This window comes from Leisingera thetidis (assembly GCF_025857195.1).
Lineage (GTDB): Bacteria > Pseudomonadota > Alphaproteobacteria > Rhodobacterales > Rhodobacteraceae > Leisingera > Leisingera thetidis.
The window spans coordinates 3,475,001-3,697,368 of record NZ_CP109787.1 but is presented as its reverse complement, the minus strand read 5'-3'; the positions used below and the strand labels follow the sequence as shown (position 1 = coordinate 3,697,368).

Here is a 222,368-nt window from a genome sequence, read left to right as displayed (position 1 = left end):
TGGCGGAGGTACTGGCGAGGTTCGGCCGCTCCGGCATTGCAGCTGACAGCACGGTTCAGTGGCAGGGCATCCGCGATGTGTCCGCCTTCCACGGGCAGGCGGGGGATGTCTGGCGGATCTCGGTGAAGCCTTCGGATGCTGTGCAGCTGGTCCCGCGGCTGGAGGCAGGGGCGCTGCAGTTCGATTGGGGCGGCGGGCTGATCTGGGCGCTGGTGCCGGAGGGCACTGATTTGCGCGCCCGGATCAATGTGCCGGGCCATGCCACGCTGGTGCGCGCTTCGCGGGAGACCCGCGCGCGGCTGGGCGTGTTCCAGCCGCAACCCGCGCCGCTGGCCGCAATATCTGCAGGGCTGCGGCGTCAATTCGATCCGAAGGGCATCCTCAATCCGGGGCTGATGGGGTAACAAATGCAGACTATTTTCACCGAAAAGCAGCTTCAGGACCCGGGCACCAGGCGGGCCAATGAGATCCTGCGCACCTGCGTTCACTGCGGCTTTTGCACCGCCACCTGTCCGACCTATCAGGTGCTGGGCGATGAGCTCGATTCCCCGCGCGGCCGGATCTACCTGATCAAGGACATGCTGGAGAACGAGCGGGTGCCGGACGCAAAGACCGTCAAGCACATCGACCGCTGCCTGTCGTGCCTCGCCTGCATGACCACTTGCCCCTCGGGCGTGCATTACATGCATCTGGTGGATCACGCCCGCGCCTACATCGAAGAGCATTATGACCGGCCGTGGAGCGACAAGGCCCTGCGCTGGCTGCTGGCGCGGGTTCTGCCGTATCCGGGGCGGTTCCGGCTGGCGCTTTTGGGAGCAAAATTTGCGAAGCCGTTCAAAGGGCTGCTGCCGGACGCGCGGCTCAGGGCGATGCTGGAGATGGCGCCTCAAACGATCCCGCCGGCCAGCCGCAACGATAATCCGCAAAGCTTTGCCGCTGCGGCGCCGCGCAGGAAGCGCGTGGCGCTGATGACCGGCTGCGCGCAGAAGGCGCTCAATACCGATATCAATGATGCCACCATCCGCCTGCTGACCCGGCTGGGCTGCGAGGTGGTGGTGGCCAGGGGCGCGGGCTGCTGCGGCGCGCTGACCCATCACATGGGGCGTGCGGCGGAAAGCCATGCCGCTGCGGAAAAGAACATCCGCGCCTGGGCGGCGGAGATGGACGGGCAGGGGCTGGACGCCATTGTCATCAACACCTCCGGCTGCGGCACCACGGTCAAGGATTACGGACATATGTTCCGCAATGCGCCGCTGGCGGCGGATGCGGTGCGGATCTCCGGGATCGCGATGGATGTCTCTGAACTTCTGATGCAGCTGGAACTGCCGGAGGGCGCGGACAAGGGCCTGACGGTGGCCTATCACGCCGCCTGTTCGCTGCAGCATGGCCAGCAGATCAAGACCCACCCCAAGACGCTGCTGAAACGCGCAGGCTTCAAGGTGGTGGAGCCTGCCGACAGCCACCTCTGCTGCGGTTCGGCCGGCACCTACAACCTGATGCAGCCGGAGATTTCCGCCGAGCTGAAGGCGCGCAAAGTGAAGACGCTGGAGGCCAAACAGCCCGATCTGATCGCCGCAGGCAACATCGGCTGTATGATGCAGATCGGCTCCGGCACCGAAGTGCCGATCGTGCATACGGTGGAACTGCTGGACTGGGCCACCGGCGGCCCGCAGCCGCCCGCGCTGACCGCGCCGGGCAAACGCGCTCCGCAGGTGCCTGTCTTGCGCTGACGCCCTGCCGGAAGAATCGGGCTGCATATGCCCCGCACTTGCCGTAATTTTGCCGGAACAGACCAATAATCTCCCAACCGGTGGATAACAGGAGACGCATGTGAGGCAGTGGATACTGGCGGTAGTGGCGGTGCTGCTGCCCGCCGCGGCATTGGCGCAGGACAGCCGTTTGCAGCGGATGGATACCCTTGATGCGGGCCGTAAATGGGAAGCCGTCGGGCGGCTGGACGTCAACGGCGAGGGCTTTTGCACCGGCGCGCTGATCGCCCCGGATCTGGTGCTGACCGCGGCCCATTGCCTTTATGACAGCCGCACCAGGGAGCGGATCGACCCTGCCACCATCGAATTCCTGGCCGGCTGGCGCAATGGCCGCGCCTCGGCCTACCGCAGCGTGCGCCGGGCGGTGCTGCATCCCTCCTACGTCTATGATGGCGAGCTGTCGACCGACCGGGTGCGCAACGACCTTGCCCTGCTGCAATTGCAGCGCCCGATCCGAAACACCACCGTGACCCCGTTCCAGACCGACGACCGGCCGCGCAAAGGCGCGCGGATCGGTGTGGTGTCTTATGCCCATGACCGCTCCGAGGCGCCGTCCCTGCAGGAGGTCTGCGCGGTGATGGCGCGCCAGGAGGGGATTCTGGTGATGTCCTGCGATGTCGATTTCGGCTCTTCCGGCGCGCCGGTGTTCTCCTTTGAGGGCGGCACCCCGCGGATTGTGTCGGTGATCTCCGCCAAGGCCGAAGTCAGCGGCGAGCGGGTCTCGCTCGGCTCCGCCCTGGCGGAAGAGCTGACGCTGCTGCAGGCGCAGCTGACGGGGGTGGCCACCGGCGGCCGCCTGCCGCCCGGGGTTGGCCGGGTGAAAGTGGGCGAGGGGCGCAGCTCCTCCGGTGCAAAGTTCATCCGGCAATGATTTTCCGTGCCCTGATACTGGGTGTTGCCGCTCTGGCGTGCGCCGCCGGCGCAACGGCCCAAGGCACCGGTCTCAGGCGGCTCACCGACCGCGATGATCTCTTGGGATGGGAGGCCGTCGGGCGGCTGGAGCTGAATGGCCAGGGGTTCTGCACCGGCACGCTGATTGCGCCGGAGCTGGTGCTGACAGCGGCCCATTGCGTTTATAACCGGAACGGGGAAGCGCGGCCGGCGGAGCAGATCACCTTCCGGGCCGGGCTGCGTGACGGCGCGGCCATTGCCGAACGCCAGGCGCTGCAGATTGCCGCCCATCCGGGGTTCAACCCGAGGACACGCCTGAATATGGAGAACATCCGCCATGATGTGGCGCTGATCCGCCTGACGGCGCCGATCCTCAGCGGCCAGGCGGACGCCTTTGCCCTGCACGCGGGCCGCGATTACGGCAGCGATGTTTCCGTCACCTCCTATGGCCAGGGCCGCGCCGAGGCGCTGTCGCGGCAGCGCCAATGCAACCTGATGGGCGAAAGCGGCGATGTGCTGATGATCGATTGCAATGTCACCTTCGGCTCCTCCGGCGCACCCGTGTTTTCCCAGGTCGGCGGACGAGGCCGCATTCTGGCGCTGGTTTCCAGCGGCGGCAATTACCGTGGCAAGCAGGTGGCCTTCGGCATGAAACTGCCCCAAAGGGTGGCCGAGCTGAAGGCGCAGCTGCGCCGCAATCCGGTGGCCGCCCCGGACCGGCGGATCAAGCGGATCCGGGTCGGTGGCGGCAGTTCCGCGGGCGGGGCGAAATTTGTCCGCCCGGGCGGCTGATCAGCCTCTTGAAGCCGCGTTTTGCATTCCTATCTCAGGTCTATCCGGGCAGCCGCTGATTGGGGCCCGGACACTGCCAGCCTGTCCCCGCGGGGAAGGCGCCCTGAAATCGCTCGAAAATGAGGATGACACATGCGTACGTTTGATTTTGCACCGCTGCACCGGGCCACCATCGGCTTCGACCAGATCGCCAGCCTGATGGACCGCGCGCTCAGCGCCGATGCCGCCCAGTCCAGCTATCCGCCCTACAACATCGAAAAGACCGACGCCGACAGCTATCGGATCTCGATCGCCGTGGCCGGTTTTGCCGAAGACGACCTGAGCGTCGAAGTGAAGGAAAATGCGCTGGTTGTGGCCGCCAGGAAGGCCGACGACGGCGAGGACCGCACCTTCCTGCACCGCGGTATCGCCACCCGTGCCTTTGAACGCCGTTTCACCCTGGCCGATCATGTCCGCGTGACCGGCGCCAGCCATGAAAACGGCATGCTGCATATCGATCTGCACCGCGAGGTGCCGGAGGCGCTGAAACCGCGCCGGATCGAAATCTCCTCCTCCCGCCCGAACCGCGCCGAGATCGAGGCCCAAGCGGTCAACTGATCCCGCGGCAAGGTTCGAGCGCACCTGCCCCCCTGGCTTTGGCCCGGGGGGCTTTGCCGTTCCGGGCGTCTGTCCCCGCGGGGACAGCGGCATTTCCAGACGCCCGCGTGTCGCCAGGGTGCCCTGAAATATGCGGTGCCTAAATCGGATCTTAATCGCAGCATGTTACCCTGAACCCGGTTGAAGAGTATGTGCCGGGGTGTCCTGCGCACGGCTGGCGGGCCGTGCAGATTGCAGTTTCCCTCCTGGCACGGCAGCGGTGTTTCGCAGGGATGGCTTATGAAACCTCAGGAAATTCAGCATGTTCAGCACAGCTTTGCCGGGGTTTTTGCCCGCAAGGCGGATCTGGCTGAACGGTTTTATGTGCATTTGTTTACCCGCCTGCCGGAGGCGCGCGGCATGTTCCGCGGCAATTTCGTGAAGCAGAAGGCGATGCTGACCGCGATGATTGCCGCCTGTGTCCGCAATCTGGACAACCCGCAAACGCTGGCAGAGCTGAGCGCGCGGCTGGCCCAGGACCACGCCCATCTGGATCTTGGCGCGCGCGAAAGCGAAGCGGCAAAGCGGGCGCTGATTGCCGCTTTGCGCGATGTTCTGGGGCCGGCGCTGGACCTGGAGACGGAAACCACCTGGGCCAATGCCATCAGCCGGGTGGCCGGGACGATGACCCGGCACTGACCTGCGGGTGGCTCAGACCGCCATGCAGATGTATTTCATCTCCAGGTAGTCCTCAATGCCGTGGTGGCTGCCTTCGCGGCCCAGGCCGGACTGCTTGACGCCGCCAAAGGGGGCCACCTCGGTGGAGATGATGCCGGTGTTCACTCCGACAATCCCGTATTCCAGTGCCTCGGCGACCTTGTACACGCGGCTCAGGTCCTTGGCGTAGAAATAGGATGCCAGGCCGAAGATGGTGTCATTGGCCATCGCGATCACCTCGTCCTCGTCCTCGAATTTGAACAGCGGGGCGAGCGGGCCGAAGGTCTCGTCGGTGGCAAAGGCCATGTCCTGGGTTGCGCCCTTGACGATGGTCGGCTGGAAGAAGCTGCCGCCAAGCTCCGACGGGTTGCCGCCCAGGATCACTTCGCCGCCTTTCGAGGTTGCGTCGGCAATATGCTCCTGCACCTTTTCCACCGCGTCCTTGTTGATCAGCGGGCCGAAGTGGATGCCGTCCTTGAGACCGTCGCCGACGTTCATCTTTTCCACCGCGGCTTTCAGTTTTGCCGCAAAGGCATCGTAAACGCCGGACTGCACATAGATCCGGTTGGCGCAGACGCAGGTCTGGCCGTTGTTGCGGAACTTGCACATGATGGCGCCTTCGACGGCGGCGTCGAGGTCGGCGTCGTCAAACACGATGAAGGGGGCATTGCCGCCCAGCTCCATCGAGCATTTCATCACCGTGTCCGCTGCCTGGCGCAGCAGGATGCGGCCGACCTCGGTGGAGCCGGTGAAGGTCAGCTTGCGCACCGCGTCGTTCTCGCAGAATTCCTGGCCGATGTCGGACGCGCGGGACGAGGGCACGACGCTGAAGACGCCTGCGGGGATACCTGCGCGGTCGGCCAGAACTGCCAGCACAACAGCCGAAAGCGGCGTTTCCGCCGCGGGGCGGGCGACAAAGGCGCAGCCTGCGGCCAGCGCCGGACCGGCCTTGCGGGTGATCATCGCGTTGGGGAAGTTCCAGGGCGTGATCGAGGCAGCCACCCCGATCGGCTGTTTCAGCACGGTGATGCGCTTGTCGCGCTGGTGGCCGGGGATGGTCTCGCCATAGATCCGCTTGGCCTCTTCGGCGAAGAACTCGATGAAGGAGGCGCCATAGGCGATCTCGCCGCGCGACTCGGCTAGCGGTTTGCCCATTTCGGCGGTCAGGATCACCGCCAAGTCTTCTTGGTTTTCCATCATCAGGTCAAACCATTTGCGCAGCACGTTTGCGCGTTCCTTGCCCGTCCATTTGGCCCAGTCCTTCTGGGCGGTTTCGGCCTGGGCGATGGCGCCGGCCGCCTGGGCGCGGCTGACGTCGGCCACCTGGGCGATCACATCGCCGCGGGCGGGGTTGGTCACGTCAAAGGTGCCTTCGCCGTCGACAAACTCGCCGCCGATATAGGCGCGGGTCTCCAGCAGGCTGGGGTCTTTGAGCAGGGATTTCAGGTCAGTTGTTGCATCAAGCATTGCGGGCCTCCCGGGTGTTCTGTCGCTGAAATGCAAATCAGCTGTGCCTTGATAAGTCCAGAAACATTGATGAGTCCAGAATTTGATCAAATTGTGCGCAGGAAAATTCCGCTCATGGATTTTGACGGGCAATTTGACATGTCCTGTGAGAGACTGTCAGGTAAGCGCAAACAATAATATTCAGGGGAGATTGGGCATGGAATTGGATGATGCCTATGCCAACGGGGCCTATATCGAGAATGCGGGCACCTACCCGCCGCGCTGGGCGGCTTCGGCGGAGGATTTCCGCAACAGCCTGCACGAGCGCGCCCGGCTGGATATCCCCTATGGCGAGGGGGAGCGGCAGAAATTCGACCTGTTCCTACCGGAGGGCACGCCCAAGGGAGTGTTTGTCTTTGTTCACGGCGGCTATTGGCTGGCGTTTGACAAAAGCTCCTGGTCGCATCTGGCCCGTGGCGCAATCGCCCACGGCTGGGCGGTGGCGATGCCGTCTTATGACCTGTGCCCGGAGGTGCGGATCGCGGATATTACCCGGCAGATCACCGCGGCGGTGAGGCGGATCGCGGGGGAGGTTGAGGGGCCGATTGCGCTGGCGGGCCACTCTGCGGGCGGCCATCTGGTGGCGCGGATGCTGGACAAGGCCTTGCTGCCTGCGGAAGTCGGGGAGCGGATCAAGACGGTGATCCCGATCTCGCCGCTGGCCGACCTGCGGCCCTTGCTGCGCACCTCGATGAACCAGAAGTTCAAGATGGATTCGGCCGCGGCGATTGCCGAGAGCCCGGTGGATATGACGGACCGCTACCCGGCAGAGGTGACGGTCTGGGTCGGCGGCGAGGAGCGCCCGGCGTTCCTGGATCAGGCGATCTGGCTGGTGGAGGCCTGGGACACCGACCACGTCATCGCCTTTGGCAAGCACCATTTCAATGTGATCGATCCGCTGGCGGACCCGGAAAGCGATCTGGTGGCGCTGATCGTGAATTGATCTCCCGCCCGGCCGCCAGGCCGGACCGCGCCCGACCCTCCACCACGGGGAGGGCGCTTTCAGCACCCGCCCCGAGATTCGGGCGCTGTCCTGGCTGTGATGCGGCCATAGGCGGACAAAATTCCTCTTGCCAGAATCCCGTTTCCGCCGCATCTTCCGCGCAAGGGCCAGGCGATGGCGTCGCCGCATGGGATACATGGTGCCCCCACATTCCAAAACTGTCCTGAACGCCGGGACCTTTCTTGTAAGAAGGAAGGGTCTGATATGACTGCACGTCCTGAAATGTACCGTTTTCACAATGGCGAAAAAGCGCCGCTGCAATTTGCCGTCTCCGAATACGAGGCGCGCATTGCCGGTCTGCGCAAGATCATGGCCGACACCGGGGTGAGTGCTGCTGTCTTCACCTCGATGCACAACATCTCCTACTTTTCGGGCTTCACCTACTGCGCATTCGGCCGCCCCTACGGCCTGGTGGTGACCGCGTCCGAGGCGGTCACCATATCGGCCGGCATCGACGCGGGCCAGCCCTGGCGGCGGTCGTTCTGCGACAACATCACCTATACCGACTGGCAGCGCGACAACTTCTGGCGCGCGATCAAGTCGGTCTCCGGCGCGGGCGCGGTTGTCGGCTATGAAAGCGACCACCTGACCCTCTTGCAGAAGGGCAAGCTGGAGGCGTTTTTGGCGCCGTCCAAACTGGTTGACCTTTACGAGCCGACCATGCGCCAGCGGATGGGCAAGTCGGCAGCGGAACTGGACATGATCCGCGCCGGTGCCGCTGTGGCTGACGTCGGCGGTTTTGCGATCCGCGATGCGGTGAAGGAAGGCGCGCGCGAGATTGATGTCGCCATGGCCGGCCGCGACGCGATGGAGCTGGAGATCGCCAAGCGCTTCCCGGATGCCGAATACCGCGACACCTGGGTGTGGTTCCAGTCCGGCATCAACACCGACGGCGCTCACAACCCGGTCACCGGCCGCACCCTGCAGCGCGGTGATATCCTGTCGCTGAACACCTTCCCGATGATCTCCGGCTATTACACCGCGCTGGAGCGGACCATGTTCGTGCGTGAAGTGGACGCCGAGAGCCTGAAGATCTGGGAGGCCAATGTGGCGGCCCATGAATACGGCATCTCGCTGTTGCAGCCGGGCGCGAGCTGCGCGGAAATCACGCATAAGATCAACGCCTTCTTCGAAGAGAGGGACCTGCTGCAGTACCGCACCTTCGGCTATGGCCACTCCTTTGGAGTGCTGTCGCACTACTATGGCCGCGAGGCCGGGCTGGAGCTGCGCGAGGACATCGATACGGTGCTGGAGCCGGGCATGGTGATCTCGATGGAACCGATGCTGACCATTGGCGAGGGCAACCCCGGTGCCGGAGGCTACCGCGAGCATGACATCCTGATCATCCACGAGGATGGCAATGAGAACATCACCAAATACCCCTATGGGCCGGAATTCAATGTCGTTGGGTAAGGCGCGTTCCGGAATCGCTCCGGGGGTGCGGTTCAGCGCTGAACAGGCAGAGCCCCGGACCGGCTGAGACCCGCAGGCGGGGCGCTCCCGCCTGCTCATGGCCTACTGTGAGGAGGCCTTCGCAGTTGGGCCTGGCACCGTGCAATGCACGGTGCCATTTCTTTCTCGGGGCGGCCCCATTGCACCGGCTGTGCACCGGGGGCAGCGCCCGTTTTAGCAAACGTTGCGCTGGGGCGCAGCTTAGGGCATATGTGCGCCACGGTACAAATTGCCCTGAAGTTAGCCCCAAGGTTCACCCGCGGGCCGCGGTGTGCCCCAGCCCCGCGAGGAAGAAAGAGCCACCGCCATGTATGATGTTCCGGAGAAGAAGAAGTCGGAATTTTTTCTGATCCAGCTGATGCCGAACATGATGACTATCGGCGCCATCTGTGCGGGACTGTCGGCGATCCGGTTCGGGGTTTATGGCAACTACACGCTGGCGGTGCTGATGATTCTGCTGGCGGCGGTGCTGGACGGGCTGGACGGGCGGCTGGCGCGGGCGCTGCACAGCGAGAGCAAGATGGGCGCGGAGCTCGACTCGCTGGCCGATTTCCTGAATTTCGGCGTGGCGACACCGATGGTGATCTATCTTTGGGCGTTGCAGGATGTGCGTGGTGTGGGGTGGATTTCTGTGCTGGTGTTCTCGGTCTGCTGCGTGGTGCGGCTGGCGAGGTTCAATGTCAGCACAAAGTCCGAGGAAGCGCCAAAAGGGCGCAGCGGCTATTTCGATGGCATCCCGTCGCCTGCGGGTGCGCTGCTGGCGCTGCTGCCGATGTTTGTCTCTTTTGCCGTTGATGGTGCGGTGGTGCTGCCGGAGCTGCTGATATGCCTGCACATGGTTGTCATCGGGTTGGCAATGATCAGCCATATTCAGACCTGGTCGCCCAAAGCAGTTAAAATTTCCCGCGAGAATGTTAAGTACCTTCTGGTGGGCTTTGCCTTCATGGCTGCGGCATTACTGACCTATGCATGGACAGTGCTGGTTGTGCTATGCCTTGGCTACGTTGCGATGGTGATTTGGGGGCTGGTTTCCAAGCCAAAGGACTAGCTCATGACGTCCAGGGGAGGGACGAATTGGATATCAAGGCAGTTGAAGAATCCTACGCGCGCTGGGCGCCGGTTTACGACAGAACGTTTGGCGCGGTGACGCGTTCGGGCCGCCGCCGCGCTGCCCGGTACATCAACACCCGGCAGGGCAGCGTGCTGGAGGTCGGCGTCGGCACCGGCCTGTCGCTTCAGCACTACGCACCGCATCTGCAGGTGACTGGCATCGATTTCAGCCACGACATGCTGAAAAAGGCGCGCAGAAAGGTTCAGGAACTGGACCTGAAACAGGTCAGGGAGCTGCGTCAGATGGATGCGCGGCAGCTGGACTTCCCCGACAACTCCTTTGACACAGTGGCAGCGATGCATGTGCTGTCGGTGGTGCCGGATCCGGACCAGGTAATGCGCGAAATAGCGCGCGTCCTGAAGCCGGGCGGACAGCTGGTGGTCACCAACCACTTCAAGAGCGGCAAGGGGGTGCGGGCTTCCCTGGAAAAGCTCTCGGCACCCTTGGCCAATGTCATCGGCTGGCATTCGGATTTTGCGCTGGAAACGGTGCTGCAGGAGGACCGGCTGCAGGTTGAGCAACAGGAGAGCATCCCGCCGTTCGGCATGATGACTTTTCTGGTGCTGGGCAAGGCCCAGAGCATGTGAATTGGCTGAATTGCGCAAAGCGGCCCCGGGGTGTTCTCCGGGGCTTTTCTTTGTGCGGCCTCTCTGCAACAGTGCGTCTGAACCGGGCGGAATTCCGCCGCCCCGGGGGATGTAAAATTCATTTACATCCCCATTTGAGGATCAGGCATTTCAAGGGGAGGGACGGAAACTATGAGTGTTTCCCAGTTCGAGAAGATGGTGGCAGAGAGCCAGGATAAAGTCCGGGAATCTCAGTCCAAGATCGAGGCGCTAACCTCGCGCATTGAATCCGCGCGCAGCAAGATCGAGGCGGGCGAGGATGCCAGCATCGATATCGAAAACGCCACACTTGAGGACGTGCATGCCCATACCGAGGTGATGAACGCCAATATCGCCGAGCTGATCATGGGGCTCGATGATGTGACCGCGGCGTTTTCCAAGGATTTTGACGACATGCGGGGCAAGACCGGCTGGGAGAGCTTTGTCGGTTTTTTCAGCAAGGGCAAGTCGGACTCGATGCGCCAGGAGCGGATGCGCACTGCCAATATCGACGACAAGCTGCAGGATCTGATCGCCAAGTCGGACGTGATCGTGAAACTGCTGGAGGGCCAGCTGGCAACGCTGGAAGAGCAGCGCGAGAAGGTGCAGGAAAACCTGAGCGCGACGCTGGACGACCGTGAGTTCACGGTGCAGGAGCTGGAAGCTGTGCGGGCCGGGATCGTGGCGCTGGACCCGCAGATCATCGAGCTGGAGAACAAGATCTCGGTCGAGCAGGACGCCGCCGCGCGCACCAAGCTGGAGACCGAGCTGGCGGATCTGAATGCCAAATACAACGCGATGGTGCAGGAGGAGCAGGTGAAGCTCGCCAAGTCCCAGACGCTGGAGCGCTATATCGAGAAGGGCAAGACCTGGGTGGATTCCTTGCAGAACCAGGCGGCGACGCAGATGGTGCTGATCAACAAGCTGCAGACGGACACGGCGCAGCGGGTTGTGCTGTATGATGCGCTGACGAAATCGCTGAAGACCGCGCAGCAGCAGGACATTGCCCACCGGATCAACGAGATCGGCGTGGCGACCGACAAGGAAGCCCAGACCGCGATGGCGGCAATCGGCACCGCGACCAACCAGAAGATGGCCGACATGCTGGAGAGCCATGAGGGCAACATGGTGTTTGCCCGCGACGTGCTGGAGAAGAAGGCCAAGGCCGATGAACGCTTTGCTCGTCGGTTTGCCGCGATTGTCGAGAAGCACGACAAGAACCTGTATGGTGGGTGATGTTCCGCTTATTCGAGCAACAACACCGGCCCATTAAGATCAAAAGCCTGAAAGAACTTGAGCCCGGTTTTAAGCCCCGGTGGTTCCGAATTTCGCTTCGCCTGATCTTGATAGGCTTCTTGTCAATGCCAGTGATCGTGGCTGGCAGCGTGTCGAAGGTTTCGCTGCTTATCTGGCTGGGAGTTGCAAGTTTTCACTTTGTGATAGTTGCGTTGATCGCTTTGTCAGTGGTTCCGAGGATTATCAGTTTTGTCGGGTACTGGTGGCCTTGGGTGGGTCTGAAAGCGGCGCAACTGGACAGTTGGCTTGAGCGCGACTTGGACTGGGGAAAATAAAATGACAGATCCTTCCCGCGACCACGCAGGCCTCAGCGATACCTTCGCCTCGCGCCGGTATTTCAAGAAGTTCGAGACCATCATCCGGCATCTCACGCGGGTGGCGGCGGCGATGCAGGCGGAGGGGCGGCTTTCGAAATCCGACGTGAAGGTGCTGACCGCCTATCTGATGCGGCTGAATTTCACCTTCCGCGCGCTCTCGATGAAATACCTGATGGCGGGGCGCGATACCGGGCGGTTCTTTGGCAGCCTGGCGATGGACAAGCGTGACAGCGGCTTTCCTGTGGCGGCAGAGCTGATGACCATGGCCAATGACGCCCAGCAGGCGGAGCGGCATCTGGCCAATATGGCCAGTGAGGCGCAGCTCAAGGACGATATGGTGCGCACCATCATCTCGGACCGCGCAGTGCCTTCGAAACTGCAGTTCGCGCTGTCGCAGCGGCTGTATTATCAGGAACTGCTGAAAGGCGAGCTGTTCTGGACGCAGAACGATCCGGAATGCGAATGGCTGGAAAACATCGGTGAGCGGCGCAGGCGGTTTCTGCTGCATTGGGCCGCCTATGACAGCCAAGTCAACCTGCCGGTGATCTACCTGATGGAGCTGGAGGACAGCGGCAAGGTGGCGCTGCCCAAGGACGAACGCCGCTGGCCCGAGGTGCAGGCGCATCTGATGGCACAGGCCTTGGCCGGGCTGAAGCTGGTGACCATTGCCAAGGGGTTTGATGAGGATTTTGACGACCTCCATCCCAAGCATCTGCGCCGCTACCACGTCGGGCCGATGTATTCCTCCGCCTATACCGAGCAGTCCGGCCCGCTGCACAGGGTGCTGGAGGAAGCGGAGGCGCCCGAGGGCCAGGACTGGGCCCTGGCCTGGACGCTGGAGGAGCTGGAAAGCGAGGAGGTGCGCGAGGAGCGGTCGGGCTGGTTCGGCACCGTGGAGCGGGAGATCTTTGCGCTCGACCCCTTTGGCGGCCGCGGCGCGGACACCGGGGCGACCCGCACCCAGCGCGCCATCATCCTGCCGCAGCGCCCGTTCCAGGTGCTGGCAGAGCTGGACCCGCCGGGGTTTGGCGATGTGCAGAAGTTCGTGGTGAGCGACGCCGGGCAGGTGCTGCGGTATTGAGCGCCTGTGCGTGCTGCGAGTGCGGGAGCCTCCGGCGGGAATTTTTTGGAAAAGAAGAAGTTGGGCGTATGGAGATGAAACAGAAATTTTCACGGTTGTCCGCTTGTTTCACCCTGGCGTGCATGGCGGCCGGATGCGCCCAATCCGTGCGGCCTTCTGCCGAGCATGTCGGCCAGAGACTTCAGGGGGGTGCTGAGACACAGCTCTCAGTCATAGGCTGGTTGCAGAAACGCGGCTTCAAGGAATTGGATAGGCACAGCTTTAGCGGTCCATGGCCAAGAAACGGGCCCTGCTATGAGAAAGCCAGAGGAGGCGGTTCATATGGCGTTGATATCGTCCGAGTTTGCTACCTTGAAGACAACCGTCCAGCCGTTTTTTCGCGGCAAACTCATGGCGATGGGTGGACCGAGGTCTTCCCTAACGACATGACGGCAGCGCCTTTCGGGAACAAGCTGTACCGGATTTCGGGCGCGACATTGGAGGCATTGGATAAATGAGCATTTCAGGCAATCAGATGGAACTGCGGGAAGAGGATATCCGCAAGCATTACGCCGCTGCGGCAGCGATGCTGGAGGGATTTGACCACACGCCGCGCATTGCCAAGCCGGCTGTTGAGGGAAAGGCGCCGGAGCGTTCGCCCGGTATTGCCCGCACCCGCCGCTTCCGCTCGACCACGCCTGGGCTGGTCACGCGCTCCACCGCGCGGCCCGAAGGGGTGCATCTGATTGCCCGGATCGAGGCGGCGGATGAGAATGATCCGCTGACCTCGCCCTTGCAGGCGACCTTGCAGCACGCCTTGCGCCGGGCTCTGGCGGTCTCCTTGGCGATGGGGGAGGCTTATGCGGATGTGTCCGGCTTGGCGGATTTGAAGCGGGCCAATCTGGCGGGATCTCTGGACGCGGCGCGCAAGGGGGAGTTTACCGAGCTCTTGGCAGCCGAGGCGCTGATTGCGGCGCATGTGTTTGCCAATGCCGCGGCCTTCCTGCTGGCGCCGCATGGCAGTGAGGCGCAGGCTGAGGTGGGCGAGGCGGAGGAGCTTTTGACCGACAACGCGCCGCTGGCGCTGCACGGGGCGCTGTGGGAGCTGGACCAGAAGCTGGCGCTGCATGCACCGGATGATGCGCATCTGATTGCGGCCGCGGCGGCCTATGCCGAACAGCTGATGGAGAAGGCCGCCTTGCGCGCGCAGAATGCGGGCCGGTTGGAGGCGTTCACCGCCGCTGCCTGGCGGGTGGAAGCGGATGATCTGACCATCAGCGGCTTTGATGCGGCAGCCAAGGCGAAATCCACCACTCTGACGATGGCCTTCAAGAAACCGCAGGAGGTGGTCGGCAACCATATCGCCAAGTTCCAGGCGATGCGGCTGGCCAAGATGCTGATGGCCTATGACTTCGACCGCCGCCTGAACCCGTTTGCCGAGATGGGCGGGTTCATCTTCACCTTCATGGGCGACGGCAAGCCGGGCACCGGCAAGACGACGCTGATCCAGATGATGGCGGGGCTGATCCACGACTACTGCCAGAACGCAGGCTATGCCTTCCGCTACCAGAATTTCGGCATCGACAATATCGACAGCTATCAGGGCAAGTCGGGCCAGAACGCCAAGAGCTTTATCCAGAACGTCATCGACCCGGGCGTCATCGGCTTTGGCACCATCGACGACATCGACCAGATCGCGGGCAAGCGCGGCGACCGGCAGTCCAGTGCGGGACAGCAGGAGGTGACGGCGGTGTTCATGGAGGCCTTTGCCGGCGCCAACACCGTGGTGCGCGGCAACTGCACCTTTGGCATGTTCTCCAACTATCCGGAGAATGTGGACGACGCGTTGCGCCAGCGGGCGGGCGCGCGGTTCCTGGTCGACGGGCCGCAGACGCGGGAGGATTACATCGACATCCTGACCCTGCTCATGGGCAAGAACCATGCAATCCCGCTGGGGGAGCATGACCTTTACGGCGCGCAGGAGATCAGACGGGCGGTCGCGCGGTCCTTCGAGGCGCACAACCACCCGCAGGAGCCGGGGCTGATGGAGGTCTTTGGCCGGGTGCAGGATCAGATTGGTGAGCTGGATGATCTGGCCAAGCTGGGTACCTATCTGAAGGCCATTCAGCAGGCGGATGAGCGGTTTACCGGCCGCGCCATCAAGAACATCACCGATGCGGTCAAGGTCCGGGCGATGGATTTTGAGCTGCCGGATGAATGGATGGAGAACCCGGAGCTGTTCCTGTTCAAGGATTATGACACCAAATCCGCGATGATTGCGGAGCTGCGGGTGCCGATCACGGTCGACATGGTGGTGCAGGAGATCAACCGCTACGCCGACAGCGAGTTCCGTTATGCCGACAAGTCGGATGAGGTGGCGATTGAAAACATGGTGCGCGATTTCGGGCGGCAGGAAGAGGCCAAGCGGCGGTATCTGGAGGGGCAGGGGTGACTGTTGCGCGCAACATGAGGGCAGAGCCTGTCCGCGGGCGGAAGCGTAGCGCCCGCCCGTTTTGCTGGAGGCAAACCTTCGGTTTGACGGGGCGGACGAGCGCTGCCCGAGCCGCAAGCGCCTCGGGCGGGGAGATTTGAATGGCTGAACGAACAAAGTCGATTTGGACCGAATGGTCGTTTGTTGCAGGCGTTGTCGTTACTGCCGCGGTGCTTGCGATGTTCGCTTGGTCTCTGACTTTTCCTGTCGAAACGGGCGAGCAAAATTTTTCGAGCAAGTGGCAATACTTACAGCAAGCGACACCAAATGAAATAGGCGACACCTTAGCTGGCGTTGCGGGTAGCTTGGCATTCGTTTGGGTTGTTGTTGCGGTGTTGCTTCAGAGCCAAGAACTGGCAGCGCAGCGGGAGGAGCTCGCCGCTACACGATCGGAACTAAAACTGGCTCGCGAAGCACAAGAGCAGCAGGTTGAAGTAATGAAAGAGCAGGCGGAAGTCTTTCGTTATGAGCAGCGCCAGCGTGCAGAAGCGCGGGCGAGTGCGCTCTTAGAGGAAGCATCAAAGAATGTCATTAGATGCTTCTATGAGGCGGACTTGGAAACACTTTCTTGGTACATAGGAGAAAGCTCACAGGACACTCGAAGAGAGAGATTCCTCAGCCATGGCTACAATCAAAGCAAAGTCGATGAAACGAGTGATCGTGTTTTGGCTTTGCTCGCCGAATTGTTTGGAGTTGCAATCCAAAGATTGGAGCGTGTGGGACCACGAAACTTGCATTCCAAACCCGAACGGCCGGCAGAATTGTTGCAGCTCCAAAGGTATCTAAAACTTATCGTCAACTGCTTGGGCGACTTGCCCGAAGTCAACGCTGAGCGGCAGCGGGAAATCAGGCTGCAAGAAGCAGAGCGGAGTTTGTGCGAACTGATAGACGGTCCGTTTTGGGATGAAGCGGAGGCCGCCCAATGAAACGCCTCATCCAGCATGGCCTGCTGTTCGGCAATCTCTTACATGTGGCCTCGCCCGCGCTGGTGGAGCGGTACAATCGCGCACTGAAGCATCTCACTGGCAAGACCACGGCTCTGACGGATTTCCACGTCGATATCTCGGGTTTTTCGCCGGAGATCGGGGATGAGCTGGGGGATGATCACTATCTGAACCATGCGGGAGTGAACCGGCAGTTCATTCTGCTGTCGACCGAGCAGAAGCGCTGCCCGCTGCTTCACGTGAAATTCTCTACCAGCCGGGACATTCTGCGCCGGTTTATCGAGGTCAACGAACGCCAGCTGTTTGCCCTGACCGCGACCGATGCGGTGGCGGGGGAACTGGTGAATTCGGTGTTTGAGGTGTCCTCGCCCGCGAAGCTGTTCGACATCCGGCAGGTGCGGATCGAGGCGGATACAACCCGCGGCACGCTGCGCCATGCGGACCGTCTGGCGGAGCTGGTGGAGCGGTTCAAATCAGGTGAGGATGCCTGGTTTGATGATGGTCTGATTGCTGAGATGATCGCGACCGCGGAACAGACCGGCGATGTGACCCGCAATCCGGTGCATCTGGAGCATGAGGTCTTTGAGCAGGGCAATTTCTGGACCGCACATTTCGGCGGGCTGTACCTGTTTCAGGACTTGGAACATCCAGCGGTGATTGCCAGCGGGGCAAAGCCTGAGGGCGTTCCGCTGCGCCATGTCTTTGACCTGAGCCAGCGCAATGCAATTGCCAAGTTCCTGGAGCTGAACGGGCTGGCAGAGCCGGTGATCCGCGCGCGCGGCGTCGATGGCGCGGCGATCCTGCGGCAGAAGATGGGGTTTCTGGCGGTCAGTGTTTTGACAGAGAAGGGCCGGGACTTGACCGGGCTGTCGCGGGCGGATCTGCGGCGGATGGCGGCGCGGCATGCGGATGAGCTGCCGGAGGAGTTCGAAGGGCTGGCGGCCATTGTGCGCTGGGCTGAGGGCGGCGGCAAATGGCCGAAGATCAGTTCGGACCATCCGGCTTATTTCTATTCGCTGCGCGCCTCGGACTCAGCTCAGCGGGACCTGGTCAACATGCTGCTGGCGGAACTCTGCCCGCATGACTTCCGCCAGATGTTCATCTGCCACAAGGAGGAATTCTACCGCCAGTACCGGGGCTGGCCGGAGACAAAAAAGGCCTATGCGGCAGAGTTCCTGGCGCGGGAGTATGCGGTGGACAAGGCCGGCGCGCGGCAAGCGCTGTTCGGACATGAGCCGGATATGGAGGGCCGTATGCCCCAGCTGCCGAGGGTGCAGCGCAAGGGGATGGTCGAGCGGGTTGGTCCCTGGGGCGCGGTGAACCGGGTGAGGGGGCGATAGAGATGTTCGGTTTTATCCGCCTGGTCCTGATCCTGCTGGTGGGGTTGACCGTGGTCTATGGCGCGGTGTCGCTCTATTCGCGCGAGGTGCGGCGGGCGAAGCTGAAACGGCGCTGGAAAGACAAGGGGTTGACCGGCGACCGCACGGCCTTCATCCAGCGGGGGCTGCGGCAGTATGACCGTTCGTTCCGGCGCAAACTGATCCTGCTGGTCTATATCATTCCGCTGGGGGCGATCGCGCTTCTGGTCTATGTCATTAACTTCATGTGAGGAGCTGCCCCGTGCGTTACATCAAATGGGCCTTCCTGATCACCTTCTGGGTGCTGTTCGGCGCCTTCCTGCACTACACGCTGCCGCAGTACGACGTGGTGCGCATCGTCAACACTTATGAGGAGCGGCAGGAGCTGAATGACTGGACCCGGCTGTTCTGGTCCAAGCCGGACGACCAGTCGGCGGAGTTGATCAACCGCGATGTGCAGTTCATCCAGGCAGTGCGCGCCAACGGCCGCAATATGGTTTACCGCAACGAAGACACCGGCTGGAACTGGCCGCCCTATTTCAAGTTCGATACTGCGAACCTGTACACGGACGCCAATGACAGCATCTCGACCAAGGCCAGCCCGGAGTGGGTGGCGGTGCTGCATTACGGCTGGCGCAACGAGTTCCTGTCGATCTTTCCCAATGCCGTGTCGATCAAGCCGGTGGCCGGGCCGGAGGACAAGCCAACCAACTGGTTCTCGATCATCTTCCTGGTGCTGCTGGCCGCCATCCTGTGGGCCGTCTACGTGCGCTGGCGCCGGTTCCGGCGGGCCAGGATCGACCCGATGATCGAAAGCGCTGAGGATAGCCTCTATGCCGCGGGCGATGCGATTGCCGAGCGCAAGGGCCGGTTCCGCCGCTGGCTGGACAGCTGGAAATCGAAGTGAAAGAGGCCGCCGGAAAGGCGGCCTTTTTCTGTCCGTGGTGAACGCGGAAAGGCAGCAGGGCAGGGCATTATGCCTGACGTGCTCCCCGCAGAGTCCGCGGTTATTAGTTCGCTCTGTTCAGGGTTTGGTCCTCTACTGACCGTGGTGATACTCCCACGGGGTGAGCCCGTCGCGGCTCGTATGTGGGCGATGGTGATTGTAATCGTCACGCCAGGCCGCGATCAACTCTCGGGCGTGGCGCAGGCTGACGAACAAGTGCTCGTTGAGGCACTCGTCCCGGAGGCGGCCGTTGAAGCTTTCGACAAAGCCGTTCTGCATGGGCTTGCCTGACGCGATGTAGTGCCACTCGACCTTCCGGTCTTCCTGCCATTTCAGAATGGCATTCGACGTCAGTTCGGTCCCGCTCGCCATTGTCCTCGGACCAATGGCGGACAAAGCTCGCTCGCTGACCACCATGCAGGGATAGCCACGCGTTCGGGCGATAGTAACGAGCTCACGGGCAACCCGCTGGCCGGAGAGCGAGGTGTCCACGACCGCGGCCAGGCATTCCCGGCTGAAGTCGTCAATGACGCAGAGCACCCGGAAACGGCGGCCATCCCTTGCCCGGCAGGGCATTGCGCAGCAATGTCCCGAGAGGCGGACAAGCGGTCCGAGACGAAGTCCAGCGACCATCTCTGGTTCGGCCCTTGCGGGATCGCCCCTCTCGGCAGCATGCTGCGCATGCGCCTGCCGGGCAGTGATGAGCGCACGCGTCCCAATGACGCGTTTTCGCCCGCCGCGCTTGCGCACGCTCAGCCCCTCTTCGCGGTAGATCCGGTAGAGCGCTACACCCTACAAACGATCCCCCGGATCGTCTGCCTTACGGGCTTCGATCCAGTTCACCTTCCAGCCCTCGCGGCCGAGCAGCAGGTGCAGCCGCCCCTCTCATGGTTTGCAAGCAAACCACTGCCGGGCAGTGGATAGCCGAAGCGCCGCCGTTCGCTGGACAGCTCCTTCAGCCTCTCTCGCAACTCGGCGTCCGCAGGCCTGGTTGATCCACGCCGATGGACGCGCGGATCGATCCCGGCCAGGGCACAGGCCCGCCGCTGGTTGTAGTTCTTCTCTGTCATGGCCCAGTCCACGGCTCTCCGCCTTGCACCGGGCCTCAAAAGGGTTCGCAGGCTCACTCGAACGCATGGCGTTCGCCTGCTGCCATTCCCAGCATCTCTTTCAGCGTTGCCACATCAAGCATGTGCTCGGCCAACATCTTCTTGAGCTTGGCGTTCTCGACCTCCAGAGCCTTCAGCCTCTTGGCCTCGGACACTTCCATGCCGCCATACTTCGAACGCCTTTTGCAGAAAGTGCCATCGCCCCCTCTCGGGACATTGCTGCGCAATGCCCTGCCGGGCGGTGGATGCCGTGCTTCCGGCACAGTTCCTTCGCCCCCATTCCGGCTTGGTGCTCCTTCAGGATGCCAATGATCTGCTCTTCGCTGAAACGGCTTTTCCGCATCGTCTGTCTCCTCGCTTGGAGAACAGGCTAACTTCAAATCGCGGACTTTTCAGGGGAGCACGTCATGCCGAGCCGGCAGCCGTTGCTGGCGTTGCCAGCAGCTCTCCGGCGCCAGCGTGCGGCCTGCGCGGCGGCGGTTTGGCTGGGCATGGGCCCGGCCGGCAGGGGGCACAGGCTTGGCCGGTGCTGCCCCCGTGCGCGCCGCTGATGCGCGGCTCATCTCAATTTGGCACCAGGCCGGCGGCGGCGAATCGATTCTCACAGGGCGATGGCGGATAAACGCATGAAAGATAAGCGCCTTGCCGCAAACAGACCCGCGGATGCCGGTTTGAGATTCTGGCGTGTGTGCCTGTGCCGGCAGCAGAAAACATGCATGTCTTTTTCCGGTTTTGGCGGGTCGGATTTGTCTCCGTCCTATTGCTGGAAATCGGGCAATACCGCGGATAGCAAGGTGCCGTCCTCCGGGGCGGAGAATTGGGAAGCTGGTGTAACTCCGGCACTGCCCCCGCAACGGTGACCCCGGGCAAGGCATGGCAATAACCACTGAGGCAGCGGCTTCGGGAAGGTGCCAGGCCCCGCCGCCTCAAGGCCCCGGGACAGTCCGGAAACCAGCCTTGCCATGAAAACGTCAACCGCGGGCGGCGGCGGGGCGGTTGCGGGCGCGTGGCCTGCAATCCCTCTCCTGATGCCCGCACCCAAGCCAACCTGCCGCGGGGATGCGGCAAAGGAGAGAAGCAGATGCTTCACGACAGCGACATTCTGGCCAAGCTGATGGCCCGGCAGAAAAACTATTCCCTGGAACAGGCGTTCTATACCGATCCGGGGGTTCTGGATCTGGATATGCGGCAGATCTTCTACCGCGAGTGGCTGTTTGCCATTCCGGCCTGCGAGATCCCGAAGGCGGGCAATTTCGTCACCCATCAGGTCGGGTCCTACAACGTCATCATCGTGCGCGGCACCGATGGCGAGGTGCGTGCCTTCCACAACGCCTGCCGCCACCGCGGCTCGGTGGTGTGCAAGGCCAAGAAGGGCAATTCGCCCAAGCTGGTCTGCCCCTACCACCAGTGGACCTATGAACTGGACGGCTCGCTGCTGTGGGCGCGCGACATGGGGCCGGATTTCGACGCCTCCAAACACGGGCTGAAGCCGGTGCATTGCCGCGATCTGGCCGGTCTGATCTACATCTGCCTGGCGGATGAGGCACCGGATTTCGATGCGTTTGCCGCTGTGGCCCGCCCCTATCTGGAGCCGCACGACCTGAGCAACGCCAAGATTGCCCATGAAAGCTCGATCATCGAGAACGGCAACTGGAAGCTGGTCTGGGAGAACAACCGCGAGTGCTATCACTGCGGCGGCAACCACCCGTCGCTGTGCCGGACCTTCCCCGAGGATCCCTCGGTCACCGGTATTGAGGGCGGTGAGACCCCGGCGCACCTGCAAAAACATTTTGACCGGATCGAGGCGGCTGGTATCCCGTCGGCCTTCACTATCGACGCGCGCGGCCAGCACCGGCTGGCGCGGATGCCGCTGAACGAAGGCGCCGAGAGCTATACCCTGGACGGCAAGGCGGCGGTTGCCAAGCAGCTGGGCCGGGTGCCGTTCGCCGATGCGGGCACGCTGTTGAAGTTCCACTACCCGACCACCTGGAACCACTTCCTGCCGGATCATTCCATCGTGTTCCGCGTCACCCCGATCAGCCCGACCGAAACCGAAGTCACAACCAAATGGCTGGTGCACAAGGATGCGGTCGAGGGCCAGGACTATGACCTGAAGCGCCTCACTGAGGTCTGGATGGCCACCAACGACGAGGACCGCATTGTGGTCGAGGACAACCAGCGCGGCATCAACTCGCCCGCCTATCAGCCCGGACCCTATTCCGAAGTGCAGGAAAGCGGCGTCATCCAGTTCTCCAACTGGTATGCCGAACACCTGACCCGCGCGCTGACCGGCCGCCACCTGATCGCGGCGGAGTAACGGCATGGGACTGCAGGCGAATTTCGAAACGCTGGACGAGACCCTGGCGTGGAAGGACGACGAGAAGCTGGAATGCGTCTCGGTCGTGCCGGAAGCGCCGGACACCACCACCTTCAGCTTCCGCGCGCCGTCCGGCGCGTGGTTCAAATACCAGCCGGGCCAGTTCCTGACGCTGGAACTGCCGGTGCCGGGCGGCACCGTCTGGCGCACCTACACCATCAGCTCCTCGCCGTCGCGGCCGCTGTCGATCTCGGTCACGGTGAAGGCGCAGGCCGACAGCATCGGCACCCGCTGGATGCTGGACAACCTGCGCCCGGGCATGCTCCTCAAGGCCTCCGGCCCGGCGGGCGTGTTCACCCTGCCCAAGCGCCCGAACGGCAAGTTCCTGTTCATCTCCGCAGGCTCCGGCATCACGCCGAGCCTGTCGATGACCCAGTACCTGTTTGACCGCGGCCAGTCGCCCGACATCAGCTTCATCAACTGCGCCAAGCGGCCCAGCGAGATCATCGCGCGGCGCCAGCTTGAAGGCATGGCGGCGCGGGTGCCCGGCATCAAGCTGCATTTCGTGGTGGAGGAGGATGACCCCTATCAGGTCTGGACCGGCTACCGCGGCCAGCTCAATCAGATCATGCTGGGCCTGATCGCCGGCGACTACCTGGAGCGCGAAGTCTATTGCTGCGGCCCGGAACCGTTCATGCAGGCGGTGCGCGACATGCTGAACGGCCTGGGCTTCGACATGGAGAACTACAACCAGGAGAGCTTTGGCGCGCCGGTTGAGACCGAGGCCGATGCGCCTGAGATCGACGATGTGGTGCCGGAAGAGACCGCTGCCGCCGAGATCACCTTTGCCGCCTCCGGCGTGACCGCGAGCTGCACCGAGACCGACACGGTTCTGGCTGTGGCCAAGGCCTCGGGGCTCAATATCCCGTCGGGCTGCACCTTCGGCATCTGCGGCACCTGCAAGGTCAAGAAGACCGCGGGCGACGTGCATATGGTCCACAACGGCGGCATCTCGGAAGAGGACGTCGAGGCAGGCTACATCCTGGCTTGCTGCTCCAATCCGATTGGCCGGGTCGAGGTCGAGATCTGAACAAACGAGGGCGCGCGCCGGGACCGGCGCGCGCCCTTTCCTAAACCCGGCCCGTTCAGGCTTCCAGCGCCAGCTTGTGCACGTGGATTTCGTTGATCGGGTGGCTCTCAGCACCGATCACGCCGGGGCGGGCGTGGCGGTAGAGCGAGCGCCAGTAGGGCTGGATGATGGTGCCGTCCTCACGCATGAACTTCTCAATCTCCTCCATGTGGCCGCGGCGGGTATCGGCATCCGCAATGGCTGAAGCCGCTTCCAGCATGCTGTCGAACTCGGCACTGGCGAGGCCGGTCTCATTCCAGGCGACGCCGGTCTTGTAAGCCAGCGTCAGCACCTGCACTCCCAGCGGCCGGTGGCCCCAGTCGGTGGAGCTGAACGGGTATTTGTCCCAGTCGTTCCAGAAGGTATTGCCGGGCAGCACCGTGCGTTTGACCTTGAAGCCCGCATCCCGCATCTGCGCCGCCAGCGCATCCGTTGTGTTGCGCCGCCAGTCATCGTCGATCGAGACCAGCTCATGCTCGAAGTCGAGCATGCCGGCTTCCTCCATCAGCTGGCGCGCCGCCTCCGCGTCGCGCACCGGTGCGCCGATATCGGCATATTCCGGGTGGATCGGGCAGACATGGTGGTTCTCCGCCAGGGTGCCGCGGCCGTCATAGCCCAGTTCCAGCAGCACCGCATTGTCGCAGGCCAGCGCCAGGGCGCGGCGGACGCGGGCGTCGGCATAGGGCTGTTTCCCGTCAACCTCGGCATCGCGGTTGGTGCGCAGAACCAGCGTGTTGGCGGAGATGGACTCGCTCACGTTCCAGCCGATGGAGGTGAAGATGTCGACGTATTCGCCCACGGTCTCATAGGTCATGTCGATTTCTTCGGACTCTGCCGCCGACAGATGGGTGGCGCCGTCGGTGCCGAAATCGATGAACTCGATCCGGTCCAGATGCGCGCCGTCGCCCCACCAATCATGGTCCGTGTTCTTCTCCAGAACCGCTTTCACGCCGACCTCGTATTCCACCAGCTTGTAGGGGCCGGTGCCAATCGGATCAGTGCCCGGATCGCCCGACCAGCCGTCCGGCACGATGGCGGCGGGGTATTCGGTGACCGCCGGGATGATGGTGATATCGGGGCGCGTGAGCTTTACCTTGAGGGTCAGGTCGTCCACCACCTCCAGCGCGCCCTCGGCGGGGCCGTCGCCGGCCTCATTCTGCAAGGAGCCCATGCGGGCGGCCATCGAATTTCCTTCCCATTTGCCGTCGCACCAGCGGGCAAAGTTGTAGGCCACGTCCTTGGCGGTCAGGGTGCCGCGGCCGTCGTTCCAGTTCACGCCGGGACGGATGTGCAACAGGTATTCGGTGGCGTCCTCGTTGACCTCCCAGCTTTCCAGCAGCCGCGGTTCAAAGGTGCCGTCGGCGTTGTATTGCACCAGATATTCCATGTAGCCGCGTACCAGGTTGCCCAATTGCGGCCAATTGAACAGCGGCGGGTCGAGCAAGGCGCGCACCACCTGCTGGATGCGGATGGTACCGCCTTCCTGCACATTGGCCGCGGCCTGCACCGGTTGGCTGAGGCCGATCATCCCGTAGGCGGCGGAGGCGGTCACCCCCAGCGCGGTTGCGCGGCTCAGAAACTCACGCCGGTCCAGCTTGCCTGCTGCGGCTTCCTCCGCATGCATGCGCACCGCGGGGTGGAGGGTTTCCCAGTTGTAGTATCGGGTCATATTGCTTCCTTTTTTTGCTGTGCTCAGCGGCGGGAGAGGGTGCGGGCAGCAGTCTGGAGGGGAGAATGGCCGCTCTGCCCGCCAGCAGCCATTCGCCGGGAGATGCCTTATGCGGTCGGTTCCTGGATCACGGTGGTGGCCAGGCCCGCTTGCGCGCGGCGGCCGTCGTTGTAGATCGCCTTGATCAGGGCGGCGCATTGCAGCACCATCACCAGCGAAAACGGCAGGGCGCCGATCACCATTGCGGTCTGGATTGCCTTGAGGCCCCCGACCAGCAGCAGCGCCGTCACCACCGCGCCAAGCGCCACACCCCAGAAGATGATGTGCGGACGGGCCTTGGGGCCTTCGTCACCGGCGGCGTTGATGGTGTTGACGATCAGCACCGCGCTGTCCGCAGTGGTTACCAGATAGGTCATCAGCAGGACCACGATCATCACCGACATCGCCCAGCCCAGCCAGGGCGACAGCATGTATTGTACCATGGCAAAGATCTTGTCGCCATCCGGTGCGGCGGCGATCTGGCCGCCTGCGCCGCCGTTCAGCTCCAGGTCGATGGCGGTGCCGCCGGCCCAGGTGAACCAGACAAAGCACATCAGCGACGGCACGATCATGGCGCCCAGCACAAACTCGCGGATGGTGCGGCCCTTGGAGATGCGCGCCAGGAACAGGCCGACAAAGGGGGCGAAGGCAATCCACCAGGCCCAGTAGAATACTGACCAGCCGCCCTGCCAGCCTTCGAGCTTGGAGGCGACGCTGTCCGGGTTGCCGTCACCGGTCCAGACCCGGAACAGCATGTCGGGCATGGCGATCAGATAGTCCCAGAGGCCAACCAGCAGTGCCTGCAGGCCAAAGAAGGTGGAGCCGAACAGCAGGAAGAAGCCCAAGAGCGCGATGCTCAGCACCATGTTGATGTTGGAGAGCCACTTGATGCCCTTGCCGACGCCCGACAGCGCCGAAGCGGTGGAGGCCGCCATGATCACCAGAACCGCCACGATGACGCCGGTGGTGTTGGCGGTGCCACCCTCATTGGTCAGCCCGCCAATGCCGATGCGGGTGAGGCCGGAAACGAACTGCTCCACCCCGAACCCCAGCGTCTGCGCCACGCCGAGGATCGTGGCGACAACTGCCACGATATCCACCAAATGACCCATCGAGCCTGACAGGCGGGCGCCGAACAACGGTGTCAGCGACGAGCGCATGGTCAGCGGCAGTCCGCGGCGGTAGCTGAAGAACCCCAGCGCCAGCCCGGCAATCGCATAGCAAGCCCAGGCGCCCAGCCCCCAGTGCAGGAAGGACCATTTGTAGGCCATGCGGATATTGTCCGCGCTGCCGCCATTGGTCAGGCCCTGAATCACTTCGGGGTTGTTGTTCCAGTGATAGATCGGCTCGGCCACCGCCCAGGTCAGCATGCCGACCCCGATGCCGGCCCCGAACATCATCGAGAACCAGGAGAAGTTGGAAAACTCCGGCCTGTCGCCTGGCTGCCCCAGCTTCAGCCGCCCGGCGCTGGGCCACAACGCAAGAGCGGCGCAGCACAGTACAAACAGCGCCACGGTCCAGATGTACCAGGCGCCGAAGGAGGCCAGGATGAAGCCGTTGATCGAATTCAGCACCGCGCCGGATTGTTCCGGAAAGGCAATCGCCCAGATTACCAGCCCGCCGATCATCAGCTTGGAGGAGATGGTGACGATCTGGCTGAAGCCCCGGTAAAAGCCGCGGTCGGATGTGCCGATCGGCAGATCCGTCAAAGGAGGTTTGATTGACATAGAGTATCCCTGTTTCCCTTGTTCTGCCGGTTGGTGCCGCCGGGGCTGCGGGTTTAGCAGAACTTACGCAGGGCATTTTCTGTTATAAAAATTCTGCCTTTTGCAGTATGCAATTACTTATGAAGGACATTAGCAGTATTAATAGGAAGCTGAGCTACAGCCTGGTCGCGCTGCACACTTTTGACCTTGTGGCGCGGCATGGCAATTTCACCGGCGCGGCCGAGGCGCTGGGGCTGACGCAATCGGCGGTTTCGCAGAAAATCAAAGGGCTTGAGACCGAATTGGGCATTGCCCTGTTCAGGCGCGGGCACCGCGGCGTGTCGCTGACCAACGAGGGGGTGCGGCTGCTCAATGTGGTGCGCCCGGCGATGGCGCAAATGGGCAATTCCGTGGCGTCGCTGCTGGAGCGCAAGTCGCGGCCCAGGGTGCGGATTTCGGCGGATTTTGCCTTTGCCAGCTTCTGGCTCCTGCCGCGGCTGTCGCATCTGCGGGCGGAACTGGGGGATGAGATCGAGATCCAGATCCTCGCCTCCCAGGTGCCGCCGGACGACTACGGCGAGGACTGCGATATCAAGATCCACGTCGGTCCGCGCAGCAGCATGGGCGGCGGCGATGTGATGCTGCTGCAGGAGCGGGTGGGGGCGGTGTGCAGCCCGGCCTATCTTGAGGCGCATGGCCCGGTGGCCTCGGCCGCCAGCCTGCTGGATTGCCAGCTGCTCAGCCTGTCCAAACCGACCTCAGCCGAATGGCAGACCTGGCAAGGCTGGTTCGACCGTCTGGGCATCGCCGGGGAGCGGTCGAAGAATTACATCAGCTTCAACAACTACGACATGGTGGTGCAGTCGGCAGTTGCCGGTGATGGCATTGCGCTGGGCTGGCTGGGGCTGATCGACAGGCTGCTGCAGAGCGGCGCCCTGGTTCGGGCGGTGCCGGATGTGGTGCTGAGCGACGCGGGCTATGTGATGTCGCGCGACCATTCCAGTCGCCTGCAGGGGCCGAGCCTGGTGTTCGACTGGATTGCCGAGCATCTGGCAAGCTCCGCCGTGCCGTAGGGGGCTACCAGCCGCGGCGGCCCAGCAGGGCGTGCAGCCGGTTCTGCGGCGCAAAGGCGTCGATCGGGGCGGGCCGGGCGAGGTCCTGCAGCACCCGGTGCACCAGCAGCGCGCCGAATGCGGCAAAGATCATCCCGCCGGCCGCCTGGCCCAGCAGCACCCCCGGCGCGCCGGCCAGATAGCCGCCCAGCACCGCCAGCGGCCAGGTGCCCAAGGTGTGGCGGCCCCAGTTGATCCAGGTGGAATAGACCGGGCGGCCCAGGTTGTTGAAGCTGGCATTCTCGACAAAGATCACCCCGTTGAAGAAATGCGCCAGCGCCAGCGGCCCGCAGAACAGGTAGATCAGCCTGCGGGTCTCGCCGGTGGCAGAGAACAGATCCGCAATCGGCATCCTGAGGGCAAACAGAACGGCGGCCATCAGCAGCGTGTAGATGGCGGTGAACGCAATACCGGCCAGAAAGGCCTGGCGGACGCGGGCAAACTGCCCGGCGCCGAAGTTCTGGCCGATGATCGGCCCGATGGCGCCCGACAGCGCAAAGATCACCGAAAACGCCACCGGCATCAGGCGGCCGATGACCGCCATGCCGGCCACCGCCTCGGTGCCGAACTGGGCGATTTCGCGCAGCACGATGGCATTGCCGGCCGGGGTGGCGACATTGGTCAGCACGGCCGGCAGCGCAATCGCCCGGATCGCGCGCAGGTCGCCGCCGATCTGGCGCAGCGCGGGCCGCATGAACCCCTGATGCACCCGGATCGCGGGCCAGAACGCGGCCCCGAGCATGCAGGCCCGGGCCAGCACCGAGGCGATGGCGGCCCCGTCCAGCCCCAGCCCCAGGCCAAAGATCAGCAGCGGGTCCAGCACCGCGTTCAGCCCGCCGCCATAAAGCGTCGCCAGCATCGAGCGGCGCGCATCGCCATGGGCGCGCAGCACCGCCATGCCGGTCATCGCCAGCGCCACCACCCACATCGTCGGCAGGATGATCCAGACATAGCGCATCGCCAGCCGCAGCACCTCGCCCTCGGCGCCAAGCAGCGCCAGGACCTGCTCCAGGTAGGCCAGCACAAGGATCGGCATCACAAGCCCGGTCAGCACGCCGATAGCGGCGACGCTGGTTGCATAATGCCGCGCCTGGTCCGGTCGTCCTGCGCCCAGCTCCCGCGCCACCAGCGAGCCCGCGGTGATCGACAGCCCGATATTGACCGAGTTGGTGAAGAACAGCAGCGTGCCCGCATAGCCCACCGCCGCTGCCAGCGCGTCATTGCCCAGCATGGCGATAAAGGCCATGTCGACGAAATCGACGGCAAACATCGCCATCAGCCCGATGCTGGCGGTCAGCGACATGCGGGTGACATGCCGCATCAGGCTGCCGGTAAGGAAAATGGCCTTGTGTTCCGCCTGGTCTGCCATTCTTCAAGACTTTCGGTGTTTGTGGCCAGGCTCCGTTGCCGGGCAGGGGCGCGGGTCTGTCCGGCTCAGTCGGCAAACAGGTAATGCGTTTCTGCGATCTGCATGGCCTTGTCCTCGGATAGCCCCAGAAAACCGCAAAGCTGACCTGCATTTTCCTCCGGGCTGCTGCTCTCGCGCATTTGGTACAGCTGGCTGAACCCGGCATCCCGGATGCGGTCGTTCTCATGCAGGATGTCGTTGCGGATGGTCGGCAGCAGCCGGTCCAGCGTCAGCTGCGGCGTGCGCTCGCCCGCCAGCCCGACCCGGTGAGCATGACCGATCAGGTAGTCGTCGCTGAACTCGCATTCGATCTGCAGGAAACGGGTTGAGGAGCGGTCTGAATGGAAATCATTCATCAGGTCTATGGCGCCGGGATCCAGGCAGATGATCAGCTGATCGGACTCATAATATTCAAAAAGCATCCGCATCAGCGCCCGGCGGTGGCGGGTGCGCTTCATCAGCGCCGCCTGGATGCCGCCAAGGTCTGGCAAGGGGGTGTCTTCCTCGTTGAAGAGATATTCGATTGCGGGGACATTGGTCACCAGGCGTATCTGCTCCAGCAGCCGCTTGGCCACGTGCCATTTCTTGCAGATCACGATCAGCAGCTCCCGCTCGCGTCCCAGCGAGCTTTCGGTTTCCCAGAACCGCGGCGCGAACCGGCGCCCCGCGCGGCCGCGCTGGACCAGGAATTTGTAGAGGCTCCGGCCCTCGTTGGAGATCCGGAAGTCCACGCCTTGTGCCGCGTACAACCGTCCCAGGCGCGACTTCAGCTCCTTGGCCTCCGGGCTGATCTTGCGGGCAAACAGAAAGTCCTGGCTCAACAGCAGGTCATAGTGGTCATTGTGGAAATTCACTGGCATGCCGTAGTCGGTGAACATCAGGAAGGTAAGAGTGCGGGTCTCGATCTCCTGTTCCGGGATCAGGTGGCGCACCAGGGTCTGAAAGAAGGTTTCATCCGGAATCCAGGTGGTGCGGAAAAAGCGGGTGACATCGCGGCGTTTGCGGATGAACTCGAGGATCCATTCCACCGTGCGGCGGCGCAGGCACCACCACTGGCTGCCGATCTGCACCTGGATATCGGCCGGGATCCCGCGCTGCAGCCCCAGCCGTTTCTGCAGCCCGTGGCTCCAGTAGAACAGCTGCTTGTGCTTGCGTTCGTTGAAGAAGTGCCGGTAGATCAGCCGGTCCTCCTTCATGCCGGTCTTGATCCAGTCGCTTTCGAAGAAATCGAAGCTTTCGATGAAATCCTTGTCGTGCGCGTCCAGGAACCGGTGGGCATATTCCGCTGTCTTCACCGCCATGCAATCGCCCGACAGCATGTAGAAATGGGTGGCACGGGGAAAGTCTTCGACCGCGCTGCGCAGCGCCAGAAGCGTGGCTTCGACCAGCGACCACTCGCCCCAGCCGCATTTGATCCGCCTCTTGGCAAATGTCACATTGGGGTTGTCCGCCAGTTCGGCCCGGATCATCTGATCGTCTTCCGGCGCCGCCCGCCCGTCGAAGTGAATCGCCATGTAATCGCCGGCCGCGGTCAGTCGCTCAGCCTGCTGGATGATCGCCTCGGGGTCTTTATGGCAGAGCAGAATATACGCGATTTTTGCCATACTGGGGATGGACCGCCTTGTTTTGCCTGATTGTTTCCCTTGATATGCGGGCTTCGGCCACGAATAAACCAGATAGTTCCCGTTTCGGTAAACATATGCGAATACTGCGGGCGACGGCGCATCAGAAAGAAGAGGGCAGCGGATGGGGTTCCCCGGCACCTGGATGACGGAAAGTGAAACTGTGGTCTACCGGGTGGTGCCGAAATGCGCCTGCTCGACGATCGGGCAGATCCTGTATTACTCCGATCACGGGACGTTCTTTGACGGCGACATCCATGACGCCAAGGAGGGGCTGCACAAATGGGCGCTGGAGCACAGCCAGGGGCCGATCAGCCGCAATGTGCAGGGGCACCGCTCCTATGCCTTCACCTGCGTGCGCAATCCTTACACACGCATCCTGTCCTCCTTCTTCGACAAGATCTGCGGCATCCAGCGCAACGGCCGCCGCTACCGCGGCAATCTGGTGCCCAAGCTCGCCTATGAATACGGGATCGAGGTCGGCGGTGACGACGGCAAGCAGGCGTTCGACCAGATCGCCAGCTTCCGCCGCTTCCTGCTGTTCGTGCGCGACACCATCCGCTGGCGCCGCCCGATGGATCCGGACATCCACTGGTCGGCGATGTCGGGGCATGTGTCGACCTTCATCCAGAACGGCGGCCGCTATAACCAGATCTTCTGGACCGAGGCGTTCAACGACGGGATGCAGGGGGTGCTGGATTCCATCGAGACACCGCACGCCGTGGATCTCGCGGCGATCCCGCGCTTCAACGAAAGCGAAGGCCACGGCCCCAAGCGCGCCCACCCGGTGGAAGACTATTTCGACGACCTGTCGATGCATTTGGTCTATGAAATCTACAAGCGCGATTTCGAGCTGTTCAAATACGATTTCGCAAACCCGGCCAACAAGATGCCTGTGGGCGAGATCGACCTGGACGAGGTGCACGCCAAGCTGGGGGAGTAGGCGGGCGGCGGCGCCAGGGGGCTCCCGCGCCTTTGCCGCTGCATCACAGATGCAGCAAAAAGCCTTGGGCCGGGCGCCGCTGACGCGGCGCGTCAAAAGTTCGATCCGCTTTTTCTTCTTAGCTGAAAATACTTCCGCCGCCGGCACGCCCAACTCCGCTTGGCGTGCTGGCGTCAGTTGACGGGTCACAGCGGGGGCGGGAGGGTCCGGCGGATGCAGGAGGATTTGCCGAGAAGCGGTTCAGGGGCAGGTTTGCCCTGAACGCGCCTTGGCCAGTGTAAAGCGCCTGAACCCGCCTCAAGGGCAAGCGGCTGCGCCGCCGCGCGAACGCGCGGACCTTGACCCGGTTTCAGGCGCAAAAGGCAAAAGAAAGCCCGCCGCGATTGGGGCGGCGGGCTTTGCATGTCCTGCTGATGTACTGCCTCAGTCTTCGTCGGGCAGCGCGCGCACCGCGCCCTTGGCGGCGGAGGTGGCCAGCATCGCATAGGCCTTCAGGGCCTTGGAAACCTTGCGCTTGCGCGGCTCGGCGGGTTTCCAGCCCTTGGCGTCCTGCTCCTCGCGGCGCGCCGCGAGCTCATCGTCAGCCACCGCCAGGTGGATGGTGCGGTTGGGGATGTCGATCTCGATGGTGTCGCCCTGGCGCACCAGGCCGATCTCGCCGCCTTCGGCCGCCTCGGGCGAGACGTGGCCGATCGACAGGCCGGAAGTGCCGCCGGAGAAGCGCCCGTCGGTCAGAAGCGCGCAGGCTTTGCCCAGGCCCTTCGACTTGAGGTAGGAGGTCGGGTAGAGCATTTCCTGCATGCCCGGACCGCCGCGCGGGCCCTCGTAGCGGATCACCACCACGTCGCCTTCCTTGACCTTGCCGGTCAGGATGTCGTTCACCGCCGCGTCCTGGCTTTCGCAGACATGGGCGGTGCCGGTGAACTTGAGGATACTGTCATCCACACCGGCAGTTTTCACGATGCAGCCGTCGCGGGCGATATTGCCGAACAGCACGGCAAGGCCGCCGTCCTGGCTGAAGGCGTGTTCCTTGGCGCGGATCACGCCGTTTTCGCGGTCGGTATCCAATTCCTTGTAACGGTTGGCCTGGGAAAACGCCTGGGTGGTGCGCACGCCGCCCGGAGCCGCCTTGAACAACGCCTCGGCCTCGGGGTTGTTGGCAACCTTGATGTCCCACTTGGCAATCGCCTCGCCCATGTTCGAGGTGTGCACGGTGTGGCAGTCATTGTGCAGGAGCCCTGCGCGGCTCAGCTCGCCCAGGATCGAGAAGATGCCGCCCGCGCGGTGCACGTCTTCCATGTGGACGTTGTGGATATTGGGCGCGACCTTGCACAGGCAGGGCACCCGGCGGCTGAGGCGGTCCATGTCGGTCATGGTGAAATCGACCTCGCCCTCGTTGGCGATCGCCAGCAGGTGCAGCACGGTGTTGGTGGAGCCGCCCATGGCGATATCCAGGCTCATCGCGTTCTCGAACGCCTCGAAGGTGGCGATCTCGCGCGGCAGCAGGCCCTTCTCCTCGTCCTGGTAGTGGCGCTTGGTGATCTCGACAATCTTGCGGCCGGCTTCCAGGAACAGCCCCTTGCGGTCGGCGTGGGTGGCCAGTGTCGAGCCGTTGCCCGGCAGCGCCAGACCCAGCGCTTCGGCCAGGCAGTTCATCGAGTTGGCGGTGAACATGCCGGAGCACGACCCGCAGGTCGGGCAGGCGTTTTCCTCGATGTGCTTCACCTGCTCGTCGGTGAACTTGTCGTCCGCTGCGGCCACCATCGCGTCCACCAGGTCGATCTTCTTCATGTCCAGATCAGCAATGTCGATCTTGCCCGCTTCCATCGGCCCGCCGGAGACGAAGATCGCCGGGATGTTGAGGCGCATGGCGGCCATCAGCATGCCGGGAGTGATCTTGTCGCAGTTGGAGATGCAGACCATCGCGTCGGCGCAATGGGCGTTGACCATGTATTCGACGCTGTCGGCGATCACCTCGCGCGAGGGCAGCGAGTAGAGCATGCCGTCGTGGCCCATGGCGATGCCGTCATCCACCGCGATGGTGTTGAACTCCTTGGCGACGCCGCCGGCCGCCTCGACCTCGCGGGCGACCATCTGGCCCAGGTCCTTGAGGTGGACGTGGCCGGGCACGAACTGGGTGAAGGAGTTGACGATGGCGATGATCGGCTTGCCGAAATCATCATCCTTCATGCCGGTGGCGCGCCACAATCCGCGCGCGCCCGCCATGTTGCGGCCATGGGTGGAGGTTCTGGATCGGTACTTTGGCATCAGGCTGGTTCCCTTAGTCTTTGCCCTCAGGGACACGATTTGCGCAATAAAGGCAACATGCGGGGGCGGTCTTCGGTAATTATGGCGCAGTTTGCGCCGGATTTCTGTCGCGAATTCTCCGTCAGGCGGGTTTTCCGGCGCCGGCCCGCGCCCGGGCGGGGCGCTTCAGCAAGTGATTCACCGCCAGCCCCAGCACCAGCGCCCAGAACGGCGCCCCGATTCCGAAAAAGCTGACGCCCGAGACGGTGGTCATGAAGGTGATCAGCGCCGCCTCGCGGCCGGTGCTGTCCGCCAGCGCGGCCGACAGGCTGTTGCCGATGGTGGCCAGCAGCGCCAGGCCTGCGACGGTGGCGACCAGCGCCTTGGGGGCGATCAGGAACAGGCTGATGACGGTGGCGCCGCCCAGCCCCACCAGGATATAGACGAGGCCGGTCATCACGCCCGCCAGGTAACGGGTCTCCGGATTCTCATCCGCCTCGGGACCTGCGCAAATGGCGGCCGTGATGGCAGCCAGGTTGAAGGCAAAGCCACCGAAAGGCGCCAGCAGCAGCGAGGCCAGTCCGGTCACGGTCAGGCTGGCGGAAACCGGCGGCTGATAGCCCGCTGCCTTCAGCGCCACCACGCCGGGCATGTTCTGCGAGGACATGGTGACAATATAGAGCGGCAGGCCCACGCCGATCAGCACCGGCAGCGAGAAGGCGGGCATCACGAATTCCGGCCGCGCCAGGGTCAAGTCCAGTGCCTCCAAGCTGCCAAAGCTGCCGCTGCCCGCGCACCAAATAACTCCCGTCGCCAGAACCGCGGGAATGGTGTAGCGGGGAAACAGCCTGCGCCCTGCAAGAAAGGTGAAGCCCATCACGGCGACCATTGCGGTGTCGGTCTGCAGCGAGGTGAAGGCCGACAGCCCGAATTGGAACAGGATGCCGGCCAGCATCGCATTTGCCAGGCTGTCGGGGATCAGCCGCGACAGCGCCGCGAACCAGCCGGTGACGCCTGTGAGGATCAGTAGCACGGCGCAGAACAGGAAGGCGCCGACGGCCTCGCCCAGCGGCACCCCGCCCAGGCTGACCGCCAGCAGCGCCGCGCCCGGCGTCGACCAGGCTGTCAGGATCGGCATCCGGTACCGCAGTGACAGGATCAGGCAGGTCAGCCCCATGCCTGCCCCCAGCGCCAGCATCCAGCTGTTGGCCTGCGACTGAGACGCGCCCAGTGTCTCGATCGCTTGAAAGATGATGGCGACCGAGCCGGTATAGCCGACCAGCACGGCCACCGCGCCGGAGACAATATGCGAAAGCTTGAGATCCTTGAGCATGCGGGTTTTCCTTTGGCGCCGGATCGGGTAGGGATTTTGTGCGTTATAGCGCACACTACAGTCTGTGCGTTATAACGCACAAGCGTTTTTTGACGGGCAAAGACAATGAGCGATGACGGCATCACCCTGAACCTGCGGGAAATCCGCGCGGCGGCTGGGCTTAGCCTGTCCAAGGCGGCAGAGGCGACGGGAGTCAGCAAGGCGATGCTGGGGCAGATCGAACGCGGCGAATCGAGCCCGACGATTGCCACCCTGTGGAAAATTGCCAAAGGGTTCCACCTGCCGCTGACCGCGCTGATCGGCGAGGCGACGCGGCCGGTGGGGGAGGCCGCGGGGGTTTATGAGACGGTGCAGTTTCCGGGCAGCATCGGGGTGAAGATCGTCTTCCCGTTTGATCCGCTGCTGGGTGCCGAGACATTTCAGGTCACGCTGCGGCCGGGCCAGAGCCACCAGTCCCAGCCGCATGACACCGGTGTGACCGAGGAGGTCTTTGTGCTGCATGGTTCGATGGAGGTGCTGAAGGACGGCGAGTGGGTGCCGCTGGAGGCCGGGCAAGGCCTGCGCTTTGCCGCCGACCAGCCGCATGGCTACCGCAGCCTGGAGACCGGCGCGGCCTTTCTCAACATGCACCATTACCGGCACGCGGGTCTGACGCAGCGGGACTGATCCCGTTGCTTGTGCATTTTCTCCGGCGGCCCTACCAATTGCGCAAGTTATTGAGTTTCAGGGATTTGGAGCCGGGAATGGACACGCTGCGCGGGAGCCTTCTGATGGTGCTGGCCATGTCTGCCTTCGCGCTGGAGGACATGTTCATCAAATCCGCCGCCGCCAGCCTGCCGGTCGGGCAGATCCTGATCCTGTTCGGCCTCGGCGGCATGGCGGTATTCGCAGCATTGGCGTGTGCGCAAGGTCACGCCCCCTGGCACCCGGGCTTTGGCACGCGCCCGATGCTGTGGCGCTCCTTGGCGGAGGTCGTGGGGCGGCTGTGTTTCACCTTGGCAATTGCATTGACGCCCTTGTCTTCGGCCTCGGCCATCCTGCAGGCGACACCCCTGGTGGTGGCGGCCGGCGCCGTGGTGTTCTTTGGCGAGACCGTCGGCTGGCGCCGCTGGCTGGCGATCGGGCTGGGGTTTGCAGGGGTGCTGCTGATCCTGCGGCCGGGGCTGAGCGGGTTCGAGCCCGCCTCGCTGTTTGCGGTTCTGGGCACCTTGGGCTTTGCGGGCCGTGATCTGGCCACGCGTGCGGCGCCAGGGGACATGAGCAACAGCCAACTGGGATTCCTCGGCTTTGCGATGCTGGTGGCGGCGGGCGTGATTGCGCTCGGCTGGACCGGCGGCGCGGTCTGGCCGGCGCCGCGCAACTGGCTGGACATTGCTGCTGCCACGGTGATCGGGGTGATTGCTTACAACGCTCTGTCGGGCGCAATGCGGGCGGGCGAGATCGCGGTCATCGCGCCGTTCCGCTACACACGGCTGGTGTTTGCCATGGTGCTGGGGGTGCTGGTTTTCGGCGAGCGCCCCGATACGCTGACCGTGATCGGCAGCACCATCATCGTGGCCAGCGGTGTTTTCACGCTGCTGCGCAGCCGCAAAGCATAACCGTATCTTGCGCCCGCCGCTGCGCGGGCTTACATCTGCCGCCCATGGCCAAGAAGAAGCAGACAACAGACCCGAATTACAAGGTGATCGCCGAAAACCGGCGGGCACGGTTCGATTACGCCATCGAGAGCGATATCGAGTGCGGCATCGCGCTGGAAGGGTCCGAGGTCAAGGCGCTGCGCGGCAATGGCACCAACATCGCCGATTCCTATGCCGCGGTGGAAAACGGCGAGTTGTGGCTGGTGAACTCCTACATCCCGCCCTACGAGCAAGCCAAGGTGTTCAAGCACGAGGAACGCCGCCGCCGCAAGCTGCTGGTCTCGCGCAAGGAACTGGCCGACCTGTGGAACCTGACCCAGCGCAAGGGCATGACCCTGGTACCGCTGGTGATCTATTTCAACCACAAGGGCCGCGCCAAGATCAAGCTGGGCGTTGCCAAGGGCAAGAAGCTGCACGACAAGCGCGAAACCCAGGCCAAACGCGACTGGGGCCGCCAGAAGCAGCGGCTTCTGAAGGACGCGCGGTAGGGCAGGGAAGGACGCTGCCCTTGTGGCCTCGCGGCCAGTTCACCCCGGATCATCTGCGGATTCGTCTGCCCGCCAGTCACATCCGCCGCTGCGGCACGCGCCCCTGGGGACCGCTGTGCGGGCTCAGTGCACGGCAGCGATATAGGCGGCGATTTTCTCCTTGCCGAGAAGGCGCTTGCGCCGCTCCCGGTCGGGGCCGGCAAACACGATCTTGAGGCTCTCGATCTTGAGCAGCGGCTGCAGCGCCTCGGCAGGCAGACCGACCGCCCGCAGGATCGACAGCTTCTTCAGGCCGGTCAGCGGTGTGAGGTCGGTGACCCCGGTGCCTGAAATGCTGAAGTCCCACAGGTCTTCCATGTGCTGCACCCCGGCGAGGCTGGTCACTGCGGTATTGCTCAGTGACAGTACCCGCAGGGAATTGCCGGCCAGCGGCGCCAGGCTGGTGACGGCGGTGTCTTTCAGGCTCAGCTTGCGCAGCGACACCAGCCCGGTCAGCGGGGCAAGGTCGCGCACCCGGGTTCCGTTCAGTGCCAACTCATCCAGGCTGACGGCGTCTGAGATCGGAGTCAGGTCGGTCACTCGGGTGCCCGACAGGATCAGGGTCTGCAAGGCCGGTTTGTCCTGCAGCCCGTCAAGGCTGTCCAGCAGGGTGCCGTCCGCCCGCAGCATCTCCAGCCGGTCCGATCCGGCCAGCGGCGCAACGCTCCGCACCGGGCAGTTGGAGATCCAGGCCACCTGCAGGTTTGCGCCTGCCAGCGGGCTCAGGTCGGCGACCTGCGTGTTGAAGGCCAGGAACACGGCCAGATCGTCCAGCCCCTCCAGCGGGCTCAGGTCGGCGACGCCGGAATCCGCGATGTTGAGGCTTTGCAGCCGGGTCAGGCCGCTGGCAAAGGACAGGTCGGTGACGTCCTTGATGCCCCAAACCGACAGGTGCTCAAGACCGGTGAGGCTGGCCAAAGGCGTGAAGTCCGGCGCGTGGACAGAATCAAGGCTCAGCCGTTTCAGCTTCGGCAGCCGGGTAAGCGGCGCCAGATCCGGTGCCGTGACGCTCACCAGGGCAAGCTTTTCAAGGTTCGCAAGCGCGGCAAGCGGGGCAAGGTCGACCGGCGCGTCAAACCGCAGATCGGTCATCAAGGTCAGGTCGCGCAGCTGGGAAAACTGCGCCAGGGCCTGCAGGTCCGGCGTGTGGCTGCCGATCCGCACCTTGGCCTTCAAGTCATTGCTGCTTATGCATGTTTCCCCGATCTCTACGCAGTCTGCGCGCAGCATGCCGGGGGTGGCCATGGCGGCCGCAATCATCAAAGCTGCAAGGAAACTGCGGAAACCGGACATGCAACAAGCCTTTGCAATAACGCACTGAAATAGTGTCCTCTGTTATTACCGCTCCGTAAAAGGCCCGCAAGAAATTTGTAACCGCAAGCTGGGGGCGGGGACAGCTTGCACCGATGTGCCGCCGGATGTACCCATGGCGCATGCGCAGAAAGGGAGACGCTTTGATGCAGGACGATCCGAAGACGCTGGTTTCCACGGACTGGCTGGCTGCCCATCTGAAGGACCCGGATCTGCGGGTGCTGGACGCCTCATGGTATCTGCCGCAGCAGGACCGGGATGCCAGGGCCGAATACGAAGCGGCGCACATCCCCGGCGCGCGTTTCTTTGATATCGAGGACATCTCCGACAATCGCTCGGACCTGCCGCATATGGTGCCGCCGGTCGAGAAATTCATGTCCAGGCTGCGCGCGATGGGGGTCGGCGACGGCCATCAGGTGGTTGTCTATGATGGTGCCGGCCTGTTCTCGGCGGCCCGCGTCTGGTGGCTGTTCCGGCTGATGGGGCAGAATAACATCGCGGTGCTGGACGGCGGCTTGCCGAAATGGCAGGCCGAGGGCCGCCCGGTCGAGGACCTGCCGCCGGTCATCCGCGACCGCCACATGACGGTGCGGGTGCAGAACCACATGCTGCGCGATGTGACCCAGGTCTCCGCCGCGGCCAAGCTGGGCGACCACGAGATCATCGACGCGCGCTCGGCCGAACGCTACCGCGGCGACGCGCCGGAGCCGCGCGAGGGGCTGCGCGCCGGCCATATTCCCGGCTCCAAGAACGTGCCGTTCGGCAATGTGCTCAATGCCGATGGCACCATGAAGGATGCCGACGGCATCCGCGCCGCCTTTGAAAGCGCCGGCGCCGACCTGAGCAAACCTGCAATCACTACCTGCGGATCGGGCGTCACTGCCGCCATCCTCAGCCTCGCCCTGGAGCGCATCGGCAAGTCCGATCATGCGCTTTATGACGGGTCCTGGGTGGAATGGGGTGCCTTCCCGACCCTTCCCGTTGCTACCGGAGAGAACTGAGCAATGTTCGAAACCCTCAAACCCCAGCCCGCCGACAAGATCCTGGCGCTCATGCAGATGTATCGCGACGACCCGCGCGCGGACAAGATCGACCTTGGCGTCGGCGTCTACAAGAACGCCGAGGGCGTCACCCCGGTGATGCGCGCGATCAAGGCAGCCGAGCACAAGCTGTGGGAAGAGCAGACCACCAAGGCCTATGTCGGCCTGGCCGGCGATCCGGCCTATTCGGATGCGATGATCAAGCTGATCCTCGGCGATGCGGTCGCGCGCGGAAACATCGCCGCAGCGGCCACCCCCGGCGGCACCGGCGCTGTGCGCCAGGCCTTCGAGTTGATCCAGATGGCCAACCCCAAGGCCCGCGTATACGTGTCCGACCCGACCTGGCCAAACCATGTCTCGATCCTGAAATATGTTGGCATCGAGACCGTCACCTACCGCTATTTCGACAGCGAAACCCGCGGCGTGAACTTCGACGGCATGATGGAAGACCTGAAAGGCGCGCAGAAGGGCGATGTGGTGCTGCTGCACGGCTGCTGCCACAACCCGACCGGGGCCAATCTGAACGAGACCCAGTGGAAAGAAGTGATCGCGCTGCTGAACGAGCGCGGCCTGATTCCGATGATCGACATCGCTTATCAGGGCTTTGGCGACGGTCTGGAAGAGGATGCCAAGGGCGTGCGCCTGGTCGCCGCCTGCTGCCCAGAGGTTCTGATCGCGGCCAGCTGCTCCAAGAACTTCGGCATCTACCGCGAGCGCACCGGCCTCCTGATGGCGGTCTCCAATGACGCCGCCGCGCAAGGGCTGAACCAGGGCACGCTGGCGTTCTTGAACCGGCAGAACTATTCCTTTCCGCCGGACCACGGCGCCCGTCTGGTGACGATGATCCTGAACGACGACGCGCTGCGTGCCGATTGGGCGGCCGAGCTGGAGGAAGTGCGCCTGGGCATGCTGGACCTGCGCCAGCAGCTGGCGGATGAACTGCAGCGGCTGACCGGATCCGACCGGTTCGGCTTCATCGCGCAGCACCGCGGGATGTTCTCGCTCCTGGGCACCACGCCTGAGCTGGTCGAGAAGATGCGGCTGGACAACGGCATCTACATGGTGGGCGACAGCCGTTTGAACATCGCGGGCCTGAATGCGCAGACCGTGCCGGTGCTGGCCAAGGCGATTACCGACGCCGGCGTCTGAGGCCCCGCAGCCGGCAATCCTGAAACGCGCCCCATCGAAGGGCGCGTTTTTTTACGGGCGCCGCGCCTAAGACTTTTTGGAAAAGTCTTAGGCAAAAGTTTTCAAAAACTTTTGCACGCGGTTTCAGCCAAACGGCGGCCGGCCAGGGCGGGGCTCCCGCGCCTGGCGGCGTGCCTTGGCTGCGCCAAGACCCTTGCAAGCTTGGGCGTGGCACCGCTGGCGCGGTGCCGGACCTGCTGAGAAGCGTTTGACCCGGCAAAGCGCAAGGCCGCCGCTTGTCGCTAGGTCACCCGGATGGTGGCAATGGAAGAACAGGCCGGCCGCGCTGGTCCCCGCAGGCGTCACAAGCGTCACAGCCCGGGAGACCAGCCATGTTCCCCGCACGACCTGCCCTCGCTTTGATCCTGTCCGCCGCCGTTGCCCCGCCATTGGCGGACCCTGCCTTTGGTGCAAATGGCGAGGCCATCGGCCGGTTGGAAAACCGTGCCAACCGCTGCGAGAACCGCCGCGATGAGGCCGTGGGCACCGGCGTGCCGGACGTGTGGAGGGTCATCTGGACCGCGCCGAAGACCGCCGCGATTACCGTGACCGGAGAGCGCCGAAGGTGATTGCTGTCCCGTGGGGCTGAGCGTGCAGCCTGCGCCGCGGCAGCGGCGCCCGGCCCAACAGGTGAAGATCATCTGTGATGACCGCACAGCTGGCGGGAGCGCCCCGCTCAAACGGAAACGCGGCGCCTGAAGCAGGCGCCGCGCAGTTGCTGGCAGGATCCGCAGGTCAGCTCGGCGAGAATTCCGGATAAGCCTCCATGCCCAGCTCTGCCATGTCGAGCCCGTTGACCTCATCCTCTTCCTCGACCCGGATACCGGTGGTGGCGCGCAGGATGATCCAGACCACGGCAGAGGCAGCGACGGTGAACACGCCCACCACGGCGATGCCGGTCAGCTGGGTCAGCAGGCTGGCTTCAGGGTTGGACAGCACCACGGCCACGGTGCCCCAGATGCCGCAGATCAGATGCACCGGGATGGCACCCACCACGTCGTCGATCCGCAGCTTGTCCAGCATCGGCACCGCGAAGACCACAATCACACCGCCGATGGCGCCGATCAGGGTCGCGAGGCCCAGGCCCGGGGTCAGCGGCTCGGCGGTGATCGCCACCAGGCCCGCCAGCGCGCCGTTCAGGATCATGGTCAGATCCGGCTTCTTGAACAGAAGCTGGGTCAGCACCAGCGCGGCCACGGCGCCGCCCGCAGCAGCAGCATTGGTGTTGGCAAAGATGCGGCTGATGTCGGCCACATCACCGACCGTGCCCATCGCCAGCTGCGAGCCGCCGTTGAAGCCGAACCAGCCCATCCACAGGATGAAGGTGCCAAGCGTTGCCAGTGCCAGGTTGGAGCCGGGCATCGGGATGGTTTTGCCGTCCTTGTACTTGCCGATGCGGGGGCCGAGGATCAGCGCGCCGGTCAGCGCCGCCCAGCCGCCCACCGAATGCACCACGGTGGAACCGGCAAAATCCAGGAAGCCCATCTGGTCCAGGAAGCCGCCGCCCCATTTCCAGCTGGCCTGGAACGGGTAGATCACCGCGGTCAGGACGATGGTGAAGATAAGGAAGGGCCACAGCTTGATGCGCTCCGCCAGGGTGCCCGAAACGATCGAGGCGGTGGCGGCACAGAACATCAGCTGGAAGAAGAAGTCCGAGCCGGTGGAGGCATAGGAATAATCATCCGCCCCCTCCGCGGTGATCCCCACCGCCTCCAGCACGCCGGGACCGAAGACGCCGGACAGCACGCCGTCAACGGCCCAATTGCCCAGCGGATACATCAGGTTATAGCCGATCAGCCAGTAGAACACCGCCGCCAATGAGAACAACGCCATGTTCTTGGTCAGCTGCATGGTCACGTTCTTGGAGCGCACCAGGCCGGCCTCAAGCATGGCAAAGCCCGCGGCCATCCAGAACACCAGGCAGCCGCCGATCAGGAACAGAAGCGAGTTCAGGATGAACACGGTATCCGTGGCCGGGTTCACGCCGGGGGCGGGGCCGTCCTGGGCCAGCGCCAGGCCCGGCAGGGCTGCCAGCGCCAGCGCCGTCAGGGGGAGTTTCAGGGTCTTCATAGGTCTTTCCTCCATGCCGGGCGCCTTACAGCGCCTCGAGATCGGTTTCGCCGGTGCGCACCCGCACGGCCTGTTCGACATCCAGAACAAAAATCTTGCCATCGCCGATCTTGCCGGTGCGGGCGGTCTCGGCGATGACGCTGACGGCCTGCTCGGCCTGGTCTGCAGGCACCACCAGCTCCAGCTTCAGCTTCGGCACGAAATTCACCTCGTATTCCGCGCCGCGGTAGATTTCCGTGTGGCCTGCCTGGGCGCCAAAGCCCTTGATTTCGGTCACCATCAGCCCGCTCACGCCAAGACCGGTCAGCGCCTGGCGGACCTCGTCCAGCTTGAAGGGCTTGATGGCAGCTATGATCATTTTCATCTCAGCACCTCTTGGTTCTGCCGTGTGCGGGCCTCATGCCCAATCACTTTGCACCTGCAGCAAAACCGGGCGCCCGAGTCGTTCAAAGCTGCGGCCAGCAAGTTTCCGCGCGTCTTTCTGCGTGCGCACAATAATTTTGCGCCTTTTGCCCCCTTCGCTTAAAAACCGGACAGCTGGCAAAGGGGGAAAGGTCCGGATTCTGCCCCCTCTACATTCCGGGGCGGGCAGGGTATTGTCCCGGCAAACGGGCAAACCGGGCAGGAAATGACGATGGCTCAAGGATCCGGGCGAAAGCCTCTGGTGGCAGACAAACGCTATTCCAAGGGCGGCAGGGGCAAACCCTCCGCCGCGAAGAAGCCTGCGCGCAAGGCACCCGCGCGCAAGGCCAGGAAGCCGGGCCTGCTGGCGCGCCTGTTTGCCCGCAAGAAGACCCGCGCCAGGCCGGTGCCGAAGAAACGCGGGTTCATCGGCCTCTTGCTGGCGCCCTTTGCTTTCGCCTTCCGGCTGGCCTGGGGCCTGACCTGGCGCATCGGCATGGTGGTCTGCCTGCTGGCCGGGCTGGCGGTGGCGTTTCAATATGCCAGGCTGCCGGAGGTCTCGGCCTATCTGGACGGGCGCGCCCGCGGCTCTGTCACCATTCTCGACCGCGAGGGCGAGGTGTTCGCCTGGCGCGGCGACCAGTTCGGCGGCGTGGTAACGGCGGATACGGTTTCACCGCATCTGAAGAACGCCATTGTTGCGACTGAGGACAAGCGGTTCTACCGCCACTTCGGCATCTCGCCGCGCGGCGTTGCCAGCGCTATCCGCATCAACCTGAGCGAAGGCCGCGGGCCGTTGTCGGGCCACGGCGGCTCCACCATCACCCAGCAGGCCGCGAAACTCCTGTGCCTCGGCAAGGTCTATGACCCGGCCGAGTGGAAAAGCGAAAGCGCCTATGAGGCCGACTGCCGCAAGGGCTCGCTCTGGCGCAAGGGGACCGAGGCGATCTTTGCGCTGGCGATGGAAGCCAAGTACACCAAGGACGAGATCCTCTCGATCTACATGAACCGCGCTTATATGGGCGGCGGGGCCTATGGCGCGGAGGCCGCAGCACAGCGGTATTTCGGCAAATCCGCAAACCAGCTGAACCCGGCCGAAGGCGCGATGCTGGCGGGTCTGCTGACCGCGCCCTCGACGCTGGCGCCCACCAATAACCTGCAGCGCTCGCAGGACCGGGCAGCCACCGTGCTGCGGCTGATGCAGGAGCAGGGGTATCTGACTGCGGCGGAGATGCAGAAGAATCAGGACAGCCCGGCAGAGCTGAGCGAGGCCGCGGCGGCGCGGGCAGGGGGGTATTTCGCCGATTGGGTGATGGACAGCATCCCGGATTTCCTGGGCGACCAGACCACTGAGGATGTGGTGATCCGCTCTACTCTCGACCAGCGTCTGCAGGGAGCGGCTGAGGAAGCGCTGAAATACATCTTCGAGAACAAGGTCCGCTCCGGCTCCAAGGCGCAGGCGGCGATTGTGGTGATGAGCGCCGATGGCGCGGTGCGCGCCATGGTGGGCGGCCGCAGGACGAAGGTATCGGGCGTGTTCAACCGCGCGACCCAGGCCAAGCGGCAGACCGGATCGGCCTTCAAACCCTTTGTCTATGCAACAGCACTGGAGCTGGGCTACTCGCCGTATGACCGGGTGCTGGATGCCAAATACTGCCTGAATATCCCCGGATCCGGCCAGTGGTGCCCGGATAACTATACCCGCAGGTTTTACGGCGAAGTGACGCTGGCCCGCGCGCTGCGCGATTCCCTCAACGTGCCGGCGGTCAAGATTTCCGAGGCGGTGGGCCGGGACAAGGTCAGCCGGGTGGCGCGGGATTTCGGCATCGACAGCGACCTGGCGGCCGGGCCTGCGCTGGCGCTGGGTGCCTCGGAAAGCTCACTGCTGGAAATGACCGGCGCCTATGCCGGCATCCTCAACGGCGGCTCTTCGGTGACGCCTTACGGGGTGAGCGAGCTGAAACTGGTCGAGGACAGCGAGGCGCTGATGGGCGCCAGCGGCGGCATCGGCGAACGGGTGATCCGTCCCGAGGCGGCGCAGCAGCTGGTCTGGATGATGGAGAAGGTGATTTCCGGCGGCACCGGCCAGCGGGCACAGATCCCGGGCTGGCAGGCAGCCGGCAAGTCGGGAACGACCTCGGCGGCCAAGGATGCCTGGTTCATCGGCTTCACCGCCGATTACGTGGCGGGGGTCTGGATGGGCTATGACGACAACACGCCGCTCAGCGGCGTGACCGGCGGCGGCCTGCCGGCCGAGATCTGGCGCGAGACCATGGTGCGGGTGCACGACGGCCTCACTCCGAAGCCGCTGCCGATGCTGGAGCCCGCCCCGATCGCCCCGCCGCCGCAGCAAACCCGCCGCGAGCGCCGCCGCCAGGGGCCGCAGCTGGGCAAGGAGCTGGGCCGTGCGGTCGACAACATCCTGCGCGACATCCTGGGCAACTGACCGGATCAGAAACGGAGGTGCTCCCGCCTGGCTCCGGGCTCCCTTGCGGGCGCCATCGCCAGTTGGGTCCAGCGCCGCACCTTGCAGGTGCGGCGTGCGCCCTGCCCGCCGGGCAGGGCGCCGGGCCTAACGGGAGCGCAGCATCTTTGATGCAGCAGCGACGGGCGGGAGAGCCCCGTTTGCCGGCAGCAGCCCCCTCTTGGGTGCGGCAGATGGATGCGGCAGATGAAAAAGGCTCCCCGGGAAGGGAGCCTTTCAGAATGCTTCAGATAGGTGCAGGGCTCAGCTCAGCCGGTCCAGCTCGGCGATCAGCGCGTCGATGTCGCCCTTCTTGCTGTCCAGGATCGCGCCGATCTCGGTGCGCTCGGTCAGCAGCAGGTTCACCCCTTCGATGAACATGTTGAAGAACAGATCCCGGCCCGAGCGGTCCGACACCAGGAACGTCACCTCAAACGGCGACTGGCCCTTGAGGTAGGCAATGGTGCTCACCTCATACCATTTCTTCACCTTCTTGACGCCCTTGACCTCCAGCTTGCCGCCGATGAATTCGCGGAAGCGCTTGCCGTATTTGCGCGAGATGTAGCCCTGGAACGCCTTGGAGAACGCCTTCTTCTGGGCCGAAGACGCCCGGCGCCCGTCCACCCCCAGTGCATATGCCGCGATATAGGAGGTGTCGCTGTAACGCTGGAAGATCCGCTCGAACTCGCGGAACATCGCGTTCTCGCCCTTGCCGGAGTCGATCACACGGTTGATATCGGCAACCAGGCTGTTGATCAGCGTGCTGGCGCTGTTTTCGTTCAATGCCCACAGCGGCTGCGGCGCAACTGCCAGCACGGCGCCGGCACTCATCAGAAAATTGCGGCGGTCCATCATCAGAATCCTTCAGTGTCCAGTTCGAACGGGTCGATTTCCTTGATCTCGGCGCCGTCGCCCAGCTCGAACCGGCGGTTCTGCAGGTAGATCAGGCGCGATTGCGCATAGCTGTCGGCGCTCTCGTAGAGAATCGAATCGATCGTGTCGGAATAGTTGCCACGATCGCCCATGCGGCGCACGATCTCAGCATAGATGCTGATGTTCTCGGCAGTATTCTGCTCGGCATAGCCCAGCGGGTTGGTGAAGAAATCGACGGCAACGCCAACCGCATCGCGGCTGGTGGAAGGGCCGAGCAGGGGCAGCTCCACATAGGCGCCTTCGCCAACGCCCCAAGCGTGCAGGGTCTCGCCGAAATCGGTGTCGACCGCGGGCACGTTGAATTCGCTGGCCGGGTCGGCAAGGCCTGCAAAGCCGACGGTTGAATTGATCACGAAGCGTGAAAACGCATTGCCTGCCATTTTCAGGTCGCCCTGCAGCAGCGCATTGACCATCTGCCCCGGCATCGACAGATTCTCCGCGAAATGCGAAAAACTGGTCACCATCGGCGCCGGCACGATCGCCACATAGCCCTTGGAAGCCGGGCGGAAGGCGAGCCGGTCGACGCCGCGGTTGAAGGCGTGGATGCCGCGGTTGGTCCGTTCGTAGGGATCGAATACTTCTCCCGATGCCCGTGCGACCGGGTCCTGAGTGGCGCAGCCCGCGGCAAAAGCGGCCAAAATCAGCGCAGGTACAAATTTAAGCGGTCGCAACATGAAGGGCATTCGGTTAAGTGTCCAATTGATACTGGGGCCGGCAGATCGGAGGGCAAATAAGGGTTCTCCAGCCTTTTTCCAGTGCGATTACATTTTTTTACCCGCTTGTGCCACAACTGATACAATCTCAGCCCTGACCTGAAGCCACGGAACCACTATTGCAGTCTGACCATGAATAAAAGCGTTTATAAAAACGGCTACGAGGAACTGCGCCGGGTGCGGCGTCAGAGCCGCGGCCTGTACTGGGCCACCGGGATCTTCAGTTTTTTCGTGAATCTGCTGATGCTGACCGGCCCTCTGTACATGATGCAGGTCTATGACCGGGTGCTGGGCAGCCGCTCGGAGGCGACACTGCTGGCGCTGTCGCTGCTGGTGGTTTTCCTCTACGGCATGATGGGGTTGCTGGACTATGCCCGCGGCCGGATCATGGCGCGGGTGGGCGCGCGGCTCCAGGCGGCGCTGGACCGCCGGGTGTTCGACGCGATGATCCGCCGCTCGGCGGTGGCGCAGGATCCGGCGGCGCAGACCGGCCTCAGCGATCTGGAAGCGGTGCAGCGGCTGATCTCCTCGCCGGTGCTGACCGCCGCCTTCGACCTGCCGTGGACGCCGCTGTTCCTGGCGGGCATTGCGTTGTTCCACCCTTGGCTGGGCCTCTTGGCGCTGTCGGGCGGTGCGGTGCTGGTGGTGATTGCCGTCATGAACCAGATGTTCACCCGCCTGCCGATGCAGAAGGCGAACATGACCGGCCATAAAGCCAATCTGATGTCCGAGGAGATCCGCAATGAGGCGGAGATGATCCAGTCGATGGGGATGCGCGGCGCCTCGTTCGATCGCTGGAAGCAGGCACGCGATGCTGCCCTCACCGACAGTGTGACGGCCAATGACACCGGCGGCGGCTTCACCACGCTGACCAAAACACTGCGGCTGTTCCTGCAATCGGCGATGCTGGGCCTCGGCGCTTATCTGGTGCTGCAGGGCGAGGTGACGCCGGGCGCGATGATCGCGGGCTCCATCCTGATGGGCCGGGCGCTGGCGCCGATTGAGCTGGGCCTGGGCCAATGGGGGCTGGTGCAGCGGGCGCTGAAGGGCTGGCACAGCCTGGCCGAGCTTTTGGACAAGGTGCCGGAGGAGGCTGAGCGCACTGCGCTGCCCAAACCCAAGGCGCTGTTGGAAGTGCAGGGCATGGCGGTGGTGCCGCCGGGCAGCAATACGCCGCTGCTGCGCAACGTGAGCTTCCGGGTGCAGCCGGGGCAGGCGATCGGGGTGATCGGGCCGTCGGGGTCCGGCAAATCGACACTGGCGCGGGCGCTGACCGGTGTATGGCGGCCTGCGGCGGGATCGGTGCGGCTCGATGGGGCGGCGCTGGACCAATACGCGCCGGATGTGCTGGGCGGCCATATCGGCTATCTGCCGCAGCGGGTGCAGGTGTTCGACGGCACCATCGCCCAGAACATCGCCCGCCTGAACCAGCAGCCCGATGCCGAGAAGGTTGTCGAGGCCGCCCGCAAGGCCGCGGCGCATGAGATGATCCTGAAACTGCCCGAAGGCTATGACACCCGCGTAAACGCCACCGGCGGGCGGCTGTCGGGCGGGCAGATGCAGCGGGTCGGGCTGGCCCGCGCCCTGTTCGACAATCCGGTGATCGTGATCCTGGATGAGCCGAACTCCAACCTCGACAACGAAGGCTCGATTGCGCTCAACCAGGCGATCAAGCAGATCAAGGCCGAAGGGCGCTCGGTGCTGATCATGGCGCACCGCCCGGCGGCCATCCAGGAATGCGACATGCTGCTGGTGATCGACAAGGGCACCCAGACGGCATTCGGCCCCAAGGACAAGGTGCTGCAGGAAATGGTCGCCAACCATCAGAACATCCGCCAGGCCACCGGCGCGGGAGGTGTGCGATGAGCGTGGAAAGCACCTGGCCCGCACGGCGGCCGCTGATCATCGGCGTTCTCAGCCTTCTGGTGCTGGTGGGCGGTTTCGGCTCCTGGTCGGTGCTGTCATCGATTTCCGGCGCGGTGGTGGCAACCGGGCGGATCGAGGTCGACCGCAACCGCCAGGTGGTTCAGCATCTGGATGGCGGCATCGTTGCCGAGATTCTGGTGGACGAGGGCGACACGGTTGCCGAAGGCGATACGCTGATCCGGCTCGACGCCAATGAACTCGCTTCGCAGCTGGTGATCATCGAGGGCCAGCTGTTCGAGCTGATGGCGCGCCGCGGCCGGCTGGAGGCGGAACGGGACGAGGCCGAAGAGGTTGCTTTTGATCCCGAGCTGCTGGCAGCCGGGCAGGAACAGCCGGACGTGAAAGACCTGGTTGAGGGGCAGAACCGTCTGTTCCAGGCCCGCAAGGACACCACTGCCCGCGAAATCGAGCAGCTGGAGAAGCGCCGGTCGCAGATCGAGGAGCAGATCCGCGGCATCCAGGCGCAGCAGCAATCGATGACAGTGCAGCTGGACCTTATCAGCGAGGAACTGGGCAACCAGCAGTCGCTCCTGGACCGCGGTCTGGCGCAGGCCGCCACGGTGCTGAACCTGCGCCGCACCCAGGCCAATCTCGAAGGCCAGTTGGGCGAGCTGGTGGCCTCCGAGGCGCAGGCCGAGGGCAGGATAACCGAGATCGACATCGAGATCTTGAAACTGGGCACCGGCCAGCGCGAGGAGGCGATCACCCGGCTGCGCGACCTGCGCTACCAGGAACTCGAACTGGCCGAAAACCGCCGCTCGCTGCAGCAGCGGCTGGCGCGGCTGGATATCACCGCGCCGGTCTCCGGCATCGTGTACGGGCTGCAGGTGCAGACCCCGCGCTCGGTGATCCGGCCGGCCGATCCGGTGCTCTACCTGGTGCCTCAGGACCGGCCGCTGGTGATTGCCGCGCAGGTGGCCCCGACTGACATCGACCAGCTGTACACCGGCCAGGAGGTCACCCTGCGGTTCTCCGCGCTGGACCAGCGCAGCACGCCGGAGCTGTTCGGCCATGTCACCCAGGTCTCGGCGGATGCGTTCGAGGACCAGGGCAGCGGGGTGTCCTATTACCGCGCCGAGATCGAGTTGAACCCGGGTGAGCAGGGGCGTTTGCCTGCAGGCACGGTGCTGATCCCGGGGATGCCGGTGGAAAGCTACATCCGCACCGCCGACCGTTCGCCGCTGGCCTATCTGATCAAGCCGCTGGCCGATTATTTCAACAAGGCCTTCCGCGAAAGCTGACAGGCTTTTGAATCCGGCGCGGAGTCCGGCCGGCTTCCCTTGCAGGCAAACCGCTTTGCGCCGCCGCCGGTCCCGGACGGCGGAAAGGGCCGCGGGGGCTTCGCATTTGCTCTTTTCGAAATCCGCCCGTGCGGGTAGCGTCCCGGCCAGCAGATACACGGAAGGAATTCGGCCATGAGCATCGAAGCAAAACTGAAAGAGCTGGGTGTGACCCTGCCCGACGCGCCGGCCCCGGCGGCCAACTATGTGCCCTATGTGGTGGCAGGCGACATGGTTTACATCTCGGGCCAGATCTCGGCAGATGAAAACGGGCTGATCACCGGCAAACTGGGCGCCGATCTGGATGTCGAGGCGGGCCAGGCCGCGGCCAAACGCTGCGCCATCGCGCTGCTGGCCCAGCTCAAGGCGGCCTGCGGCGGCGATCTGGACCGGCTGGTCCGGGTGGTCAAGCTGGGCGCTTTCGTGAACTCGGCTCCCGATTTCACCGGCCAGCCGATGGTGGTCAACGGTGCTTCCGATTTCCTGGTCGAAGCGCTGGGCGATATCGGCCGCCATGCCCGTTCCGCCGTCGGCTCGGTATCGCTGCCGCTGGGCGTCGCGGTGGAGATCGACGGGGTCTTCCAGATCAAATGAAACCTGCTCTGCCTGCCGCCTTTCTGAGCGGCCCGCTGGCCCACCGTGCATTGCATGATGCGGCGGACGGGCGTCCGGAAAACAGCCGCGCGGCCATCCGCGCGGCAATTGCGGCCGGCTACGGCATCGAGATCGACCTGCAGCTGTCCGGCGACGGCTGCGCCATGGTCTTTCATGATGACGATCTGGACCGGCTGGCCGAGGCCTCCGGTCCGGTCAAGGCGCGAAGCCGGGATGAGCTGGCGGCAACCGCGCTGAAAGGCGGCGCGGGCGAGGGCATCCCGGACCTGGCCGAAGTGCTGCAGATCGTGGCCGGCCAGGTGCCGCTGCTGATCGAGCTGAAGGACCAGCACGGGCAGATGGGCATCACCGATGGCGCGCTGGAGCAGGCTGCGGCAAAGGCGCTGCAGGGCTACCACGGGCCGGTGGCCTTGATGTCCTTCAACCCGCATTCTGTTGCAGAGCTCGCCCGCCTGGCACCGGGCATCCCGCGCGGAATCGTCACCAGCGCCTATGACCCGGCAGAGTGGACGGAGCTGCCGAGAGCTGTCTGCGATGACCTGCGCGGCATCCCGGACTTTGAGCGGACAGGCGCGGCCTTCATCAGCCACGAGGCCTCTGACCTGACGCGTCCGCGCGTGCAGGCATTGCGCAACGAAGGAGTGCCGGTTCTGTGCTGGACCGTGACATCTCCCGAAGAGGAGGCCGCGGCCCGGGTGCTTGCCGACAATGTGACATTTGAACAGTACCTGCCGCCGCTAACACCTTGATCAGGCTGGCTCACACCCCACATCTTTGAAGCGGTGCGGAGAAAAGGCATGAACCAGGCGCAAATCGAAATCCGGGTGCTGGGCTCGCTGTCGCAGATCGCGGCGGAGGACTGGGATGCCTGCGCCTGTCCCGAAGCGGCGGACGGCAGCCGGCCGCTGGATCCGTTTACCACCCACAAGTTTCTGAACGCACTGGAGGAAAGCGGCTCGGTCGGGCCGGGCACGGGCTGGCAGCCGCAGTATCTGACCGCCTATCAGTCCGGCCGCCTGATCGCCTGCGCGCCGCTGTACGCCAAGGGCCACAGCCAGGGCGAATACATCTTTGATCACAACTGGGCCCATGCCTATGAGCAGGCGGGCGGGCATTACTATCCCAAGCTGCAGATGGCCGTTCCCTTTACCCCGGCCACCGGGCGGCGGTTCCTGGTCCGCCCCGGTTTCGATGGCCTCGGCCATTCGGCGCTGCTGCAGGGCGCGGTGCAGCTGGCGGCGGACAACAACCTGTCTTCGCTGCATGTGACCTTCTGCACCGAAGACGAGGCGCGGATGGGAGCGGAAATGGGGCTGATGCGCCGCACCACCCAGCAGTTTCACTGGCACAATGATGGCTATGCTGATTTCGAGGGTTTCATGCGGGCGCTGTCTTCGCGCAAACGCAAGAACATCCGCAAGGAACGCATGCAGGCGCAGTGCTTTGGCGGCGATATCCGGGTCTGTGCAGGGGACAGTCTGCGGCCCGAGCACTGGGAGGCATTCTGGGAGTTTTACCAGGACACGGGCGCGCGCAAATGGGGGGCGCCGTATCTGACCCGGCAGTTCTTTGACATCGTGCACCGGACGATGGCGCAGGACATTGCGCTGATTCTCGCGGAACGCAACGGGCGCTATGTGGCCGGGGCGCTGAATTTCATCGGCCGTAAAACGCTTTACGGCCGCTACTGGGGCTGTGTCGAAAACCACCCCTGCCTGCATTTCGAGCTGTGCTACTATCAGGCCATAGAACTGGCCATTGCCCTGGGGCTTGACCGGGCCGAGGCCGGCGCGCAGGGTGAGCACAAGCTGGCGCGCGGCTATCTGCCGTGCCAGACCCACAGCTTGCACTGGATCGGCGATCCCGGCTTTGCCGGGGCCGTCGGACGCTACCTCGAGGCTGAGCGGGCCGCCACCGAGGAAGAGATTGAAGTCCTGACCGATTACGGCCCGTTCCGCAAAGCACATGTGGAGGAGCAAGAATGACGGAGAAACTGTCCGACGCCACCCGCGGCCCGCTGCTGGAGCCACTGTTCGCCACCGGCTGGGAGTTGGTGGAGGGCCGCGATGCCATCACCAAGACCTTCAAGTTCGGCAATTTCGCCGATGCCTTCGGCTGGATGACCCGCGCCGCGATCTGGGCCGAGAAATGGAACCACCACCCCGAATGGAGCAACGTCTACAACAAGGTGACTGTTGTGCTGACCACCCATGACGTGGACGGCATCAGTGCCCAGGACGCCAAGCTGGCGCGCAAGATGGACGGGCTGTTCGGCGCTGCCCAGGACTGACCCGCACGGCCCGGCAGAAAGGTCAGCCCTTCTGCCGCAATGTTTCGCGCGCGAAACATTTGGACAACAGGGCTGACCTGAATTTTTACTGTTTATTAAGGGGTTGTGCCTGCGTCCGCCGGGTCAGGCAGCCGCAGGCGGGGGCCGGGATCACCCCATCGAGTCCAGCAGGCCTTCGCCAGCGGAGAGTTCGCACTGGCCCGGGTTTTCTTCCTTGTTGAGGATCTTCACCTCGCCGTTCTCGACCAGCATCGCATATCGCAGCGAGCGGCCGATCAGGCCTGCGGCAGGGGCATCCAGGCGCATGCCGATTGCCTCGGTGAAGGTGCACTCAGCGTCCGACAGCATGGTGATCCCGGCGTCCGTTGCACCGGTGTTGTCGCCCCAGATCGACATGACAAACGGGTCATTGCCGGCCAGGCAGATGATTTCATCGACGCCCTTGGCGGCAAACTGGTCCTTGGTGCGGATGAAGCTGGGCACATGGGCCGAATGGCAGGTGCTGGTAAAGGCGCCCGGAACTGCAAAGATCACCACTTTCCGCCCCTTCAGCTTATCTGACAGCTGAACTGGCTCCGGCCCGTCGTTTCCTATGCGCGTCAGCGTCGCGTCCGGCAGTTGGTCTCCAACAGAAATCATCGCACGTTCCTCTTTCTCATGATTGCGTTTTGGGGTCCCGGGTATATAGGGTCCGTTGAAAGCGTGACGGGAACTATTGCGGGAGGCAAGCGAAGATGTCCCACATCGTCGTGATTGGAGCAGGGCAGGCGGGTTCGTCGCTGGTGGCAAAGCTGCGCAAGGATGGATTTGACGGGGAGATTACCCTGATTGGCGCCGAAGATGCACTGCCGTATCAGCGTCCGCCGCTGTCCAAGGCATATCTGCTGGGCGAGATGGAGCTGGAGCGGCTGTTCCTGCGCCCGGAAAGCTTTTACGCGGAAAACAACATCACTCTGAAGCTGGGCCGGCGGGTGACGGCAATCGATCCTGCGGCCAAGACGGTGAGCCTGGGCGATGAGGTGATCTCCTACGACCAGCTGGCGCTGACCACCGGCTCCGACCCGCGCCGCCTGCCAGCCGCGATCGGTGGCGATCTGGACGGCGTCTATGTGGTGCGCGGACTGACCGACGTGGACGCGATGGCGCCGCATGTGACAGAGGGCAAGCGCGCGCTGATCGTCGGCGGCGGTTATATCGGGCTGGAGGCGGCCGCGGTCTGCGCCAAGCGCGGAGTGCAGGTGACATTGGTCGAGATGGCGGACCGCATCCTGCAGCGTGTCGCAGCGCCCGAGACCTCGGATTATTTCCGCAGCCTGCATGCGTCGCATGGCGTGGACATCCGTGAAGGCGTCGGTCTGGAGCGTCTGGAAGGCGAAGACGGCAAGGTGGCCCGGGCGCTGCTGAGCGGCGGTGAAACGCTGGACGTGGATTTCGTCGTGGTCGGCGTCGGCATCACCCCCACGTCGCAGCTGGCCGGGATGGCCGGGCTGGAGCTGGACAACGGCATCAAGGTCGATGCCCGGGGCCGCACCTCGGATGCCGCGATCTGGGCCGCGGGCGATTGCGCCTCCTTCCCGTTCCAGGGCAACCGCATCCGGCTAGAAAGCGTGCCGAACGCCATCGACCAGGCCGAGGTGGCGGCGCAGAACATGCTGGGCGCGGACAAGGATTACATTGCCACCCCTTGGTTCTGGTCGGATCAGTATGACGTCAAACTGCAGATCGCGGGCCTGAACACCGGCTATGACAATGTTGTCACCCGCCCGGGGGAAGGCCGGCAGATGTCCTTCTGGTACTATAAGGGCGGTCAGCTGGTTGCGGTGGATGCGATGAACGACCCGCGGGCCTATATGGTCGGCAAGCGTCTGATCGATACCGGAAAAACAGCGGACAAGGCCGTGGTGGCCGATCCCGCCGCGGATCTGAAGCCGCTGCTGAAGGCGTGAGGGTCATCGCAGGGGACTTCCGCGGCCGGGCTCTGGCCGCGGTGGGCAAGGGGGATGCGGGCGCCCATCTGCGCCCCACCACCGACCGGGTGCGCGAAAGCCTGTTCAACGTGCTGATGCATACCGGCGCCATTCCGGGCGCCCGGGTGCTGGACCTGTTTGCGGGCACCGGCGCGCTGGGGCTGGAGGCGCTGTCGCGCGGCGCCGCGGAGGTGCTGTTTGTCGATGACGGCCGCGTCTCCACCGGTCTGATCCGCAAGAACATCGACCTCTGCCGGGCCGAAGAGCGCTGCACCCTGATGCGCCGCGATGCGCTGAAGCTGGGGCAGAACCCGGGAGCGCCCTTTGGCTTGATCTTCCTCGATCCGCCCTATGGCAAGGGGCTGGGGGAGAAGGCACTCGCCGCCGCCGTGGCGGGCGGCTGGGTGGCGGATGACGCTTTGGTGGTCTGGGAAGAATGCGCGCCGATGGCCGCGCCCGAAGGTTTTGAGCTGCAAGACAGCCGCAAATACGGCGATACTCATATCTCGCTGATGTGGCGTCAGCGAAACAGTTCGTAAGCTGAGCCGGCTCAATCGCCAATTACTTGATTTTCTATTTGCAAAAACAACTAGCCGGTTGTAGCGAGCCGGTGATTTCAACCAAATTTCCGTCAATTCAGACGGTTTCAAAGGGTTCAATATGAAAACCGCAAAATTCCTAGGCCTGCTGGCCGCTGGTTCACTGTTGCTGTCCGGCTGCGTGTCCCCCGACGTCGTCACCACCAACAATGTGGACGACGCCTCGCTGACCTGCGAACAAATCCAGACCCAGATGGGCCAGCTGGACGAGATCCGCGCCGAAGCGAAGAAGGGCAAGACCGCGTCGGGCGCCAATGTGGCGGCGGCAATCCTGTTCTGGCCGGCGGTGATCGGCAACTATGCCAATGCCAATGAGGCGCTGGACGCGGCAAACAAGCGCCACGAAGTTCTGGTCGGCCTGGCGCAGAAAAAGCGCTGCAAGTTCTGAACCAGGCGAGGCCTGCGATGATGCGGAAATGCAGGGGCCTCCCCTGCATTTTTGTTTCCGGCTCCCGCAGCCGCGGATTTGCGGCAGCAGTGAAAGCCGATTAAGCCTGAAGCAGCAGTTTTCCGCAAAAGGCAGACTTCCATGCCCAAGACATTTCCAACCCCGGAGCTGGTGATCTTCGACTGCGACGGCGTGCTGGTGGACAGCGAGCCTGCGTCGAACCGGGCGCTGGCGGACAATCTCGCGCGCCATGGGCTGCAGATGACTGTGGACCAGTCGATGGCGCATTTCGTTGGCAGCACCATGGCGGGCGTGATGGAGAAGGCCCGCAGCCTGGGCGCGGAGCTGCCGGACAACTGGACCGATGAAATCTGCGCTGAAACCTTTGCACAGCTGCGGCTGGGGGTGCCGCTGATGCCGGGAATACCGGATTTGCTGGCGCGGCTTGACGCGCATGGCATCCGGGTCTGTACCGCCTCCAACGGCAGCGAGGAGAAGATGCGCATCACCTTGGGCCAGAACGGGCTGTGGGAGCGGTTCCACCCGCAGGCTATGTTCTCGGCCCAGTCCCTGGGCGTGGCCAAGCCGGAACCGGGATTGTTCCTGGCAGCGGCCAGCCATTTCGGTGTGCAGGCGCGCGACTGCCTGGTGATCGAGGACAGCGGCAGCGGCGTCACCGCCGCGGTGCGCGCCGGCATGCGCTGCCTTGGCTATGCGCCGCACGGCGGCGGCCAGAAACTTGCGGCGCTTGGGGCGGAGGTGTTCCGCGATATGGCAGCGGTGCCCGCGCTTTTGTCGATCTGAGGCGGCTGTGCTACTGTTCCGGGCATGGAACAGACATTGCGCACCCCGTTCCTGCAGGTCTCAAAGGATGCTGAAACCCGGACCCGGCCTAAGCCGAAACCGGCAAGGGCACCGTTGTTTATTCAGGATGCTGTGACCCCCTGGGACGACGGTACTATGCTGCTGGCTTTGTGGCGGATGCAGGAGGCGGAGGATCAGAACGGCTCAGGCACTTGACAGGATCCGTCCTTCATCTGGCTGAAAATATCCCGGGGGTCCGGGGGCCGGCCCCCGGCGCTGCCCTGTCAAATCAGCCGTAGGTCGGATGGAATTTCCCGGCCGGCGACAGGGTGAAAATCTCGGCCCCGGCAGCAGTTACACCGATTGAATGCTCGAATTGCGCCGACAGCGACTTGTCGCGGGTGACGGCGGTCCACTCATCCGCCAGGATCTTGGTCTCCGGGCGGCCGAGGTTGATCATCGGCTCGATGGTGAAGAACATGCCTTCCTCCAGAACCGGGCCGGTGCCCGGGCGGCCATAGTGCAGCACGTTGGGCGGCGCGTGGAAGACCTGGCCCAGACCGTGGCCGCAGAAATCGCGCACCACGCTCATCCGCAGGCTTTCGGCATAGGTCTGGATCGCGTGGCCGATGTCGCCAAAGGTATTGCCGGGCTTGACCGCCTCGATCCCCTTCATCAGCGAATCATGGGTGACCTGGATCAGCCGCTCCGCCTTGCGGTTGATCTTGCCCGCCACAAACATCCGCGAGGTGTCGCCGAACCAGCCATCGACAATGACGGTCACGTCGATGTTGAGGATATCGCCGTCCTTCAGCTTCTTGTCACCGGGGATGCCGTGGCAGACCACGTGGTTCACCGAGATGCAGCTGGCGTGCTGATAGCCCTTGTAGCCGATGGTCGCCGAGGTGGCACCGGCATCCTCGACCATCCGGGTGATCAGGCGGTCGATCTCACCGGTGGTCTGGCCTGGCACCACATGGGCCGCGATGTCATCCAGAATGCGCGCGGCAAGCGCCCCCGCCTTGTGCATGCCGGCAAAATCGCCGGGTTCATGAATGCGGATGCCGTCCTTGGTTGTGCGGCCGTCTTTCGATCTCATCAGGCGGAGCTCCATCGGATGTCGTTGCGTAGCTATGTAAGGGGTTCACGGCAAAAGGGCCAGAGGGGGCAGGGGGGGCTTGCGGGAACTTTTTCCGCCGCTCTGCGTTGTCACGGGTAACAAAAAACAGCGGCAGCAGAGAGGGACACAGCGGCATGGAAAGTATCAACGGTCTGATGCAGACTGAAATTTACGAGGGAAGATCACTGTCCGATCTGGTGACGCTGGAGTTTCTTGCCCAGGTGCTGGGCAGCGTCGCCGCCGCAGTGGTCATCCTGTTGGCGGGCTTCATTGCAGCAAGCTGGGTGAAGCGCCGGATCGCGGCTTTGGGCGATACCCATGCCAAGCTTGACGTGACGCTGTTTCATTTCCTGGGCAATCTGGCACGCTATACCATCCTGGCCTTCGCATTGCTGTTCGTATTGAACACCTTTGGCGTCCAGACAACCTCGATCGTTGCGGCCATCGGGGCTGCCGGCCTGGCGGTCGGCCTGGCGATGCAGGGGGCGCTGTCGAATGTCGCAGCCGGGGTGATGCTGATCCTGTTCCGCCCGTTCAAGCTGGGAGATTTCATCGAGGTGGACGGCGAGATGGGCACGGTGAAGGACATCAACCTGAACAACACGGTGATTGCCAGCCTCAGCAACCTCAAGGTGATCATCCCCAACTCCGAGGTCTGGGGCAACACCATCACCAACTACTCCTCCTTTGACACCCGCCGCGCCGAGTGGACCTTTGGCGTCGGTTACGGCGCCGACCTGGCAGTGGCGGAGCGGGTGATCCGCGAGACGGTCATGGGCGACAGCCGCTCGCACAACGCGCCGGAGCCGTTCATCCAGGTCAATGCGCTGAACAGCAGTTCGGTGGATTTTCTGGTCCGGGTCTGGGTCGATGCGTCTGACTATTTCCAGTATCAGGCCGACATGAAGCGCAAGGTGAAGGAGGCGCTGGACGCGGCCGGGGTCGATATTCCCTTCCCGACCCGCACCATTGTACAGGCCGAACCGGATGCGCAGGAGGATGCGGCAAGCAAGGCGGCCTGATCAGGCGCGCCCCTCGCCGCTACTGGGCGGCGGCGAGAGGGGCGCCGGCCTCGACGCCCTGCGGGGAAATCCTTGTCCCCAGCACCAGACGCTCCACCCCTGCAGCCCGGGCGCTGGCAAAGGCTTGCGAATAGGCCGGGTCGATATCCGCCGCCAGCTGGAATCGGTCGCAATCGGTGCGCTGCACCAGATAGAGCATCATTGCCCGGTGTCCTTGCGCTGCCATTGCGGCAAGCTCGCCAAGGTGTTTTGTGCCCCGCGCGGTGACGCTGTCGGGGAATTCCGCCAGGCCCGGCCGGCGCGACAGGGTCACGCTTTTCACCTCGACATAGCAATCGGGCAGGCCGTCCTGGCTCAGCAGGAAGTCGATGCGGCTGTTGCCGCCGTATTTCACTTCGGGCCGCACGGTCTTGTAGGCGGCAAGTTCCGCGATCTCCCCGGCTTCAAGCGCGGCGCGCAGGGCGCGGTTCGGCACCGAGGTGTCGACGCCGGTGAAATGGCCGCCCGCATGCTCGACCAGCCGCCAGCCGTATTTCAGCTTCTTCCTGGGGTCGTCGTTGGGCTCCAGCCAGATTTTCATGCCCGGCTCCGCAAGCCCCATCATCGACCCGGGATTGGCGCAATGGGCGGTGACCTCTTGCCCGTCTTCCAGCCGGCAATCGGCGAGGAAGCGTTTGTAGCGGCGGATCAGCACGGCGGGGATCAGAGGGGTTTCAAAGCGCATGCCACTGGGCCTATACCTGCGAAGACGAGGTATCAAGGGAGGACAACCATGGCCAATCCAACCGCTGCCATGCTGGTCATCGGGGATGAGATCCTGTCGGGCCGGACCCGCGATGCCAACATGCATTACCTGGCCGGCGAGTTGGCCAAGCATGGCATCGACCTGAAGGAAGTGCGCATCGTCAGCGACGACGAGGCCGCGGTCATTTCCGCGGTCAAGGCGCTGGCCGGGGCACATGACCATGTCTTCACCAGCGGCGGCATCGGCCCGACCCATGATGACATCACCGCCGATTGCATCGCCAAGGCCTTTGACGCGCATCTGGACGTGCGCGAGGACGCCCGCGCGATCCTGCAGGCGCATTACGACACCCAAGGCATCGAGCTGAACGCGGCCCGCCTGCGCATGGCGCGGATCCCGGACGGCGCGGCGCTGATCGACAATCCGGTTTCCGCGGCGCCGGGCTTCACGCTTGGCAACGTGCATGTGATGGCCGGGGTGCCGCTGATCTTCCAGGCGATGGTGGCCAGCGTGATGCCGACGCTGACCGGCGGCCGGCCAATGCTGTCGCAAACCCTGCGGGTGCTGCGCGGCGAGGGCGAGATTGCCGGGCCGCTGCGGGTGCTGGCCGAGGCCTATGCGGATCTGTCGGTCGGCTGCTACCCGTTTCAGAAGGATGGCGTGTTCGGCGCCAATGTGGTGATCCGCGGCACCGATGGCGTGCGGATCGATGCGGCGATGACCGAGCTGGCAAAGGAGCTGGAGCAGTGACAACCGACCCCCGTTATTATGCCGTGACCGAGGCGACATGGCCGCCTGCATCCGTGCGCCAGCTGGGCCCCGTCACCTTGCGCGAAGGGCAGGGCGGCGGCAGCCGGGTGTCGGCGGCGACGGTTTCCGGCCAGGTGTCGGAGGCTGAAATTGCTGCGGCGGAGGAGGCGATGCGCGCCATGGGGCAGGACTGCCTGTTCATGATCCGGGACGGCGAGGCGGAGCTGGACGCGCAGCTGGAGGCGCGCGGTTACGCGGTGAAGGATCCGGTGAACCTTTGGACCTGCCCGGCGGAGCGGCTGACGGATATCCCGGTGCCGCGCGTGACTGCCTTCTGCGTCTGGGAGCCGCTGGCGATCCAGCGCGAGATCTGGGAGCAGGGCGGCATCGGACCGGAACGCCTGGCGGTGATGCAGCGGGTGCAGGGGGCAAAGACGGGCCTGCTGGGACGCCACAAGGACAAACCTGCCGGCGCGGGGTTCGTGGCCAATCATGCGGGCGTCGCGATGGTGCATGCGCTGGAGATCCTGCCGCATCAGCAGCGTTGCGGCATGGGCGGCTGGATGATGCGCCAGGCGGCCTTCTGGGCGTTGGAGAATGGCGCCAGCGAACTGGCGGTTCTTTGCACGAAACGCAATGAAGGCGCCAACGGGCTTTACGCTTCCCTTGGCATGGACTGTGTTGGACAGTACCACTACCGGATATTTCAGGAAGGCGATTGACCGCGATGAGTGACCAGACCCAGCCCACAGCCCTTGACCTGCCGATGGTGGATCCGCTGCCGCCGGAAACGCAGAAATATTTCGACATCTGCGTCGAAAAGCTGGGGTTTGTGCCCAATGTGCTGAAGGCCAATGCCTTTGACATAGACAAGCTGAACGCCTTCACCGGCATGTACAACGACCTGATGCTGGCAGACAGCGGCCTCAGCAAGCTGGAGCGGGAAATGATCGCGGTGGTGGTCTCGTCGATCAACCGCTGTTTCTACTGTCTGGTGGCGCATGGCGCCGCGGTGCGGCAGCTGTCGGGCGATCCGCAGCTGGGCGAGATGCTGGTGATGAACTACCGGGTGGCGCCGCTGGAGGCGCGGCACCGGGCGATGCTGGATTTTGCCGCCAGGATGACCACGGCCAGCGCCGAGATCGAAGAGGCGGACCGCCAGGGCCTGCGCAGTGCGGGGTTCAGCGACCGCGACATCTGGGACATCGCCAATGTCGCCGGCTTCTTCAACATGTCCAACCGGGTGGCCAGCGCAACCGCCATGGTGCCCAATCCGGAATATCACAGCCAGTGCCGCTAACACGTTTGACGGCCTTGGCTGGCCTGGCCGCGGCGGTACTGCTGCCCGGAAGCGCCGGGGCGGCGGAGATGACGCTGCCGCCCGGCGCGGCAGCGGTGTCCGAACGGGCCACGGCGCTGGGCGTCTACCAGCTGCCGGTGGGGCCGGAGGCGTCGGACGAGGTGCCGTCGCAGCGCTTTGAGGGCCGGATCTTGCGCCGGACCTGGCGGCTGGAGGGAGACAGCACGGTGCTGGAGATCCTTGCACCGATGCGGGAGCAGCTGCTGGCGCAAGGCTATGAGGTGCTGCTGGACTGCGCGGCGCGGGACTGCGGCGGCTTCGGCTTCCGCTTCGGGATCGAGGTGGTGCCTGCGCCGGACATGATGGTGGATATTTCCCGCTATCATTTCCTGTCGGCGGCCAGAGGCCTGCAGGCGGTTTCGATCCTGGTGTCGCGGGGCGGCGGGACGGCCTATGTGCAGATGATCACCGTGCAGCCGCCCGCCGCGGCGCCGCCGGTCGTGAAGCCTGCCGCAGAGGCGCCCGGCCCGGTGCGGCCGGTGGAACTGGCCAAGGTGCTGGAAGTGCGCGGCCATGCCGTGCTGACGGATCTGGTATTTCAAAGCGGTTCCGTCCGGCTGCAGGACGGCAGCTATGCCAGCTTGCAGGAGCTCGCTGAGTATCTGGCCGCCCATCCGCAGTACCGGCTGCTGCTGGTGGGCCATACAGATACGGTAGGCTCGCAGGACCAGAATATCGGCATTTCCGAACGCCGCGCACAGTCGGTGAAGGACCGTCTGGTTTCAGCGCTGGGCGCCGATGAGACGCGGATTGAGGTTGCCGGAGCAGGGTTTCTGGCCCCGATTGCCAGCAACCTGTCGCCGGAAGGCCGCGAGGCCAACCGGCGGGTGGAGGCGGTGCTGCTCGCCGAGTGACCGTTGTCGGCGCAGGCGGCGCGAACCGCTGGCGCCCTCCGGCACACCGTGCCGCGGCAGCGCCCCGGAAGCGTCCGTTCTGCGACTGGGCGGGCGGCAGCTTGTTGCCATCACCTGAGAGGAAAACCGCACGGCGGCAGGTCTTCGAGGGATGTCTTGGCCCGGTTTTCCGAAAAACCGGTTCAGGTTTTCCACTCAGACGGGTCGCGGTCGGCAAAGGCCGCCACCAGAAAGTCGATGAACGCCCGCACCTTGGGCTGGGTGAACTTGCCGGGCGGGTACACCGCGTAAATGCCCTGGGTTTCGACCGGCAGGCTGGGCATCACGTCCTCAACCAGCCCTTCTTCCAGCGCCTCGGAGTAGAGGTAGCTGGGCAGATAGGCGATGCCGAGGCCGGAGATGGCCGCGTTCAGCAGCGACTGACCGTCATTCACCGACAGCCAGCCAGAGGTGCGCACCTGGCGCCGTTCCCCCGAGGGTGCGGTGATCTTCCAGACATTGCCGCTGGACTGGCTGGAATAATGCAGGAGTTTGTGGCTGTTCAGTTCGTCGATCTTCTGGGGCCGCCCGTATTTCTCCAGGTAGGCCGGTGAGGCGATCATCCGTTTGGTGGTCTCGGTCAGTTTGCGGGCGCGCAGGGAGCTGTCCTCCAGCTCGCCGATCCGCACAGCCATGTCGAAGCCCTCGGAGATCAGTTCAACATAGCGGTTGTTCAGCACCATGTTGACAGTGATGTCCGGGAAATCGCGCAGGAAGTCCGACAGCACCGGCGACAGGTGATTGACGCCAAAATCGGTGGCTACCGAAATGCGCAAAAGGCCGGAGGGGGCAGACTGCATCGAGGTGACCAGCGCATCCGCTTCGCCTGCGTCATTCAGCACCCGGCGGGCGCGGTCGTAATAGGCAAGCCCGATCTCCGTCGGGGACACCCGGCGGGTGGTGCGGTTCAAAAGCCGGGCGCCGAGACGGGCCTCCAGGCTGGAGACATGTTTGGAGACAGCGGATTTCGAGATCCCCATCTTGCGTGCGGCATCGGTGAAGCCGCCCTGGTCCACCACATTGGCAAAGGCCTCCATTTCGGTCAGTCGGTCCATATCCACCCGTCCTCGTATGTCTGTGTTGCCCCAGTGTTGCCGGTGAAATCGGGCGAGATCGCGGCAGGCTTGGGATAATTGCGAGGTTTCGCGGGGATCGTTTGCGCTGCGGAAACGGCGGCGGCGGCGGCCGTGGTCTGCCGCGGGACAGGCGGGCGGCAGAACTCCGCCTGCTGCGGACGGCGGCGGCAATGCGCCGCCTGGCAGATGCGCTACACTGTGATTCGTTGTTCCGGCCGAAGGAGATAAGGTCATGAAACGGATATTGGCGGCATCTGTGGCGGTGTGCCTGGCGGTGCCCTTGTGGGCGCAGGAGCGGACACCTTCGCACCCGGACGCCAAGGTGTTCTTCGTCAACCTGAAGGATGGCGATACCGTCACCTCTCCGGTTACCGTGGTGTTCGGCCTGTCCGGCATGGATGTGGCGCCGGCCGGATCCGGCCAGGAGAACAGCGGCCATCATCATCTGCTGATCGACCGCCCGGCGATCGGCGAGGGCGAGGACGGCGCGGATGAGCTGCTGAACGGGCTGCCAGCGGACGCGCATCACGTGCATTTCGGCGGCGGCCAGACCGAGACCACTATCGAGCTGCCGCCGGGCCGCCATTCGCTGCAGCTGGTGCTGGGCGATGCCAGCCACGTGCCGCACGAATCGCCGGTGGTTTCCGAAGTGATCACCATCCACGTGGAGTAAAGCTGCGGTCCGGGGCGAAGCTTCCGGGGCAGGCTGCGGGCTAGGCAGGGGGTTCTGAACACCAAAAGGATCTGAACATGCTCACCTGCATCATCCGCTACCGCATCGACCCGGCCAAAACGGCGCAGTTCGAACAATACGCCCGCAACTGGGGCCAGGCGATCCCGCGCTGCGGCGCCGGTCTGGTCGGGTATTACGCGCCGCATGAGGGGTCCTCGACGCTGGCCTATGGCATTTACAACGTGGACAGCCTGGCCGCCTATGAAGCCTACCGCGCACGGCTGGCGGCGGACCCGCTGGGACGGGAGAATTATGAGTTTGCGCAGCGCGAGCGGTTCCTGCTGCGCGAGGACCGGGTCTGGCTCAAACTGGCCTCGGCGCCGCACGCGGACACGGGAGGTCGTTCGGCATGATTGCCGTGATATTCGAAGTGGAAATCGCTGCCGGGCAGAAGGAGGCCTATCTGGAAATTGCGGCGGAGCTGAAGCCCTTGCTGGAACAGGTGGACGGGTTCCTCTCGGTCGAGCGGTTCCAGAGCCTGAATGCGCCGGACAAGCTGCTGTCGCTGTCCTTCTGGCGGGACGAGGCCGCGGTGCAGCGCTGGCGCCAGCTGGCAGAGCACCGCAGCGCCCAGGCGCAGGGCCGGGCCGGAGTCTTTGCCGGATACCGGCTGCGGGTGGCCGGGGTGATCCGGGACTACGGCATGGACGACCGCGGGCAGGCACCGGCCGGCAGCCGCGCGGTTCACGGATAGGCAGCTTCCGGGGGCCGCCGGCGGTCAGAGCAGCCTGAGCCAGCGCATCACCAGCAGCATGCCCGCGCCCAGCCCCAGCAGGCTGAGGCAGAGAATGGGAAAGGCCAGCGGCGAGTCCGCTCCGGGGATGCCGGCGAGGTTCACGCCGAACAGGCCGGTCAGGAAACCGAGCGGCAGAAACAGCGCCGCCACCACCGACAGCGCATAGCTGTTGCGGCCCATCTGCCGGGCCAGTTCGGCGTCGGTGTGGTCGCGCAGGACTGCCAGCCGCCCGGTCAGCGACTCCAGCGTTTCCGCCGACAGGGTGAACAGGTTCACCGCTTCGCGCAGGTGCAGCTGCTCCTCCTCCGAGAACAGCGGAACCCCGGTATCCTGCAGGTTCAGCAGCGCTTCGCGCTGCGGTTCCAGATAGCGGTGCAGTTTCAGCACGTTGCGGCGCGGTGCCTTGAGCGCCTCGGCAGCAGGCAGGGTGCCGTCTTCGGTCAGCTCCTCCAGCGCCTCGGTTGCGGCGCTCAGCTCCAGCACCTCGTCACGGGTGTGCAGTGCCAGCCCGTTGATCAGGCGGTAAAGGAACTGGCCCGGCGAGTCGGGGCCGCGGCCGGTGCCGCATTCGGCGCGGATTTCATCCAGCGCGAAGGTCTTGCGCAGGCGCACGGTGACAATGGTGCGGCTGGTCGCCCAGATCCTGAGCGACAGCATCTCGGCGGCCTCGGCGCCGGGATTGCGGTTCACCGTGCGCAGGTTCAGGATCAGACCGTCCTCGAACACGTCGCAGCGGGGCCGGGTTTCGCTTTGCAGCAGCGCCTGGCCCGGGATGCCGGGGAGCTGTGCCTTGCACCACTCGGCCAGCTCCGGGTCCGCCAGGTCGAAGTGCAGCCAGCGGAAGCGGCCGGGCCCGGTCGCGGCCAGGTCCGCGGCGGGGCGGGCGGTGCCATCGGCCCAGAGGTCGTAGGCGGAAATCGGCATGGGGCGGCCTCGTTTGCATCCGTTTTCCCATGGTTAGCGCGGATGCGGTCATGCTGCCAGTTTCATTGAAGAAACCCGCGGCAGGCGGCCCGGACCGGGGCGGTGCGGTTACAGCGTTGCAGCCAGCCGGGTGCCCTGGTTGATGGCGCGCTTGGCATCCAGTTCCGCCGCCACATCGGCGCCGCCAATGACATGGGCGGTGATGCCGCGTTCGGCCAGCTGGTCCGCCAGCGAGCGTTCGGACAGCTGGCCCGCGCAGAGAACGATGGTGTCGGCAGGCACCAGCGTCGGGTTTTCGCGGGCTTCGCCGAAGCTCACATGCAGGCCCTGTTCGTCGATTTGCTCGTAGTTCACACCGCCCAGAAATTCCACGTTCTTCATCTTGAGCGTGGCGCGGTGGATCCAGCCGGTGGTCTTGCCGAGCCGCTTGCCGTGCCGTTCCGCCTTGCGCTGCAGCAGCGTCACGCGGCGGGCGGGCGGCTCGGGCTGCGGGCCTTCGGGGGCGAGGCCCGCGCGGTGTTCGGCGGGGTCGGTTACCCCCCATTCCTTCATCCAGGCGGGCAGGTCGACGGCGGGGCTGTGGCCTTCCTCCAGCAGATACTCGGACACGTCAAAGCCGATGCCGCCAGCGCCGATCACCGCCACACGTTCGCCCACCGGCTTCTTGTGGCGCAGCACGTCGATGTAGCTCAGCACGTTGTCCCGGTCCTGGCCGGGAATCGCCGGATCGCGCGGGATGACGCCGGTGGCGATCACCACCTCATCGAAACCGGTCAGATCGTCCGCCGCGGCCTCGCGGCCGAGTTCCAGCGTGACGCCGGCCTCTGCCGCCATCACCCGGTACCAGTCGACCAGGCCCCAGAATTCCTCCTTGCCCGGCACCTGCTTGGCCATGTTGAGCTGGCCGCCGATCTCATCGGACTTGTCGAACAGGGTGACCTTGTGCCCGCGCTGAGCGGCTGTGACGGCGGTGGCGAGCCCTGCAGGCCCGGCGCCAACAATCGCCACCGCCTTGGCCGCTGCCGCCGGTTCGATCACCAGTTCGGTCTCGTGGCAGGCGCGCGGGTTGACCAGGCAGGACGTCAGCTTGCCGCTGAAGGTATGGTCGAGGCACGCCTGGTTGCAGGCAATGCAGGGGGCGATGCGCTCTGCCTGTCCGGCTTCGGCCTTGGCGACGAAATCCGCGTCCGCCAGCATCGGCCGCGCCATCGACACCATGTCGGCGCAGCCCTCCGCCAGAACCTGTTCGGCCACCTCCGGCGTGTTGATGCGGTTGGATGTGATGATGGGGATGGAGACCTTGCCCATCAGCTTCTTGGTGACCCAGGCAAAGGCCGCCCGCGGAACGCTGGTGGCGATGGTCGGGATGCGGGCCTCGTGCCAGCCGATGCCGGTGTTGAGAATGGTGGCGCCGGCCTTCTCGATCTCCTGCGCCAGCTGCACAACCTCCTCGTGGGTGGAGCCCTCGGGCACCAGGTCGATCATCGACAGGCGGTAGATGATGATGAAATCGCGGCCCACGGTCTCGCGGGTGCGGCGCACGACTTCGATGGGCAGCCGCATCCTGTTCTCGTAGGAGCCGCCCCAGCGGTCGGTGCGCTTGTTGGTGCGGGTGACCAGGAACTGATTGAGGAAATAGCCCTCAGAGCCCATGATCTCGACTCCGTCATAGCCTGCCTCCTGTGCGAGGCGCGCGGCGTTGACGATGTCCGCGATCTGCTTTTCGATGCCGTCCTCGTCCAGTTCGATCGGCGGGAAGGGGGAGATGGGGGATTTCACCGGGCTGGGACCGACGCACTTGGGGCCATAGGCATAGCGGCCCGCGTGCAGGATCTGCATGGCAATTCTGCCGCCGACCTCATGCACACGGTCTGTGATCACCCGGTGGTTTTCGACGTCCTTGGCCGTGGTCATCATCGAGGCACCGGGCAGCACTGAGCCTTCAAGGTTCGGCCCGATGCCGCCGGTCACCATCAGGGCGACCCCGCCGCGGGCGCGGGCGGCGTAGAATTCGGCAACCCGGTTCCAGTCGCCGGTTTCCTCAAGCCCGGTGTGCATCGAGCCCATCAGCACCCGGTTCGGGAGGGTGGTAAAGCCCAGATCCAGCGGGGCAAGCAGGTTGGGGTACGCAGTCATCAAGAACTCTCCCTGGCAGTTGCGCCTAGGATCGGGCGCGCGGGCGGCGTTGTCACGGGCAAACGCCGCGTCACCCCCTTGCGTGCCCCGGCGGCAAGCGGTCTAAGGTTGTGAAAACATGCCGAGGAGAGCCGGATGACGCCGGAAGAGATTGCCAAGCTGCCCTATCGTCCCAATGTGGGGGTGATGCTGATCAATGCCGAGGGCGCCGTTTTTGTCGGCCAGCGCAAGGACCGCTACAAGGACGCCTGGCAGATGCCGCAGGGCGGCATCGATGCGGGCGAGGACCCGCGTGCAGCGGCCCTGCGCGAGCTGGAGGAAGAAACCGGCGTGGCGGCGGAGCTGGTGGAGATCATCGCGGAATCCGACGGCTGGCTGCCCTATGACCTGCCGCATGAGGTGGTGCCCAGCTTCTGGGGCGGCAAGTACCGGGGGCAGCAGCAGAAATGGTATCTGATGCGGTTTCTGGGAACTGATGAACAGGTAAATATCGAAACCGATCATCCGGAGTTTTCCGCCTGGTGCTGGCAGCCGGTGGAGAGCCTGGTGGAGAAGATCGTGCCGTTCAAGCGCGAGGTTTACGCGCGGGTGGTGGATGAATTCAGGGAGTTTTTGTGAGATGCGGATTCTGCGGCAGCTTCTAACCAATTGGTCCGTCTGGCCGATTAGCCGGGCAGCGTCTGGCCTATGCGCGTGCCTCCTGTCCATCGCTGCCAGCCCGGCCGCCGCCCTCAGCTGCCTGCCCTGGGGTCCTGCGGACACCTATTTGCAGGCCGCGGCGTCGGACAGCGTCTATAACATCATCGCGGGCGAGCTGAGATTCGACGAAACCCTGCTGCCGCAGTCCCATTCGGAAAGCCCCGGCGACACTCCGCCGCTGACCCGCATTCCGGCGCAGCTCTCGGGCAAGTTGCTGGAGGGCAAGTATTTCTCCGGGCGGGTCAACATGCCTGCAGTGCTGGAGGTGGAATGCCTTGGGCCATGGTGCGGAGGAGTGGAATCCGGAGCCGGTCACGTGTTCTTCGCGGAGCAGCGCGGACGCGAGCTGGTGATCCGCGCCAATGCCTGCGGCGGGTTTGCCTTTGACGACACTTCAGAGGTGCGGCGGCAGGTGCTGGAGTGCCACCGCGGCGGGGCCTGTGAGCCCGCAATGCCGCGGTGATGCGGTTTACGCGGCCGGGGCTGCCCCGCGTTTCCTGCGCAGCCGCAGCCGGGACTGGCCAAGCCAAAGGCTGAACAGGGCCAGGAGGGCGCCCAGCATCTGTTGGGGCGTCAGGGTTTCCCCCAGCAGCAGCCAGCCCAGAATCACCGCCGACAGCGGGCTGAGCACGCCAAGCAGCGAGACCTGCGAGGGTTCGATCCGGGCCAGGCCGCGGAACCACAGGATATAGGTCAGCGCACCGCCGATCAGGCTCATGTAGGCAAGCCCCAGGATATTGGCGGCGGTGAAGACGGGCATTTCAGGCAGGGCCCACAGCGCAAATGGCAGCAGCAGCAGGCCGCCTGCGGTCAGCTGCCAGGCGGTGAACACCAGCGGCGGCACCGGCGGCTGCCACTTGCGGGTCAGCACCACGCCGCCTGCCATCGACAGGGCGCCGCCAAGACCCGCCAGCACGCCCAATGCGTCGGGCTTGGCCGCAGGGGTCAGCACCAGCAGGGCAACGCCTGCAATGCTCAGCACGGCGGCGGCAACGGCGGCGGCGCGGATCTGTGATTTCAGCAGCAGCGCCGACAGGAACACCACGATCAGCGGCTGAACCGCGCCGAGCGTTGCGGCAACCCCGCCCGGCAGGCGGTAGGCGGATACATACAGCAGCACCCAGAACAGCGAGAAATTCAGCGCCCCCAGCACCATGAGCCGCGGAAGCCAATTGAGCGGCGGCAGCTGCCGCACCAGCAGCAGGAGCAGCAGTCCCGCGGGCAGCGCCCGCAGCAGGGCCACAACCAGCGGCGAATGGCCGGGCAAGAGGGTTGTCGTCACGATATAGCTGCTGCCCCAGATCGCAGGGGCCAGAGCTGTCAGCAGAAGGGTCCGGATGGGCATGTGTCTCTCCTTATCTTGATATCGAGATAAGGAGTTTTGTCTTGACGTCAAGATGTAAATCCCTAAACCGGTTGCCATGGATCATGTGGATTTTATCACCCAGCAATGGGAACGGGAGCGGCCGGACCTGGATGTCACGGCCATGGGGGTGATCGGCCGGGTGGCGCGGCTGTACCTGGCCTATCAGCGCGAGATGCAGAAGACCTTTGCGGACTTCGGGCTGAATGCCGCCAAATTCGACGTGCTGGCCACATTGCGCCGCTCTGGCCCGCCCTACACGCTGTCACCGGGCGCGCTGCTGAAGGCGACAATGGTGGCCTCCGGCACGATGACCAACCGGATCGACCGGCTGGAGGCGGACGGGCTGGTCAAACGCGAGGTGAACCCAGAGGACAGCCGCAGCTTCCTGGTTGGGCTGACGGAACAGGGGTTCGCGCTGATCGACCGGGCGGTGACTGCGCATGTGCAGACCCAGACGCGGCTGCTGGCAGGGCTGAGCGCTGCCGAGGCCGCGGCACTGACCGGCCTTCTGAGCAAAGCCCAGGCGGCCGCCGATCAGCCTGAGACGGATCAACCGGGCTGAAGCGGTGAAGCTGCGCGGGCTGGCGCCCTTGCGTCCTGCGGACGGCGGGCGGGGCGCAGCGGCTTGCGCTGCGCGCCACCCCCAACGGGAGACACTGCACCCTCAGGTGCGGTTTCGACGGGCGGGAGAACCCGGTTTGCGGTCAGACCAGACCGGCCTCTTCCAGCATGTGCAGCACGTTCGTTTCCGGGCGCGGGCCGATATGACGGATCACTTCGCCGGCGCAGATGCAACCCATCCGGGCGCAGATTTCCATGCTGCGGCCGGTGGCCATGCCAAACAGGAATCCGGCGGCAAACTGATCGCCCGCACCGGTCGCATCCACCGGCACAATCGTTTCGACCGGCACGTCGATGCGCACACCGTCGTTCAGCACCGTCACCCCGTCGCCTGAGCGGGTGCAGACCACCAGCGGGCAAATCGCCGCTGTCCTGGCCATCGCCTCCTCCAGGTCTTCACATTCGAACAGGGCGCAGATTTCATCCTGGTTGCCGATCACAAAATCCAGCTCATTGCCGATCAGGTTCAGGAAATCAGCCCGGTGCCGCTCGACGCAGAACGGGTCGGAGATCGAGATGCCAACCTTGCCGCCGCCCTTGCGGCAGTCGCGCGCGGCTTCCATGAAGGCGGTCTTGCCCTTGTCCTTGTCGAACAGATAGCCCTCCAGGAACATGATCTGGGCCTTGCCTGCCACTTCTTCCGGCACGTCGGCCGAGCTCAGCTCGGAGGAAATCCCCAGATAGGTGTTCATCGACCGTTCACCGTCGGGCGACACAAAGATCATCGAACGCGAAGTCGGCAGCTCGCCGTCAGCTACCGGCGGGTTCACAAAACCGACGCCCTCGTTGTTCATCGCGTCGGCATAGAATTTCCCCAGCGCGTCCTCGCGCACCCGGCCGATGAAGGCGGCCTCCAGCCCCAGCGCGCCCGCGCCTGCAATGGTATTGGCAACCGAGCCGCCCGGGGTCAGCATCCGGTTGCCCATCGCAGCATAAAGATCCTCGCAGCGCTCGCGTTCAATGAGCTGCATGATGCCTTTTTCGATGCCCTGTTCAGACAGGAAGCCGTCCTCGCATTGTGAAATCACGTCGACCACGGCATTGCCGATGCCGACCAGCTGATAGGTCTTGGTCATGTGCTGCCCTCCTCGGGGATTGCTGCGCCGGATCCGGGTCCGGCGCGCCTGTATTGATCAGTTAAGCGGCCAGCGGCAACAAGCGTGCGGGCCGTGCGGGAGAAGCCGCCCTGCGGCCTCAAAAGACAGCCGCCAGAGAACTCTCTGCGGCTCAAAGGTTCTTGTCCTCATACATGCAGAGATCGCGGATCAGGCAACTGCCGCACATCGGCTTGCGGGCCTTGCAGTGGTAGCGGCCGTGCAGGATCAGCCAGTGGTGGGCGTGCTGCTGGAAATCGGCGGGGATGTTGTCTTCTATGGCGCGTTCCACTGCGTCGACATCCTTGCCCGGGGCGATGCCGGAGCGGTTGCCGACCCGGAAAATATGGGTGTCCACCGCCTGTGCGGGCTGTTTCCACCACATGTTCAGCACCACGTTTGCGGTCTTGCGTCCGACCCCCGGCAGCGACTGCAGCGCGGCGCGCGAACAGGGCACTTCGCCGCCGTACTCCTCGACCAGGATCTTGGACAGCTTGATGACGTTCTTGGCCTTGTTGCGGAAAAGGCCAATGGTCTTGATGTGCTCGATCAGGCGTTCCTCGCCCAGATCCAGCATCTTTTGCGGAGTGTCGGCGATCTTGAACAGCTCGCGGGTTGCCTTGTTCACGCCGGCATCGGTCGCCTGTGCCGACAGCGCCACCGCCACCACCAGCGTGTAGGCATTGACATGCTCCAGCTCGCCCTTTGGCTCGGGCTCGGCTGCCTGGAAGCGCGTGAAGATTTCGCGCAGCGTATGATAATCGAGTTGCTTGGCCATCGGGCGCCATATGTACAGGTCAAACCTTAAAGCGCAATTGAAATTGCGTCTGGCCGGGTGCGGCAGACCACTGCGCGGAGTTCCGTGCAAATCCGCAACTTCCGGGTCGATTGCCGGGGGTTTGCGCAGTAGCTTGGACCGCAGCACAAGACAGGTTGGGTCGATGAATATCGAAGCGCGGGAAAACAGCTATCATTACGGCGTCATGCGGCGGGCGATCGAGCTGATCGACGATGGCGGCGAGGATCTGACGCTGGAACAGCTGGCCGCCCGGATGGACATGAGCCCAAGCCATTTTCAGCGGCTGTTCTCGGCCTGGGTCGGCGTTTCGCCCAAACGTTATCAGCAGTATCTGCGGCTGGGCCATGCCAAGGCGCTGCTGCGCGACCGCTTCACCACGCTGGAGGCTTCGCATGCCGTGGGGCTGTCCGGGTCCGGACGGCTGCACGATCTGTTCCTGCGCTGGGAGGCGATGAGCCCCGGTGAATATGCCCGCAAAGGCGATGGCCTGCGGATTTATTGGGGCTGGTTCGACAGCCCCTTTGGGCTGGCCCTGGCCATGGGGACCGAGAAGGGCATCTGCGGGCTGGGTTTTGCCGCCGAAACCGGGGCAGAGCCTGCCATGGCCGACATGCGCGCCCGCTGGCCGCAGGCAGAGTTCGTGGAGGATCCGGCCGCCCTGCGGCCGCTGGCGGAAGCGGCCTTTGCCCAAAAGGGCGAGACCGCGCTGCACATGATCGGCGCGCCGCTGCAGATCAAGGTCTGGGAGGCGCTGCTGCGCATCCCTTCGGGCCATGTCACCACCTATTCCGAGCTGGCACAGGCAATCGGCTCCCCCAAGGCGGTGCGCGCCGTCGGCACGGCGGTGGGGCGCAACCCGGTCAGCTGGCTGATCCCCTGCCACCGTGCCTTGCGCAAGTCCGGTGCCTTGGGCGGCTACCACTGGGGGCTGCCGGTCAAACGCGCGATGCTTGCTTATGAGGCGGCACGGGACGAGGACACCGCGGTGCATGAAGTGTGCGCCGCCGGCTGAACAGGCGCTGCAGCAGCCCGGGCCGGACGGGACGGGACGCTTGCTGCGTCTCATACCGCAGGCGGGCGGCTTCGCGTTCGGCCTCGTAAGGTTTCGGCAGGCGGTACCGGGTATCCCAGCGGTCTTTGCCCAGGGTGATCATCGAAATCCATTCGTAGGTCAGCATGGAAATTCTCCTTTTCTGAGGAACAGAAAACCAGACCTCTGCTGACAGGCTGTTGTCAGCGGCATGTGCTAAGGTGTCAGCAGACTGTCACTGGAGCCCGCCCATGCCCCGCACCGGCCGCTTGTTCGAAATCATCCAGATCCTGCGATCCGCCACGGCCCCGGTGCGGGCTGAGGACCTTGCGGAGACGCTGGAGGTTTCCAAACGCACCATCTACCGCGACATCGCGGCGCTGCAGGCGATGCGCACGCCGGTCGAGGGGGAGGCGGGGATCGGCTACATGCTGCGCAAGGGGTACGACCTGCCGCCGCTGAATTTTGACGAAGAGGAGCTGGAGGCGCTGCACGTCGGCCTGGCGATGCTGATGCGCACCGGTGACGGCGCCCTGCAGAAAGCGGCAGAGCGGGTCAGCCACAAGATCAAGGATGTGCATGCCACTGCCGACTGGCTGCAGGTGGCCCCCTGGGGCGCACCGCTGGATGATCCCGAACAGGGCTGCGTTTCCAAGGCGCTGCTGCGGCAGGCGGTGCGGGAAAGCCGGAAGCTGCATTTGATCTACCTCAGCCCGGAGAGCGGCGAGAGCCGCCGCACCCTGCGGCCGCTGGCGCTGATCTATCATATCGAATGCACCATGCTGGCCGCCTGGTGCGATCTGCGCGGCGGCTTCCGCCATTTCCGCACCGATCGGATGCTGGCTGCGGAGATGCTGGTGGACAGTTTTGCGCCCGAAGCCGCCTCCTTGCGGAAATTATGGATGGAGCAGGAGGGGTGGGACTTTGCCGTTCTGCCGTAGAGGCGTTTTTTGCGCGGGATTTCGCCCATGCCGGGCGATCCCGACTTGAGAAGGCGGCCCTGCGGCACGATATTCGTGCGGAAGACCGGGCGATGTCCCGGGATTGAGAGAATGAAAAGGCAGTTTGATGATGCAGATGAAACTCACCACGGCTGGTATTGTTGCCGCAACGCTGGCCCTTGGTGCCTGTACCGACCCGGCAACCGTCGGCACTCCGGGCAGCAACACCCAGCAGGGCGCGATCCTGGGCGGGATCATCGGCGCGGGCGTCGGTGCCATTGCCAATGACTCGGACCGCGGTCTGGGGGCGGTGACCGGGGCGATTGTCGGCGCCACTGCCGGCAGTGTGATCGGCAACCAGCTGGACGCGCAGGAGCGCGAGCTGCGCCAGACCCTGGCAAATGACGATATCACCATCGTCAACACCGGCGACCGACTGATCCTGTCTTTCCCGAACGACCTGACCTTTGCCACCGACAGCGCCGCGGTTGCGCCGGCGGTTCAGGGCGACCTGCGCCGGGTGGCGAACAGCCTGGTGCGCTACCCCAACAGCACCATCCAGGTGATCGGCCATACCGACAGCGATGGCGATGCCGGCTACAACCAGGGCCTCTCGGAGCGCCGTGCCAATGCGGTGGCCAGCCAGATCCAGGCCGGCGGCGTGCCCTATCACCGCATGCGCATCATCGGCCGCGGCGAGGCGCAGCCGGTGGCCTCGAACCTGACGCCCGAGGGCAAGGCCCGCAACCGCCGCGTCGAGGTGGTGGTGATCCCGCAAGCCGCCTGATCCGGACTGCGCATGCGTGTTCCGCGGCCCGTCCCCTATCGGGGGCGGGCTGTTTCCGTTCCGGGGGCAGGGCGGGTTGCGTAGCGCTGCACATTGCCTGCGCGGCAATTGCTGTTTCCTCGCAACCGCTGTCTCATACATGATGGGCGCAACAGAGATGCGAACAAAAGGAACACTTCATGGCTGACCCTCGACTGCTCACCATTTCCGGCTCGCTGCGCCGCGGGGCCACCAACCGCAAGCTGCTGGCGGAGGCCGCGCGTGTATTCGGGTCCGCAACGGTCGTGGAGGCGGATCTGAACCTGCCGCTGTATGACGGCGATGCCGAGGCAGCGGACGGCATCCCGCCGGCGGTGCAGGCGCTGGCGGATGAGATTGCGGCGGCGGATGCGGTGGTGATTTCCACCCCGGAATACAACAAGGGGCCGTCGGGTGTGCTGAAGAACGCGCTCGACTGGGTGAGCCGCACCGAAGGCAACCCCTGGGCGGACAAACCGGTGGCCGTGATGTCGGCCGCGGCCGGGCGGGCCGGCGGCGAGCAGGCGCAGGCGCTGCTGCGCGGTTTCCTGGTGCCGTTCCAGCCGCGGGTGCTGTCCGGCCCGGGCGTGCATCTGGCAGGCTCCAGCAAGGAATTCGATGAACGCGGGCGGCTGACCAGCGCGCAGTATGAAGCGACGCTGACCAAGCTGATGCAGAAGCTGCGGGCCGAACTGGACCGCTGAGCCTGCCTTGCCGCAGGGCGCGGCGAAGGTGGGGGCTTGACCTTCTGACACCGCTGCCGCCCCTGCACCGCATTTCACGGATTTGATGTATCCGGCCCGGGCGGCGTGCTGCCGCCGTTTTTCCCCCGGCTCCATTTCTGGACGCCGCTGCTGGCGGAAGAGCTGAGGGGGCCGCTGGCGGAGTTTTCCGTCCGGGCGTCGTCCCCTTCGATGCATTTCGAAAGCGCCGCGCAGTGCCGCGGCGGCAAGGACCTGCGGGTGCGCGGGCCGGAGGGGCGCCAGTGCAGGAGTGCGGTGGCGGTGCTTGAGGGGTGAAAAGGGGGGCTCCCGCGCCCCAAGCTGTCCCTTCGGTTCAGATTAGGGGCTTGGGGGTGGCGCCGCTGCGCGGCGCGGTTTTTTTGCTGAGAAGCGCCTGATGGGCAGAGCTGCCTCTCAGGACGCCATGCCAAATGCAAGAAGCCCTTTGCTGCGTCAAGGGTATACCGCGCGTGCCGCGCGGCGGCTGCGCCGCCCTTGGCCCGTCAAAGGGCAAAAGGGGCGGGCGGCTCAGAGGTTGTCTTCCACGCGGAAGCCCCCGGGAATGCTGTCCTTGTCTTCCAGCAGCAGGTCCGCCATCACATGGGCCACCTTGGGCGCCATGCCAAAGCCGATCTTGAACCCGCCGTTGGCGATGAAATGACCGTCGCGGCCGGGCCATGCGCCCAGCATCGGGGCGCGGGACTTGGCGCGGGGGCGCACACCGGCCCAGCGTTCGATCACCTCGGCGCCGTGCAGCACCGGCACCGCGGCGCGGGCGCGCTCGATCACGTCGTCGAGCTGGGCGTCTGTCGCCTTGCCGTCCTCGAAATCGCGTTCGCTGGTGGAGCCGATGGCGAGGGTGCCGTCGGCATGCGGAATGATGTGCAGGCTGTCGGCATAAAGCTGCGGCACCTCGCCCTCGTGGAACCGCAGCAGCGCGGCCTGGCCTTTGACGCCGCCGCCGACGGTTTTGCCGAAGGTCTCGTTCAGCTCCAGGAGGCCTGCGTAGCCCTTGGCGTGCACCTCCTTGCCCTGAGCGGGCGCCTCCGGCAAAACCTCCACCCCCATCACCGCCAGGGCAGAGACCAGCGCAGCGCAGGCGCGGCGGGGGTGCATGCGGGCGCTGAGCGTGTCATGGATGACGTAGCCGGTGGCGCTGGGCGGCACCCAGGGGCCCACGGATGCGGCCTCGCAGACACGCCATTCGGCCTCGTCCTTCCACAGTTCCCGGGCGGAGATTTCACGCTGGCGGGCGAGCTGCAGCGTGTGTTCATCATTGATCGGCTGCAGCCGCCCGGTGCGGCCGTAGCCGGGCGAGACGCCGCCGGTCGTCTCGACGTCTTCCCAAAAGGCTTCGGCCATCAGCAGGCTTTCCAGCTGGAACTGCTTTTTGGCATTCCAGTTCTCCGGCACATGCGGCGCCAGCGCGCCGACCAGCCCGCCGCTGGAGCCGGTGCCTGCGCCGAACGGGTCCACCACTTGCACCTGTGCGCCGCGCCGGGCGCAGACCCAGGCGATCGAGAGGCCGAAGATGCCCGCCCCGCGCACCGTCACATCTGCCATTGCCATTTTCCGATCCTTTCGCCAGTGTCGCGCCATTCCTGATAACCGCTTAGGGGATTATAGCATGGCAGACCAGCAGGCGCGGCTCAGCTGGCGCGATGGCGCGGTGCCGGTATCGGACCAGTTCGATGATCCCTATTTCTCGATCCAGGACGGGCTGGCGGAGACGGAACATGTGTTTCTGGCAGGCAACGGTCTGCCCGCGCGGTTCGCTCCCGGCTTCCATATTGCCGAGCTGGGCTTCGGCACCGGCCTCAACATGCTGGCGGCCTGGCGCGCCTGGGAGGCCGCAGGGCAGACGGGGCCGTTGCGGTTCACCAGTTTCGAGGCCTTTCCGATGGCGCCTGCGGACATGGTCAAGGCGCTGGAGGCCTTTCCCGCCGTCGCCCCCTGGGCGGAGCGGTTTCTGGCCGGATGGCAGGGGACAGGGATTTGCGATCTGGGCAGCCTGCAGCTGGAGGTGATTGGCGGCGACGCGCGGGTGTCGCTGCCGGAGTGGACAGGGCAGGCGGATGCCTGGTTTCTGGACGGGTTTTCCCCGGCCAAGAATCCCGAGCTGTGGGGCGAAGCGCTGATGGGCCAGGTGGCGTCGCATACAGCGCCGGGCGGTTCGGCGGCGACCTATACCGCGGCCGGGTTTGTGCGCCGCGGGCTGGAGGCGGCAGGATTCGAGGTGACCCGCATTCCCGGCTACGGGCGCAAGCGGCATATGACAAAGGCGGTACTGCCATGAGCATGGTTCCACAGGCCAAGAGCCTGCCCCGGCCCCGGGTGCAGCACAACAACGTGCCGCTGGGGATCATGCTGATGATTGCCGCGACCATCGTCTTTGCGCTGCAGGACGGGATCTCGCGCCATCTGGCGGGCACCTACAACACCTACATGGTGGTGATGATCCGCTACTGGTTCTTTGCCGCCTTCGTGGTGTTTCTGGCAACCCGTGCGCCGGGCGGGCTGCGGGAAACGGCGCGCACCGAACAGCTGTGGCTGCAGATCTTCCGCGGCGTTCTTCTGGCCGGCGAGATCTGCGTGGCGGTCTATGGCTTTACCCTGCTGGGGCTGGTCGAGAGCCAGGCCGTGTTCATCTGCTACCCGCTGCTGGTGGCGGCGCTGAGCGGTCCGGTGCTGGGCGAAAGCGTCGGCTGGCGGCGCTGGGCGGCGATCGGGGCCGGCCTGATCGGGGTATTGATCATCCTGCAGCCGGGCGCCGGGGTATTCGACCCGGCCGCCATCATCCCCTTCGTCTCGGCGCTGATGTTTGCGGTCTACGGGCTGGTGACGCGCTTTGCCGCGCGCCAGGACAGCACCGCGACCAGTTTCTTCTGGACCGGCATCACCGGCATGGTCTTCATGACCGCGATCGGCATGTGGTACTGGGAGCCGATGAGCCAGGGCGACTGGCTGTGGATGGCGCTCTTGTGCGTGACCGGTGTCACCGGTCACTGGCTGCTGATCAAATGCTACGAGATGGCCGAGGCCAGCGCGGTGCAGCCCTTTGCCTATTTCCACCTGATCTGGGCGGCAATGCTGGGGGTCGCCATCTTCGGCGAGGTGATCCGCACCAATGTCGCCATCGGTGCGGGGATCATCATGGCCGCGGGGCTGTTCACCCTATGGCGCGAACGCGTGAAGGGTTGAGCCGCTCAGCTCCCGTGAAAACGGAACGGGCAGCGGTGCCTTGCCCAGCCGCGCCCGGTAGACCGGCAGGCTTTCGGTGACCCGCATCACGTAATTGCGGGTCTCGTTGAAGGGGATGTGCTCGATCCAGTCGACGATGTCGGGCTCGCCGGTGCGGGGATCGCCATAACGTTCCATCCAGGCCGAGGGGCGGTGCGGGCCCGCGTTGTAACCCGCTGCCATCATCACCACATTGCCGCGGAACTTGCCCGCCAGCCCGGCCAGGTAGCTGGCGCCCAGCTTGGCGTTATAGTCCCACTCGGCCGTCAGGCGGGAGGTGTTGTGCCCCGCCAGGATGCCCAGCTCGGTTGCCACCAGTTTCGCTGTGGCAGGCATCACCTGCATCAGCCCGCGCGCACCGGCGTGGCTGATCACGGCCGGGTCGAATTCGCTTTCGCGGCGGGCGATGGCCAGCGTCATCTCCTCGGCCATCGGCAGCTGGTGCTTGGCCACCGGGTGCAGCGGGTAGTAGGCGCCTTCCAGCTCCACCCCGCCGCGCGCCGCGCGCTTGGCGATCATCACCGCCAGATGCGGCTCGTTCAGATCCACCGCCATCTGCCCCAGCTGGCGCGCCTGCACCGGCGGCAGGGTCTCGACCAGGTGGGTCAGGAAGCGCTCGGCCTCTTCCGCCTCACCCGCCTTCAGTAGCATCAGCCCCGCCTCGGCGACAGAGGATTGCATGAAGGCCGCGGTGCGCCAGTCCGGCAGCTGCGCAGGCTTCACCAGCGCCGGGTCGAACGGGCGGCCCAGCTTCTCGGCGGCGAGCAGCCCATAGAAAGAGGTCTGGTACTCGGCCGCCTTCGCATAGGCCTCATGCGCCTTGTCCGGCTTGCCCCGCGCCGCATGCGCCCGGCCCAGCCAGTAGCCGCCGCGGCCGACCGAGATCGGTGTTTCCACCGAGTCAAGGAAACGCTGGAAATGCAGGGCTGCCAGTTCCGGGTCGCGCAGCTTTTGCAGGGCGATGTAACCGGCCAGCCATTCGCAGTCGGAATAGCCGTAGCCCTCTTCGGGGGTGGAGAAGTGATAGGCAGCCAGCTGGTAGGCCTGTTCGTGCGCGCCGTCGCGCATCAGCTGGCGGGCCAGGTCGCGGCGGCGCTGCAGCCATTTTCCGGGTTCGCCCAGGCGCTCGGCGCTGGTGCTGCGGTCCATCATCATTTCGATGGCGCTGTCCTGCAGCCGCTTGCCGTCGCGCCAGGCAAACCGGTCGTAGGCGAGGCCGGCGGCCCCTTTCAGCGCCTCCGGCACCGCTTCGATCCGGGTGTCCACCCCCGGCGCGCGCTCCTGCAGGGCAATGCGCGCTTCTGCCAGTTTGCGGTCGTCTTCGGACACCAGCGGCAGCATTCGCTTGGCGCTGACCAGGTGGTTCTCCCACAGCAGCCGGTCCAGCCGCGCGGCGTGATGCGGTTTCAGCAGCGTGCCGAATTCCCGCAGGTAAGCGCCGTGGATGGCGCTGCCCATTGCCATGGTGCGCCAGGCCAGCACGATTTCCGCCTCGCCGTCGCCGCGCCGGCCGCTGCCGATCAGCGCCTTGCCCAGGCTCAGCGCGCCTTCGGCGGTCTGCGGCCGCTCTTTGGCGTAAAAGACCAGGATGGTTTCACGCCCCGTAGCGGCAATCACATCTTCGTTCTGGCGCCGCAGATAGGCCAGCCCGGGCCAGTCCGGACGCCGCTGCAGAAACGCCATCACGTCGCCTGCAGACCCCAGCCCGGCGCGCAGCCGGTGCCATTCGATGATATCACGGGCAACAGTTTGCTGCGCCCCTGCCTCGCGGGCGGCCTCCTGCCATTTCTCGGCGCGCATCAGGTTCAGTGCGGTGCCCAGATCGCGCGCCAGCGCCGGCGCCCCGGGCAGGGCTGCGGTTATCAGCAGAATAAGGGCCAGGATGCGTGTCATCTCTTGCATTTTCCAGCGGTCCGGGGATAGAGGCTTGAACGTTACTCATTGGCGTGCCGGTATCAACTTAAATCACTGGCATTCCGTATCTTGACGGCGGCGGATTGCCGCCTGCACCTGCAGCGAAGGGAGCGTGCCCATGTTCAAAGGCTCTATGCCAGCACTCGTCACCCCGTTTTCGAACGGCGAGCTGGATCTGGATGCGCTCAAACGTTTGGTGGAATGGCAGATTGCTGAAGGGTCCACGGGTCTTGTGCCCGTCGGCACCACCGGCGAAAGCCCGACCCTGACCCATGAGGAACACGAGCGGGTCATCGCGGAAACGGTCAAGGCGGCAGCCGGCCGGGTGCCGGTGATTGCCGGTGCGGGTTCCAACAACACCGTCGAGATGATTCGATTCGTCGAGTTCGCCAAGAAGGTCGGTGCCGATGCGGCGCTGGTTGTCACCCCCTACTACAACAAGCCGACCCAGCGCGGGATGCTGCAGCATTTCACCGCAGCCCATGACTGCGCCGATCTGCCGGTCATCATCTACAACATTCCGGGCCGTTCGGTGGTCGACATGACGCCGGCGACCATGGGGGAGCTGGCCAAGCTGCCGCGCATCATCGGGGTGAAGGACGCCACCGGCGACCTCGCCCGGGTCAGCCAGCAGCGTGCCTCCTGCGGCGCGGATTTCGTGCAGCTGTCCGGCGAGGACGCCACCGCGCTGGGTTTCAACGCCCATGGCGGTGTGGGGTGCATTTCGGTCACGGCCAACGTGGCACCGAGGCTCTGCGCCGAATTCCAGGCCGCCACCCTGGCGGGCGACTATGCATCGGCGCTGGAGTATCAGGACAAGCTGATGCCGCTGCACGAGGCGATCTTCATCGAACCCGGCCTGGCCGGTGCCAAATACGGTCTGTCGAAACTCGGCATGTGCAGCGAAGAGGTCCGCTCGCCGCTGACCACGCTGGAAGACAGCACCAAGGCCGCGATCGATGCTGCCATGGTCCACGCAGGCCTGCTGTAATCCGCGCAGCAGGATGGAAACAACTTGGGCGGCCTCCACTGGAGCGCCGCCCTTTTTGAGTCTTTCTGGTCAAAAATACTCCGGGGTGAATTGCCCCTTGAGGGGCAAGAGGGGCTGGCCCCTCCGGCCTAATTCAACGCGTCCGCCAGATGCCGTGTCTTGTCCGGGTTGCGGGTCACATAAATGCGGGCAATCCGCCCATCCCGGAGTTCCAGCGCCATTGCCTGGAGTATGCCGTCCGGTTCGCGGCTGAGAATGGCAGGCAAACCGTTCAGCTGGCACAGCCGCCAGCGGTCCGGCAGATTGCGGCCTGCTTTGCGGGCCAGCCCCTCGCACAGCCGCAGCACGCGGTCCAGCCCGTAAATCGGGTTGAGCGTGGCGATTGCCTTGCCGCCGCCATCGGAAATCAATTGCACATCCTGCGCCAGCAGCCGGGTCAGTGCTGCGGTATCGCCGGTTTTGGACGCGCGGAAGAACGCCTCGGCCAAGTCCTTCCCCTGGTCCGGGTTGGCGGGCGCCCCGGGCCGCAGCCGCTGCACCTTGCGGCGGGCCCGTGCGGCCAGCTGGCGGCAGGCGTCAGGGGACCGGTCCAGCGCGGCAGAGATATCCTCATAACCACTGTCAAAGATGTCATGCAGCAGGAAGGCGGCGCGCTCCAGCGGCGACAGATTTTCCAGCGCCAGCAAAAGGGCAACCGAGACATCGTGGTCCAGCCGTTCGGCGGGATCTTCGGTCAGCAGCGGCTCAGGCAGCCATTCGCCGGGATAGGTCTCGCGTCGTGCGCGGGCTGATTTCAGCTGATCCAGGCACAGCCGGGTGGTGATCCGCATCAGGTAGCCGGCGGGATCCAGCACCTCCGCCTGCGGTGCCGCCTGCCAGCGCAGGAAAGCGTCCTGCAGGATGTCCTCGGCGTCGCTCACCGTGCCCAGCATCCGGTAGGCGGCCGCAAACAATCGCGGCCGCGCGGACAGGAACGCATCGGTTCCGTCGTTTTGGCGTTCTGCAGTCACGCGGCGTTGGCCTCCTGCGCGGCAGGATGCGGGGTGCGGAAGCCGATTGCAATCCGGTTCCAGGCATTGATTGCCGCGACCAGAAGCGACAGCGCCACCTGCTCACGCGGGGTGAAATGCCGCGCGACACCCTCGTAATCCGCATCCGGTGCGCCGGTGCTCTCCACCCGGGTCAGGGCTTCGGTCCAGGCCAGCGCCGCGCGTTCCCGGTCCGAATAGAGCGAGGACTCGCGCCAGGCATTCAAAAGCTGCATCCGGTCCTCGCTTTCGCCATGGGCGCGCATGTCGTGGCTGTGCATGTGGATGCAGAAGGCGCAGCCGTTGATCTGCGAGGCCCGCAGTTTCACCAGTTCCACCAGGCTGTGCTCCAGGCCGCTCTCCTTGAGCAGCTTTTCCTGCTCCAGCATCGGTTGAAACAGCTCTGGGGCGGCGCTGAAATGGTCAAGGCGTTGGGTCATCATTCTGTTCCTTTCTGATGGCTTCAGGAACAGGACGAGACAGCCGGGCAGTTTGTGACATGGCTGGCGCAAAATGCTCAAAAAAAATCGGGACGCCTGTTCGGGCGCCCCGGGAAATGTCAGCGTTTGCCGTAGTAGAGGCCGACCACATGTTCGGCCTGGGCAAAGAACAGCCAGCGTGAGGCGGCCACGCCTGCGAGGTGCGAAAGCACCGCCAGGGCGGCAAACAGGTGCTTGATCAGAACCCCCTGGACCGGTGTCAGGATCAAGAACAGCGGCAGGGCAAACCCGAGGATGAAGGCAATCATCCGCAGCTTCTGCGCGTGCTTGCGGCCCACCACATGCACAAACTCGCGCAAGAGGTAGTTGGAGCCGGTGTGCGGCGGCTCAAAAGCCCGGACCGCACCGCGCTCGCCCAGGCCGGTTGCGGTGCCCAGGTTGGTGCCGGAGGTTTCCAGTGCCTTGTCGCCCTTGACCCAGTAGGCCAGTTGCACTGCGCCTGCGATGGCCAGGAGCCAGGGGGCGGCGGCCTCGGCCCCCGCCAGCAGCGCGCCGCCTGCCAGGCTGAAGGAGAGGAAAACCGCCGGGGTCAGCTCGATGTTCCAGCGCGGGATGGTCTTGAGCTGGGTATAGATCATCGATGTGGTGAAGACGGTGGCGAGGCTGAATGCAGCGCCGGTCCAGCCCAGGAGTGTCCAGTGGCTGTCCAGAAAGACTGCGCCGAGCGCGTAGAGGCCCATGACGGACAAGGCGCCAACGGCACAGACGCCCTCTCGCGACAGCCAGCTGGTTTTCCATTGGGTGAAAGCACGCCAGGCGCGTTCCGGCCGGCCGAGGTGGAAGGTGGAAGCCAAGAGGCCGCCGCACGCCAGGCCAAAGGCGATGGCGTAGAACACGAAAGCCACCGTGCCGGTCACCGCAGGCTGGCCAAGGCCAAGGAAGAACAGCAGGCCAAAGCCCAGGCCCGACAGGGTGGTGAAGATGATGACGGATGGTGCGGGATGCATCAGTTCGCGCCCCCTGAAGACGTGCCTGGGATTTTATCGAGCGCCTTGTCCAGCCAGCCGAGGAAGCCTTGCGGTTCTTCGGCAACCGGGGCCAGCAGCGGGGCGAGGATGTCGATCTGCTCCTCGATCTGGTCCTTGGGACGGGGCGGCAGGTATTTGTTCACCGGTTTGGTGCCCATCTCCGGCATCAGATCCATGCCGCCGCGTTCCGCCACCAGTTTGGAGACATCGCTGTCCGGGTCGCCCAGATCGCCGAAGTGGCGCGCACCTGCGGGGCAGGTCCGCACGCAGGAGGGAATGCGGTCCACTTCCGGCAGGTTTTCGTTATAGATCCGGTCAACGCAGAGGGTGCATTTCTTCATCACGCCCTCGGCCAGGTCCAGTTCCCGCGCGCCATAGGGGCAGGACCAGGCACAGAGGCCGCAGCCGATGCAGTGGTCCTCGTTGACCAGCACGATGCCGTCCTCGGCGCGTTTGTAGCTGGCGCCGGTCGGGCAGACGGTGACGCAGGGCGCGTCCTTGCAGTGCAGGCAGGATTTGGGGAAGTGGATCAGCTGGGCGTGGCCCTCAGCGGGCTGCACCTCGTAGGAGTGCACCCGGTTCAGGAAGGTGCCCGACGGGTCACTGCCATAGGGGTTCTGGTCCGACAGGGGGGCGCCGTAGTTTTCCGTGTTCCAGCCTTTGCAGGAGATCACGCAGGCATGGCAGCCGACGCAGGTGTCCAGGTCGATGACCAGGCCCATCTTGCGCTCTGTGGAATTGGGCAGCTGGGTCATGCCTGGCGTCTCCGTTTCTGGTTGGCGGACCAAGACTTTTCGGAAAAGTCTTGGCAAAATTTTTCAGAAAAATTTTGCACCGTCATTTGCCGACTTTCCATTTCAGTTCCTTCGGGCCGGTGCCTACGGGGGACTCCTGCGCCGGGAAGACCGGCTGGCTTTCCTTGAGGTCCTCAGGCGCGGCAGCCTTTTCAATTTTGACTTTCAGATCGAACCAGGCCGCCTGGCCAGTGATCGGGTCCGAGTTGGCCCACCGCATGCCGTCGCCCTTGGGCGGCAGCAGCTCATGGATCAGGTGGTTGAGCAGGAAGCCTTTGGTGGCCTCGGGCGCGTCTTCCTCCAGCGCCCAGGCGCCTTTGCGCTTGCCGATGGCGTTCCAGGTCCAGACGGTGTTGTCGTTGAGAGCCGCCATCTCCATCACCGGCACGGTGATCTCGCCATGCGGCGAGGAGACCTTGGCCCAGTCGCCGTCCTGCAGCCCGTGCGCGCGCATCAGCTTGGTCGGGACATAGAGCGGGTTGCGGCCGTGCAGCTGGCGCAGCCAGGCGTTCTGGGTGCCCCAGGAGTGGTACATCGCCATCGGCCGCTGGGTCAGCGCATTGACGGTGAAGCCCTCGTTCCCTTGCTGGTCGGTCTCGTACCAGATCGGCAGCGGGTCCATCACGTCTTTCACCCGCCGGCGCAGATGGTCCGGCGGCTGGCGCTCGCCATGGCCTTCGGCGGCGAGCTGGAACTTGCGCATCGGCTCCACATACAGCTGGAACAGATAGGGCTGCGGACTGTCATAGATCCCCATGCCCACCGCCCAGTCCTGATAGGAGGCATTCCAGGGCTTGTAGTAATCCGCGCCTTCCGGGATGTGCGCCACGTAAAAACCGCCGTTTTCGATGTAGCGGTTCAGCTGATCCGGGTTCACTTCGCCGCGGCCTTCCTTGTCGCCGTTCTTACCGCGGAAGCCCGCCAGTGGGCCGATGCCTGGTTTGCGCTCGTGGTTGACGATGTAGTCGGCGTAATCCCTCCACTTGGGGCTGCCATCGGCATTAGTGAAGCCCGGCAGGCTCATCCGGTTGGCCAGCTCAATCAGCACGGACTGGAAACCGCGCACGTCGCGGTCGGGCTCGATCACCGGCCAGCGGATCGCATCGGCCGCCGCATCCGCCTCGCAGATGGGGCGGTCCAGCAGCGAAATGCAATCGTGCCGCTCCAGATAGGTGGTATCGGGCAGGATCAGATCCGCATAGGCCACCATCTCGGACGAGTAGGCATCGGAGTAAATAATGTGCGGGATCATATAGCCGCCGTCGTCGTTGCGGGCGCTCAGCATCTCCATGACGCCCTTGGTGTTCATCGAAGAGTTCCACGACATGTTGGCCATGTACATGAACAGCGTGTCGATCTTGTAGGGGTCGCCCGCATGGGCGTTGGAGATCACCATATGCATCAGCCCGTGCGCCGACATCGGGTTTTCCCAGGTGAACGCCTTGTCGATGCGCTGGGCCTTGCCGTGTGCGTCCAGCAGCAGATCCTCGGGGCCGCGCGGGAAACCCAGGTGCGGACCTTCCAGCGGACGGCCCGGACGGCGGTCGCCGTGCGGCGTGGGGTGCGCCTCGACCGGTTTGGGGTAGGGCGGCTTGAAGCGGAAGCCGCCGGGCACCTCGACGGTGCCCAGCAGGATCTGGAGCACATGCAGCGCGCGGCAGGTCTGGAAGCCGTTGGCGTGCGCCGATACCCCGCGCATCGCGTGCATCGACACCGGCCGTCCGGTCATCTTGCTGTGCTTCTCACCGCGGAAGTCGGTCCATTCGGCGTCCAGCTCAAACGCCTCGTCAAAGGCAACGCGGGCCAGTTCGCCGGCAATGGCGCGGATCCGCTTGGCCGGGATGCCGCATTTGTCCGCAATGGCCTCGGGCGCGTATTCCGGGGACAGATAGCGCTCCGCCATCAGGTGGAAAACCGGGCGGTGGATGACGCCGTTCGCCTTGTGAACCGCGGTCAGGTCCGGGCGCACGCCGGGCTGGTCAAAGGGGGTGAGCTTGCCGGTGCCGCGGTCGATCACCAGCATCTTGCCGTCACCGTCGCGCAGGAACAGGCCCTTGTCCGGCCCGTCGGAGGCGTTGATCAGCACCGGTGCGTTAGTGTAGCGGCTGAGGTAGTCGAGGTCGATCCTGCCCGCCTTCATCAGCACGTGGATCAGCGACAGGATGAACAGCCCGTCGGTGCCCGGCGTAATGCCGACCCAGTCATCCGCCACCGCGTTATAGCCGGAGCGGATCGGGTTCACGCCGATCACCCGCGCGCCGCGCTTCTTGATCTTGCCGATACCCATCTTGATCGGGTTGGAGTCATGGTCTTCGGCCACACCGAACAGCATGAACAGTTTGGTGTGTTCCCAGTCGGGCTGGCCGAATTCCCAGAACGCGCCGCCCATGGTGTAGATGCCGGCGGTCGCCATGTTGACCGAGCAGAAGCCGCCGTGCGCGGCATAATTCGGGGTGCCGAAATTCTGTGCCCAGAAGCTGGTGAAGCTTTGGCTCTGGTCGCGCCCGGTGAAGAAGGCCAGTTTCTGCGGCGCGGTTTCGTGCAGCTCGTTCAGCCAGCCGACGGCGGTGCTGATTGCCTCATCCCAGGATATCTCCTTGAATTCGCCGGACCCGCGCGGCCCCACCCGTTTGAGCGGCGCGCGCAGCCGCGACGGTGCGTTGACCTGCATGATCCCCGCCGACCCCTTGGCGCACAGGACACCCTTGTTCACCGGGTGGTCGCGGTTGCCCTCGATATAGGCAACCTTGCCTTCCTTCATGTGCACGTTGATGCCGCAGCGGCAGGCGCACATGTAGCAGGTGGTTTTCCGCACCTCGTCGGATACAACAGGTGAGGTATCCACCTGGGGTTGCTGGAATGTCATCTGGCCTCCCTTCTGGTCTCCCCGGTCAGGTCAAGAGCTCAATCCCCGCCAGGATCAGCCCGGCAATGAACAGAGTTTCAACGATGATAAGGGCAATGGCCGCGCCTCCTACGGCCAGGACCTGTTTCAGATTTGTTTTCATGCCCACCGCAGCGATTGCGGTAAGCAGCAGCCAGCGCGACGCGTGGCTCAGGAATTCGGTAACGGCCGCCGGGATCAGGCCAAAGGAGTTGATCCCCGCCAGCACCAGGAATGCAATGACAAAGCCCGGCAGCACCGGCGGGCGCTTGCCGTCGCTGGGAAGTTCGGCAAAGGAGCGGATCATCAGCGAGGCTGCCAGCACGATGGGGGCGAGCATCGCCACGCGCATCAGCTTGACCAGGGTGGCAGTGTCGCCGGTCTGCTCGGAAATCGAGAAGCCCGCGCCGACCACCTGCGCCACGTCATGGATGGTGCCGCCGAGGAACACGCCGGCCTGGATGGAATTCAGCTCCAGCAGGTTCACCAGGATCGGATAGGCGATCATCGCCACGGTCGACAGCACAGTGACGCCCATGACGGTAAAGATCAGCCGCTCCTCAGAGCGCTCGTCGCGGGGCAGGATGGCACTGATCGCCATCGCCGCCGACGCGCCGCAGATCGCCACGGAGCCTGCGGTCAGAAAGGCAAAGCGCCACTTGTGGCCAAAGAAGCGCGCGATGGCGAGGCCAAAGAGGATAGTGGCAATCACCCCGCCTACCACCAGCGCGATCAGATCCCAGCCCAGCCCCATCATCAGCGACATCGAAATGCGCACGCCCAGCAAGGCCACCCCCAGCCGCAGCAGCGAGCGGGCGGAAAAGGCGATGCCCGGCACGGTCTTGCCCTCTTCGCCCAAAAAGCTGACAGCAATCCCCAGCAGCAGCGCCAGCAGCATGGCGGGCGTTGCGTAGTGCTCCGCAAGGAACTGCGCCGTGATGGCAACAAGGGCCGACACCGCCACGCCCGGCAGGAGCTGGCGGAGTTTGTTTTGCAATTCACCCGATTGCAGAGATGTTATCTGTGCCAGAACGGACATGGCGGGAAACTTTCCTGATTGACCCATGGGTTGCACATTCTGGCCTGCGGTCAAGAGTGCGCTGTGCCCAAAGGATGGATTTACGGGTTCGCCTGCAGAATGGTGACGGCAATGATCTGGGTGACATCTTCGGCGCTGCAGCCGCGGGAGAGGTCGTTGGCGGGTTTTGCCAAGCCCTGCAGCACCGGGCCGATGGCGGAATAACCGCCCAACCGCTGGGTGATCTTGTACCCGATGTTGCCGGCATCCAGGTTCGGGAAGATCATCACATTGGCCTGGCCCGCAATGGGGGAGCCCGGCGATTTGTGCTGCCCGACCGAGGGGACAAAGGCTGCGTCGAACTGCAGCTCGCCATCGGCCGGCAGATCGGGGTGGGCGTTCTGGAACAGAGCAAGGGCTTCGGTCACCTTGTCCACCGCCGGGTGCCTGGCGCTGCCCATCGTCGAGAAGCTGAGGAAGGCCAGTTTCGGGTCCACCTTCAGAAGCGCGCTGGCCGATCGGGCCGAGGCGGCGGCGATCGACACCATCTCGGAGGGCTTGGGGTCGATCACCAGCCCGCAATCGGAATAAAGCATCGCCCGGGCGCCATCCGGGGCGCCGTCTGGCGGGTACATCAGGAAGAAGGAGGAGACCATGCCGGCATCGGGCGCCATGCCGATCACCTGAATGGCGCTGCGCACCACGTCGCCGGTGGTGTGAACCGCGCCGCCAACGGTGCCAGCGGCATGGCCCAGGCGCACCAGCATGGCGGCGTATACCAGCGGGGTTTCCGCTGCCTGGCGGGCGGCGGCCTCGTCCACGCCCTTGTGCCGGCGCAGGCTGAAGTATTCAGCGGCGAATGCCGCGGTCAGGTCTGAGGCGGCCGGGTCGTGGATCGCCACGCCGCCGCCGGCTCTGGCACCCTCACTCTGCAGGGCAGCTTCAACCTCTGCCTGCGGACCTACCAGGATAACATCTGCGATGCCGGCCCGGTGAGCCGCCAGGGCGCCGGCCGCCACACGGGGATCCGCGCCCTCGCTCAGCGCGACAACGGGGCGGGCGGCCGGGGGATCGGCCTGCAGCAGTTCGAGCGGCGTCAAGGTCTGGGTCACGGGCGTGTGTCCTGTAACAGCGGTTTCGGGGCAGGGCAGGCGCTCAGAAAGCCAGCCGTGCGATATTGATCAGCGACAGCGCGGTCAGCATCAGCACCACCGCGCGGCGGAACAGCGTCTGGGACACCGCCAGAAAGGTGCGGGACCCGGCGAGGATGCCGAGGCCCAGAATGGGAAAGGCCAGCAGGATGCCGGTCAGCGTCTCCGGTCCGACCAGCCCGTTTGCGGCCATCACCGGCAGCGCCATCAGGTCGATGCCGGTCAGGAACACGATCATCGTCGCCCGGAACACCGCAGGCGGCACCGGCTGCGCCGTCAGGAAGGCGGCCACCGGCAGCCCGCCGACACCGGCGCTGTTGGCGATGCCGGCGATGGCGCCGACACCCACGTTGCCGCTGCGCCCCACCGGGCGCGCCAGCTGCCAGCCGCTCAGCAGTACCAGGCTCAAGCCCAGGATCAGGCTGGAGATCGCCAGCCGCGCTTCCTGTTCGCCCAGCCGCGCCATGATGGCGATGGCCGGAACGGTGGCGATGGCGGCCCCGGCCAGCAGGGCAATTGCCCGGTGCCAGTCCACATGCGGGCGGATGCCGCGCGCCTGAAAGGCGGTCATGGCAATCTCGCAGGAAAACACCACCGGGATCAGCGGCAGCGGATTGGTGGTCAGCGCTGCCAGGATGATGAAGATCGCGGAGAACCCGAAGCCGGAAAAGCCCCGGATCAAGGCCGCCGCGAATAACGCGGCGGCCAGGTAGGCCCCCTGGCCCAAGGAGAGGTCAAAGGGCAGGGGCACGTGCGTCAGACCTGCTGTTCGCGCATGTCCGCCTTGTCGATGCCTGCCACGCGGACCGGCTTCTTCATGGCGTCGCGGCGGAACGGCTCGCCCAGCTCCTGGTTGATCATCGCTTCGATCAGGGTGGTCACGCCGTTCTTCTGGTCTTCCACCGCCTGCGCCAGGGCCGAGGTCAGCTCATCCATGGTGCGGGCGACCACACCCTTCAGACCGCAGGCCTTCGCGATGCCGGCATAGGAGACCTGCTGGTCGAGTTCGGTGCCGACGAAGTTGTCATCGAACCACAGGGTGGAGTTCCGCTTTTCCGCGCCCCACTGGTAGTTGCGGAAGACGATCTGGGTCACGGCCGGCCATTCGCCGCGGCCGATGGCCGTCAGCTCGTTCACCGCGATGCCGAAGGCGCCGTCGCCGGAGAAGCCCACAACCGGGGTGTCCGGGTTGCCGATCTTTGCGCCGACAACCGCCGGCAGGCCATAGCCGCAGGGGCCGAACAGGCCGGGGGCCAGGTACTTGCGGCCTTCCTCGAAGGACGGGTAGGCGTTGCCGATGGCGCAGTTGTTGCCGATGTCGGAGGAGATGATCGCCTCTTTCGGCAGTGCTGCCTGGATCGCACGCCATGCCATGCGCGGCGACATCCAGTCCGGCTTGTCCGCACGGGCGCGCTCGTTCCAGGTGGTGCCCGGATCGTCGTCCTCATGGGTCATTTCGGTCAGCTGCTGCGCCCAGCGGGATTTGGTTTCCGCGATGCGGTTGCGGCGTTCTTCGCGGCCTTCGTCGCCTGCGGTGCCGCTGAGCTGCGCCAGGATGCCCTGCGCCACTTTGGCCGCGTCGCCGATGATGCCGACCGAGACTTTCTTGGTCAGGCCGATGCGGTCCGGGTTGATGTCGACCTGGATGATCTTGGCGTTGGCCGGCCAGTATTCCATGCCATAGCCCGGCAGGGTGGAGAACGGGTTCAGACGGGTGCCGAGGCACAGCACCACGTCGGCGTCCTTGATCAGTTCCATACCGGCTTTGGAGCCGTTGTAGCCCAGCGGGCCGGCAAACAGCGGGTGCGAGCCGGGGAAGGCGTCATTGTGCTGGTAGCCGACGCAGACCGGCGCATCCAGACGCTCGGCCAGATCCTTGGAGGCCTCGATGCCGCCCTTGGACAGAACAACGCCTGCGCCGTTCAGGATCACCGGGTTCTTGGCTTCGGACAGCAGCTTGGCAGCTTCGGCCACGGCGGTTTCGCCGCCGGCGGGACGCTCGAACTCGACGATGGCGGGCAGCTCGATATCGACCACCTGGGTCCACATGTCGCGCGGGATGTTCAGCTGGGCCGGCGCCGAGGCGCGCTTGGCGTTCATGATCACCCGGTTCAGCACTTCGGCGACGCGGGTCGGGTCGCGCACTTCTTCCTGGTAGCAGACGCAGTCGGCGAACATGCGCATCTGTTCCATTTCCTGGAAGCCGCCCTGGCCGATGGTCTTGTTCGCGGCCTGCGGGGTGACCAGCAGCAGCGGGGTGTGGTTCCAGTAGGCAGTTTTGACCGCGGTCACAAAGTTGGTGATGCCGGGGCCGTTCTGGGCGATCATCATCGACATCTTGCCGGTGGCGCGGGTGTAGCCGTCGGCCATCATGCCGCCGGAGCCTTCGTGGGCGCAGTCCCAGAAGGTGATGCCGGCAGCGGGGAAGATGTCGGAGATCGGCATCATGGCGGAGCCGATGATGCCAAAGGCATGCTGGATTCCGTGCATCTGCAGCGTTTTGACAAAGGCTTCTTCGGTGGTCATTTTCATGGCGGGTTCTCCTGAATGAGACGCGGAATTCCTCCGGGCGCGGAGGCCGGGAATTGACTCTGGTTTAGGGGGCAGGAGAAGGCCGGGTTAGGGCCAGTTATGAAACCCGGATAGGTCCAAATATGGATCTATGAAAATAACGCGGCAGGATTTTCACATAGGCATCAGCCGGTCAGCCCGTAAGCGTGCCATAAATCCCGCCGCTGCAATAAGTGATACGTATAGTATCATTTTCCGTGCCGCGCGCGGGTGCCTGCGGGATCAGCCTTGCTTCAGTGCCGTGGCGAGCAGTGCCAGCCCCGGCTCGATTCGGGTTGCGGGAATCGAGGAATATCCCAGCCGGTAGAAGTTCTGCTTGCGGTGCTCGGCAGCAAAGAACGGGGCGCCGGGCTCGATGAGCACACTTTTTTCCTTCAGCCGCTGCGCAACGGCGGTGGCATCCACGCCCTCTGGCGCCTGCATCCACAGCGCAGATCCGCCGAAACCGCCGACGCCGGCAATTGTCAGCCCGTGACTTCGGATCGCGTCCTCGATCACCGCGCGCCGGTCGTGCAGCACCTTGGCGGTGCGGCGGATCTGGGCGTCATAATGGCCGAGAGACAGGAAATAGGCGACCGTGCGCTGCACATGGCCCGGCGGGTGCCGCAGCACGCTGGCGCGCAGCGCACGGGCCTGGCGGATGAAGGGTTCCGAGCCGACCAGGTAGCCCAGCCGCAGCCCCGGAAACAGCGATTTGGAGAAACTGCCGGCATAGATCACCCGTCCCTCGGTATCGAGCGATTTCAGTGACGGCGAGGGAGCGGCGAGGAAGGACATCTCGAACTCGTAGTCATCCTCGACGATCACCGCGTCGATCTCGCTGGCCCGCCGCAGCAGCTTCTTGCGCCGTTCCATCGGCATGGTGAAAGTGGTCGGGCTCTGGTGGCTGGGGGTGCAGAAGATCACATCCGTGTTGTCCGGCACATTCTCCGGCGGCAGCCCGCCCTCATCCACCGGAATGCAGTCCACCTGGCAACGGGTCTGCACCACCTGGTCGCGCAGGGTGTAATAGGCCGGATCCTCCACCGCTGCCCGCCGTTTGCGGTTCAGCAGCAGCTGGCAAGTGATCCACAGGGCGTTTTGGGCGCCCAGCGTGATCAGGATCTCCTCCGGCCGAGCCGTAATCCCGCGGCGCGGCAGCGTGTGGCGGGCGATATACTCGATCAGCAGCGGGTCGTCCTGGTCGAAATAGTCGTTGGCCAGCGCGGCAAAGTCCTTCTGCCCCAGCGCCCGGAGTGCGCACAGCCGCCAGTTGGCGTGATCGAACAGCGACGCATCCGCCTGGCCGTAGATGAACGGATAGCGGTAATCGCGCCAGTCTTGCGGTTTGCGCGGGGTGTCGCCGCCGGTAAAGCTGCGGACCAGCACCTTGTCCCAATCCATGGCATCGCCGGATTTCTGCTGCGGCGTGTAGGAGGGCGGCACCGGAGCATTGTCGGAGACGAAATAGCCCGACCGCCCGCGCGAGGTGAGGTAGTCGTTGGCCAGCAGTTCGGTATAGGCCAGGGTCACCGTGATCCGGCTGATCCCGAGATGCGCTGCCAGCTTGCGCGAGGACGGCAGCTTCTCCCCGACCCGGAACCGGCCCGACAGAATGCCCTCGGCAATCATTTCCTGGATCTGCGCCTGCAGGGTGCCCTGGGCGTCCGGATTGAGAAAGAAAGTGTCGACAGAAATGGCCATGCGCGCCACCTTAGGGTGGACTTAAATGCGGCGCAATCTGGACTTAGGGCCAGTTTGGAGGAATCTGCGGCTTGCTCTGGCCCGGCGGGCGGTGCCAGTTTGCGGCCATGATCAAAGTCATTGGCCATCTGGCACTTGCAGTTGTTTTAACGCTTCTTACCCAGCTTGGCGGCATCGCCTGGCTGATTTCATTGTGTTTCCGGCGCAGGCTGCCGGCGTTCCTGATTCTCTACATTGGTTTCAGCCTGGCCGCGGTATGGACCGCGCCGCAGTTCGGGCGGGTGGCACTCAGCTGCCGGGAGACCGGACCATTGCAAATGCAGTCCTGGTTCTACTGTGCCCTGAACCGCAATTATGTGGTGCCGGAGATGGCTGAAGCTCTGCAAGATGCGGCCTTTGCGGTGGACCGGGCTTACCCAGGTACAGTGACGCAGGTTTTGGATGCGAACTTTCCCTTTCTTGCGGAGTTTCCGATGCTTCCGCATTTGTCCCACAACGATGGCAGAAAGGCGGATCTTGCATTCTACTATGCAGGCGCAGAGGGCTACGTCCCTGGGGCTACCCGTTCACCCATCGGATATTTTGCGTTTGAACAGGGGCCGACGGAGTGCCCCCGCAACCGGCTGACCCTGCGCTGGGATCTGGAACTCCTGCAGCCGCTATGGAGCGATTGGAGCATCGACGCGGAGCGGACCCGCCATCTGCTGCAATTGCTGGCGGCGGACAACCGGGTTGAAAAGATCTTCTTGGGGCCGCATTTGCAGACTCGTCTTGGGCTGCAGTCCGGGAGGCTGAGCTTTCAGGGCTGCAGGGCAGCGCGGCACGACGATCACATCCACTTTCAGCTCTCGACCGCGTCCCGGAGGGCACTCTTGAAACATGCCAGTTAAAACTATAAAACTAGTTTAATCGAATCAAATGGAGCTGGCATCATGCAATGGGAAGAAGCCGCGCAGGGCTTTGCCGCGATGGGGTCGGAGGCACGGCTGCAAGTGCTGCGCTGCCTGATCCGGGCGGGCGAGGACGGGCTGACAGTCGGGGACATTCAAGAGCGAACCGGCATTGCGCCCTCGACCCTGGCGCATCATCTGAAATTCCTGGCCGCCGCAGGCGTGGTCGCACAGGTGCGCCACGGGCGCACCACCATATGCCGGGCCGATTATGAGCAGCTTGAGGCTCTGGCTGGGTTCATTCTCAAGGAATGCTGCGAAGACGCTGGCAAAAGGGCGGAAAACGATGGCTGAGCTGACACAAAACCCCCGCAGAAGGAAACCGCTGGGCAGCTTGCTGAAAACACCCTGGGCGCTGAGCGTTGCATTGCTGGCAGGCGCCGCCGTTCTCGATCCGGGCAATTTCCGCTCTGTCGCGGAATTCACCCTGGCTGCGCTGGCCAGCACTGCCCGCTATATCCTGTTTGCGGTGCTGCTGCTTGCGTATCTCAAGGCGACGGGTGCTGAGGCGATGGTGGCGCGCGCCTTTGAGGGGCGCGAGACGCGGATGATCCTGCTGGCGGCGCTGTTCGGCGGGCTGGCGCCATTCTGCTCCTGCGAGGTGATCCCGTTCATTGCCGGCCTTTTGGCGCTGGGCGCGCCGCTGTCGGCGGTGATGGCCTTCTGGCTGTCCTCGCCGCTGATTGACCCGCCGACGCTGCTGATCACCGCAGGCGCGCTGGGCTGGCCGTTTGCCATCGGCAAGGCGGCGGCGGCGGTGGCGCTGGGGCTGTTTGGCGGTTTTGCCATCAAATTGCTGCGGCGGCAGGGCGTCTTTGCCAATCCGCTGCGCCAGCAGCAGAGCCGGAGCTGCTGCGGCTGCGGCGGACCGCAGCGCGGCGCCAAACCGAACTGGCGGTTCTGGACTGAGGCGGAGCGCCGCGTGAAGTTCCGCGAGGAGTTTGTCTCCAACGGTCTGTTCCTGCTGAAGTGGCTGGCGCTGGCCTATGTGCTGGAATCTCTGCTGGTCCATTACGTCCCGGCCGATGCGATTGCCGGGCTGGTGGGCGGCGAGGGCGTATTGCCGATTGTCACCGCAGCGCTGGTCGGGATGCCTGTCTATCTCAACTCCTATGTTGCGCCGCCCTTGCTGGCGGGGCTGATGGAGCAGGGGATGAGTGCCGGGGCTGCCATGGCCTTTATGGTCGCTGGCGCGGTGAGCTCGGTTCCGGCCATGGCTGCGGTCTGGTCGCTGGTCAAGCCGCGGGTCTTTGCCGCCTATTTGGGGCTGGGGGTGTGCGGTGCGGTCTTGTCAGGCATCCTGTTCCAGCTGATCTGAGACGATCGGGTGGCGGCGGTGCTCCCGCCCGTCGCGGAACAATCGAAGATTGCCCCGCTCCCGTTGGGCCTGGCGCCGCGCTGACGCGCGGCGCGGTTTCCTTTGCTGAGAAGGCTCTGAGGGGCAGGGCTGCCCCTCAGATGCCAATTCCGATTTTGTTTTGAGATACACGCGTCAAGGACAAGCCGCCTGGCGGCGGGGCCTCTCGGCCTCCTTGACCCGGCTGGCTGCTGTTCCGGTGCTGAATGGAGGCGGGATGCCGCCCGGAGCAGGCGGGCGGCCCGGTTTCGCCGAGGCAGGGTGCGGACAGGGCGGCCGCAAATACGTGACCCGTTTCTTGCGGCAACGGACTCGCTCCGCGCGGCAAGCGCAAGAAACGGGTCGAGCGGCACCGGCTGCGGCGCTTAGGTCAAAACCATCCAATCAACGGAGGTTATGACGATGGAACTCAAGGACAAGACACTGATCATTACCGGCGCCAGCAGCGGCATTGGTGCCGCCGCGGCGCTGCTGTTCGGAGCAGAAGGAGCCAATGTCGTTCTGGGGGCCCGGCGGCAGGCTGAACTGGCAACCCTTGCGGGACAGATCAACCAAAGCGGCGGCAAGGCGGCCTTTCTGGCTGGTGATGTCACCAGCGAAGCCTATTCGGCGGCCCTGGTGGCGCTTGCCGCAGAAGAGTTCGGCGGGCTGGACGGTGCTTTCAACAACGCAGGCATGATGGGCGAAATGGGGCCCGTGGATCAAATGGACGCTGCCAATTGGAACGCGGTGATTGCAGCCAATCTGACCGGCGCCTTTTTTTCCGCCAAGGCGCAGATTCCAGCGCTGAAAGCGCGGGGCGGCGGATCGCTGGTGTTTACCGGATCCTTTGTCGGTTTCAGCAATGGCGGGATGCCCGGCATGGGAGCTTATGCCGCCTCAAAAGCCGGGCTGGCCGGGCTGGTCCAATCGCTCGCCTCAGACCTTGCGGCGGACGGCATCCGGGTAAATGCCCTGCTGCCGGGCGGGACCAAGACCGCAATGGCAGGCGATGATCCGGAAACCCACCGCTTTATCGCCGGGCTGCATCCGATGAAACGGATGGCCGCTCCGCAGGAAATTGCCCAGGCGGCGCTGTTTTTGCTGTCGGACCGCGCGAGCTTTGTGACCGGGGCGCCGATGGCGGTGGACGGCGGAGTCGCCGTGCGGCTGGCCTAGGTACTTGAGCCTCCGAACAAAAAGCGCCCCGGAACTTCCGGGGCGCAGTCAAGTCGTCCGACAGGGAGAAGTGTCAGCCGAAGACTTTGGTCAGGGCCTTGTCGACCGCGTCGCAGATCTGATCGATGTCGTCCGCGGTGGCGATCAGCGCCGGGCTGAAGCACAGGGTGTTGTTGCGGCCCGGCAGCGAGCGGTTGGTGACGCCAATGATCACCCCCTGCGCGCCGCATTCCGCTACGACCTGCTGGGCCAGCTTCTCGTCCACCGGCTCCTTGGTATCGCGGTCCTGCACCAGCTCGGCGCCCAGGAACAGGCCCTTGCCGCGCACATCGCCGATGACGGCGTGCTTTTCCTGCAGCGCGCGCAGGTTGTTCAGCATCCGCTCGCCCATGGCGTTGCAGTTGTCCAGCAGGTTCTCTTCCTCGATGATGCGCATGTTTTCCAGCGCCGCCGCGGGGCCTGCGGTGCAGCCGCCGAAGGTGGAGATGTCGCGGAAGTAGTTCAGCGGATCGCCGGCGTCGTCCTTGAACAACTCAAAGACTTCCTCGGTGGTCACCATGCAGGCAATCGCCGCATAGCCGGAGGCAACGCCCTTGGCCATGGTCACGAAGTCGGGCTTGATGCCGTACTGCTGGTAGCCGAACCACTTGCCGGTCCGGCCAACGCCGCAGACCACTTCATCGATGTGCAAGAGCACGTCGTAGGTCTTGCAGATCTCCTGCACGCGTTCCCAGTAGCCCTCGGGCGCCTCGATCACGCCGCCGCCTGCGGTCACCGGTTCCAGGCACAGGGCACCCACGGTTTCCGGGCCTTCGCGCAGGATCACTTCCTCGATCTTGTCTGCCGCCGCGATGCCGAATTCACGTCCGGACAGATGTTCCAGGCCCAGCTCATGCTTGCGGTATTCCATGCAATGCGGCACGCGGACAAAGTCCGGCGCAAACGGGCCGTACTGCGCGTTGCGCTCGTCCTGGCCGCCCGCCGACATGGTCGCCAGGGTAGAGCCGTGGTAGTCGCGGTCGCGGTACAGGATCTTGGTCTTCTTGCCGCCGTATTTCTTGTGGGCGATCTGGCGGATCATCTTGAAGGCCTTCTCGTTGGCCTCGGATCCGGAGTTGGTGTAATAGACGCGGGTCATGCCCGGCATCTTGGAGATCAGCTTCTCGGCAAACAGCGCGCCGGGGATCGAGCCCGCCGAATTGGCGAAATAGCAGACCTTCATCAGCTGGTCATAGATTGCCTTGCAGACACTCTCGCGGCCATAGCCGACGTTGACGGTCCAGACGCCGCCGGAGACCGCATCCAGGAACTCCTTGCCGTTCTGATCCCAGACGCGCATGCCCTTGCCCTCGACAATGATGCGGGGGTCTGCGCTTTCCAGCGCCTTGTGCTGGAACAGGTGGTGCCACATATGGGCCTTGTCGGCTTCGACCACGCGGGAGAGATCGTTTTCGTTGAACGTGCCGTCCATGACATGTCCTTTCGGCGTTAGAAGTGAATCAGGCTGCCCGGGACCCTACAGGGGCATTGAGGCGCATTATGTACCAGAAACGTCAGTTTCGCGGAATTCGTTAGGGCCAGAGCATATGCTTGCTTAAGTCCAGCCGGGCCGGTCCCGGTCCGGGCAGGCAGGCGGCAGGCCGCTGCCTGCGGCAACTGATAAAACAAATGTTCTGCAGTTGCCTTCTTGAGAGCGGATGTCCCAAGCGTCAGGCTGCAGGCAGTCGGGCGCGAGTCGCGGCAGGGCAGGCAGCACCTGGAGGAGACCGGTGGCGGAATACGGATTGATGGTGGCGCCCAACGGAGCCCGGCGCAGGCGCGGCGATCACCCGCAGCTGCCGGTGACGGCCCGGCAGACGGCAGAAACCGCGGCGGCTTGTTTCGCGGCGGGCGCCCAAGCGTTGCATCTGCACGTGCGCGACGATGAAGGCCGCCATTCGCTGGATGCGGGCCGCTACCGCGAAGCCCTTGATGCGGTGCGGGAAAGCGCGCCGGGGATGATGGTGCAGATCACCACCGAAAGCGCCGGCCTCTATGACGTGGCGGCACAGCTTGCCTGCCTGGAGGCGCTGCGTCCGGCGGCGGCCTCGGTCTCGGTGCGGGAAATTGCGCGGGATGCCAGGCTGGCCGCGCGTGCCTATGCGGTGAGCTTGGAGGCGGGCACTGCGGTGCAGCATATCCTTTACGGTCCGGACTGCATTGCTCAGCTCTGCGCCTGGTATCGGGATGGTACCGTGCCTGCTGCCATGCGCGATGCGATTTTTGTTCTGGGCAAGTACAGTCCGCCGCTTCTGGCCCGGCCTGCGGGGCTTGCCGCCTTCCGTGACGCCACGGCAAATCTGCACCTCAACTGGACCGTCTGCGCCTTTGGCCGCCACGAACAGGCCTGCCTGCTGGCGGCGGTTGCCGCCGGAGGGGATGCGCGAATCGGATTTGAGAATAACATCGAAACACCACAGGGCGGGCTGCTGGCAGACAACGCCGCCTCGGTTGCGGCCTTCGTTCAGGCCGCAAAGGCCCGGGGCCATACCCCCAAGGAGTGCAGATCATGAGCCATGTCTTTCCCCGCCACACCAAGGCCAGCCTGCCCACCGCCGTTGGCGGCGACGGCTGTTATCTGATCGACGCGGACGGCAAGCGGTATTTCGACGGCTCAGGTGGCGCCGCGGTGTCCTGCCTCGGCCATTCCGACGCCGATGTGATCAAGGCGGTGCAGGAGCAGGCGGGCAAGCTGGCCTTTGCCCATACCAGCTTCCTCACCTCGGAACCGGCAGAGGAGCTGGCGGATCTGCTGGCAGCCAACGCGCCGGGCGGCATCGACCGGGTCTATTTCGTTTCCGGCGGGTCCGAGGCAACGGAAGCGGCGATCAAGCTTGCCCGCCAGTACCATCTGGAACGCGGCGAGCCGCAGCGCCGCCATATCATCGCCCGCAAGCAGAGCTATCACGGCAACACCCTTGGCGCGCTGGCAGCGGGCGGCAACGAATGGCGCCGCACCCAGTTCGCGCCGCTCTTGATCGAAATCTCCCATATCTCACCCTGCTACGAATATGTCGGCCGGGACGAGGGGGAGCGCAGCTATGATTACGGCCAGCGGGTCGCGAATGAGCTGGAAGCGGAAATCCTCCGCCTTGGCCCCGAGACCGTGATGGCCTTCATGGCGGAACCCGTGGTTGGCGCCACTTCCGGCGCGGTGCCGGCGGTTGAGGGCTACTTCAAGCGCATCCGCGAAATCTGCGACACGTACGGCGTGCTCTTGATCCTGGACGAGGTGATGTGCGGCATGGGCCGCACCGGGCATCTGTTTGCCTGCGAGGCGGACGGGGTGGCGCCCGATATCCTGTGCATCGCCAAGGGGCTGGGTGCCGGCTACCAGCCGATTGGCGCGATGCTGTGCACACGGCAGATCTATGAGGCGATCGAGCATGGCTCCGGCTTCTTCCAGCACGGCCACACCTATATCGGCCACCCGGTGGCCACCGCTGCCGGTCTCGCGGTGGTCAAGGCTTTGCTGGAGCGCGGTCTGGTGCAGCGCAGCGCGGATATGGGGGAAAAGCTGCAAGCCGCGCTGGAGGACCGGTTCGGCCAGCACCCCAATGTGGGCGATATCCGCGGCCGCGGCCTGTTCCGCGGGATTGAGCTGGTCGCCGACCGCGGGACCAAGGAGCCGTTCGATCCGGCGCTGGGGCTGGCCGGAAGCATCAAGAAGGCGGCATTCCAGGTCGGGCTGATCTGCTATCCGATGTCCGGCACCCGCGACGGCCAGAACGGCGACCACATCCTGCTGGCGCCGCCGTTCATCATCACCGACGAGCAGATCGCCGAGGTGGTGGATAAGCTGGAAACCGCCATCACCCAATGCCTGCCGCAGGGGTGAACCGCACTGAACACCGGCCTATCCGCCGGTCCGCCCTCAGCGAGACTCACTGTCAGCAGACCCAAGCTGCTCCAGGATGCTGGCGTATGTCTCCACCCCTTGCGCACCGGTCACCAGGTGGCGGCCATTGAACACCATGGCAGGCACGCCGCGGATGCCTTGCTGTACCCAGAAGGCCTCGCGCTGGCGCACGTTGTCAGCATGTCTGCCGCTCTCCAGCGCTGCCCGTGCATCGGCGCCGTTCAGGCCGAGGCTTTCGGCGGTCTCCACCAGCACCTCAGAATCCGAGACATTCTTGCCATCGGTGAAATAGGCGCTCAGCAGCGCCTGCTTCATCTCATGCCCCTTGCCGCTTTCCCCGGCCCATTCGATCAGCTGATGCGCCTGGAACGTGTTGTAGATCCGCATCCCGTCGAAGAACCGGAAGCTGAAGCCCAGGGCCGCCCCCAGCTCCGTCAGCTGCGCCCGCACCTGCGCCGACTGCTCCGCCGTGCTGCCGTATTTCGCGGCCAGATGCTCGCGCAGGTCTTCGCCCTCCGGCACCATGTCCGGGTTCAGCTCAAACGGCTGCCAGTGGATGTCCAATGCCACGCCTGCGCGGCGGGCTGCAAACGCCAGCTGGCCGTAGCCCACCGCGCACCAGGGGCAGACCACGTCTGAAATGATATCGACCCGCAGGGCGGGACGGTTTGAGCGGTCGGCCATGGGGCGGGTCCTTTGTCTTCCTGTGTCTTGCAAGGGACATGGGGGCGGCGGATCCGGAACGCAACCGGCGCAACCGGGATGCCGCATATGAGTTCACCATCCCCGAAGGCAATGCCTTCTCGCCCGTGGTCTCCCCCCAATGGCCCTGGACACGCGGCTTTTGCAAGCTGCCCGAAGGCGCCCCGCGGCCGGTCAGAGGTTTCCAACGCCGCCACCTGCGCATGGGGCATAGGGATGGCCCGCCGCGGCTGGCAGGTGCGGCGCACCTCCCGAAAGGGCCTGGACCGTTTCGGGACGTGATGGCCTGCGAAGCCAGTCCCGGCGCAGATTTCTGTTGACCTGCCAGGCGGCAGCGCCAAAGTCGGTCTGCGCCGGACGCGCGCGGGGCAGGGAGGATTGGCGGATGGCGGATTATGACCTGATCCTGCGCGGCGGGCATCTGATTGATCCTGTGCAGGATATTGACGCGCCGATGGAGCTTGCCTTTGCCGATGGCAAGGTGGCCAGGGTCTCCGCCAGCATCAGCGGCACCGCAAAGCGGGTCGAGGACGTTTCCGGCTGCCTGATCACCCCGGGGCTCATTGACATGCACACCCATGTCTACTGGGGCGGCACCTCGATCGGGGTGGCCGCGGATGACTATGCCAAATCCAGCGCGGTGACGACGCTGGTGGACACCGGTTCCGCCGGCCCGGGCAATTTCGCAGGCTTTCAAGCCCATGTGATCGACAAGGCCGAGGCGCGGATCCTCGTCTATCTGCATATCTCCCACGCCGGCATCTATGCCTTTTCCAACCGCGTCATGGTCGGCGAAAGCGAGGAAATGCGGCTGATGGACCCGCTGACCGCGCTGGAGGCGGCCAAGGCCAACCCTGGCACCATCATCGGTATCAAGGTGCGGCTGGGGGCCTGGACCTCCGGCATCCACGGCATGGCGCCGTTTGAGTTTGCCCTGCAGGTGGCCGAGGCGGCCGGCCTGCCGCTGATGGTCCATATCGATGATCCGCCGCCGTCTTATGACGAGGTGGTCAGCCGGCTGCGCAGGGGCGACGTGCTGACCCATTGCTTCCGCCCTTTCCCGAATGCGCCGCTCACCGGCAAGGGCGGGGTGCGCCCGGCAGTGCTGGAAGCACGCCGCCGCGGGGTGATATTCGACGTCGGTCACGGCATGTCTTCGTTCTCGGTCCGGGTGGCGCGGCAGATGCTGGCCCACGGGTTCTGGCCGGACACGATCTCGTCGGACGTGCATACCCTTTGCATCGAAGGCCCGGCCTTTGACCTGGTCACCACGCTGTCGAAATTCCTCAGTCTCGGGATGCCGCTGCCGGAGGTGATCCGTGCTGCGACTCAGAACGCAGCCGCTGCCCTGCGGCGCCCGGAGCTGGGCACGCTCAGGCCCGGCACCGTGGGCGATGCCTCGGTCCTCCGCCTGCAGAATGGCACGTTCGAATTCGAGGACGGCGATAAAGAAACATTTGAAGGCCGGCAGAGACTCACCGCGGCCGGAACCGTATTAGGAGGCAGGATATGGCAACTCACCTGACACAGACCGTTTATCTGAACGGCCGCTACATGCCGGGCAGTGAGGCGAAACTCTCGATTTTCGACCGGGGGCTTTTATTTGCCGATGCGGTCTATGAAGGGCTTGGCGTGCTCGATGGCAAGGTCATTGACTTCGGCATGCATATGGGCCGCCTGCAGGCCTCGATGCAGAAGCTGAACTTCCCGGTGCCGCTGGGGCCGGAAGAAATCCTGAAGGTGTGCAACCGCTTGATTGCAGAGAACAAACTGCAGGAGGGTTTTGTCTATCTCCATATCACCCGGGGCGAGGCCGACCGCGATTATGTCTATGACGATACCCTGAAACCCAATGTCTTTGCCTTCAGCCAGGAAACGGTTTCGGGCAAGGCTGATGCGCGTGTCACCGGCGTCAGCATGAAATCGCATCCGGACCTGCGCTGGAAACGGCGGGACATCAAGACCTCGAACCTTTTGGGCCAGGTGATCGCCAAGACCGCCGCGTCCCGGGCAGGCGCCTATGAGGCGCTGATGGTGGATGACGGGGGTTTTGTGACCGAAGGCGGCGCCACCAGCTTTTTCATCATCCGCGGCAAGATTTTGCTGGCCCGCCCGGTCACCAATGAGATCCTGCACGGCATCACCCGCCAGACCATGCTGCGGGTGGCCGAAGAACTGGGCTATACGATCGAAATCCGCCGCTTCACCCTGGAGGAGGCGCTGACCGCGGATGAAGCCTTCCTCACCGGCGCCGCCAGCTATGTGGAGCCGGTGGTGGAGATCGACGGCCAGGCCATCGGCGCCGGGGTGCCCGGAGATTTCACGCTGCGTTTGCGCAAGGCCTATCTGCGGGCCGTCCGCTCCGCCTGACTTGAAAGAAGGAGACCGCCATGCCCCGGATAGACACGTTGCTCTCCGCCTTTCCCCGTGCCAGCCTGCTGTCACAGCCGACCCCGCTGGAACGGCTGGACAGGCTGTCGATGGAACTGGAGATCGACCTCTGGATCAAACGGGACGACCTCACCGGCCTCAGCTTTGGCGGCAACAAGACCCGGCAGCTGGAGTTCTACATCGGCGCCGCGCGGGCGGCTAAGGCGGACACCATCCTGATCACCGGCGCGGTGCAGTCCAACTTTGCCCGCACAGCTGCTGCGGCGGCTTCGAAACACGGGATGCAGGCAGTATTGCAGCGCGAGGAGCGGGTGCCGGGCATGGACCCGCTATACTACAGCTCCGGCAACATCTTCCTGTCGGAGATTCTCGGCTCTGAAACCATGAGCTACCCGGAGGGAGAGGATGAGGCCGGTGCCGATGCCGCGTTGGAAGCCCGCGCCGCGGAGCTGCGCGCGGCGGGCCGCACCCCTTACATCATCCCGCTTGGCCTTGGCCATCCGCCGCTGGGTGCGCTGGGCTATGTGCAGGGCGGCGCGGAGCTGGCAGCACAGATCCGCGGCTTTGACGCAGCCGTGGTGCCTTCGGGCAGCGGGGCCACCCATGGCGGGTTTTTGACCGGTGTGAGTCTTGCCGGGATTGCCGCGCCCGTTTTTGGCATCTGCGTGCGCCGCGATGCCCGGCAGCAGAAAGCGCGTCTGGAACAGGTGACCGTTGAGCTGGCCAGGCTGATGGGGGCCGACCGTCCCTTTGCCAGCGAAGATATCCTCGCCTGGGACGGCGCCCTGGCCCCCGGGTATGGCCGCGCGGGGCCCGCCACCCGCGAAGCGCTCCAGCGCATGTCTGCGGCCGAGGGCATCCTGCTGGATCCGGTCTATTCCGCCAAAACCTTTGCCGGGCTGCTGGGGCTGCTGGAAGAAGGCGCCATCCGCAAGGGCCAGAAAGTGCTGTTGTTGCACACCGGAGGGCTGCCCGCGCTGTTCGCCTATCAGAACGCGCTTGATTTTGGCGGCGGCGCGGCCACGCCATAATCCTCCTTTGCGGCGAAGCGGCTGGCACGGCCGGCGTGCCACTGGGCGTACGGGGCTTGCTGAATGATCTTGCAGTAACTTAACGCTTGCCGAGCTGGCTTGCCTCCCGCGCCAGCGCCTCGATGGCGCTCCAGTTGCCGGCCTTGACCAGACCGGCCGGTGCCACCCAGCTGCCGCCGGCACAGACCACGTTGGGCAGGCTCAGATAGGATTCAGCGTTTTTCAGGCTGATGCCGCCAGTGGGGCAAAAGGAGATTTGCGGCAGCGGCGCGCCAATGGCTTTCAACGCCGGAGCACCGCCGGAGGCCTCAGCCGGAAAGAACTTCAGCATGCCATAACCGCGGGCCAGGAGCCGCATCGCCTCGGTGGCGGTGGCGGCGCCGGGCAGCAGCGGCAGGCCGATGGATTCGCAGGCATCCAGCAAGCCGTCCGTCGCACCGGGCGAGACACCGAACTGCGCACCGGCCTCCTTGGCCGCTTCTGCGTCCCTGGGGGTGATCAGCGTGCCCGCCCCCACCACGCCGCCTTTCACCTGCGCCATCTCGCGGATGACATCCAGCGCGGCACCGGTGCGCAAGGTGACTTCCAGGGCCGGCAGGCCGCCCGCGATCAGCGCTTCGGCCAGAGGGCGGGCATGGGCCGCCTCCTCGACCACCAGCACCGGCATCACCGGTGCGAGGGCACAGATTTCGCACGTGCGCAGGCTGGCGTCCCGAGGGCTAATCCGCATTGGCTAAACTCCAAACACACTGGCGCCTTCGTCGGCCGAAGCAACCGAGCGGCGGAACAGGGAAAACAGTTCACGGCCAGTGCCGTGCTGATGGGCGGTGAGATCGGCAGTGGCAGCCTCGCGCTCCAGCGCGCCGGTGGTGAGGACTTCCAGCGTGCCTTTCACCGCATCCAGCCGCAGCAGGTCGCCGTCCCGGACCCGGGCAATCGGCCCGCCATCCAGCGCTTCGGGCACCACGTGGATCGCGGCAGGGATCTTGCCGGAGGCACCGGACATCCGCCCATCGGTGACCAAAGCCACCTTCTGGCCGCGGCCCTGCAAGATGCCCAGCATCGGTGTCAGGCTGTGAAGCTCGGGCATGCCGTTGGCCTTGGGGCCCTGGAAGCGCACCACCACAATCACATCGCCGGTGAATTCCCCTGCCTTGAAGGCGGCCTTGGCCGCCTCCTGGTCGTGGAAAACGCGGGCGGGCGCTTCGACCACATGGTGCTCCTTCGCCACCGCCGAGACCTTGATGACGGCGGTGCCCAGGTTGCCGGTCAGCCGCTTCAGCCCGCCGGTCTTCTGGAACGGCGCCTCCGCCGGGCGCAGCACCGCGTCGTTCAGGCTTTGCCCCGGACCGGCGCGGAATGTGAGGCCGTCTTCCGACAGGAACGGCTCCATCACGTAGTTTTCCAGACCTTCGCCTGCCACGGTCTTGGTGTCGGGGTGCAGGCAGCCGGCATTCAGCAGCTCGCCGATCATGTAGCCAAGACCGCCGGCCGCGTGGAAATGGTTCACGTCGGCGAGGCCGTTGGGATAGACGCGGGCCAAAAGCGGTATCACGTCGGAGAGGTCTGAGAAGTCCTGCCAGTCCAGCACGATGCCGCCCGCCCGGGCCATGGCGATCAGGTGGATCAAGAGGTTGGTGGAACCGCCGGTGGCCATCAGCCCGACGATGCCGTTGGCATAGGCTTTTTCGTCCAGTACGTCGCAAACCGGAGTATAATTGTTCCCCAGCGCGCTGAGCGACAGGGCGCGCTTGGCCCCTTCCACCGTCAGCGCTTCGCGCAGCGGTGTGCCGGGGGTCACAAAGCTGGAGCCGGGCAGGTGCAGCCCCATGAACTCCATCAGCATCTGGTTGGTGTTGGCAGTGCCATAGAAAGTGCAGGTTCCAGGACCATGATAGGCGGCCATTTCCGCCTTCAGCAGCTCATCGCGGCCGATTTCGCCTGCGGCAAATTTTTGGCGGATCTTGGCTTTGTCGTCATTGGCGAGGCCGCTGGTCATCGGCCCTGCCGGCAGAAAGACCGCCGGGATATGGCCGAACGCCTGGGCGCCGATCACCAGTCCCGGCACGATTTTGTCGCAGACCCCAAGAAAGACCGCAGCATCGAACACATTGTGGCTGAGGGCGATGCCCGCGGCCATAGCGATCACGTCGCGGGAAAACAGGCTCAATTCCATGCCCGCTTCGCCCTGGGTAACGCCGTCGCACATGGCAGGCACCCCGCCGGCCACCTGCGCGGTGCCGCCGGCCCTTCGCACTGCTTTGCGGATCAGGGCCGGGTAGGTCTCGAACGGCTGATGTGCCGACAGCATGTCGTTATAGGCGGTGACGATCCCAAGATGGCCCGTGGTGCCTTCGGCCAGCTCCTGCTGATCCGGCCCGGCGGCGGCATAGGCGTGGGCCTGGCCGGAGCAGGACAGATGCGCCCGTGCAGGCCCTTTGCCGCGTGCCGCGCGCATCCGCTCCAGATAGGCCGCGCGGGTGGCCTCGCTGCGGGCGATGATGCGGTCGGTGACGGCGGCGAGGGTGGGGTTCAAGCTCATGGGGTGCCTTTGTAGCAAACTGCGGGGGCAAAGGGGAGGGCGGCCGCCCTAGGCGCCGATACTGCGCCAGCGGCGGCCATCGCGGTGAATCAGCAAGAGCGAGTCATCGGGGCCGGCGCTGCCGCTGTCATAAGGCTGCGGGGCGTCGCCGGTATCTTCCCAGCCGGCGATGATCGGATCGGCCCAGGCCCAGGCGGCTTCGACCTCGTCGCCGCGCATGAACAGGGTCTGATTGCCGCGGATCACATCCATGATCAGCCGCTCGTAAGCGTCTTGCGGGCGGCCTGACTCCGGCAGCTCATCGGCGAATGTCATGTCGAGATTTGCGCCGGTCAGGCGCATGCCGCCGGGGCCGGGGTCCTTGATGGTGGTCTTGAGGGTTATGCCCTCGTCCGGCTGCAGGCGGATCACCAGCACATTGCCATGCACGGTGCCGGAGCCTTCGAAGATGTTGTGCGGCGGGTCGCGGAAATAGACTGCGATCTCGCTCACCCGCTCCCGCAGGCATTTGCCGGTGCGCAGGTAGAACGGCGTGCCGGCCCAGCGCCAGTTCGCGACCTCCACTTTAAGCGCGATATAGCTTTCGGTGCGGCTGGCAGGGTTGCCCGCATGGTCGCGGTAACTGCCGTTCTTGCCGCCGTTGCGGCCCCGGTACTGGCCGCGGGCAATGCAGGACTGGTCCACCGGGCGCAGCGCCTCGATCACCTTGACCTTCTCATCCCGCACCGCGTTGGGGGTGAATTGGGCGGGCGGCTCCATTGCGGTCAGGCACAGCAGCTGCATCAGGTGGTTCTGCACCATGTCCCGCATCGCGCCGGACCTGTCGTAGTACTCCTCGCGGCCCTCGATGCCGATGCTCTCGGCGACGGTGATCTGCACGTGGTCGATGTGGGAGGAGTTCCACAACGGTTCGAACAGCGAATTGGCAAACCGCAGCGCCATCAGGTTCTGCACCGTCTCCTTGCCCAGATAGTGGTCGATCCGGTAGATCTGCTGTTCCTCGAAATATTCCCGGAGCGCGGTGTTCAACGCCTGGGCAGAGGCAAGATCGTGGCCGAAGGGCTTTTCCAGCACGATGCGGCTGTCGGGCGTGGCGATGCCGGTTTCGCTGAGGCGGCGGGCAATGTCTGGAAACAGCGCGGGGCCGACCGACAAATAGAAGGCGCGCACGCAGTCATCACGCAGTTTCCCGTGAATCAAATCCCAGCCGCTGCCGCCGCGTGCGTCCACCGCGACATAGTCGACTAGCGCGGTGAAGGCGGCGATTTCCTCGGGGGTGGTTTTGACATCCTGGCCGAATTCGCGGATCGCATCGGCGGTCTGGGTGCGGAACTCTTCCGCCGTCAGATCGCTGCGCGAGCTGCCGATAATCCGGCATTCAGTGCTGAACTGGCCGATCTGAAAGCGGTGAAACAGCGCCGGCAGGATCTTGCGGCGGGCCAGATCGCCGCTTGCCCCGAACAGCACAAGGTCAAAAGGTTCGACAGGAATGACGCGGGAAACCATTGATTTTACATCGCTGTTCCAGTGGGGCCGGGGAGGGCCGGGGCCTGGCCATTGTGGCGCCTGGCGCGCAGCAATTCAATTGCCTCGGCACGCCCTCGGCTGGCATTTCGCCGGTTAAAGTTGAGTTATCGCTAACATATTGCCGGGCGGTGTGCCATCGGGAAATTTCGCGGCTGGCAGCCGGGTGAGGGCCGCCGCAGATAGGGCAGCGCTTCTGACCCAATGTTTCGCGCGCGAAACATTGGGTCAGAAATACTGATCAATTGTCCTGCCGGGATCAACTTCCCGCTTGAATTGACCCGCGGCTTGCGGGACTTGGGGGCATGAGCGCCTTTCACTGCCCCAATTGTGCCAGCCCGGTGGCCCCGGCGGCGGCCATGGTCAAGATGGCCGCATGTGCCGCCTGCGGCACCACCTTGTTCATCGCGGACGAACAGGCGCGGCTTGCCGGAGAGGCGGGTGTGATGCACGCCGCGCCGCTGCTGTTCGGTCTCGGCAGCACCATCCGGCTGGACGGCCGGACCTTGCGGATCCTGGGCCATGCGCGGTTCTCCTACGGGCGGGGCTTCTGGGACGAATTCTGGGCGCTGGACGCAAGGGACGAACCCTGCTGGGTTTCGCTGGATGAGGGCGACATCGTACTGCAGCGGGAGCTGGATCGCGCGGCCTGGCCCCGCTATGACGGCCGCCTCGCGCTGGGCCGGACGGTGGAGCTGGACGGCGTTAGCTTCACCGTGACCGAAGAGGACGACGCAGAATGCGTGGCGGTGCGCGGCAGTTTCGATCAGGCGCTTGTGGTTGGCGGACGCTACCGCTTCGTGAACCTGCAGGGCGGGGACGGCACCCTGCTGTCGGGCGAGTTTCACGGCACCAGCCGCGAGTGGTACCGCGGCGCGTGGTACGACCCGTTTGAGGCCGAGGTGCTGGCATGACCCGGAACGCGGAGCTGAAAGCGGTCAACTGCGCCGCCTGCGGGGCAGGGCTGGACATCCTTGGCGGCGGCCGGGTGACGGTGCATATCTGCCCGTATTGCGGCACCGAACTGGACGCGCTGGACAACTACCGCGCATTGCGCCGGTTCAATGATATCGAACGCCCCGCCAGCCCGTTTGCGATCGGCATGACCGGCACCTTGTTCGGTGCGGAATACACTATCATCGGCACCTTGCAGCACGAGGAGCGCTGGGGCGTGCGGACCTGGGTCTGGGTGGATCACCAGCTCTATTCACCGACCCACGGCTATGCCTGGCTGACGATCGAGGACCTGCACTTGGTCTTCAGCCGCCGCTACCGCCGCCCGGTGTGGATGCCGGTGCATCGGGTGGAAAGGGCCGAGCATCGACCGCAGGTGAACACCTTCGGCCGCAGCTTCAGCTATTATGACACGTCCATCAGCCGCATCACCTATGCGGAGGGGGAATTCACGTGGAGCCCGTTGAAGGGAGAAAAGACCACAACTGTTACGGCACTGGCGGATGACGCCATGCTCAGCTTTGCCCAAACCGGCAGCGAGCGCGAGGTCTGGCTGTCGCAATACCTGCCGGTCGAAGAGGCAGAAGCCGGATTCGGCATCAAGACCGGATTGAAACCCCGCGGGACGCATCCGCTGCAGCCGTTCAGGGCCGGGCCGGACTTTGGTTTTGTGAAACTGGCTTCCGCTGCCTGCGCTGTGCTGTGCCTGGCCGCGGCTCTGGCCCTGGATGGACGGCCGGGAGAAGTGGCCCTGAGGCGCACTGTGCTGCAGGTGGAGCAGCTTCCGGTAGACCTGCCTGTTGAAGTCCCGGCCCCCGGCCAGCTCACCCGGATCAGCTTGAGAGGGGATGCAAGCAACAGCTGGGCCTATCTGGGGATCGAGCTGACGGATCCCGAGGACGCGCCGGTTTTTCAGGCCGGGCGCACGGTGGAATACTATCATGGCCGCGATTCCGACGGGACCTGGACAGAAGGCAGCAACCGGGCCGCGCTGACGTTCCGGCCTGAACGTGCCGGCACCTACACGCTGAGCCTGGAGCTTGAGGAAAGCGGGCTGTGGGGCGGCAGGCCATCGCCGGTGCAGCGGCTGGAGGTGTCGGCGGCCAGCGGCCTGTCCAGCGGGTTCTGGCTGTATGTCCTGGCGCTTGCCTTTGCTCTCCTGAGTGCACAGGGCTTCCTGCGCGCGCTGGCGCACCGCCGCGCCCGCTGGCGCGGCAGCGACTGGTCGGATGAGGATTGAGCCATGAACCTGTTCCGCATCGTCTTTCTGGTCATGTCCGGTCTTTCCATCGCCGGCACCGCATTTGTCTCTTACCACGGGTATGGCGGCGAGAGCCGTGATCTCGACACATCCATCCGCGCCGCCAGCGGCGGGCGCTATGCAAACGGCAACGTCAAATAACCGGGGGACCCCATGGAGTATTTCTCTGCCATCCAAGCCGCTGAGCTGATCAGCACCGTGTTCTACACCTTTGTCGGCGTGGCGCTGATGGGCGTGGTCTGGAAGGTGATCGACTGGCTCACGCCATTTCCGATCATGAAGGAAATCGAGCAGGATCAGAACATGGCGCTGGCGGTGCTGATCGGCTTTCTGTTCCTGTCCATCTCGATCATCATCGCTGCCGTCATCCTGTCATGAGCGCGGCGGCCCCTGAGCGGGGGGGCGTCCGGCTGCGCGAGGCGTGGCTTCTAGCCGCGACGTTTCTGGTCGCGGTTTCGGGGCTGGTCTATGAGCTGATCGCGGCAACCCTGTCCAGCTATCTTCTCGGAGATTCCGTGCGCCAGTTCTCGCTGGTCATCGGGGTGTTCCTGTCGGCGATGGGGCTGGGGGCCTGGCTGTCGCGGTTCGCCGGGCAGGCCATGAGCGGCTTCATCTGGGCGCAGATCTGCCTGGGCGCGGCCGGCGGTTTCATGGCGCCCGCGATCTTCTTTTCCTATGCCTGGATGGAGAGCGTTTCGCTGCCCCTGTACGGGCTGCTGGTGCTGGTCGGGGTGCTGTCGGGGATGGAAATCCCGCTCATTGCCCGTGTGCTCAAGCAGATCGGCGCGCCGGAGTTCCGGTTCGAGAATGTGCTGAGCGTTGATTATGCCGGGGCGCTGGCGGCCTCGGTGGCGTTCCCGCTTTTGATCATCCCGCAACTGGGACTGATGTCGGCCAGCCTCAGTTTCGGGGCGCTGAACCTGGCCGTTGCCGGCCTGTCGCTGTGGGTGTTCCGGGCAGAGGCCAGCCGGGCACAGTTCACGGTCTGGGCGGTGGTCTTTGCCGCCACGCTGACCGGGCTCGGGCAATCCGAACGGCTGGTCTCGGCGGCCGAGGCAGACCTGTTCGAGGATGACATCATCCTCAGCGAGGCGACGCCGTATCAGCAGATCACCGTGACCCGCTACAGGGACCGGGTGCGGCTGTTCCTGGATTACTCGATCCAGTTCGACACTCTGGACGAGCACCGCTATCACGAAAGCCTGGTGCATCCGGCGATGGCGCTCGCGCCGCGGCGCAGGCAGGTGCTGATCCTTGGCGGCGGCGACGGCATGGCCGTTCGCGAAGTGCTGCGATGGCCGGAGGTGGAGACGGTCACGCTGGTGGATCTCGACCCGCGGGTGACGGAGCTGTTCCGCGATCATCCGCAGCTTTCAGCGCTGAACGGCGGAGCGCTGGGGGATTCACGTGTGACCGTCCGCAATATGGATGCGTGGCAGTTCGCGGAAGGCTCCAGCCAGCTGTTTGACGTCATCATCGCTGACTTGCCGGACCCCAAGAACCTGGCGCTGTCCAAGCTCTACACCCGCCAGTTTTACGGTGTGCTTGCGGAGCGGCTGAGCGCGCATGGCATAATGGTGACGCAGGCCGGCTCGCCGCTGTTTGCCCGCAGCGCCTACTGGTCGGTGGCCGGAACCCTGGCGGCGGCGCGCAACCCGCAGGCGCCGGGTGCCGGGCTGCGGGTGCTGCCGTATCACGCCTATGTGCCCAGCTTCGGGGAGTGGGGCTTTGTGATGGCTGCGCCGCAGGCGCTGAGACCGCGGGACCTGGCGCTGCCGCCGGGGCTGAAATTCCTGACACCCGAGGTCTGGCGCGCCGCGCTGGTGTTCGGGGCGGATACCGGACCTGTGGAGGCCGAGATCAACACGCTGCAATCCCACGCGCTGGCGGGCTACTATCAGGACGGCTGGGATCAGTGGTTTGATTGAGGCAGCACGACTGCACGGGGAATGGCGGGCGAAACAGGTGTTCTGCGGCGGCGCACAACGGGTGCAAATGACCTGAAGAAAAATTTGATCAAATCTTGCGGGGCGATGGCGCAGCGGCTAATCATACCGGCAATGATCAATGCACCAACAGGGAGGAGTGCCCATGACCCCGCTTGCAGGCCTCAAGGTGGTTGAATTGGCCCGAATCCTAGCGGGCCCCTGGATCGGCCAGTCGCTGGCGGATCTGGGCGCCCACGTGGTGAAGGTGGAAAGCCCGGACGGGGATGACACCCGCAAATGGGGCCCGCCCTTCATCGAGCGCGAGGGCGACACCACCGCCGCGTATTATTACGCTGCCAACCGGGGCAAGGACTGCGTGACCGCGGATTTCCGCACCGAAGAAGGCAGGCAGGTTGTGCTGGATCTGATCCGGGACGCGGATATCCTGATCGAGAATTTCAAGGTCGGCGGGCTGAAGAAATACGGGCTGGATTACGAGAGCCTCAGCAAGATCAATCCGCGGCTGATCTATTGCTCGGTCACCGGTTTCGGCCAGGACGGGCCATATGCGCCGCGGGCCGGCTATGACTTCCTGCTGCAGGGCATGTCCGGGCTTATGTCGATCACCGGCGAACAGAACGGCCAGCCGCAGAAAGTCGGGGTGGCGATCACGGATATTGTCACCGGGCTTTATGGCACGATCGGTATCCTGGCGGCGGTGGAGCAGCGTCACAGGACCGGCCGCGGCCAGCATCTGGACATGTCGCTGCTGGACTGCGCCACCGCCCTTCTGGCCAATCAGGCGATGAACTATCTGGCGACCGGCGAAAACCCGGTGCGGCTGGGCAACGACCACCCGAACATCGCGCCCTATCAGGTGCTGGCGGTAAAGGACGGCCACGTGATCCTGGCGGTGGGCAATGACGGCCAGTTCCAGCGCCTGTGCGATGTTCTGGGGCTGGCGGATGCCAAGGCGGACGCGCGGTTCCAGACCAACCAGCTGCGGGTCGCCAACCGCAGGGTGCTGACAGTGATGCTGGAGGAGGCGCTGGCGCAGTGGCCGCAGACCGGGCTGCTGGCGGCGCTGGAAGCGGCAACCGTGCCGGCCGGGCCGATCAACACCATCGGTCAGGCCTTTGAGGATCCGCAGATCAGGCACCGGGAGATGCAGATAGCACCCGAGGGCGTGCCCGGGGTGCGGGGGCCGTGGAAATTCTCGGACGCCGAACTGGCGCTGGAGAAAACGGCGCCGAAGCTGCCGGAGTAGAGCGCCGGCTGGCGGGCGTCAGCCCCGTGACCCTCCTTGTTCCGGCGTGCCCGGGTCCACGCTTAGCGGCGGCTGTTCTCCCAGCAGGCGCCGCACCTTGGGGTCAATGCGGGGGCTGGCCTCGGGGTAGGCGCCGGTGACGGCCAGGGCTTCGCGGGCGGAGGTTCTCTCGCTGATCCTGACCCAGACGGTGGGGGTGGAAAAAGGCGCCTGGCCGGGGCCTGCGGAGATTCCCAGGGTCAGCCCCTGCAAATAGGACAGCTGCTGCGGATGGGCAGGCATCAGCACGGTTTCCGACAGGTAGCCGCCGCCGCGGCGGGGCGCTTCATACATGCAGATGCGGTTGTTGCGGAACGTCGCCATGCCGGCATAGCGGCTGCGCTGGCGGATGCTGCCGTCGCGGGCGGTGGCGCGTTCAAACGTGTGGGTGACGGCGCAGCCGTCCTGCGCGCGCAGCCAAATCAGGGAGCGCACGATCCGGCCGGGCCAGGTCGGGGTGCGGAAATAGCCGTGGTAGACCCCCATGAAGCGGCGCAGGTGCCGTGCCTGATCGCGGAACAAGCTGCTGAACTGGAGCGCCGGAGCCGAAACCGCTTGCGCCGCCCCCCGCTGCCGGCGGAAGTCCTGATGCGGGGCAAACAGATCTTCTTCCTGCAGCCCGAAATAACGGGCGATGCGGTGGAGGTTGTGGGCCGACGGCAGGCCATGGCCGTTGAGATAACGGTTGAACTGCTGCCGGTTGATGCCGATTTCGCGGCAGACCTGGGCGATGCTGCCCGTATCGGCGCACAGCCTGCGCAGGTTGCTGGAGAAATCTGCGGTCATCGGGACGGACTTTCACTATGTGGCTGCCGGACTGCGTACAATCGCTTACACTTGCGTACAAGTGCTGACTTTTCACGCAGCGCCGGTCTGGCAACAGTGCCCCCGACGGGTTGACCCGGACACGACAAAGGACACCGCAAATGGCTGGCGCATACAGCATCATCGAGAATACATGGATCCCCCTGCCGGACGGGCGCAAACTGTCGGCGCGTATGTGGATGCCCGAAGGGGAGGGGCCGTTTCCGGCAATTCTCGAATATCTGCCCTACCGCAAGCGCGACGGCACAGCGCCGCGCGATGAGACCACGCATCCAGTCTTTGCCGCCGCGGGTTATGCCTGCATCCGGGTGGACATTGCGGGCACCGGCGACAGCGAGGGGGTGTTTGACGATGAATACTCCGAGCAGGAGCTGAGCGACGGCGAGGCGGTGCTGGCCTGGATTGCAGCGCAGGAGTGGTGCGACGGCAATATCGGCATGATCGGGATCAGCTGGGGCGGCTTCAACGGGCTGCAGCTGGCTTTCCGCCGTCCGGAAGCCTTGAAGGCTGTGGTGTCGGTTGCCTCGACCGTGGACCGCTATGCCGATGATATCCACTACATGGGCGGCTGCCTGCTGAGCGACAATGCCAACTGGGGCAGCCAGATGTTTGCCTATCAGTCCCGCCCGGCGGACCCGGAGCACCGGCCGGACTGGCGCGCGGACTGGATCAGGCGGATTGAGGAGATGCCCTTCATGGCTGCCGATTGGCTGCGGCACCAGACCCGGGGGGATTTCTGGAAACACGGGTCGGTCTGCGAGGACTGGCCCGCGATCCAGGCGCCGGTGCTGGCAATCACCGGCTGGGCAGATGCCTATGTGAACGCGCCGCCCGCGCTGGCGGCAAACCTGACTGTGCCCGCCAAGGCGATGATCGGCCCGTGGGAGCACCGCTATGCCCATATTGCCAAGCTGGACCCGGCGGATTTTCATGGCGAGGTGCTGGCCTGGTTCGGCAAATGGCTGAAGGGCGAGGAGACCGGTGCCGAAGACCTTCCGGATTACCGCGTCTACATGCAGGAGCATTTCAACCCGTCCATGCAGAACAAGCCGCGCCGGGGGCGCTGGGTGGCAGAGGCAAACTGGCCCTCGCCCAACGTGCGGGAGCGGGTGATGCATCTGGGCGCGGGAGTGCTTGCGGAAACGCCCGGGCAAGGGGTATCGGCAGTCAGCAATCCCGCCACGGTGGGGCAGGCTTCCGGCTATTTCTGTCCAGGGATGCGGTTTGACAATGAGCTAGCGGGCGACCAGGCGGCGGATGACAAGCTGTCGGCCTGTTTCGACACTATCCCCTTGGCGGAGCCGCTGGAGCTGCTGGGACGCCCGCGGGTCAAGATTGCTTTCAGCGCCGACAAGCCGGTAGCGCAGCTGGTTGCGCGGCTCTGCGATGTATCGCCCGAGGGCGTGTCGCAGCGGATCACTTACCGGCCGCTGAATCTGACTTGCCGCAACGGTTTCGAGGCGCCGGAGGAGCTGGTGCCGGGTGAACGCTATGAAGCGGAGATCGAGCTGAACGAATGCGCCCACCGCCTGAAGCCGGGCCACAAGCTGCGGCTGGCGCTGTCAACGTCGTACTGGCCGATTGTCTGGCCCGCGCCGGAGGCGGCGGAGGTCAGCCTGCATCTGGAGGGGTGCGCGCTGGTGCTTCCGGAACGGCGGGCTGCAGAAGAGATCGAGCCGCAGAACCCCGGCGCGCCGCGGGACTATCCGGTGCTGCAGGCAGAGCAATTGCGCGCGGCCGGCGGTACCTCCAGAACCTGGGCCCGTGAGGACGGCGCGCTGGTGCTGGATACCTTTGACGACTACGGCAAGGCGGTGGATCCCCATCACGGCATGTGCGTGGGCAGCCATGTCACCATGCATTACGAAGTCCATCCGGATGACCCGGCCACGGCTGCCTTTGCCAGCAACTGGACCTTCGAGTTCGAGCGCGGCGGCTGGCAGGTTTCGATCGATACCGAAAACAGGGTGACTTGTGACAGGGAGAACTTCTACCTCTGGCGCAAGGCGACCGCGTATGAGGGCGCCGGCAAAGACCTGGTGCTCGTCAGGGAATGGCAGGAAACGATTCCCCGCGGCGTGCTGTAGACCGGGGCGGGATGCGGGCGGATTTTCGGCAATTCGTCCGCATTTGCCTTGGTTTTGACATAGTGCGTTACCCAAAGCACACAGGCCCTTAACCATTTGATTGCAAATTCAGCTCTCAGCGGGCTGCCGTTGCCCTTGCTGTGCCGGATCGGCCAGTATCGTGGTTAACGAGCGGTTAACAAACAGACTAGAGGGCGAGAAAGTGCAGCTTTCCGTTGTTGTGCCCTGCTACAACGAAGAAGAGTCGGTCCCCCTGCTGGTGGAGCGGCTGGTGCAGGCCATTGAACCATGGGCGCAGGACGCCGAGATCATTCTGGCGGATGACGGCTCCAGCGACGACACCTGGGCGGCCATCGAGGCGGCTCATGCCAAGCACCCGGTGGTGCGGGGCATACGCCTGTCGGCCAACCGCGGCCATCAGGTGGCGCTGACCGCCGGGCTGGAGGCGGCGCGCGGCGCGCGGGTCTTCATGCTGGATGCGGACCTGCAGGACCCGCCGGAGATCCTGCCCGACATGATGATGATGATGGACCGCGGCTATGACGTGGTTTACGGGCGCCGGGCGGAGCGGCAGGGCGAGACCCTGTTCAAGAAGGCCACCGCCTTTCTGTTCTACCGCTTCCTGAACACGCTGTCGGATGTGGATATCCCCAAGGACACCGGCGATTTCCGCCTGGTCAGCCGCCGCGCGCTGGCGGCCGTTCTGGCGATGCCGGAGCGGGCGCGGTTCATCCGCGGCATGTTCGCCTGGGCGGGGTTCAAGCAAATCGGACTGGAATATGTGCGCGATGCGCGGGTTGCCGGGGTTACCAAGTACCCGTTCAGGGCGATGCTGCGCTTTGCCACCGATGCGCTGACCGGGTTTTCCACCAAGCCGCTGAAAATGGCGACGCGGCTGGCGTTCCTGAGCCTTTATGTGACCTTCCTGATGGCGGTGTATGTGTTCCTGTCGCTGATCCTCTACAACACGGCGCCGGGCTGGGCGTCGATGCTGCTGGCGATTTCCTTTTTCTCCGGCATTCAGCTGCTGACGCTCGGGATCATGGGGGAATATATCGGCCGGCTCTATATGGAGAGCAAACAGCGGCCGATGTATTTCCTGTCGGAGGAAACCGGCAACCGCGCTTCTGTGGAGCCCGTGGAAATTGAGCCCGCGCCGCTTCGCAAGGAAGCGTCGTGAGCATGAAGGACGCGGGGCAGATCCTGCGGTTTTCCGTCGTGGGAGCCACGGTCGCGGGGCTGTATGTGCTGGGCTACACCGCCCTCCTGGCAGCGGGCCTGGCCCAGGCGCCGGCCAATGCGCTGGCCTTTGCCGCCGCGGTGGCCGTGCAATACGTTCTGCAGACGGCGTGGACCTTCCGGCGCCCGCTGGGCCTGCCGGACCAGATGGCGCGCTTTGCCTGCACCATTGCTGCCGGCTTTGCCGTCTCGGCGCTGATCACCGGCGTGATCGGCCCGGCGCTGGGCTGGGCGCACTGGCTGTCTGCCGCCGCCGTCACCGTGATCCTGCCGGTTCAGAATTTCATTATCTTCCGCCTCTGGGTGTATGCCGCGGCTGGCTGAATAAAGATCGGAGCAATCATGTCCCATATCTATTCCAACGAGTTTTACGACTATATCGACCAGGGCGCGCGCTCCTCGGCGCAGGCGATGATTTCGGTGGTGCAGCCGCATCTGCAAGCGGGCAGCGTGCTGGATCTGGGCAGCGGCCGCGGTGTCTGGCTGAGCGAATGGATCAAGGCGGGTGTGCGGGACGTGGCCGGGGTCGATGGCGATTATGTCGACCGCGGCCGGCTGGCGATCCCGTGCGCGCAGTTCCACGCTGCCGACCTGACCAAACCTTTTGACCTGGGCCGCAAGTTCGATCTGGCGCAAAGCCTGGAGGTGGGCGAGCACCTGCCCGAGGCGGCCTCTGAGAAGCTGGTCGGCAGCCTGACGCGTCATGCCGACCGGGTGCTGTTCTCGGCCGCAGTGCCGGGGCAGGGGGGCGAGTTCCATATCAACGAGAAGCCGCTGTCGTTCTGGCAGGAGTTGTTTGCGGCGCACGGTTTCACTGCCTTCGACTTTGCCCGCCCCCGGCTGAAGCATATGGAGGGCGTCGAGCCCTGGTACCGCTACAACACCGTGCTGTACGCCAACGCCGCCGGCCGTGAAGGGCTGCCGCAGGAGGTGCTGGAAGCGGAAATCCCGGCCGGGCAGAAGGTGCCGCTGGCGGGCAGCCTGGGCTGGCGGATGCGGCGCGGACTGGTCTCGCTGATGCCGCAGCCGATGGTGACAAAGATCGCCCAGGGCCGTGCCGCGGTGCTGGCGCGCCGGGCCCGCCGCCTGCAGGAGGCCGCGGGATGACACTGGCCTCCGCCAGCAGGCCCGTTGCCCAGCAGCGCGCCCTGCCGCAGCTGCCGGTCACGGTGGCTGCGGTCTTTGCGATGCTGCTGCTGACGGCGCTGTTTCAGCTGCCGGACCCGATGATCCGGCACGACGATTACCCGGCGCTGCTGGCGGATCCTGCGCTGTTTTACGCAAAAACCCTGACCGAGGGGCGCTGGGTCAACTACCTGTGGCATCTGCGTGGTTTTGTAACACCGGCCTGGCTGAATTTCCTGGTCTACCAGCTGTTGTGGGCGGTCTACCTGGGCTGCTTGGTACACAACGCTTTTGGCCGGGAGACGGAGGTTTGGCAGCGGGTGATGGTGGCGCTGATTGCCGGCCTCAGCCTGCCTTGGGTGCTGATCTCGATGTGGTTCAACACACTGATCCCGGGGCTAGCAATTGTGGCGCTTTATGCCTGGCTGGCCACCCGGCTGAGCGAGCGGACCTGCCGCTGGCTGATGCTGGTCTTTGTGCCTGCCTCGCTGATGGCCTATACCACTTATCCGTTCCTGATCCTGGGACTGAGCCTGACCCGGGCCGGAGTCGCCCGTTCGGCCAGGGACCTGGCGGGGCTGCTGGCGCTGTTCATCGCGAGTTTTGCCCTGGGGATGCTGGCGATCTATTCGCTGAACTATGCCGTGCACGGGGTGTTCGGGGTGCCAATGGCAGAATGGCGCAATCCCAGCCCGGCGCATGATTTGGCCTCGGCGCTGGAGAATTCGAAACTGGCCTGGCGGTTCATGGTCAGCCTGATACAGAAAGGCTCCTACAACAACGAGGCGCTGGCCCTGCTGCAAGCGGCGCTGCTCGCTGGTGCCGTCTTGTCGGTGATGCGGCGGGACAAATGGCGCGCGCTCTACATACTGTCCGGGGCCGGCATGGGGCTGGCGCTGATCTGTCTGCAAGTCATCCGCAGCGGGATAGACATGCCGGTGCGCTCCGGCGGCTTCCTGTGGATCTTCGGAGCCGTTTTCATTGGCTTGCTGGCAGTTGAAATCCGCGATAGCGGGCGGGCGCGGATGAGCCGCAATCTGCTGTTCACCCTGACCGCTGTCTATGTGGTTTTTGGAGGGCTGACCCACTATCTGTTTTCCGAATGGCACCGGGTAAGCCGCGCAATGGCGGCGGAGCTGGCAGGGGGCGAAGGGCCGGTTTACGTCACAGGCACTTACCTGTCCCTGCAAGCTGCCAAGAAGTCAGATTTGCAAAAGGATCAATCCGTTACGTTCAGATTGAAGCACTTGACCGGCCGGGACATCGTAATGTGCGAGAGCCGGCCCGGGGACTGCGCAAATCTGCCGGAGGAAATGCTTGCGGGTTTGCAGGGCGATGGCTTCGAAGTGCGCCGGATCGAGGGCGGATCGGTACTGATGCTGTCGCCCGAACCGCTGCGGGAAGGCAAGCTGGAAGCGGCCCGGAACCGGCGGCAGTAGAACTGGGGCAAGCGGTGCAAGCCGCCTGCCTGCGGCTTGCCTCAGAAATCGAGGCCCAGATCCAGAGTGCGCGCCGAATGGGTGAGCGCTCCGGAGGAGATGTAATCAACCCCGGTCGCGGCCACTTCGGCAATGCGCTCCAGCCGCATGTTGCCGGAGGCTTCGGTCGCCACATGGCCCCTGGCCATCTCCACCGCCTTGATCAGCGTGGGGGTGTCCATGTTGTCAAGCAGAACAACATCGGCGCCGCCGGTGGCAATGACCTCGGCCAGCTGGTCCAGGGTGTCGACTTCGATTTCCACCTTCATCATGTGGCTGACGCTGGCCTTGGCGGCGTCCAGCACCGCTTTGACGCCACCGGCCGCTGCGATGTGGTTGTCCTTGATCAGGATCGCATCCGACAGGCCGAAACGGTGATTGTAGCCGCCGCCGTGCAGCACCGCCTGTTTCTCGGCAATGCGCAGGCCCGGGGTGGTCTTGCGGGTGCAGGTGATGCGGGTCGCGGTGCCCTTGGTTTCCGCGGCAAAGGCGGCGGTCAGGGTGGCGATGCCGGTGAGGCGGCCCGCAAAATTCAGCGCCACGCGTTCGCCCGACAGGATCGAGGCGGCGGAGCCTTCGATGGTCATCAGCGTGTCGCCCGTCTTGCAAGGGCTGCCATCGGGGAGCAGGGTTTTCACCTTCAGGCCGGCATCCACCAGATGAAAGGCGATGCGGGCGATCTGCATGCCGGAGACCACGCCGTCCTCGCGGGCGTTCAGCCGGGCAGAGTAGGCGGCCGAAGCCGGGATCACCGCGCGGGTGGTGATGTCGCCGTTCTGTCCCAGGTCTTCCATCAGTGCGGCACGCACCATCGGTTCCAGGATCAGGTCGGGCAGGGTGGCGAAATGGGTGCTCATGTCAGCTCCTCTTGAACCTTGGCGCGGATCGCCAGGGCCTGGTCCAGGGTGATGCGGGTGCGGCGGGCCTGCGCAGGGTCGGCCTCGGGGAAATCGTCGCGGAAATGGCCGCCGCGGCTTTCCTCGCGCTGGAGGGCGGCGGCGGCGATCAGCGTGGCGGTGGCGCACATGTTGGCGAAGTTCTCGTCCGCCGCCTGCGCCGCTTCGAGCCGGGCAATGGCGGTGAGCGCCTGTTTCAGGCCCTTGGCGGTGCGGCGCACGCCGGCGTGGGCGGTCATGGTGTCGCGCAAGTCTTTCAGCGCGGCCGTGCCCAGATCCTGTCCGCCTGCCGGGAAGCCGGGGTGGACCTCTTCTGCGGCAGCGGGGCTATCCAGGGACGCCATGTCCTGTGCGGCGTTGCGGGCATAGACCAGCGCTTCCAACAGGCCGTTGGAGGCCAGCCGGTTGGCGCCGTGGAGACCGGTGGAGGAGGCCTCGCCGCAGACCCAGAGACGCGCCAGGCTGGTGCGGCCCTGCATGTCGGCCTCGACTCCGCCCATGTGGTAATGCGCGGCAACGGCAACGGGGATCGGGTCCCTGACCGGGTCGATGCCTGCGCGGGCGCAGGTTTCGGCAACGGTGGGAAAGCGGGTCAGGACCTCGGCGCCCAATGCGGCGCGTGTGTCCAGCATCGGGCGGCGGCCGCCTTGTGTTTCGGCAAAAATTGCGCGGGCAACGATGTCGCGGGGGGCAAGCTCGGCATCCGGGTGCTCGGCCAGCATGAAGCGCTCGCCAGCGGCGTTGATCAGCACCGCGCCGTCGCCGCGCAGGGCTTCGGTGGCGAGCGGGGCGGGGTCCTCGCCGATGTCAAAGGCGGTGGGGTGGAACTGGACGAATTCCGGGTCGGCGATGCGGGCGCCGGCGCGGGCGGCAAAGCCGATCACCTGGCCGCGGATGCGGGGCGGGTTGGTGGTATGGGCATAAAGCCCGCCGGAACCGCCGCCCGCCAGCAGCACGCCGGGGGCCTTGATCAGCACCGGGCCCGAAGGCGCATCGGCGCGGGTGATCCAGATGCCGGTGACGGTGCTGCCGTCGGTTTCCAGCCGGACCGCTTGAGTATTTTCCAGCACTTGCACGGACGGTGCCGCCCGGACGGCGGCAATCAGCGTCTGCATGATCCGGTCGCCGGCCTGGTCGCCCTTCACCCGCACCACGCGGGCGGCGGAATGGGCGGCCTCGCGGCTCATCACATAGTTGCCGTCCGCATCGCGGTCGAAAGGCGTGCCAAGCTCGGTGAGGTCGATGATGTGCTCGCGCGCCACCCGGGTCACCATCGCGGCGACCTCAGGATCGACGGTGCCGGCACCTGCCTGCAGAGTGTCGGCAGCATGGGCCTCCGGCGTGTCATGGCTGGCCATGGCCGCGGCAACGCCGCCCTGCGCCCAGGCCGAGCTTGCGCCTTCGCCTAGGGTTTCGGGGGAGATCACCAGAACCGGCCGCGGTGCCAGCTCAAGCGCGGCATAAAGCGCGCCAAGTCCTGCGCCGGCAATGACGATACGGCCGGTACCGATCACGGATCAGATGCCCAGTTTTTGCGAAAGATCGATCATCCGCTGCACCGCAACACGGGCCTTTTCGGCCACCTCGGGGTCCACCTCGACCGGTTCGGTCATGGTGTGCAGCGACCACAGGATTTTCTCCAGGGTGATCTTCTTCATGTAGGGGCACATGTTGCAGGGGCCGACGAATTCCACCTCGGGCAGCTGATCGGCGATGTTCGAGGCCATCGAGCATTCGGTGATCAGCAGCGCCTTTTCCGGCTTTTCGTCGGTCACGTATTTGACGATGCCGCTGGTCGAGCCGGAAAAGTCGGCCTCGGCCACCACATCGGGCGGGCATTCCGGATGGGCGATCAGCCGGGTGCCGGGGTTCCATTCGCGGAAATCGCGCAGGTCCTTGGCGGTGTATTGCTCATGCACGATGCAGGAGCCTTCCCACCAGACAATGTTCTTTTCCGGAACCAGCTGGGCAATGTTCTGGGCCAGGTACTGGTCCGGCGTCATGATGATGGTGTCTTCTTCCATCGCTGCGACGATCTGCGCGGCGTTGGAGGACGTGCAGCAGATGTCCGACGCGGCTTTCACCTCAGCCGTGGTGTTCACATAGGTGACCACCGGCGCGCCCGGGTAGCGGCGGCGCATTTCCGCAACACCCTCGGCGGTGATGCTTTCCGCCAGCGAGCAGCCTGCCTCCATGTCCGGAATCAGCACGGTCTTTTCCGGGCTCAGGATCTTGGAGGTTTCGGCCATGAAATGCACGCCGCACTGGACGATCACGTCGGCCTCGACCCGGGTGGCTTCGATCGCCAGCTGCAGGCTGTCGCCGACCACGTCCGAGATACCGTGATAGATTTCGGGCGTCATGTAGTTATGCGCCAGAATCACCGCGTTGCGCTGTTTTTTCAGCTCCAGGATGGCCGCAACATAAGGCGCATGGGTGGCCCATTCGATGGGGTTCACCACGCGGTCCATGCGGGCATAGACATCAGCCATCTGTTCGGCCAGGGCCGGATTGGGGGCCAGGTCATAGTGGGCGGCGAGCTGATCCCGCATGGATTGCAGGTCGAACATGGCGTTTCCTCAAGGTTGCGTCCGGGGTGACACTTTGGGCGGGGGTTGTTTCACGTTCATATCGTGCACGCAAGCGCGCGAGAGGGGTTTTGCGGCCAAATGCGGTGATTTGGCGCTAACAGGCGGCATCTTCGGGGCGCTGTCGTTTCCAAGATGGGGATCAATGGCAGAATTTTCCAGCCGGAGTGCCGTTTTTGGCTGTCCCGGCGTCCTCTCCTGTGATTTGGAGCCGCGCAAAGCCATGTTAGACCGGGCTGATCGATGGCCCCTGGGAGAGTGACCGGACGCGATGAATGATCTGTGGGCAGGACTGTGCCAGGCCTTTTGGCTGCTGGCGACGCTGGACGCGGATCTGGTGGAGATCACCCTGCGTTCGCTGCGGGTGACGCTGACCGCGCTGGCCATCGCCTGTGCCATCGCGCTGCCGCTGGCGGCCTTCCTGGCGGTGCGCCGGTTCCGGCTGCGCCGCGCCACGATAGCGGTGCTCAATGCGCTGATGGGGCTGCCGCCGGTGGTGGTGGGGCTGGTGGTCTATGTGTTCCTGTCCCGCGCCGGGCCGTTTGGCGTGTTTGGCCTGCTGTTCACCCCCACGGCGATGATCATCGCGCAGGTGGTCATCGTGGTGCCGTTGGTGGCCTCGGTCGCGCATCAGTCATTGCGGGAGTTGTGGAGCGATTACCATGACCTGCTGATCTCGATGAACGCGACCCAGCTGCAGCGCATCCAGGCGCTGCTCTGGGACGGGCGGCGGGCGCTGCTGACGGCAGCGCTGGCGGGGTTTGGCCGCGCGATTGGCGAGGTTGGCGCGATCATGGTGGTGGGCGGCAATATCGACCACGCGACGCGGGTGCTGACCACGGCCATTGCGCTGGAGACCGGCAAGGGCGAGTTTGCCATGGCGCTGGGGCTGGGCTTTGTGCTGATCGCGCTGGCGATTGCGGTCAATCTGGCGATCCATTGGCTGGGCCGCACCGAAAGCGAGGGGCGCTGGTGATGCAGATGTTCCCGCTGCTGGCCCAGGGCGCCCAGGTGCGGCGCCGCGGCAAGGTTCTGGTTGGGCCGGTGGATCTGACGCTGGACGGGCAGGGAACGTCCATCGTCATCGGCCCCAATGGCGCGGGCAAGACGACGCTGCTCAAGATGCTGCATGGTATCGTGCGGATGAATGGCGGCAGCCTCGCCTGGGCCTGCCCGCTGGAAGAGGCGCAGAGGCGGCAGGCCTTTGTGTTCCAGACCCCGGTGATGATGCGCCGCACGGTGATCGAGAACATCGCCTATCCGCTGAGGCTGACGGGAGTTGGCCGCAAGGAGGCGCGCACGCGCGCGGCGGACTGGGCCAAACGCGTGGGGCTGGGCGGAATCCTGGAGCGTCAGGCCACGATGCTGTCGGGCGGCGAGCGGCAGAAACTGGCGCTCGCCCGTGCCCTGGTGCGCGAGCCGGAGGTCTTGTTCCTCGATGAGCCTTGCGCCGCGCTCGACGGCCGGGCCACCCGCGAGATCGAGGAAATCCTGGCTCATGCCTCTGGCAGCGGCACGCGGCTGATCATGTCCACCCACAATATGGGCCAGGCGCGGCGGCTGGCGGACGAGGTTATCTTTGTCCTCAAAGGCCGCATTCACGAATTCAGCCCGGCGGGGGATTTCTTTGCCGGGCCTCAAACGCCCCAGGGGCGCGCATTTCTGAACGGAGATATTGTCGAATGAAACACCTGATACTGGGTGCGGTCGCATCCATCGCCTTGGCCACCGCCGCGCTGGCGGAAGAGATGAAGATGGCGGTGACCACGTCCTTCCACAATTCCGGGCTGGCAGAGATCCTGCTGCCGGAGATCAAGAAGGATCTGGGGCTGGATGTGCAGCTGCTGGTCGTCGGCACCGGTCAGGCGATCCGGCTGGGCGAGGCCGGGGACGTTGATGCGATCCTGGTGCACTCCAAGACGGCCGAGGAGAAGTTCCTGGCCGGCGGCAACGGCACCCATCGCCGCGAAATCATGTATAATGATTTCGTGTTCATCGGCCCCAAGGCGGATGAGGCCGGTGTGACGGATGCTGCGGATGCCGCCGGGGCGCTGCAAAAGATTGCAGAAGCCGAAGCAGCCTTTGTCAGCCGCGGCGATGACAGCGGCACCCACAAGAAAGAGCTGGGTCTGTGGAAGGCGGCGGAGCTGGACCCTGGGGCGTTCGGCGAATGGTACCGCGCGGTCGGCGCGGGCATGGGGGCCGCGCTCAACACCGCGTCGGGCATGAATGCCTACATCATGTCGGACCGTGCCAGCTGGCTGAACTTCGGCAACAAGGGTGATCTGGCGCTGCTGTTCGCCGGCGACCCGGTGCTGTTCAACCAGTATGCCTATATTCCGGTGAACCCGGAGAAGCACGGCCACGTGAAGCATGACCTTGCGGTGCAGCTGGAAGACTGGCTGGTGTCGGACAAGGCCAGGGAGCTGATCAACGGGTATCAGATCAACGGTGAGACGCTGTTTGTCTTCAACGCTGAATAATACCGCTGCGTAAAATCGGGAAAGCCCCTGCCGCAAGGCAGGGCTTTTTTTGTTTCTGGCGGGCCGCGTGCAGCTCCCTTGCCGTCAGTAACGTGCGTTCATTCGTCACCGCCGACCGTCAGGGTAACCCTGTCGCCCGCAAACCAAGTGCGGCCGAACTCTACCGGGGTGCCGTTGGTGTCGACGCTGACCGACGTGGTGCGCAGGACCGGAGCGCCTTCGGCAATCCGCAGATGCAGCGCCTGGGTGGCCGTGGCGAGCTTGGCCGTGATGCGGGTTTCCAGCCGGGTGTAATCCTCCACGCCGCAGTGCCGCAGGGCATTGGTGATCGAGCTGTCCTCCGCCAGCGCCTCGCACAGCCCCGGCAGCAGCGCGGCGGGGAACACGGCCTGGGCCAGCGCGATTGGCTGGCCATCGGAAAATGACAGCCCGTCATAGACATGCACGGGATCGCCGGGGGTGAGCGCCAGGGCCTCCGCCTCGTGCGCCCCGGCGGCGCGGGTTTCCAGCATCAGGACCTTCTTGGCGGGGGTATGCCCCGCGCGGGCAAGGTTCTGGTGGAACCGCACCCGTTTGCCGATCGGGTAGTCCGCAGGCTTGGCCGCCACGAACACGCCTGCACCGCGGCGCGCATGCACCAGCCCCTGTTCCGCCATATCAGCCAGCGCCCGGCGGACCGTGTGGCGGTTGACGCCAAAGCGCGCGGACAGCTGCGCCTCGGGCGGCAACTTGCCGCCGGTCCCGTAGCGGCCCTGGGCAATGTCGTCGGTCAGTGCGATGGCAATGGATTTCCAGACGGGGGTGCGGGCCATGTCACGGAACTTTCACAAGTCTTGGATTGCGCCGCCGATGGCGACTCGGGTAACATTTGTCTAGTTGTATAGGTAATGTAGACAACCTGGCCAAGAGGCTTTGACAGATGAACACGACTTTTTCCGCAGAGGACCGCAAGCGCTGGATGAGCCTGCTGGCCACTGCCGACGAGACCCGGCTGACAGAACTGTGGCAGGGCTTCGGGGCAGATCCCGCCTGTGACTGGCTGCGCGCGCCGGAGACGGGCGGCGTCATGGTGCGGGGCCGCATGGGCGGCAGCGGCGCACCCTTCAACCTGGGGGAGATGACCGTTACCCGCTGCACCGTGTCACTGGAGGACGGCACCGTCGGGCACGGGTATGTGCAGGGCCGCAGCAAGGCCAAGGCCGGGATCGCGGCCCGGATCGATGCGCTGATGCAGACCGGCGCAGCGGCAGAAGTACGCGCAGGGGTGCTGGCGCCGCTGGCCGCAGAGCAGCAGGCCCGCAAAGACACCCGGGCGGCCAAGGCGGCAGCGACCAAGGTCGAATTCTTTACCATGGTACGGGGAGAGGATTGATGGGCGCACATCTGCAGAACGCCGCCTATGCCGGCGGTTTCAGCAATCCTCCGGTAGCCTCGGCACATGCCTTCCGCGCAGCGATGAATGCGATGGCGCGCCCCGGGCGGATTGAGGAAATCACCGGTGCCGAGCCGCCGGCGGGCATCTCGGTGGCGGCCGGCAGCCTGCTGCTGACGCTGTGCGATCCGGAAACCGGTGTCTATCTGGCCCCGGATGCGGACAGCGAAGCCTTGCGCGGCTGGCTGGCCTTCCATACCGGCGCACCGGTTGTGGCGGCGGAAGAGGCGGATTTCGCTCTGGGCGGCTGGGCCGCGCTGATGCCTCTGAGCCGCTTCCGCACCGGCACGCCGGAATATCCGGACCGTTCCGCAACGCTGATTGTCGAAATGCCGGAATTCGGGACGCTGAACGCGGCGCTGAGCGGTCCGGGCATCCGGGACACAGCCCGGATGCAGCTGCCGGAACTGGCCGCGTTCCAGAACAATGCGGATCTTTACCCCTTGGGTGTGGATTTCTTCTTTACCGCGGGAACACAGGCGACTGCGTTGCCGCGTTCAACCCAAATCACAGCGGAGGCCTGAGCGATGTATGTTGCTGTAAAGGGCGGCGAGCAGGCGATTGACAACGCCCATGCCTGGCTGGCCGAAGAGCGTCGCGGCGACACAGCCGTGGCGGAACTGAGCCTGCCGCAGATCCGCGAGCAGCTGAGCCTGGCGGTAAACCGGGTGATGGCGGAAGGGTCTCTGTATGATCCGGACCTTGCGGCGCTGGCGATCAAACAGGCGCGCGGCGACCTGATCGAGGCGATCTTTCTGATCCGCGCCTATCGCACCACCCTGCCGCGCTTTGGCTACACGCAGCCGGTGGACACCGGCGCGATGGCCTGCGACCGCAGGATCTCCGCCACTTTCAAGGACGCTCCGGGCGGGCAGGTGCTGGGGCCGACGTTCGACTACACCCACCGGCTGCTGGATTTCAAACTGGCAGCGGAGGGTGAGGCGGCGGAAGCGCCGATTGCCGAGCCGCACCGGGAACCCACACCGCATATCACCGAGTTCCTCCAAGGCGAGGACATCATCGAGCGCGAGCCGTCCTCGGACGCGGTGCCGGGCGATCTCACTCGCGAACCGATGGCCTTTCCGGCGGGCCGGGCGGTGCGGCTGCAGTCGCTGACCCGGGGGGATGAGGGGTTCATCCTTGGCATGGCCTATTCGACCCAGCGCGGCTATGCGCGCAACCACGCCTTTGTCGGCGAGCTGCGCATCGGCAGCGTGCCAGTCGAGATGGAGATCCCGGAGCTGGGCTTTGCCATCGGGATCGGCGAGGTGGAGCTGACCGAATGCGAGACGGTGAACCAGTTCAAGGGCTCCAAGACGGTGCCGCCGAAGTTCACCCGCGGCTATGGTCTGGTGTTCGGCCAGTCGGAACGCAAGTCGATCGCCATGGCACTGGTTGACCGCGCTTTGCGCTGGGAAGAACTGGGCGAGGACAACGTCGGAGCCGCCGCGCAGGATGAGGAGTTTGTCCTGAGCCATGCCGACAACATTCAGGCCACCGGCTTCCTGGAGCATATCAAGCTGCCGCATTACGTCGATTTCCAGTCCGAGCTGGAGCTGGTCCGCAAACTGCGCCGCGAGGCGGCGGAACTGGCGGAGAACCTTGCAGCACAGGAGGCTGCGGAATGAGCGACTACAATTTTGCCTATCTGGATGAGCAGACCAAGCGGATGATCCGCCGGGCGATCCTCAAGGGGCTCGCTGTGCCGGGCTATCAGGTGCCCTTTGCCAGCCGGGAGATGCCGATGCCTTATGGCTGGGGCACCGGTGGCGTGCAGGTCTCGGCGGCAACGCTGACGCCGGACGACACGCTGAAAGTGATAGACCAAGGCGCCGATGACACCACCAACGCGGTCTCGATCCGCAAGTTCTTTGAAAAAACAGCGGGCGTTGCAACCACTGAAGAAACAGAGAAGGCCAGCATCATCCAGACCCGCCACCGTATCCCCGAGGCGGAACTGAGCGAAGATCAGATTCTGGTCTATCAGGTGCCGATCCCGGAGCCGCTGCGCTTTCTGGAGCCGCGGGAAACCGAGACCCGCAAGATGCACGCCCTTCAGGAATACGGGCTGATGCACGTGAAACTTTACGAGGACATCAGCCAGCACGGTGCAATTGCCACGGCCTACGCCTATCCGGTGAAGGTGGAGGGGCGCTATGTCATGGACCCGTCGCCTATCCCGAAATTCGACAACCCCAAGATGGAGATGGCGGCAATCCAGCTGTTCGGCGCAGGCCGGGAGCAGCGCATTTACGCCGTTCCCCCTTACACGCGGGTCGTTTCGCTGGACTTCGAGGATTACCCGTTTGAAGCCTCCAAGGCCGATCACCCCTGCGATCTGTGCGCGGCAGAGGACAGCTATCTGGACGAGGTGATCCTGGATGATGCAGGCAACCGGATGTTTGTCTGCTCGGATACCGATTACTGCCGGTCACGGCGCGAGGCAGGCCACAGCGGCCGCCTGGGTGAGGAGGCCGCGTGATGACACCATTGCTGCAAGTGAAGAACGTCGCCAAGTTCTACGGCGCGCGGATCGGGTGCACGGATGTGAGCTTTGATCTCGACCCCGGCGAGGTGATGGGGATTGTCGGTGAAAGCGGATCGGGCAAATCAACTCTGCTGAACAGCCTGGCGGGACATTTGACACCGGACCGGGGCAAGGTGACCTTTGACACCCGGACGGACGGGCCGGTGGACACCGTGACCATGTCCGAACCCGAACGGCGGATGCTGAGCCGGACCGACTGGGCCTTTGTGCACCAGCATGCCCGCGACGGGCTGCGGATGTCCGTCAGCGCCGGCGGCAACATTGGAGAGCGGCTGATGGCCGTGGGTGACCGGCACTACGGCGCGATCCGCGAACGTGCCGCCGACTGGCTGGGCCGGGTGGAAATTGCGGACAGCCGCATCGATGACCGGCCCTCGGCGTTTTCGGGCGGCATGCAGCAGCGTCTGCAGATCGCCCGGAACCTGGTTACGGGGCCGCGGCTGGTGTTCATGGATGAACCGACCGGCGGGCTGGATGTGTCGGTGCAGGCGCGCCTTCTGGACCTGCTGCGCGGCCTGGTGCGCGAAATGGGCCTCAGCGCCATCATCGTCACCCATGATCTGGCGGTGGTGCGGCTTTTGGCCGACCGGCTGATGGTGATGAAGGACGGCCATGTGGTGGAAAGCGGGCTGACCGACCAGGTGCTGGACGATCCGCAGCACGGCTATACCCAGCTGCTGGTCTCCAGTGTGCTGCAAGTCTGAGGGTGGCGAGATGATCGAACTGAAGAACGTGAGCAAGAGCTTTACCCTGCACAATCAGGGCGGCGCGGTAATCCCGGTGATGGAACACGCCAGCCTGAGCGTGCAGCCCGGCGAATGCGCCGGGCTGACGGGGGCGTCCGGCGCGGGGAAATCCACCCTGATGCGGGTGATCTACGGCAACTACCTGACGGCCTCGGGAAGTGTTGTGGTCGGCGGCGTCGATGTCGCCAGGGCCGAGCCGCGCGAGATTCTGGAGCTCCGGCGCCGGACGCTGGGTTATGTCAGCCAGTTCCTGCGGGTGGTGCCGCGGGTGCCGGCGCTGGACGTGGTGGCAGAGCCGCTGCTGGCCGTGGGCACGCCGCTGGGACAGGCGCGGGACAAGGCAGCCTCGCTGCTGGCGCAGCTGAATATCCCCGAACGGCTCTGGAGCCTCAGCCCGACAACCTTTTCCGGCGGCGAGCAGCAGCGGGTGAACATCGCCCGCGGCTTTGCCCATGACTACCCGGCGCTGCTGCTGGACGAGCCCACCGCCAGCCTTGACGCGCAAAACCGCGCCACGGTGCTGAGCCTGATCGAGGGCGCCAAGGCGCGCGGCGCGGCCATCGTCGGCATCTTCCATGACGAGGCCGCCCGCGAACAGGTCTGTGACAGGTTTATCGATGTTTCGGCCTTCACTCCCCGGAGCGCCGCATGACCGGCGGCGCCGCAAAAGGGCCGGTGATCGCCGTGGTCGGCCCGTCCGGTGTCGGCAAGGACAGCCTGATGTCGGCGCTTGCGGTCTCCGGGCCGGGCCTGCAGATCATGCGGCGGGTCATCACCCGCGCGCCGGAGGCGGGCGGCGAGGACTACCAGCCGGTAACCGGGGCCGAGTTTTCGGCGTTGTCGGAAAGCGGTGTTTTTGCCCTGCACTGGCAGGCGCACGGGCTGCATTATGGCATCCCGCGCGACATTGAAAAGTTGCGGCAAGGGGCAGGCGGCGTTCTCGTGAACCTCTCCCGCGGGGTGCTGCTGGAAGCGCAGGAGGTGTTCGGCGGCCTGATCGTGCTGTCGGTCACCGCCCGGCCGGATGTGCTGGCCCGGCGGCTCGCATCGCGCGGGCGGGAGGGTGCCGATGAGGTCCGGCGGCGGCTGGCGCGGGCGGCTATGCCGCTGCCCGAGGGGCTGCGCAATGTCTGCGAAATCGACAACAGCGGTGCGCTCAGCGCGGCGGTGAATACCGCGCTGACAGCGCTTCAGGCGGAAAGGGGATAGCGTTGGATCAGGTGAAACCGCCCATCCGGCGCCTCGCCGGCCAGCGCCAGATCGCGGATCTCAAACGGCGCTGGCAGCAGGGGGATCAGATGCGCGTCGAGGGCGTTTTCCACTGCGGGCAGCTGGGACTTGGGCAGTTTGCCGGTCAGCGTGATATGGAAACGGAATTGCTCCAGCACATAAGGGTAGCCCCAGCGGGACAGGTTCTTTTCCTGCTCCGGGCTCAGCCCGGCGGCGCGGCGGCGCTCCAGTTCAGCCTCCGTCTGCGGCGCGCGGAACCGGTCCAGATCCGTCACGCAGGCGGCGGCCAGGGCGTTCAGGCCTGTCACCCCGCCGGAGGGGCACAGCGCCAGAAAGCGGCCCAGCCGGGCAAGGTGCAGCCCCTCCAGCGCAACTGGCTGCTGCGCGGCAGCCAGCGCTGCGCAGGCGTCTTCCAGCGTCGCTTGGCTTTGCCCGCCGGCAAGGCGCATCGGCGGCTTCAGCGTCGCATGCAGCCCGTATTTTCGCGGCACGCTGGTAATCGCCGCGATGTCCAGCCCGGTCTCTGCCGGATGGGTCAGCCCGCACCCGGCCTCCATGTCCCAGCCCAGCCAGCTGGCGGCGTAACGGCTCCACTGGGCATCGGCGGGGGGAACGAAATAGATCGCGTATCGCGTGAATGTCACATTGGCCTCCTAAACGTGGCCTTCCATAGCTCGAAAGATGTGAAGTTCAGATGACAGAAGACTTGATCCTTGCCAATGCCACGCTGGTGCTTCCGCACGAGACCCGGATCGGCAGCGTGAAGATCGCAGGCGGCGAGATTGCCGATATTGCCGGAGGAACTTCGGTGCCGCCGGGGGCTGTCGACTGTGACGGCGACTATGTCAGCCCGGGCCTGGTTGAGCTGCACACCGACAATCTCGAGCGCCATATACAGCCGCGGCCCAAGGTGAACTGGCCGCATGCCAGCGCGATCATTGCGCATGATGCGGAACTGGCCGGCACGGGCATCACCACGGTGTTTGATGCAATGCGGGTGGGCTCGATCAGCCGCAAGGAAAGCCGCTACGGCGCCTATGCCCGCGGGCTGGCCAGCGAACTGCTGGAGCTGAGAGCTGCGGACGCGCTGAAGATCTCGCATTTCCTGCACTTGCGGGCCGAAGTGTGCTCGGACTCGCTGGTGGAGGAGCTGGAGGCTTTCGGCGCCGCCGACCGGGTCGGCCTGGTCTCCCTGATGGATCACACGCCGGGGCAGCGGCAGTTCCGGGACATTTCCAAGCTGGAACAGTATGTGAAGGGCAAGCACGGGTTCGATGACGCCGCATTCCAAGCCCATATCGCGCATCTGAAGGAGCTGCGCGACACATATGGCGACCTGCATGAAGCGGAGGCGGTGAAGGCGGCCAAGCGGTTCGGCGCGGTGCTGGCGAGCCACGATGACACCACGGCAGGGCAGGTGGCGGTTTCGGCCGGGCACGGTATCCGCCTGGCCGAATTCCCGACCACGGCAGAGGCGGCGCAGGCCTGTCATGCCCATGGCATCAAGGTGATGATGGGCGCGCCCAACCTGATCCGGGGCGGTTCGCATTCCGGCAATGTCGCGGCGCATGAACTGGCGGAACTGGAACTGCTGGATATCCTGTCATCGGATTACGTGCCGGCTGCTCTTCTGATGGCGGCGATCCGGCTGGGCGGGCTGTGGGGCGACATGGCCCGCGGTCTGGGCACAGTGACCCATGCCCCTGCCGGTGCGGTGGGCCTGGACGATCGCGGCCGGCTGGAAATCGGCAAGCGCGCCGACCTGATACGGTTCCGGGAGACAGCAGGTGTAGCGGCGCTGCGCGGGGTCTGGTCGCGCGGGCTGCGGGTGGCCTGAGACGCCGGGCGGACGGAAGCGGTGAAGCGCCCGGCCGTTCCGGGCGGGCGCTGCCTGGCCCTGGGGCCCGGGCCGGTTTCAGCCGGCCCGGTAGAACATGTAGCGCCCGGGGGCGATGCCTGCCGGTCCGTCCAGCTCCTCGAATTCTGCCAGCGGCTGGCCCGAGACGATGAGGCCGCCGGGGGCCATGACACGGGCTATGGCAGGCGACAGGGCGGCGGCTTCGGCAACGTCCTTCTCCTTGATCCCGAACCCGAAATCATAATGCGCCAGGGCGATCTTCCGGCCTTCGGAGGCAAGCCGTTCCAGCATCGGTTTTGCCTCGCCCTGCAGGAAATCCTGTTCAGGCGGCACGCAGGACGGGTGGCACTGCAGCACCCGGTCGATCACCCAGATGCGCCGGTCCGGCAGGGTTTCGCGCAGATGGTCATAGGTGCGCCCGTTGCCAAGTCCCATGTCCAGCACGTCGCCACCCAGTGCGCTGACTTGCTCTGCGGCCCAGTTCAACCCGTTGCGCTGGGCGGTGAGGCGGCGGAGCATTGAATCCAGGCGGCTCATTCAGGACATCCTCTCATCATAGATCCAGGCTTCGGCGGGGCCGTCTAGCAGGCGTCTAGCAAGCGCGGCGATGAAGTCCCAGGTGGCCGTGTCATGCACCAGGTGATGGGTCAGCAGGCCGTAAGGTTCGCCGTTGTCCGCTTCGCCGGTGCGGCGGTCGCGCAGCTGGCGGGCAACCTGGGCAATCAGCTGCTCCGGCGGAAGCAGGCTGCGGCTCCCTTTCCAGTCGACCGGATCCAGATGGGTGTTCACCCGCAGCAGGCCGGGGGCAGGTTTTGCGGATTTGCGGGGAGTGAAGGTGGAGATGGCCGTGTATCCGGAGCCGGCCAGCCAGGTCAGCATGTCCGGGCTGATGCGGTTCCAGGGCGGCACGAACATCGCCCGCAGGCTGGCGCCGAACAACTCCTGCAGCGTGCTCAGGCCGCGTTCGGCGTCCTCCAGCATTTCCTCCAGCGGGCGGTGCGCGCCGAATTCAGCCTTCTTTTCTCCGGCGGGGGCGTGGTTCTGATGGGACCAGCCATGCACCACCGGGATCAGCTGCGGATTGGCGGCGGCAAAACGGCCAAGATCGGGCGTGGCGCCATGCGGAATGACGGCAACATGCACGGGCAGATCAAGGCGGGCGGACAGTGCAGCAAGGCGTTCCAGTTCGGTCGAGTGGGACATTGCGTCGTCGTCCCGCCACCACAAGGGCAGGGTCAGTCCCGCCTCCTGCCAGTGTTCCAGCTCCCGGTTCAGTCCGCTCCAGTCCAATGTCATCCGCGCCCTCCTGCCAGTTCCGCAGCAATCTCCACGGTCCGGGCAGCGCCGTCAAACCGGAAACCGCCTGCCACCCGCGGCGGCGCGCGCAATGCCGCTTTGACCGCAGCGCATAGCGCAGTGGGGGTGAGGGCCGCGGTTTTGACCACCTCAAAGCCGTTCAGCGGGGCAAGGCTGGCGGCGCGCAGGCCCTGTTCGGTCTCGTTTCCGGCATCGAAGGGCACCAGCACCGCAGGGGTTCCGGCCTGCAAAAGGTCCAGCGCGGTGTTGTACCCGCACATGCTGACGGAGGCCGCCGCATGGGAGAGCATCTGGCGGAAATCCTTGCGCGCGGGTTCAAGGACGGCGGGGGAGCCCGCGGCGGAAAATCCAGCAATCCGGTCCGCCGCGTCGGCGCCGCCCACCAGCAGGCGCCAGGGGGTGTCCGGCATCAGTCTGGCGGCGTCCAGCGCCGCCCGGTAGAGCGGCGTTCCGACGCTGCCGCCGCCCGCACTGACCAGAACTTCGCCGCGGCCTGCCTGTTCCGGGTGGGGGCCGGCCGCGGAAGGCGCGACATAGCCGGTATAGCGCAGCTTGGCGGCCAGCATCTCCGAGACGGGCCAGCTGGTATCGAGCCGCGTGGCGGCCGGGTCGGAGTGGACCAGCACCGCGTCGTAGAAGCGGCCGATCACCGCGTCGGTCTTTTCGGCCTTCTCCGGTTTGGATGGCGGCGCGAGGATGTCGCGGATCGACGACAGCACCACCGGGGGCCGGGGCATCGCGCGGGCGGCTTCAAGCAGTGCAAGGAACTCCTGGCGCAGGGAGCGGCGGCCAAAGGGGTAGAGCTCGGTAATCAGCACATCGGGTTGCATGTCCCGCAGCGCAGCACACACCGCGGCCTGGCGGCGCCCCAGGTAGCTTCCATCTGCCGGATACCCGTCCTCCCCCAGCAACCGGGTGAAATCCACCCCGTCAGAGCGCAGCGGCGGCAGCTGGGTCACAGCGACCCCGTCCGCGTTGAGCTGCGGCGCCGGGAACCCGCCCGAGACGACGCGAACCTGATGTCCGGCAGCCGCGAAGGCACGTGCGAGTGTCAGCGCGCGGGACAAATGCCCGGTGCCCAGCAGATGAGTGACGGCGATCAGGGTTTTCATCACGTTTCCTCGCGAATCAGCCGCACGGGTTCCGTCCAGGGGATAAGGGCGGGACCGTCGATTTCGAGCACAAACAGGCGGTTGCGCTTGATGCGGAACGGGGCAGGGCCCTGAAAATCCCAGCCATGCGCCCGGGCCAGGATCATCCGCATGATGCCGATATGGCACACCGCAACCGTATCCTGTGCCAGCGTGCCGAGCCAGGGGTCTATGCGGGCCCAGACCTCTGCCGGGGTTTCGCCGCCGGGCGGGCGGTAGTGCCAGCCCCACTCCTCGATATCGCGAAAACCGCTGTCCGGGTCTGCCTTCAGGTCCAGACCGTGGCGGCCCTCCCAGTCTCCCCAATTCATCTCGGTCAATTCGGGAGCGATGCGGGGCGGGCGGCCTGCAACCAGTTCGGCGGTCTCTGCCGCCCTTTGCAGGGGGCTGGACCAAAGGTCTGCCCGCGCCCACTCTGCGGGCAGGCTGCAGCGGCGCAGCTCCTCCCGGGCCTGTTCGTCCAGTGGAATGTCGCTGCGCCCCTGGATGCGGCCCGCGCGGTTCCAGGCGGTGTGGCCGTGGCGCAGCAGAGCGAGCCGGATCATGCGGAACCTTCCAACAGCGGTGTGACGGTGCGCCAGAACCGCAGAGCGGCCGCCGGGGCGAGGTGGTTGCGGGCAATGAACGCCCGGGCCTGCGCGGCGTGCTCCTTGCGCAATTCCGGGTCTGCCAGCAGGGCTCCCGCAAGGCGGGCCAGCGGAGCAGAGCCCTGCTCCGGGTCCGGGTAGCTGCCGGGTTTCAGCACGTCCCGGACGCCGGACCGGTTCTGGGCAACAACCGGCAGCCCGTGCGCCTGCGCCTCAAGATAGACCATGCCGAAGGCTTCATTCATACCGGGCCACAGAAACAGGGCGGAACGGGCATAGGCTGCAGCCAGTTCTTTGCGGGAAAGCTGGCCGAGAAAACGGACCTTGCTGCCAAAGGGGGCCATCAGCGCTTCCACGTCCGGGCGGGCCGGGCCGCCGCCGGCAATGTCCAGCCTCCAGCCGCCGGGCATATGGGCAAGGGTCTCCGCAATGATGCGGTAGGACGCCAGCTTGTCGCCTGCCCGCATCATGCCGGCAGCCAGCATCGGCCCGTCCAGAGCAGATGCGGCGGGCAATTCATCGGCCGGCAGGAAGGGGGGTAAACGGGACAGGGCCTGATTGCCGCAGCGGTCGCGGTCCAGCGCAAAGCGGTCCTGCTCGGTGAAGTAGAAGATCGCCGCCGCGGCATCGGCGGCGGTGTGGGCGGCTTCGGCAAAGCTGCTCCATGGGCCGGTCAGCCGTTTCCTGGCGCGGGTGGATTCGATCTGCACATAGGGAATGCCGCGGGCGCGCGCCACTGCGGGGCCGATCAGATCCGGGGCCTTGTAATAGTTGTGGTATGTGACCCAGAGATCCGTTTCGGGCATATCTGCGATCAGCCTTGCAGATGCCGCCGCCGCCTGCCGCCGCAGGCGGGCCTGCAGTTCTGGGTCTGCATGTTTGTCATGGGTCCGCAAGTCACAGGCCAAGCGGACGTCTGCTCCGCTGCTGCTGAGCAGCCCCATCAGGTTGCGGGCAATTTCGCGGTCGCCGGAGGGCACCGGGTGGTGCGGCGGCTTCATTGGTGCGTAGAAGGCAATCCGCTTTCCGGTTCCCGGCTGCATGGGGTTTCAGCTGCCCCGCAGCATTGCGGTTAGCCGTTTGGACAGCTGAGCAATGCCGGGGTCCATGCCGAAATCGTTGCGCAGGCGGTTCAGTGCGGATTCTGCCATTCCGGCCAGCTTCCGAGGGTGCCGGGCAGCAAAAAGCAGGGTTTCGGCCAGAGCTTCCGGGCTGTCCTCACTTAGCAGCCCATGAGTGCCGTGGGTGATGAACTCGGGGATGGCCGAAACCGGGGTCGACAGGACCGGCAGGCGCTGGGAGGCGGCCTCCATCAGCACGTTGGGCAAACCATCGCGGTCGCCGTCTGTGGCGATCCGGCTGGGCAGCACGAACAGATCCGCGTGACGCATCGCCTCGATCACTTCCGGCTGGTCGCAGGCACCGTGCCAGGTGATGGAGCTGGCGATTCCCGCCTCTTCGGCCATGCCTTGCAGCAGCTCTCCCAGCCCGCCGCCGCCGATATGGGTCCAGTGCCAGTCGAGCCCGGCAGGCAGCAGCGCCAGTGCGGCGATCAGCCGGTCAAAGCCCTTTTTCTCCACCAGACGGCCGACGGATATGAAGTGTATCGGGTCCTGCGGCTGGCGCGGGCGGCGCTCTGGCGGGGCGGGGAAGCGGGAGAGATCAAGCCCGTGATAGATCAGGTCAACCCGGTCCGGCGTATCGGCCATCTGCTGCAAATGCCTGGCGCCGAAACCGGTGCAGGTGGCGCCAAATGCCGCGCCGTGATGGGCGGCTGAGAGCTTTTCGGTGATCTCCCAGTCCGGCGAGGTCCAGATGTCCTTGGCGTGTGCGGAGAAGCTCCAGTGCAGGCCGCGCATGATCGCGGCATAGCGGGCAACCGACGAAGGTGTGTGCAGGAAATGCGCGTATAGCCCCAGCACCTCCGCGGGCATTTCGGCCGCCAGCACGCAGGCCTGGCCAAAACGGCGGATGCGGTTGGGTGTCAGGTCGCGGCGCAAGTCCGCACGCCAGATGCGGTAGGCCTCGGCGTAGCCGGGCAGGGAGTGTGCAACGGCCCGGGCGCGCCAGACCCGCTCCGGCTCTTCATAGAGGTATTCGGGCAGATAGTTCACGCGGGCCTGCAGCTGCGTGTGCAGCGGGTGGCGCTTGATGTCGGTGGGGTGGCGCAGCGACCAGATTTCAAACTCGTGGCCGGCTGCCTCCAGGGCAACCAGTTCCTGCGCGATGAAGGTTTCGGACAGCCGCGGCCAGCCCTTGACCACAACTGCAAGGGGCGGGCGCGCATTGCTCATTCGGCGGCCTCTTTGCGGGTGTCCTGCAGCAGGGCGGCAACCCGGCGGGTCACATAATCCAGCCCGCCCAGAAGCCCTTCGGAACCGGCGGCAGAGGGCGGCCTCTGGTTGGCCAGCGCGCGGATTGCCTTGGCCAGGGCAGGGGCGGTCCAGCCGTCGCGGGTCTCGTCCAGCATGGTGGTCAGGCCCAGCTCCTCGGCCCGGCTGGCACGGATCCACTGTTCCAGCCGCGGCGTGGTGCGGGGCACGATCACCGCGGGTTTGTCAAAGGACAGAACCTCGCAGAAGGTGTTGTAGCCGCCCATGCAGACAACCCCCTGGGCGCCGGCAAACAGGGTTTCGATCTGCGATTCAAAGCCAACGGCAGTGACCCGGCCATCCAGCCGGGCGACACGCTGCTCGAAGTCCTCACGGGTTTCGCCGGACAGGAACGGGCCATAGACCAGAACCGCGCGGGGCGACAGGCCCGGGTCAGCCTCATAAGCAGAAAGCACCAGGTCCACCATCATCTCGCCGTCGCCGCCACCGCCGGGGGTCACCAGCAGATAGGGCTGCTCCGGCGGGTCGCCGACCTGGCCGAGGTCGCGGCGCAGGTAGCCGGTCCAATGCATCCGGGCCTGCATTTCGGCGGTGAAAGGCAGGCCTGCGGTGGGATTGTAAACCCGTCTCGGCCCGTAGACCCAGATCTCGTCGTAGAAATCCCGGGTCGCCTCAACCGCGTGCTTGCGCTCCCATTCGGCAGCCAGCACCGCGGGCTCGTCCAGCACGTCGCGCAGGCCCAGAACGATCTTGCAGCGCCTGCGGGATTTCAGCAGGTCGAGCGCAGGCATCAGCTCGCCGCGGAACCCGGTCGGCTCCTTGTCGGCGATCAGCACGTCTGGTTCGTATTGTTCCACCGTCGAGCGGATCAGCCCGGCGCGCAGCTCGGCAGTTTCCTCGATGCTCATGCCCATGGTGCGCGAGGCATAGGAGCCGTCGGAGCGCTTGATCACGCCCGGCAGGCGGACATGGTCCACCCGGGTCGGGAAAGAGAACCGCCCCGCAACCGGGGAGCCGGTCAGGATCAGTGCGGAGGCGTCCGGATTGGCTGCGGTGATAGCGCCTGCCAGTGCCCGCGAGCGGCGCAGGTGTCCCAGCCCGAAAGTGTCGTGGCTGTAGAACATGACCCGCGGCCCGCGCGTGCCGGTTCCTGCCGCTGTCTGAGTGGTGCCTGTTTTTGTCATTGGATTGCCTGACCGGGTTGCCTGACTGCGCCCGGCTGGAGCCCGGTTCCGGCGGCGCGGGGAGCCGGACAGCCGGTGCTGCCGCTCGTTCCCGGGCGCGTGCTCTTGTGCTCCGCCATCATCCGCCTCAGCTTGCATGCCCCGCAGCCGGCTGCGGCGGGGGCATGTTCAGTATTTGCCTGTGCCGCTTCCGGTCCTGGCGGGTCCATGCCGGGCCGGAGATCTGCAGCTGCCCGCCATAGAGCGGATATCTGAATTTGTATAGCCCGGAGCCTGTGCGCATGCAATCATGCGCCTTTGTTGCATAACGCACAGGAAATTGCGGCCGCGCCATTTGCGCAACGCTTCGGTGCGTGATTAGTTTGATACAAGTTTCCAAAAGGATAGGCGGCCATGCTGCAAGTTGTTTTCCGGTTCCTGTTGTGCAGCCTTCTGAGTTTCGGGCTGACGGTTCACGCCAGCGCGCAGGAAAGTGAGGCAAGCGGAGCGGATGCGCTGTCCAGGGCGATCGAACAGGCCGCGGAAAGCGGCGTCAGCGTGGTTGTGGTCGACAGTCGCGGCCAGCTGCTGACTGCGCCGCCGGATGCGGAGGAAAGCCACCCGGCTTCTGACGTGATGGAACAGCCTTCAGTGTTGATGAAGGCGCAGTCCAGGGTCGCTGCCTTCCGAGCGGAATTGAACAGCCGGCTGGAAGCGCTGCCCTATTCGATCTTCGAGATGCAGTACATCCTGCGCCAGACCAGCCCGGACGGGCGCATCGCAACCTATGTTGAGGTGCTGGGCTGGAGTGTGCTGTTCCTGCTTATCGGCCGCTGGCTGTCCACGGAGATCTACGGAAAGCGTTTCGCCAAACGGTTTGTGGTCGCGCGGATCCGGGAAGTCCCCGAAGGCTACCAGGACAAGATGCCGTTTCTGGTCTTCCGCTTTCTGATGGGGGTCGGTGCCACGGTTTTTGCTATGATTTTCGCGGCGCTGGTTTCATACCTGATTTTCGGCCCGTCCGGTGACCCGTCCATCGAATTCACGGTCACGGCAATCTACACGGCATTCTTCCTGGCGCGTACCGTGTCAGACCTGTGGCGGATGGTGCTGTCACCCTTCCTGGCACAGTACCGGATTCCTGTTTTTTCGGATCGCGACGCCAAGCGGCTGTATATCTGGGCGTCATTGCTGGCGACATATGACATCTCCTCAACCCTGTTCGCCACCTGGGTCGGAGATTTCGGCCTCAACTACAACGTCTATGCGCTGGTCTATGGCGTATTGGCCTTGGCAGGCACGCTGGGCAATCTCTTGATGGTGCTGGTGAACGGGCGCGCGATCTCCAATGCCATCCGCGCAGGCCGGGCGCCGGAGGACTGCTCCTGGCTGGTGCGGGTTCTGGCTGTGGCGTGGGCTCCGGTCCTGATGGCCTACATGGCCTTTGGCTGGCTGAAACTATCCTTTGATCTGGTTCTGGAGAAAGACATCTCGATACCGCTGATGGCGGGCAGCTATTTTGTGCTGACCACGATCCTGGTTGTGTATGGCGCGATCAACTATTTCATCGAACGCTACTTCAGCCGGACCCGCCGGACCCGCAGGGGGCAGGCCGCTGCGCCGGAAGATGACTCAGCCGGGGAAGAGACCGCGCCGGACGCAGGTGCGGCAGGGGATCCGGAACCGGCGGCTTCGGAACAGGCGGCCGCAGGCGGTCTGGCAGAAGAAACAGCAGGAACAATGCCAGATGCTGCTGTGCCGGCAGCGGAGGGTGAGGCCGGCGATGACGGTATCTCCAGGCCTGCAAAGCACCCGCTTGCCACATGCGAGGACCTCGCCCGCAGAGTTGCGGGAATCCTGGCCTTTGTGGTTGGTGCCTATTCCTTGGTGATTGTCTGGAACCCGAATGCCAGCTGGACAGAGTCAGCCGCTGCCGAACGGGCGATTGATGTAACCGTGATCCTGTTCATTGGCTATATCGTTTACCACCTGTTCCGGATTTGGATCGACAGCAAGATCGATGAGGAGGTCGGCGACGTTCCCACAGCGGAACTGGGCGACGAAGGCGGCGCGGCGGGTGCCAGCCGGCTGGCAACCTTGCTGCCGCTTTTCCGCGGCGCGATCCTGGCGGTGGTTCTGGTTTCAATCGTGCTCATCCTGCTGCTGGAGCTGGGAATCAACGTCAGCCCGCTGTTTGCCGGCGCCGGCGTGGTTGGCCTTGCAGTTGGATTCGGGTCGCAGACGCTGGTGCGGGACATCTTCTCGGGCGCCTTCTTCCTGATTGATGACGCGTTTCGCAAAGGCGAATACATCGACATCGGCGATGTGAAGGGCACGGTGGAGAAGATTTCTGTCCGCTCCTTCCAGCTGCGCCACCATCTGGGCGCGCTGCACACCATCCCCTTTGGCGAAATCAAGGTGCTGACCAATTACTCCCGCGACTGGGTGATGATGAAGCTGCCGCTGCGGGTCACCTATGACACCGATGTGGAGAAGGTCAGGAAACTGATCAAGAAGCTGGGGCAGCAGTTGGTGGACGATCCGGTTGTCGGGCACACGTTCATCCAGCCGTTGAAATCGCAGGGTGTCATCGAAATGCAGGATTCGGCGATGATCATCCGGGTGAAGTTCATGACCAAACCGGGAGATCAATGGATTGTCCGCAAGCGGGTGTATCAGGAAATCCGCGAGCTGTTTGCGCGTGAGGGGGTCAAATTTGCCCATCGCGAAGTCACCGTGCGGCTCGCACCGGATCAGGCGGACGAGATGACGCCGAAGCAGAAGGAAGCTGCCGCTGGTGCCGTGCAGGCGGCCATTGACGATGATCTGCTGGAAGAGATGGGTGGGCCCGGCAGCGACGACCGCTGAGCAGGCGGCGAGACCGGATCGCTCCCGCCCCGCGCCGGACCGCTTGCGCGCTCCGCTTGGGGCTGGGCGTGGCGCCACGCTGCCTGCGGCGGAAGGACCGGGAACCAGAAAGACGCAGAAACCACCCAGGCAGGCTTCTTTCTGGTTCAAAATACTCCGGGGTGAATTGGCCGCAGGCCAAGAGGGGCAGCGCCCCTTCTGTTTGGTTACCCTGGCCAGCAGGCCGGGGCGCTGCAGCAGCTGGTGGCGGGCAGGTCCCAGCGCATCGCGGCGCTGTCCAGGCTGAGTGGTGCAGCAAGGCGGTGGCCAGGGCCCCAGCTGCTGTTTTCGACTTCCCGGCCGAAGTCGCTGTCTGCCGGTTCGGTGAACTCCGCGCCAGCAGCCGTCTTTTCCATCCCGGCAAGCAGCTCAGCCGTGCGCGCAAGGGAAAGGCGGGCTGCGGGCACCGCAGCTCCCCGAGCCGCGGACGCAAGCGCTGACAGCACTGCCGCCGCCATCAGATATCCCGTGGCATGATCCATCGCTTGTACCGGCAAAGGGTGCGGATTGGCCGTTCCGGCCCAGTTCCGGCCTGCATCGGCAATGCCCGTGCTCATCTGAACCAGGCTGTCAAAACCCCTCCGCGCGGCCCAGGGGCCGGTCCATCCATAGGCATCCAGGGTTGTCTCCACGGCGTTTGGTGCAATCTGGCGCCGGGCTTCCTGATCATACCCCAGCCCGTCCAGCGCGCCGGGGCGGTATCCATGCACCAGCACATCCGCTTGGGCCAGCAGGTGTTCGAACAGCAGCCGGTCCTCGCCCTTGGTCAAATCCAGCGCGGCCATGCGCTTGCCCAGGGAGATGTCGGTGATCACCCCCGGCTCGTCCCAGCCGGGCGGGTCGATGCGCAGTACTTCGGCTCCGAACCCGGCCAGGGTGCGGGAGGAGACCGGCCCGGCAAGAACACGGGTGAGATCCAGCACTCTGAGACCCGCCAAGGGGCGTTCGGCGGTTGCTTGCGGCCGGTCCCGCAGCTGAAGAGGACGGGGAGAGACCCAATGGATCAGCGGTTCGGCTGCCACGGCGCGCCCCTGCGGATGGTTCAGCCAGTCCGCGCGGCTGCGCATGGCCGCAGCCACGCCCCCTGCGGCCACAATTTGGCTCTCGAGGCTGTCTGCCTGCCAGTGCTTTACCGCGGCGGTCACGGCCTCGCGCCCGCCCGCGCAGCCAAGCACCTGCAGAGCGGCACGGCGGTGGTGCGGCAGGTTCGTGTGCAGGCGGATCCAGCCGTCCCGGGTCCCATATGCGCCCGCAATCGAATCCCACAGGCTGGGCAGCGTCCAGCCTGCGGGCCGGAAGCTGCTGCTGAACCAGAGCGAGGCCAGGCGCTGGTCCACGGAGACTTCCGGCGCTGCGGGAGCCAGGTTCAGCGCTGCGATCAGCCGCGCCAGCTCCAGCCCGACGGCAGCGATGGAGGCATTGGCCAGTTCGGTCACGGCAAAGGCACTGTGCCAATGGCCGGTGCCGGTGAGGCGGAAGGCATCGGGTGCGGGCAGGGCAGAGATCAGGGTCATTGCTGATAAGGGTCCAGGCTGTCCCGCAAACCGTCGCCGAGAAAATTGAAGGCCAAGACGACTATGACAATCGGAAGCATCGGTATTGCCGTCCACGGGTAGATTTCGATCGAGGCGAGGTTCTGCGCGTCATTCAGCATCACCCCCCAGCTGACCGCCGGTGCGCGCAGGCCGAGGCCGAGGAAGGAGAGCGCCGTCTCGCCCAGGATCATCGCCGGGATCGACAGGGTTGCCGAAGCGATCAGGTGCGACATGAAATTCGGCAGCAGATGCTTGCGGATCACCCGGCCGGAGGAGGCGCCCATCATCTCGGCCGCGCGGACGTATTCCTCTTCCCGCAAAGAGAGGAACTTGGCCCGCACTGACCGGGCCAGGCCGGGCCAGTCGAGAATGCCGAGGATGATCGAGATGATGAAGAACACCGCAACCGGCGACCAGTTCGACGGCACCGCGGCGGAGAGCGCCAGCCACAGGGGCAGCTCCGGCAGGGAGCGCAGGATTTCGATCACCCGGTTGATCAGCCAGTCGGTCCTGCCGCCGAAATACCCTGCCACCGAGCCGAAGAAGATGCCCAGCACGAAAGAGACCGAGATCCCGATCAGGCCCACGGTGAGCGACAGCTGAGCGCCATAGGAAACCCGGCTGAAGATGTCGCGGCCCAGCCGGTCGGACCCCATGATGAAGATCGTCGCCTCTTCGGTCGCGCAGAACAGGTGCCGGTTGCTTTCGATGAAACCAGCCAGATTATAGGTGCTGCCTTCACAGAAGAATTTGAGCTTTAGCGGGCGCGAAGTGTCGGGTTTGAACTCCCACTGAAAAGTCTCCAGGTTGGCCTCGGATGTCATCGGGTACACGAAGGGGCCGATGAATTCGCCCTCGTGGAACAGCTTGATCGACTGCGGCGGAGAAAAAAGATGCTCTGAGAAGCGGTGGTTCGGTCCGTAGGGTGCGATAAATCCGGCAAAAGGAATGAGCAGGTAGGCGACCAGGAGGAAAATCCCTGAAACCAGTCCCAGCTTGTGGGTCTTGAACTTGCGCCAGACCAGCAGCCAGTTGGGAGCGTCCAGGTCCTTGCGCTCCAGTTCCAGAAGCGAGGCCTGCGGGTCGAAGGGCTCATCATCGACATAACGTCCATCAGGCAGCTGGGTCATGCACCACGCCCCTCATAGCGAATTCTCGGGTCCAGCAGCACCAGCAGCACGTCCGAGACCATGGTTCCGATCAGGGTGAGCAGGGCGACGAACATCAGCACGAAGCCGGAGAGGAACATGTCCTGGGTTTTGAGTGCCGTCAGCAGGGTCGGGCCGATGGTCTGCAGCCCCAGCACGACGGACACCAGAACCGAACCGGAGATCATAGCGGGAAGCAGGTTGCCGATATCGGCGACAAAGGGGTTGAAGGCCACCCGCAGCGGGTATTTGGCCAGCATGCGGGAGGGCGCCATGCCCTTGGCGATGGCGGTTTCCACATAAGGCTTGCCCAGCTCGTCCAGCATGTTGGCGCGCAGCCGCTGCATCATGGCCGAGGCGCCTGCGGTGCCGATCACGAAGGTTGGCACGATCAGATGCACAAGGATGGATTTCACCTTCTCCCAGTTCATCGGCACACCTTCGAATTCAGGCGCCATCAGACCGCCGATCGGCAGGTCGAACCAGCGGTGGCCGTAGTAGAACAGGATCAGCGCCAGCAGGAAGTTCGGGGTGGCAAGCCCCAGATAGCCGACAAATGCCGTGGTGTAATCGATCCAGGTCCGCGCCCGGGCCGCGGCCAGAACCCCCAGCGGCAGCGCCACCGCATAGACAAACAGAACCGCGGCCAGATTCACCAGAACGGTCAGCCACAGGCTGTCGCCGACGATATCGGCGACGGGGCTGTCGAACTCGAAGGACCAGCCGAAATTTCCCTGGATCATGCCCGAGAAACCGTGCGGGCCGGGCATGAACCCCATCCAGATCATGTATTGCTGCCACAGCGCTTTATCGAGGGCGTATTCCTTGCGCAGGAATTCCGCCTTGGCGACGCCCGCGGACTGGCCAGTGGCCTGCAGCTCGGCAATCTGGTTGGACAGATAGTCGCCCGGCGGCAGGTTGATGATGGTAAAGACCAGCACAGACACCACCAGCAAGGTGAGCAGCATGGTGCCAAAGCGGTAGATCGCATAACGCAGTATTTCCATCAGCCCCGGCCATCCTCGAAAAAGAACTCATCCGGACGGTAGAGGCCGAAATGCGCACCGGGGTCCCAGGCCCAGATCGCCTGTTCCGGCACGTTGCGCAGGCGGTTGCTCACCACCACCGGCTGCGGTGCAGCGGCGACCACGCCGATGGCAAAGACCTGATCGGCGTGAATTTTCAGCATGGCGCGCCAGGCGTCGGCGCGTTGGGCATCGGTGGTGGCCATGTTCCAGTCCTGCAGCAGATCCATCAACTGCTGGGCCGGGGCCATGTCCGGGGGCTCGCCCGCGCTGCCGCCGGTCTGGTAGTACTGGCCCCATTTCGGCCAGGACAGGAACACCTGATCGGTCGGCGCCAGATAGGCGGGCGAAGTATAGGCCTGCGGCAGGCCGTTGTCCCAGCCGAACCAGGCCGAGGCCATGGTGCTGCCGGAAAACACCCGGTTGCGCAGGATGTCGCGATCCAGCGGCCGCATCACCAGCTTGACACCGACATCGCGCCAGTCGTCGGTGATGATCTGCAGTGCGTTCTCGACTTCCTGACGCTCGCCTGCGGTTTCCACCACCAGCTGCATCAACCGCCCGTCCGGCAGGTAACGGATGCCATAGCCGTCCCTTTCGGACAGCCCCGCCTCGTCAAGCAACTGGTTTGCCAGGGCCGGGTCGAACTGCGCCCAGGCCTCGCGCAGGGCCGGGTCGAAGAGCTCGCTTTGCTCCAGCACCGTCATTGCACCGGGTTTGGCCAGGTTGAAATAGAGTGCGCGGTTTATGGCGCGGCGGTTTATGGCCAGTGACAAGGCGCGCCGCACCCGCACATCACGCAGGATATCCCGCCAGACCTGGTCGCGGGTGTTGAGGTTGGGGTAAATGGCGATCTGCGAGGCAGCACCGTTGCCCCACAAGTAGGTTTTGTAGCCTGATCCGTCTTTCTCGCCCTTGCGCAAGATCGGGATATCCCGGAAATCCAGCCCGCGGGCCTGCAAATCCGCCTCGCCGGCATTCGACTTGGCCGCGACCAGGCCGGGTGTCACGATCTCCATTTCCACCGTGTCGATATAGGGCAGTTGCACGCCTCGGCTGTCGATCCGGTGGTAATAGGGGTTGCGCACAAACTGGTGGCGGATCTTCTTGCCGGGCGAGGCGTTGATCCAGGGCTGCAGCGTCGGAAGCTCGTGGTTGTCGAACTTGTACATGTTGTCGTATTTGTTGTGCAGCGCCGCCCAGCTTTTGACCCGGGCGTAGTCCACTTCCTCCGCCAGCGTTTCGGGGTCGGCATAGTCGGCATGGAATTGTTTCAGATATTCCGCGGGCCGGTAGATGAACGGCGGCCGGGCCTGGGCCAGCATGTGCAGGAAACTGGGGTTCGGTTCGTCCCATTCATAAATGATGGTGGTCTCGTCCGGAAAGCTCACCCTTGGCAGCTTGCCCATCACCCTCAGGAAATCCGGCGGGCCGGCGGGGCTCAGCAGCTCATTTTTGGCGACATCTTCCCACCAGTAACGGAAATCGGCCGACGTGAAGGGGGCGCCGCTGGACCAGCGGTGGCCGGGGCGCAGCTTCAGGGTGAAGCGGCGGTTCCTTTCATTCACGAAGCTTAGCAGGATATCGGGCTGCAGCCTGTAACTTTCGTCGTATCCGGCCAGCCGCGCATAGCCATAGACCACCATTTGCCGGATGTCCTTGGAGCGGGTGACCATGGTGTTCAGGGTGCCGCCCTGTGTGCCAAATTCCCGGCCTTTCGCAGCCAGGTCCACCACCAGCGGCACCTCTGGCAGCCGCTTGGCAGCAGGCGGCAGGTAGCCGGCCTTCACCTCCGCGCTCCAGAAGCTGCTTTCCTGCACCTCAGGGCCGGCGAGGGCGGACAGCGGCGCAAGGCCGAGGGCGGCAGCCAGAAGATATTTCAGGGCATCAAGCATGGCAGCGCACCTTGTGGCCGGGTTCCAGGTGCTTCAGGTTCACCAGGGCCGGAGCCCGGGCGCCGTCAAAGCGGAAGGCATCGGGCCAGCACTCCGGTGATCCCGCACCCTGAGCCACCAGTTTCAAGTCGATTGGCCGGTCGATGTCGGGTTCCGGCTGGGCCGCTATCAGCGCCTTGGTATAGGGATGCTGGGGATTGTAGAACAACGTCTCCGGCGGCGCCTGCTCGACAATCAGTCCGCGCCGCATCACCGCCACTTCATCGGCGATCCGGGCCACCACCGCCAGGTCGTGGCTGATGAACAGGTAAGACAGGTTCTGCTGGTCGCGGATTTCCTCCAGCAGCCGCAGGATCTGTTCCTGCACCGACACATCCAGCGCCGAGGTCGGCTCGTCGCAGACGATCAGCGCCGGGTCCAGCATCAGCGCGCGGGCGATCGAAAGCCGCTGCCGCTGGCCGCCTGAGAACGCATGCGGGTAGCGTTTCAGCATGTCCGGCGACAGGCCCACCAGACGCAGCATTTCTGCCGCCTTGTCGCGCCGGTCCGCGCGGCTGCCGATGCGGTGGATATCCAGCGGTTCCATCAGGGTGTCCTGAATGCGCATCCGCGGCGACAGCGACGAATAGGGATCCTGGAACACCATCTGCGCCTGGCGCTGAAAGGCTGTGCGGGCTGTGCGGTCCATGCTGTGGACGGCGACCGGAGGCTGGTTCGGGTCGGGACGGAACAGCACCTCGCCGCCAGGATCGGGCTGCTCCGCCCCCAGGGCGATCCGCGCCGCGGTGGTCTTGCCGGAGCCGCTTTCGCCGACAATCGCCAGAGTTTCACCGCGGGTCATCTGGAAATCTATCTCGCGGCAGGCATGGATCAGAGTGGGGGCCTGCCAGCCCTTGCTGGCCCGGAGCGTGTAGGTCTTGGAAACCGACTTCATCTCCATGATCAGGTCTTCACGCGAGGGCGGGATCGCGACGATGGCTTCATCCGGGATTTCGGGCGCCGCGCCGAACAGCGCCTTGGTATAGGGGTGCGCCGGGGAGCGCAGCATGGGTTCGGCGGGGCCGGATTCCATGACCCGCCCTTTGTGCATTACCACCACCTGCTCGGCCATATTGGCGACGACGCCCAGGTCGTGGGTCACCAGGATCATCGCCATGCCGGTTTCACGCTGCAGTTCCTTCATCAGCCCCAGCACCTGCGCCTGGGTGGTCACATCCAGCGCGGTGGTCGGCTCGTCGGCAATCAGCAATTCCGGCTTGGCCACCATCGCCATGGCGATCATCGCCCGCTGCCGCATCCCGCCCGACAGTTCGAACGGGTAGGAGCGATAAGTGCGCTCCGGCTCACTGAACCCGACCCGTTCAAAGCACTCCAGAACCACCTTGCGGGCTTCGCGCTCGCTTGTGCGGCCATGCAGCCACAGCACCTCCGAGACCTGGTTGCCGATCCGGTGCAGCGGCGACAGCGACCGCATCGGCTCCTGAAAGATCATCGCAATGGTATTGCCGCGCACATCCCGCATCCGGCGTTCATCCAGCGTTGCCAGGTCCATCTTGCTGCCGCGGGTGTCCAGAGTGATACGCCCGGACCGCAACTGCGCCACCTTTGGCAGGATACGCAGGACGGCCCGGCAGGAGATCGTTTTGCCCGAGCCGCTTTCCCCGACCAGCGCAAGCGTCCCGCCCGGTTGTACGGCAAAGCTCACGTCCTTCACGACGGAATCACCCTTGCCGAATCCGATGCTGAGATTTTCGACGGACAGCAGCGGACGCATTCAGATTTGCCCGCCCGGCGGGATCAAGGCACTCATGAGATCGTGTTTTCCCCTGTTTTTTTGCCTCACTTTCGCGCGCCGGAGGCGGTTTAGTCAAACCCCATTTGGCCGGAGGCCCGCGCCGCAAGGGCAAATATGGGGCGCTCTCGCGGTTCTCCATTGCTCTGCGCCGGCCGGCTGGCCCCTGTCCGCTTCGGTTTTCGACGGTTCCGGCCATTGGCAGCAGGGCATTATCACAAACGGTAACATGCGCGTGCAGACCTGGGTTCAGATGCCAGCCTCCGGCCGCAGCGGGGAGCAGAACGGCTGTGGCCCGCAGGCCACTCGGGTTTTGCCGCAAATGCGGGTTTGCGGGATTGCAATGTTGGCGCCGGCAGGCCGCCCGGCATAGGATGGCCGGAAATGAGAATTTCCCGAAAGGTCCCACATGGCGCAAAAAACAGTTCTGCACCGCGACGATCCGGAGGCCGAGCCGCTTGTCGGGAATATCAAAGTCACCCGCAATGACTGGCTGAACGTGGCAATGGATGTGCTGATCTCGGACGGGGTGGAGCAGGTGAAGGTGCTGGCGCTGGCCGAGCGGATGCAGGTCTCGCGCTCGTCCTTTTACTGGTATTTCAAATCCCGCCAGGACCTGCTGGATGCGCTGCTGAAAACCTGGGAGCAGACCAACACCGCCGGCATGGTGCGCCAGGCCGAGGCGCCGGCCAAGGCCATTACCGGCGCGGTGCTGAATGTGTTCCAATGCATCGCGAACCCCAACCTGTTCAACACCGCGCTGGACTTTGCTGTGCGCGACTGGTCGCGCCGCTCCGGCAAGGTGCGCAGCCTGCTAGACCGCTCGGACCGGCGCCGGGTCGAGGCGCTGACGATAATGTTTCAGCGCTACGGCTATCCGGAGCGCGAGGCGATGACCCGGGCCAAGGTGCTTTATTACATGCAGTTGGGCTATGACATGGCCGATCCCAACGAAAGCCACACCCACCGGCTGGAAGTAACGCCGGAATACCTCAAGGTGTTCACTGGGCGCGAACCGCTGCCGGAAGAAATGGACGCATTTACCGAGTTCACCAAGCAGCATTGGGACGTCTGAGCGGCAGCCGGCTGGTGGCCGGCGGCCAGGGTCACAGGCTGCGGAGAAGCACGTCTGCCTCAGTGCGGATTTTCCTGGCGGCCTCAAGCCGGACCGGGCCATAGCCGCGGATGTCCATCGGCGCCTTCAGCACATTCAGGCAGTTGTCACGCTTGTCCGAGGTGTAGCGGCTGGCAATCATGTCCAGCGCGGCCTCAAACCAAATCAGCAAGTCGCGGTGCAGCCGGGCTTCCTCGTGGTAACCAAAGATGTTGAAGGCGGAGCCGCGCAAGGCCTTGCCCTTGGCCAGCAGGTTCATCGCCGGGCGCAGCCAGGCGCCGAAGGCGCGTTTTGCCGGGCGTCCCCGCGCATCCCGTTTCCAGTTCAGCAGCGGCGGGGCGAGGTGGTAATTGACGCTGAAATCCCCCTCGAACTCCTCCTCCAGTTGGTGCCGGAAAGCGTCGCTGGTCAGCAGCCGGGCGACCTCATATTCGTCCTTGTAGGCCATCAGCTTGAAAAGCGAGCGCGCCGCTGCGGCCGTGAGTTCCTCTTGCTCGTCGCCAGGCAGCGCGTCGCGGAACCGTTTCAGCGCCGCGGTATAGCGCCGGGCATAAGCCATATTCTGGTACCCGGTGAGGAATGTGGCTCGCCGCTCGATCAGTGCTTCCAGAGTCTCAGTTTTTTCGGGCTTCTCCTCAAAGTGGCCGGCAACCAGTTTCGGATCTGCAGCCATTGCCCGGCCGATGGCAAAAGCCAGCCGGTTCTTTTCAATGGCCACGCCGTTCAGCTTGATCGCTTGATCCAGCGCCCCGGCGCTCACCGGCACCAACCCCTTCTGCCAGGCAAAGCCCAGCATCATCACGTTGGCCAGCACTGCATCGCCCAGCATCTTCTCCGCCGCCTCATTGGCGTTGAAACCGGAGAGATTCTGCGGGCCCACAGCCTCTGCGATGGTCCGTTCCCGCACACCTGCCATCAGGTCGGCATCGCGGCGCAGCACCAGGTCGCCAGTGGGCATCTCCGCCCGGTTCAGCACCACCCGGGTGCCGGCACGGTAATGGGCGGAGGCCTTGGGTGCCGAGCTCACCACCACGTCGCAGCCAATGACCGCATCCGCGCTGCCCTGGTCAATCCGGACCTGGTTCAGCGTGTCCGGAGTCTTGGACAGGCGGATGTAGCTGAGCACAGTGCCGAATTTCTGGGCAAAGCCGGTGAAGTCCAAGACACTCGCGCCCTTGCCCTCCAGATGCGCGGCCATGGTGATCAGCGCGCCAACGGTCACAACGCCGGTTCCGCCGACCCCGGTGACCAGCAGATCGAACGGCTCCGCAAGCGAGGGCAGTCCGGGTGCGGGCAGCTTGGCGGTCAGCGCGGCGGCGTCCAGTCCGGAAGTCTTCTTCTTGCGGCGGGTGGCACCTTCGACAGTAACAAAAGAAGGGCAGAAACCGTTCAGGCAGGAAAAGTCCTTGTTGCAGCTGGACAGGTTGATCTTGCGCTTGCGTCCGAACGGCGTCTCCTTGGGCTCGACGCTCAGGCAGTTCGACTCCACCGAGCAGTCGCCGCAACCCTCGCAGACCAGATCGTTGATGAAGGCAAAGCGCTTGGGGTCCTCCATCTTGCCGCGCTTGCGGCGGCGGCGCTTTTCGGTGGCGCAGGTCTGCTCGTAGATCAGCACGGTGACGCCGGGGATCTCCCGCAATTCCCGCTGCACCCTGTCCAGCGCGCTGCGGTCATGGAACGTGGTGCCCGCCGGGAAGCCGCCGCGGCTGAACTTGCCGATGTCGTCAGAGACCAGGGCGATCCGCTCGACCCCTTCGGCGCGGCAGGTCTGAGCGATGCCATGCACGGAGATAGGCCCGTCCACCGGCTGGCCGCCGGTCATCGCGACCGCGTCGTTATAGAGGATCTTGTAGGTGATGTTGGTGCCCGCCGCGACCGCCTGCCGGATCGCCAGTGAGCCGGAGTGATACCAGGTGCCTTCGCCGAGGTTCTGGAACACGTGCTTGTTGCCATTGAACTGCGAGGCCGCGGTCCAGGGCACCCCTTCGCCGCCCATCTGGGCATAGCCTGCGGTTTCGCGGTCCATCCAGCTGGCCATCACATGGCAGCCGATGCCGGAAAACGCCTTGGACCCTTCCGGCAGCTTGGTCGAGGTATTGTGCGGGCAGCCGGAGCAGAAATAGGGCGTGCGGGTGGCGCCGGGCACGTTCAGCACTTTCGGCGGCTCGGCAACCAGCGCGGCGGCTTTGGCCGGCAGGTTTTCCTCGGGGAAGAACTTGTCCAGCCGCGCCGCCACGATCGGCGCCAGAAGGAGCGGGCTCAGCTCACCGGTCCAGGGGATCAGCGGCTCCCCCTGGCTGTCGTATTTGCCCACCATCTTCTCCGGCTTGCTGCCGGGCCAGTCATAGAAGTTTTCCTTGAACTGGCTTTCGATGATGCCCCGCTTCTCCTCGACGACCAGCACCTCCTGCTTGCCCTTCACGAATTCCAGCGCATCGGTGCGGTCCAGCGGCCAGACCATGCCGACCTTGTAGATGTCGATACCCAGGCGGCGGCAGGCGGCCTCGTCCAGCCCCAGCAGGCGCAGCGCCTCCATCAGATCGAGATGCCCCTTGCCCGTTGAGACAAAGCCGAACCGTGCTTCCCTGATGTCGTAGATCCGCCTGTCGATCGGGTTGGCCTCGGCAAAGGCGCGCACGGCGTCCAGCTTGGCGTGGATGCGGGTTTCGATCTCGGGCGAGGGCAGGTCGGCACGGCGGATATGCAGCCCGCCTGGATACTCCGGCAGTTCCGGGTAAATGAACTTGCGGTCCGGCCGCAGCTCGACCGAGCGCGCGCTCTCCACGGTTTCCGACACCGCCTTGAAGCCGACCCAGGTGCCGGAGTAGCGCGACAGGGCAAAGCCGTATTCGCCGAAGGTCAGGTATTCGGACACATCCGCCGGGTTCAGCACCGGCATGAACCAGGACATGAAGGCGACATCCGACTGATGCGGCATCGAGGAGCTGACGCAGCCGTGGTCGTCGCCGGCCACCACCAGCACACCGCCCTTTTCCGAAGAGCCATAGGCATTGCCATGTTTCAGCGCATCGCCGGAGCGGTCGACGCCCGGCCCCTTGCCGTACCACATGGAGAACACGCCCTCGACCTCGCACTGCGAGTCCAGCACGGCCTGCTGGGCGCCAAGAACGGCGGTGGCGCCCAGATCCTCGTTCACCGCGGGCATGAATTTGATCCGGTTTTCCTGCATCCGCGCCTTGGCGCGCCAGAACTCCAGATCGACCCCGCCCAGCGGCGAGCCGCGGTAGCCCGACACAAAGCCTGCGGTGTTCAGCTCCGCTTCGCGGTCGCGGCGGGCCTGGTCCAGCATGATGCGGGCCAGCGCCTGGGTGCCGGTCAGGAACACCCGGCCCCTGGTCATGTCGTAACGGTCGTCCAGCTTGTAGCTGCGGAAGTCGTGGCTCAGCTTGGTCATCGCGGCGGGAATCCTTGCGCGGAGTATGTGTTTCCCGGAAAAATAATCCTCAAAGCCTGAAAAGATTTGCCTGAGTTGTTGGTTTTGCGGAGATTTATGGCTAAAATTTCCGAAAAGATGGGCCTTAACGGATACTATGACCGGGAAATGAAACTCGACCGCCGCGACCGCCGCATTCTGACCCAGCTGCAGGAGGATTCCCGTATCTCAAACGCCGACCTGGCCGAGGCGGTGGGCATGTCGCCCTCTGCCCTCTGGCGCCGGGTGCGGGCGCTGGAGGAAGCGGGCATCATCGAACGCTACGGCGCGGTGGTGAATGCGCCCGCAATGGGGCTGGGGTTCCAGGCCATTGTGCATGTGCATCTGACCCGGCATGACCCGGACAAGCTGGTGGAGTTCATCCGTGCAGTGGAAACCAGCCCGCTGGTGCAGGAATGCTATGCCACCACCGGCCAGGCAGATTACCACCTGCGGGTGCTAGCGCCGGACCTGGATGCCTACAACCGGTTTCTGGAGGATTTCCTGTTCCGCTTGCCGGCGGTTGCCAGCGCCCAGACCAATGTGGTGCTGCGCACGATCAAACGCGACAAGCCCGTGGTGCCCTGATCATTGCGCCTGCGGCGCAGGCCTCCCCTCTCGGCGGCAAAGCCGCCTGCCGGCAGCGGGACGGGAGTGTTTTCACAAAGAAGAATTGCAGACCTTTATTGAGTTTCTTCTTTGCAGAAATACTCCGGGGGTCTGGGGGCTGGCCCCCAGCTTGCAGGTGCTGATTACATCGCGGCGTATTTCACCCAGGCCCAGGCCATGGCGATATAGGTCAGCTGGTGCAGCGCCTGGTCCGAGCCCATCGCCTGCCAGAACATCGCCTGCTGCGGGTTCAGCTTGCGGCGTTCGGAAAAGCGCGCCTTGCCGAAATCAATGTGGAAATGCACCACCCATTCCAGCGCTCCAAGCACCAGGATGAACACCGCCGGCGCGCCGAACAGGGCAAAAACCAGGGCCGAGCCTATCACATGGACACCGGCGTGCTGGGCGCGCCCCACGTGGACATAGGCGCAGCGGCCGGACAGCATTTTCGGCGTTTGCAGAAAGAAGTCGGCAAACAGGTGCTTGACCTGCAGGGCGCAGAGCAGCAGCAGAACGGATCCGACATATTCCGGCAAACCGAATGACCTCCAGCAAGTGTACCTCGCTGGAACCTTACGGATTTTTTCCCGCCTGGCAAATGCCGCGCCGGCCGGGTGCCGCAACGGGACGCAGCGGGCTTCTGCCCATTGCCTGTGCCCGCCAAACCGCGCTACCCATAAGGCAGCCCATATCCGAAGCCGCCATTTATGGAGCTTTCCCATCGAGCGCTCTTTGTTCCATTTTATCTGGAAATACTCGAAACGCGACCAACTGGTGCTGCTGGTTGTCACCGCCTGCCTGTTCCCTCTGCTCTATCTGACCCTGGAGCTGCCCAAGCGGATCATCAACGATGCGATCGGGTCGGAGACGTCCACCATCACGGTGCTGGGGCAGAGTTTCGGCCAGCTCACCTTCCTGTGGATTCTGTGCGGTGCCTTCCTGCTGGCAGTGCTGTGCCATGGCCTGCTGAAGATGCGGATCAACACCATGAAAGGGGTGCTGGCCGAGCGGATGCTGCGGCGCTTCCGCTATCAGCTGATCGCCCGCGTCCTGCGCTTTCCGCAGCCCTATTTCGAACGGGTCAGCCAGGGCGAACTGGTGTCGATGGTCACCTCCGAATCCGAGCCGATGGGCGGCCTGATGGGCGACGCGGTCAGCCAGCCGGTGCTTCAGGCGGGCCAGATGCTGACCATCCTGTTCTTCCTGTTCGTGCAGAACTTCTGGTTCGGCATGGCGGCCATTGCGCTGATCCCGCTGCAGGGCTGGCTGATCCCGATGCTGCAGCGGCAGATCAACCAGCTGAACAAGAAACGCATCAAGCAGGTGCGGGCGCTGGCCACCGAGATCGGCGAAAGCGCCGCCGGTGCCGCGACTCTCCGGATCAATGGCGGCTGGCGCTACCGGATGGCGGTGGTCACCGCACGGCTGGGGCGGCTGTACGACATCCGCTTCGAGATCTACCAGAAAAAGTTCTTCATGAAGTTTCTCAACAACTTCATCACCCAGCTGACGCCGTTCTTCTTTTATGCGGTGGGCGGCTATCTGGTGCTGCAGGGCAAGGTCTCGCTGGGGGCGCTGGTGGCAGCGCTGGCAGCCTACAAGGATCTGGCGTCGCCCTGGAAGGAGCTTCTGGCCTATTACAACCAGACCCAGGACATGAGCGTGCGCTGGGATGTGATCCTGGAACGCTTTGCGCCGCAGGGCATGGTCGATGACAAGCTTCTCAGCAGCGAGCCGGAGGATTTGGGGCGCCTCGAGGGCGATGTGGTGCTGGACGCGGTCAGTGTGCGCGACACCGATGGCAACCTGGTGCTGGAGGAGCTGAGCGCAGCTTTCCCGGCCGGTCAGGTGATCGGCATTGCAGCGCCCTCGGAGGAGGACCGCCGCGCCCTGGCAGAGCTGCTGACCCGGGAAATCCTGCCCTCTTCCGGGACGGTGACGGTGGCCGGCCGGAATCTCAGCGGGCTGCACCAGGCCACCATAGCCGCACGGATCGGCTATGCCACATCGCGCCCGGTGCTGTTCCAGGGCTCCTTTGGCGACAATGTGATGATGCCGATGCGGCTGCGTCCGCTAGGGGAAGCGCGCGATCTGCAGCAGCTGGAAATTGCCAAGCGCGCGGGCAACAGCCCGGATCCCTTTGATGCCCCGTGGCTGGATCCCAAGCTGGCTGGCTTCTCCAGCGAAGAAGAATTGCGCGGCTGGTGGCTGCAGCTGGTGGAGGGGATAGGCTCGGACACGGCGCTGTTCCGCCGCGGCATTGAACAGCGTTTCGAGGCCGATGCGCATCAGCAGCTGGCGGAGCAGCTGGTCCGCTTGCGCCCGGCGGTGCAAAAGGCGATCCACGACGCCGGACTGGACGTGCATGTGCATTTCCTGGACCCCGAAAGCTACAACCCGGCGCTGCCGGTCGCGGAGAACCTGCTGTTTGCCGCCTCCGAACAAGCCATGACCGGTGCGGTCCTGCACGGGCATGCGGAGTTCCTGGATCAGCTCAAGCAGCTGGGGCTGGACGAGGGGCTGGTGGCGCTGACCCGCGACGTGGTGGAGATGCTGCGGCAGATTTTCGGCATGGACGGCACCGGCCACCCGCTGTTCCGCAAGCTGGGGCTGGATGTGGAGGCCTATGAGGCCGCGATCGCACTGGTGGACAGGCCGGCGGGCAGCAATGCTGCAGCCCTCCGCCGCGAGGAGCTGGCGCAGCTGCTGATCGTGCCGTTCACCATTTCCGCGGAACAGATCGGTCCGGCCTTCGGCGACGGGATGAAGGAGCGCATCCTCGGGTTCCGCCGCAGCCACGGGCAGAGCCTGCTGAAGGCGCTGGGCGCCGGCTTCGTGCCGTTCTCCGGCGAGAGTTTTGCACCCAGCCTGACGGTTCTGGAAAATGCCCTGTTCGGCAAGATTTCCGATGCCGCGGGGGCCAAGGGCGATGAGGTGCGCAAGCTGGTCTCGGAGCTGATGGTCCGCGAAGGCCTGCGCGACCAGGTGGTGGAGCTGATCTTTGACATGCCGATTGCCGTCGGCGGCCAGGGGCTGGCCGCCAGCTTTGCCGAGCCGCTGGCCTTCTGCCGGGCCACGATCAAGCGGCCCGATCTTCTGATCCTGGATTCGGCCATGGCGAGTTATGACCTGGAAACCCGCGTGGCGGTGCACAGGAACCTGCGCAAGCTGCTGCCGGAGACCACGCTGATCTACCTCGCGCCCAGTTTCCAGAGCCCGGACGTGTTTGACGTCTTTTTCGAGCTGCGCCAGGGGCGGCTGGTCAGCGACGAGGCGGAGGCCGCGGCGGCCGGCGACGGGGCCTCCAGCCAGGATCTGGCCCGCAAGCTCAGGGCGCTGGAGCAGACCGAGCTGTTTTCCGGCCTGAACCGCCGCCAGCTGCGCCTGCTGGCTTTTGGGGCGCGCTGGTTTGAGGCAAAGGCCGGGGAGGCGGTGTTTCTCAAGGATGATGAGGCCACGGACGGTGCCTATATGATCCTCGAGGGCGAAGCGGGGCTGTACCTGCCGCTGCCGGAGGATGAAGACCGGCTGATTGCCACGGTCGGCCCCGGGCGGCTGGTCGGGGAACTGGGGCTGATCCGCCATGAGCCGCGGGCGCTGAGCATGATTGCGGAAAGCGATCTGCGCTGCCTGCGGATCGGCGAGGAAGAATTCCTGGCGGTTGTCGAAAACGATGCCTCGACCGCCTTCAAGCTGCTGCAGGTGGTGGCGGGCTACGTCTCCAACTGATCTGGATAACCGAAACGGGGAATTACGATATGAAACTGCTGCGATACCGCGCAGGCACGGAGGTCCGGCCGGGTCTGCTGGACACCACGGGTGCAATCCGGGACCTGTCGGGCCATGTGCCGGATATCACCGGCGCTGTGCTGGGGGATGCGGCCCTGGCCCGTCTGGCGGCGCTGGATCCGGAGATGCTGCCGCTGGCCGAGGGAGAGCCGGAGCTGGCGCCTTGCGTCGGGCAGGCGGGCAAATTCCTGGGCATCGGCCTGAACTACACGGACCACGCCGAAGAGATGGGCATGGCGCTGCCGGAGCATCCGATCCTGTTTCTGAAGGCGACGTCTTCCATTTGCGGTCCGGATGACGACGTGCTCCTGCCGCGCGGCTCGGTGGCGGCGGATTGGGAGGTGGAGCTGGGGGTGGTGATCGGCACCGCCGCCAAATACGTGTCCGAGGCAGAGGCGCTGGACCACGTGGCGGGTTATTGCGTGATCAACGACGTGTCCGAGCGCGACTTCCAGACCAAGCTCACCGGCCAATGGACCAAGGGCAAGAGCTGCGACACCTTCGGCCCTGTAGGCCCCTGGCTGGTGACCCGCGACGAAGTGCAGGATCCGCAGAATCTGTGGCTGACTTGCGATGTGAACGGCGAGCGGCGGCAGACAGGCAGCACCGGCACGATGGTGTTCACGGTGGCACAGATCATCTCGCACCTGAGCGGGCTGATGACCCTGCACCCGGGCGATGTGATCGCCACCGGCACGCCGCCGGGAGTGGGGATGGGGATCAAGCCCGCGCCGGTCTATCTGAAGCCGGGCGACGTGATGCGGCTGGAGATCGAAGGGCTGGGGGTGCAGACCCAAACCGTGCGGGCGGACGGCTGACAGGCGGCGGCGCTCTCCCGCCCGTTCCGGCGCATTTGCAGAATGCGCCTCCCCGGTTGGGCGTGGCGCAGCGCTGACGCGCAGCGCCGGCTCCATGGCCGGTGGCGGTAGACCAGATCATCCCGGTCCGGTTTGGCGGCTTCAGGGGCAAGCATGGCCCGCAGCCGCTGCGCCAGGCTCCGGGACTGGATATTTGCCGGACCGGCCTGGCTGACCCGCGTGGCCAGCTTCAGCGTGCCTAAGACCCAGCCCTGCAGCGCACTGGCTGTCTCAGAGGCCTGTCTCAATTAAGCATATCGCTGTCTTTCCGCCCGGGGATAGCGGAACCAGTCCAGTTCGGTTCCCGGAAACAGCGGGGCCCATTGCCGCCAATCTGGCCAGGGCAGGTGTCAGCCTCTTTGCGGCCGATCATCATCGCGCCATGGCCCGCCAGCGGCCGTTGTGCGATGCCGTGGAAGAACATGCCCCAAGCCGCAATTCGCGTGAATGGGCCGCCGATGTGGCGGCGTCGCTGCGGCCGCATGAAGGCCGGTCGCCCGGCCAGTCCGCGGTACCCGGCGGGCGCGGCAAGGGCCGTCCCGTTTCCAGGGTTGGCACAGCGCGCATCGTTCAACCTTTCCGGAGCGGCGCCGGCGGCCGGTTTCCGTGCTGGAAGCGAGCCGCCCGCCGTGGTTACTCCGCACTGCAAAACTGTTTGTGGAGGAGGGCGATGATTTCCTCGGTGCTGCTGTCCTTCAGTGAGTAGAAAACCGTCTTGCCCTCGCGCCGGGTCCTGACCAGTCCGTCTTCCCGCAGCCGCGCGAGCATCTGGCTCACTGCCGCCTGGCGCATGTTCAGCAGCGCTTCCAACTCGCCCACCGATCGTTCCCCCGCCCCCAAATGGCAGAGGATCATCAGCCGGCCTTCATGCGCCAGCGTTTTCAGGAAGGCGGTGGCGGCGGCGGCGCCCGCCTGCATGTCATGCGGTGTGTCCGGGGGCGTGGCGCCGCTGGTCGGAGAGGGCAATGCTCAGGTCCTGCTGTCGTCTTTTTCCTGCACATTGCCCATTTCCGGCAGTCGAGTCACCCCGGAGTTGCATTTCAGTCCATGATCGGCGGAGAGCCACCGGCGAAGGCATTGCCATTGGCATAATCACAGGGCGCTTCCTGCATGTTGAGGTGCAGGTCGCTGCCGGTGAAAGGGTGGGCGCGGGCGAGGTCTTCGTCCACCTCGATGCCCAGACCTGGCGCGTCCGGTGGAGTGACAAAGCCGTTCTCGACCCGGATTGTCCCCTTGATCAGCTGATCGTGGAAGGGGGTTTCGATGGTTTCCAGCAGCAGGATGTTGGGGATCGAGGCCGCGAGGTGGATGTTGGCGGCCCACTCCACCGGCCCGGCATAAAGATGCGGCGCCATCTGCGCGTTGAAGACCTCGGCAATGGCGGCGACCTTCTTCATTTCCCAGATGCCGCCGGCCCGGCCCAGAGCGGGCTGCAGGATCTCGGCTGCACCGGCACGCAGCACCGCGGCGAATTCCGCCTTGGTTGTCATCCGCTCGCCCGTGGCCACCGGAATGCGCACATTGCGGGCGACCCGCGCCATGTCCTCGATATTGTCGGGCGGCGTGGGCTCTTCGAACCAGAGCGGGGAGTAAGGCTCCAGCGCCTGGCCAAGGCGGATCGCGCCCGCAGTGCTGAACTGGCCGTGGGTGCCGAACAGCAGATCGGCCTTGTCGCCCACCGCCTCGCGGATCGCCTTGCAGAAAGCCAGGGACATCGAGATGTCGGACATTGCAGGCATATGCCCGCCGCGCAGGGTGTAGGGGCCTGCCGGGTCGAATTTCAGTGCGGTGAAGCCTTCGCTCACCTTCTGCGCTGCCGCCTCGGCTGCCGTTTCAGGCGAGGTCCAGAACGCAGCGATGCCGTGCTGCGGCAGCGGGTAGAGGTAGGTATAGGCACGGATGCGGTCGTTCATCCGGCCGCCGATCAACGCGTGCACCGGGCGGCCGCGGTCCTTGCCCAGGATGTCCCAGCAGGCGATCTCCAGCCCCGAAAACGCGCCCATCACAGTCAGGTCCGGGCGCTGGGTAAAGCCCGAGGAATAGGCGCGGCGGAACATCAGCTCGATGTTTTCCGGGCTTTCCCCGGCCATGTGGCGCTCGAACACGTCGCGGATCACATGTGTCATCGCGCCGGGCCCGACAGAGGACGCATAGCACTCGCCCCAGCCGGTGATGCCGGTGTCGGTGGTGACTTTCACCAGGATCCAGTAACGCCCGCCCCAGCCCGGAGCAGGCGGTGCGGTGACAATGACATCGAGGTCCTGCAGCTTCATGGGTCAGTTCTCCGTCGCGGCGTCAAAGGCGGACAGTTCCCGGTCGATCTCTTCCACCGCGGCCCGGGTGCTGAAAAAGGCCAGGTCCGGCGCGTCTCTGCTGTCCATGCGGACCACCACATCGATTTGCACCCTCGCCCCGTCAAAAGCGCCGTCAATCTGCCAGCGGCGGGTGTTGTCCACGTCCATGCCCGGCAGGGCATCCGCGATGGCGGCGGTGAAATCCGCAGGCAGACCGAACCGCGGATTGTTGGCGAGCCGCGTCAGAAAGGGTGCAACCTCGCCGGCAGCAAAACCGGCCGAGGTCTCCGAGGTGATTGGCGGTGGCTTGGCGGCCTCGGGTTTGAAGAGGCTGGTCAGGAATTTCAGCACGTCCTGTGCTCCGCATTGCTGGGGTCAGCCAAAGACAATCACATTGCGCTTGGCAGAGCCAGTCTTGGTGTCGGCAATGGCCTCGTTGATCTGCTCCAGAGACCAGCGGCCCGAGATCAGCTCATCCAGTTTCAGGCGGCCCTGCTGGTAAAGGTCCACCATCCACGGAATGTCGCGCTGGATCACCGCGTCTCCCATTTTGGAGCCGATCAGCCCCTGGCCCACGGCAGCCAGAACCACGGGTTCGTAACTTGCCTTGGCACCGGAATGCGGCATGCCAATCAGCACCGCCCTGCCGCCGCGGGCAAGGTAGCGCGGGGCCTGTTCATAGGCGGGGATGGCGCCGACGGTGACCAGAACCGCATCGGCGCCGCGGCCGCCAAGCGCCTTGTGGGCTGCTTTCCAGGGCTTGTCATCCGTTGCCAGGACCCCGTGGGTAGCACCGAATTCCTTGGCAATTTCCAGCTTTCCAGGGCTCATGTCGACCGCGACAATGCGGCGGGCGCCGGCTATGCGGGCCCCTTGGATGGCATTGAGGCCGACACCGCCGGCACCGATCACCACAACGTCCTGACCCGCACGCAGCCGGGCGGCATTGACTACGGCGCCCACCCCGGTGACCACGCCGCAGGAGATCAGCGCGGCCGCATCCTTGCTCATATCCGCCGGGATCTTCACGATCTGCCGCTGGTCCACCACCACCTTTTCGGCAAAGGCGCCGCAGGCCATAGCCTGTTCCAGCGGCTTGCCATCGGCGGTTTTCAGCGGGCCGTTCACGCCGTCATAGGGAGTCTCGCAGATCACCGGTCTGCCGCCGGCGCAGGACGGGCAGGTGCCGCAGCTGCGGATCAGGGTAACCACGACCGAGTCCCCCTCGGCAAACCCCTGCACCCCGTCTCCAACCCCGCTGATCACACCGGCGGCCTCATGCCCGTAGACGGCTGGCAGATGCCCGCCCCAGGCGCCCTCGGCAAAGGAGATATCGCTGTGGCAGATGGCGACCGCGGCCAGTGTCACCTCGACCTCGCCCATCCCGGGCGGCGACAGCTGCACCTTTTCGATCACCAGCGGGGCACCGAATTCATGGCAGACGGCGGCCTTGATGGTTTGCATGGTCTCTCTCCCCGTTTTCACGCAGCGTGGCGCGGCGGCGGCGCGGCATCAAGCCGGAATACGGCAGCCGGGTCCCGGTATTACGCCACGGAAGACTTGCTGCGCAGGATCGCCGCGCAGCCGATGCCCATGGTGCCGGTCATGACGGCCAGCGGCACCAGGGCGGGGAAAGCCGGCTGAAGCGCTGGATTGCAGCGCCTTTGTTCCAGCTGCCTGACAGCAGGGACAAGCTCCGGCCACTGCTGGCGTCCGCTATTTGCCGCCCAGATCCTCCGTCTTCTTGGCGAATTGCATGGCTTCCCACGGCGCACAGCCCATCTGCCGGGCCGGGTCAAACAGTGCCGCGGCGTCCAGATCCGGATAGTCGCGCGCCACCAGTTCCCGCAGCGGCGTTTGCGCAGCCTGCGCCTCTTGGCACAGGGCCTTGACCGCGGCCTGCGCATCCGGCCGCGGCATTTGTCCGGCCAGCGCAAAACTCAGCGTCTCGGCGTGGATCATGTCCAGCCCGCCTGACAGTGCGGCCGCCATTGCCTCCGGATCGGGGCTGAGACCGGCGCAGAGATCCTTGCCGGTTTTCGCGGCACTGGCCGCGCCCAGAACGATCTGCGGCAGGCACATCCATTCGGTGAACCAGGCGGCCCCGTCGCGCTGGTGCCGCTGCACTGCGGCTCCCTGCAGCACAGAGTGCAAACCGCTGCCCTGCCGCGCCAGCGCCACCAGCGCCGAAGGCGCGACGGGGTTCTGCTTTTGCGGCATGGTGGAGGATGCGCCGCCGCCGCCCAGCGAGAGTTCTCCGATGCCGCTCTGCACCAAAGCGATGCAGTCCTCGCCGATCTTGCCAAACGCCAGGGCCACCCGCGTCAGCCAGTCCGCAATCCGCAGAACCGGCGTGCGGTCGGTGTGCCAGCTGCGCCCCGGATCCTGCAAAGCCAGCCCCTTGGCCATCGCGGCGCGCACTTCCGCCGCTTTCGGCCCCAGCGCAGAGGCCGTGCCTGCCGCCCCGGACAAGGACACCATGAGGCAGGACTGCCGCAGCGAAGGCAGCTCTTCCAGCAGATTCAGAAGCGGCGCGCCCCAGCCTGCCGCCACCGCGCCGAAACTGGCCGGGGTGGCGTGCTGGCCATAGGTGCGGGCGGCCATCGGCAGCTCTGCATGGGTGCGGGCCAGGCTTCCAAGCGCCTTTGCCGCGGCCAGAACATCGGCCTCCACCAGCGCCAGCGCCTGACGCAGGCGCAGCATCAGCCCGCTGTCCATGATGTCCTGCGATGTGGCGCCCCAATGCACGTACTGCGCATGTTCGGGGGCCTTCATTTCCGCGCGGAAGGCGGCCACCAGCTCCGGCACCGGCACGCCGTTCCGGCCGGTGGGCTGTTTCAGCACGCCGGGATCGACGGCAATTTCCACCACCGCCCGGGTGATGGCGGCGGCGCTGTCCTGGGGGATCACCCCCGCCGCGCCCTGGGCCTTGGCCAGCGCGCCTTCTGCCAGCAGCATGGCGCGCACCTCGGCACTGTCGGAAAACAGGCGGCCTGCCTCGCCGCCGCTGAAAAGACCGCCGTATACTTGGCTGTCGAAAACGGAACCTGCCATCAGAAGTCCTTTGCAATTTGCCCGATCAGACCGGCGAGCCCCTCGGGGTCCGCAAAGAAGGGCGAATGGGATGTGTTCATTTCAAAGACCCGCTGCGGCGGCAGCCGGGACGCCATCTGCGCCTGGTATTCCGGCGGGATCACCCGGTCGGCGGTGCAGCGGATATAGGCCTTGGGCACGCTCTCGAACCGTTCGCTCAGCCGGATAGGCGTCTCCTGCGGCCGGATCGGCTGCGGGCAGAGGTTCTCCAGGGCAATGCGCACTGCCTCCTCCGGGCAGTCGTGATAAAACAGCTCCGGCGCGGTCTCCGGCACGAAACTGTAGCTGGTGCCGGCGGCGTTCTTGGCTGTCGCGCCGGTCAGCGTCTGCGCCGGTCCGGCCTTGCGCATTCCGATCAGGGACAGACCGCTGACCGGCAGATAGGCGCACAGGAAGATCAGCCCGCGCAGCCGGTCCGGACCGGTCTCGGCCGCGGCGGAAACCGGGAAACCGCCCCAGGAATGCCCCAGCACGATGGTGTCCGGGGTTGCAGCCGCCAGCACCGCCTCTGCGGTTTCTTCCAGCGTAACCGTTGCCGGGTCCCGGACGCCGTCATGGCCGGGCAGCGTGATGGCGCGGGCCGCGTGGCCGCGGGCTTGCAGCGCCGGGACAACGTCGCGCCAGCACCAGGCGCCGTGGCAGGAGCCGTGGATCAGCAGGATATCAGCCAATGTGCCCGGTCTCCCTAAGGAAGGCGGTCAGGCATTCGGCATATTCCTCCGGCTGCTCGACGCAGGGGATGTGGCCGGCCCGGCGCATCAGGCGGAACCGGCTGCCGGGGATCAGGTCCACGGTTTCGCGCACGAGGTCCGGCGGGGTGGCGCCGTCCTCAGCACCCGCGATGCCAAGGCACGGCAGCCGCAGGCCGCTGGTAGGGGTGTAGAAATCGGTTCCGGCAATTGCCGCGCAGCAGCCGGCATAGCCGTCGCGGGACTGCTGCACCAGCATGTTGCGCCACAGCTGCAGCTCGGGCGTAGCGCGGAACCCGCGTGAGAACCAGCGTTCCATCACCGCATCGGCCAGCGCTTCGATCCCCTGCGCCTGCACCGTCTGCACCCGCTCCTTCCACATCTCCGCGGTGCCGATCTTGGCGGCTGTGTTGGAAAGCACCAGCGCCCGGACCTGATCCAGCCGCTTCACCGCCAGACCTTGCGCGATCATGCCGCCGATCGACAGCCCCGCGAACACGCAGTCGCGCACCTGCAGATGATCCAGCAGCCGTTCCGCATCCCGCACCAGCGCGCCCATCGAGTAGGGCGCAGGCGGGCAGGAGGACAGCCCGTGCCCGCGCTTGTCATAGCGGATGATGCGCAGCCCGCGCGGCAGCCTTGCCACCACCGCGTCCCAGACCCTGAGATCGGTGCCCAGCGAATTGGCAAAGACGAGCGGGGCGCCGTCCGCGTCCCCGTCGATGCGGTAGTGAAGCTGGACATTGCCCAGATCTGCGATCTGCATGGAATACCTCTTTGCTGCTCTGCCGCAGTCTACCTGTGCCGGGGCAGAGAGGTAAACCAGCCGGCCGCCGCCAGCGGGGGAATTTTCCTGAGAAAGAAAACAGGCCGTGAAAACTGGATTTTCCGGCCCGCCTCAGCCGCGCAGCTCCATGTGGGCCATGATCTGCCCGTGATCGGAGGCCAGCTTGTTGTAGGGCGCTTCGGGATGGCTGCCGTCGGTCAGATGATCGTTGAAGACGCTGTAATACAGCATCTCGCCAAAGGCGCCGGGCCAGGACGGGTCAAAGTGGCGCGACATGTAGATCTGGTCGATGCTTTCGTGAACGCCGCCGAAGGCAGTGGTGTAGACCACATCGCGCAGGCTTTTCTTCAGGAACATCTTCTCGGCCGCGCGCAGCCGCACCCGGTCGATGGCCTCGCGGATCTGCGCATCCTCCTCCTCGGAATACCGGTCGGCCGGATGCCGGGCGTCATGGCGCAGCATCCAGGCGTAGTTCCTGAACGGCACTTCGCCGGAGATGATTTCACTGCTCACCGCGTGCTCGCCGTCATTGAAATCACCCAGCACCATCACCGGGCGGCCTTGCTCCAGCTCATCCAGAACGGCGCGCCGCAGGACCCATGCCTCGCCCATCCGCCTGAGGGCCGCACGCAAGGAACCCATCGCCCGGCCTGCCGCGTCATAGGCCGTCAGCACGGTTTCCGGAGGGTAGGGGGCGCCCTGCGGTTTGATGTATTCTCCCAGCTTGGATTTCAGATGGCAGTTGAAGATGCTGATCACTTGGCCCCCAACCGGCACCCGCACCTTGAGGATCGGGCGCGAAAGGCGGCGCAGGGTGTAGAACCCCGCGTCTTCTTCCTCGCCCAGGCAGGCCATCGGGATGTCCAGCGGCTGGGCCAGGTCCTGGATCACTTCCGGCGCGTCTTCGAAACCGGACCGCGACAGCAAGGCCAGCCCGGGCCGCCGCCCGCCCGGCTCGCCGGTGTCGTTGATGTTCGGCGCAAAGGCCAGTTCCGCTTCGGCATAGGAGCCAAAGGCCAGTTTCTGAAAGATCGCCTTGCGGTGATAGCGCTTGGAAGGGTCGGGGATGCTGGCGGCATTGGCCTGCGCGCCGCGCCGGTCGGTTTCGGCAATCACCTGGCGCAGCGGCGCTTCCTCAAAGACTTCCTGGAACCCGACGATATCGGCATTCAGCGTCAGCAGCTGATCCGCCATCCAGTCCGCCTTCCAGGCGTATTCCTCCGGCGTGTAGCTTTGAAAGCGGTAGTACTCCCGCTCCGGTCCGATCAGATTCTTGACGTTGAACGAGGCGATGGTGAAACGTGTCATGAAAGCCTCCCTGACTGCCGCGCGATACCCCGCGCGGCCAGGATTCAAGCATAGCGCGTGAGCGCCTCCCGGAACAGCTCCGCATCCACATTGCCGCCGGTGGCAACCGCAATCACAGCTGCGCCGGTGATCTCTCCGGGGTGAAACAGCGCCGCCGCCAATGCCGCGGCGCCGCCGGGTTCCAGCACGATTTTCAGCCGCAAAAAGGCCTGTGCCATCGCCCGCATCGCCTCTTCCTCGGTGACGGCCAGCCCCGGGCCGCACAGCCGGCTGAGGATGGGAAAGGTGATTTCGCCCGGCTGCGGCGTCAGAATCGCGTCGCAGATGGAGCCGGACTGGCTGGGGTTCTGGCGGATTTCGCCTGCCGCAAGCGATCGGGCCGCATCGTCGAATCCCTCCGGTTCCACGGTCCGCACCCGCAGGCCAGGGGCGCGGGCTTCCAGCGCGAGGGCAATGCCGGACGACAGCCCGCCGCCGCCGCAGTTGACCAGCACATCCGCCTTCGTGACGCCCTCCGCGGCGGCCTGGTCCGCGATCTCCAGCCCGGTTGTGCCCTGGCCCGCAATCACCTGCGGCTCGTCATAGGGTTTGATCAGCGTCAGCCCGCGTGCTTCGGCATGCTGGGCACCGACCGCCTCGCGGCTCTCCCCGCCCGCGCGGTCATAAAGCACCACCTCAGCGCCCAGATCGCGGGTGTTATTGATCTTCAGCCGCGGCGCATCGGCGGGCATCACGATCACTGCGGGTGCGCCATGCGCCCGGGCTGCCGCTGCCACGCCTTGCGCATGGTTGCCGCTGGAATAGGCGATGACACCGCGCCTGAGCGCGTCGTCTGGCAGCGCCGAGACCGCCGACCAGCCGCCGCGGAACTTGAACGATCCGGTGTGCTGCAGGCATTCCGCCTTCACGAACAGCCGGCGCCCGGCAATCTCGTCCAGAAACGGCGAGGACAACAGCGGGGTGACGCGGGCATGGCCTTTCAGCCGCTCGGCGGCGGCGTCGATCATGGCAATTGAGGTCATTTGGTTTGGTCCAGTACTGAATGGATAAGGGCGAGCGCTTCCGGCTCGTCCAGAAACGGCACATGGCCGCGGCTGGCAATTTCCGCCGCTTGCAAGCCGGGCAGGCGGTGCTGCATTTCTGCGAAAGTTTCAGCGCTCAGAATGTCCGAATTGGCACCGCGGATCACGCCGCAGGGCAGGCCGTCCAGGGCCAGGAACAGCGGCCACAGATCCGCGGGCGGGCCGGCCTCGGCCTGCGCCAGCAGGGCATCGCGCAGGCGCGGATCATAGCGCAGGCTGAGCCCGTCCGTGCCCTGGTCGTAGAAGGCCTCGGCTTCCTCGCGCCACCGCGTGGCGGGGACATCCGGGAAGGCCGGGCGCATCAGCGTGTCCAGCGTTGCGGCCGCCTGCTCATAGGTTTTGGCGGCCGGGCGGCGGCCGACGTATTCCATGATCCGCGCGATCCCGCCTGCCGGGATTTCCGGCCCGACGTCATTCAGGATCACTGCCGACAGCCGGTCCTTGGCCATCGCCGCCAGTGTCATGGCCACAAGGCCGCCGCGCGAGGTGCCCAGGATCGCGGTGCGCTGCAGTCCCAGGTGATCCAGCAGCTCCAGCACATCCTGCGCCTCGCGCAGCACATTGTAATTCGTGAAATCGGGATCACGCGCAGACTGCCCCCGGCCGCGCGCATCCAGCGTGATCATCCGGTACCGCCCGGCATGGGGTGCAAAATAGCGGAAGTCCCGGCTGTCGCGGGTGAGGCCCGCGAGGCAAAGGAGCGGCCGTCCCTCTCCGCCAACGGAATAATGCAGCTGCAGCCCGTCCCGGGTTACAAAAAATGGCATGTGCGCACTCAGCTCCCCGTCAGGTCAGGAATGGCGGTCAGGTCCTGCAGGATGTGCGCGGGTTTCCAGGGCAGACGGTCCACCGGCTCTCCCGCCCGGTTCACCCAGGCGGTGGCAAAGCCGTAACCCGCGGCCCCCGCCGCATCCCAGCCGTTGGAGGAGACAAACAGCACCTCTTCTTTGGCGCAGCCGAAGCGTTTGCCGACCAGGTCATAGACCTTTGCATCGGGTTTGAAGACGCCGACGCTTTCCACCGACAGCACATCATCCAGCAGCGCGCCCAAGCCGGCCGACTGCACCGCGCCGTCCAGCATTGCAGGCGACCCGTTCGACAGAATCGCCGTGTTCATTCCGGCGCTCTTGAGAGTTTTCAGCATGGCAGGCACTTCCGGGTAGGCTTGCAGTTCCCAGTAGAGATCCAGCAGGCGCTGGCGCAGGGCGGCATCGCCTGCCAGCCCGGCGGCCTCCATCGCCCAGTCGAGCCCGTCCTGGGTCACGTCCCAGAAATCGGCATGGGCCTTGGTGATGGCGCGCAGCCAGGTGTATTGCAGCTGCTTCAGCCGCCAGTGGCTGGCAAGTTCTGCCCAGCTGTCTCGCAGATGCGGAAACTCCGGCTCGCAGGCGGCCTGCCGGGCGGCGGCGGCCACATCGAACAGGGTTCCGTAGGCGTCAAAGACACAGGTGGTGATCGGCATGGCTCCCTCCCTTGAAGCGAGAGTTGCACGCGCACAGGGGGCGGGCAAAGCGGGAAATTGTACCCATACGGGTTTACATCGCTGCGTCACCCATTAGGGTGCCCGGCTTTGGCAACTCTCACCTGGACTGGAGATCCCATGACCGAGGTCAAGAACGGCGACACCGTGCGCATCCATTACACTGGCAAACTGACGGATGGCTCTGTCTTCGACAGCTCCGAAGGCCGGGATCCGCTGGAATTCACCGTTGGCGCAGGCCAGGTGATTGCCGGCATGGATGCAGGCCTCGAAGGCATGACCGCGGGTGAGAAGAAGACTCTCGAAATCCCCTGCGCCGAGGCCTACGGTCCGATCAATCCCGCTGCGCGCCAGGAAATCCCGCGCGAAGGCATTCCGGCGGACATTCCGCTGGACCTTGGCACCCAGCTGCAGATGCAAAGCCCCGAGGGCCAGGTGCTGCCGGTGACGGTGGTCGAGGTCAGCGACGGGACCGTGACGCTGGATGCCAACCATTTCCTGGCGGGCAAGGACCTGGTCTTCGACATCGAGCTGGTCTCGGTCAACTGAGGTGCCGGCTGCGGGCAAGGGGGCGCTCCCGCGCCCGCAGTCACCCGGCTTTGCCGGCCGACGATTGGCGGCCTTGGGCGTGGCACCGCGCGCGCGGTGCCACGCCCAACGGGAGCGGGCTTCGGCAGAAGCCCAGCGACGGGCGGGAGCGCACCGGGGCGGAGCCAGGCAGAACCGCTGCGGTATGCGGGCACAATCAGCAGCACATAAGAAAGGCGCCCGGTGAGGCGCCTTTTCTCTATGACCGCGTTGTCCGGATCCGGTTACAGGTGCTCCGGCTGCGGCATCCCCAGCACGTGGAAGCCGCCATCGACCCGGATGATCTCGCCGGTGGTGCAGGCGCCTGCGTCCGAGGCCAGGTAGACCGCGGTGCCGCCCACGGCCTCCAGCGTCGCGTTGTCGCGCAAGGGGGCGTTCTGGGCAGTGTGCTTGAAGGTCTTGCGGGCCCCGCCAATGGCGGCACCGGCCAGGGTCTTCATCGGGCCGGGCGAGATCGCGTTCACCCGGATGCCCTCGGGGCCCAGATCGTTGGCCAGGTAACGGGTTGCCGATTCCAGCGCCGCCTTTGCCACGCCCATGACGTTGTAGTTCGGAACCACCTGGTTGGAGCCCTGATAGGTGAGCGTCAGCAGGGTGCCGCCGTTTTCCTTCATCAGCGGGTAGGCGCGGCGCGCCACTTCGATGAAGGAATAGGCGGAGATATCCAGCGAATTCTTGAAATTCGCCCGGCTGGTATCCAGGAACCGCCCGGTCAGTTCCGACTTGTCCGAATAGGCAATCGCGTGCACCACAAAGTCGATTGCGGGCCAGCGCGCTGCCAGCTGCTCGAATGCCGTATCCAGCGAGGCGTCATCGGTCACATCCACGTCGACCATGAAGTCCGAACCGACGCTTTGGGCCAGCGGCTCCAGCCGCTTGCCGAAGGCTTCGCCCTGATAGGTAAAGGCCAGCTCGGCCCCGGCTTCCGCCATGGCCTTGGCAATGCCCCAGGCGATGGAGCGGTCATTGGCAACGCCCATGATCAGGCCGCGTTTGCCGGTCAGCAATCCCGCCATCGTCAGTTATTCCTTGTACTTGCTCAGAACCATCGAGCCATTGGTGCCGCCAAAGCCGAAGCTGTTGGTCATCACCGAATCGAGGCCGGCGTTTTCCACCAGATCGGTGGCAATCTCGCCCGGCAGGATGCCTTCGGCGAGGGTGTCGACATTGATCGACGGGGTGATGAAATCATTGTCCAGCATCAGCAGGCAGAAGATCGCCTCCAGCGCGCCGGCGGCGCCCTGGGCGTGGCCGGTCATCGATTTGGTCGAGGAGATTGGCGGCACCTTGCCTTCGCCGAAAACGCGGCGGGCAGCTTCGACTTCACCCACGTCGCCAACCGGGGTCGAGGTGCCATGCGCGTTGATGTAGTCGACTTTTCGTCCCTCGGGCAGGGTGGACAGCGCCAGGCGCATCGCCCGCTCGCCGCCTTCGCCGGAGGGCGCCACCATGTCGTGGCCGTCCGAGGTGGCCGCAAAGCCGGTCACTTCGGCGTAGATTTTCGCGCCGCGGGCCAGCGCATGCTCCAGATCCTCCAGCACCACGATGCCGCCGCCGCCCGAGATCACGAAGCCGTCGCGGTCCTGGTCAAAAGCGCGCGAGGCCCTTGCCGGGTCGTCGTTCTTTTTCGAGGACATCGCGCCCATCGCGTCGAACAGGCAGGACAGGGTCCAGTCCAGCTCCTCGCCGCCGCCGGCAAACATCACGTCCTGCTTGCCCATCATGATCTGCTCGGCAGCATTGCCGATGCAGTGCAGCGAGGTCGAGCAGGCCGAAGTGATCGAATAGTTGATGCCTTTGATCTTGAAGGCGGTCGCAAGGTTCGCGGAGATCGTCGAGGACATGCATTTCGGCACTGCAAAGGGACCGATGCGCTTGGTTGCGCCGGACTTCAGCACGGTCTGATGCGCCGCCAGCATGGCCGAAGTAGACGGGCCGCCGGAGCCTGCCACCAGACCGGTGCGCTCGTTCACCACCTGGTCTTCGCCGAGACCCGCATCGGCAATCGCCTGGCTCATGGCGATATGGGCATAGGCGGCGCCTGGGCCCATGAACCGCAGGGTGCGCTTGTCCACATGCTGGGCGGTATCGATTTTCAGCGTGCCGGCCACCTGGCTGCGGAAGCCGTGCTCGGCCATTTCCGGGCTGGCTACGATGCCGGATTTGCCGGCCTTGAGCGAGGCAAGAACCTCTTCGGCATTGTTCCCGATGGAGGAAACGATCCCCAAACCGGTGACGACGACGCGGCGCATATGCGTACTCCTGTTGCTGTGACTGACTTGTTCCGGAAAGCGGATCAGCTCTCGGACAGGGCCACTTTCATATCCTTGACCTGATAAATCACATCCCCGTCAGCCTCGACAATGCCATCGGCGACGCCCATGGTCAGGCGGCGGGTCTGCACCGCCTTGGTGAAGTTGACGCGGTAGGTGAGCATCTTGCGGTCCGGACGCACCATGCCGGTGAGCTTCACCTCGCCGACACCCAGCGCATAGCCGCGGCCCTGCCAGCCGCGCCAGCCCAGGTTGAAGCCGGTCAGCTGCCACAGGCCGTCCAGGCCCAGGCAGCCGGGCATGATCGGGTTGCCGGGGAAATGGCAGTCAAAGAACCACAGGTCCGGGGTGATATCGAATTCGGCGATCACATGGCCTTTGCCGTGCTCGCCGCCGTCACCGGAAATTTCGGTGATGCGATCCATCATCAGCATCGGCGGGGCCGGCAATTGCGCGTTGCCCGGTCCGAACAGCTCGCCCCGCGCGCATTTCAGCAATTCGTCCTTGTCAAAGCTGCTGGGGTAATCGGCCATTCGGGCATCTCTCCTGCCTAGGGTCTGGTCTATAGGTATATCTGGCCCCCTGTAGCACCCGGCCAAAGGGTCCTGCAAGGGGACCCGGCGTCACTTGCTGCGCTGAATGTGCCCCAGGCGCACAGGTAACGGACATTCAGCTGCGAATGAATTTCATTTGAAAACCCCCGGGTGTTGCTCCTATATATACGGTCAGCAACGCGAAGCAGGACCTGCTCATGACGCCAAACAGCGAAGATGCGGCCACACGCTGGCTGACAGAGGCCGGGCTGAGACCCACCCGGCAGCGGGTGGCGCTTGCCGAATTGCTGGTCGGCGACGGCAAACACCGCCATATCACCGCTGAAAGCCTCTTCGAGTCGGCCAAGAAAAATGGCGCTGCAGTATCGCTGGCCACCGTCTACAACACGCTGCGCGCCTTCTGCGATGCAGGCGTGCTGCAGGAGATCCCGCTGGACGGCTCCAAGAGCTATTTCGACACCAATACCCACGACCACCCGCATTTCTTCTGGGAGGACGAGGGCCGGGTCAGCGATGCCCCCGCCCAAGAACTGGTGATTCACAAACTGCCGGAAGCCCCCGAGGGGATGGAGATCGCCTCAGTCGATGTGGTGATCCGCCTGCGCAAGGTCTGACCGGCCGGCGCTCAGCGCGTCCCGCAGAATGCCATGCGCCAGGAACGCCGGAGAGGTCTCCGGCAATTGCGCATGCGCGGCGAGAATCACCGGCTCTTGCGCCGCCGGATCAGTGACACGCACGGAGCATAAGGGTTTGCCGTCATAGCTCATCCCGCCGGGCGGCAGGCTGTAGCTGATGCCCACACCCTCGCCATTGGCGGCCAGGCTGCGCAGCAGCTCCAGCGACTCCGCCCGGTGCGCAATCCGCGGCACCAGCCCCTGCGTTTTGAACAGCCCCAGCATATGCTGCACCGACATGCCTTCCTGCGAAAGGACCAGCGGATGCTCCGCCAGTTCTTCCAGAGTTATGCCGCTGCGCCCGGCCAGCCCATGCTCGGGCGGTATCAGCGCGTGCGGCGCAATCCGGTCGAGTTCGGCCCGGCCGAAACCGGCATCCAGCCCCAGGTCATAGGTGATGGCCAGATCCGCCGCGCCCTCGGTGAGCGCGGTGATCAGCGGTGCAAACCCGCAGGCGCGGTGGCTGACCTCCACCTCCGGAAGGGCTTCGCGCAGGGCTTTCAGGGCAGGGGCCAGCAGAAACGGTGCGAGATCCGAGAAACAGACCAGCACCAGTTTCTGCGCGGCACCTGTACTTTCCGGATTTTCCAGCCGCACCGCCTGATCCAGCAGCGCCTGAGCCCGATCCGCGAACCGGCGGCCCGCGGGGGTCAGCGCCAGCGCCGCGCCGCGGCGGCGCAGGAACAGCGCGTGCCCCAGACGCTCCTCGATCCGGCTGAGTGCGGCGGAGAGAGCAGGCTGGCTCACATGCACCGCCTCGGCTGCTGCCGACAGGCTGCCGTGGCGGGCCACGGCGCAGATGTATTCGTAATGGCGCAGGGTCAGATATAACATGAAGCGAAGGGTATCTTAGAAAGATATGATTTGAAACTATGTCTTAGCCGCGGCAGGAATGGCGCATCGGAATTGCATCATTCAGCAGCGGAGGCAGAAATGGTCCACCCCCTCATCACCCCGGAACATGTTGAGCAGTACCAGCGCGATGGTGTCGTCCTCATCCGCGGCCTGTTTTCGGATCAGGCCGAGCTGCTGCGTGCAGGCGTCGCCGCCAACATGGAGAACCCGGGGCCTTATGCCTCGAACAATGAAAAAGCCGGCCAGACCGGGAAGTTCTTTGATGATTACTGCAACTGGACCCTCATCCCCGAGTTCCAGCAGGCAATCGAACACTCGCCGGTGGCCGAAGTCGCCGCCGATCTGATGCAGTCCTCTTCGGTGCAATTGTTCCACGACCACGTTCTGGTCAAGGAACCGGGCACCTCGATGGCGACCCCCTGGCACCAGGACGGGCCCTATTATTTTGTCGAAGGGCAGCAGACCATCAGCTTCTGGTCGCCGCTGGATGAGGTGAAGGAGGCGACCCTGCGCTGCGTCGCCGGTTCGCACAAGTGGGAAAAAGAGGTGCTGCCCACCCGCTGGGTGTCGGAGGAAGGTTTCTTTGCCGACGAAGGCCAGTACATGCCGGTCCCCGATCCGGATGCCGAGGGCATGACGGTGCTGGAATACCCGATGCAGCCGGGCGATGCGGTCGCCTTCAACTACAAGACCCTGCACGGCGCCCGCGGCAACACCTCTGCCACCCGCCGCCGCGCCTTCTCGCTGCGGCTGGTGGGGGATGATGCGCGTTACGTGGAACGCCCGGGTCCGACCTCGCCGCCGTTTCCGGGGCATGGCATGCAGCCCGGCCAGCGCCTGCGCGAGGACTGGTTCCCGATCCTGCTGCAGCGGTAAAGGGGAGGGGGCCTTCACCCCCCCTTCCAGTATTTCCGGAAAGAGGACAGAACTGGCGGTCTACTGCTTCAGGTCGCGGCGGATGCCCATGTTTTCGGCGTTGGAGAAGGAGCAGGTCTTGCAGATGCCGAACTGCTTCAGGAACCCGCGTTTGCGGGCACGGGCGGCCTCGTCCGACCGGTAGGCAGCGAGAAAGCCGTCCTGCTCCACGTTGGGCAGCTGGATCACCTGGTCGTAGTCGATGCAGCACAGGCCGAGGTCGCCGTTCCAGAACACCACCGATTGGAACAGCGGCACCGTGCACATCGCGTGGCTGGTGTGGCGCGGATGCCGGCGCAGTTTCTTCTGGCGCGGCAGGAAATGGGCAAACTCGCGTTTCTGGTCGGCAGAGGTATAGGAGCCGATCGAAAAGGTCTTGAACCGCACCCGGTCAAAGCCCGCCTCGCGCGCCCAGGCCTCCATCTCGTCCATCTGCGGTTCGGAGTAGCTGGTCAGCAGCGTCTGCAGCACGGTCACCGGGGTCTTGGAACCCAGGTCCTTCTTGATGGTCAGGAATTCCTCGATGCTGGCCTTGACCTTGTCAAAGTCGGAATTGACCCGGTAGGTCTCCTGCGCCTCCTTGGAAAACCCGTCCATGCAGAGGTTCACCCGTGCGAGGCCGGAGCGGACCAGCCGTTCGCTCATCCCGGGTGTCAGCCGGGTTGCGTTGGTCGACAGATAGGTGTCGTGGCCATTGTCATGCGCGTAGGCGATGAAATCCGGCAGATCCTTGTGCAGGGTCGGCTCACCCGAGAAGCTGAAATAGATCGCGGGCTTTTCCGGCTGATCCTTGAAATCGTCGATGATCTTGCGGAACACCGCCGGCTTCATCATCCCGCGCTTGCGCTGCATGGCAAAGGTCACCGGACAGACCGGGCAGCGCAGGTTGCAGCTGTTGGTGGCGTCGATGATGATGATCTTGGGCGGACGGCGGAAAAACGACAGCGGCAGCAGCCGCGCCAGCAGATGCAGGGCCCGTTCATGCAGGGCGGGCGGCTTGGCGGGAAGGTCCGGCTGCGCGGTCTCCGGCGTCAGGTCCGGCGCGGGGGCGAGATCTTTCATGCGATGGCCTCCGAAAGATGCTTGTGGAAATTACCATAGCGGACAAGCAGTCGCAGACAACCGTTTGCCCCGTCACGGGTTGTGATCACTACGTGATGTGCCCGGGGCGTATTTCAAGCAGCGGGACGGAGGCCGTGCGCAATTTCCCTGTTTTTTCCATGCTTTCACACCCCGGCGGCCCTGCAGCGCAATGCCCGCCATGAACGGGCGCGGGCGGCAGGGGTTTCACAGCTATCGCGAGAAGCTCATCGGCAGGTTGAAGCTGAGCTGGCTGAGGCCGAGTTCCTTGGGCGCGGCAGGAAACTTGCCAGCCCGGAGGACGGCCTTCAGTGCCGCCTGATCAAGGGCGGCATTGCCGGAGGATCTGGCGATCCGGTGGCTCAGCAGCTGGCCCGACCGGGCAACGGTGAGACGCACCACGACCGTGCCCTTGCCGCTTGCGCCGGATGGATAACGCTTGCGGCGTTCGATGCGGGTGCGGATTTTGGCTCCCCAGATGGTCTGCAGCTTGGCCTGCTGCCCGGCCCGGGCCGTGGCAGCTGCCGCGTCGCCGGACTGCCCGGTCTGCGCCCCGCCGCCGGATCCGGCCGCACGCTGCTCGGCGCGCCCGGCGGTGGTCTGTTCGGCCTTGCGGGCCTGCTGCGGCTCGGGCTTCTGCGCCGGTTGCGGCTTGGGCCGGGGCTTGGCTGCGGGGGCGGGCTTGCGCTCTGGCGGCGGCGGGGGCGGCGGTGCGGTATCCGCCACCGGCGGCTCGGCGGGGGCAGGCTCGGCAAGCGCGATCTGCGCCGCCGCCTGCGGCGCCCGTGCGAGGTCGAACTGCGGCAGCTCCGGCGCGGCCGGCGCTTGCAGCGGCGGCGCCGGATCGGGCGCCAGCTGCGGCTGCGCCAGCAGCGGGCGCTCCCAGGCTTCCACCATCCGGGCAACGGTGGCATCGGCCGCCTGAACCGAGATCATTTCGCTGCCGCCGGCACCGCTGGAGTGCACGCCGGAGTCCGGTGCCGAGGCAAACAGCGCGACATGGATCAGCGCCGCGATCCCGGCAAAAAGGGTAAATTCCGCGGTCCGCTTCATGGCTGGCGCACCACCAGTTCGGCGCGGCTGAGCCCGGCTTCGGCCAGCTGGCGCAGAACGCGGGCCAGGGTGCCGGCCTCCAGCCCGGCATCGGCGCGCAGCTGCACCGCCGGGCTGTCTGCCCCGGCCGTGGCGAGCCGGGCGATGGCCGCGTCGCCTTCGGCGCCATCAAAGTGCAACCGGCCGCCAGCGCTGATGAACAGCACCGGGTCCGCTTCCGGTTCGCTTTCGGCGGACGCGTCCGGCGGGGTCACGTCGAACGGTTCCGGCTGCGACAGGCGCGAGGTCATCAGGAAGAAGATCAGCAGCAGGAACACCACATTGATCATCGGCACGATGGATTCCGCCCGGGGGCGGCGGGGCGGATCTGTCAGGTCCATGCGCATCTCCTCATTCCACCAGCACGAAATTGCTGTAGCCGGCCTGCTGCAGCAGGCCGGTCACATCGGTGATGCGCTGCAGGCTGGCGCCGTCGCGGCCGCGCAGCACCAGCATGTCGCCGGGGCTTTCCATCAGCGGCGCCAGCGCCTGGGTCAGATTGCTGTCCGCGACCGGAACGCCGTTGACGTCCAGGTTGCCCGTGCCGATGCCGATCAGCCGCGGCGGCCCGGTATAGGCGCCGCCCTGGCCCGCCAGCGGCAGCTGCAGCACCGCGTCCGAGCCAAAGCGCGAAGCCAGCATGAAGAACACCAGCAGCAGGAACACCACGTCGATCATCGGCGTCAGGCTCGGCTTGCGCCGGGGTTTCGGGGCTTGGGTGAACTGCATGGCTCTATTCTGCTGCCAGCTTCAGGGCCTGCGGCTGCCGGGCGACAAAGATGCGGGTGGCGCTGTCCTCGATGTCGCGGCGGATGCGGGTGATCACCGCCTCGAACCAGGTCAGCGCTGCCGAGGCGGGGATTGCCACCGCCATGCCGGCCGCAGTTGTCAGCAGGGCTTCCCAGATGCCCCCGGCCAGCAGCGCGGGATCGGCCCTGGATCCTGCCGCCTGCAGCGCCTGGAAGGCGGAGATCATGCCCAGCACGGTGCCCAGCAGGCCCAACAGCGGCGCGATGGTGGCAATCAGCTCCAGCGCGCCAAGCCCGGCGCCGGCACTGGCCAGATGCAGCTTGGCGACCCGCGCGGTCTCTTCGCGGGCGCGGTCCTCGGGCAGAGCGGCCGCTGCCGTCAAGGCGGCGGCGGCAACCTTGGAGCGGATTCCGATGCGGCCCTTGACGATGGCCAGCGCCGCCTCTGTTTCGCCGCGCTCATAGGCGGCCACGGCCTGTCCGGCCTTGCCGCGCGACCAGGCGCCGATCAGGGCCAGCCGCCAGATCTTCCACAGGATCAGCGTGAGCGTTATCACCGACAGCGCCGCAATCGCCCAGATCGACGGGCCGCCGTCGCGCAGGAACTTCAGCGCCTTGGCGGATGCGCCGCGCGCAGCCTGCGCGAGGTCCTTCGGCGCCGCAGGTCCGGCGGCGGCAACCGGAGCCGGCTGGCCTTCCAGCGCGGCGGCGGGGGCTCCGGTGTTTTCCGGCGCTGCCGGAACGGGGGGCGCGGCAGGCAGCACGGGCAGGGCGCTGTCAGGCGCATCCTGCGCAATTTCCGGCACCGGTGCGGCAGGGGCATCCTGTGCGGCCGCCCAGGACGCCACGAGCAGAAGGGCAGCAAGCGCTGCGGACATACGAGAGATCATGACATGCTCCAATAGGCTGCGATGTAACTGTTTGCAGGTTCGGCCCGGGCCGCCTTGACCGCCTGGCGGACGCGCTGGGCCTCCGCCTTTTCGCCGCCGAACCACAGGAAGCGGCCGGGATGGCGTTCGCGCTCGGCCACAGCGCGCGCGGCAAGGCTGCCGCCGTCCTCGCGGCGGATCCAGGTGACTTCGACCCCTTCGGGCGCCGCAACCGGATAGCCGCAATCCGCGCCGCCGGCGGCCATCAGAGTGGCCTTGCCGCGGCTGCCGGCGGGCAGGCTCTGCAGGATGCGGGCGGCGGCGGGCAGGGCGGTCTCATCGGCGCAGATCAGCAGGCGCGAGGCCCGGGGGATGCCACCGCCGCCGGGGCCGGCTATGGCCAGCTGATCGCCAGCCGCAGCCTGCCGGGCCCATTCGGCCGCGCGGCCGCCGTCGTGCAGGAAGATATCGAACTCCATCTGTGCGCTCTCATGGCAGATCCAGCGGGTTGTATAGACCGGCCGGTGCAGCGCCTTGTCCCCCTTGGGCCACTGCGCCGCGCCATTGCTGCCCAGCTTCGGCCATTCCGGTTCGGCGCAGCCGGGCGGCGGCAGCAGCAGCCGGAAATGAATGGCATCCTCCCGGAACCCCGACAAATCGCCGCCCTGCACCCGGACCCGCAGAAAACAGCGGCCCACCGGAGTGACCGAGCGGACGGTGGTGAAATGCACGTTCGGCGGCAAGCTTCCGGCGGCACTGGCGCCGGACCATTGCAGGGCCCCGGCCGCTCCCGGCTGCAGCGTCTTCAGATGCTCCGCCAGCCCTTCCTGCAGCATGAAGAGGCGGTCCGGCAGCGCCGCCGCCACGCCGGCCTCAGCCGCGCTGCCGTGGGCGGCCATCCGGTAATGCCCGAAACCGGGCACCTCGACCGTGACACGCTCAGGGCTGTCTTCGACCACCGGCAGCCCATGCTCCTGTGCCTGCTGCAGCAGCATCCGGCGCAGCGCGGCGGGGGACATACCCGGCAGAAGGGCGCGGGATTCCAGCGGAAAGACCGGGGGGGGCGTCATGGAAAACCTCGTTCACAGGGGGATGACATGCGGGTTGCCATGCACCGGGTCGGTGATGATCTGGCAGGCAAGCCCGAAGACCGATTGCATCACCGCCTCGGTGACAACCTCTTCGGGCGCGCCCTGGCAATGGACGCGGCCGTCCTTGAGCGCGATCACATGGCTGGCAAAGCGGGCGGCCAGGTTGATGTCGTGCAGCACCATCGCCACCGTGCGGCCGGTCTCCCGGTTCAGTTTCTGCACCAGCTTCAGCAGTTCGATCTGATGCGGCAGGTCCAGATAGGTGGTCGGCTCATCCAGCAGCAGGATCCCGGTGTCCTGCGCCAGGGCCATGGCGATCCAGGCGCGCTGGCGCTGGCCGCCGGACAGGCTGTCCAGCGGCCGCCCGGCCAGCGCGGTCATGCCGGTCAGTTCCAGCGCCTGCGCCACCGCGGCGGCATCCTGTCGCGACCACTGCCGCAGCGCCGACTGGTAGGGGGTGCGGCCGCGCGCCGCGAGGTCGCCCACCGTCAGGCCTTCGGGCGCAGAGGGGGACTGCGGCAGGATCGCCAGCCGCTGCGCCACCGAGCGGCTGCGCTGGCTGTGGATCGCCTTGCCGTCCAGCACCGCCTGGCCGCTGCCGGCGCGCTGCAGCCGCGCCAGTGTCCGCAGCAGGGTGGACTTGCCGCAGCCGTTGGGTCCGGCGATCACGGTCAGGGCGCCATCCGGTATCGCGGCGCTGAGCCGGTCCAGAACCGGGGTGCGGCCGTAGGCGACCGAGAGGTCCTCGGCGCGCAGGCGGGCGGTTGCGGGCATCACAGGGCTCCTTTGCGGACATGGGCGATCAGCAGCCACAGCAGCAGCGGCGCGCCGATCAGTGCGGTAAAGACGCCGGCGGGCAGCTGCACCGCGGGGACCGCGCGCGCGGCACAGTCGGCCAGCAGGGTGATCAGCGCGCCGCAGGCCGCGGCGCCCAGCAGCGCGGGCCTGCCGCCGGGGATCAGGCGGCGGGCAATCGGGCCCGCGGCAAAGGCCACGAAGGGCAGCGGCCCGGCGGTGCTGACGGCAAGCGCTGCCAGCAGGATACCGGTTGCGGTCACCGCCAGCCGCAGGCGCGCCAGCGGCAGGCCAAGGCCGGTGGCGATGCCGTCGTCCATCGCCAGCCGGGCCAGCGGGAAATGCAGCCACAGCACCACCGGCGCCAGTACCGCCAGTCCGCTCCAGACCAGCGCCGCGTCCCGCCAGGTGCGGGCATTCAGAGACCCGGCCAGCCACTGCGCCATGTCGGCAGCACTCAGCACGTCCATCCGGCTCATCAGCAGATCGGCGGCGGCGGCCAGCGCCAGGCTGGCGCCGACACCGGTCAGGATCAGCCGCTCCGGCGGCAGCCCGTCTTTCCAGGCCAGCAGGGTGACGGCAGCCGCGGTCAGCAGCGCACCGGCGATGGCGCCGGGCAGCACCATGCCGCCGGTCAGCATCATCGCGCACAGCGCGCCGCAGCTGGCGCCGGCATTGAAGCCGATCACATCGGGGGCCGCCAGCGGATTGCGCATCATCACCTGGAACATCGCACCCGACAGTCCGAATGCGGCGCCCGCCCCCAGCGCGGCCAGGATGCGCGGCAGCCGCAGATCCAGCACGATCAGCCGGTGCAATCCGCCGCCTTTGCCCAGCAGCGCATCCAGAATCCCGGCCAGGCTCAAGGGGTAGCTGCCCAGCAGCAGCGCCAGCCCCGCCGCAGCCGCCAGCACGGCGGCCGCCGCCAGCCCGGCCAGCAGGCTGTGCCGGGAGATCTGCAGCGACAGGCCGGAAATCCGCAGGGTCCAGGTCATAGGCTTCGCACTCCGTTGCGGCGCACCAGCCAGATCAGCACCGGCCCGCCGATCAGCGCGGTCATCACACCGGCCTGCATGGTGCCCCCGAACAGCGGCAGACGGCCCAGCAACTCGGCTGCGGTCAGCAGCTGGGCGCCGAACACGGCGGAAAACAGCATCACCCGGCGCATGTCGGGACCGGCCGTCCAGCGGGCCAGATGCGGCACGATCAGCCCGGCAAAGGCAATCGGCCCCGCCATCGCAACACTGGCGCCGCACAGCAGCACGATGGCGGCGCCGGCGGCGAGGCGCGCCAGACCGGTGCGCACGCCCAGCCCCGTTGCGCTGTCCTCGCCCAGCAGCAGCGCGTTGAGACCGGGCGCCGCCAGTGCGGCCAGCCCGGCGCCCGCGGCCAGAAACGGCGCCAGCGCGGCCAGGGTCGCAGGCACGATGCCGTCAAACCCGCCCAGCACCCAGAACCGGTAGACCTCCAGCGTCTGGCGGCTGACCAGCAGCAGGCCGCGGGTCAGCGCCAGGAACAGGGCGCTGACGGCTGCACCGGCCAGCACCAGCCGCAGCGTCCCGGCCCGGCTGCCGCCGCCCAGCAGAAACACCAGAACCGACGACGCCAGGGCGCCGCCAAGCGCCATCCAGACAAACTCCGCCGGGTCGGTGATGCCCAGAACCAGCACGCACAGGGCCACCCCCAGCGCCGCGCCGCCGTTGATGCCGAGCAGGCCGGGGTCCGCCAGCGGGTTGCGCGTCAGCCCCTGCATCAGCGCTCCGGCCAGCCCCAGCGCCGCCCCGGCCAGCAGCGCCCCGCCCAGCCGCGGCAGGCGCATGTGCCGGACCACGATGTGATCGGCATTCCCCGCATCAAACGCCGTCAGCGCCGTCCAGACCGCGCTCCAGCCGACCGGCCGCACCCCCAGGCGCAGGGCCGCAGCGCAGAGGGCGGCCAGGCCCAGCACTGCTGCGGCCAGCCAAAGGCGGCGCAGCCCGGCCCGGGTCAGGGCAGGGGGCGGGGCAAGGCTGGTGCAATCCGTCATCTCAGAAGCCCTCCGGCAGCAGGCCTGCCTCTGCCATGCCGGGCACCGGCGTGGCCGGATCGCCGTCCATCGCGGCCTCCAGAAGCGGCACCAGCCGGTCCAGCGCATATTCCAGGCTCAGCGGGCTGGAGTGCGACAGCGCGCCCGCCAGCAAAAGATCGGCGTGGATCTCGCGGCCTTCGCGGTAGGCGCGCATGGTGCTGCGCAGCGGCATCCGCGCCAGCCGCGCCGCAGAGCCGCCGGAATCGAGCCAGATCAGCACATCGGTGTCGATGGCTGATGGGTCCTCGTCCGGAATCAGCACATGGGTTCTGGTCACCGGCCCGGGCCCGTTGATCGCCTCGGGCACCCGGAACCCCAGCGATTCCAGCAGCTGGCTGCGGATGTCTCGGCTGGTATAGGCGGCGGTATGGCCGGCCCAGGCCAGCGCAACGCTCGCGCCCTGCCATTCGGGATGCGCGGCGCGGACGGCTGCTATCCGGCCTTCGATCCGGGTGATGATGTCCTCGGCGCGGACTGAGGTGCCGGTGGCGGTGCCGAGGGTGCGCAGCATGGCCTGCCAGGGCGTTCCGTAATCGCCGAACTCCGCCCGCGGCGCGATGGTCGGCGCAATGCGCGACAGCAGCGCATAGTCGCGCCCGGTCATGCCCGACCACTGGCCGATGATCAGGTCCGGTTTCAGCGCGGCGATCTGTTCGGCATCCAGCTCGCCCTGCATCACCACGGGCCGGGCCTGTCCCAGCGCGTCATGCCCCCAGGGCCAGACGCCGGACGGCTCGCCGCCGTACCATTTGCGCAGCGCAATGGGCGTCAGCCCCAGCGCCAGCAGGAAATCATGCCCGATGAAGCTGACCGAAACGATGCGCTCCGGCCGGTCCGGCACCGTGGCAGTGCCGTAGCGGTGCTGCAGTTCAACCGGGAAGGTCTCGGCCGCGGCCGCGGGCAGGGCGGCGGGCGGCAGCAGCAGCGCCGCGGCCGTCACAGCCCGCAGCATCCCAGCGCACCGGCCTGTCCGCGGCCGCGTTTCCTTCGGCAGCATGTGCCCGAGCATTCCCATATCTCTCCAGCCGATAGCTTCAGGAGGGCCTGAAGGCCGTGCATTTGCGGATATGGCTGGACAGGCGGCGCTAGCGGGGCCGCTCATGTCTTGCTAGGCGATGCGCCCCGCGGGCGCGCCGGAACGCCTAGAAAACCTTAGTTGTTTTGTCAAGAAATTTGTGCCCGGTGCCGGTGCCGGCGTCGTTGCGTGTCCGCAGCGCGGCGGACGGCGCAGACGGCACCCGCGCTTGCCATGATGCCATCGCGGACCGCGCTGCCTGCGCTGCCATCCCGCGCCGGAAGAAGGCCGCGCCACGGAAGGCTGTCACCGCTGGTGCGGCCGCAGGAAACGAAGTTCTGCGCACCGCGAAATACCCCGGCCGCGCATTATGGCGGCGATGCAGCGGGGGCCGCTTCTCCGCCCGCGCCTTGCGATCCTGCCGGCCATTGCGCCAGCGCTTTTGGGTTGTTTCCGGCTCATAGTCCGCTCCTCAGTGGCAAGGATGAGCCGGAAACACTCTCTATTTTCAAATTGCTCTACTTGGACCCATAGGCGCTGACGTCAGGCAGAGTGCAGGGATGACTCTGCCTGCATCCACTGGACCGACCAAGAGGCCCATTATCCGCCGGCGGGCGCGCGTACCGACTTCAGTGCCGATTGCACCAGCGGGTCCAATCCGGTTTCACCCGTTGCCGCATAGCCGATCAACTGGCTGCGCATCCGCGGTTCCCAGAAATCGTTGATGTGAGCAGCCACGTTTTCGGCCTGGCCGCCGCCGGGCTGGGTTTTGAAGAAGGTGGCAATCTGGTTGGCCATCACCACCATTTTCTCAGGCGACATGTTTCTCTCCGTCATTGATCCGTTCAGGGCAGGAATAAAGGTCAAAGCCGCCGCCGCGGGCAAAGGCGGCCAGCGTGACGCCTGCGCCCTGGGCCAGACGCAGGGCGTGGGCGGTCGGGGCCGAGACGGCAATCAGGCTGCGGGCGCCGGCCATCACGGTTTTCTGCACCATTTCGACCGAAACCCGGCTGGTCAGCACCACGGCGCCGGACGCCGGGTCCATACCGGCGCGGGCAAGCGCCCCGATCAGCTTGTCCAGCGCATTGTGGCGCCCGACATCCTCCCGCGCCAGGACAATGCCCTGTCCCGGCAGCAGGAATCCCGCCGCATGGGTGGCATGGGTCTGGTCGTGCAGCGGCTGGTGGCCGCGCAGCGCATCCGCCGCCCGGGCAACTTCGGCGGCCGTGAATGCCGGACCGCCCGCAGGCAGAACCGGCAGCGGGCGCAGCGCCTGTTCCAGACTGTCAATGCCGCAGAGCCCGCAGCCCACCGGCCCCATCATCGTCCGGCGCCGCGCCTTCAGCGCCGCGGCGCGCTCCGGCGGCAGCCAGAAGCGGGCCTCGATGCCGCCGCCGTGCTCGGCGGTTTCGAACTCCTCGATCTCGCCCAGATGCCGCACATAGCCCTCGCTGAGAGCGAAGCCCACGGCGAAATCCTCGATATCCTGAGGCGTCGCCATCATCACGCCCTGGGTGCTGCCTTCGAATACCATGGCAACCGGCAGCTCTTCAGGCAGGTTGCGCCGCACCGGGCGCTGCCCATCGCTGCGGATGGACAGGCCGGACAGGCTGTGGCTGGAGCAGAGCGCCACCATGCTATTCCGCCGCCGGCAGGATACGGCGCGACCGCTGGGCCTGGGCCGTGTAGTCCTCCTGCCAGCCGGTGGGGCCGTTCGACAGGCTCACCTGCACGGCGGTCACCTTGTATTCGGGGCAATTGGTGGCCCAGTCCGAGAAGTCGGTGGTGATCACATTGGCCTGCGTGTCCGGGTGGTGGAAGGTGGTGTAGACCACGCCCGGGCTCACCCGGTCGGTCAGTTCGGCCTGCAGGGTGGTTTCCCCCGAACGCGAGACCAGCTTGATCCAGTCGCCCTGTTTCACCCCGCGCACCTCGGCGTCATGGGGGTGGACCTCCAGCACGTCCTGATCATGCCACACCACGTTTTCGGTGCGCCGGGTCTGGGCGCCCACGTTGTACTGGCTGAGAATGCGGCCGGTGGTCAGCAGCAGCGGGAAGCGCGGACCGGATTTTTCATCCGTCGCCACATATTCGGTGACGATGAACCGCCCCTTGCCGCGCACGAAGCCGTCCACATGCATCAGCGGCGTGCCCTCGGGATGTGCTTCGTTGCAGGGCCACTGGATTGAGCCCTTCTCCTCCAGCAGCGCGTAATCGACTCCGGCGAAGGAGGGCGTGGTCGCCGCGATTTCCGCCATGATCTGCGACGGGTGGGTGTAGGTCCAGCCTGCCCCCATGGCGTTGGCCAGCAGCTGTGTCACCTCCCAGTCGGCATAACCGTTCATGGGCGCCATCACCTTGCGCACGCGGTTGATGCGGCGCTCGGCGTTGGTAAAGGTGCCGTCCTTTTCCAGAAACGTCGAGCCGGGCAGGAACACATGCGCGTAGTTGGCGGTCTCGTTCAGGAACAGGTCGTGCACGATGACGCATTCCATCGCCGCAAGCCCCGCCGCCACATGCTTGGTGTCCGGGTCCGATTGCAGAATGTCCTCGCCCTGGCAGTACAGCCCCTTGAAGCTGCCCGCGACGGCCGCATCCAGCATGTTGGGAATGCGCAGCCCCGGTTCCGGGTCGATTTCGACGCCCCAGGCTTCCTCGAATACAGCGCGCACCTCGGGACCTTTGACATGGCGGTAGCCCGGCAGTTCGTGCGGGAACGAGCCCATGTCGCAGGAGCCCTGCACGTTGTTCTGGCCGCGCAGCGGGTTCACGCCCACGCCCTTGCGGCCAATGTTGCCGGTCAGCATCGCAAGGTTGGCGATGCCCATCACCGTGGTCGACCCCTGGCTGTGCTCGGTCACGCCGAGGCCATAGTAGATCGCGCCATTGCCTCCGGTCGCAAACAGGCGCGCGGCCGCGCGCAGCTCCGCCGCAGGCACACCGGTCAGCAGCTCGGTCGCCTCCGGGCTGTGGCGCGGATCGGAGACGAACTCGGCATAGACCTGGAACTCGTCCCAATCGCAGCGGGTGCGGATGAACTCCTCGTCCATCAGCCCCTCTGTCACGATCACATGCGCCAGCGCGGTCACCACGGCGACATTGGTGCCGGGACGCAGGGCCAGATGATGGGCGGCCTGGATATGCGGCGATTTCACCAGATTGGTGCGGCGCGGGTCAATCACGATCAGCTCGGCACCGGCCCGCAGCCGCTTCTTCAGGCGGCTGGCAAAGACCGGGTGGCCGTCGGTCGGGTTGGCGCCGATCACGATCACCACATCCGTATGCTCGACCGAGTCGAAATCCTGGGTGCCGGCCGACGTGCCGAAGGTCTGGCCGAGGCCATAGCCGGTGGGGGAGTGGCAGACCCGGGCGCAGGTGTCGGTGTTGTTGTTGCCAAACACCCCGCGGGCCAGTTTCTGCACCAGGAAGGTTTCCTCGTTGGTGCAGCGGCTGGAGGTGATCACGCCGATCGACTTCTTGCCGTACTTTTCCTGCAGCCCGCGCATCCGGCTGGCGGCGAAGCCCAGCGCTTCCTCCCACGAGACCTCGCGCCACGGATCATCGATGCTGTCGCGGATCATCGGGTTCAGGATGCGGTCCTTGTGCTTGGCGTAGCCGTAAGCGAAGCGTCCCTTGACGCAGGAGTGGCCGCGGTTTGCCTTGCCGTGCTTGTAGGGCACCATCCGGACCAGCTCGTCGCCGTTCAGCTCCGCCTTGAAGGAGCAGCCGACGCCGCAATAGGCGCAGGTGGTGATGACGGAGCGTTCCGGCGTGCCCAGCTCGATCACCGATTTTTCCTGCAGGGTCGCGGTCGGGCAGGCCTGCACGCAGGCGCCGCAGCTGACGCAGTCGGAGGACAGGAAATCATCTGCCGCGGTGCCGGCGCTGACCCGGCTGTCAAATCCGCGCCCCGCGATGGTCAGAGCAAAGGTGCCCTGCACCTCCTCGCAGGCCCGCACGCAACGGTTGCAGACGATGCATTTCGAGGGGTCGTAGGTGAAATAGGGGTTGCTGTCGTCCTTGGGCACATACTGCGGATTGGCTTCGCCGTTCTGCCGCGCCTCGAAATGGTTCGACATGCCCCCGCCCGCCGGTGCCTTATACCGCACATCGCGCAGGCCCGTGACGCCGGCCATGTCCTGAAGCTCGCAATCGCCGTTGGCGGCGCAGGTCAGGCAATCAAGCGGGTGGTCGGAGATATATAGCTCCATCACCCCCTTGCGGATCTTCTTCACCTTCTCCGACTGGGTCCGCACGACCATGCCCGGCGCCACAGGCGTGGTGCAGGACGCAGGCGTGCCGCGGCGGCCTTCGATCTCGACCACGCAGAGGCGGCAGGACCCGAAGGCCTCCAGGCTGTCGGTGGCGCACAGCTTGGGGATCTGGAAGCCTGCCTCTGCGGCGGCACGCATGACCGAGGTGCCCTCCGGCACGGTGATGTCAAAACCGTCGATGGTCAGGGAGACCGGGGCGCCTTCGCGCGCCGGCGTGCCCATGTCGCGGTCATCGTCCCAGGGGATAATCAGGTCTTTCATTCTGCGGCCTCCTTTGCGGTGGCGAAATCATCGGGGAAATGGGTAAGCGCGGACATCACCGGATACGGGGTGAAGCCGCCCAGGGCGCACAGCGAGCCGTCCGTCATCGTCTCGCACAGGTCGGTCAGCAGCGGGATGGCGCCGGGGTCGCCCGCGGCGATACGGTCGATGGTTTCCACGCCGCGCACCGCGCCGATCCGGCAGGGGGTGCATTTGCCGCAGCTCTCGACGGCGCAGAACTCCATGGCAAACCGTGCCATCCGCAGCATGTCGGCACTGTCGTCGAACACCACGATGCCGGCATGGCCGATCAGCCCGCCTGCGCCGTCGAACTCCTCATAGCCAAAGGGGGTGTCGAATTTACCGCAGGGCATATAGGCGCCGAGCGGCCCGCCGACCTGCACCGCCTTGACCGCCCGGCCCGAGGCGGTGCCGCCCGCGATGTCCATCACCAGGTCGCCCAAGGGCATGCCGAAGGCTGTCTCGAACAGCCCGCCGTATTTCACGTTGCCGGCGATCTGCACCGGAATGGTGCCGCGCGACCGGCCCAGGCCGAAGTCCGCGTAGTGCTGCGCGCCTTTCTCAAAGATCACCGGCACGGTGGCCAGGCTGATCACATTGTTGACGACCGTGGGCTTGCCCAGAAAGCCCTCCAGCGCCGGCAGCGGCGGCTTGGCGCGGACCACGCCGCGCTTGCCCTCCAGACTGTTCAGCAGCGAGGTTTCCTCGCCGCAGACGTAGGCGCCGGCGCCGGTGCGGATTTCCATGTCAAACGCCCGGCCCGAGCCTAAAACATCGTCACCCAGCACGCCATTGGCGCGGGCAATGCGAACGGCCTCCTGCATCACCCTGATGGCATCCGGGTATTCCGACCGCAGGTAGACATAGCCCTTGGTCGCGCCCGTGCCGAGACCGGCAATTGCCATCCCCTCGATCAGGCAGAAGGGGTCGCCCTCCATGATCATGCGGTCGGCAAAAGTGCCGCTGTCGCCCTCGTCGGCGTTGCAGACGATGTATTTCTGGTCCGCTTCGGCCTGCAGCACCGTGTTCCACTTGATCCCGGTCGGGAAGCCTGCGCCGCCGCGGCCGCGCAGACCGGATCGGGTGACCTCTTCAACAATCTCCGCACCGTTCATCGCGGCGGCCCGGCGCAGCCCTGCCAGGCCGCCGTGTATCTGGTAATCGTCCATGCTCAGCGGATCGGTCACGCCGCAGCGGGCAAAGGTCAGCCGGGTCTGGCGCGCGAAAAACGGGATCTCCTCGACGTTGCCCAGCCCGGCCAGCGTGCCGTCCAGCATCGCCGGCACATCGGCGGCAGTGACCGCGCCGAAACCCTCGCGGCCCGCGCCCCTGTCGATCTCGACCAGCGGCTCCAGCCACAGCATGCCGCGGCTGCCGTTGCGGATCAATTCGATCTGCAGTCCGCGCTTGCCGGCTTCGGCGGTGATCGCTGCGGCCACTTCTTCGGCGCCCAGCGCCTTGGCGGCGCTGTCCATGGGAACGTAGATCTTCATGCCCCGGCCTCCGCCAGCAGGGCCGCCATCCGGGCCTCATCCACGCGGCCCAGCACCGTGCCGTCCACCATCGCAGCCGGGCCGCAGGCGCACAGGCCCAGGCAATAGACCGGCTCAATGGTGACCGCGCCATTTCTGGTTGTGCCGTGCCACTCGACGCCCAGCCGCGCGAGTGTGGCCTCCGCCAGGGCATTGGCGCCCACCGCCTGGCAGGCTTCGGCGCGGCAGATCCTGACCACGTGACGGCCCGCGGGCACCTCGCGGAAGTCATGATAAAAGCTGATTACGCCGTGCACTTCGGCACGGGAAATGTTCAGGGCATCCGCGATCAGCGGCGTTGCCGCCTGCGGGATGTGGCCGTAAACCTCCTGCAAGGCATGAAGCATGGGCAGCAATGCCCCCTCCAGGTGCAGATGGTCCGAGATGATTGCGCGCATGTCCGTTTCGGACGGCGCTGGCGTTTCTGATTGCATAGCTGGCCTCCGGCAATTTGCCCGAGAAAAACCAGAGCGTGTATAGTCAGATCAATAACGCGGTTTCGTTGCGCGATAGGCGGTTTCTATCACCGGGTCTCCGACATCCGCCGCGCCTCTGCCAGAAGAGCCTTCAAAACAGGGGTATGAGGCTCCCGGTAGGGGGCGACCAGACCAACTGTATGGACGGATTCAACAGCCGTCATCGGCACGATTTCCAGCGGCTTTCCGACCGCAAGAGAGCGTGCCATGTCGGCCGGCAGCACGGTCAGCCAGCCGCCATCCTCTACATTGGCGGTCAGAACGATGGTCGAATTCGATTCGATCCAGGCCTCCGGGCTGACGCCCGAGTCGCGGAAATTCTTGTTGATGATCCGCCGGTTCTGCATGTCCGGCGTCAGCAGGCACAGCTTCTGCCCGTCCAGTTCCGCCCAGCCGACCGTTTCCCGGCCCGCAAAGGGAGAGTCGCGGTGGCACACCAGCATGTAATGCTCCTGGTACAGCGGCTCGCTGCTGACTTTGCCCATGGGTTCATTGTCGAGATAGGAAATCCCTGCATCAACGGAAAAATTCTCGATCATCGACAGGATCTCGGCCGAGGTGCGGGAGAGGATCGTGAACCGTACCTTCGGGTGTTTCTCGCTGAACCGGGCTGTCAGCCTGGCCGCCCAGGTCAGCGCTGTCGGGATTACCGCGATGCGCAGCTGGCCGGTCAGGCCATGCCGCGTGAAGCGCATTTCCTCTTTCAGCTGCCGGGTGTCTCCCACGATTTTCCTTGCCCAGATCAGCGCGCTTTGCCCTTCCGGCGTCAGCCCGCCGTACCGTGAGCCTCGGAAGATCATCTGCACGCCAAGCTGGTTCTCCAGCTGTTTGATGCCCGCCGACAGTGTTGGTTGGGTAATGCCGAGTGCTGCCGCCGCGCGACCGAAATGCTCTTCCCTGGCGACCGCGATGAACATCTCCAGTTTATCGAGCATGATGGAAATATCCTATTGAAGTTGAATGTATTGATGTGATTAGCGCAATGATTGCAGGCTGACAGCACTGGATTCCGGCTTGCCCGGCTGCTTTTGCGGCAGATGGTTGGTTTGGGCGGCCTCAACCTGCCGGAACACGAAGGTGTGCCGGTGAGGGCGTTCGAGGCCGCAATGCCCGCGCGGACGCCCGCCCCGGGCCGGAGAACCAGTCCCGCTCCATAGTCTTTCAGGAAATGAACGCGATTGAGCTTCCCGGCCGCAAACCCCGCCTGAACGAGGTGCCGCGGATGACTGCACAGCCGTCGAAGCGGCCTTGGGTGAAACCGGTTATTGGCTTGCCCGTGGTGATCGGCGCGGATTCGGCGGGTCTGCCGGTCCGCCACCGCCATAAAGCGCGGCCGAGGGCTTTACCGAACCCGCGCTGGCATTTCTGGCAAGGTATTGGACAATATCTGAAAAAAGATATTTGATCCTGCGGCGGGCGTGCTGAAACGGGCCTTTGCAGAGCCGCTTCGGCATTTCAGGCTTGAGGGGTGCGGATCCGCATGTACCACCCTTCTTTCAAGGTGATAGCGGCGTTTTCTTCCCGGATGTGAAGATTTGGTGGAGCCTAGCGGGATCGAACCGCTGACCTCCTGCATGCCATGCAGGCGCTCTCCCAGCTGAGCTAAGGCCCCAAACCTGTCCGCTTTTCCGTGTCCGTTCCGTTTCCGTTGCGGCCCGTCTTGCGGTGTGAGCGTCGTTTACGGGACGGCGGCGCGGGCTGCAAGCGGAAAATGCGCCGGGTTCCAAAATTTTTCCAGCGCTCGCCGGAGAGCGGTCCGGGGAAGGCCAGGCGCTTCCCCGAACGGCTTGAATGGCCTCAGGAATCGTCCTCAGGCGACGACATGTCGGCGATGTCGTCCAGCGAGACGTTGTCATCGTCATCGTCGTCATCCAGGACGTCATCGCCCAGGTCCACGTCGACGGTGTCGTCATCGTCCAGAACCACCTCGTCGGTGTCCAGGTTCTTTTTGGCCTTCAGGGTGGCGGCGTCTTCGGCATCCGCTTCGATCATCCGGGTCTTGCCGGTGTCCAGCTCGACAGCCTCGCCCGTGTAGGGGCTGACGATCGGGTCCTTGTTCAGGTCATAAAAGCGCTTGCCAGTGGTGGGGCAAACGCGCTTTACACCCCATTCTTCCTTGGGCATGTGGATCCCCTTGATTTACTGGTGAGTCGTATCGACGATTCCGGTGCCTTGCCATATGAGGGGGGCACTGTCAAAGCCTTTGCCGGAAAGGGGCGCGCGCATGGCCGAACATCACCTGCCGGGGAACCCGCCGGTGCCGCTGACCCTGCGCCGCTCTGCCCGCGCGCGGCGGATCAGCCTGCGGATCTCCTCGCTCGACGGGCGGGTGACGCTGACCCTGCCCAAAAGCCTGCCCGAGCGCACCGCGCTGGAGTTCGCCGAGGAGAAGGCAGACTGGATCCGGGCGCATCTCGACAAGCACCCGCAGGCGGTCGAGGCGGATTTCGGCGCGGTGCTGCCGGTGGACGGCCAGAACCGGGTGGTGGAGCGCTGCGCGGGACGGCGGGTCCAGCTGGATGCCGGCCGGATCGCGGTGCCGGGGGACAACCCGTCCCGCCTGCTGCAGCGCTACCTCAAGGAACTGGCGCGCAACCGGCTGGCCGAGGCGTCGGATTTCTACGCCGCGCGGCTGGGCCGAGGCTACAGCCGCCTGACCCTGCGCGACACCCGCTCGCGCTGGGGCTCCTGCACCGCGGACGGCGGGCTGATGTATTCCTGGCGGCTGATCCTGGCGCCGCCCGCGGTGTTGCGCTATGTCGCCGCCCACGAGGTGGCGCATCTGCAGGAAATGAACCACTCGCCTGCCTTCTGGGCGGTGGTGGAACGGCTCTACGGCCGCTACGAGGCGCCCCGCGGCTGGCTGCGGGAAAACGGCGCCAGCCTGCACCGCTACCGGTTCGGCGAATGAAATCAGCGCTTTGCCGATGCGGGCGGGCGGGCTAAGCTCCGGGCAGTTTCCGTTTCCAGTTCCCCGGTTCCCGAGGCCCGCCCGTGCCAGACAAACCGCAAAGACGCCTTGCCGCCATCTTCGTGCTGGATGTCTCCGGCTTCAGCCGCCTGATGGCCGAGGACGAGGCCGGGACGCTGAACCAGGTGCTGGCCCAGCAGCAGAGCCTGATCGCGCCTTCGGTCCGCAGCCACGAGGGCCGCATCGTCAAGCTGATGGGAGACGGGGTGCTGGCCATCTTCCCCAGCGTGATCTCGGCGGTGGAGGCGGCGGCGGAAATCCAGGCCGGTGCCGCCCGCAACCGCCATCTGCGGCTCAGGATCGGCATCAACCTGGGCGAGGTGCTGATTGCCCGCGGCGATGTCTACGGCGACGAGGTCAATATCGCCGCCCGGCTGGAGGCGCTGGCGCCGGTCGGCGGGGTGGCGCTGTCGGCTGCGGCCTACGCGCAGGTACGCGGCCGTATCCCTTACGGTTTCGAGGATCTGGGTTTGCATGAGGTCAAGAGCCTGCCCGAACCGGTGCAGGTCTATGCGCTGGGGGAGGAGCTGACGTCGCTGCCGGGTCTGCGGAAGGCGGAAGCAGCGGCGCAGACCCGGACCGCGCCGCCGCCGCCGCCACCGCGCAAACGGGCCGGCGGCGTTGCCTGGGCGGCTGCGGCAGCGTGCCTTGTCCTGGCGGCGGCAGGCGGTGTCTGGTGGGCAGCCGGCCTGCCGGGGCTGCGGGACCAGGGGCAGGCCGCCGGTCAAGCCTTGCAGGCCCGGCCGCTGGTTGCGGTGCTGCCCTTTACCGCCGCGGCGGAGCCGCAGGAACTGGCCCGGGCCCTGTCCGGCGAAGTCATCCGCGCGCTGGCTGCAGCCCCCGGTCTGGCGGTGGTGGCCGCGGACAGCAGCCTCGCGGCGGCCGGATTGCCGCCGGAACAGGCGGCGGCGCTGCTGGGCACGCAGAACCTGATCAGCGGTGTCATGGCCGGCGCGCCGCTGCAGGGAGTCCGGCTGCAGATCCGCAGTGTTTCCGGGCAGGCAGCCCTGCCGGCCCGTCCGCAGGCAAGCCTGCCCGCCCTGACCGCGGCGGCCGCGTCGGATATCCTCACTTATTTCAACCAGCCGGTGCCGGACAGCCCTGCGGAACCGGTCCCGGATCAGGCATTGATTGAGCTTCTGTCTGCCCGCAGCAAGCTGGCCGCCGGGCAGCGGGCCGAGGCCGGCCGGGCGGTGAGCCAGGCGCTGCTGCTGGCCCCGGGGCTGACAGAGGCGGAAGCGCTGCAGGCCGAGATTGAGCTGGATCTTCTGACCGGGCCGCTTGCCGGCCTGCCGCAGCGCGCCGCCAGGGCTGCCCGGCAGCTGGAGGGCCGCCCGGAGACGCCGGGCACCCTGCGCATCCGCGCCATCGCGGCGCAATTCGGCGGCGCGCCGGAGACGGCTCTGAAGTATGCCCAGGTTCTTGAGCAGTCGTATCCCAACGACGCCGATGGCCATCTGCTGCGGGCCTGGCTGCTGCAGCTGGCGGGGCAGCGCGAGGCCGCGGAGCGCGCCTTTGCTGCCGCGGTACGGCTCAATCCGGTGCCGCCTGCGATCTATCATACGCTGCGGGCGGAAATGCTGTTTGCCGCCGGTCAGGAGGAGGCCGCCATTGCCTCTGCGGGCGCGGCTCTGGAGCTTGAACCCGGTGCCCGGCTGGCCCAGGCGGTGCGCTGCGCGGGGCTGGCCACGCTGGGCCGGTTTGACGAGGCTGGAAAGGCCTGCGCGCAGCTGCAGGCGGAGGGGCTGACGCTGGACCAGGCGGCTGCTGCCTTCCCGTATGGCACCGAAGGCGGGGCCGGGCGGCGGCTGCGCACCGGTCTCAGCCTGGCGGGGCTGCCGGGGCGCCCGTGACCCGCGGCCCCGGCGCCGCGGCTTGTGATCACACGCGCGGATCTGTCTGCTTGACGGCGGCGCATTTTGTGATCACTTGAAGGGATGAACCTGACTGCCCGCTCTTCCCAGGACGCTGCCGCACCGGCCCATGACCGCGTCTACCGTGCTTTGCGCACCCGTATCATGCATGGTGAAATCAGCCCCGGCGCGGCGCTGACGCTGCGTGGCATCGGCCGCGAATTCGATGTCTCGATGACGCCCGCGCGCGAAGCGGTGCGGCGGCTGGCCGCCGAAGGCGCGCTGTTCCTGTCCTCCTCGGGGCGGGTATCGACGCCGGAGCTTTCCAACGAACGGATCGAGGAGCTGGCCGCCCTGCGCGCGCTTCTGGAAGTGGAGCTGGCCAGCCGCGCTCTGCCGCGTGCGCATATGGCGCTGATCGACCGGCTGCAGATGATCAACGCAACCGTGGCCGAGATGGTGTCCAAACGCGATGCGGTTGGCTATATCCGCACCAACCTGGAGTTCCACCGCGCCCTCTACCTGCGCGCCCAGGCGCCGGCGATGCTGGCGATGGCGGAAACTGTCTGGCTGCAGCTCGGCCCCACAATGCGCGCGCTTTACGGCCGGTTGCGCCGCACTGACCCGCCGCAGAACCACCGCCTGATCATCGCCGCGCTGAAGGCCGGGGATGAGCCCGGTCTGCGGCTGGCGGTGCGCTCGGATGTGACCCAGGGGCTGCGGCTGCTGGCCGGGTAGGCGGTGATACAGCCCGTGCAGGCGTGACCGCAGGCGGGGCACTCCCGCCTGCTCAGGAAATTCCTGCGAATTGCCCTCGCAGTTGGGCCAGGCTCGGCACTGGCGCCGAGCCTGGCCCAAGACCGCCAGCGGCGCCGGCTCCAGCCGGTGCTGCGCGGGCGCGGGAGGGCTCCCGCCACACGCAGCCCTTGTTGTTTCACAGATCGGATCAGGTTGCGCTGCCGGTGCGGCAGGGGGGCATGTATGAACTGCCTTCCCCTGCAAGTGATTAGTCGATGCACCGTTGACCCTGCTTCCATGTATTCGGTCTTTACTCGGGACCCTTCGATTTGTCCCTGACCAAGATGGGAAGTCGCGCGTCCTGTGTCTCGTTAGCTCATCGGCACTCAAGGGCCATGCCCCCCGTCAGACTGACAAGACGCCGATCGGTCGCTGGTCCTTCTCCTCCTCGCCCGCAGATTCCATTGTTCCCTCGATCACATCTTTCCCATCATGCGCCAGATATTGCGGTCGGTCGATATCGCTCCCCGGTGGCCAGAATGGCCCAGGCAAACCGCGCCATTTTGTTTGCCATCGCTACCGCCGCGGCATTCACCTGCGCTCGCTCTTTGAGACGATCCACCCACTTGGTGATCGGTGAGGTTCTGTCTCGCACAAGGTGCAGAACGGTTCGAGCTCCATGGATGAAAAGCTTTCGCAGGTATCGGTTGCCAGGCTTCGATATGCCGATCAGCTTGGCTTTGCCGCCAGTCGTAATGTGTCGAGGAACGAGGCCAAGCCATGCGGCAGGATCACGCCCTTTTCCAAAGCCCGGACCCGTGCCGATTGCGGCAACCAACGCGGACGCGATTGCCGGGCCAACACCAGGTATTTCCATTGGGCGAAGCATGTCCGCGTCATTTTTGGCGAGTTGCTTGATCTCGAGATCCAATGCCGTCACGCGTCGATTGATCTCGCCCGGTTCGGAGGCCATGTCGGCCAGCATCTGAATGAGACGCGGTGAAAGATCGGCAGTGCCTTCGGCAGTCAACTTCGTCAGCTCCTTCTGGAAGACATGGCGGCCTGATCCAATGCGCAGGCCACGCTCCGTCAGAAATCCTCGGCCCAGATTGATCAGACGCATCCGATCCGGCACCAAGCGCTCCCGTGCGCGATGCAATGCCAGAAGGCCGGGTTGCTCTTCAGATTTGATTGCGACGAACGACATTGTTGGTCGCGTGGCTGCTTCGGCGATTGCCTCGGCATCCCGGCCGTCGTTCTTGTGGACCTTTACATCGGGCCGGACGTAAAGTGGCGGCATCAAACGGGGGTCGTGCCCGTGCTGGCGGCAGAAGCGGCCAATGTGATGTGCGCCACCACAAGCTTCCATGGCTACTACGCACGGTGCCAGAGTGCTCAGAAAACCCAGAAGTCTGTGACGCTGGAGGCGCCTCCGAAAAGACGACCGCGCCCGCCTCGTCCAGCCCTGCGAGACTGCAAACAGTCTTGCCCGGATCTATGCCTGAAACCTTGATGTCCACCGGAAGCTCCTCTCCTCCGCCAATCCCGCCACGATAGCGGCGGTTCGGTGGGAAGGCAGTTCATCCCATTAGGTCATGCCCCGGCCGGCTTCAGCTGAAGCGGCGCTATCAAACACCCGCGTGTTGTGCGCCGCACCAAAGCTGCGCGGCCCGGGCGGTAAGTATCCGGCCGCAAACGCCAGATGACTTGCTGCCGTGACCGGACAGCCGGGAACGTTCGCGGCAGGCCGCGTTGGCCGGATCGCGGGCCATGCCTCTTCCGTCTGAATGGCCTGCGTTTTGCACCCGAAATGACTGCCGGGAACTCATGGCTGGCAAACGCGGCAAATATCAGCCCGGCCGCCCGGCGGCCTGTGCGCTTGAGATCTTCGGCGGCCGCTGGAGCCTTCTGCTGGTCCGCGGCCTGACCCTAGGCCGCCAGCCCCTTGGAGCCGATGTTCAGGAACTTCTGCCGCCGGTCCTTGACCAGCTCGGCAGCATCCTTGCCGGCCAGCTCGTCCAGCATCTCCTGAATGGCACCGCTCACCGACTTCATCGCGGCCTTGGCGTCGCGGTGGGCACCGCCCAGCGGTTCCGGGATGATCCGGTCATTGACACCCAGCTTGTGCAGGTCCTGCGCGGTGAGGCGCAGCGCCTCGGCGGCCTCACGCATCTTTTCGGCGTCCTTCCACAGGATCGAGGCGCAGCCCTCAGGCGAGATCACCGAATAGATCGAATGCTCCAGCATCGCCACCCGGTTGGCCGAGGCAAAGGCCACGGCGCCGCCGGAGCCGCCTTCGCCGATGATCACCGAGATCAGCGGCACGCCGATCTTCAGGCACATCTCGGTCGAGCGGGCGATCGCTTCCGACTGGCCGCGCTCTTCGGCGCCCTTGCCGGGGTAGGCGCCGGCGGTGTCCACCAGGGTGATCACCGGCAGCTTGAAGCGCCCGGCCATTTCCATCAGCCGGATCGCCTTGCGGTAGCCCTCGGGGCGGGCCATGCCGAAATTGCGCTCGATCCGGGACTTGGTGTCGCTGCCCTTTTCATGGCCGATCACCACCACCGGCTGGTCATTGAAGCGGGCGAGGCCGCCCATCACCGCCAGATCGTCGGCAAAGTTCCGATCACCTGCCAGCGGGGTGTATTCGGTGAACAGCGCTTCGATGTAATCCTTGCAATGCGGCCGCTCGGGATGGCGCGCCACCTGGCATTTGCGCCAGGGTGTCAGGTTCTTGTAGAGGTCCTTCAGCAGCTGCGCCGCCTTGGCGTCGAGCGCCTTGGCCTCGTCCGCCACATCCATTTCCTCGTTCGCGCGGGCCAGCGCCCGCAGCTCCTCCGCCTTGCCCTCGATTTCGGCCAGCGGTTTTTCGAATTCCAGATACTGGGTCATGTCGCCTCTGCTCTGCAGGTTTGCAGCTATATGGCCTTCTGCGCCGCAAGATGCAACTCGCCAAGCGCGGCACGCTTACTGCGGCCAGATCACCGGATAAAGCGAGGCCACCAGCAGCAGCGCCATGGTCCAGTTGAACAGCATCAGCCGCCGCCGGCTGGTCAGCAGCCGCGCCATCTGCTGGCCCAGCACCGTCCAGGAGCCGACCGAGGGCAGGTTGATGGCGCCAAACACCACCCCCACCAGCAGGATCGCCGCCAGCGTCTGATCCGGCGTGTAGGCGCTGATCGCGGTCAGCGCCATCGCCCAGGCCTTGGGGTTCACCCATTGAAAGGCTGCCGCCTGCAGAAACGTCATCGGGCGGCCGTCCGCGCCTCTGGCCTCGACCGGTGCGGCATTGGCGATCTTCCATGCCAGCCACAGCAGGTAGACGACCGAGACCGCCTTCAGCACCGCGTAGCTGACCGGAAAGGCATCAAACACCTGCACCAGCCCGGCGCCGACCAGCAGCACCATGAACACAAACCCCAGGGCCACCCCCAGCATATGCGGGATGGTGCGGCGAAAACCGAAATTGGCGCCCGAGGCCATCAGCATCAGGTTGTTCGGCCCCGGCGTGATCGAGGAGACAAAGGCAAACAGCGCCAGCGCAGTGAGGAGTTCATATGTCATGCGCAAAATCATTGCGCAAAACAGGCCAAATGAAATTGCGTTCTGCTGCGCTTTCGCCGTATTTTCGCAACCAATGGCGAAAAATGACAAGATAAACCAGCAGATATTGCAAGAATTGTCGCGCGACGGCCGGATCAGCAACCTGGATCTGGCGGCGCGTGTCGGCCTCTCCCCCTCTGCCTGCCTGCGCCGGGTGCAGGAGCTCGAGCGCGCAGGCGTCATCGCCGGCTACCGCGCGGTCTTGGACCGGCAGAAGCTGGGAGTGGGCTTTGCCACCTATATCGGTGTCGGCCTGGGCGAGCACACCAAGGAGGCGCAGGAAGCCTTCGAACGCGCCATGCAGGCGGCGCCGGAGGTGGTGGAATGCCACAACATCACCGGCACCATAGAATACCTCTTGCGCGTCGAATGCGCCGACCTGCCCAGTTACAAGAGGTTCCACACCGACATTCTCGGCACGTCTCCCTACGTCACCGCGATCACCACCTATGTGGTGATGGGTTCGCCCAAGGATCTGCGGGCGTGATCTCCGGCCCCGGTTGGATTTTGAGTATTTGGGCAAAGAAGAAGCACAGGTTCCGTCCCTTCTTCTTTGTCCAAATACTCACTGCACAACCGTGGCCGCAGGCGTGCGGCTGCGGGTGTTGCGCACCCTGCGTACGCTGCTCTCACGGGATCTTAAGCCGCCTCTGGCAGTCTTGGCTCCGGTCGCGATCACCCGCCGGGGCTTGGCTCCCCGGCGCTCTTGGAACCGGACTCCCGCCTGGCAGCGGGGTCATGCAGAGACAACGTTTAGCATGCGGGCGGATACGCCCGTCCATCTCCGCCATTTTGGCGGCGCCGCCATTTTCCAACCGCCCCCGCTGATGCAGCATACGGGACATGGGCGTGAGGTTCTGAACAACCGGGCGGGGCAGGGGCCTTGGCCGGGCCTAGCCCCTTGCCAGCAGGTACCGCACCGCAAGCTCCGGCGAGGCCAGCACCGGCACATCCGTTCCGGCGCGGACGGCGGCAGCCGCATCCGCCATCGAAGCTTGCGCCAGAACCACGCAGCCAAAGGCGGCGGTATCCAGCGCTTGCAGCACGTCGGCGGCGATGGCGCGGGCAAAGCCGCCGCCGTCTCCGGCCGCGAACAGATGCCAGTGCCGGTCCAGGTGCAGGCAGGCGAGCTGCGGATCCTGCGCTCCAAAGGCGCGGCGCAGCAGCGTTCCGGAAGGCTCTGCGGTGCTGTCCAGGCAATAGGCCATCAGCACCGGCCCGCCCAGGCGGGCCGCCTCCTGCATCATCGGCCAGTCGATCCGGAGAGCCCCGGCGTCCTCTGCGGCCTCTCCGATGGTGGTACAGGTACACAGGACAGCACCGTCTGCCGCCTCGACGGCCTGGGTGATTTCCCGGCGCAGCGAGGTATCAATGCCGCCCCGGGCCCGTTCCAGCCAATCGGTGCGGACCTGATGCGTCAGTCCGGCCTCCGGCGCCAGCCGGTCAAACCTGTCTGCATGCACCTGCGCGGTGTGCAGCAGTGTGAAACCCGCCATGAAACCCTCTCCTCAAACCCAAAAGGGCGCCCCATCGGGACGCCCTTGAAATCTTCTGTTGCGGACCGGCGTCAGCTGCCCGCAATCAGTTCGGCCTGCGCCACAATCACCTCAGCCTGCTTGATCGAGGCGATATCGACAAGCCGCCCCTTGTAGACGGTGGCGCCGGCGCCGGAGGCCTTGGCTTCCTCCATCGCGGCGAGGATTTCGCGGGCTTCCTGCACTGCTTCCTCGGACGGGGTGAACACCTGGTTGGCCAGCGCGATCTGGCTCGGGTGGATGGCCCATTTGCCGACCATGCCCAGCGTCGCCGAGCGTTTCGCCTGCGCGATATAGCCCTCCTCGTCGGAGAAATCGCCGAACGGGCCGTCGACCGGCAGGATGCCATGGGTGCGGCAGGCGGCGACGATGGCGGCCTGGGCCCAGTGCCAGGGGTCGGACCAGTGCTTCTGGCCGTCGCGGACCATGTAGTAGTTTTCCTGCGTGCCGCCGATGCCGGTGGTCTGCATCCCCATCGAGGCAGCAAAATCCGCGGCCCCCAGGCTCATCGCCTGCAAGCGGGGGGAGGACTTGGCGATCTCCTCGGCATGGGCGATGCCCGCCGCCGATTCGATGATGACTTCGAACGACACCGGTTTGGTGCGGCCCTTGGCGCGCTCGATGGCGGTGGCCAGCGCGTCGACGGCATAGACATCCTCGGCGCAGCCCACCTTGGGGATCATGATCTGGTCCAGCCGCTCGCCGGCCTGCTCCAGAATATCCACCACATCGCGGTACCAGTAGGGCGTGTCCAGCCCGTTGATCCGCACCGACAGGTACTTGCTGCCCCAGTCGACGCTGTTGATCGCCTCGATCACATTGGCGCGGGCCTGGTCCTTGTCGGCGGGGGCCACCGAATCCTCGAGGTCGAGGTTGATGACGTCCGCCGCCGAGGCCGCCATCTTTTCGAACAGCTTGACCTTGGAGCCGGGGCCGAACAGCTGGCAGCGGTTGGGGCGCGCAGGGGCTGCGGGCTGGATGCGGAATGACATGCGGAAACCTCCCGGGGTAAGGAAATTGCAGAATTTTCAGTCCCGGAGTTATTAAATTGCGCGGCCTGTGGCAAGCGGATTTTGCACCTGCGGCAAGGAACGCCGCGTTGCGGCAATCCTGTTTGCGCCCTTTGCGTCGCAAACCTGCGCGCAACCGCCGCCGCCGCCGCCCTAGGGGTGGGGCAAGGCACCGGCCGCAAGCCCCGGTGCGGGAAAGGAGATTCATGAGACGCGCATTGATCGACAACTGGGCCCTGTTTCTGGGCATGCTGCTGCTGATGGTGGGCAACGGGCTGCTGGTCACGCTGCTGACCATCCGCGGCGCGACGCTGGGATTTTCCGATCTGCAAATCTCGGTCATGCAGTCCTGCTATCCGCTGGGGGCGCTGGCCGGCACCATGCTGACGCCGCGGCTGATCGAGAAGGTGGGGCATATCCGGGTGTTCTCGGCGCTGGCCTCGATGGTCTCGGTCGCGGCGATTGCCCATCTGCTGACCTCGGACCCCTACAGCTGGGCCGCCATGCGGCTGCTGGCAGGGTTCTGTTTTCCCGGCCTTTACGTGATCACCGAAAGCTGGCTGAACGCGAAATCGGCGAACCGGATCCGGGCGCAGGTGCTGTCGGTCTATTTCATCATCCAGACGGCAGGCCCGGCGCTGGGCACCGCGATGGTCGGCCTGCCGGACCCAAGCGGCAATCTGCTGTTCGGCTTCACCTCGATCCTGCTGTCGGTGGCGATTGTGCCGCTTCTGCTGTCCGATAACCGGGCGCCGGACTACAGCGCCCCGGACCGGATGCCGGTGACGCGGCTTTACAAGGTGTCGCCGATGACCGTGCTGGGCATCGTGATCATGGGGGCTGGAGTGGTGGCCTGGTACATCAGCCTGCCGCTTTATGCGCTGCAGAACGGATTCAGCGAGGCGCAGGCTTCGGGTGCGCTGGTGGTGGCGCTGATTGCCTCGGCGCTGGTGCAATACCCGGTGGGCTGGCTGTCGGACCGCACCGACCGGCGGCACGTTGTCATTGCGCTCTGCAGTCTTTCGGTTCTGGCGGCGCTGTGGATGGCAGTGGACACGGCGCCGTCGCGCATCGTCATCGGCTTTTCGGTGATCGCGGCAACCACGCTGCCGATCTATTCGATCCTGGCAGCCCACGCCAATGACCACCTGCAGCCGGGCCAGGTTGTGCCTGCCAGCGGCACCATGGCGTTCCTGTTGCAGCTGGGCCAGTTCTTCGGGATCCTGATCGGGCCCAACATGATCCGTCTGGCGGACGGCCGCGGGCTGCAATACCTGCTGATCGGAGTCGGCATCGCCGTTGCGCTGATCGCCGTTGCCCGCCGCGCCAGCACGGACGCACCGCAGGAAACCGGCGAATTCCAGGCGATGGGGGTGATCGGGGTCGCCCAGCCCGGTGCGTTTCAGGCCGAATCCTGGCTTGAGGAGGAGGAAACGTCTGCAAGCGGCGAGCGGGCGGAAGAATCTTCGAAATTGTCCGGGAGGTGACGAAGAATATCGCGCAAAAGACCCTTTCTTGCGCGATTTCGAGAGGACTTTGCGCGAAATTCGCCTGACATTGGCGCGACCTGTTATACTGGAAGGATGAGCGCGATGATCGAGACCCCTTATCTGCTGTTCCTGGGCGACGCGCCTGACATGCTGGCCGCCAAGGTTGCCATCGGCATCCGCGACTGGCGTCCGGACCATGCCGTCGGCCAGATCCGCCTGCCGGGCTGCGGTGCAGACCTGGGCCTGAAGGACCTGACCCTGGCCGAAGCCAGGGAAGCCGGCGCCAAGACCCTGGTGATCGGCGTGGCCAACCGCGGCGGGGTGATCTCGCCCGCGTGGAAGGAAGTCCTGATCGAAGCGCTGGAGATGGGGTATGACCTCGCCTCCGGCCTGCACAACCTGCTGCGCGACGAGGGCGACCTGGTGGCAGCTGCGCAGACCCATGGCGGCACCCTGCATGACGTGCGCGTGCCCACCGTCGGCTACCCGATTGCCAATGGCGTCAAGCGCAAGGGCAAGCGCTGTCTGGCCGTCGGCACCGATTGCTCGGTCGGCAAGATGTACACCGCGATGGCGATGGACGCCGAGATGCAGAAGCGCGGCCTGAAGTCGACTTTCCGCGCCACCGGCCAGACCGGCATCCTGATCACCGGCCACGGCGTGCCGCTGGATGCGGTGGTGGCCGACTTCATGGCGGGTTCCATCGAGTATCTGACGCCGGACAATGACGACGACCACTGGGACCTGATCGAGGGCCAGGGCTCGCTGTTCCACGTCTCCTACTCGGGCGTGACCATGGCGCTGGTGCACGGCGGCCAGCCGGATGCGCTGATCCTGTGCCACGAGCCGACCCGCACCCACATGCGCGGCCTGCCGGATTATGACGTGCCGTCGCTGGAGGAACTGCGCGACGTGGCCCTGCCGCTGGCACAGCGCGCCAACCCGGCCTGCCGGATCGTCGGCATCTCGGTCAACACCCAGCACCTGACCGAGGACGAGGCGGTGAAATACCTGGCCGAGGTGGAAGAGCGCATGGGCCTGCCCGCCGTCGACCCCTACCGCCACGGCGCCGGCCGCCTGGTGGACGCGCTGGCCGCAATCTGATCTAACGGCTCCCGCCGGAGGTGCGTGCCGAAAGGGCAGGAGCCTCCGGCGGGAGTATTTTTTGCAAAGAAGAAGAGGCGGGATGCCTTTCCGGGCGGGGCGCGTGCCGGTCCGCGGGAGTGGCTGCCCGTTGCATGGGAAGGAACAGGCTATGCAGGTCTCCGTCACTCCGGACGTCTTCAAACTGGCGCAGGTCTTCACCATCTCGCGCGGCTCGCGCACCGAGGCCAAGGTGCTGACCGTGCGGGTCGAAAAGGACGGCGCCGCCGGCTGGGGCGAATGCGTGCCCTATGCCCGCTACAACGAGACGCTGGAGAGCGTCACCGCCGAGATCGAAGGGCTGCCCGCCGATTTCACCCGTGAGGAGCTGCAGTCGCTGCTGCCCGCCGGCGCCGCCCGCAACGCGGTCGACTGCGCGCTGTGGGACCTGGAGGCCAAGCAGGCGGGCAAACGCGTCTGGGAACTGGCCGGGCTGCCGGAACCCAAGCCGGAGATCACCGCCTATACGCTGTCGCTGGACACGCCGGAGAAGATGCAGGCGCAGGCGGCCGAAAACGCGCACCGGCCGCTGTTGAAGATCAAGCTCGGCACCCCCGACGACATGCCGCGCCTGCAGGCGGTGCGCGCCGGCGCGCCGGAGGCCAGGATCATCATCGACGCCAACGAGGGCTGGTCGGCCGGGGTTTATGCCGAGCTGGCGCCGCATCTGGTGCGCCTCGGCGTGGAGCTGGTGGAACAGCCGCTGCCCGCGGGCGAGGATGCGGCCCTCATCGGCATGGAGCGCCCGGTCCCGGTCTGCGCCGACGAAAGCTGCCACGACCGCGGAAGCCTGCCCGGGCTCAAGGGCAAGTACGACGTGGTCAACATCAAGCTGGACAAGACCGGCGGCCTTACCGAGGCGCTCAAGCTGCGCGAGGCGGCGCTGGCCGGGGGCTATCAGGTGATGGTCGGCTGCATGGTCGGATCCTCGCTGGCGATGGCGCCTGCGACGCTTGTGGCGCAGGGTGCGGCGGTAACGGATCTTGACGGGCCGCTCCTGCTGGCCGAAGACCGCGCGGAACCTTTGACATTTGATGCCGCCGGGGTGCACCCCCCGAAGGCCGCCCTGTGGGGGTAAGGAGAACAACATGACCCGTACCGTTTATGTGAATGGCGAATATCTGCCCGAGACCGAAGCCAAGGTCTCGATCTTTGACCGCGGCTTCCTGTTTGCCGATGCGGTCTATGAGGTGACCTCGGTCCTCGATGGCAAGCTGATCGACTTCGAAGGCCACGCCGTGCGCCTGGACCGCTCGCTCAAGGAACTGGACATGGCTTCGCCCTGCTCCAAGGAGGAGCTGCTGGAGATCCACCGCAAGCTGGTGGAGCTGAACGGCATCGAAGAGGGGCTGGTGTACCTGCAGGTCTCGCGCGGCTCCGACGGCGACCGGGATTTCGTGTTCCCGTCCGAGGACACCCCGCCGTCGCTGGTTCTGTTCACCCAGAACAAGCCTGGCCTGGCCGACAGCCCGGCGGCGCAAAAGGGCGCCAAGGTGATCTCGATCGACGACATCCGCTGGGGCCGCCGCGACATCAAGACGGTGCAGCTGCTGTATCCGTCGATGGGCAAGATGATGGCGAAGAAGGCGGGCTGCGACGATGCCTGGCTGGTCGAGGACGGTTATGTGACCGAAGGAACCTCGAACAACGCCTATTACGTGAAGGACGGCAAGATCGTGACCCGGCCGCTCAGCAACGACATCCTGCACGGCATCACCCGCGCCGCGGTGCTGCGGCTGGCGGCCGAAGCGCAGATGGAGATCGAGGAGCGCCTGTTCACCATCGAGGAAGCGAAACAGGCGGATGAGGCCTTCACCACCTCCGCCAGCGCCTTTGTGATGCCGGTGGTGGAAATCGACGGCGTGCAGCTGGGCGGCGGCACCCCGGGCCCCATCGCCAGGCGCCTGCGTGAGATCTACCTGGAAGAAAGCCGCAAGAAAGCCGTCTGAGGCTGATTTCCGGACCGGATTGGAAGGCCGCCCCGCCCGGGGGCGGTCTTTTTTGTTCAAAAGGGAATCAATTCTGCTGTGCCGGGCCGGGCGGAAGGCCGGCAAAGCCCGGTTGCGGCAACGGTGCAACGGCGTATTTTCCAGCCATTGGAAATAGTGGCCGCCTGGCTGCCGGACTGTCGCGGAAATCCCTTCTTCAGGCTTGGAATTTTAACTAATTTTACACAAAATGCGCGCTTGGGCGGGGCAATGCAGTACTCTGGTCTCGGGTGATGGCAGCCGGCCGGGGGGGCCGCCAGCCGGAACCGCAGACCGTGGAGGTGCCAGATGCAACAGTGTGATCAGCCGCAGATCGGGGCAACCGTGAACAGCCGGGCCGGGGAGCCGAGCGACGCGGAGATCCTGGCCGCTGTGCGCAAGGTGCTGACCGCGGAAGAGGTGGAGCATCCCGATTATGCCAAGGCGCCGGCCGCCAAGGGCTGGCTGGCGGCCAAGCTCCTGGCGCGGGAGCGTCCGGCCTCCGGCGCGCTGGCAGCGCGGCTTCTGGGCCGCTTCCTCGGCTAGGCGCGCCTTCGGGGGTGCGCGCCTAGCCGAGGAAGCGGCGGCCCGGGAAACTTCGGGACGGCATTTTGCAGCGGCCGCCCGGAACGGGCGGCCTTTTTCGGGCAGCCGCTGCGGCGGCGGACTGTGCTAGTCTTGGCTTTGACCAGGATGGGGCGGGGCACAGATGCTGAACCGGATTTGGATGCTTTTGATGGCGGGGCTGCTGGCTGTGCCGGCAAAAGGCGCGGATGCAGCGGCGGAGTGCGGCGGTGACACCCCCTGCCGGATTGAAGGCGGCGCCTACCATATTGCCCTGCCGGACGGCTGGCAGGGCGGGCCGGCGGTGATGTTCCTGCATGGCTATGGCAGCAGCGGCGCCAAGGTGATTGCCAGCACCGGGCTGGTGGCGGCTTTCACCCGGCGCGGCTATGCGGTGATTGCGCCCAGCGGGCTGCCCTGGAAACACGGCAAACCCTCGGACTGGTCGGTGCGCGACGGCTGGAACACCTATCCCCGCAATGACCGTGTGTTCCTGCGCGAGGTGCTGGCGGATGCCGCGGCCCGCGCCGGGGTGAAGCCGGATCAGCTGCTGTTGAGCGGCTTTTCCCGCGGCGGGTCGATGGTCTGGGATATGGCCTGCCAGGCGCCGGAGTTTGCTGCAGCCTATGCGGCGGTCTCCGGCGGCTTCTGGCTGCCGATGGCGCAGGATTGCGAAGGGCCGGTGCAATTGCTGCATATTCACGGATTTGCCGACGAGGTTGTCCCGCTGGAGGGGCGGGCTATCCCGGGATCGGAGGCAGGCGTTGTGCAGGCCGACATTTGGGAAGGGCTGCAGCTGTGGCGGCGGGAGAATGGCTGCCGCAGCAACGCGGCGGAGCATGAGGCCGCGGACGGTATCTGGCGCAAGCGCTGGCACTGCGCAGGCGGCGGGCTGGAGCTGATCCTGCACAAGGGCGGGCATGGCCTGCCCCAGGGCTGGAGCACAATGGCGCTGGACTGGTTCGAGAGCCTGCCGCGCTGAAGGCGCCGGGCAGCGAGGCCGTTGCCGCCCAGCCGCCCTTGCCCCCTTTTCTGCCGGCGGTCAGTGGCAGTGGACCCGGCCGGTTGCTTTTTCCATATGGCAGCACTGGCCGGGAGGCGAGCTTCTGCGGCAGCCGCCGCCGTGCATCACTGTGTCTTGCTGCATGGCGGGCGCCAGCGCTGCTGACGGGGCCGCGTAAACGCTGGCCGGGGCCAGCAGGGCGGCAATGCACAGGGTGGTTTTCAGAGGCATCATTGGGGGCTTTCGCTTGGATTGCGGTGCCGCTGTATTCTTGCGTTGAGCAGGCGGAGCAAGGCGGATTCCGCATTTTCGGGTGTGGCATTTCGCCAGCGCCTTTTCCGCTGAGGCCCTGGCATCAGGCAGCCGTTCCCGCGCGGTCAGCTGCCCGCCGTCAGCCAGCAGATGGGCGGTGGCGCCGCTGTGCGGGGTGGGGACGTGTCTGGCAAAGAACGGCGGCACGTCTTTGACGGCGCGCTGTCCGTCTGCGTGCGGGGGCTCCGGGCGGTCCGGTCTCCGGACAATCCGCGCCCGCCTGGCAGCGGGGACGCCTGCACTGCTGACACACAGCTGGCAGCAGGCGGCTGATAGACCGGCCGCCGGCGGAATGGAGGGCGGGTATGCCGGCAGGACTTGTGCAGCGGCGCGCGGCAGGCGTGTTTCTTGTGGTGGTTTCGGCGGCGGTGTTCAGCTCGGCGGGGATCTTCACCCGCTCCGTCACCGCGGCGGCCTGGGCGATCCTCTTCTGGCGCGGGCTGGCGGCAGCGGGGCTGACGCTGGCCTATCTGGCCGTGCGCGGGCAGCTTGCTGCGGAGGTGCGGGCCTTTGACAGGCGCGCCCTGCTGATTGCGGTGCTGGGCGCGGCGGGCAGTGCCGCCTTCATCCCGGCCTTCAAGCTGAGCAGCGTGGCCAACGTGGCGCTGATCTATGCCGCGGCGCCGTTTGCGGCTGCCGGGCTGGCCTGGCTGACGCTGCGCGAAAGGCCGCGGCGCCGGGTTGTGCTGGCCGGTTTGGCAGCGCTGGGCGGGGTGGCGGTCATTGTGTCCGGGCCATCGGGGCAGGGCAGCCTGGCAGGCGACGGGCTGGCGCTGTTCATGACGCTGATGATGGCGGCGGTCATGACCGCCTACCGCAAATGGCCGGGGGTGCCGGCAGCATTGCCGAATGCGGCGGCGTCGCTGCTGCTGCTGCCGGTGGCGGCGGCCTGCACCCCGGTGGCGGAGGTTCCGGCAGCTGAGATGCCGCTGCTGATCCTGTTCGGACTGGTGTTTGCGGTGGCCTCGGTCACTCTGTGCGAGGGGGCGCGGCGGCTGCCTGCGGCGGAAACCGCGCTGCTGTCGGCGCTGGAGACCCCGCTGGCGCCGCTGCTGGCCTTTTTGATCCTTGCCGAACGTCCGGGGCTGGAGACGCTTGCAGGCGGCGCGGTGATTTTTACAGCCGTTCTCTGGGCGCAGAAACCGCCCGCCCGCGGGCGCCGGGAGGCGCCTACGTCTTGTCCGTCACGTTTTCCTTGAACGCCACCTCGAAGGCGGCCTGTTTGCCGGCGCCGGCCTCGGTCTGGTGGTTGGCTTTCCACTCGGCCATGGTCATGCCGTAGTAGATTTCCCGCGCCTCGGTCTTGTCCATTTCGATGCCGCGTTCGCCGGCGGCCTCCTGGTACCAGCGCGCCAGGCAGTTGCGGCAGAAGCCGGCCAGGTTCATCAGGTCGATGTTCTGCACATCGGTGCGGTCTTCCATCAGGTGCTTCTGCAGGCGGCGGAAGGCGGCGGCCTGGATTTCAATTTCGGTCTGCTTGTCCATGGCGGGCACTCCGGAGTGAATTTCGCGTCCCCGAAGGCCTAGCAGCCGGGGCAGGGGCGGGCAATGGGTCCACGCGGCGGGATCAGATCAGCTGCAAGGCGATCCAGGGCCCCAGTGCGGTGGCGAAGATCATGAGCTTGTAGGTGCCGAGCCAGCGGTAGATGGTGAGGCTGACATCCGCGGGCGCCAGCCCGAACATGCGGGCATGAAGGCTTGCGGCCCAATCCCGCGCAAGCAGGACCAGTATGGCGGACAGGGTGAACAGTCCGAGATGCAAAACGGTCAGCCAGCCGAAGAAGGCGGAGAGGGTTTCCTGGGTCATTGCGGCTTCTTTGCCGGTGTTGCCCGCGTTTCCGTATTGGAATATGGGGGCGCCAGGAGCGCCCTGCAATGCCGCGCAGGCGCTGTCAGCCGTTTCCCGGCGCGGGAAACGGCCAGGAAAAATCGATTTTTCCTGGCCGGAATTCGTGCCGAATTCCGGCGTCAGAGACCGGAGGCCGCCAAGGCCCGCGGCAGGACGCCGGCCAGCCGTTCGGCCCATTCATGCTGGCCGGTGTGTTCGGCAATCAGGTCATTCCGGAGCTCGACCAGCGTGTTGGGGCGGCCCGGTTTGGTGGCGTGGGTCTCGATCGCGTCGCCCGGCAGGTAGCCGGTGTAGGGTTCGTTGACGCCGACGCAGAGGCCGTCCTCGCGGTTCAGCTCATCAATCACAAAGGGCGAAAACCGCTCGCCTTCGGGGAACAGGATGCCGATCTCCCAGGGCCGCGGCGGCCGTCCGCGCAGCTGGCGGGTGAAGGAGTGGACCGAGACGATCACCGTGCGCGGGCGTTCCGCCAGCCGCGCCAGCGCCCGGTGGTAGGGGCGGTAGCAGTTTTCCAGCCGCTCCTTCAGCGCGGCCCCGCCGGCGTGGCGGTTGGCGGGAATGATGGTGCCGTCGTAGAGCTTCATCAGCAGGGTCGGATCATCCTCGCCGCGGTTGGGATCGATCACCAGGCGCGAGAAGTTGGAGGCCACCACCGGCGCGTCCAGCATCTCGCCCAAGAGCTTCGACACCTCATAGGCGCCGACGTCATAGGCGATGTGGCGTTCCATATCCTCGCGCGGGAGGCCAAGGTCGCCGCCGCCGGCGAAATGCGGCACATGGTTGGTTGCGTGATCGCAGGTGATCAGCCAGCGGGCGGGGCGGTCTGCGCCGTGAACAAAAAACGGTGTGTATGTCATGAGCCTGATATGTTTTGCCGCAAGCTGTTTACGGGAGTTGCGGCAGAATGGGAATTGGGGGATAAGCACCTCAACGCTGTTTGCGGTAACATATTTCAGGTCCGGAGGAGAAGACCCCTATGAAACGCTCGCGCAATGTGAAGATTGTCGCCACCCTGGGGCCGGCTTCGGACACCTATGAGACCATCCGCGCCCTGCATGAGGCCGGCGCCGATGTGTTCCGGCTGAACATGTCGCACGGCAGCCACCCGGAGATCGCCGAAAAGCACAAGATCATCCGCCAGGTGGAACAGGACCTGGACAGCCCGATTGCGATTCTGGCGGATTTGCAGGGCCCCAAGCTGCGCGTCGGCGTCTTTGCCAAGGGGGCCGAGGAGCTGGAGGCGGGCGCCAGGTTCCGGCTCGACCTGGACGAGGCGGAGGGCGACGTGAACCGTGTGTGCCTGCCGCATCCGGAGATCTTCCAGGCGCTGGAGCCGGGGGCGCATCTTTTGGTCAATGACGGCAAGATCCGTCTGGCGGTGGAGGATTGCGGCCTGGATTTCGCCGATTGCATCGTGGAGACCGGCGGCACCATTTCCAACCGCAAGGGGGTGAACGTGCCGGATGTGGTGCTGCCGCTGGCGGCGCTGTCGGAGAAGGACCGGGCGGATCTGGAATTTGTCTGCGCCCTGGGCGTGGACTGGCTGGCGCTGTCGTTTGTGCAGCGGGCCAAGGACGTTTATGAGGCGCGGGCGCTGGCCGATGGCCGCGCGGCGGTGCTGTCGAAGATCGAGAAGCCGCAGGCGGTGGAGGATTTCGAGGCGATCCTGGATGCCTCCGACGGCATCATGGTGGCGCGCGGCGACCTGGGGGTTGAGCTGCCGGTGGCGGCGGTGCCGCCGATCCAGAAACGGCTGGTGCGCAAGTGCCGGGCCGCGGCCAAGCCGGTGATCGTGGCGACCCAGATGCTGGAAAGCATGATCGAAAGCCCGATGCCGACCCGGGCCGAAGTCTCGGATGTGGCCACTGCCATCTACGAGGGCGCCGACGCGGTGATGCTGAGCGCCGAATCCGCGGCCGGCCAGTACCCCATCGAGGCGGTGCAGACCATGGACAAGGTGGCCATCGAGGTCGAGGCCGACCCGACCTATACCCAGATCATCACCGCTTCGCGCTCGGCCAAGGGGACCACCGTGGCCGACGGCATCGTGGCGGCGGCGCGGGAGATTGCCGAGAAGACCGAGATCAAGGCGATCTGCTGCTTTACCCAGTCGGGCACCACCGCGCTGCTGACCGCACGTGAGCGTCCGGGGGTGCCGATCATCGCGATGACGCCGGTCAGCGCCACGGCGCGGCGGCTTTGCCTCAGCTGGGGCTGCAAATGCGTGATGACGCCGGAACTGGACCGCTTCAAGGGCGCAGTGGTGAGTGCGGCGCGGGCGGCGCGGGCGGGGGGCTATGCCAGCGAAGGCGACCAGATCGTGGTCACCGCGGGGGTGCCCTTCAATGTGCCGGGCACGACCAATATCCTGCGGATTGCCCCCTGCGATGAACGGCTGATCTACAGCACCGACCCGGAGTGACCGGGCTCCTCCCGGCCGCAAGCCGCAGGGAGCAAGCATCCGGCTGCCGCCTGCCGCGGCCCGCCGCGGATGCCGCGAATTGAAAACGGGCTGCGGGCGCCTACCATTTTCCTCGTTGTTCAACGTGGAACGAGGGAACGGGCGCATGGATACGGATCTGCCGCTGATCGCGGGGCTGGTGATTGCCGGCTTTTCGGTGCCGTCGATCTTGTCGGCTTTCAGCTAGCGGCGCCCGCCGCGGGCCTCGCTGCTGACCATCGTGATCGCAATCGGCCTGATCACATATGCGGTGGTGATGAAACCCGGCGGATACCGCATGGAGGAGATCCCGGATGCGTTTTTCCGGGTTCTCGGAACCCTTCTGTAGAGAAACCGCTTGCCCCCCGGCCAAGCATTGCGTATTGGGCAGCCCTGTTCCGCGCGGCCGGCCTTTCTTAGGCATGCCGAGTCGCGCGTCTAGCGAACCTGCATTGAAGGAGACGGAAATGCCCAAGATGAAGACAAAGTCGAGCGCCAAGAAGCGCTTCAAGGTGACTGCCACTGGCAAGGTCATGGCAGGTCAGGCCGGCAAGCGCCACGGCATGATCAAGCGGACCCGCAAGTTCATCCGTGACGCCCGCGGCACCACCACCCTGTCGGCCCCCGACGCAAAGATCGTCAAGGGCTTCATGCCCTACGACCGCTAAGAGGAGATTGAGATATGTCCCGCGTTAAAGGTGGTACCACGACTCACGCCCGTCACAAGAAGGTCATCAAGGCAGCCAAAGGTTACTACGGCCGCCGCAAGAACACCTTCAAGGTTGCCCGTCAGGCCGTCGACAAGGCGAACCAGTATGCAACCCGCGACCGCAAGAACCGCAAGCGCAACTTCCGCGCGCTGTGGATCCAGCGGATCAACGCTGCTGTGCGTTCGCATGACGAAGCGCTGACCTACTCCCGCTTCATCAACGGCCTGACCCTGGCCGGCATCGAAGTGGACCGCAAGGTTCTGGCCGACCTGGCCGTGCACGAGCCCGAAGCCTTTGGTGCCATCGTGCGCCAGGCACAGGACGCGCTGGCAGCCTAAGCCGCCAGACGGATCCGATTTCAGCAAAGGCCGCTCCGGTTGGGGCGGCCTTTCTTGTTTGGCGGGCCGCGGCTGGCAAGCCCCGGTTCCCAGGGCCGCGGGACTTGGCCGGACGGGCAGAGCCGCTGTCCGAGAGTGAATTCGAAAACCCGGCCCGATGCGGGCTCGCGGAAGCCAGGCTGGCGCAGCGCGCCGCAATGCCCCTCTCCGGCCGCGCCTGCCGCGTGCGCTTTCGGATCCTTCACGAAGGTCTGCGGCTGTGGCCTGGCTCCTGCGGGGCTTCCTGCACCGGCCCTGGCGGCATGCCGGGCCCCCGGACGGAAGGCAGACGAGCGGTGCATCCCGGAAAACACCGGGCAGCGGCAAGGGGTCAGGCCGCGGGGATGGGAAACTCGACAATCCGCCAATAGCGGCCAACCATATCGACAAGCTGCAGAAAATCGTGCCCCGCCGTTTCTTTGACGATATAGCCTGCAGCATTCAGGCCGTATGCCGCATTGATGTCCTGCTCGTGGCTTGAGGTGGTCAGGAAGAAGACCACTGTTTTGCTCAGTTCAGGGTCGCTGCGCAGTTCCTGGACCAGTTCGATGCCATTCATCCGCGGCATGTTGATGTCGGCCAGCAGCACGTAGGGCGGTTCGAACTTTTCCTTGCCGCCGGTCCCCCGCAGGATATCGAGCGCCTCGACGCCGTCGGTTGCCCGGGTGATCCCGTTGGCGACCTTGACCTGCCGGAACGCCCGCAGAACGGCCTTGGCGTCGCCGCTGTCATCTTCGACCAGAAGAATCTTCAGTTCTTTCTGGCCGCCATAAGCCTTGATGCTGTCGGCCATCTAGGCACCTCCTTCCCGGGCGGTCCGCGGCTTGGGCCAGGTGAAGCGGAATTCGCAGCCTTCCCCCGGCGCGGATTTGACTGTTACCTCGCCGCCGCCGTACTCAACGTGTTTCTTGACGATCGCCAGGCCGATGCCGCTGCCCTCGACCTCGTCACGCGACTTCAGCGTCTGGAACATCTTGAAGATCTGCTCGTGATACTCGGGATCGATGCCGGGCCCGTCGTCGGCCACCGAAAAGACATAGTGATCCCCGGCGTCCTTCACCGACACATCAATCACGCCGGTGCCGGTCTCGCTATGCTTGATTCCGTTGGAGATCAGGTTTGCGAAAATCTGTTTCAGCGGCATGTTCGGCAGCTGGATGCGGGCGAAATCAGGGGCGATGTTGATCGTGAACCCCCCGGGCTGGTCAATCAGCATCAGGACCTCCTGCATCAGCACGTCGCCCGTCATGATTTCCTGGTCGCGGCTGTCCGTCCTGCGTCCGGCCCGGGAGTATTCGTGCAGATCATCCAGCAGCCGTTCCATCCGCGAAACCCGGGAGCGGAGCAATTGCAGGTTTTCGCGGCTCTCGTCGTCTAGGGTGCCAGCCAGATCCTCCTCCAGCCAGCGGGAGGCATTGCCGATCACCCGCAGCGGCGCCCGCAGGTCGTGGGAGGCCACATAGACAAAATCGTCCAGGTCGCGGTTCGACCGGGCCAGTTCCTTCACGAACTGCTCCCGTTCCGCCTCGGTCCGTTTCTGATCGGAAATGTCGCGGACGATGCCGCTGAACAGGCGGTGCGGGCCGACCTGCACGTCGCTGACCGACAGGCTGAGCGGAAAGGTGCTGCCATCCTTGCGCCGCCCCCGCACCTCCCGGCTGACACCGATAACGTTCTTGTGCCCGGTTTTCAGGAAGGCGCGGATGTAGCCGTCATGTTCCGAGTGGTAGGGCTCGGGCATCAGGAATTTGATATTCCGGCCGATGGCTTCTCCGGGGGAGTACCCGAAGATCCGGTGGCAGGCGCGGTTGTAGCTTTGGATGGCGCCGTCAGTGCCAATGGTTATCAGCCCATCGACAGTGTTGTCCTGTATGGCCGCCAGTTCGCTTTGCTTCTGCTCCAGAGAAAGCTGAATGCCTTTCAGCTTGTGGACGGTGAAGGCAATGATCCAAAGCGCCAGGATCGCCAACAGCCTGTTTGCCAGGATCACGCCCTCGTGGACGCCGATCCGGTGGAACAGCGCGTAGCCCGCCAGCGTCAGTGCTGTTGCAATTGCAGCATAAATGAAGGCCGCATTCGGCTTGGCTGACCAGACAGCGCAGAAGAAGAATGCGGCGTACACAATGCCGGCCGCCACGCCAAGCGGCGTCAGATAGTCAAACAGAAAGCCCGCGGCGGCCATCGGAACCGCAGCATAGTGCGCCTGGGACTTGAGGCGGCTCCGCCAGAGGGACAGCGGTTCCGCTTCGATTGGCCGGACAAGTGTCATCACTGCTGCTTCCTGTTTTTGCCGCGCCCAATCAGAGGCCAAACCGCACGTTGAAGCGGTGCTCCGCACCAGAAATCAGCCAGGGAGCAACTTGCAAAGTTTCATGTGCAGAATACATCCTATGAGTACTTTTTCTACCACTTTTCTCCTAAAGGTTGCTTAACCGCAATCGTGCAGCCTGAAAGACGGCGCTCCGGACGGCTGAAAGCCTGCGCCGGGCCGCGGGTACTGTGCGGCCGGGGCCGCCGCGCTGCGCGCTCCTGGCCGGGACGGCGGCGTTAAGAAGTCTCTAGTGGTCTTACGGTACCCTGATACCGAGCCCGGAGAATCAGGAACGCGCGGAGAGGTGTATTGTTTTTCAAATCAAAAGCGGCAAAGACCGCGGAACTGGACAGTAGTGCCAGGATCGTCGCCGATATGGTTGACCGCACCCAGGCAACGATCCAGTTCAAACCGGATGGCACGATCCTGACTGCAAACGGCAACTTCCT

The 222,368-nt window shown here is 65.2% G+C and carries 214 protein-coding genes, 1 tRNA gene, 2 pseudogenes and 1 riboswitch (2 of these 218 running past the window's edge); of the genes and pseudogenes, 114 read left to right on the top strand and 103 right to left on the bottom strand.

Annotated features, from left to right (window positions below):
* The 6 genes from OKQ63_RS17830 to OKQ63_RS17805 form a co-directional block, all read left to right on the top strand.
* On the top strand, positions 1-404 hold the 3' end of the coding sequence (locus OKQ63_RS17830) for an FAD-binding protein (RefSeq protein WP_264211381.1). It extends 697 nt beyond the left edge of the window; only the last 404 of its 1,101 coding nucleotides appear in the window; the start codon falls outside the window, past its left edge; it ends in the stop codon at positions 402-404.
* A gap of 3 nt (positions 405-407) precedes the next feature.
* Positions 408-1,730, top strand: a complete 1,323-nt coding sequence (glcF, locus tag OKQ63_RS17825; RefSeq protein WP_264211380.1) for a glycolate oxidase subunit GlcF — start codon at positions 408-410, stop codon at positions 1,728-1,730.
* Positions 1,731-1,830: 100 nt separating this feature from the next.
* Positions 1,831-2,640 carry a trypsin-like serine peptidase gene (locus tag OKQ63_RS17820; RefSeq protein WP_264211379.1) on the top strand — a complete coding sequence of 270 codons (810 nt, stop codon included), beginning with the start codon at positions 1,831-1,833 and terminating at the stop codon, positions 2,638-2,640.
* Positions 2,637-3,452 (top strand): trypsin-like serine peptidase, encoded by an 816-nt coding sequence (locus OKQ63_RS17815; protein WP_264211378.1) that lies wholly within the window; start codon positions 2,637-2,639, stop codon positions 3,450-3,452. The genes OKQ63_RS17820 and OKQ63_RS17815 overlap by 4 nt, the downstream gene beginning before the upstream one ends.
* Positions 3,453-3,584: 132 nt before the next feature.
* Positions 3,585-4,049, top strand: coding sequence for an Hsp20 family protein (locus tag OKQ63_RS17810; protein WP_264211377.1), 465 nt, complete (start codon positions 3,585-3,587; stop codon positions 4,047-4,049).
* A 279-nt stretch (positions 4,050-4,328) separates the two neighbouring features.
* Positions 4,329-4,727 (top strand): globin domain-containing protein, encoded by a 399-nt coding sequence (locus OKQ63_RS17805; RefSeq protein WP_264211376.1) that lies wholly within the window; start codon positions 4,329-4,331, stop codon positions 4,725-4,727.
* A gap of 12 nt (positions 4,728-4,739) precedes the next feature.
* Here the strand turns inward: OKQ63_RS17805 and OKQ63_RS17800 are convergent, their stop codons facing one another.
* The gene (locus OKQ63_RS17800) at positions 4,740-6,212 is read right to left on the bottom strand and encodes an NAD-dependent succinate-semialdehyde dehydrogenase (protein WP_264211375.1); all 1,473 of its coding nucleotides are present in this window, start codon (positions 6,210-6,212) and stop codon (positions 4,740-4,742) included.
* A gap of 196 nt (positions 6,213-6,408) precedes the next feature.
* Here OKQ63_RS17800 and OKQ63_RS17795 point away from each other — a divergent pair, with 196 nt between their 5' ends.
* The 13 genes from OKQ63_RS17795 to OKQ63_RS17735 all read left to right on the top strand — a co-directional run bounded on the left by OKQ63_RS17795 (position 6,409) and on the right by OKQ63_RS17735 (position 18,795).
* Positions 6,409-7,194 carry a hormone-sensitive lipase gene (locus tag OKQ63_RS17795; protein ID WP_264211374.1) on the top strand — a complete coding sequence of 262 codons (786 nt, stop codon included), beginning with the start codon at positions 6,409-6,411 and terminating at the stop codon, positions 7,192-7,194.
* A 264-nt stretch (positions 7,195-7,458) separates the two neighbouring features.
* Positions 7,459-8,667 carry an aminopeptidase P family protein gene (locus OKQ63_RS17790; RefSeq protein ID WP_264211373.1) on the top strand — a complete coding sequence of 403 codons (1,209 nt, stop codon included), beginning with the start codon at positions 7,459-7,461 and terminating at the stop codon, positions 8,665-8,667.
* 346 nt (positions 8,668-9,013) lie between these two features.
* A complete protein-coding gene (locus OKQ63_RS17785) occupies positions 9,014-9,754 on the top strand; it encodes a CDP-alcohol phosphatidyltransferase family protein (RefSeq protein ID WP_264211372.1) in 741 nt (246 codons plus the stop codon).
* A gap of 26 nt (positions 9,755-9,780) precedes the next feature.
* Positions 9,781-10,404, top strand: coding sequence for a class I SAM-dependent methyltransferase (locus OKQ63_RS17780; protein WP_264211371.1), 624 nt, complete (start codon positions 9,781-9,783; stop codon positions 10,402-10,404).
* A gap of 171 nt (positions 10,405-10,575) precedes the next feature.
* Positions 10,576-11,658: a coiled-coil domain-containing protein gene (locus OKQ63_RS17775; protein WP_264211370.1), complete on the top strand. Its 1,083-nt coding sequence runs from the start codon at positions 10,576-10,578 to the stop codon at positions 11,656-11,658.
* The gene (locus tag OKQ63_RS17770) at positions 11,658-11,993 is read left to right on the top strand and encodes a hypothetical protein (protein WP_264211369.1); all 336 of its coding nucleotides are present in this window, start codon (positions 11,658-11,660) and stop codon (positions 11,991-11,993) included. Before OKQ63_RS17775 ends, OKQ63_RS17770 begins: the two co-directional genes overlap by 1 nt.
* Before the next feature lies 1 nt (position 11,994).
* The gene (locus OKQ63_RS17765) at positions 11,995-13,116 is read left to right on the top strand and encodes a hypothetical protein (protein ID WP_264211368.1); all 1,122 of its coding nucleotides are present in this window, start codon (positions 11,995-11,997) and stop codon (positions 13,114-13,116) included.
* A 74-nt stretch (positions 13,117-13,190) separates the two neighbouring features.
* The gene (locus OKQ63_RS17760; RefSeq protein WP_264211367.1) at positions 13,191-13,613 is read left to right on the top strand and encodes a hypothetical protein; all 423 of its coding nucleotides are present in this window, start codon (positions 13,191-13,193) and stop codon (positions 13,611-13,613) included.
* A complete protein-coding gene (locus OKQ63_RS17755) occupies positions 13,610-15,547 on the top strand; it encodes an AAA family ATPase (protein WP_264211366.1) in 1,938 nt (645 codons plus the stop codon). The genes OKQ63_RS17760 and OKQ63_RS17755 overlap by 4 nt, the downstream gene beginning before the upstream one ends.
* A 140-nt stretch (positions 15,548-15,687) precedes the next feature.
* Positions 15,688-16,512: a hypothetical protein gene (locus tag OKQ63_RS17750; protein WP_264211365.1), complete on the top strand. Its 825-nt coding sequence runs from the start codon at positions 15,688-15,690 to the stop codon at positions 16,510-16,512.
* A complete protein-coding gene (locus tag OKQ63_RS17745; protein ID WP_264211364.1) occupies positions 16,509-17,870 on the top strand; it encodes a DUF6638 family protein in 1,362 nt (453 codons plus the stop codon). Before OKQ63_RS17750 ends, OKQ63_RS17745 begins: the two co-directional genes overlap by 4 nt.
* A 2-nt stretch (positions 17,871-17,872) precedes the next feature.
* Entirely contained in the window at positions 17,873-18,139 is a 267-nt protein-coding gene (locus tag OKQ63_RS17740) for a hypothetical protein (RefSeq protein WP_264211363.1), read from the top strand.
* Positions 18,140-18,150: 11 nt separating this feature from the next.
* On the top strand, positions 18,151-18,795 hold the full coding sequence (locus tag OKQ63_RS17735; protein ID WP_264211362.1) for a DUF1523 family protein: 645 nt from the start codon (positions 18,151-18,153) through the stop codon (positions 18,793-18,795).
* A 103-nt stretch (positions 18,796-18,898) separates the two neighbouring features.
* Here OKQ63_RS17735 and OKQ63_RS17730 read toward each other — a convergent pair.
* Positions 18,899-20,286, bottom strand: a pseudogene (locus OKQ63_RS17730) (IS3 family transposase).
* 432 nt (positions 20,287-20,718) lie between these two features.
* Positions 20,719-20,917, top strand: a riboswitch (cobalamin riboswitch).
* Between the two features lie 107 nt (positions 20,918-21,024).
* On the opposite strand from OKQ63_RS17730, the gene OKQ63_RS17725 reads away from it, so the two are divergent.
* Together OKQ63_RS17725 and OKQ63_RS17720 are read left to right on the top strand one after the other, a co-directional pair.
* Positions 21,025-22,260 (top strand): aromatic ring-hydroxylating oxygenase subunit alpha, encoded by a 1,236-nt coding sequence (locus OKQ63_RS17725; RefSeq protein ID WP_264211361.1) that lies wholly within the window; start codon positions 21,025-21,027, stop codon positions 22,258-22,260.
* Between the two features lie 4 nt (positions 22,261-22,264).
* Complete coding sequence (locus OKQ63_RS17720; protein ID WP_264211360.1) at positions 22,265-23,350, top strand: FAD-binding oxidoreductase; 1,086 nt, start codon at positions 22,265-22,267, stop codon at positions 23,348-23,350.
* A 55-nt stretch (positions 23,351-23,405) separates the two neighbouring features.
* On the opposite strand, the gene OKQ63_RS17715 is transcribed toward OKQ63_RS17720, so the two are convergent.
* Complete coding sequence (locus OKQ63_RS17715; RefSeq protein WP_264211359.1) at positions 23,406-25,058, bottom strand: ABC transporter substrate-binding protein; 1,653 nt, start codon at positions 25,056-25,058, stop codon at positions 23,406-23,408.
* Positions 25,059-25,165: 107 nt separating this feature from the next.
* Positions 25,166-26,824 carry a BCCT family transporter gene (locus OKQ63_RS17710; protein ID WP_264211358.1) on the bottom strand — a complete coding sequence of 553 codons (1,659 nt, stop codon included), beginning with the start codon at positions 26,822-26,824 and terminating at the stop codon, positions 25,166-25,168.
* Between the two features lie 119 nt (positions 26,825-26,943).
* Here OKQ63_RS17710 and OKQ63_RS17705 point away from each other — a divergent pair, with 119 nt between their 5' ends.
* Positions 26,944-27,876, top strand: coding sequence for a LysR family transcriptional regulator (locus OKQ63_RS17705; protein ID WP_264211357.1), 933 nt, complete (start codon positions 26,944-26,946; stop codon positions 27,874-27,876).
* 4 nt (positions 27,877-27,880) lie between these two features.
* On the opposite strand, the gene OKQ63_RS17700 is transcribed toward OKQ63_RS17705, so the two are convergent.
* Entirely contained in the window at positions 27,881-29,284 is a 1,404-nt protein-coding gene (locus tag OKQ63_RS17700) for an MATE family efflux transporter (protein WP_264211356.1), read from the bottom strand.
* A gap of 65 nt (positions 29,285-29,349) precedes the next feature.
* Positions 29,350-30,927: a DUF5928 domain-containing protein gene (locus OKQ63_RS17695; RefSeq protein WP_264211355.1), complete on the bottom strand. Its 1,578-nt coding sequence runs from the start codon at positions 30,925-30,927 to the stop codon at positions 29,350-29,352.
* A gap of 142 nt (positions 30,928-31,069) precedes the next feature.
* On the opposite strand from OKQ63_RS17695, the gene OKQ63_RS17690 reads away from it, so the two are divergent.
* Complete coding sequence (locus OKQ63_RS17690) at positions 31,070-31,888, top strand: sulfotransferase family protein (protein ID WP_264211354.1); 819 nt, start codon at positions 31,070-31,072, stop codon at positions 31,886-31,888.
* 423 nt (positions 31,889-32,311) lie between these two features.
* Here the strand turns inward: OKQ63_RS17690 and ilvD are convergent, their stop codons facing one another.
* Both ilvD and OKQ63_RS17680 read right to left on the bottom strand, forming a co-directional pair.
* Positions 32,312-34,156 (bottom strand): dihydroxy-acid dehydratase, encoded by a 1,845-nt coding sequence (gene ilvD, locus OKQ63_RS17685; protein ID WP_264211353.1) that lies wholly within the window; start codon positions 34,154-34,156, stop codon positions 32,312-32,314.
* A gap of 121 nt (positions 34,157-34,277) precedes the next feature.
* On the bottom strand, positions 34,278-35,468 hold the full coding sequence (locus OKQ63_RS17680; RefSeq protein WP_264211352.1) for a benzoate/H(+) symporter BenE family transporter: 1,191 nt from the start codon (positions 35,466-35,468) through the stop codon (positions 34,278-34,280).
* 105 nt (positions 35,469-35,573) lie between these two features.
* Between OKQ63_RS17680 and OKQ63_RS17675 the strand changes: the two genes are divergently transcribed.
* The 3 genes from OKQ63_RS17675 (at position 35,574) to smpB (ending at position 37,593) form a co-directional block, all read left to right on the top strand.
* Complete coding sequence (locus tag OKQ63_RS17675; protein WP_264211351.1) at positions 35,574-36,134, top strand: helix-turn-helix domain-containing protein; 561 nt, start codon at positions 35,574-35,576, stop codon at positions 36,132-36,134.
* A gap of 77 nt (positions 36,135-36,211) precedes the next feature.
* Positions 36,212-37,066, top strand: a complete 855-nt coding sequence (locus tag OKQ63_RS17670; protein WP_264211350.1) for a DMT family transporter — start codon at positions 36,212-36,214, stop codon at positions 37,064-37,066.
* A gap of 44 nt (positions 37,067-37,110) precedes the next feature.
* Positions 37,111-37,593, top strand: a complete 483-nt coding sequence (gene smpB / locus OKQ63_RS17665; RefSeq protein WP_264211349.1) for an SsrA-binding protein SmpB — start codon at positions 37,111-37,113, stop codon at positions 37,591-37,593.
* A 123-nt stretch (positions 37,594-37,716) separates the two neighbouring features.
* On the opposite strand, the gene OKQ63_RS17660 is transcribed toward smpB, so the two are convergent.
* A complete protein-coding gene (locus tag OKQ63_RS17660; protein ID WP_264211348.1) occupies positions 37,717-38,925 on the bottom strand; it encodes a leucine-rich repeat domain-containing protein in 1,209 nt (402 codons plus the stop codon).
* 164 nt (positions 38,926-39,089) lie between these two features.
* Between OKQ63_RS17660 and sseA the strand changes: the two genes are divergently transcribed.
* From sseA to OKQ63_RS17645, 3 genes are all read left to right on the top strand, one after another.
* Complete coding sequence (gene sseA / locus OKQ63_RS17655; RefSeq protein ID WP_264211347.1) at positions 39,090-39,944, top strand: 3-mercaptopyruvate sulfurtransferase; 855 nt, start codon at positions 39,090-39,092, stop codon at positions 39,942-39,944.
* Positions 39,945-39,947: 3 nt separating this feature from the next.
* A complete protein-coding gene (locus tag OKQ63_RS17650) occupies positions 39,948-41,132 on the top strand; it encodes an amino acid aminotransferase (RefSeq protein ID WP_264211346.1) in 1,185 nt (394 codons plus the stop codon).
* 371 nt (positions 41,133-41,503) lie between these two features.
* The gene (locus OKQ63_RS17645) at positions 41,504-41,740 is read left to right on the top strand and encodes a hypothetical protein (RefSeq protein WP_264211345.1); all 237 of its coding nucleotides are present in this window, start codon (positions 41,504-41,506) and stop codon (positions 41,738-41,740) included.
* 166 nt (positions 41,741-41,906) lie between these two features.
* Here the strand turns inward: OKQ63_RS17645 and OKQ63_RS17640 are convergent, their stop codons facing one another.
* Both OKQ63_RS17640 and OKQ63_RS17635 read right to left on the bottom strand, forming a co-directional pair.
* A complete protein-coding gene (locus OKQ63_RS17640; RefSeq protein ID WP_264211344.1) occupies positions 41,907-43,241 on the bottom strand; it encodes an ammonium transporter in 1,335 nt (444 codons plus the stop codon).
* Between the two features lie 25 nt (positions 43,242-43,266).
* Positions 43,267-43,605, bottom strand: coding sequence for a P-II family nitrogen regulator (locus OKQ63_RS17635; protein WP_264211343.1), 339 nt, complete (start codon positions 43,603-43,605; stop codon positions 43,267-43,269).
* A gap of 270 nt (positions 43,606-43,875) precedes the next feature.
* On the opposite strand from OKQ63_RS17635, the gene OKQ63_RS17630 reads away from it, so the two are divergent.
* Positions 43,876-46,089 (top strand): transglycosylase domain-containing protein, encoded by a 2,214-nt coding sequence (locus tag OKQ63_RS17630; protein WP_264211342.1) that lies wholly within the window; start codon positions 43,876-43,878, stop codon positions 46,087-46,089.
* Between the two features lie 282 nt (positions 46,090-46,371).
* Here the strand turns inward: OKQ63_RS17630 and OKQ63_RS17625 are convergent, their stop codons facing one another.
* Positions 46,372-46,959, bottom strand: a complete 588-nt coding sequence (locus tag OKQ63_RS17625) for an MlaC/ttg2D family ABC transporter substrate-binding protein (protein ID WP_264211341.1) — start codon at positions 46,957-46,959, stop codon at positions 46,372-46,374.
* A gap of 2 nt (positions 46,960-46,961) precedes the next feature.
* Positions 46,962-47,714: an MlaA family lipoprotein gene (locus tag OKQ63_RS17620; protein ID WP_264211340.1), complete on the bottom strand. Its 753-nt coding sequence runs from the start codon at positions 47,712-47,714 to the stop codon at positions 46,962-46,964.
* Between the two features lie 171 nt (positions 47,715-47,885).
* Between OKQ63_RS17620 and OKQ63_RS17615 the strand changes: the two genes are divergently transcribed.
* The 6 genes from OKQ63_RS17615 to OKQ63_RS17590 all read left to right on the top strand — a co-directional run bounded on the left by OKQ63_RS17615 (position 47,886) and on the right by OKQ63_RS17590 (position 53,864).
* Entirely contained in the window at positions 47,886-49,619 is a 1,734-nt protein-coding gene (locus tag OKQ63_RS17615; protein ID WP_264211339.1) for a type I secretion system permease/ATPase, read from the top strand.
* Positions 49,616-50,920, top strand: a complete 1,305-nt coding sequence (locus tag OKQ63_RS17610) for an HlyD family type I secretion periplasmic adaptor subunit (protein ID WP_264211338.1) — start codon at positions 49,616-49,618, stop codon at positions 50,918-50,920. Before OKQ63_RS17615 ends, OKQ63_RS17610 begins: the two co-directional genes overlap by 4 nt.
* A 174-nt stretch (positions 50,921-51,094) precedes the next feature.
* Positions 51,095-51,553, top strand: coding sequence for a RidA family protein (locus tag OKQ63_RS17605; protein WP_264211337.1), 459 nt, complete (start codon positions 51,095-51,097; stop codon positions 51,551-51,553).
* Positions 51,550-52,323, top strand: coding sequence for a glycerophosphodiester phosphodiesterase family protein (locus OKQ63_RS17600; RefSeq protein WP_264211336.1), 774 nt, complete (start codon positions 51,550-51,552; stop codon positions 52,321-52,323). Before OKQ63_RS17605 ends, OKQ63_RS17600 begins: the two co-directional genes overlap by 4 nt.
* Positions 52,324-52,371: 48 nt before the next feature.
* The gene (locus OKQ63_RS17595; protein WP_264211335.1) at positions 52,372-53,559 is read left to right on the top strand and encodes a GNAT family N-acetyltransferase; all 1,188 of its coding nucleotides are present in this window, start codon (positions 52,372-52,374) and stop codon (positions 53,557-53,559) included.
* Entirely contained in the window at positions 53,556-53,864 is a 309-nt protein-coding gene (locus OKQ63_RS17590) for a 4a-hydroxytetrahydrobiopterin dehydratase (RefSeq protein WP_264211334.1), read from the top strand. The genes OKQ63_RS17595 and OKQ63_RS17590 overlap by 4 nt, the downstream gene beginning before the upstream one ends.
* A 150-nt stretch (positions 53,865-54,014) precedes the next feature.
* On the opposite strand, the gene OKQ63_RS17585 is transcribed toward OKQ63_RS17590, so the two are convergent.
* Positions 54,015-54,503 carry a peroxiredoxin gene (locus OKQ63_RS17585; protein WP_264211333.1) on the bottom strand — a complete coding sequence of 163 codons (489 nt, stop codon included), beginning with the start codon at positions 54,501-54,503 and terminating at the stop codon, positions 54,015-54,017.
* 95 nt (positions 54,504-54,598) lie between these two features.
* On the opposite strand from OKQ63_RS17585, the gene OKQ63_RS17580 reads away from it, so the two are divergent.
* The 4 genes from OKQ63_RS17580 to OKQ63_RS17565 all read left to right on the top strand — a co-directional run bounded on the left by OKQ63_RS17580 (position 54,599) and on the right by OKQ63_RS17565 (position 57,622).
* Positions 54,599-55,810, top strand: a complete 1,212-nt coding sequence (locus OKQ63_RS17580; protein WP_264211332.1) for an NAD(P)/FAD-dependent oxidoreductase — start codon at positions 54,599-54,601, stop codon at positions 55,808-55,810.
* Entirely contained in the window at positions 55,807-56,370 is a 564-nt protein-coding gene (rsmD, locus tag OKQ63_RS17575) for a 16S rRNA (guanine(966)-N(2))-methyltransferase RsmD (protein WP_264211331.1), read from the top strand. Before OKQ63_RS17580 ends, rsmD begins: the two co-directional genes overlap by 4 nt.
* A 121-nt stretch (positions 56,371-56,491) precedes the next feature.
* A complete protein-coding gene (locus OKQ63_RS17570; RefSeq protein WP_264211330.1) occupies positions 56,492-56,818 on the top strand; it encodes a hypothetical protein in 327 nt (108 codons plus the stop codon).
* Between the two features lie 141 nt (positions 56,819-56,959).
* On the top strand, positions 56,960-57,622 hold the full coding sequence (locus tag OKQ63_RS17565) for an HAD family hydrolase (RefSeq protein WP_264211329.1): 663 nt from the start codon (positions 56,960-56,962) through the stop codon (positions 57,620-57,622).
* A 289-nt stretch (positions 57,623-57,911) separates the two neighbouring features.
* Here the strand turns inward: OKQ63_RS17565 and map are convergent, their stop codons facing one another.
* Positions 57,912-58,721: a type I methionyl aminopeptidase gene (gene map / locus OKQ63_RS17560; RefSeq protein WP_264211328.1), complete on the bottom strand. Its 810-nt coding sequence runs from the start codon at positions 58,719-58,721 to the stop codon at positions 57,912-57,914.
* A 155-nt stretch (positions 58,722-58,876) separates the two neighbouring features.
* Here map and OKQ63_RS17555 point away from each other — a divergent pair, with 155 nt between their 5' ends.
* Positions 58,877-59,764, top strand: coding sequence for a mechanosensitive ion channel family protein (locus OKQ63_RS17555; protein ID WP_264211327.1), 888 nt, complete (start codon positions 58,877-58,879; stop codon positions 59,762-59,764).
* A 19-nt stretch (positions 59,765-59,783) separates the two neighbouring features.
* On the opposite strand, the gene sfsA is transcribed toward OKQ63_RS17555, so the two are convergent.
* Positions 59,784-60,488 (bottom strand): DNA/RNA nuclease SfsA, encoded by a 705-nt coding sequence (gene sfsA / locus OKQ63_RS17550; protein ID WP_264211326.1) that lies wholly within the window; start codon positions 60,486-60,488, stop codon positions 59,784-59,786.
* A 48-nt stretch (positions 60,489-60,536) separates the two neighbouring features.
* Between sfsA and OKQ63_RS17545 the strand changes: the two genes are divergently transcribed.
* The 4 genes from OKQ63_RS17545 (at position 60,537) to OKQ63_RS17530 (ending at position 63,473) form a co-directional block, all read left to right on the top strand.
* Entirely contained in the window at positions 60,537-61,259 is a 723-nt protein-coding gene (locus tag OKQ63_RS17545; protein WP_264211325.1) for a competence/damage-inducible protein A, read from the top strand.
* The gene (locus tag OKQ63_RS17540) at positions 61,256-61,981 is read left to right on the top strand and encodes a GNAT family N-acetyltransferase (protein WP_264211324.1); all 726 of its coding nucleotides are present in this window, start codon (positions 61,256-61,258) and stop codon (positions 61,979-61,981) included. Before OKQ63_RS17545 ends, OKQ63_RS17540 begins: the two co-directional genes overlap by 4 nt.
* 5 nt (positions 61,982-61,986) lie before the next feature.
* Positions 61,987-62,559, top strand: coding sequence for a peroxidase-related enzyme (locus OKQ63_RS17535; RefSeq protein ID WP_264211323.1), 573 nt, complete (start codon positions 61,987-61,989; stop codon positions 62,557-62,559).
* A gap of 68 nt (positions 62,560-62,627) precedes the next feature.
* A complete protein-coding gene (locus OKQ63_RS17530) occupies positions 62,628-63,473 on the top strand; it encodes an OmpA family protein (protein ID WP_264211322.1) in 846 nt (281 codons plus the stop codon).
* A 182-nt stretch (positions 63,474-63,655) separates the two neighbouring features.
* Here the strand turns inward: OKQ63_RS17530 and OKQ63_RS17525 are convergent, their stop codons facing one another.
* On the bottom strand, positions 63,656-64,567 hold the full coding sequence (locus tag OKQ63_RS17525) for a LysR family transcriptional regulator (protein ID WP_264211321.1): 912 nt from the start codon (positions 64,565-64,567) through the stop codon (positions 63,656-63,658).
* Between the two features lie 253 nt (positions 64,568-64,820).
* Between OKQ63_RS17525 and OKQ63_RS17520 the strand changes: the two genes are divergently transcribed.
* The 3 genes from OKQ63_RS17520 to OKQ63_RS17510 all read left to right on the top strand — a co-directional run bounded on the left by OKQ63_RS17520 (position 64,821) and on the right by OKQ63_RS17510 (position 66,015).
* The gene (locus OKQ63_RS17520) at positions 64,821-65,261 is read left to right on the top strand and encodes a DUF4399 domain-containing protein (protein ID WP_264211320.1); all 441 of its coding nucleotides are present in this window, start codon (positions 64,821-64,823) and stop codon (positions 65,259-65,261) included.
* A gap of 77 nt (positions 65,262-65,338) precedes the next feature.
* Entirely contained in the window at positions 65,339-65,674 is a 336-nt protein-coding gene (locus OKQ63_RS17515; RefSeq protein WP_264211319.1) for an NIPSNAP family protein, read from the top strand.
* Complete coding sequence (locus OKQ63_RS17510) at positions 65,671-66,015, top strand: antibiotic biosynthesis monooxygenase family protein (RefSeq protein ID WP_264211318.1); 345 nt, start codon at positions 65,671-65,673, stop codon at positions 66,013-66,015. Before OKQ63_RS17515 ends, OKQ63_RS17510 begins: the two co-directional genes overlap by 4 nt.
* 24 nt (positions 66,016-66,039) lie before the next feature.
* Here the strand turns inward: OKQ63_RS17510 and OKQ63_RS17505 are convergent, their stop codons facing one another.
* Together OKQ63_RS17505 and OKQ63_RS17500 are read right to left on the bottom strand one after the other, a co-directional pair.
* Positions 66,040-66,981 carry a CorA family divalent cation transporter gene (locus tag OKQ63_RS17505; RefSeq protein ID WP_264211317.1) on the bottom strand — a complete coding sequence of 314 codons (942 nt, stop codon included), beginning with the start codon at positions 66,979-66,981 and terminating at the stop codon, positions 66,040-66,042.
* A 108-nt stretch (positions 66,982-67,089) separates the two neighbouring features.
* Positions 67,090-69,117 (bottom strand): NADPH-dependent 2,4-dienoyl-CoA reductase, encoded by a 2,028-nt coding sequence (locus tag OKQ63_RS17500; protein ID WP_264211316.1) that lies wholly within the window; start codon positions 69,115-69,117, stop codon positions 67,090-67,092.
* 135 nt (positions 69,118-69,252) lie between these two features.
* Here OKQ63_RS17500 and OKQ63_RS17495 point away from each other — a divergent pair, with 135 nt between their 5' ends.
* A complete protein-coding gene (locus tag OKQ63_RS17495; RefSeq protein WP_264211314.1) occupies positions 69,253-69,735 on the top strand; it encodes an RNA pyrophosphohydrolase in 483 nt (160 codons plus the stop codon).
* A gap of 148 nt (positions 69,736-69,883) precedes the next feature.
* Complete coding sequence (locus tag OKQ63_RS17490) at positions 69,884-70,279, top strand: hypothetical protein (protein ID WP_264211313.1); 396 nt, start codon at positions 69,884-69,886, stop codon at positions 70,277-70,279.
* A 6-nt stretch (positions 70,280-70,285) separates the two neighbouring features.
* On the opposite strand, the gene OKQ63_RS17485 is transcribed toward OKQ63_RS17490, so the two are convergent.
* The gene (locus tag OKQ63_RS17485) at positions 70,286-71,161 is read right to left on the bottom strand and encodes a DMT family transporter (protein ID WP_264211312.1); all 876 of its coding nucleotides are present in this window, start codon (positions 71,159-71,161) and stop codon (positions 70,286-70,288) included.
* A gap of 76 nt (positions 71,162-71,237) precedes the next feature.
* Between OKQ63_RS17485 and OKQ63_RS17480 the strand changes: the two genes are divergently transcribed.
* Positions 71,238-71,744, top strand: a complete 507-nt coding sequence (locus OKQ63_RS17480) for a MarR family winged helix-turn-helix transcriptional regulator (protein ID WP_264211311.1) — start codon at positions 71,238-71,240, stop codon at positions 71,742-71,744.
* Between the two features lie 142 nt (positions 71,745-71,886).
* On the opposite strand, the gene OKQ63_RS17475 is transcribed toward OKQ63_RS17480, so the two are convergent.
* Both OKQ63_RS17475 and nth read right to left on the bottom strand, forming a co-directional pair.
* On the bottom strand, positions 71,887-72,879 hold the full coding sequence (locus tag OKQ63_RS17475; RefSeq protein ID WP_264211310.1) for an adenosine kinase: 993 nt from the start codon (positions 72,877-72,879) through the stop codon (positions 71,887-71,889).
* A gap of 151 nt (positions 72,880-73,030) precedes the next feature.
* On the bottom strand, positions 73,031-73,675 hold the full coding sequence (nth, locus tag OKQ63_RS17470; protein ID WP_264211309.1) for an endonuclease III: 645 nt from the start codon (positions 73,673-73,675) through the stop codon (positions 73,031-73,033).
* Between the two features lie 163 nt (positions 73,676-73,838).
* Between nth and OKQ63_RS17465 the strand changes: the two genes are divergently transcribed.
* From OKQ63_RS17465 to OKQ63_RS17445, 5 genes are all read left to right on the top strand, one after another.
* Positions 73,839-74,708, top strand: coding sequence for a methylated-DNA--[protein]-cysteine S-methyltransferase (locus tag OKQ63_RS17465; RefSeq protein ID WP_264211308.1), 870 nt, complete (start codon positions 73,839-73,841; stop codon positions 74,706-74,708).
* 269 nt (positions 74,709-74,977) lie between these two features.
* Positions 74,978-75,667, top strand: coding sequence for a helix-turn-helix transcriptional regulator (locus OKQ63_RS17460; RefSeq protein WP_264211307.1), 690 nt, complete (start codon positions 74,978-74,980; stop codon positions 75,665-75,667).
* A 127-nt stretch (positions 75,668-75,794) separates the two neighbouring features.
* Positions 75,795-76,454, top strand: a complete 660-nt coding sequence (locus OKQ63_RS17455) for a YiaD family glycine zipper/OmpA-like lipoprotein (RefSeq protein ID WP_264211306.1) — start codon at positions 75,795-75,797, stop codon at positions 76,452-76,454.
* Between the two features lie 179 nt (positions 76,455-76,633).
* Positions 76,634-77,176: an NADPH-dependent FMN reductase gene (locus OKQ63_RS17450; RefSeq protein ID WP_264211305.1), complete on the top strand. Its 543-nt coding sequence runs from the start codon at positions 76,634-76,636 to the stop codon at positions 77,174-77,176.
* 105 nt (positions 77,177-77,281) lie between these two features.
* Positions 77,282-77,491 carry a hypothetical protein gene (locus OKQ63_RS17445; protein WP_264211304.1) on the top strand — a complete coding sequence of 70 codons (210 nt, stop codon included), beginning with the start codon at positions 77,282-77,284 and terminating at the stop codon, positions 77,489-77,491.
* A 231-nt stretch (positions 77,492-77,722) separates the two neighbouring features.
* Here OKQ63_RS17445 and OKQ63_RS17440 read toward each other — a convergent pair whose 3' ends face one another.
* Positions 77,723-78,763 (bottom strand): NAD(P)/FAD-dependent oxidoreductase, encoded by a 1,041-nt coding sequence (locus OKQ63_RS17440; protein WP_264211303.1) that lies wholly within the window; start codon positions 78,761-78,763, stop codon positions 77,723-77,725.
* Between the two features lie 58 nt (positions 78,764-78,821).
* On the opposite strand from OKQ63_RS17440, the gene mnmC2 reads away from it, so the two are divergent.
* Entirely contained in the window at positions 78,822-79,490 is a 669-nt protein-coding gene (gene mnmC2, locus OKQ63_RS17435; protein WP_264211302.1) for a tRNA (5-methylaminomethyl-2-thiouridine)(34)-methyltransferase MnmC2, read from the top strand.
* The gene (locus OKQ63_RS17430) at positions 79,487-80,395 is read left to right on the top strand and encodes a DMT family transporter (protein WP_264211301.1); all 909 of its coding nucleotides are present in this window, start codon (positions 79,487-79,489) and stop codon (positions 80,393-80,395) included. The genes mnmC2 and OKQ63_RS17430 overlap by 4 nt, the downstream gene beginning before the upstream one ends.
* On the opposite strand, the gene OKQ63_RS17425 is transcribed toward OKQ63_RS17430, so the two are convergent.
* Positions 80,369-82,327, bottom strand: coding sequence for a lytic transglycosylase domain-containing protein (locus tag OKQ63_RS17425; protein ID WP_264211300.1), 1,959 nt, complete (start codon positions 82,325-82,327; stop codon positions 80,369-80,371). The two genes, OKQ63_RS17430 and OKQ63_RS17425, sit on opposite strands and share 27 nt — an antisense overlap.
* A 139-nt stretch (positions 82,328-82,466) precedes the next feature.
* Here OKQ63_RS17425 and dapA point away from each other — a divergent pair, with 139 nt between their 5' ends.
* Positions 82,467-83,339, top strand: coding sequence for a 4-hydroxy-tetrahydrodipicolinate synthase (gene dapA / locus OKQ63_RS17420; RefSeq protein ID WP_264211299.1), 873 nt, complete (start codon positions 82,467-82,469; stop codon positions 83,337-83,339).
* 128 nt (positions 83,340-83,467) lie between these two features.
* On the opposite strand, the gene OKQ63_RS17415 is transcribed toward dapA, so the two are convergent.
* From OKQ63_RS17415 to pdxR, 10 genes are all read right to left on the bottom strand, one after another.
* Positions 83,468-84,349: a sigma-70 family RNA polymerase sigma factor gene (locus tag OKQ63_RS17415; protein WP_264211298.1), complete on the bottom strand. Its 882-nt coding sequence runs from the start codon at positions 84,347-84,349 to the stop codon at positions 83,468-83,470.
* On the bottom strand, positions 84,346-84,807 hold the full coding sequence (locus tag OKQ63_RS17410) for a carboxymuconolactone decarboxylase family protein (RefSeq protein ID WP_264211297.1): 462 nt from the start codon (positions 84,805-84,807) through the stop codon (positions 84,346-84,348). Before OKQ63_RS17410 ends, OKQ63_RS17415 begins: the two co-directional genes overlap by 4 nt.
* Before the next feature lie 119 nt (positions 84,808-84,926).
* Positions 84,927-85,814: a dimethyl sulfoxide reductase anchor subunit family protein gene (locus OKQ63_RS17405; protein ID WP_264211296.1), complete on the bottom strand. Its 888-nt coding sequence runs from the start codon at positions 85,812-85,814 to the stop codon at positions 84,927-84,929.
* The gene (locus tag OKQ63_RS17400; RefSeq protein ID WP_264211295.1) at positions 85,814-86,590 is read right to left on the bottom strand and encodes a 4Fe-4S dicluster domain-containing protein; all 777 of its coding nucleotides are present in this window, start codon (positions 86,588-86,590) and stop codon (positions 85,814-85,816) included. Before OKQ63_RS17400 ends, OKQ63_RS17405 begins: the two co-directional genes overlap by 1 nt.
* Before the next feature lie 82 nt (positions 86,591-86,672).
* Positions 86,673-89,495 (bottom strand): molybdopterin oxidoreductase family protein, encoded by a 2,823-nt coding sequence (locus OKQ63_RS17395; RefSeq protein ID WP_264211294.1) that lies wholly within the window; start codon positions 89,493-89,495, stop codon positions 86,673-86,675.
* A 25-nt stretch (positions 89,496-89,520) separates the two neighbouring features.
* Complete coding sequence (locus OKQ63_RS17390) at positions 89,521-90,552, bottom strand: YeiH family protein (protein ID WP_264211293.1); 1,032 nt, start codon at positions 90,550-90,552, stop codon at positions 89,521-89,523.
* Between the two features lie 80 nt (positions 90,553-90,632).
* Positions 90,633-91,643, bottom strand: coding sequence for a phosphate acetyltransferase (gene pta, locus OKQ63_RS17385; protein ID WP_264211292.1), 1,011 nt, complete (start codon positions 91,641-91,643; stop codon positions 90,633-90,635).
* Between the two features lie 43 nt (positions 91,644-91,686).
* A complete protein-coding gene (locus tag OKQ63_RS17380; RefSeq protein WP_264211291.1) occupies positions 91,687-92,433 on the bottom strand; it encodes a TSUP family transporter in 747 nt (248 codons plus the stop codon).
* Between the two features lie 5 nt (positions 92,434-92,438).
* A complete protein-coding gene (xsc, locus tag OKQ63_RS17375) occupies positions 92,439-94,214 on the bottom strand; it encodes a sulfoacetaldehyde acetyltransferase (RefSeq protein ID WP_264211290.1) in 1,776 nt (591 codons plus the stop codon).
* A gap of 261 nt (positions 94,215-94,475) precedes the next feature.
* Positions 94,476-95,936, bottom strand: coding sequence for a MocR-like pyridoxine biosynthesis transcription factor PdxR (gene pdxR, locus OKQ63_RS17370; protein ID WP_264211289.1), 1,461 nt, complete (start codon positions 95,934-95,936; stop codon positions 94,476-94,478).
* A gap of 107 nt (positions 95,937-96,043) precedes the next feature.
* Between pdxR and OKQ63_RS17365 the strand changes: the two genes are divergently transcribed.
* The 4 genes from OKQ63_RS17365 to OKQ63_RS17350 all read left to right on the top strand — a co-directional run bounded on the left by OKQ63_RS17365 (position 96,044) and on the right by OKQ63_RS17350 (position 99,401).
* A complete protein-coding gene (locus tag OKQ63_RS17365) occupies positions 96,044-96,826 on the top strand; it encodes a hypothetical protein (protein ID WP_264211288.1) in 783 nt (260 codons plus the stop codon).
* A gap of 42 nt (positions 96,827-96,868) precedes the next feature.
* The gene (locus OKQ63_RS17360) at positions 96,869-97,180 is read left to right on the top strand and encodes an ArsR/SmtB family transcription factor (RefSeq protein ID WP_264211287.1); all 312 of its coding nucleotides are present in this window, start codon (positions 96,869-96,871) and stop codon (positions 97,178-97,180) included.
* Positions 97,173-98,204, top strand: coding sequence for a permease (locus OKQ63_RS17355; protein ID WP_264211286.1), 1,032 nt, complete (start codon positions 97,173-97,175; stop codon positions 98,202-98,204). The genes OKQ63_RS17360 and OKQ63_RS17355 overlap by 8 nt, the downstream gene beginning before the upstream one ends.
* A gap of 441 nt (positions 98,205-98,645) precedes the next feature.
* On the top strand, positions 98,646-99,401 hold the full coding sequence (locus OKQ63_RS17350; RefSeq protein ID WP_264213944.1) for an SDR family oxidoreductase: 756 nt from the start codon (positions 98,646-98,648) through the stop codon (positions 99,399-99,401).
* A gap of 73 nt (positions 99,402-99,474) precedes the next feature.
* Here OKQ63_RS17350 and OKQ63_RS17345 read toward each other — a convergent pair whose 3' ends face one another.
* Positions 99,475-100,872 carry an aminotransferase family protein gene (locus tag OKQ63_RS17345; protein WP_264211285.1) on the bottom strand — a complete coding sequence of 466 codons (1,398 nt, stop codon included), beginning with the start codon at positions 100,870-100,872 and terminating at the stop codon, positions 99,475-99,477.
* A gap of 298 nt (positions 100,873-101,170) precedes the next feature.
* Here OKQ63_RS17345 and OKQ63_RS17340 point away from each other — a divergent pair, with 298 nt between their 5' ends.
* Together OKQ63_RS17340 and OKQ63_RS17335 are read left to right on the top strand one after the other, a co-directional pair.
* The gene (locus tag OKQ63_RS17340; protein WP_264211284.1) at positions 101,171-101,953 is read left to right on the top strand and encodes a beta-keto acid cleavage family enzyme; all 783 of its coding nucleotides are present in this window, start codon (positions 101,171-101,173) and stop codon (positions 101,951-101,953) included.
* Positions 101,950-103,278 (top strand): aspartate aminotransferase family protein, encoded by a 1,329-nt coding sequence (locus tag OKQ63_RS17335; RefSeq protein WP_264211283.1) that lies wholly within the window; start codon positions 101,950-101,952, stop codon positions 103,276-103,278. The genes OKQ63_RS17340 and OKQ63_RS17335 overlap by 4 nt, the downstream gene beginning before the upstream one ends.
* Before the next feature lie 36 nt (positions 103,279-103,314).
* On the opposite strand, the gene OKQ63_RS17330 is transcribed toward OKQ63_RS17335, so the two are convergent.
* A complete protein-coding gene (locus OKQ63_RS17330) occupies positions 103,315-103,983 on the bottom strand; it encodes a DsbA family oxidoreductase (RefSeq protein WP_264211282.1) in 669 nt (222 codons plus the stop codon).
* Positions 103,984-104,386: 403 nt separating this feature from the next.
* Here OKQ63_RS17330 and OKQ63_RS17325 point away from each other — a divergent pair, with 403 nt between their 5' ends.
* Genes OKQ63_RS17325 through OKQ63_RS17315 form a run of 3 tightly spaced genes read left to right on the top strand, consistent with a single transcriptional unit; the run spans position 104,387 to position 107,423 of the window.
* On the top strand, positions 104,387-105,526 hold the full coding sequence (locus OKQ63_RS17325) for an amidohydrolase/deacetylase family metallohydrolase (protein ID WP_264211281.1): 1,140 nt from the start codon (positions 104,387-104,389) through the stop codon (positions 105,524-105,526).
* Entirely contained in the window at positions 105,511-106,371 is an 861-nt protein-coding gene (locus OKQ63_RS17320) for a D-amino acid aminotransferase (RefSeq protein WP_264211280.1), read from the top strand. Before OKQ63_RS17325 ends, OKQ63_RS17320 begins: the two co-directional genes overlap by 16 nt.
* 20 nt (positions 106,372-106,391) lie before the next feature.
* Positions 106,392-107,423, top strand: a complete 1,032-nt coding sequence (locus tag OKQ63_RS17315) for a D-cysteine desulfhydrase family protein (protein WP_264211279.1) — start codon at positions 106,392-106,394, stop codon at positions 107,421-107,423.
* 79 nt (positions 107,424-107,502) lie between these two features.
* Here OKQ63_RS17315 and eda read toward each other — a convergent pair whose 3' ends face one another.
* The 3 genes from eda to zwf are packed head-to-tail and all read right to left on the bottom strand — an operon-like array spanning position 107,503 to position 111,471.
* The gene (gene eda, locus OKQ63_RS17310; protein ID WP_264211278.1) at positions 107,503-108,153 is read right to left on the bottom strand and encodes a bifunctional 4-hydroxy-2-oxoglutarate aldolase/2-dehydro-3-deoxy-phosphogluconate aldolase; all 651 of its coding nucleotides are present in this window, start codon (positions 108,151-108,153) and stop codon (positions 107,503-107,505) included.
* 3 nt (positions 108,154-108,156) lie between these two features.
* Positions 108,157-109,965 (bottom strand): phosphogluconate dehydratase, encoded by a 1,809-nt coding sequence (gene edd, locus OKQ63_RS17305; RefSeq protein WP_264211277.1) that lies wholly within the window; start codon positions 109,963-109,965, stop codon positions 108,157-108,159.
* A gap of 48 nt (positions 109,966-110,013) precedes the next feature.
* Positions 110,014-111,471, bottom strand: coding sequence for a glucose-6-phosphate dehydrogenase (zwf, locus tag OKQ63_RS17300; protein WP_264211276.1), 1,458 nt, complete (start codon positions 111,469-111,471; stop codon positions 110,014-110,016).
* A gap of 323 nt (positions 111,472-111,794) precedes the next feature.
* On the opposite strand from zwf, the gene OKQ63_RS17295 reads away from it, so the two are divergent.
* The 6 genes from OKQ63_RS17295 (at position 111,795) to OKQ63_RS17270 (ending at position 116,899) form a co-directional block, all read left to right on the top strand.
* A complete protein-coding gene (locus tag OKQ63_RS17295; protein WP_264211275.1) occupies positions 111,795-112,403 on the top strand; it encodes a DUF4178 domain-containing protein in 609 nt (202 codons plus the stop codon).
* Positions 112,400-113,683 (top strand): DUF4178 domain-containing protein, encoded by a 1,284-nt coding sequence (locus OKQ63_RS17290; RefSeq protein ID WP_264211274.1) that lies wholly within the window; start codon positions 112,400-112,402, stop codon positions 113,681-113,683. Before OKQ63_RS17295 ends, OKQ63_RS17290 begins: the two co-directional genes overlap by 4 nt.
* Before the next feature lie 3 nt (positions 113,684-113,686).
* Positions 113,687-113,845, top strand: a complete 159-nt coding sequence (locus OKQ63_RS17285; RefSeq protein WP_264211273.1) for a hypothetical protein — start codon at positions 113,687-113,689, stop codon at positions 113,843-113,845.
* Between the two features lie 12 nt (positions 113,846-113,857).
* Entirely contained in the window at positions 113,858-114,082 is a 225-nt protein-coding gene (locus tag OKQ63_RS17280) for a DUF350 domain-containing protein (RefSeq protein WP_264211272.1), read from the top strand.
* Positions 114,079-115,632 (top strand): polyamine aminopropyltransferase, encoded by a 1,554-nt coding sequence (locus OKQ63_RS17275; protein WP_264211271.1) that lies wholly within the window; start codon positions 114,079-114,081, stop codon positions 115,630-115,632. The genes OKQ63_RS17280 and OKQ63_RS17275 overlap by 4 nt, the downstream gene beginning before the upstream one ends.
* A 163-nt stretch (positions 115,633-115,795) precedes the next feature.
* On the top strand, positions 115,796-116,899 hold the full coding sequence (locus tag OKQ63_RS17270) for a CaiB/BaiF CoA transferase family protein (RefSeq protein WP_264211270.1): 1,104 nt from the start codon (positions 115,796-115,798) through the stop codon (positions 116,897-116,899).
* 18 nt (positions 116,900-116,917) lie between these two features.
* Here the strand turns inward: OKQ63_RS17270 and OKQ63_RS17265 are convergent, their stop codons facing one another.
* Positions 116,918-117,724 (bottom strand): helix-turn-helix transcriptional regulator, encoded by an 807-nt coding sequence (locus tag OKQ63_RS17265; RefSeq protein WP_264211269.1) that lies wholly within the window; start codon positions 117,722-117,724, stop codon positions 116,918-116,920.
* A gap of 140 nt (positions 117,725-117,864) precedes the next feature.
* On the opposite strand from OKQ63_RS17265, the gene OKQ63_RS17260 reads away from it, so the two are divergent.
* From OKQ63_RS17260 to OKQ63_RS17240, 5 genes are all read left to right on the top strand, one after another.
* Positions 117,865-119,850 carry a CocE/NonD family hydrolase gene (locus OKQ63_RS17260; RefSeq protein WP_264211268.1) on the top strand — a complete coding sequence of 662 codons (1,986 nt, stop codon included), beginning with the start codon at positions 117,865-117,867 and terminating at the stop codon, positions 119,848-119,850.
* A 202-nt stretch (positions 119,851-120,052) separates the two neighbouring features.
* Positions 120,053-121,030, top strand: coding sequence for a glycosyltransferase family 2 protein (locus OKQ63_RS17255; protein WP_264211267.1), 978 nt, complete (start codon positions 120,053-120,055; stop codon positions 121,028-121,030).
* Between the two features lie 2 nt (positions 121,031-121,032).
* On the top strand, positions 121,033-121,413 hold the full coding sequence (locus OKQ63_RS17250; RefSeq protein ID WP_264213943.1) for a GtrA family protein: 381 nt from the start codon (positions 121,033-121,035) through the stop codon (positions 121,411-121,413).
* Between the two features lie 18 nt (positions 121,414-121,431).
* Entirely contained in the window at positions 121,432-122,196 is a 765-nt protein-coding gene (locus OKQ63_RS17245; protein ID WP_264211266.1) for a class I SAM-dependent methyltransferase, read from the top strand.
* On the top strand, positions 122,193-123,653 hold the full coding sequence (locus OKQ63_RS17240; protein ID WP_264211265.1) for a hypothetical protein: 1,461 nt from the start codon (positions 122,193-122,195) through the stop codon (positions 123,651-123,653). Before OKQ63_RS17245 ends, OKQ63_RS17240 begins: the two co-directional genes overlap by 4 nt.
* A gap of 41 nt (positions 123,654-123,694) precedes the next feature.
* On the opposite strand, the gene nadC is transcribed toward OKQ63_RS17240, so the two are convergent.
* The 3 genes from nadC to nadA are packed head-to-tail and all read right to left on the bottom strand — an operon-like array spanning position 123,695 to position 127,158.
* The gene (nadC, locus tag OKQ63_RS17235) at positions 123,695-124,549 is read right to left on the bottom strand and encodes a carboxylating nicotinate-nucleotide diphosphorylase (RefSeq protein WP_264211264.1); all 855 of its coding nucleotides are present in this window, start codon (positions 124,547-124,549) and stop codon (positions 123,695-123,697) included.
* Positions 124,546-126,102 carry an L-aspartate oxidase gene (locus OKQ63_RS17230; RefSeq protein WP_264211263.1) on the bottom strand — a complete coding sequence of 519 codons (1,557 nt, stop codon included), beginning with the start codon at positions 126,100-126,102 and terminating at the stop codon, positions 124,546-124,548. Before OKQ63_RS17230 ends, nadC begins: the two co-directional genes overlap by 4 nt.
* Positions 126,103-126,105: 3 nt before the next feature.
* A complete protein-coding gene (nadA, locus tag OKQ63_RS17225; RefSeq protein WP_264211262.1) occupies positions 126,106-127,158 on the bottom strand; it encodes a quinolinate synthase NadA in 1,053 nt (350 codons plus the stop codon).
* Between the two features lie 289 nt (positions 127,159-127,447).
* Here nadA and OKQ63_RS17220 point away from each other — a divergent pair, with 289 nt between their 5' ends.
* The 3 genes from OKQ63_RS17220 to OKQ63_RS17210 are packed head-to-tail and all read left to right on the top strand — an operon-like array spanning position 127,448 to position 129,659.
* Positions 127,448-128,152, top strand: coding sequence for an ABC transporter permease (locus OKQ63_RS17220; RefSeq protein WP_264211261.1), 705 nt, complete (start codon positions 127,448-127,450; stop codon positions 128,150-128,152).
* On the top strand, positions 128,152-128,862 hold the full coding sequence (locus OKQ63_RS17215; protein WP_264211260.1) for an ATP-binding cassette domain-containing protein: 711 nt from the start codon (positions 128,152-128,154) through the stop codon (positions 128,860-128,862). Before OKQ63_RS17220 ends, OKQ63_RS17215 begins: the two co-directional genes overlap by 1 nt.
* Positions 128,859-129,659: an ABC transporter substrate-binding protein gene (locus OKQ63_RS17210; RefSeq protein ID WP_264211259.1), complete on the top strand. Its 801-nt coding sequence runs from the start codon at positions 128,859-128,861 to the stop codon at positions 129,657-129,659. The genes OKQ63_RS17215 and OKQ63_RS17210 overlap by 4 nt, the downstream gene beginning before the upstream one ends.
* Positions 129,660-129,757: 98 nt before the next feature.
* On the opposite strand, the gene phnF is transcribed toward OKQ63_RS17210, so the two are convergent.
* On the bottom strand, positions 129,758-130,471 hold the full coding sequence (gene phnF, locus OKQ63_RS17205; RefSeq protein WP_264211258.1) for a phosphonate metabolism transcriptional regulator PhnF: 714 nt from the start codon (positions 130,469-130,471) through the stop codon (positions 129,758-129,760).
* Between the two features lie 107 nt (positions 130,472-130,578).
* Here phnF and phnG point away from each other — a divergent pair, with 107 nt between their 5' ends.
* The 7 genes from phnG to phnN are packed head-to-tail and all read left to right on the top strand — an operon-like array spanning position 130,579 to position 135,594.
* Positions 130,579-131,031: a phosphonate C-P lyase system protein PhnG gene (gene phnG / locus OKQ63_RS17200; protein ID WP_264211257.1), complete on the top strand. Its 453-nt coding sequence runs from the start codon at positions 130,579-130,581 to the stop codon at positions 131,029-131,031.
* Positions 131,031-131,615, top strand: coding sequence for a phosphonate C-P lyase system protein PhnH (gene phnH, locus OKQ63_RS17195; RefSeq protein WP_264211256.1), 585 nt, complete (start codon positions 131,031-131,033; stop codon positions 131,613-131,615). Before phnG ends, phnH begins: the two co-directional genes overlap by 1 nt.
* 3 nt (positions 131,616-131,618) lie before the next feature.
* Complete coding sequence (locus tag OKQ63_RS17190; RefSeq protein ID WP_264211255.1) at positions 131,619-132,719, top strand: carbon-phosphorus lyase complex subunit; 1,101 nt, start codon at positions 131,619-131,621, stop codon at positions 132,717-132,719.
* Entirely contained in the window at positions 132,716-133,573 is an 858-nt protein-coding gene (locus OKQ63_RS17185; RefSeq protein WP_264211254.1) for an alpha-D-ribose 1-methylphosphonate 5-phosphate C-P-lyase PhnJ, read from the top strand. Before OKQ63_RS17190 ends, OKQ63_RS17185 begins: the two co-directional genes overlap by 4 nt.
* Complete coding sequence (phnK, locus tag OKQ63_RS17180; protein ID WP_264211253.1) at positions 133,573-134,343, top strand: phosphonate C-P lyase system protein PhnK; 771 nt, start codon at positions 133,573-133,575, stop codon at positions 134,341-134,343. Before OKQ63_RS17185 ends, phnK begins: the two co-directional genes overlap by 1 nt.
* A gap of 10 nt (positions 134,344-134,353) precedes the next feature.
* Positions 134,354-135,037 (top strand): phosphonate C-P lyase system protein PhnL, encoded by a 684-nt coding sequence (gene phnL, locus OKQ63_RS17175; protein ID WP_264211252.1) that lies wholly within the window; start codon positions 134,354-134,356, stop codon positions 135,035-135,037.
* The gene (gene phnN, locus OKQ63_RS17170; RefSeq protein WP_264211251.1) at positions 135,034-135,594 is read left to right on the top strand and encodes a phosphonate metabolism protein/1,5-bisphosphokinase (PRPP-forming) PhnN; all 561 of its coding nucleotides are present in this window, start codon (positions 135,034-135,036) and stop codon (positions 135,592-135,594) included. The genes phnL and phnN overlap by 4 nt, the downstream gene beginning before the upstream one ends.
* On the opposite strand, the gene OKQ63_RS17165 is transcribed toward phnN, so the two are convergent.
* The gene (locus OKQ63_RS17165; RefSeq protein WP_264211250.1) at positions 135,576-136,259 is read right to left on the bottom strand and encodes a DUF1045 domain-containing protein; all 684 of its coding nucleotides are present in this window, start codon (positions 136,257-136,259) and stop codon (positions 135,576-135,578) included. The genes phnN and OKQ63_RS17165 overlap by 19 nt on opposite strands.
* A gap of 50 nt (positions 136,260-136,309) precedes the next feature.
* Here OKQ63_RS17165 and OKQ63_RS17160 point away from each other — a divergent pair, with 50 nt between their 5' ends.
* The gene (locus OKQ63_RS17160) at positions 136,310-137,452 is read left to right on the top strand and encodes an alpha-D-ribose 1-methylphosphonate 5-triphosphate diphosphatase (protein WP_264211249.1); all 1,143 of its coding nucleotides are present in this window, start codon (positions 136,310-136,312) and stop codon (positions 137,450-137,452) included.
* A 78-nt stretch (positions 137,453-137,530) separates the two neighbouring features.
* Here OKQ63_RS17160 and OKQ63_RS17155 read toward each other — a convergent pair whose 3' ends face one another.
* From OKQ63_RS17155 to OKQ63_RS17125, 7 genes are read right to left on the bottom strand one after another with little or no spacing between them, the layout of a single operon-like run.
* Positions 137,531-138,010, bottom strand: coding sequence for a class I SAM-dependent methyltransferase (locus OKQ63_RS17155; protein ID WP_264211248.1), 480 nt, complete (start codon positions 138,008-138,010; stop codon positions 137,531-137,533).
* The gene (locus OKQ63_RS17150) at positions 138,011-138,769 is read right to left on the bottom strand and encodes a polysaccharide deacetylase family protein (protein WP_264211247.1); all 759 of its coding nucleotides are present in this window, start codon (positions 138,767-138,769) and stop codon (positions 138,011-138,013) included.
* Entirely contained in the window at positions 138,766-139,902 is a 1,137-nt protein-coding gene (locus OKQ63_RS17145) for a glycosyltransferase family protein (protein ID WP_264211246.1), read from the bottom strand. The genes OKQ63_RS17150 and OKQ63_RS17145 overlap by 4 nt, the downstream gene beginning before the upstream one ends.
* The gene (locus tag OKQ63_RS17140; protein WP_264211245.1) at positions 139,902-140,486 is read right to left on the bottom strand and encodes a histidine phosphatase family protein; all 585 of its coding nucleotides are present in this window, start codon (positions 140,484-140,486) and stop codon (positions 139,902-139,904) included. Before OKQ63_RS17140 ends, OKQ63_RS17145 begins: the two co-directional genes overlap by 1 nt.
* The gene (locus tag OKQ63_RS17135; RefSeq protein WP_264211244.1) at positions 140,483-141,571 is read right to left on the bottom strand and encodes a glycosyltransferase; all 1,089 of its coding nucleotides are present in this window, start codon (positions 141,569-141,571) and stop codon (positions 140,483-140,485) included. Before OKQ63_RS17135 ends, OKQ63_RS17140 begins: the two co-directional genes overlap by 4 nt.
* 6 nt (positions 141,572-141,577) lie before the next feature.
* Positions 141,578-142,822 carry a glycosyltransferase family 4 protein gene (locus tag OKQ63_RS17130; RefSeq protein WP_264211243.1) on the bottom strand — a complete coding sequence of 415 codons (1,245 nt, stop codon included), beginning with the start codon at positions 142,820-142,822 and terminating at the stop codon, positions 141,578-141,580.
* Positions 142,819-144,045, bottom strand: coding sequence for a glycosyltransferase family protein (locus tag OKQ63_RS17125; protein WP_264211242.1), 1,227 nt, complete (start codon positions 144,043-144,045; stop codon positions 142,819-142,821). Before OKQ63_RS17125 ends, OKQ63_RS17130 begins: the two co-directional genes overlap by 4 nt.
* 393 nt (positions 144,046-144,438) lie before the next feature.
* Here OKQ63_RS17125 and OKQ63_RS17120 point away from each other — a divergent pair, with 393 nt between their 5' ends.
* Entirely contained in the window at positions 144,439-146,892 is a 2,454-nt protein-coding gene (locus tag OKQ63_RS17120; protein WP_264211241.1) for a mechanosensitive ion channel family protein, read from the top strand.
* A 206-nt stretch (positions 146,893-147,098) separates the two neighbouring features.
* Here OKQ63_RS17120 and OKQ63_RS17115 read toward each other — a convergent pair whose 3' ends face one another.
* From OKQ63_RS17115 to OKQ63_RS17095, 5 genes are read right to left on the bottom strand one after another with little or no spacing between them, the layout of a single operon-like run.
* Positions 147,099-148,445: a CoA transferase gene (locus OKQ63_RS17115; RefSeq protein WP_264211240.1), complete on the bottom strand. Its 1,347-nt coding sequence runs from the start codon at positions 148,443-148,445 to the stop codon at positions 147,099-147,101.
* Positions 148,442-149,596 (bottom strand): ABC transporter permease, encoded by a 1,155-nt coding sequence (locus OKQ63_RS17110; RefSeq protein ID WP_264211239.1) that lies wholly within the window; start codon positions 149,594-149,596, stop codon positions 148,442-148,444. Before OKQ63_RS17110 ends, OKQ63_RS17115 begins: the two co-directional genes overlap by 4 nt.
* A complete protein-coding gene (locus tag OKQ63_RS17105; protein WP_264211238.1) occupies positions 149,593-150,621 on the bottom strand; it encodes an ABC transporter permease in 1,029 nt (342 codons plus the stop codon). The genes OKQ63_RS17110 and OKQ63_RS17105 overlap by 4 nt, the downstream gene beginning before the upstream one ends.
* Positions 150,621-152,534: an ABC transporter substrate-binding protein gene (locus tag OKQ63_RS17100; RefSeq protein ID WP_264211237.1), complete on the bottom strand. Its 1,914-nt coding sequence runs from the start codon at positions 152,532-152,534 to the stop codon at positions 150,621-150,623. Before OKQ63_RS17100 ends, OKQ63_RS17105 begins: the two co-directional genes overlap by 1 nt.
* Positions 152,527-154,308, bottom strand: a complete 1,782-nt coding sequence (locus OKQ63_RS17095) for an ABC transporter ATP-binding protein (RefSeq protein WP_264211236.1) — start codon at positions 154,306-154,308, stop codon at positions 152,527-152,529. Before OKQ63_RS17095 ends, OKQ63_RS17100 begins: the two co-directional genes overlap by 8 nt.
* 427 nt (positions 154,309-154,735) lie before the next feature.
* Between OKQ63_RS17095 and OKQ63_RS17090 the strand changes: the two genes are divergently transcribed.
* The gene (locus OKQ63_RS17090; RefSeq protein WP_264211235.1) at positions 154,736-155,401 is read left to right on the top strand and encodes a TetR/AcrR family transcriptional regulator; all 666 of its coding nucleotides are present in this window, start codon (positions 154,736-154,738) and stop codon (positions 155,399-155,401) included.
* Between the two features lie 31 nt (positions 155,402-155,432).
* Here OKQ63_RS17090 and OKQ63_RS17085 read toward each other — a convergent pair whose 3' ends face one another.
* On the bottom strand, positions 155,433-158,855 hold the full coding sequence (locus OKQ63_RS17085) for an indolepyruvate ferredoxin oxidoreductase family protein (RefSeq protein ID WP_264211234.1): 3,423 nt from the start codon (positions 158,853-158,855) through the stop codon (positions 155,433-155,435).
* A 147-nt stretch (positions 158,856-159,002) separates the two neighbouring features.
* Between OKQ63_RS17085 and OKQ63_RS17080 the strand changes: the two genes are divergently transcribed.
* On the top strand, positions 159,003-159,461 hold the full coding sequence (locus tag OKQ63_RS17080; RefSeq protein WP_264211233.1) for an Lrp/AsnC family transcriptional regulator: 459 nt from the start codon (positions 159,003-159,005) through the stop codon (positions 159,459-159,461).
* Positions 159,462-159,625: 164 nt separating this feature from the next.
* Here OKQ63_RS17080 and OKQ63_RS17075 read toward each other — a convergent pair whose 3' ends face one another.
* Positions 159,626-160,018, bottom strand: coding sequence for a DUF3307 domain-containing protein (locus OKQ63_RS17075; protein WP_264211232.1), 393 nt, complete (start codon positions 160,016-160,018; stop codon positions 159,626-159,628).
* A gap of 196 nt (positions 160,019-160,214) precedes the next feature.
* Between OKQ63_RS17075 and OKQ63_RS17070 the strand changes: the two genes are divergently transcribed.
* Together OKQ63_RS17070 and OKQ63_RS17065 are read left to right on the top strand one after the other, a co-directional pair.
* Positions 160,215-163,211: an ABC transporter transmembrane domain-containing protein gene (locus OKQ63_RS17070; RefSeq protein ID WP_264211231.1), complete on the top strand. Its 2,997-nt coding sequence runs from the start codon at positions 160,215-160,217 to the stop codon at positions 163,209-163,211.
* A gap of 29 nt (positions 163,212-163,240) precedes the next feature.
* Positions 163,241-164,089: a fumarylacetoacetate hydrolase family protein gene (locus OKQ63_RS17065; RefSeq protein ID WP_264211230.1), complete on the top strand. Its 849-nt coding sequence runs from the start codon at positions 163,241-163,243 to the stop codon at positions 164,087-164,089.
* Between the two features lie 672 nt (positions 164,090-164,761).
* Here OKQ63_RS17065 and OKQ63_RS17060 read toward each other — a convergent pair.
* From OKQ63_RS17060 to OKQ63_RS17010, 11 genes are all read right to left on the bottom strand, one after another.
* Positions 164,762-165,046, bottom strand: a complete 285-nt coding sequence (locus OKQ63_RS17060) for an ArsR/SmtB family transcription factor (RefSeq protein WP_264211229.1) — start codon at positions 165,044-165,046, stop codon at positions 164,762-164,764.
* A 122-nt stretch (positions 165,047-165,168) separates the two neighbouring features.
* A complete protein-coding gene (locus OKQ63_RS17055; protein WP_264211228.1) occupies positions 165,169-166,401 on the bottom strand; it encodes a mandelate racemase/muconate lactonizing enzyme family protein in 1,233 nt (410 codons plus the stop codon).
* A gap of 3 nt (positions 166,402-166,404) precedes the next feature.
* A complete protein-coding gene (locus OKQ63_RS17050) occupies positions 166,405-166,773 on the bottom strand; it encodes a hypothetical protein (RefSeq protein ID WP_264211227.1) in 369 nt (122 codons plus the stop codon).
* 24 nt (positions 166,774-166,797) lie between these two features.
* A complete protein-coding gene (locus tag OKQ63_RS17045; protein ID WP_264211226.1) occupies positions 166,798-167,886 on the bottom strand; it encodes a zinc-binding dehydrogenase in 1,089 nt (362 codons plus the stop codon).
* Between the two features lie 252 nt (positions 167,887-168,138).
* Positions 168,139-169,476 carry a class-II fumarase/aspartase family protein gene (locus OKQ63_RS17040; protein ID WP_264211225.1) on the bottom strand — a complete coding sequence of 446 codons (1,338 nt, stop codon included), beginning with the start codon at positions 169,474-169,476 and terminating at the stop codon, positions 168,139-168,141.
* Positions 169,476-170,186: an alpha/beta fold hydrolase gene (locus tag OKQ63_RS17035; protein ID WP_264211224.1), complete on the bottom strand. Its 711-nt coding sequence runs from the start codon at positions 170,184-170,186 to the stop codon at positions 169,476-169,478. The genes OKQ63_RS17040 and OKQ63_RS17035 overlap by 1 nt, the downstream gene beginning before the upstream one ends.
* Positions 170,179-170,970, bottom strand: a complete 792-nt coding sequence (gene pcaD / locus OKQ63_RS17030; protein ID WP_264211223.1) for a 3-oxoadipate enol-lactonase — start codon at positions 170,968-170,970, stop codon at positions 170,179-170,181. The genes OKQ63_RS17035 and pcaD overlap by 8 nt, the downstream gene beginning before the upstream one ends.
* 132 nt (positions 170,971-171,102) lie before the next feature.
* Positions 171,103-172,299 carry an endonuclease/exonuclease/phosphatase family protein gene (locus tag OKQ63_RS17025; protein WP_264211222.1) on the bottom strand — a complete coding sequence of 399 codons (1,197 nt, stop codon included), beginning with the start codon at positions 172,297-172,299 and terminating at the stop codon, positions 171,103-171,105.
* Positions 172,300-172,343: 44 nt separating this feature from the next.
* Entirely contained in the window at positions 172,344-173,321 is a 978-nt protein-coding gene (locus OKQ63_RS17020; protein ID WP_264211221.1) for a threonine ammonia-lyase, read from the bottom strand.
* Complete coding sequence (locus OKQ63_RS17015) at positions 173,318-174,148, bottom strand: alpha/beta fold hydrolase (RefSeq protein WP_264211220.1); 831 nt, start codon at positions 174,146-174,148, stop codon at positions 173,318-173,320. The genes OKQ63_RS17020 and OKQ63_RS17015 overlap by 4 nt, the downstream gene beginning before the upstream one ends.
* Before the next feature lie 8 nt (positions 174,149-174,156).
* Positions 174,157-174,843, bottom strand: a complete 687-nt coding sequence (locus tag OKQ63_RS17010) for a haloacid dehalogenase type II (protein ID WP_264211219.1) — start codon at positions 174,841-174,843, stop codon at positions 174,157-174,159.
* Positions 174,844-174,981: 138 nt separating this feature from the next.
* Between OKQ63_RS17010 and OKQ63_RS17005 the strand changes: the two genes are divergently transcribed.
* The gene (locus OKQ63_RS17005) at positions 174,982-175,410 is read left to right on the top strand and encodes an FKBP-type peptidyl-prolyl cis-trans isomerase (RefSeq protein ID WP_264211218.1); all 429 of its coding nucleotides are present in this window, start codon (positions 174,982-174,984) and stop codon (positions 175,408-175,410) included.
* Positions 175,411-175,673: 263 nt separating this feature from the next.
* Here OKQ63_RS17005 and OKQ63_RS17000 read toward each other — a convergent pair whose 3' ends face one another.
* From OKQ63_RS17000 to fabA, 3 genes are read right to left on the bottom strand one after another with little or no spacing between them, the layout of a single operon-like run.
* Positions 175,674-176,465: an enoyl-ACP reductase FabI gene (locus OKQ63_RS17000; RefSeq protein ID WP_264211217.1), complete on the bottom strand. Its 792-nt coding sequence runs from the start codon at positions 176,463-176,465 to the stop codon at positions 175,674-175,676.
* Positions 176,466-176,471: 6 nt separating this feature from the next.
* Positions 176,472-177,701, bottom strand: coding sequence for a beta-ketoacyl-ACP synthase I (gene fabB / locus OKQ63_RS16995; RefSeq protein ID WP_264211216.1), 1,230 nt, complete (start codon positions 177,699-177,701; stop codon positions 176,472-176,474).
* Between the two features lie 44 nt (positions 177,702-177,745).
* Complete coding sequence (fabA, locus tag OKQ63_RS16990; RefSeq protein WP_264211215.1) at positions 177,746-178,255, bottom strand: bifunctional 3-hydroxydecanoyl-ACP dehydratase/trans-2-decenoyl-ACP isomerase; 510 nt, start codon at positions 178,253-178,255, stop codon at positions 177,746-177,748.
* 218 nt (positions 178,256-178,473) lie between these two features.
* Here fabA and irrA point away from each other — a divergent pair, with 218 nt between their 5' ends.
* Entirely contained in the window at positions 178,474-178,890 is a 417-nt protein-coding gene (gene irrA, locus OKQ63_RS16985) for an iron response transcriptional regulator IrrA (RefSeq protein ID WP_264211214.1), read from the top strand.
* Here the strand turns inward: irrA and OKQ63_RS16980 are convergent.
* On the bottom strand, positions 178,855-179,784 hold the full coding sequence (locus tag OKQ63_RS16980; RefSeq protein WP_264211213.1) for a LysR family transcriptional regulator: 930 nt from the start codon (positions 179,782-179,784) through the stop codon (positions 178,855-178,857). The genes irrA and OKQ63_RS16980 overlap by 36 nt on opposite strands.
* A gap of 99 nt (positions 179,785-179,883) precedes the next feature.
* Between OKQ63_RS16980 and OKQ63_RS16975 the strand changes: the two genes are divergently transcribed.
* Positions 179,884-180,681, top strand: coding sequence for a phytanoyl-CoA dioxygenase family protein (locus OKQ63_RS16975; RefSeq protein WP_264211212.1), 798 nt, complete (start codon positions 179,884-179,886; stop codon positions 180,679-180,681).
* A gap of 60 nt (positions 180,682-180,741) precedes the next feature.
* Here the strand turns inward: OKQ63_RS16975 and OKQ63_RS16970 are convergent, their stop codons facing one another.
* From OKQ63_RS16970 to OKQ63_RS16890, 16 genes are all read right to left on the bottom strand, one after another.
* A complete protein-coding gene (locus tag OKQ63_RS16970; RefSeq protein ID WP_264211211.1) occupies positions 180,742-181,782 on the bottom strand; it encodes a radical SAM protein in 1,041 nt (346 codons plus the stop codon).
* A gap of 231 nt (positions 181,783-182,013) precedes the next feature.
* Positions 182,014-182,853 carry a cell envelope integrity protein TolA gene (gene tolA, locus OKQ63_RS16965; RefSeq protein ID WP_264211210.1) on the bottom strand — a complete coding sequence of 280 codons (840 nt, stop codon included), beginning with the start codon at positions 182,851-182,853 and terminating at the stop codon, positions 182,014-182,016.
* Positions 182,850-183,233 carry an ExbD/TolR family protein gene (locus OKQ63_RS16960; protein ID WP_264211209.1) on the bottom strand — a complete coding sequence of 128 codons (384 nt, stop codon included), beginning with the start codon at positions 183,231-183,233 and terminating at the stop codon, positions 182,850-182,852. The genes tolA and OKQ63_RS16960 overlap by 4 nt, the downstream gene beginning before the upstream one ends.
* 10 nt (positions 183,234-183,243) lie before the next feature.
* Positions 183,244-183,621 (bottom strand): ExbD/TolR family protein, encoded by a 378-nt coding sequence (locus tag OKQ63_RS16955; protein WP_264211208.1) that lies wholly within the window; start codon positions 183,619-183,621, stop codon positions 183,244-183,246.
* Positions 183,622-183,625: 4 nt separating this feature from the next.
* On the bottom strand, positions 183,626-184,531 hold the full coding sequence (locus OKQ63_RS16950) for a MotA/TolQ/ExbB proton channel family protein (protein WP_264211207.1): 906 nt from the start codon (positions 184,529-184,531) through the stop codon (positions 183,626-183,628).
* Positions 184,528-185,580, bottom strand: a complete 1,053-nt coding sequence (locus tag OKQ63_RS16945; RefSeq protein WP_264211206.1) for a siderophore-interacting protein — start codon at positions 185,578-185,580, stop codon at positions 184,528-184,530. The genes OKQ63_RS16950 and OKQ63_RS16945 overlap by 4 nt, the downstream gene beginning before the upstream one ends.
* Before the next feature lie 12 nt (positions 185,581-185,592).
* Entirely contained in the window at positions 185,593-186,375 is a 783-nt protein-coding gene (locus tag OKQ63_RS16940; RefSeq protein WP_264211205.1) for an ABC transporter ATP-binding protein, read from the bottom strand.
* Positions 186,375-187,391 carry a FecCD family ABC transporter permease gene (locus tag OKQ63_RS16935; protein ID WP_264211204.1) on the bottom strand — a complete coding sequence of 339 codons (1,017 nt, stop codon included), beginning with the start codon at positions 187,389-187,391 and terminating at the stop codon, positions 186,375-186,377. The genes OKQ63_RS16940 and OKQ63_RS16935 overlap by 1 nt, the downstream gene beginning before the upstream one ends.
* The gene (locus tag OKQ63_RS16930; RefSeq protein WP_264211203.1) at positions 187,388-188,422 is read right to left on the bottom strand and encodes a FecCD family ABC transporter permease; all 1,035 of its coding nucleotides are present in this window, start codon (positions 188,420-188,422) and stop codon (positions 187,388-187,390) included. The genes OKQ63_RS16935 and OKQ63_RS16930 overlap by 4 nt, the downstream gene beginning before the upstream one ends.
* 1 nt (position 188,423) lies before the next feature.
* A complete protein-coding gene (locus tag OKQ63_RS16925) occupies positions 188,424-189,416 on the bottom strand; it encodes an ABC transporter substrate-binding protein (RefSeq protein ID WP_264211202.1) in 993 nt (330 codons plus the stop codon).
* Between the two features lie 663 nt (positions 189,417-190,079).
* On the bottom strand, positions 190,080-190,301 hold the full coding sequence (locus OKQ63_RS16915) for a formate dehydrogenase subunit delta (RefSeq protein WP_264211201.1): 222 nt from the start codon (positions 190,299-190,301) through the stop codon (positions 190,080-190,082).
* The gene (fdhD, locus tag OKQ63_RS16910) at positions 190,291-191,115 is read right to left on the bottom strand and encodes a formate dehydrogenase accessory sulfurtransferase FdhD (protein WP_264211200.1); all 825 of its coding nucleotides are present in this window, start codon (positions 191,113-191,115) and stop codon (positions 190,291-190,293) included. Before fdhD ends, OKQ63_RS16915 begins: the two co-directional genes overlap by 11 nt.
* A gap of 1 nt (position 191,116) precedes the next feature.
* Positions 191,117-194,014 (bottom strand): formate dehydrogenase subunit alpha, encoded by a 2,898-nt coding sequence (fdhF, locus tag OKQ63_RS16905; RefSeq protein ID WP_264211199.1) that lies wholly within the window; start codon positions 194,012-194,014, stop codon positions 191,117-191,119.
* On the bottom strand, positions 194,011-195,528 hold the full coding sequence (locus OKQ63_RS16900; protein ID WP_264211198.1) for a formate dehydrogenase beta subunit: 1,518 nt from the start codon (positions 195,526-195,528) through the stop codon (positions 194,011-194,013). The genes fdhF and OKQ63_RS16900 overlap by 4 nt, the downstream gene beginning before the upstream one ends.
* The gene (locus tag OKQ63_RS16895) at positions 195,525-195,965 is read right to left on the bottom strand and encodes a formate dehydrogenase subunit gamma (RefSeq protein ID WP_264211197.1); all 441 of its coding nucleotides are present in this window, start codon (positions 195,963-195,965) and stop codon (positions 195,525-195,527) included. The genes OKQ63_RS16900 and OKQ63_RS16895 overlap by 4 nt, the downstream gene beginning before the upstream one ends.
* 125 nt (positions 195,966-196,090) lie before the next feature.
* Positions 196,091-196,978 (bottom strand): LysR family transcriptional regulator, encoded by an 888-nt coding sequence (locus tag OKQ63_RS16890; RefSeq protein ID WP_264211196.1) that lies wholly within the window; start codon positions 196,976-196,978, stop codon positions 196,091-196,093.
* 233 nt (positions 196,979-197,211) lie between these two features.
* Between OKQ63_RS16890 and OKQ63_RS16885 the strand changes: the two genes are divergently transcribed.
* On the top strand, positions 197,212-197,448 hold the full coding sequence (locus tag OKQ63_RS16885; protein WP_264211195.1) for a hypothetical protein: 237 nt from the start codon (positions 197,212-197,214) through the stop codon (positions 197,446-197,448).
* Between the two features lie 131 nt (positions 197,449-197,579).
* On the opposite strand, the gene OKQ63_RS16880 is transcribed toward OKQ63_RS16885, so the two are convergent.
* Positions 197,580-197,655, bottom strand: a tRNA-Ala gene (locus OKQ63_RS16880).
* Between the two features lie 185 nt (positions 197,656-197,840).
* The gene (locus OKQ63_RS16875) at positions 197,841-198,167 is read right to left on the bottom strand and encodes a TIGR02300 family protein (protein ID WP_264211194.1); all 327 of its coding nucleotides are present in this window, start codon (positions 198,165-198,167) and stop codon (positions 197,841-197,843) included.
* A 100-nt stretch (positions 198,168-198,267) separates the two neighbouring features.
* Here OKQ63_RS16875 and OKQ63_RS16870 point away from each other — a divergent pair, with 100 nt between their 5' ends.
* The 3 genes from OKQ63_RS16870 (at position 198,268) to OKQ63_RS16860 (ending at position 201,605) form a co-directional block, all read left to right on the top strand.
* Positions 198,268-198,954 carry a M48 family metallopeptidase gene (locus OKQ63_RS16870; protein WP_264211193.1) on the top strand — a complete coding sequence of 229 codons (687 nt, stop codon included), beginning with the start codon at positions 198,268-198,270 and terminating at the stop codon, positions 198,952-198,954.
* An 83-nt stretch (positions 198,955-199,037) separates the two neighbouring features.
* Positions 199,038-200,867, top strand: coding sequence for an adenylate/guanylate cyclase domain-containing protein (locus tag OKQ63_RS16865; protein WP_264211192.1), 1,830 nt, complete (start codon positions 199,038-199,040; stop codon positions 200,865-200,867).
* An 84-nt stretch (positions 200,868-200,951) separates the two neighbouring features.
* Positions 200,952-201,605 (top strand): GntR family transcriptional regulator, encoded by a 654-nt coding sequence (locus tag OKQ63_RS16860; RefSeq protein ID WP_264211191.1) that lies wholly within the window; start codon positions 200,952-200,954, stop codon positions 201,603-201,605.
* A gap of 490 nt (positions 201,606-202,095) precedes the next feature.
* On the opposite strand, the pseudogene OKQ63_RS16855 reads toward OKQ63_RS16860, so the two are convergent.
* The 3 genes and pseudogenes from OKQ63_RS16855 to OKQ63_RS16845 all read right to left on the bottom strand — a co-directional run bounded on the left by OKQ63_RS16855 (position 202,096) and on the right by OKQ63_RS16845 (position 205,169).
* Positions 202,096-203,125, bottom strand: a pseudogene (locus OKQ63_RS16855) (IS110 family RNA-guided transposase).
* Between the two features lie 409 nt (positions 203,126-203,534).
* The gene (locus OKQ63_RS16850; protein ID WP_264211190.1) at positions 203,535-204,497 is read right to left on the bottom strand and encodes an acetyl-CoA carboxylase carboxyltransferase subunit alpha; all 963 of its coding nucleotides are present in this window, start codon (positions 204,495-204,497) and stop codon (positions 203,535-203,537) included.
* Between the two features lie 75 nt (positions 204,498-204,572).
* Complete coding sequence (locus OKQ63_RS16845; protein ID WP_264211189.1) at positions 204,573-205,169, bottom strand: LysE family translocator; 597 nt, start codon at positions 205,167-205,169, stop codon at positions 204,573-204,575.
* A 73-nt stretch (positions 205,170-205,242) separates the two neighbouring features.
* Here OKQ63_RS16845 and OKQ63_RS16840 point away from each other — a divergent pair, with 73 nt between their 5' ends.
* Positions 205,243-205,695, top strand: coding sequence for an Lrp/AsnC family transcriptional regulator (locus OKQ63_RS16840; protein WP_264211188.1), 453 nt, complete (start codon positions 205,243-205,245; stop codon positions 205,693-205,695).
* A 406-nt stretch (positions 205,696-206,101) separates the two neighbouring features.
* Here the strand turns inward: OKQ63_RS16840 and OKQ63_RS16835 are convergent, their stop codons facing one another.
* Positions 206,102-206,704 (bottom strand): hypothetical protein, encoded by a 603-nt coding sequence (locus tag OKQ63_RS16835; RefSeq protein WP_264211187.1) that lies wholly within the window; start codon positions 206,702-206,704, stop codon positions 206,102-206,104.
* Positions 206,705-206,775: 71 nt separating this feature from the next.
* A complete protein-coding gene (locus OKQ63_RS16830) occupies positions 206,776-207,735 on the bottom strand; it encodes an L-malyl-CoA/beta-methylmalyl-CoA lyase (protein ID WP_264211186.1) in 960 nt (319 codons plus the stop codon).
* A gap of 224 nt (positions 207,736-207,959) precedes the next feature.
* On the opposite strand from OKQ63_RS16830, the gene OKQ63_RS16825 reads away from it, so the two are divergent.
* The 6 genes from OKQ63_RS16825 (at position 207,960) to OKQ63_RS16800 (ending at position 213,899) form a co-directional block, all read left to right on the top strand.
* Positions 207,960-209,240, top strand: coding sequence for an MFS transporter (locus OKQ63_RS16825; RefSeq protein WP_264211185.1), 1,281 nt, complete (start codon positions 207,960-207,962; stop codon positions 209,238-209,240).
* A gap of 105 nt (positions 209,241-209,345) precedes the next feature.
* Positions 209,346-210,347, top strand: a complete 1,002-nt coding sequence (gene dgcN, locus OKQ63_RS16820) for an N-acetyltransferase DgcN (RefSeq protein WP_264211184.1) — start codon at positions 209,346-209,348, stop codon at positions 210,345-210,347.
* 151 nt (positions 210,348-210,498) lie between these two features.
* A complete protein-coding gene (gene dgcA / locus OKQ63_RS16815) occupies positions 210,499-211,464 on the top strand; it encodes an N-acetyl-D-Glu racemase DgcA (RefSeq protein ID WP_264211183.1) in 966 nt (321 codons plus the stop codon).
* Positions 211,465-211,474: 10 nt separating this feature from the next.
* Entirely contained in the window at positions 211,475-212,335 is an 861-nt protein-coding gene (locus tag OKQ63_RS16810) for a D-amino-acid transaminase (protein WP_264211182.1), read from the top strand.
* A gap of 327 nt (positions 212,336-212,662) precedes the next feature.
* Complete coding sequence (locus tag OKQ63_RS16805) at positions 212,663-212,899, top strand: hypothetical protein (RefSeq protein WP_264211181.1); 237 nt, start codon at positions 212,663-212,665, stop codon at positions 212,897-212,899.
* Between the two features lie 163 nt (positions 212,900-213,062).
* Positions 213,063-213,899, top strand: a complete 837-nt coding sequence (locus OKQ63_RS16800) for a CE1 family esterase (protein ID WP_264211180.1) — start codon at positions 213,063-213,065, stop codon at positions 213,897-213,899.
* Between the two features lie 60 nt (positions 213,900-213,959).
* Here the strand turns inward: OKQ63_RS16800 and OKQ63_RS16795 are convergent, their stop codons facing one another.
* The gene (locus OKQ63_RS16795) at positions 213,960-214,154 is read right to left on the bottom strand and encodes a hypothetical protein (RefSeq protein WP_264211179.1); all 195 of its coding nucleotides are present in this window, start codon (positions 214,152-214,154) and stop codon (positions 213,960-213,962) included.
* Between the two features lie 383 nt (positions 214,155-214,537).
* On the opposite strand from OKQ63_RS16795, the gene OKQ63_RS16790 reads away from it, so the two are divergent.
* Positions 214,538-215,431: a DMT family transporter gene (locus OKQ63_RS16790; protein ID WP_264211178.1), complete on the top strand. Its 894-nt coding sequence runs from the start codon at positions 214,538-214,540 to the stop codon at positions 215,429-215,431.
* Here OKQ63_RS16790 and OKQ63_RS16785 read toward each other — a convergent pair.
* The 3 genes from OKQ63_RS16785 to OKQ63_RS16775 all read right to left on the bottom strand — a co-directional run bounded on the left by OKQ63_RS16785 (position 215,403) and on the right by OKQ63_RS16775 (position 216,938).
* Positions 215,403-215,717: a DUF1244 domain-containing protein gene (locus tag OKQ63_RS16785; RefSeq protein ID WP_264211177.1), complete on the bottom strand. Its 315-nt coding sequence runs from the start codon at positions 215,715-215,717 to the stop codon at positions 215,403-215,405. The two genes, OKQ63_RS16790 and OKQ63_RS16785, sit on opposite strands and share 29 nt — an antisense overlap.
* Positions 215,718-215,799: 82 nt before the next feature.
* Positions 215,800-216,039 (bottom strand): DUF6868 family protein, encoded by a 240-nt coding sequence (locus OKQ63_RS16780; protein ID WP_264211176.1) that lies wholly within the window; start codon positions 216,037-216,039, stop codon positions 215,800-215,802.
* A gap of 161 nt (positions 216,040-216,200) precedes the next feature.
* Complete coding sequence (locus OKQ63_RS16775; protein WP_264211175.1) at positions 216,201-216,938, bottom strand: N-formylglutamate amidohydrolase; 738 nt, start codon at positions 216,936-216,938, stop codon at positions 216,201-216,203.
* A 119-nt stretch (positions 216,939-217,057) separates the two neighbouring features.
* Here OKQ63_RS16775 and pyk point away from each other — a divergent pair, with 119 nt between their 5' ends.
* The 3 genes from pyk (at position 217,058) to rplT (ending at position 219,569) form a co-directional block, all read left to right on the top strand.
* Positions 217,058-218,503: a pyruvate kinase gene (pyk, locus tag OKQ63_RS16770; RefSeq protein WP_264211174.1), complete on the top strand. Its 1,446-nt coding sequence runs from the start codon at positions 217,058-217,060 to the stop codon at positions 218,501-218,503.
* Positions 218,504-218,988: 485 nt separating this feature from the next.
* Positions 218,989-219,189, top strand: a complete 201-nt coding sequence (gene rpmI, locus OKQ63_RS16760) for a 50S ribosomal protein L35 (RefSeq protein WP_027263382.1) — start codon at positions 218,989-218,991, stop codon at positions 219,187-219,189.
* A gap of 14 nt (positions 219,190-219,203) precedes the next feature.
* Positions 219,204-219,569, top strand: coding sequence for a 50S ribosomal protein L20 (gene rplT, locus OKQ63_RS16755; RefSeq protein WP_008557989.1), 366 nt, complete (start codon positions 219,204-219,206; stop codon positions 219,567-219,569).
* Between the two features lie 370 nt (positions 219,570-219,939).
* Here the strand turns inward: rplT and OKQ63_RS16750 are convergent, their stop codons facing one another.
* Together OKQ63_RS16750 and OKQ63_RS16745 are read right to left on the bottom strand one after the other, a co-directional pair.
* Positions 219,940-220,401, bottom strand: a complete 462-nt coding sequence (locus tag OKQ63_RS16750; RefSeq protein ID WP_264211173.1) for a response regulator — start codon at positions 220,399-220,401, stop codon at positions 219,940-219,942.
* Positions 220,402-221,877 (bottom strand): sensor histidine kinase, encoded by a 1,476-nt coding sequence (locus OKQ63_RS16745; protein ID WP_264211172.1) that lies wholly within the window; start codon positions 221,875-221,877, stop codon positions 220,402-220,404.
* Between the two features lie 351 nt (positions 221,878-222,228).
* On the opposite strand from OKQ63_RS16745, the gene OKQ63_RS16740 reads away from it, so the two are divergent.
* Positions 222,229-222,368, top strand: partial view of a methyl-accepting chemotaxis protein gene (locus tag OKQ63_RS16740; protein WP_264211171.1) — the 5' end (the start) only. 1,291 nt of this gene lie beyond the right edge of the window; 140 of the gene's 1,431 nt are visible here — the first part of the coding sequence; the start codon lies at positions 222,229-222,231; the stop codon falls past the right edge of the window.

Bases quoted from the DNA above. Each gene is read 5' to 3' on its own strand.
- OKQ63_RS17325 (WP_264211281.1), top strand. From the start codon at position 104,387: ATGGCGGATTATGACCTGATCCTGCGCGGCGGGCATCTGATTGATCCT.
- OKQ63_RS16970 (WP_264211211.1), bottom strand. From the start codon at position 181,782: ATGAAAGATCTCGCCCCCGCGCCGGACCTGACGCCGGAGACCGCGCAG.
- OKQ63_RS17245 (WP_264211266.1), top strand. From the start codon at position 121,432: ATGTCCCATATCTATTCCAACGAGTTTTACGACTATATCGACCAGGGC.
- OKQ63_RS17100 (WP_264211237.1), bottom strand. From the start codon at position 152,534: ATGCTTGATGCCCTGAAATATCTTCTGGCTGCCGCCCTCGGCCTTGCG.
- OKQ63_RS17620 (WP_264211340.1), bottom strand. From the start codon at position 47,714: ATGTTGCGACCGCTTAAATTTGTACCTGCGCTGATTTTGGCCGCTTTT.
- OKQ63_RS17000 (WP_264211217.1), bottom strand. From the start codon at position 176,465: ATGGCGGGATTGCTGACCGGCAAACGCGGCCTGATCATGGGCGTTGCC.
- OKQ63_RS16950 (WP_264211207.1), bottom strand. From the start codon at position 184,531: ATGATCTCTCGTATGTCCGCAGCGCTTGCTGCCCTTCTGCTCGTGGCG.
- OKQ63_RS17500 (WP_264211316.1), bottom strand. From the start codon at position 69,117: ATGACTGCGTACCCCAACCTGCTTGCCCCGCTGGATCTGGGCTTTACC.
- OKQ63_RS17505 (WP_264211317.1), bottom strand. From the start codon at position 66,981: ATGCCGATTTCCGCCTACGACCTCTGGGCCGATGGCACCGCCCGCCCC.
- OKQ63_RS17590 (WP_264211334.1), top strand. From the start codon at position 53,556: ATGACGGAGAAACTGTCCGACGCCACCCGCGGCCCGCTGCTGGAGCCA.
- OKQ63_RS17460 (WP_264211307.1), top strand. From the start codon at position 74,978: ATGCCCCGCACCGGCCGCTTGTTCGAAATCATCCAGATCCTGCGATCC.
- OKQ63_RS17740 (WP_264211363.1), top strand. From the start codon at position 17,873: ATGTTCGGTTTTATCCGCCTGGTCCTGATCCTGCTGGTGGGGTTGACC.
- OKQ63_RS17440 (WP_264211303.1), bottom strand. From the start codon at position 78,763: ATGGCAATGGCAGATGTGACGGTGCGCGGGGCGGGCATCTTCGGCCTC.
- OKQ63_RS16960 (WP_264211209.1), bottom strand. From the start codon at position 183,233: ATGGACCTGACAGATCCGCCCCGCCGCCCCCGGGCGGAATCCATCGTG.
- OKQ63_RS17425 (WP_264211300.1), bottom strand. From the start codon at position 82,327: ATGACACGCATCCTGGCCCTTATTCTGCTGATAACCGCAGCCCTGCCC.
- OKQ63_RS17110 (WP_264211239.1), bottom strand. From the start codon at position 149,596: ATGACCCAGCTGCCTGATGGACGTTATGTCGATGATGAGCCCTTCGAC.
- OKQ63_RS16835 (WP_264211187.1), bottom strand. From the start codon at position 206,704: ATGGCGGGTTTCACACTGCTGCACACCGCGCAGGTGCATGCAGACAGG.
- tolA (WP_264211210.1), bottom strand. From the start codon at position 182,853: ATGAAGCGGACCGCGGAATTTACCCTTTTTGCCGGGATCGCGGCGCTG.
- OKQ63_RS16795 (WP_264211179.1), bottom strand. From the start codon at position 214,154: ATGATGCCTCTGAAAACCACCCTGTGCATTGCCGCCCTGCTGGCCCCG.
- OKQ63_RS17790 (WP_264211373.1), top strand. From the start codon at position 7,459: ATGACTGCACGTCCTGAAATGTACCGTTTTCACAATGGCGAAAAAGCG.
- OKQ63_RS17145 (WP_264211246.1), bottom strand. From the start codon at position 139,902: ATGAAAACCCTGATCGCCGTCACTCATCTGCTGGGCACCGGGCATTTG.
- OKQ63_RS17250 (WP_264213943.1), top strand. From the start codon at position 121,033: ATGAAGGACGCGGGGCAGATCCTGCGGTTTTCCGTCGTGGGAGCCACG.
- eda (WP_264211278.1), bottom strand. From the start codon at position 108,153: ATGCGGATTAGCCCTCGGGACGCCAGCCTGCGCACGTGCGAAATCTGT.
- OKQ63_RS17025 (WP_264211222.1), bottom strand. From the start codon at position 172,299: ATGACACGTTTCACCATCGCCTCGTTCAACGTCAAGAATCTGATCGGA.
- OKQ63_RS17330 (WP_264211282.1), bottom strand. From the start codon at position 103,983: ATGGCCGACCGCTCAAACCGTCCCGCCCTGCGGGTCGATATCATTTCA.
- OKQ63_RS17495 (WP_264211314.1), top strand. From the start codon at position 69,253: ATGACGCCGGAAGAGATTGCCAAGCTGCCCTATCGTCCCAATGTGGGG.
- OKQ63_RS17015 (WP_264211220.1), bottom strand. From the start codon at position 174,148: ATGCCATTTTTTGTAACCCGGGACGGGCTGCAGCTGCATTATTCCGTT.
- OKQ63_RS17125 (WP_264211242.1), bottom strand. From the start codon at position 144,045: ATGACAAAAACAGGCACCACTCAGACAGCGGCAGGAACCGGCACGCGC.
- OKQ63_RS16850 (WP_264211190.1), bottom strand. From the start codon at position 204,497: ATGACCCAGTATCTGGAATTCGAAAAACCGCTGGCCGAAATCGAGGGC.
- OKQ63_RS17260 (WP_264211268.1), top strand. From the start codon at position 117,865: ATGGCTGGCGCATACAGCATCATCGAGAATACATGGATCCCCCTGCCG.
- nth (WP_264211309.1), bottom strand. From the start codon at position 73,675: ATGGCCAAGCAACTCGATTATCATACGCTGCGCGAAATCTTCACGCGC.
- OKQ63_RS17625 (WP_264211341.1), bottom strand. From the start codon at position 46,959: ATGGACCGCCGCAATTTTCTGATGAGTGCCGGCGCCGTGCTGGCAGTT.
- OKQ63_RS17410 (WP_264211297.1), bottom strand. From the start codon at position 84,807: ATGACCCAACGCCTTGACCATTTCAGCGCCGCCCCAGAGCTGTTTCAA.
- OKQ63_RS17055 (WP_264211228.1), bottom strand. From the start codon at position 166,401: ATGAAGCTGCAGGACCTCGATGTCATTGTCACCGCACCGCCTGCTCCG.
- OKQ63_RS17215 (WP_264211260.1), top strand. From the start codon at position 128,152: ATGCAGATGTTCCCGCTGCTGGCCCAGGGCGCCCAGGTGCGGCGCCGC.
- OKQ63_RS17355 (WP_264211286.1), top strand. From the start codon at position 97,173: ATGGCTGAGCTGACACAAAACCCCCGCAGAAGGAAACCGCTGGGCAGC.
- OKQ63_RS17220 (WP_264211261.1), top strand. From the start codon at position 127,448: ATGAATGATCTGTGGGCAGGACTGTGCCAGGCCTTTTGGCTGCTGGCG.
- OKQ63_RS17660 (WP_264211348.1), bottom strand. From the start codon at position 38,925: ATGTCCGGTTTCCGCAGTTTCCTTGCAGCTTTGATGATTGCGGCCGCC.
- OKQ63_RS17400 (WP_264211295.1), bottom strand. From the start codon at position 86,590: ATGACCCAGCTGCCCAATTCCACAGAGCGCAAGATGGGCCTGGTCATC.
- nadA (WP_264211262.1), bottom strand. From the start codon at position 127,158: ATGTTCGACCTGCAATCCATGCGGGATCAGCTCGCCGCCCACTATGAC.
- OKQ63_RS16885 (WP_264211195.1), top strand. From the start codon at position 197,212: ATGAACGCGATTGAGCTTCCCGGCCGCAAACCCCGCCTGAACGAGGTG.
- OKQ63_RS17725 (WP_264211361.1), top strand. From the start codon at position 21,025: ATGCTTCACGACAGCGACATTCTGGCCAAGCTGATGGCCCGGCAGAAA.
- OKQ63_RS17760 (WP_264211367.1), top strand. From the start codon at position 13,191: ATGAAACAGAAATTTTCACGGTTGTCCGCTTGTTTCACCCTGGCGTGC.
- OKQ63_RS17745 (WP_264211364.1), top strand. From the start codon at position 16,509: ATGAAACGCCTCATCCAGCATGGCCTGCTGTTCGGCAATCTCTTACAT.
- OKQ63_RS17815 (WP_264211378.1), top strand. From the start codon at position 2,637: ATGATTTTCCGTGCCCTGATACTGGGTGTTGCCGCTCTGGCGTGCGCC.
- OKQ63_RS17765 (WP_264211368.1), top strand. From the start codon at position 11,995: ATGACAGATCCTTCCCGCGACCACGCAGGCCTCAGCGATACCTTCGCC.
- OKQ63_RS17390 (WP_264211293.1), bottom strand. From the start codon at position 90,552: ATGTCCGTTCTGGCACAGATAACATCTCTGCAATCGGGTGAATTGCAA.
- sseA (WP_264211347.1), top strand. From the start codon at position 39,090: ATGCAGGACGATCCGAAGACGCTGGTTTCCACGGACTGGCTGGCTGCC.
- OKQ63_RS17510 (WP_264211318.1), top strand. From the start codon at position 65,671: ATGATTGCCGTGATATTCGAAGTGGAAATCGCTGCCGGGCAGAAGGAG.
- OKQ63_RS17705 (WP_264211357.1), top strand. From the start codon at position 26,944: ATGAAGGACATTAGCAGTATTAATAGGAAGCTGAGCTACAGCCTGGTC.
- OKQ63_RS17810 (WP_264211377.1), top strand. From the start codon at position 3,585: ATGCGTACGTTTGATTTTGCACCGCTGCACCGGGCCACCATCGGCTTC.
- OKQ63_RS17065 (WP_264211230.1), top strand. From the start codon at position 163,241: ATGAAACTGCTGCGATACCGCGCAGGCACGGAGGTCCGGCCGGGTCTG.
- OKQ63_RS17650 (WP_264211346.1), top strand. From the start codon at position 39,948: ATGTTCGAAACCCTCAAACCCCAGCCCGCCGACAAGATCCTGGCGCTC.
- OKQ63_RS17675 (WP_264211351.1), top strand. From the start codon at position 35,574: ATGAGCGATGACGGCATCACCCTGAACCTGCGGGAAATCCGCGCGGCG.
- phnF (WP_264211258.1), bottom strand. From the start codon at position 130,471: ATGGCCCGCACCCCCGTCTGGAAATCCATTGCCATCGCACTGACCGAC.
- OKQ63_RS17485 (WP_264211312.1), bottom strand. From the start codon at position 71,161: ATGCCCATCCGGACCCTTCTGCTGACAGCTCTGGCCCCTGCGATCTGG.
- OKQ63_RS17770 (WP_264211369.1), top strand. From the start codon at position 11,658: ATGTTCCGCTTATTCGAGCAACAACACCGGCCCATTAAGATCAAAAGC.
- phnH (WP_264211256.1), top strand. From the start codon at position 131,031: ATGGGCGCACATCTGCAGAACGCCGCCTATGCCGGCGGTTTCAGCAAT.
- OKQ63_RS17465 (WP_264211308.1), top strand. From the start codon at position 73,839: ATGAATATCGAAGCGCGGGAAAACAGCTATCATTACGGCGTCATGCGG.
- OKQ63_RS17555 (WP_264211327.1), top strand. From the start codon at position 58,877: ATGGAAAGTATCAACGGTCTGATGCAGACTGAAATTTACGAGGGAAGA.
- OKQ63_RS17135 (WP_264211244.1), bottom strand. From the start codon at position 141,571: ATGCAGCCGGGAACCGGAAAGCGGATTGCCTTCTACGCACCAATGAAG.
- OKQ63_RS17285 (WP_264211273.1), top strand. From the start codon at position 113,687: ATGAACCTGTTCCGCATCGTCTTTCTGGTCATGTCCGGTCTTTCCATC.
- OKQ63_RS16890 (WP_264211196.1), bottom strand. From the start codon at position 196,978: ATGCTCGATAAACTGGAGATGTTCATCGCGGTCGCCAGGGAAGAGCAT.
- rpmI (WP_027263382.1), top strand. From the start codon at position 218,989: ATGCCCAAGATGAAGACAAAGTCGAGCGCCAAGAAGCGCTTCAAGGTG.
- OKQ63_RS17105 (WP_264211238.1), bottom strand. From the start codon at position 150,621: ATGGAAATACTGCGTTATGCGATCTACCGCTTTGGCACCATGCTGCTC.
- OKQ63_RS16750 (WP_264211173.1), bottom strand. From the start codon at position 220,401: ATGGCCGACAGCATCAAGGCTTATGGCGGCCAGAAAGAACTGAAGATT.
- OKQ63_RS17405 (WP_264211296.1), bottom strand. From the start codon at position 85,814: ATGCATCCCGCACCATCCGTCATCATCTTCACCACCCTGTCGGGCCTG.
- OKQ63_RS17210 (WP_264211259.1), top strand. From the start codon at position 128,859: ATGAAACACCTGATACTGGGTGCGGTCGCATCCATCGCCTTGGCCACC.
- OKQ63_RS17320 (WP_264211280.1), top strand. From the start codon at position 105,511: ATGGCAACTCACCTGACACAGACCGTTTATCTGAACGGCCGCTACATG.
- OKQ63_RS17085 (WP_264211234.1), bottom strand. From the start codon at position 158,855: ATGACCAAGCTGAGCCACGACTTCCGCAGCTACAAGCTGGACGACCGT.
- OKQ63_RS17295 (WP_264211275.1), top strand. From the start codon at position 111,795: ATGAGCGCCTTTCACTGCCCCAATTGTGCCAGCCCGGTGGCCCCGGCG.
- OKQ63_RS17185 (WP_264211254.1), top strand. From the start codon at position 132,716: ATGAGCGACTACAATTTTGCCTATCTGGATGAGCAGACCAAGCGGATG.
- OKQ63_RS17580 (WP_264211332.1), top strand. From the start codon at position 54,599: ATGTCCCACATCGTCGTGATTGGAGCAGGGCAGGCGGGTTCGTCGCTG.
- OKQ63_RS17455 (WP_264211306.1), top strand. From the start codon at position 75,795: ATGATGCAGATGAAACTCACCACGGCTGGTATTGTTGCCGCAACGCTG.
- OKQ63_RS16810 (WP_264211182.1), top strand. From the start codon at position 211,475: ATGACCCGTACCGTTTATGTGAATGGCGAATATCTGCCCGAGACCGAA.
- OKQ63_RS17290 (WP_264211274.1), top strand. From the start codon at position 112,400: ATGACCCGGAACGCGGAGCTGAAAGCGGTCAACTGCGCCGCCTGCGGG.
- mnmC2 (WP_264211302.1), top strand. From the start codon at position 78,822: ATGGCAGACCAGCAGGCGCGGCTCAGCTGGCGCGATGGCGCGGTGCCG.
- OKQ63_RS16805 (WP_264211181.1), top strand. From the start codon at position 212,663: ATGCAACAGTGTGATCAGCCGCAGATCGGGGCAACCGTGAACAGCCGG.
- OKQ63_RS17335 (WP_264211283.1), top strand. From the start codon at position 101,950: ATGAGCCATGTCTTTCCCCGCCACACCAAGGCCAGCCTGCCCACCGCC.
- OKQ63_RS17615 (WP_264211339.1), top strand. From the start codon at position 47,886: ATGAATAAAAGCGTTTATAAAAACGGCTACGAGGAACTGCGCCGGGTG.
- OKQ63_RS17190 (WP_264211255.1), top strand. From the start codon at position 131,619: ATGTATGTTGCTGTAAAGGGCGGCGAGCAGGCGATTGACAACGCCCAT.
- OKQ63_RS17265 (WP_264211269.1), bottom strand. From the start codon at position 117,724: ATGACCGCAGATTTCTCCAGCAACCTGCGCAGGCTGTGCGCCGATACG.
- phnG (WP_264211257.1), top strand. From the start codon at position 130,579: ATGAACACGACTTTTTCCGCAGAGGACCGCAAGCGCTGGATGAGCCTG.
- OKQ63_RS16895 (WP_264211197.1), bottom strand. From the start codon at position 195,965: ATGCGCGCAATCATCTCGGACCATCTGCACCTGGAGGGGGCATTGCTG.
- irrA (WP_264211214.1), top strand. From the start codon at position 178,474: ATGACGCCAAACAGCGAAGATGCGGCCACACGCTGGCTGACAGAGGCC.
- OKQ63_RS16870 (WP_264211193.1), top strand. From the start codon at position 198,268: ATGGCCGAACATCACCTGCCGGGGAACCCGCCGGTGCCGCTGACCCTG.
- nadC (WP_264211264.1), bottom strand. From the start codon at position 124,549: ATGAGCACCCATTTCGCCACCCTGCCCGACCTGATCCTGGAACCGATG.
- OKQ63_RS17350 (WP_264213944.1), top strand. From the start codon at position 98,646: ATGGAACTCAAGGACAAGACACTGATCATTACCGGCGCCAGCAGCGGC.
- fdhF (WP_264211199.1), bottom strand. From the start codon at position 194,014: ATGAAAGACCTGATTATCCCCTGGGACGATGACCGCGACATGGGCACG.
- OKQ63_RS16790 (WP_264211178.1), top strand. From the start codon at position 214,538: ATGCCGGCAGGACTTGTGCAGCGGCGCGCGGCAGGCGTGTTTCTTGTG.
- OKQ63_RS17345 (WP_264211285.1), bottom strand. From the start codon at position 100,872: ATGGACGGCACGTTCAACGAAAACGATCTCTCCCGCGTGGTCGAAGCC.
- OKQ63_RS17515 (WP_264211319.1), top strand. From the start codon at position 65,339: ATGCTCACCTGCATCATCCGCTACCGCATCGACCCGGCCAAAACGGCG.
- dapA (WP_264211299.1), top strand. From the start codon at position 82,467: ATGTTCAAAGGCTCTATGCCAGCACTCGTCACCCCGTTTTCGAACGGC.
- OKQ63_RS17315 (WP_264211279.1), top strand. From the start codon at position 106,392: ATGCCCCGGATAGACACGTTGCTCTCCGCCTTTCCCCGTGCCAGCCTG.
- OKQ63_RS17040 (WP_264211225.1), bottom strand. From the start codon at position 169,476: ATGGCAGGTTCCGTTTTCGACAGCCAAGTATACGGCGGTCTTTTCAGC.
- zwf (WP_264211276.1), bottom strand. From the start codon at position 111,471: ATGGTTTCCCGCGTCATTCCTGTCGAACCTTTTGACCTTGTGCTGTTC.
- glcF (WP_264211380.1), top strand. From the start codon at position 408: ATGCAGACTATTTTCACCGAAAAGCAGCTTCAGGACCCGGGCACCAGG.
- OKQ63_RS17630 (WP_264211342.1), top strand. From the start codon at position 43,876: ATGGCTCAAGGATCCGGGCGAAAGCCTCTGGTGGCAGACAAACGCTAT.
- ilvD (WP_264211353.1), bottom strand. From the start codon at position 34,156: ATGCCAAAGTACCGATCCAGAACCTCCACCCATGGCCGCAACATGGCG.
- OKQ63_RS17480 (WP_264211311.1), top strand. From the start codon at position 71,238: ATGGATCATGTGGATTTTATCACCCAGCAATGGGAACGGGAGCGGCCG.
- dgcN (WP_264211184.1), top strand. From the start codon at position 209,346: ATGATCGAGACCCCTTATCTGCTGTTCCTGGGCGACGCGCCTGACATG.
- OKQ63_RS17395 (WP_264211294.1), bottom strand. From the start codon at position 89,495: ATGACATTCCAGCAACCCCAGGTGGATACCTCACCTGTTGTATCCGAC.
- OKQ63_RS17715 (WP_264211359.1), bottom strand. From the start codon at position 25,058: ATGACCCGATACTACAACTGGGAAACCCTCCACCCCGCGGTGCGCATG.
- OKQ63_RS16955 (WP_264211208.1), bottom strand. From the start codon at position 183,621: ATGCAGTTCACCCAAGCCCCGAAACCCCGGCGCAAGCCGAGCCTGACG.
- fabA (WP_264211215.1), bottom strand. From the start codon at position 178,255: ATGGCCGATTACCCCAGCAGCTTTGACAAGGACGAATTGCTGAAATGC.
- OKQ63_RS17080 (WP_264211233.1), top strand. From the start codon at position 159,003: ATGAAACTCGACCGCCGCGACCGCCGCATTCTGACCCAGCTGCAGGAG.
- OKQ63_RS17695 (WP_264211355.1), bottom strand. From the start codon at position 30,927: ATGGCAAAAATCGCGTATATTCTGCTCTGCCATAAAGACCCCGAGGCG.
- OKQ63_RS17610 (WP_264211338.1), top strand. From the start codon at position 49,616: ATGAGCGTGGAAAGCACCTGGCCCGCACGGCGGCCGCTGATCATCGGC.
- OKQ63_RS17010 (WP_264211219.1), bottom strand. From the start codon at position 174,843: ATGCCGATCACCACCTGTGTCTTTGACGCCTACGGAACCCTGTTCGAT.
- OKQ63_RS17640 (WP_264211344.1), bottom strand. From the start codon at position 43,241: ATGAAGACCCTGAAACTCCCCCTGACGGCGCTGGCGCTGGCAGCCCTG.
- OKQ63_RS17160 (WP_264211249.1), top strand. From the start codon at position 136,310: ATGACAGAAGACTTGATCCTTGCCAATGCCACGCTGGTGCTTCCGCAC.
- OKQ63_RS17570 (WP_264211330.1), top strand. From the start codon at position 56,492: ATGAAAACCGCAAAATTCCTAGGCCTGCTGGCCGCTGGTTCACTGTTG.
- OKQ63_RS17360 (WP_264211287.1), top strand. From the start codon at position 96,869: ATGCAATGGGAAGAAGCCGCGCAGGGCTTTGCCGCGATGGGGTCGGAG.
- OKQ63_RS16775 (WP_264211175.1), bottom strand. From the start codon at position 216,938: ATGACATACACACCGTTTTTTGTTCACGGCGCAGACCGCCCCGCCCGC.
- OKQ63_RS17090 (WP_264211235.1), top strand. From the start codon at position 154,736: ATGGCGCAAAAAACAGTTCTGCACCGCGACGATCCGGAGGCCGAGCCG.
- OKQ63_RS17150 (WP_264211247.1), bottom strand. From the start codon at position 138,769: ATGACATTGGACTGGAGCGGACTGAACCGGGAGCTGGAACACTGGCAG.
- OKQ63_RS16935 (WP_264211204.1), bottom strand. From the start codon at position 187,391: ATGACCTGGACCCTGCGGATTTCCGGCCTGTCGCTGCAGATCTCCCGG.
- xsc (WP_264211290.1), bottom strand. From the start codon at position 94,214: ATGAAAATGACCACCGAAGAAGCCTTTGTCAAAACGCTGCAGATGCAC.
- OKQ63_RS17600 (WP_264211336.1), top strand. From the start codon at position 51,550: ATGAAACCTGCTCTGCCTGCCGCCTTTCTGAGCGGCCCGCTGGCCCAC.
- dgcA (WP_264211183.1), top strand. From the start codon at position 210,499: ATGCAGGTCTCCGTCACTCCGGACGTCTTCAAACTGGCGCAGGTCTTC.
- fabB (WP_264211216.1), bottom strand. From the start codon at position 177,701: ATGCGCCGCGTCGTCGTCACCGGTTTGGGGATCGTTTCCTCCATCGGG.
- OKQ63_RS17060 (WP_264211229.1), bottom strand. From the start codon at position 165,046: ATGCAGGCGGGCGCCGCCGCCGCCACCGCCTTCCTGAAAACGCTGGCG.
- OKQ63_RS17520 (WP_264211320.1), top strand. From the start codon at position 64,821: ATGAAACGGATATTGGCGGCATCTGTGGCGGTGTGCCTGGCGGTGCCC.
- OKQ63_RS17430 (WP_264211301.1), top strand. From the start codon at position 79,487: ATGAGCATGGTTCCACAGGCCAAGAGCCTGCCCCGGCCCCGGGTGCAG.
- OKQ63_RS17450 (WP_264211305.1), top strand. From the start codon at position 76,634: ATGGCTGACCCTCGACTGCTCACCATTTCCGGCTCGCTGCGCCGCGGG.
- OKQ63_RS17275 (WP_264211271.1), top strand. From the start codon at position 114,079: ATGAGCGCGGCGGCCCCTGAGCGGGGGGGCGTCCGGCTGCGCGAGGCG.
- OKQ63_RS17805 (WP_264211376.1), top strand. From the start codon at position 4,329: ATGAAACCTCAGGAAATTCAGCATGTTCAGCACAGCTTTGCCGGGGTT.
- phnL (WP_264211252.1), top strand. From the start codon at position 134,354: ATGATCGAACTGAAGAACGTGAGCAAGAGCTTTACCCTGCACAATCAG.
- OKQ63_RS17280 (WP_264211272.1), top strand. From the start codon at position 113,858: ATGGAGTATTTCTCTGCCATCCAAGCCGCTGAGCTGATCAGCACCGTG.
- OKQ63_RS17365 (WP_264211288.1), top strand. From the start codon at position 96,044: ATGATCAAAGTCATTGGCCATCTGGCACTTGCAGTTGTTTTAACGCTT.
- OKQ63_RS17680 (WP_264211352.1), bottom strand. From the start codon at position 35,468: ATGCTCAAGGATCTCAAGCTTTCGCATATTGTCTCCGGCGCGGTGGCC.
- OKQ63_RS16915 (WP_264211201.1), bottom strand. From the start codon at position 190,301: ATGTCGCCTGAGAAAATGGTGGTGATGGCCAACCAGATTGCCACCTTC.
- OKQ63_RS17530 (WP_264211322.1), top strand. From the start codon at position 62,628: ATGACGCTGCCGCCCGGCGCGGCAGCGGTGTCCGAACGGGCCACGGCG.
- OKQ63_RS17700 (WP_264211356.1), bottom strand. From the start codon at position 29,284: ATGGCAGACCAGGCGGAACACAAGGCCATTTTCCTTACCGGCAGCCTG.
- OKQ63_RS16975 (WP_264211212.1), top strand. From the start codon at position 179,884: ATGGTCCACCCCCTCATCACCCCGGAACATGTTGAGCAGTACCAGCGC.
- pdxR (WP_264211289.1), bottom strand. From the start codon at position 95,936: ATGGCCATTTCTGTCGACACTTTCTTTCTCAATCCGGACGCCCAGGGC.
- pyk (WP_264211174.1), top strand. From the start codon at position 217,058: ATGAAACGCTCGCGCAATGTGAAGATTGTCGCCACCCTGGGGCCGGCT.
- OKQ63_RS17155 (WP_264211248.1), bottom strand. From the start codon at position 138,010: ATGAGCCGCCTGGATTCAATGCTCCGCCGCCTCACCGCCCAGCGCAAC.
- map (WP_264211328.1), bottom strand. From the start codon at position 58,721: ATGAGATCGAAAGACGGCCGCACAACCAAGGACGGCATCCGCATTCAT.
- OKQ63_RS17750 (WP_264211365.1), top strand. From the start codon at position 15,688: ATGGCTGAACGAACAAAGTCGATTTGGACCGAATGGTCGTTTGTTGCA.
- OKQ63_RS17095 (WP_264211236.1), bottom strand. From the start codon at position 154,308: ATGCGTCCGCTGCTGTCCGTCGAAAATCTCAGCATCGGATTCGGCAAG.
- OKQ63_RS17605 (WP_264211337.1), top strand. From the start codon at position 51,095: ATGAGCATCGAAGCAAAACTGAAAGAGCTGGGTGTGACCCTGCCCGAC.
- sfsA (WP_264211326.1), bottom strand. From the start codon at position 60,488: ATGCGCTTTGAAACCCCTCTGATCCCCGCCGTGCTGATCCGCCGCTAC.
- OKQ63_RS17120 (WP_264211241.1), top strand. From the start codon at position 144,439: ATGCTGCAAGTTGTTTTCCGGTTCCTGTTGTGCAGCCTTCTGAGTTTC.
- OKQ63_RS17045 (WP_264211226.1), bottom strand. From the start codon at position 167,886: ATGCAAACCATCAAGGCCGCCGTCTGCCATGAATTCGGTGCCCCGCTG.
- OKQ63_RS16900 (WP_264211198.1), bottom strand. From the start codon at position 195,528: ATGAAGATCTACGTTCCCATGGACAGCGCCGCCAAGGCGCTGGGCGCC.
- OKQ63_RS17005 (WP_264211218.1), top strand. From the start codon at position 174,982: ATGACCGAGGTCAAGAACGGCGACACCGTGCGCATCCATTACACTGGC.
- OKQ63_RS17240 (WP_264211265.1), top strand. From the start codon at position 122,193: ATGACACTGGCCTCCGCCAGCAGGCCCGTTGCCCAGCAGCGCGCCCTG.
- OKQ63_RS16800 (WP_264211180.1), top strand. From the start codon at position 213,063: ATGCTGAACCGGATTTGGATGCTTTTGATGGCGGGGCTGCTGGCTGTG.
- smpB (WP_264211349.1), top strand. From the start codon at position 37,111: ATGGCCAAGAAGAAGCAGACAACAGACCCGAATTACAAGGTGATCGCC.
- OKQ63_RS17775 (WP_264211370.1), top strand. From the start codon at position 10,576: ATGAGTGTTTCCCAGTTCGAGAAGATGGTGGCAGAGAGCCAGGATAAA.
- OKQ63_RS16860 (WP_264211191.1), top strand. From the start codon at position 200,952: ATGAACCTGACTGCCCGCTCTTCCCAGGACGCTGCCGCACCGGCCCAT.
- OKQ63_RS17270 (WP_264211270.1), top strand. From the start codon at position 115,796: ATGACCCCGCTTGCAGGCCTCAAGGTGGTTGAATTGGCCCGAATCCTA.
- OKQ63_RS16845 (WP_264211189.1), bottom strand. From the start codon at position 205,169: ATGACATATGAACTCCTCACTGCGCTGGCGCTGTTTGCCTTTGTCTCC.
- OKQ63_RS17130 (WP_264211243.1), bottom strand. From the start codon at position 142,822: ATGAGCAATGCGCGCCCGCCCCTTGCAGTTGTGGTCAAGGGCTGGCCG.
- OKQ63_RS16785 (WP_264211177.1), bottom strand. From the start codon at position 215,717: ATGGACAAGCAGACCGAAATTGAAATCCAGGCCGCCGCCTTCCGCCGC.
- OKQ63_RS17475 (WP_264211310.1), bottom strand. From the start codon at position 72,879: ATGACCAAGACCTATCAGCTGGTCGGCATCGGCAATGCCGTGGTCGAC.
- OKQ63_RS17795 (WP_264211374.1), top strand. From the start codon at position 6,409: ATGGAATTGGATGATGCCTATGCCAACGGGGCCTATATCGAGAATGCG.
- edd (WP_264211277.1), bottom strand. From the start codon at position 109,965: ATGAGCTTGAACCCCACCCTCGCCGCCGTCACCGACCGCATCATCGCC.
- phnN (WP_264211251.1), top strand. From the start codon at position 135,034: ATGACCGGCGGCGCCGCAAAAGGGCCGGTGATCGCCGTGGTCGGCCCG.
- OKQ63_RS16925 (WP_264211202.1), bottom strand. From the start codon at position 189,416: ATGCTGCGGGCTGTGACGGCCGCGGCGCTGCTGCTGCCGCCCGCCGCC.
- OKQ63_RS17595 (WP_264211335.1), top strand. From the start codon at position 52,372: ATGAACCAGGCGCAAATCGAAATCCGGGTGCTGGGCTCGCTGTCGCAG.
- OKQ63_RS16830 (WP_264211186.1), bottom strand. From the start codon at position 207,735: ATGTCATTCCGCATCCAGCCCGCAGCCCCTGCGCGCCCCAACCGCTGC.
- OKQ63_RS17525 (WP_264211321.1), bottom strand. From the start codon at position 64,567: ATGGACCGACTGACCGAAATGGAGGCCTTTGCCAATGTGGTGGACCAG.
- OKQ63_RS17800 (WP_264211375.1), bottom strand. From the start codon at position 6,212: ATGCTTGATGCAACAACTGACCTGAAATCCCTGCTCAAAGACCCCAGC.
- OKQ63_RS17720 (WP_264211360.1), top strand. From the start codon at position 22,265: ATGGGACTGCAGGCGAATTTCGAAACGCTGGACGAGACCCTGGCGTGG.
- OKQ63_RS16840 (WP_264211188.1), top strand. From the start codon at position 205,243: ATGGCGAAAAATGACAAGATAAACCAGCAGATATTGCAAGAATTGTCG.
- OKQ63_RS17785 (WP_264211372.1), top strand. From the start codon at position 9,014: ATGTATGATGTTCCGGAGAAGAAGAAGTCGGAATTTTTTCTGATCCAG.
- OKQ63_RS17585 (WP_264211333.1), bottom strand. From the start codon at position 54,503: ATGATTTCTGTTGGAGACCAACTGCCGGACGCGACGCTGACGCGCATA.
- OKQ63_RS17565 (WP_264211329.1), top strand. From the start codon at position 56,960: ATGCCCAAGACATTTCCAACCCCGGAGCTGGTGATCTTCGACTGCGAC.
- fdhD (WP_264211200.1), bottom strand. From the start codon at position 191,115: ATGGTGGCGCTCTGCTCCAGCCACAGCCTGTCCGGCCTGTCCATCCGC.
- OKQ63_RS16875 (WP_264211194.1), bottom strand. From the start codon at position 198,167: ATGCCCAAGGAAGAATGGGGTGTAAAGCGCGTTTGCCCCACCACTGGC.
- OKQ63_RS17535 (WP_264211323.1), top strand. From the start codon at position 61,987: ATGAGTGACCAGACCCAGCCCACAGCCCTTGACCTGCCGATGGTGGAT.
- OKQ63_RS17710 (WP_264211358.1), bottom strand. From the start codon at position 26,824: ATGTCAATCAAACCTCCTTTGACGGATCTGCCGATCGGCACATCCGAC.
- pcaD (WP_264211223.1), bottom strand. From the start codon at position 170,970: ATGCAGATCGCAGATCTGGGCAATGTCCAGCTTCACTACCGCATCGAC.
- OKQ63_RS16780 (WP_264211176.1), bottom strand. From the start codon at position 216,039: ATGACCCAGGAAACCCTCTCCGCCTTCTTCGGCTGGCTGACCGTTTTG.
- OKQ63_RS17670 (WP_264211350.1), top strand. From the start codon at position 36,212: ATGGACACGCTGCGCGGGAGCCTTCTGATGGTGCTGGCCATGTCTGCC.
- OKQ63_RS16940 (WP_264211205.1), bottom strand. From the start codon at position 186,375: ATGCCCGCAACCGCCCGCCTGCGCGCCGAGGACCTCTCGGTCGCCTAC.
- OKQ63_RS17635 (WP_264211343.1), bottom strand. From the start codon at position 43,605: ATGAAAATGATCATAGCTGCCATCAAGCCCTTCAAGCTGGACGAGGTC.
- OKQ63_RS16930 (WP_264211203.1), bottom strand. From the start codon at position 188,422: ATGACGGATTGCACCAGCCTTGCCCCGCCCCCTGCCCTGACCCGGGCC.
- OKQ63_RS17690 (WP_264211354.1), top strand. From the start codon at position 31,070: ATGGGGTTCCCCGGCACCTGGATGACGGAAAGTGAAACTGTGGTCTAC.
- OKQ63_RS17755 (WP_264211366.1), top strand. From the start codon at position 13,610: ATGAGCATTTCAGGCAATCAGATGGAACTGCGGGAAGAGGATATCCGC.
- OKQ63_RS17645 (WP_264211345.1), top strand. From the start codon at position 41,504: ATGTTCCCCGCACGACCTGCCCTCGCTTTGATCCTGTCCGCCGCCGTT.
- OKQ63_RS16980 (WP_264211213.1), bottom strand. From the start codon at position 179,784: ATGTTATATCTGACCCTGCGCCATTACGAATACATCTGCGCCGTGGCC.
- OKQ63_RS16745 (WP_264211172.1), bottom strand. From the start codon at position 221,877: ATGACACTTGTCCGGCCAATCGAAGCGGAACCGCTGTCCCTCTGGCGG.
- OKQ63_RS17140 (WP_264211245.1), bottom strand. From the start codon at position 140,486: ATGATCCGGCTCGCTCTGCTGCGCCACGGCCACACCGCCTGGAACCGC.
- OKQ63_RS17545 (WP_264211325.1), top strand. From the start codon at position 60,537: ATGGCCAATCCAACCGCTGCCATGCTGGTCATCGGGGATGAGATCCTG.
- OKQ63_RS16825 (WP_264211185.1), top strand. From the start codon at position 207,960: ATGAGACGCGCATTGATCGACAACTGGGCCCTGTTTCTGGGCATGCTG.
- OKQ63_RS17115 (WP_264211240.1), bottom strand. From the start codon at position 148,445: ATGACCCTGATCTCTGCCCTGCCCGCACCCGATGCCTTCCGCCTCACC.
- rplT (WP_008557989.1), top strand. From the start codon at position 219,204: ATGTCCCGCGTTAAAGGTGGTACCACGACTCACGCCCGTCACAAGAAG.
- OKQ63_RS16945 (WP_264211206.1), bottom strand. From the start codon at position 185,580: ATGACGCCCCCCCCGGTCTTTCCGCTGGAATCCCGCGCCCTTCTGCCG.
- OKQ63_RS17020 (WP_264211221.1), bottom strand. From the start codon at position 173,321: ATGACCTCAATTGCCATGATCGACGCCGCCGCCGAGCGGCTGAAAGGC.
- phnK (WP_264211253.1), top strand. From the start codon at position 133,573: ATGACACCATTGCTGCAAGTGAAGAACGTCGCCAAGTTCTACGGCGCG.